Below are 230,686 nucleotides of genomic sequence, written 5' to 3'. Positions count from 1 at the left end.
ATCGACACGCGGGACTTCATGCCGGGCGACGCGCTCGATGTGCATCCCGGCCTTTCGATCAGAACCGGAATGCTCAACCATCCCGGCAACGCCATCGGATATCGGCTGGACTGGGAAGGAAGGTCCCTCGCCATCATCACCGACACCGAACATGAGCCGGGCGATATGGACGAAACCGTGCTCGACCTGATCAGGGACGTCGACCTTTTCCTCTATGACGCCATGTTCACCGATGAGGAAATGAGCCTTTATCGCGGCTATGGCCACTCATCCTGGCAACAGGCGATCCGCCTCGCCAAACGCGCCGGCGCAAAAAATGTCGGCTTCATCCACCACGCCCCAAGCCGCAGCGACGAAGAACTGGACAATATCGAAAAACAGGCGAAAGCCCAGTTCAGTGGGGCCTTCGCGGCCATGGACGGCCAGATCATCGAGCTCTGACGCAATCTGGCTCCGGCGAAGTCGACCTGTCCGACCGCGTTTTCGAAACCCTGATTTCGACATCCCTTGCCATGCGGGCGTTCGAACACGCACAATTGACCGTTTCCGATGGATTGCTCCACGATATTGCCACGAGACGGCCTGCAATAAGGGTGCCACCACATACTACATGATGATTCTGCGCTGAATGACCACATGATGGGATTTGCATGATCCGTTTCTTTTCGGAGACCAATTTGAGACGCGCCCGGATTTTATCCGGCCTCATCATATTTGCTTTCGTATTTTCCCATCTTTTCAATCACTCCCTCGCACTCATCTCCATCGATACCGCCGAACGGGCGCGAAAATGGTTCAGCCTGATCTGGCTCAACCCTGTCAGCAGCCTGCTTTTTTACGGTTCTGTTCTGGTGCATGTCTGTCTTGTTCTGCGCTCGCTCTATCTGCGCAGAACGCTGCGCATGCCGCTCCGCGAAGCGCTTCAGGTCATCTTCGGCCTGTCGATCCCGTTCCTGATCATCGGCCACGCCGTCAATATCCGCGTGTCGCATATGCTTTATGGCATCGATGTCGGCTATTATTCGGTCATCCGCAGGCTGTGGATCAACAACCCGATACAGGGCGCCTGGCAGAGCCTCGCCTTGATCGTGATCTGGGTCCACGGATGCATTGGCCTCTATTTCTGGCTGCGTTACCGGGACTGGTATCCGCGGATAGCCGGGCTGTTCATGACGGTGGCCGTGATGCTACCGCTGCTGGCGCTGCTGGGCTTCAGTGATGCCGGCCGCTGGCTGGCGGAAATCGATGAAAAATACGCGCTCCCACCCGGACTTGCCGACAATACGATTCAAAAGGACGAGCTGCCACTGCAGCGGGAAATGGAAACACAGATCCGTTTCATCACCGGCACAGCGGAGACGTTGTTCGTCAGCGCGGTAATGCTGGTTTTCGCCATGCGTGGCGTACGCAGCTTTCGGCAACGATTGACGGCAATCGAAATCCGCTATGAACATGGCGCGCAGGCACATGTACCGGCCGGTCTCAGCATTCTGGAAGCGAGCCGCCTTGCGGGAATTCCGCATTACTCCGTCTGCGGCGGCAAGGGGCGCTGCTCAACCTGTCGGGTCAAGGTTCTGAACAGCAAAGGCCCGCTACCGCCACCGGGAGACATCGAGCAAACCACATTGAGGCGCATCCATGCCGATTCCGATGTCCGGCTCGGCTGCCAGCTACGCCCCACCAGCGATATTGATATCGCGCTTCTCGTTTCACCGCCCCAGCAAAGCGACCTGCCGGCCGACGCACAACCGGCCCGGCCCGGCCGGGAAGAAGAAATTGCCATCCTCTTTTGCGATCTGCGCAACTTCACCACGCTTTCCGAAGCGAAGCTGCCCTATGATGTCGTCTTCCTTCTGAACCGCTATTTCACCATCGTCGGCCAGGCCGTAGAGCAGGCGGGAGGCCATCTCGACAAATTCATCGGCGATGGCGCCATGGCGCTTTTCGGACTTGGCGAGGACGCGGAACATGCCTGCCGCAACGCCATGAAAGCGGCCGCGACCATATTGCGGGATATAGCAATTCTGAACGAGGGGCTGGAGAAACAATTCGCCGTCCGTCTGGAAGTCGTCGTCGGCATTCATTCCGGTCCGAGCATCGTCGGCGTCATGGGATATGGCGCGGCCAAAACCCTGACGGCCATCGGCGATACCGTCAACGTGGCAAGCAGGCTCGAATCCAAGGCCAAGGAATTCGGCGCAGCCATCGTTGTTTCCGAACCGGCCATCATTCAGGCGGGACAGGAGATTGCCGATCTCAGAAGCGAAGAAATCGCCATCCGCGGCCGCAACTCGCAAATGAAGGTCTTCCTGCTCTCGAAAGAAGAGAGCGAGCGCTATTTATGAAATAGCGCCAACACACCCATCGGGGCGTCCGATCTCAAATCTTGCGATAGAGAAAATAACGGTCCGTCGGCACGCTTGCCGGCACCGGCAGCGGCTTCAACATGGGATGATCCAGAGGCAGACCGCTGACCGCGAGACCGCCTTTCGCCAGCATGCCCGCCGCAAGATCGGGCAACCATGTGAGGGTGACCGCATCCTTTTCCGGATAGCCCGTGCCGATATCGGCATGCACGAACGCCGCTTCCGAGCCGATGAAAGCCGGAGCGGTTTGCGATATTTCACCGATCACCAGATCCTCCTGCGCCGGAACGGAGGAGGCATGCGCACCCATGGCCCTGTCGAAAGCGATGATGCGGCGGTTGGGGAACAGCTCCCGCAGGTGATTGAAGGTGCGCCCGTTGCCAAGGCCGATTTCCATAAGCGCGCCTTCAGCCGGCAGATCGAGATCGGCCGCGACATGATTGAGGATATCCCGCTGCGCGGTCAGCCGGCGAATGAAACTATCGAGTCTGCTCATGTTATCAGGCCTTGATGATGTGTTTTGCGGCTATATCCCGACGCGCGAAAACATTGCGCGTGTCGATGATAAGCGGCGCCCATTCGCTTAGAGCGGCATAATCCACATTGTCATGATCGGTCGCAACGAGAACGGCGTCGAAGGCGCCTATCGCCTGCCTGTCCCACGGCACGGATTTCATGCCCATCAGATGGCTATATTCCCGGGTTTTCGGGATTTCGGCCACGTGGGGATCGAAATAGGCCGCTTCGCCGCCGCGCTCCTGAATAAGCTCGATGAGCTTCAGCGAGGGGCTTTCGCGAATATCCGGCACATTCTTTTTATAGGCGAGGCCGACGACCAGCACCTTCGAGCGGCTGAGCGCCTTGCCGGAATGAATATCGAGCGCCTCTGCAACCCGCCCGATGACGTGACGTGGCATGCCGGTATTGATCTCGCCGGCCAGTTCGATGAACCGCGTCGGCAATTCATATTCGCGCGACTTCCAGGTGAGGTAAAAAGGATCGATCGGTATGCAATGGCCGCCAAGGCCCGGGCCGGGATAAAAGGGCATGAAACCAAACGGCTTGGTCTTCGCCGCATCGATCACTTCCCATATATCGATACCCATCGCCTCGTAGACGACCTTGAGTTCGTTGACGAGCGCGATATTGACCGCGCGGAAGACGTTTTCGGTGATTTTGACCGCCTCGGCCGTGGCATTTGTCGAGACGGGGACGATCTTTTTGACCACCGAACCGTAAAATGCCGCCATCAGCTTTCCGGCCGCCTCGCCATCGCCGGCGACAACCTTCGGAATGGTCGAGGTCTCGAAATCGCGATTGCCAGGATCTTCCCGTTCAGGTGAAAAGCCGATGAAGAAATCGACGCCGGAGACGAGCCCCGTGCTTTCCAGAATGGTCTTCACCACCCCGTCAGTCGTGCCGGGATAGGTGGTCGATTCCAGAACCACGAGTTGTCCCTTGCGCAGATGGGCGGCAATATCGCGGCAGGTCTTTTCGACATAGGAAAGGTCCGGCTCGCGATATTTCGTCAGGGGTGTCGGCACGCAGATGGCGATGACATCGCATTCGGCCAGCCTGGAGAAATCCGAGGTGGCGACAAAGCCGTCATCCTCTCTCACACTCGCCAGCACCTCGTCGGAAACGGCCTCGATATAGCTGCGCCCGGCCTCGATCGCGGTAATTTTATCGGGATCGATATCGAAACCGACAACCTTGAAACCGCCCCTGGCGATCGTCATGGCAAGCGGCAGACCGACATAGCCGAGGCCGATCACCCCCGCTTTGGCGCTTTTGTTTTCAATGCTGGAAAGCAGGTTCCGGGAAATGTCTGGGGAAGTCAAAGCGTGTCACGCTCCGCGCATGTGCAAAAGATGCCTTTCAGTTGGGCAAGAATGACGGACCTGTCAAGGCTCGGCCCTTTCAAATTCCGGTTGACGCCCAAGCCACCGCCAACGCACAACCATCGCCATGAAGATCGCCTTTTATGCGCCGCTCAAATCTCCCAACCATCCCGTTCCCTCCGGCGACCGGCTGATGGCCCGTTTGCTAATGGCGGCGATCACGATGGGCGGTCACGATGTTTCCGTCGCTTCGGAACTGCGCAGCTTCCTGAAACAGCCGGATGACCCGGCAAGGACCTTGCTCGCCGATGAGGCCGAGCGCGAAATCGAGATCGTCACACGGCGCTGGCGACGGGATGGCGTGCCGGATCTCTGGTTTTGTTACCACCCCTATTACAAGGCGCCGGACTTGCTCGGACCGGAACTGAGCAAACGTTTCGACATCCCCTATGTCAGCGCTGAAGCGTCCTATTCGCCGAAACGGAATGGGATGGGATGGCAGGCAGTTCAGGATGGGTTGCTGGCCGCATTGAACGCCGCCGCCATCAATATCTGCTTCACCGCACGGGATCGTGAAGGGCTTGTGCGGGCCTCGCCCGCCCTTCGCTGGGCCATGCTACCGCCTTTCATCGATGCCGAGGCCTTTCTCAAGAACACGCCCCAGCCGACACCCGCAAGGCTCATCACCGTCGCCATGATGCGGGCGGGTGACAAGCTCGACAGCTATCGCGCCCTTTCCGAAGCGCTCGCCCTGTTGCCGCATGATCTCGACTGGACGCTGGATATCGTCGGCGACGGACCGGAACGCACGGCCGTACAGGCCATGTTCAGCGCGTTTCCCAACCACCGTCTCGTCTGGCACGGGGAAAAAACCGCGGCCGATATCGCCATGCTCCTTTCAAAAGCCTCTCTCTATGTCTGGCCAGGCCATGGCGAGGCCTATGGTCTCGCCTATCTCGAGGCGCAGGCCGCCGGCCTGCCCGTTGTGGCCGAAGAAGTGGCTGGCGTCCCCGAGGTGGTAAAATCCGGCGCCACAGGATTACTGACACCAGAAAATGATAGAGCTGCCTATGCCGACGCGATTAAAACCCTGCTCGGCGATGACAGACAGCGCGAAGAACTGGCACGGGCGGCCCGGCAATTCGTGAGGAACGAACGGTCTCTGGAAAACGCCGCAAAAGAACTGAACCATATCCTGCTGCAAGCAAAGGCGCGAACATCATGAGTCTGGAAAAACTCGTTGCGGCACTGGACGAATGCGGGCGGCGCGGCATATCCGCCGATCTCTGGCTCCGGGACGACGATGCGGTGGAGCCGACGCCCGCGCTCGACACGTTGCTCGATCTTTGCGGCGGCTTTTCCGCTCCGGTCACGCTCGCGGTCATCCCCGAGATGACGACCGATAAGCTCGCACGGCATCTGGATGTGTCGGACATTGCCCAGGTCGCCGTGCATGGCTGGTCCCATACGAATTATGCTGGCGAGAAGGAAAAGAAACAGGAACTCGGATCGCATCGCGATCCCGCTGTCGTTCTCGATGAATTGCAATCCGGACTGGATAAACTCCACGACCTGCATGGCGGGCGTTTGGTGCCGATGCTCGTGCCGCCGTGGAACCGCATAGATGTCGGTATCGTGAAGGCACTGGCGGGCCTCGGATATCGCGCCCTGTCCGTTTTCGGCCCGGAGAAAAGCACCCTGCCGCCCTGCCTGAACACCCATGTCGATGTGATCGACTGGCACGGCAGCCGCGGTGGCCGTGACGACAACGTGCTCTTTGCGGAGACCGCCGCCCGCATCCTGACGAGCGCCGAAAACGGCGGCACGACCGGCATCCTCACCCACCATCTCGTCCATGACGACAATGTCTGGCGCTTCCTGAGACGGCTTTTCGAGGTGACCGCCAAACATCCCGCCGCCCGCTGGCGTTCTTCGAAAGACCTTGTCGACGACATCTCACCATGATTTCCAGGCGATCAGCAATCCGCTCGCCTCAGTGGAAAGTTTCCGCCTGACCGCTTCCACCGTCTCAAAAGGCGCGCGGTCGGGAAGGGACGCGGCAACGAACCCCGCTGGCGCAAGGCTGATGCTCCCCGCCCGGGCGATGATGGTGAAGATCAAGGGGCCGGTCGACCACCAGGCAGGGGCGCGCGGCATGTCTTCGATAATCCCGGGAAAGGCATTCAGCATCCTGCTGAAAACCGGATGTCCGACAGGCGCAGCGATGAAGGAATTGGCAAGCAGCATGCTGCCCTGCCCCGTGTCACGCGGCGTTTTTTCGTCAAACACCGTCAGCCCCGCCAGAGGCAGGAATGTATCGAAACTCACATCGTCCCGCGCCGGATACCAGTCGCAATCGAGATAGATACCGCCAAACCGCCCCAGCAGGATATAACGGGCCACATCCACCGCGCCTGGATAGTCGCCCTTGTCGAGCATGGTTTTGAAGACGCCGTTCGAAAACACGCCTTCCCGCTCAAGATCGGCCTCCCGCCAGAGCCGATAGTCGTAACCATGGTTCGAAGCGTGGGCGGCCCATGCCTCAACCGATACCGGCGGGGCTTTTTCCCCGATCCATATCTGGTGGATGAGCCTTGGCACATCTTCACGGCTTTTGAGGCTGATCGTGCGACGTTCTTCCGTGGAAAACCGCGCATATTTCTCCAGCACCTGCGGGGGTGGAACAAGCGTATATTGATAACCGATCTTGGCGACCATATCGCCTTCGGCCTTGGCGAGGCGCAGCCGTGCCGCATGCAGCCGGCGCGGCAGGCCGAGCACTGTTTGCTCCCCCATCAGGTGGCCGTCCTTTGCTGCAACCAGCGATAAGAGAAGCGCATTGGCTTCCGCATACTGACCGCCATTTTGCAACTGCCGGGCCTTATCCAGCTGGGCATCGTAATATTTCTTGTCGGACATGGATCCTCATCCAGAAACGCTCGTTAACATATCGCCAAACAAAAGGCGTCAGGCAAGCCGTCGTGTTTCGGAAGCCGGCTTTGAATTCGCTAAACAATTCGATGTTTCAGAGGCATAGACAGACAACAAACCCTGCGATAACGTGGATTTAAGCCCTCCTGAGCAAATTGTCACAAGGCAAAGATAAAGAGACGGCAAGGAACCCTTTGGCATGAGCGCAGGCGCAGATTTGCTCCGTATTGAAAATCTGCGGGTCTCGTTTTCTCTCATGGGCGGCACCATCGATGCCGTCAGGGGCGCGAGCCTTCGTATTCTTCCGGGAAAAGTCACTGCTCTTGTCGGCGAGTCTGGCTCTGGAAAATCCGTCATCGGCCAGACCATCATGGGCATCCATCCCAAGACGGCGCGTGTGAATGGCCGCGTGCTGTTCACCGATCCGGAAAATGCCGCAGCCGGCCCCATCGATCTGCTGCAATTGCCGAAGGACGGCCGGGAAATCCGTTCGATACGCGGAAATCGCATCGGCCTGATCTTTCAGGAGCCGATGACGTCTTTCTCGCCGCTGCACACTATCGGCAACCAGATCGATGAGGCGCTCAGGATTCACAGCATCCTGTCACCGGCCGAACGCGCGGAAAAAATGCATGAAACACTCGACCTTGTAGGGTTTTCCAAACCCAAGAAGGTCGTGAACATGTATCCCTTCGAGCTGTCGGGCGGCATGCGCCAGCGCGCCATGATCGCCATGGCACTGATCTGTCGCCCGGCGCTGCTGATCGCCGACGAGCCGACGACGGCGCTCGACGTGACCATACAGGCGCAGATCCTCAAGCTGCTGCGTGATCTGCAGAGCCGTCTGAACATGAGCATGCTGCTCATCACCCACGATCTCGGCGTGGTGGCAAACATCGCCGATGAAGTTGCTGTGATCTATCAGGGCGAGATCATGGAGGCCGGCACGGTCGACGACATTTTCAAGTCGCCGAGCCACCCATATCTCAAGGGCCTGATGGCCGCCGTGCCGCATTTCGACATGAAGCCCGGCGAAAGGCTGAAGGCGCTTCGCGAAATCAACATTGACCACGAAAGCCTCGTCGGCAAAAAAAACGCCGCAGTGAACAAAACCCCCGGCCCGCTTCTGACCGTGGACAATATCAGCAAGACGTTCACGACCCGGAAGTCCAGCTGGTTCCGCAAAGGCGACGCCAATGCCACCAAGGCGGTCAACAGCGTCAGTTTTGAAATTCGCCGCGGAGAATGCCTCGGGCTGGTGGGCGAAAGCGGCAGCGGCAAAACCACCGTCAGCAAAATCCTCATGCGCGCCGTTCGCCCGGATGAAGGCTCGGTGACCTTTCACCGGCCTGAGGGCGACATCGACGTCCTCAATGCCAGGGATGGAAACCTGAAAGAGCTGCGGTCGAAGATACAGATGGTCTTCCAGGACCCGATATCGTCGCTGTCTCCACGCATGACCGTGGGCAACATCCTGAGCGAGCCGCTGGAAATCCACGGACGGGGCGACGCGAAATACCGCGCGGAGAAAGTACGCAATCTCGTCAGGGCCATTGGGCTCGGAGAAAGCGCGCTCAACCGTTACCCGCACAGTTTCTCGGGCGGACAGAGGCAGCGTATCGGCATCGCCAGGGCATTGGCGCTCGGTCCGGAACTTCTCATCTGCGACGAACCCGTTTCCGCCCTCGATGTCTCCGTGCAGGCGCAAATCCTCAATCTGCTGAAGGATTTGCAGCAGGATCTCGGGCTGACCTATCTCTTCATTTCGCATAATCTGGCGGTGGTGGACTATATGGCCGACCGCGTGGCCGTGATGTGCGAGGGTCGTATCGTGGAGCTGGCGCCGCGCGAAATCCTGATGCGCTCTCCGGTTCATCCCTATACGAAATCCCTGCTGGCGGCCGTGCCTTTCCCCGATCTCGACCGTCCGCTCGATTTCCGCACCATCGGCAAGATCAGCGCGACGGGCAAATTCGACTGGGGCAAACAGTTCCGCGACGAGGGTGATGGCGACATGATTTCCGCCGATCTCGGCGAAGGCCATTTCGTGCTTGCAAACGGCAATGCCGATATCCGGGAGCTTCGCCCTTGATCACGCGTCGCACCACCCTTGCCCTCTTGGCCTCCGTCTTCCTGCCGGCCTATGCGCGGGCCGGCTATACCGACCCCGCCTATTTCAAGGAAAAACGGGAAAAGGGTGAATTGCCCGACGTGGCCGAACGCCTGCCGAAAAACCCGCGCGTCATCGACATGAAAGCGCTTGGCCGGGAGCCGGGAAAACATGGCGGCTCGGTGCGTATGCTCATTGGCGGCCAGCGCGACATTCGCCTGATGCCGATCAGCAGCTATGCCCGCCTTGTCGGTTATGACGAGAAATTCGAGCTTCATCCGGATATTCTCGAAAGCTACGACGTTCAGGAAGAACGCATCTTCACCTTCAAGCTGCGCGAAGGCCACAAATGGTCCGACGGCAGCGACTTCACCTCCGAGGATTTCCGCTATTTCTGGGAGGACGTCGCCCTCAACAGGGAAATCCACAAGGGCGGCCCGCCGATCGAACTTCTGGTCAACAGCAAGCCGCCGCTTATCGAAGTCATCGACGGGCTGACGGTGCGCTACACCTGGGACGGTCCGAACCCGGATTTTCTGGCGAAGCTCGCAGCGGCCTCACCGGCCCGGCTGTTCCTGCCCGCCGCCTATATGAAACAGTTCCACGTCAAATATCAGACGGCGGAAAAGCTCGCCAAGCTGATCAAGAAAAACAAGACGGATGACTGGAGCGGGCTGCATATCAAGATGTCGCGACAGGTTCGGCCTGAAAATCCCGATCTGCCGACGCTGGATGCCTGGCGCAACACCACCGCGCCGCCGGCCGAACAATTCGTCTTCGAGCGTAACCCCTATTATCACCGGGTCGACGAAAACGGCCTGCAACTGCCCTATCTCGATCGTTTCCTGCTCAACGTCACTTCGTCCGATATCATCTCGGCCAAGACGGCGTCCGGCGATAGCGATCTGCAATATTTCGGCCTCGATTTCGCCGATTACACCTTTCTGAAGGATGCCGAAAAACGTTTTCCCCTGAAGGTGAACCTCTACAAGCGCTCTCAGGGTTCGCGCATCGCGCTGCTGCCCAACCTCAATTGTGCCGACCCGGTTTGGCGCAGCGCTTTTCAGGACGTGCGCGTGCGCCGGGCGCTGTCGCTTGCGATAAACCGGCACGAAATCAACATGGTCTGCTTTTACGGGCTGGCAAAGGAAAGCGCCGATACCGTTCTGCCGGAAAGCCCGCTTTACCGGCAGGAATTTGCGGACGCCTGGAGCGCTTTCGACCGGGCGGCGGCCAACAGGCTGCTTGATGAAGCCGGTCTCGACAAGCGCGACAATGCCGGCCTTCGGCTCCTGCCGGATGGCCGCCCGGCCTATATCATCGTCGAAACGACAGGCGAAAGCACGCTTGAAACCGACGTGATGGAACTGGTGACGGATCACTGGCGGCATATCGGCATTGCCGTTTCCGTCCGCCCCACCCAGCGCGATGTCTTCCGCAAGCGCGCCATGGGCGGCGAGGTGCTGATGTCGGTATGGATGGGCATGGACAATGGCGTGCCGACGCCGGACATGCTGCCTTCCGGCCTAGCACCCACCGGCGATGACCAGCTGCAATGGCCGGTCTGGGGCGTGCATTATCTTTCGGGCGGCCGCGAGGGCAAGGAGCCCGATCTGCCGGAGGCGGCGCATCTGCTCGATCTCCTGAAAAAATGGCGCAGAAGCGTCACCGAACAGGAGCGCGAAGCCATCTGGCTGGAAATGCTGGGTATCTATACGCAGCAGGTGTTTTCCATCGGCATCGTCAACGGCGCGCTGCAACCCGTCGTTCATGTCAAACGCATGCGAAACGTGCCGGACAAGGCGCTTTTCGGTTACGAACCCACATCCTATCTCGGCGTCTATATGCCGGATAGCTTCTGGTATGACGGAGACGCCTGATATGCTGCGGTATATTTTAAAGCGCATCCTCGTCATGATCCCGACACTGATCCTGATCTCGATGCTGGTCTTCACCATCATCGAGCTGCCGCCGGGCGATTATTTCGAAAGCTATGTCGCCGAGCTGCGCGCCATGGGCGAGACGGCGAACCTTGCCGAAATCGAGGAGCTGCGTGTCCGCTACGGTTTCGACCAACCGGCCCCGATCCGCTATTTCCGCTGGGCGACAGGGATGCTGGTTGGCGATTTCGGTTATTCCTTCGAATATCAGCTGCCGGTCAGCGATGTGGTGGGAGACCGCCTGTGGCTGACGGTTCTGGTCTCCTTCGTCACCATCATCGTCACATGGCTCCTCGCCTTCCCGATCGGCATCTACTCCGCCACGCATAAATACAGCTGGGGCGATTACGGGCTCACCTTCCTCGGCCTGCTCGGCATCGCCATTCCCAACTTCATGCTGGCGCTGATCCTGATGTATTTCGCCAATATCTGGTTCGGCATCTCCATCGGCCATCTGATGGATCGGGAATATCTGAACCAGGCGATGAGCTGGGCGAAGTTCAAGTCGATCCTCGAACACATCTGGATCCCCGTCCTCATCATCGGAACGGCGGGCACCGCCGGCATGATCCGCCGCCTGCGCGCCAATCTGCTCGATGAATTGCAGAAACAATATGTGGTCACCGCCCGCGCCAAGGGGCTGCACCCCTTCAAGGTGCTCACCAAATATCCGCTGCGCATGGCACTGAATTTCTTCATCTCGGACATCGGCTCGATCCTGCCCGCGATCATCTCCGGCGCGGAAATCACCGCTGTCGTCCTGTCGCTCGAAACCACCGGTCCCATGCTCATCCGGGCGTTGCAGAGCCAGGACATGTATCTCGCCGGTTCGTTCCTGATGTTCCTCGCATTCCTGACGGTGATCGGCGTTCTGGTGTCGGATATCGCCCTTGCCATACTCGATCCGCGAATCCGCTTCGGAGGTGGTAACGTCAAATGACTTCATCCATTCCGAAACCCGGCGAAGCGCTGCCCCATTACGTCTCGACCGCGCCCTTCGACCCGTCGCTGATCGAACCCAACACGTCAGGAATGGCGGCCTTCAGCAAGGCCTCGCAGCTGCGCCTCATGTGGTGGCAGTTCCGTCAGCACAAGATCGCGGTGTGGTCCGGCGCCTTTCTGGTGGTGCTTTATCTTTCGATCCTGATCTGCGAGTTCCTGGCACCCTATAATCTCCACACCCGCAATATCGAGCATATCTACGCCCCGCCGCAGGCCATTCACCTGTTCAATGACGGAAAATTTGTCGGCCCCTTCGTTTATGGCCGGGAAATGACGCTCGACATGGACAATCTGAGACGGGTCTACCGGGATGTGCCGACGGATATCCAGCCGCTGCGTTTCTTCTGCAAGGGCGATACCTATCGCTTCTGGGGCATGTTCGAGGGCAGAACCCATCTCGTCTGCCCGGCGGAGGGCGGTGAATTGTTCCTGCTCGGTACGGATCGTCTCGGGCGAGACGTGCTGTCCCGCATCATCTATGGCGCACGCATTTCGCTGACCATCGGCCTTCTCGGCGTCGCCATGAGCTTCGTTCTCGGCATTGTGATCGGCGGTCTGGCAGGTTATCGCGGCGGCACATTCGATCTGATTGTCCAGCGCATCATCGAGGTCCTGCAATCCATCCCGAGCATTCCGCTCTGGCTGGCGCTTGCGGCGATCATGCCGGTGACCTGGAGCCCCATCCTTGTCTATCTTGGCATCACCATCATTCTCGGCATGCTGGACTGGACGGGCCTTGCGCGCGCCGTGCGCTCGAAACTTCTGGCCCTTCGCGAAGAAGACTATGTTTTGTCTGCACAATTAATGGGTGCCAGCACGCCGCGCATCATCGGCAGACACCTTATTCCCGGCTTCATGTCACACTTGATCGCATCGGCCACGCTGACGATCCCCGGCATGATTCTCGGCGAAACCGCGCTGAGCTTCCTCGGCCTCGGTCTCAGGCCACCGATCACAAGTTGGGGAATTCTGCTCACGGAGGCGCGCAGCGTCAGCGTCATTGCGCTATATCCATGGCTTCTCATCCCGACGATCCCGGTCGTTCTCGTCATTCTGGCCTTTAATTTCTTCGGCGACGGACTACGTGATGCTGCGGATCCCTTCAGATAAAATGGAACACCCTTTGATAAACTGCCCTTCCGCCATCGCCTTTTTTGTGAAAGGCAAAAAGAGGTGTGGCCCATGACCTCCCGTTTGAACGACGCGCGTATCCTCATGTACAGCCACGATTCCTTCGGGCTCGGGCATCTGCGGCGTTGTCGCACCATCGCGCATGCTCTGGTGGAGGATTATCGCGGCCTCAACGTCCTCATCATTTCTGGCGCGACGATTGCCGGCGCTTTCGATTACCGCGCCCGCGTCGATTTCGTGAAAATCCCGAGCGTCATCAAGCTGCGCAACGGCGAATATACGTCCATGGACAGGCATATCGATCTTCAGGAAACCTTGAAGATGCGCCGCTCCATCATCTACCACACGGCCGAAAGCTTCCAGCCGGATATCTTCATCGTCGACAAGGAGCCCATGGGCCTGCGCGGCGAGGTGGAGGAAACGCTCGCCTATCTCAAGGGACAGGGCACCAAGCTCGTCATCGGCCTGCGCGACGTCATGGATGCGCCGCAGCTGCTCGAAGCGGAATGGAAGCGCAACAATGTCATGACCAAGATCGGCCAGTTCTATGACCACGTCTGGATTTATGGCCCACCCGATTTCCACGATCCGCTGACGGGGCTCGACGTTCCGCACACCGTTCGCGACAAGATGGATTTCGTCGGTTTCCTGCAAAGATCGAAGACGCAGGCCGAAACCGTATCGCATCGGCCGGAAGGCGATTACCTTCTCGTCACCACCGGCGGCGGCGGCGATGGCAGCGAATTGATCGACGACGTCATCAACGCCTATCGCCATGACAGCGAACTGACGCACAAGGCGCTTGTGGTGCTCGGCCCCTATATGCCGGCGGATCAGCGTCAGCGCTTCATGAGCAGTGTTGCCGATATTCCGCATATCGAAATCATCGAATTCGACAACCGCATGGAAGATCTCGTCGCCGGCGCGCAGGCCGTCGTCTCCATGGGCGGATACAACACCGTCTGCGAGATATTGTCCTTCGACAAACCCGCCCTCGTCGTGCCGCGCACGGTGCCGCGCGAAGAGCAGCTTATCCGCGCCAGCCGCGCGTCGGAGCTTGGCCTTTTCGACATGCTTCTGCCGGAAGATGCCGAAAACCCGGCAAAAATGGCGGCAGCTCTGAAGTCGCTGCCGAACCGGGCGCCGCCCTCCGTCAATGCGCGCGGACTGAAGCTGGACGGTCTGGAAAACATATCGCGCCGGATAGCCGAATGGCTGCCGCCCGAGGGCGACAAGGCGCCGATCACGCTAACCGCGTGACCGGTTCCCCGACAAACACCGCTTCAAAAGAGACACGCGCAACGTGACCGATACAAAAAAAATCGTGGTGCTCCTCAAGGGCTATCCGCGCCTGTCCGAGACTTTCATCGCCCAGGAGCTTCTAGGACTGGAAAAGGCCGGGCTGAAACTCGAACTCATGTCGATGCGCCGGCCGACGGACAAGAAGCGCCACCCCGTTCACGATGAAATTCGCGCACCCGTCACCTACCTGCCGGAATATCTGCACGAGGAGCCGCTGCGCGTTCTAAAGGCATTGTGGGCGTGCCGAAAAAAGCCGGGTTTCACCAAGGCGCTCCGTCGGTTTTTCAGCGATCTGCCACATGATCTCAGCCGCAATCGCTTCCGCCGTTTCGGGCAGGCTGCCGTGCTCGCGCATGAATGGCCGGCGGATGCCGAATGGCTGCATGTCCATTTCATCCACACGCCCGCCTCGGTCGCCGCCTATACCCACCTCATTACCGGCACGCCCTGGACGATTTCGGCCCACGCCAAGGACATCTGGACCTCGAACGACCGCGACCTTGCCGCCAAGCTGCAAAGCGCCCGCTGGGCCGTGACCTGCACTGCTGGCGGCTTCCAGCATCTGCAGACCCTTTCCGGGTCAAGGCAGAATGTGCATCTGAGTTATCATGGCCTCGATCTCACCCGTTTCCCGCATTTCGACACGCCACGACCGGCAAGAGACGGTTCAGATGCCGATGATCCGGTCAGGATTTTGAGCGTCGGCCGGGCGGTCAAGAAAAAGGGCATCGATATTCTCCTGCGTGCGCTCGCCTCGCTGCCGCAGGATATCCACTGGCGCTTCACCCATATCGGCGGCGGCGATGAACTGGCTGCGCTGAAGAGACTCGCAGACGAACTCGGCGTCGCCGACAGGATCGTCTGGACCGGCGCCATGGACCAGAAGCAGGTGCTGGAGAACTACCGGGAAGCGGACCTCTTCGCCCTTGCCTGCCGCATCACCAGCGATGGCGACCGCGACGGCCTGCCAAATGTGCTGGTCGAGGCCGCGAGCCAGGCGCTGACCTGCATCTCCACCAATATTTCCGGCATTCCGGAGTTCTTCGTCAGCGGCGAAAACGGCCTGCTGACGGAACCGGAAAATCCGGCAGCCTTCGCAGAGGCCCTGCGCACGGCCATCACCGATCCGCAATTGCGCCAGCGTCTTGGCAGTGCCGCCGAAAACCGTGTGCGCACCGCCTTCGACCATCGCACCAGCATTGTCGAGCTGAAGGCCCTGTTCGAGACCGAGTGGGAAAAAACGCCATGACCGATACGGAAAAACGCCCCTGCGTCTTCTTCTACGTCCAGCACCTTCTCGGCATCGGCCATATCGCCCGCGCCAGCCGCATTGCCAACGCCCTTCAGGCGAACGGTTTCGATGTCGTGCTGGTCACGGGCGGCACGCCGGTTCCGGGCTTTCCGGGCGAGGGCATCCGCCATGTCGAATTGCCGCCCATCGCCGTCAGCGACGGCAGCTTTGCCGGCCTGGTCGACAGTTCCGGCAAACCGGTGGATGACGACTTCAAGAGGCTGAGAACCGACATGCTGATCGGCGCCTATCACGGCGCCAAACCCGATATCGTTATCATCGAGGCATTCCCCTTCGGTCGCAGGCAGGTGCGTTTCGAATTGTTGCCGCTTCTCGATGAGATAGAAGACAGCGAACCACGCCCGCTCGTCATGGCGTCGCTGCGCGATATCTTGCAGGAAAAGACCAAACCGGGCCGAGACGAAGAGACCGTGTCGCTGGTGAAGAAACATTTCGATGCGGTGCTCGTCCATGGCGATCCGGATTTCGCCCGGCTGGAAGACACCTTTCCGCTTGCCGGCGAGATCAGCCAGCGCATCGTCTATACCGGCCTCGTCGCCCCCCTTCCGCCGCCGGAACCGGCGGAAAAATTCGATATCGTGGTTTCCGCAGGCGGCGGCGCCGTTGGGGCCGCACTCATACGCGCTGCTCTCGAGGCTGCCCCCCTCTTGGGTAGCATCAAGAACTGGTGCCTCGTGACCGGTCCCAACATGCCGCAGGCGGATTTCGATGCGATCTCGGCGCGGGCGGCGGGCAATGTGTCCGTCTTCCGTTTCCGCAAGGATTTCGCAAGTTTGCTCGCCGGCGCGCGGCTTTCGATTTCACAGGCCGGTTACAACACCGTCTGCGATATTCTTCAGGCAAAATGCCGCTCGCTTCTGATCCCCTTCGCAGCCGGAGGCGAAACCGAACAGAGCGCCCGCGCCGAACGGCTGGCACGGCTGGGGCTGGCGCATGTGCTGGAGGAGAACGATATTTCAGCGCAAGCGATGGCCGATGCCATCAAGGCGGCATTGTCCTTGCCGGCGCCCGGCACGATCACGCTCGATCTCGATGGCGCGGCCGGAACGGCTAGGGCGCTACGCCGTCTTTACGATGAGCGGTGAGGATCGTCTTCAACTCGCGAACCGCCGCCTCATCGGTAACCTTGCGCCCTGCGCCCGTGAAACCGAGCTTCGCCACCCTGCTGTCGGGATCAAAGGATGGAACGGCGGAACAGGATGCGTGGATTTCCGTGATCGGAAAGCGATCCAGCAAGGTCTGAACGCTCTGCGGACGCACGCCGGCACCGGGCATGATGACGATCCGGCCTGCGGCCATCTCGGATAGGTGGGCTAGAGCCTCAATCCCCTCAAGCGCCGAACGCGCGCCGCCTGAGGTGAGAATTCTTGGGAACCCCAATGCGATGGCAGCTTCCAGCGCCTCTTCCATGTCAGGCACGACATCGAAAGCCCGGTGCAGCGTCACATCCAGCCCGTCGGCATGACTGCGCAGTTCTTCAAGCAAGCCGATATCAAGCGAACCATCGCCACGCGATGCGCCGAGCACCACGCCGGAAAGACCGGCGGCACGTGCCGCGTCGATATCGCGTTTCATCACATCCGCTTCGTCGTGCGTGAAGACGAAATCACCGGCGCGGGGCCTGATCATGACGCTCACCGGCAACCCGCAGGACGCCGCGCGCTGCATAAAACCCGCCGATGGCGTTACACCGCCGCCCGAAAGCGCCGCGCAGAGCTCGATCCGATCGGCCCCGCCGCTGACCGCCGCTTCCAGACCGGCGACATCGTCCACGCAAATTTCGAGAATCATCGTAACCTCTTTCATTTGAGTGGCCGTTACCTGCGGCGGCCCTTTCCATCAAGCGCGTAAAGCATATAAACGCCGCCGAGCCCCACGATCGCCCCCAATATGGAGGTTCCCGAATAGCTGGAGACCAGGGTTCCAACGGCAAAAATCAACGCACCCAGACCAGCGCCGAGGAAGATATTGACCGCAATCAGCGAGCTTCCGAGTCCCGGCCGGTCCGCGATCAGTTCCTGCAGATAGGTAATCGGGATGCTGATGATCGCGGCAGCGCCTAGCGCACTGATGACCGTTTGGGCGTAGATATGCCACGGCGCCGAAGCAAGCCCCTGCAGAATGAGATAGATGGCGTAAAGCCCCGCTCCCGCCGCAAGTGTCAGCGTCTGCGGAACCTTCTTCTCGATCCAGCCCCACAGGAGAATGAAGACGATTTCCAGCGCAGCGACGATACCCGCAACAATGCCGATATCCGCCACCGTGCCCTTGGCCTGTCCGGTTATGATGAGCGAGCGCACGGAATCGTTGAGATGCAGCATCGAGCAGATGAGCGCGATGGCGATGATCCGGAGCAGCACCCGCCGCGATCCGATTTCCGCAAGCGAGGCACGCAGGCCAAACCGCGCTTCAATATTTGCCGAAGCCGGCGTGGCGGCCCGCGGCAGGCAGAAGGCGACAAGCAGAAAGCAGACAAGCGCGCAGATGCCCGAAAACAGGAACGCATCAGCATATTGCCGGAATTCACCAGAAAAACACCGACAATGCCCGGCACCAGCACCCAGGAAAGCGAGATGGTTGCCCGCATGATCGAATTCACCGCGATCATTTCACCCGTCGAAAGGTTGCGCGCATCGGCGCGCACATGGGCGAAGATCAACGAATTCATCGCTCCGAAAATCGGCAGAAGCACAAGCTTCGCGGCAACGAAGGCGGTGGCGTTGCCGGCCAGATAGACCAGCAGATAACCGCTGACACCGAAGAGCGCGATATAGAGCATTGGCTTGCGATATTCACCCAGCCTGTCTGCGACAATGCCCATCAACACGCTGGCGCTGACATTGATGACGGCGGCAAACAGCATCAGCAGCGAATAGACGCTGTTGCTCAGCCCGATTTCGCGAATACCGATGACCGCCTGATAGGGAGCGGTCGCCGCATTCGAAAACCCGAAGAACAGGATGGCGAGCGCCCCGATGCGGATCGACGGATTGTTGATGACGATGGAAAGAGCCGACGGCATGGATATTCGCCTGAGATGATCCGGCACCGCCGGATCGCTGGGTAAAAGCTACCGAACCGCTGTCATCGCCAGCGGGCCGAAAGGATGGGCTGAGGGGTATAATCGAAATGCGGCTTCCATGGGTAAAAATCGCCGTCCCGGCGGCGATTGGGAAGATTTTCGATATCCTGATTGATGACCCCTTCCGTCAGCGCCATGAGGTTGGGATTGGCGATAGGCGCAAGCTCCGGTGAAAGATAACCGGACTTGACGACCAGCAGCCGCACCTCCTTTGGATTAAAGCCGAGACGGGTGAAATCGGAAATCATGTGATAAGGCCTGCGCCGCGCCGCCAGAATGACCGTGATGCCGCCGATGGCGACCACCGCCTGCCGCTGGTCCGCAGCACCTGGATCGTCCAGTTTCACAACACGGGCTTCGACGGTCACGGACGGGCTCTGCGGATCGAGCCTGCCGCCGATCTTCAGGGAAAGCGCGGCACCTTCGCCGGCCGCAAAACAGGCTTCAACCGCCGGCCTGTCGGTGATGCCGCCCAGCAGCGCACCCTGCCAGTTGCGCGCAATCAGTGCGACCAGAACATCGGCGCGATCGCCAACCCCGCCGCCGGTCGGGTTATCGCCGGAGTCGGCCAAGATGATCGGTCGCGTTGCCGTGTTTTCGGCGATATCCAGAATGGCCTCGAGCGGCTCGGTCACGGGGCCGAAACGAAAATCCTGCCGGGCATTCCAGTAGGATTGCGCGATCTCGGTCGCGACCGCCTGTGCGGCCGCTTTGTCCGTTCCCGTCACCACGGCGCAGGCCGTCGCCCGGGGTTCGTCCGCCCAGACGTAGCCGATCATGAAATTCGCATCCCAAATGCCGGGCCGCGCATCGTGATCCGGCAGAACGGCATAAAGGCTTTTGGTGGGTTCGTCTTCCGTGGAAGTCTTCTCACCCGGCAGCAGAACCGGAATTTTCGCCCAAGCCACGCCGGGCTTTTCGCCCGTCTTCAGGGCCTTCAGCAGCATCGTCCACGCCCGCACCATCGTCTCGCGCACATCGATATGCGGCGCAGTTCGATAGCCGGCAAATATGTCAAGCTGATCGATGATCGTCTGGCTGACATTGCCATGCAAGTCATAGCTCGCAGAGACCACGACATCCGGCCCGACGACCGCGCGGGCGCTTGAAATCCAGTCACCTTCCGCATCGTCCATGCCTTCGACATTCATCGCGCCGTGCATGGCGAGATAAAGCCCGTCCAGCGGCAGGCAGGCCTTAAGGCGTTCGAGAAACTCCGCCTTGAACGCCTCATAGGTCACGCGCGACACCGGGCCGCCCGGCACCGCCCGCGCATGCAGAAGCGGCAACACCTCCGCCCCGCCTTCACCGAGGAAATTGAAATACTCGGCCTCCAGCAGTTCCGCGCCGCGAAAGACGCGAAAATCCTGCTCGCCCATCAGCACCGGGGAATAGGTGCTGCATTCGGTATGAATTCCACCAACGGCAATACGCATGTCGGTTTCCCCTCAATAGACCGGGCTCAAGGGGACGATGGCCGTAAAACGCAGCCAGTCCTTTTGCGCCTTTGGCGTCCACGCCGCCTCGGCAATCGCCGGCAGACGGGGGAAAACCAGATGGTTGAAATAGGCACGATTGAGGAAATGTTCGGACCAGATGCAGGCCTGAACGCCCTTCATCCGCTCCTTCAACTCCTCGGGAAATTCGCCGACAGCCTCATAGGCATAAGTATGCGAAGGCGGAACGGTGCCGGCCCAGCTTGCGCCCGGCTCCTGCCATGCTTCATCCTGCACCATGTCGAGATAATAGGCCTGACCCGGCGTCATCACCACGTCATAGCCCTGCTTTGCAAGCTCAAGCCCGACTTCCGGCTTCTGCCACGCCATCAGCAATGTTCCGGCTGGATCGACACCGCCGCCGTGGGAAACCTCATCCCAGCCGGCAAGCTGGCGGCCGCGCTCATGCAGCATCCCCTGAATGCGCTTCATGAAATAGGACTGGATGCCGAAGGTGCCGTCGAGCCCTTCCTTTTCCATCAGCGCCTTGGCAAGCGGCGAAGCCAGCCACGACCCATCCGCAACCTCATCGCCGCCAATATGGATCAGCCGCGACGGGAACAGCTCCACAATCTCGTCGAATATCTTGCCGAGGAATTCATAGGTCGGCTCGATGGCCGGGTTGAGCGCATTGTTCGGATATCCCTGCACCGAACGGTAGCTGTCCGGCGCTTCCTGCCCGTCCGTCAGCTCCGGATAGGCCACGAGAGCCGCCGTGCTGTGGCCGGGAATATCGACTTCCGGCACGATTTCGACGTTCAATGCCGCCGCATGCGCGACGACCATGCGCACCTCATCCTGCGTGTAATAGCCCGACACCGGCTCAGCCCCGTTACCGAGCTGCGGCAGAAGCGGCGCATCCGGGCCGCGCGTGGCGCCAATGGTGGTCAGCAGCGGATAGGCCTTGATTTCGAGCCGCCATGCCTCGTCATCCGTCAGGTGCCAATGGAAGCGGTTCATGCGCAGCCATGCGAGAATATCGATAAGCCGCAGGACATCGCCTGTCGGATAGAATTGCCGGGAGACATCGAGATGGCAGCCGCGCCAGCTATAACGGGGCGCATCGCTGATGGTGCCGGAGGCAGGGAAGCGGAATTGGGGATCGATGCGCGCGCCATGCAGCAGCTGCGCCAGAACCGTCAGGCCATATTGCAGACCGGCAGCGGCCGAATATTCCACAACCACCGCTTCTTTTGAGAAAGTGAGGCGATAACCTTCCGCTTCCAGCCCGCTATGCCGCTTGAAACGAAGCGGTTTTCCCTCATGAACCGGCGCAAGGCTGAAGGGCACGTGCCCGACGGCAAAGAGCCGGCGGAACAGCGAAAGCACGGTTTCCACCGCAAGCACTTCTTCTGCACCCGCATCTTCCGCTGGGAAGAGCGCGACGGGAAAACCCTCGCCCGGTTCGGCGTCGATTTCAGCGGGCCAGGGCTGGATGGAAAAGGGCAGATCGAGCTTGCCTTCGGGAAGCAGCACCGGTGCCGGCTCGCTGTGACGCCCATCCAGCATCAGGTCACCGACATCGACGGCGCGATGCGTTCCGTCGGCAAGGCTGACATAGGCGGATTTCGCGCCATCCGTGCGATGCCGGGCCGGCCGCAGCAGGCCATCGACAGTGAAGCGCCAGGATTTCCCCGGCTCGAGCACGAAGCCCGCCGGCGGTGCGAATTCATGGAAATTGGCGTTGCGGCGCAGATAAACGGCATTGTCGCAAGCGGGCTTGTCTACCGTCCGCGTCAACGACGTGTAGACGATGCGAAAATCCTTCAGCGGCTCGCGGGAAAGATTGACCAGAGTGAAGGTAAAACCGCCCGAGGCGGAATCTTTGAGCGGATGCCAGGAATTTTCGAGACGATAATGTGCGAGCGCCATGATGCTCCCCTTTATTGCGCATTGAGCCCTCTGGAGGGCTTCGGTCAGTAATGTTCGGATTGCGAGAAGGTCCGGGCCAGCGGCGCCTGCCCCGCCGTCAGTCCGCAATCGACCGGCAGGCACACGCCGCTGATCGCCTCCGCCTGTGGGCCGGCCAGAAAGGCGACGGCGTTGGCCACATCTTCGGGCCGCACGATGCGTTGCAGCGGATACCAGTGCTTCGCCTCTTCGAAGACCTGAGGATTGGCGGCGGCCCGCGCCTCCCATGCCTGGGTGCGCACGGTGCCCGGCGCAACGGCGTTGGAACGGATGCCGAATTTGCCGTATTCCACGGCGATCAGCTTGGTCAGATGGATCAACCCGGCCTTCGCCGCGCTGTAGGCCGGATGGCCGAAGACCGCCATACCGTTCACGGAGGTGATATTGACCACCGACCCCTGGGTTTTCTTCAACGCCTCTTCGAAAGCCCTGAAGCAGAGAAACGGCGCTTCCAGATTGAGGGCATTGTCCCTGCGCCATATATCGGCAGTCGTGTCGTGCAGGCTGACCGCTCTTGCCGCACCCGCATTGTTGACGAGGGTTACAACATCGCCCAGCTCCGCAACCTCGGCGGCCAGCCTTGCGAGGTCCTGCGGATCGGTGACATCGCAGGTTTTCGCGACGAAGCGGGGACTGGAAAGCAGGGATAGCGCGCTCGAAAGGGCGCCGGGGTCGATATCGACCAACACGACCTTTGCATGGTTTTCAGCGAGCGCCGTGGCAATTGCCCGGCCAATATCACCTGCCGCGCCGGTAACGACGGCGAGCTGGTCTTTCCTGTCCTTCATCTCCTACAACTCCCTTGAAGCTTTCCGACCCACCGCAAAGCGGGTCTCAGGCAAAGCAGCCTGTATTTTTCGTCAGCCCGCCTCAGTCACCGAGCAATTGCTTGTCATCCGGGTCACGATGTTCCACGAGCTGCTGCTTGATGTGACGTAACGTCACCATCGATCGTTGACGTTGATGATAGGCAGCAAGCGTCGCCAGAACATCGACGGCGGCCAGATAGGCGTAGCGCGATGAAGTGGGGCGGAAGATATTGTTTCCTTCGGGCACATTGACGGCCACCACCATGTCGGCAGCCGAGGCGACTGGCGTATCGCTCTGGGTAAGCGCAATGGTGGTGACCCCCATTTCCCGCGCCAGCCTGAAACATTTCACCAGTTCCATGTTGCGGCCGGAAAAGGACGAACCGATGATGACATCTTCCTTGCGCGCCGCAGCCGTCATCATCAGCTGCATGCTGTGATCGGCGCTGGTCGAAACGCGCAAACCCAGGCGGAACAGCCGGTTCTGGATTTCCGAAGCGATCATCGAGGAGTTGCCGCCCGCGCCGAAAGCATAGATCATGCCGCTATTGGCGATCCTGATCGCCGCTTCATCGGCAAGGGCGGGATCGAGCGTCCTGTGCAACAGGAAAAGCGCTTCCTGCGCCTTGGCGAGCACCTCCTCCGCAACATCCGAAGGACCCGTGCTAGACGGTTCGGAGGTGAGGTATCGAATACCCACATAGGCCGTCTTGGCGAGGCTGACCTTGAAATCCGAAAAGCTCTGGCACCCCAGCCGGCGGCAGAACCGCGTCACGGTTGGCGGAGACACTTCGGCGCGGGCCGCCAGCTCGATGATCGAGGCATTGACGGCGAATTCGAAGTCCGAAACCAGAATATCGGCAATCCGCCGCTCCGACTGCGAGAACTGTCCCCTGTCTTCCTGTATTCTTGCGAAAATATCCATGTTCACCGGTCTCCGTTCCGCCAAAACTTAAGGCTTGGCCCCGTTTCCGATGCACCCTAAGAAAGCGCGCCCGTCAACCGCATAGATCCATGAATCGAGGATGTTTCGTCTAGCTGACGACACCGCGCATACCTTTGATTTGAAAATTATTTTCTCTGTTGATTGAGAGATGAGCATATGCCAACAATCAACACCAGAGAAATCTCCGAATCTTGAAAATAATTTCAATAATGGACCCAAACCATGCGTGATCCCTTCAAAAACCCCTTTCCCGAAACAGACATCGCCCGCCATTCCATTTGGGAGATGCTGGTAACGCGGGACATCGACGCGTTCCTTGCCGCCGACTGGTCGAAGGTCGCGGAGGATTTCGTTGAGGACGGCTTTCTCGGCATCAACGCCAACCGGGATGCGAACCCGGACAATTGGCGCCTGTCCTTCCCTTCGCTCAGCGCCTATCGCGACGAGTGGCTGCGGCAGGCGCAGGATTTTCAAACCCAGCAATTTGCAGAGGACCCGCGCGATGCGATCTTTGCGACCACCACGCTGGAAGAAATCGAAGTGGAAGGTGAGACCGCGCTGGTGCGCAAGAAGTTCGACGGTGGGCTTCGCAAGGCCGATGGCAGCTTCGACGTCATGAAATGGCAGACGCTCTATTATTGCCGGCTGCATCAGGGGCGCTGGAAGATCAGCGGTTTCACCGGCTACATGCCCAACCCCATGCCGTGATCCAGAAGACATCTGGAAAAGCTTCGCACGCCGGGCCGAAAGCCCGGCGTTGTTTTTTCGTCTGGAAGGTACGGAAAAATGCTGCCGGAGACGGATCGCGTCAGGAACAGCCGGGCATGGAAAAACAGATAACATGGCCCGGCTCCTGCGCCTTATTGGATCAGCTTGAGGACTGAAAGATCGACGCGCCGCTCCAGCGCAATGCCGCTTTCGTCAAACAGATGGCAATCCGATGCCTTGATACCGGTGACGATGGGCTCATCCACGACCACAGGTGCGGAGCCGGAAAGCAGCGCGCAATAATTCTCACCCGTCGGCGCGACGCCATAGGCGATGGTATTGACCCCGAGCCGCTCGATCACGCTGGGTGCGACCGTGACATTGAGGTCGGCCGTTTCGAGGCCGGTATGTTCCGGGCGGATGCCGAGCGTCAGCTGCGCGCCTTCAAGACCGGCACGGGGCTCCACGGGCACGGTGATCGTCTGGCCCTCATATTCCACCGTCACACCCTCGGCGCTGACGGATTTGCAGGTGACCTTCAGGAAATTCATTTTCGGGTTGCCGATGAAACCTGCCACGAAGAGGTTAGCCGGCTTGTGATAAAGCTCGAGCGGCGCGCCGACCTGGGCGATTTCGCCGGCATTCAGCACCACGATGCGGTCGGCCATGGTCATGGCTTCCACCTGATCGTGGGTGACATAGATCATCGTCGCCTTCAGCGTCCGGTGAAGATTAGTGAGCTCGATGCGCATATCGGCGCGAAGTGCTGCATCGAGGTTGGAAAGCGGCTCGTCGAACAGGAATATCTTCGGTTCGCGAACGATGGCGCGGCCGATCGCCACGCGCTGGCGCTGACCGCCGGACAACATGCCGGGGCGCTGCTGCAGACGCTGATCGAGCTGGAGAATCTTGGCGACGCCCTCGACCTTCTGCTTGATCTTGTCCTCCTCCATCTTCTCGACGCGCAGCGGAAAAGCGATGTTTTCAAAAACCGTCATGTGCGGATAAAGCGCATAGGACTGGAACACCATGGCGATGCCGCGTTTGACCGGCGGCAAGTCATTGACCTTCACGCCATTGATGACGACATCGCCACCGGAAATATCCTCAAGGCCCGCGATCATGCGCAGCAATGTGGATTTGCCACATCCCGAGGGACCGACAAAAACGACGAACTCGCCATCCCTGATGTCGAGCTGAACGCCCTTGATGACTTCGAAATGTCCATAGTTCTTGCGGACGTTGTTGAGATAAAGCTGACCCAAGACTTGCCTCTCCCGTCAGCGGCCGACATCTGGCCACGTTCAGAGATGTTCCGAAACAGGGGCAAAGCCACACCGGATCGGAACCGTTGAAAACAGGGGAAAGAGCATCCCGGAAGACGCAAGGCATTCCCACGGCGAAACTTGCCGGATGCGGACGGCCAGCGCCCGCATCCGTGCTCATGAAAGATTATTTATACTGCTCGAGAGCCGAAGCCGCTTTCTTCGCGGCATCTTCCGGTGTTGCCTTGCCAGTGACGACAGACTGCACCATCTCGATCATCGTGTCCTGGAAACCCTTGTAGTCGGTGAAGAGCGGCTCGGGGCCGCCATAGGCGATACCGTCGATCAGCGGCTTCCAGAAGGGATCCTTGGCGATGAATTCATCGACCTTCGGCGACGGACGCAGCGGGGTGAGGCCCGCGCCGCCCTGCAGTTCGTATTCGCCCTGCGGGCCGGGAGAGGTGATGAATTTGGCGAATTCGGTCGCCTTTTCTTCCACGCCGGTTCCCTTGAAGATCGCAAGACTGTCGGTGATGAGCAGCGTGCCGGGCCCCTTTGCTTCCGGGCCGAGCGGCAGCGTGGCGATGCCCCAGTTGATCTTGGTTTCCTGCAGGCGCGTGGCGGCGCCCGAACCGGCCTGGATCATGCCGACCTTGCCATCGAGGAAGATGGCGCGGATTTCGTTCTGCTCATAGGCCGTCGGACCTTCGACGGAATAAGGCGTGATGTCCTTGTAAGCCGTGAGGGCTGCAACGACCTGCGGGCTGTCGACGGTGATCTTGTCGCCGTCGATCACCTTGCCGTTGTTGGTATAAACCCAGTGCATGAACTGGTGCATGGTGTTGTCGAAGGTCTTGGCGGGCAGACCATAACCGGCAATGCCGGTCTTTTCCTTGATCTGCTTGGCGAAGGCGATTTCTTCAGCCCAGGTCTTCGGCGGCACTTCCGGGTCGAGACCGGCCTGCTTGAACAGATCCTTGTTCCAGTAGAGCGCCTTGGTCGAGAATGCGACCGGCACGCCCCACTGCGTGTCCTCGAAGGTAACCGTGTCGACGATGTTGGGGTAATAGGTCTTCTTTTCGTCTTCCGTCATCGGCACCGGAACGATGAGATCGTTCTGCGCGAACTGCTTCAGCGTGCGCGAACCGACATAGGCCATGGCGACCGGGGTGCCGGCGGCAGCGAGCGTCGTTGCCTTGTCCTGGCACTGCGCCCAGCCAACGACCTCAGGAACAACCTTGAAGCCGGCATTCTTGCCTTCCCATTCCTTGATGTATTTTTCATGGATGGGGTCCATCTTGTCGCCGCAATAGATCCAGCTGATCTCCTTGTCGGCGGCATGTGCCGTCACCGTGGTAAGGGCAGTGGAACCGGCAAATGCGAATGCGCAAAGCGCCAATCCGTAATGTTTCAGTGCCATAATTAGTCTCCCGTTTTGGTGGTCGTTCCGGTTGTTGTTTATTTCACCGCGCCGGCGGTGAGCCCGCTGACGAGATATCGTTGCATGAAGAAGATCACGACCATGGCCGGCGCAATGCCGACGAAGCTGGCCGCCATCAACTCATTCCAGATGACTTCCTGGCGACCGAAATAGGCGAAGAGGCCGATGGGCAGCGGCATATATTCGGTCTTGGAATTGAAAGTGAGCGCGAAGATGAACTGCTGGGCATAGGCGCCGATGAAGGTGGTGATGGAGACGACGGCGATGCCCGGCATCGCCAGCGGCAGGATCACCCGGCGGAAGGTATAGAAATAGCTCGCACCGTCCACATAGGCCGCCTCTTCCAGTTCCCGCGGGATACGCAGCATATAGGTGCGCAACAGCCAGATGGCGGTGGGGATCAGGAAGGCCGCGCCGGGAATGATCATCGCCAGATAGGTGTTCAGCACACCCATGTTGCGCATCAGCCGGTAAAGCGGGATCAGAAGCACCGCGCCCGAAAACATGTTGATCGCCAGAAATGCGCCGAGCAACTGCCCACGTCCGCGAAACTCGAAACGGGCGAAAGCATAGGAGGCCGGCACCACCAGGATGAGGACGATAATGGTCGAAATGGTGGAGATGAAGAAGGAGTTGAAAACGTAGCGGGCAAAGCCCGGAACGCTGACCCACATGGTCCGATAGGCCTCGAAGGAACCGTTTTCCGGCCAGAACTTGTAGGGCGAGGAGAAAAGCAGGCTGAGCGGTTTCAGCGAAACCAGAAATCCTTCCACGAAGGGCGCCAGCACGAAGGTCAGGAATACGGCGATGCCGCAATAGATCCCGACGATTTCATACCACCTGTAGCGGTTGATCATCGCATTCTTGTCGCTCATCGGCTGGCCTCCTGCGAGATGCGGCTGGTGATGCGGAAGTAGAAATAGGTGAAGATCGACAGGAAGATGCAGATCAGCACGGCGCGGGCCGCACCTTCACCATATTTATAGGAGCCGATCGCCGTCTTGTACGTGTCGATGATCATGGTCGTCGTCTGGCCGGTCGGACCGCCCTGCGTCAGGATCCAGATGATATCGAAGGAATTGAAGGTCGAAATCAGCGAGATCATCGACATGGTAATCATGGCCGGCAGCATCAGCGGCAGCGTGATACGGCGGAAGCGGTAGAAGCGGCTTGCCCCGTCTGTCCACGCGGCCTCGTAGAGATCCTGCGGAATGGCCTGAATGGCCGCCAGCAGATAAAGCGTCACCATCGGCACGCCAATCCAGACGTCGGTGACGATCGTTGCCCAGAAGGCCGTTCTGCCATAGGCGAGGAACGCAACCGGACCATCCACCAGGCCGAGGTTCTGGAGCACCCCGGAAATCATGCCGAACTGGCCGTTATACATCCAGCCCCACATGAAGATGCCGATAGCCATCGGCACGATCCATGGCGGCATGGTCAGGATACGGAACAGCGCCCGGCCGGGTACGGCCGAATTCAGCAAGACCGCACCGAATGTGCCGATGATCATCTTTATCGAGACGGAAAAGAACGTCCAGATAAAGGTCCGCGTGATGACATCGGCAAAAGTCGCGTTGAAAATCTTCTCGTAATTGATGAAGCCGACCCAATTCGTCGTTTTTCTAAGCGACGCATCGGTAAAGGACAGGATGAAGGTATCGACGAGCGGATAAGCAACGATAACCGTGATGTATAAAAGCGCCGGCAGAAGAAGAAGCCAGGCAAAGACGACCGCGCTGCGTTTCGCATCCATCGCGCCGCCCCCTCAAGCCGATTTCACAGCGGGGGATTTCGGCTGCCCGTGCAGCGCCAGATCGTATTCCTCCCACACCGGCTTGAGATCGATCACTTTACGGCCATGGCGCGCTTCGTCCATGGCAAGCGCCAGAATACCGGCCTCGATCGCATCGAGCGCGGAAACCGGAAGGGCCGCACCCTTGACGATATGGGCGATGACGTCCTCGGCCATCTGCTCGTCTGCACCGTAATGCTGCGAGAGCGCGGTCGCCGCCGAATAGGTCTTGGCCACGGTCTTTTCATTGGTCCGGGCATTGTGCACGTTCAGGAAGCCACGCACGAAATCGCCCTCGGCCATGCCCTTGGCGCCGATGACGCAGAAACGGCGGAAATCGTCGGGAACGTTGAGATTGGTATGGAAGGCGAGCGATGCGCCGTTCTCATATTCGACGATCGCCGTCTGGTAATCGATGATGTCGCCGTCGCTGTCGAAGACCTTGTCGGAGCCCATCCAGCCACTCGGCTTGCGATGGTAAACTTCCATGTCGTTGATGCCGTCATGCTGCGGCGCGTTTGCCGGCGTGAAGCTCTTGCGCCCGCCGAAGCTCGAGACGAAACGCGGCCGCGCACCGACCACGCCATTATAGAGATCGAGGTCGTGGCAGCATTTTTCCAGCATGAAAGAGCCGGAATAATTCTCGTAACGCCGCCAGTCGCGCATGAAGAATGCGCCGTGATAGGGCGGGATATGCTCCGAGGCCTCGATGGAAACGACATCGCCCAGCTTGCCTTCCGCCTGCGCGGCGCGCAGATCGCGGTAGAGCGGGGAATAACGCAAAACCAGACCGACGAGCAGCCGCTCGTGACCGTGCTTGTTAAGCAGCCGGGCAAGCTCGAGGCTTTCCTCAATGCTGACGACGATGGGTTTTTCCGAGAAGATGGTGCAGCCTGCCTCAAGCCCGATACGAATATGCTCCAGATGCATGTGGTTCGGTGAGCCGATCATCAAGAGATCGAATTTTTCGTTTGCGATCAGCGCCTCGGGACTATCGTAAGCCTTACCGGCCGAAATGCCCTTTTCCTGCAGGCCCGGCAGGCCCGCCGGCGCGGGATCGACGTAACCGACGATCTCGAAATCCTTGTCGATCTCATGAAAAACGTAGCCCAGATAACCGAGACGGAATCCGAGTCCGATAATTCCCACCTTCATGAACTTTGTTCCCTGTTCATTCGTAATTCATTTTCGCAGAAGCGACCATTTCTGTGCTGGCCATCCAGTTATCTGCGATAATTTCCTGCCACGATGAAATTAATTTTCACAACGGTCAAGCTAAATTCGATTTCGCAAACGCTGCCGCGAGTCGGAAACCGATTTTCCCTGCGCGACGGATGCGAAACGGATCGCCGCCGACCACCGACGCAAAAAACAATACCAAAAAAATGCCAATCGTCCAGAGCAATTCCGTTATCGAGAAAATTTTTTTGGTTAATGCGAAAATATCAAGCATGAAGCCTTATTATTCGGCAAAATATCGAAAAAACCACCGATTAATCGTACAAATCTAGCAATGGTTCTATTTTGGTATTGCCGATTGCGCGGCATATGATATAGCCAGAGCCGGCCATATCGCCGACCACATGGATCGTGACAGAGGTTATGGATGAACGGGGCAGCGCTTAATCTGGACGACCTGCAATCAGGCGGCGGCCCGCTTTACCTGAAACTGCGCCAGACGATTGAAGACGCCATCAATGGCGGCCGCCTGAAGCACGGCGACGCCTTGCCGCCGGAGCGGGATATCGCCGAAAGCGCCTGCGTCAGCCGCGTCACGGTACGCAAGGCGGTGGACGATCTCGTCCGCGACGGCCTTCTCGTTCGCCGGCATGGTTCGGGTACTTTCGTCGTCAAGCCCATCACCCGCATGCAGCAGCCTCTGACCAAACTCACCTCGTTTACCGAGGACATGCGCCGACGCGGGATGACGGCGAGCACCCGCTGGCTGGACAGAGGCCTGTTCCACCCGACCGGCGACGAGATGATGGCGCTCGGCCTTTCCCAATCCGCCATGGTGGCGCGGCTCACACGTCTGCGTCTTGCCAATGACCAACCAATCGCACTCGAAGTCACCAGCCTGCCGGGCGATATCCTGCCTGACCCGCAACTGGTGGAAAACTCGCTTTATCTGGAGCTTGAGAAAAACGGCATTCGCCCGGTGCGCGCCATTCAGCGCATCTCCGCCCGTAACCTCACCGATGAGGAAACATTGCTGCTTGGGGTTCCGCCAGGCTCGGCAGCGCTTTCCGTTCAGCGAATGGCCTATCTGGAAAGCGGGCGCCTCATGGAAATATCCCGCGCGCTGTACCGCAGCGACGCCTATGACCTCGTCGCCGAGCTGACGATGGGGCCCGAGTGACAAATCTCTTGATCAAGGACACGAAACGATGACAACCCTGATGCGCCAGGAAATCGATGAGATTCCCGATGCAGTCGCCCGCCTGCTGGACAATGCCAATGCCGACTTCCACGAAGCCGGCGCTCACCTGAAGGCCCGTGACCCGGCCGTTATCGTCACCATTGCACGCGGCTCCTCCGACCACGCCGCGCATTTCCTGAAATATGCGATCGAATTGCAGACCGGGCTTCCCGTCGCTTCGCTCGGCCCCTCGCTCGCCTCGATCTACCAGACGAAACTGCGGCTGGACCGGGCGGCGGCCTTCGCCGTCTCGCAATCCGGCAAAAGCCCTGACATCGTCGCTCTGGCGGAAAGCGCCCGCAAGGGCGGCGCGCTCACCTTCTCGCTTGTCAACACCCTGCCCTCCCCGCTCGGCGATGCGGCCAATCACGCCATCAATATCCAGGCAGGCCCTGAAAAAGCGGTGGCCGCAACCAAATCTTTCGTCAACTCCATCGTCGCCGGCCTCGCAATCCTTGCAGAATGGACGGAAGACAGCCTGCTGGCCAAAGCCGTCAGCGCCCTGCCGCAGAATTTCGCCAGGGCCATCGCGCTCGACTGGAGCCAGATCGGCGAAGCGGTCAAGGGTGAGGAATCGCTCTATATGCTGGGCCGCGGTCCGGCGCTGGCCATTGCCGCGGAAGCCGCGCTGAAATGCAAGGAAACCTGCGAACTCCACGCAGAGGCCTATTCATCGGCGGAAGTCATGCACGGCCCCGTTTCGCTGGTCGCACCGAAATTTCCCGTCATCGCTTTTGCCGCGCGTGACCGCGCCGAAACCTCCGTGACGGATATCGCAGCCGGTCTCGCCGGCAAGGGCGCAAGTGTTTTCGTCACCTCCGCAAAAGGCAGCCCGGCCAAGCCCCTGCCGTTTGTGGAAACCAATCACCCGCTGACCGACGCCCTGTTGCTGATCGCGCCGTTTTACGGCTTCATCGAGCAATTGTCGCGCGCCCGCGGCTTCAACCCGGATGCGCCCGTGGCATTGAAGAAGGTGACGGAAACCCAATGAGCAGCAGCAAGGCATTTGTCGGCGCCCGCATTTTCGATGGCGCCGCGTGGCACGATGGCAAAGCGCTCGTGACCGGTGACGGCCAGGTTGCCGACATCGTCGACCGCGTATCCGTGCCCGCAGACGCCGAAATCATCGATGCGGAAGGACTGTTCATTGCGCCAGGCTTCATCGACCTTCAGGTCAATGGCGGCGGCGGCGTGATGTTCAACAACGAGCCGGACGTGGAAGGCATTGCCCGCATCTGCTCGGCCCATGCGCAATTCGGCACCACGGCGCTGATGGTCACACTCATCACCGACCGGCCGGATATCACGGCCAAAGCCGCCGAAGCAGGCATCGCCGCCCACAAGGCAGGGGTGCCCGGCTTTCTCGGCCTGCATTTCGAAGGGCCGCATCTTTCCGTCGCACGCAAGGGCACCCATGATCCGGCGCTGATCCGAAAGATGGAAACGGCCGATCTTGCGGTTCTGACGGGCTGCAAGGCGAAGCTTCCTTTTGTGTTGACAACCATCGCCCCGGAAAACGTAACCGAGGCGCAGGTCACAGCGCTGCACAAAGCCGGCATCGTCGTAAGCCTCGGCCATACCGATGTGGGCCTCAGCGTCGCGACAGCCTATGCCGAGGCCGGCGCATCCATGGTGACACATCTCTTCAACGCCATGAGCCCGCTCGGCCATCGCGAGCCGGGACTGGTGGGCGCGGCACTTTCGAACGGCAAGCTGGATTGCGGGCTGATCGCCGACGGTTTCCATGTCGATCCTGCAGCGATCGGCATTGCGCTTCGCGCCAAGAATAATCCCGGCCGCATTTTCCTTGTCACCGACGCCATGTCCACCATCGGCACGGATGATGACGGTTTCGAACTGAACGGCAGGCGCGTCTATCGCAACGGCGGCAGACTGACGCTGGCCGACGGCACGCTGGCGGGGGCGGATATCGATATGCTCTCCTGCATCCGCTTCATGCATGAAAAGCTGGACACACCGCTGGAAGAAGCCTTGAGAATGGCGTCCGCCTATCCCGCCGAGGCAATCGGCGCTTCCGGCAAGGGTAAGCTCCTGCCCGGCTTTGATGCGGATTTCGTCATGCTGACGCCCGACCTTCAGATGCATTCGACATGGATCGGTGCACAAAAAATCCACGATGCCACCCGTTCCGGAGCCTGAATCATGATCGTTTGTTTCGATATAGGCGGAACGACCATCAAGGGCGCTATTGCCTACGCTCCCGACGATATTCGGCCCGTGCCGCGTATCCCGACGCCCAAGACCAGTTTCGAAGACTTCGCCGCCGGCCTGAAATCCGTCATCGACAATAGCGGCGGCACACCCGCCTGCGTGTCGCTGTCGATTGCCGGCGTCATCGATCCCGACACCGGCAAAGCCACTGTCGCCAATATTCAGAGCATCCATGGCAGGGTCTTGAAGGACGAGCTGGAAAAGGCGCTGAACCTTCCCGTCATCGTATCGAACGATGCGGATTGCTTCGTGATCGCCGAATCGGAAATCGGTTCCGGACGGGGTCATCGCGTGGTCTTCGGCGTCATCCTCGGTACGGGTGTCGGCGGCGGGCTGGTGATCGACGGCAAGCTCATCAACAGCGACGGCGGTTTCGCCGGCGAATGGGGACATGGGCCGGTGGCCGCGACATTGGCCGGAAATCCGCCGGTTTCGCTGCCGCGTTTCGAATGCGGTTGCGGGCTTACCGGCTGTGTCGATGCAATAGGCAGCGCCCGCGGCATGGAAAAACTGCATTCGCATCTTCACCAGCAGGCGATGACCAGCGAGGATATTATTTCGGCCTGGCAGGCGGGCGATACAAAGGCCGCCAGAACCATCGATGTCCTTATCGATATTCTCGCCTCGCCTCTGGCAATGGTGATCAACGTTACCGGCGCAACCATCGTGCCGGTCGGTGGCGGACTTTCGAATTCGAAGGCGCTTCTCGCCGCTCTGGACGAGGTGGTAAGGAGCCGCATTCTGAGGCGCTTCGACCGCCCTCTGGTCGTGCCCGCCATCTGCCGCATCGAGCCGGGGTTGATCGGATCCGCCGTTATCGGGCTGAAATATGAGAAAGAAGCCGCCGGCACTGCCTGAGCGGCATCACATCGTCTCGATCTTTTCCCGGCGGAAACCCAGCCCCACCAGCCGACCGGTCAAATGGGAAAGAAGCGGAAACCGCATGATGGCCAGCACAAAGGCTGGCGGTCCTTTCGGTTTTTCCGCATCGGCCCGGCCCTTCTTGCCGCCGATACGCATCATCCGCTGCAGAAATTGCGTGGCCTTGGTCGGGAAGGATCGTCGCTTTTCAATCGCGGCGAGATCGTCATCGGCAATGGCCCGGCCGGACACGAGCACCGGCACCAATATATTGGCCGCCGCAACCGCATCCTGAATGGCCAGATTAATGCCGACACCGCCGACGGGGGACATGGCGTGAGCCGCATCACCGATGCAGATCAGGCCGGGTTTCCACCAGCACTTCAGCCGGTCGATACGGACGGTGAGGAGATGCACGTCGTCCCAGCTCTTGAGCTCATCAAGCCTTTCGCGTGGGAAAGGGCAGATTTCCGCAACCCTGTCCCTGAAGGCTTCAATTCCCTGCAGCTTTATGTCGGCGAAAAATCCCTTTCGCACCACATAACCGCATTGCCAGTAATCGCCCCGGTTGATCATGACGAAACCCTGTCGCGAGCCGGCATGCCCCATGGTTTCCGTCGGATCGTCGGGCTGTTTCGAAAGGCGCATCCACAGCACCTCCGTCGGAATGCCGAAGCGCTGCACTTCCAGCCCCGCCGCCTCGCGGACGGTGGAGTTACGCCCATCCGCCCCCACCACCAGATCGGCTTCGATCTCGATGATGCCTTCCGGTGTGCTGACCGTGAGACCGCCGACATGCCCGCCGCGCTCGATCAGTCCGGTCACCGGCGCATTCATCAGCAATCGGAAATTTTCGTACTGCCCCGCCTTGCCGACGATGAAATTGAGAAAATCCCATTGCGGCATAAAGGCGATGAAGCGGTGGCGAACCGGCAGGCGGGAAAAATCCGCTATCGTGATACGCTCGCCGCCGATAACCGCATTCAGCCTTGGCGCACGTGTATGCGGCAGGCTCAGGAACTCATCGATGAAACCGAGTTGCTCCATCAATTCAAGCGTCGAAGGGTGGATGGTGTCGCCGCGAAAATCGCGGAGAAAATCCCCGTGTTTCTCGACGACGACGACATCGATACCGCTGCGCGCAAGCAGCAGGCCAAGCATCATGCCAGCCGGCCCGCCGCCGGCCACGGCGACGGACGTGCGGATGTGCTGAATGGCCCTGCCGTCATTTTCCGGAGCGATTGTCGCTTCTTCCATCACCTTCCCCCTACATCCCGCTTGAGGTCCTTATCGTGTATCCGCCGCCGGGAGGTTTGCATTCTTCGGCTGCGGCCAGCCCTGCGCATCGAACCGGAACAGCATTTCGGACCGGGCAAAGATAAAGGCGAAGGCCATGGCCGTCCACATGCCGAGCAAAAGCCCGGCGGCGACATCGCTTGGATAATGTGCGCCGACGATGACACGCGAAACACCGATGACAAGGGCAAGGAGGAGAAACGCCCAGCGGAAGCGCGGCATCAACATGGCGAAAGCGCCGAAAAACGCCCCGGCGGCGGTCGAATGGCCTGAGGGGAAACTTTCATAGAGATTGTCGCCGGTAAATGGGGTGAGGCTATAAGCGCCCATTTCCAGCAGAAGCTCAGGCCGTGCCCGTCCTATCAGGAATTTCAGCGTATGGACGAGAATGCTCGCCGTTCCGATCGTCAGGAAGAAATAAGTAAGAAGCCGCCATGCCGTCCTCAGCCGTCCATTATAGGTCTGCGCCTTTAAAACCCGTGCGGCGACATAGGCCAATATCGCCAGAAGGCCGGTGGAATAGAGCATCCAGCGGAAGGTTCCGAAATCGGTAATGGCGCGATTGAAGGAAACCACGCCCCCTGGCAGCGCCTGCGCGCTTTCGGAAAGCCGCGGATCAAAAGGAATGAAGACAAGGACCAGCACAAGGCTTGCCGCAAAAATCCACCCGCTGGAAACCAGAAAACGTCGCATCGATATCCTCTCATTGTTTTTCTTGCATATGGCTTTGCCTTCCGCAAAAACAATAGCCCGGGCTTTGTCCTTGTTATGGCTGGTTTTCGCGGGTAGAGGCTAAGGAATGTTGCTCGAAAGTGCATAGCGTTTTCGGGAAAACGACGTGCACCGAGAGGTGCCAACCGGAAACGACCGACGGACTGAAAATGACGAATGCCAGTGAAATGCCACGCAAGCTGACAATATTGGGTTCGACCGGTTCGATCGGCACCAATACGCTGGATGTTGTCCGTCAGCTGGGTGGCCGCGACGCGTTCGAGATCACGGCTTTGACCGGCGCGGGCAACATCGCGCTTCTGGCGGAACAGGCGCGGGAATTCGGCGCGCGGCTGGCGGTTACCGCCGAGGACGACAAATACGAAGCGCTGAAATCGGCCCTTGCCGGCACCGGCATCGAGGTTGCGGCGGGCAAATCCGGCCTCGAAGAGGCCGCGTCGACGGATGCCGGCTGGGTGATGGCGGCGATTGCCGGAACCCCCGGCCTTGCACCTACTCTTACAGCCGCGCGACGTGGCGCAGACATAGCGCTCGCCAACAAGGAATGCCTGGTTTCGGCTGGCGATGTTTTTCTGCGCACGGTCAAGCAGGGCGGCGGCAGGCTGATCCCGGTCGACAGCGAGCACAGCGCAATCTTCCAATGCCTGACGGGCGAACATAAGCAGGCCGTGGAACGCATCGTGCTGACCGCATCCGGCGGCCCATTCCGCACCTGGTCACGCGAGGAGATGGCCAATGTCACGGCGGATATCGCCCGCGCCCATCCCAACTGGTCGATGGGACTGAAGGTCTCCATCGGCAGCGCCTCCATGTTCAACAAAGGGCTGGAAATGATCGAGGCGAAATATCTCTTCGATCTGAGACCCGATCAGGTGGAGGTGATCGTCCACCCGCAGTCGATCATCCATTCGATGGTGGGTTACACCGACGGCTCCTATATCGCCCAGCTCGGCTCTCCCGACATGCGCACTGCTATTTCTTATGCCCTCACCTATCCGCAGCGCGGCAATCTGAGTGTCGAGCGGCTGGATTTCGCAAAACTGGCGCGGCTCGATTTCGAAGCGCCGGATGAAGCCCGTTTCCCGGCGATCCGTCTGGCCCGCACCGCGCTGGAGCGCGGCGGTCTGCAGGGCGCCGCCCTGAATGCCGCCGAAGAGACCGCCTTTCACGCTTTCGTTGCGGGTAACATCGGTTTTCTCGATATGGCCGAGATCGTCGAAACAGTCATGGACCGCATGCATGACGGCCGCTCCGCCACCACGATTGAAGATGTGTTCGCAGCGGATGAGGAGGCCCGTCGTCACGCCCGCGAATTGATCGCCACCAAAGAAAAGGCCGCGTAAACGCGGCCCGGTCTTCTCTTATCTAAACTGCGGCCTCACGCCACCGCCCGCGCCAGCGCACAATGCGACCAGAGCTGGTGCAGCGCGCCGACCAGATGCTCGATATCGGCATCGCTGTGCAGCGGTGTCGGCGTAATACGCAGGCGCTCGGTCTTGCGCGGCACGGTCGGATAGTTGATCGGCTGCACATAGACACCGTGATTGTCGAGCAGGATATCCGAAATCCATTTGCACTTGGCGGCATCGCCCACCATGACAGGCACGATGTGGCTTGGGTTGTCCATGTGCGGAATACCGCGCGCATCGAGAAGGCCGCGAAGCTTGCGCACCCGGTCCTGATGGCGGGCGCGCTCGAAGGGGCTTGCCTTCAGATGCTGGATCGACGCAATCGCGCCGGCGGCAAGCGACGGCGGCAGGGCCGTCGTGAAGATGAAGCCGGAAGCGAAGGAACGGATGAAGTCGCAAACCGCCGTAGAACCGGTAATATAGCCGCCCATGACGCCGAAGGCCTTGCCGAGCGTTCCCTCGATGATCGTCAGGCGATCCATCAGGCCTTCGCGCTCGGCAATGCCGCCGCCACGCGGTCCATACATGCCAACGGCATGAACTTCGTCGAGATAGGTCATGGCGCCATAACGGTCGGCCAGATCGCAGATTTCCTTGATCGGCGCGATATCGCCATCCATCGAATAGACGGATTCGAAGGCGATCAGCTTCGGCGCATTCGGATCCGCCGCCTTGAGCTTGGCTTCGAGGTCTTCGAGATCGTTGTGTTTCCAGATCACCCGCTCGCAGCGGCCGTAACGGATGCCTTCGATCATCGAAGCATGGTTGAGCGCATCCGAGAAAATGATCAGGCCCGGAATTTTCTGACCGAGCGTGCCGAGGGTGGCCCAGTTGGAGACATAACCCGAGGTGAAGATCAGTGCCGATTCCTTGCCGTGGAGGTCAGCAAGTTCGCGCTCGAGCAGGACGTGATAGTGGTTGGTGCCAGAAATATTCCGGGTGCCTCCCGCACCCGCGCCACAGTGATCGATGGCGGCCTTCATGGCTTCGATGACTTTCGGGTTCTGGCCCATGCCGAGATAGTCGTTGGAGCACCAGACGGTCACATCCTTGCGCTCGCCATTGGCGTTATACCGTGTCGCACGGGGGAAATTGCCCTGCTGGCGCTCGATATCCGCAAAAACGCGATAGCGTCCCTCAGAATGCAGGCTTTGCAGTTCCGTCGTGAAAAATGCCTCGAAGTCCATGCCATGCTCCAGAATTGACCAGATCGTTTTCTGCCTCGACACCGGGACCGTCAACCCTTGCGGGCCACATTAACCGCGTCTGCGTCAATTCGCCGTTGTTTTGAACCATTCCAATAAACCGTTTATAGAAGCTGATGAAAAGTACAAAATTGATTCACATCAAAAAACCCGGATTTTTGGAACCTTTTTTGCGCCGCGCCGTTGTTTGGGACGCAATCGATTTACGCTCGGAGGAATGCCGAAAGAGGAGGCTTCCCTAAACGACATCGAATTGTTAGTTATCTGTGGCGGTCGGAGGTAGCAGTCGCCGCAGATAAATATGGGACGCCTACCGAGCCGAAGAGCTCATTGTAACGTTGGAGAGAGTTTCATGAAAAAGGCAATCATATTTGCGCTCGTCGGCCTGTCGCTTGCAAGCTGCACGCAGACTGAAAAGGGAGCTTCCATCGGCGCCGTTTCCGGTGCTGTTATTGGTGGAGCTATCACGGGCAACGTTCGTGGCGCGGCAGTGGGTGCGGCAATCGGCGGCGTCGGCGGTGCCCTCATCGGCAATGCTTCCGAGCCGGGCTATTGCTATTATCGCGACCAGTACGGTCAGCGTTACACGGCGCGTTGCCGCTAATCGCTTCGCGAAATACCGTTGCACAGAAGCCCCGGTCACCCGGGGCTTTTTGCGTTTTGGGCGGCAAAACACCAGTCGAAGGGTCCTCAAAGCCGTTTATTTATGATTAAATTGCAATGTTAACGGACAGGAAACGGGTTAGGGCGACAATAAAGGCCCAACCATAAAGCAGCTTATGCGAAGAACACGAACTAACCCGAAGACAGGTATTGCGTATCGGAAAGCCGGCACCGCTCTCGCGGTTGCTGTGACGTTCGCCCTGTATCCGGCGTTTACCCGTGACGCGTTCGCCTTCAAACTGTTCGGCATGCGCCTCTGGGGTTCGGAAGAACCGGAGGTCGAGGTTATCAATCCGGTCAAATACGCCGTCACGCTTGATGCCCAGGACGCCGACAAATCCCTGAAAGACAGCCTGGAAAACAGCTCGCTTCTCCTGGCGGACAAGGAAAAACCGGCCTCAGGCGATCTTGGCCTTCTGATAAAGGCAAGAGACGACAGGGACAGGCTGATTGCGGCGCTTTATGAAAACGCCCGTTATGGCGGCATCGTCAAGGTCACCGTCGCCGGCAAGGATGTGGATAGCCTGCCGCCAAATCCGGTGTTCGATCATTCCGCTCCGGTGCCCGTGGTGATCACGGTAACGCCCGGCCCGGTCTTCAAACTTGGTAATGTCAGGCTTGAAGGCGATGTGACCGGCCGCAACCTTGAGGAATATGGCCTGACGACCGGGGGCGACGCCGGTTCTCTGGCCATCATCCGCGCCGGCAACAAGCTGATCGATGATCTGAAGGCCGAAGGCCGGCCGCTTGCGAAGCTGACGAAACGAGAGGCTGTCGCCAACCACGCGACGAACACGGTCGATATCACCATGGGGGCCGAAGGCGGTCCCGTGGCGCCCCTTGGCACGGTGACGGTAACAGGTGAAAAAACCGTCGATGGCGATTTCATCCGCCGTTATTCGCGCCTCAATGGCGGCGAGCCCTATTCGCCGGAAAAACTGCGCAAGGCCGCCGACCGGCTGCGCCAGCTGGGCGTCTTTTCCAGCCTGACGATCAAGGAAGCGGGAACGCTGGCGCGCGACGGCACCATTCCGCTCACCATCGAGGTTTCAGAAGGCAAACACCGCTATTTCGGCGTCGGCGCACAATACTCCACCACGGAAGGCATCGGCCTTCAGGGTTATTGGGGCCACCGGAACCTGTTCGGACAGGCAGAATCGCTGCGTATCGAAGGTTCTGTCTCGCGCATCGCCGAAGCATCGAGCGTCGAAGGCATGGATTATTCGGCGGGCATCACCTTCACCAAGCCCGGCATGTTCAATCCGCGCACCACCTTCAAGACCAGCCTGATTGCCAAGACCGAACACCCCGATACATACGACGCCAAGACAGTGACGGGCACAGCCGGTTTCGCCTACGAGCTGAACGACACTGACACTGCGGCAGCCGGTCTCGAGGTGCAATGGGCCGATACCGAAGACGCATTCGGCAAGAACGAATACCTCACCACCTCCATACCGCTGGAATTCGTTCGTGATACACGCGACGACAAGCTCAACCCCACCGAAGGCTTCCGCGCATCGCTGGCCGCCAAGCCTAGCTATGAAGCGCTGAACGGCACCTTCTTTTCCTCTTTTGAAGGCTCCATCTCGGGCTACAAAGGGATTGGCGCCGAAGACCGGCTGATCATGGCCGGAAAGCTTTCCGGCGGCGTGCTCGTCGGCGGCAGCGATCTGCAGGACATTCCCACCACAAGGCGCTTTTATGCGGGTGGCGGCGGATCGGTGCGTGGCTATAGCTATCAGGAAATATCGCCGTATAATGCCGCTGGCGACGCAACGGGCGGCCGTTCTTATGTGGTCGGCTCCATCGAGGCCCGCATCAAGGTCACCGATACAATCGGCATCGTGCCCTTCATCGATGCGGGTGTTGTTTCGGATGAAGTGACACCCGATTTTTCCGATATCCGGGCTGGCGCCGGTATCGGCCTGCGTTACGCGACGCCCTTCGGGCCTCTGCGTCTCGATGTCGCCATGCCGCTTGAAAAATACGATGGTGGCAACAGTTTCGGCATTTATGCTGGCATCGGCCAGTCTTTTTAAACGCCGCAGTCGAACACCCTTGCAACAGAGTGTAGATTACCCTTTATGAAAATGTTGATTCGATTGCTGAAATGGCTGGGCTACGCTGCTTTGTTCGGCGTGGTGCTGGTGTTGCTTGCGGTTCTGTTCGTCGGTCTTACGCCGATGGGCGCAAGGATCGCCGCAACGCAGATTTCATCACTCGTTTCCACGCCCGATCAGGTGATCGAGATTTCTCCCCCGAGCGGCCTTTTGACCGGCCGCCTTCGGCTCGACAATGTCACCCTTTCAGACCGGCAGGGGCCCTATGCCCGCGTGAACCAGATCGCCATCGACTGGTCGCCGCTTTCGCTGCTTGCCGGCACCTTCCATGCCGACCGCGTCTCGGCCGGATCGATCGATGTCGAGCGCAAACCGCTTGCCCCGGAGCAGACATCGACCAAGAGCTCCGGCAATTCCTCGCTGCCGATCGAAGTCGCCGTCGACAATTTCAGCTTTCCCGATATCAGCCTTGGACAATCACTTCTCGGCCGCCCTTTCGACCTGACCGCTGAAGGCAGCCTCAAGGCCGCCCGGGACGACATCAGGCTGTCGCTCACGGCCCACCGGCTGAATGCACCGGATGCGGAGGTTAACGCCGACGTTGCTTTCCTTCCGAATGAGAACGTCCTGAAGCTGAAAGCGGAGATGAAGGAGCCCGAGGGCGGGCTTCTCGCCACGCTGCTTTCGCTTCCCGGCACACCTGCGGTGGCGATAGACCTCAACGGTGAAGGCCCGCTTTCAGACTGGACGGGCACCCTGCGCGGCAATGTCGCCGGTAACCCCGTCGTCAATGTGACCGGCCGCCACCTTCTTGGTGATGATGGCACACGCCGTATCGAAATTGCGGGCGGTGGCCAGCCGGACCTGCTTCTGCCCCCGGCCTTCCGCCAGCTTTTTGCCGGCGAGACGAAGCTTGATGCAAATGCGACCCTTTCGCCGCAGGGCCGCATCGAAATCGGCAGCAGCACGCTGGAGACCGGCACGTTGCTGCTGACGGCATCAGGCTCCGTCGATCCGAACGGTGAAAATGATCTTGCCGCCAATCTCATCGGCACCGCCGGCCCCGTGGATTTTCGCTGGCCGCTGGAGAATGGCGAGGTTCAGGCTCTCATCAACGGCCTCGATCTTTCCCTCAAGGGTGGAGCGGAGGCCGCGCATCTCAACACGACCGTATCGCTGCGCAGCCTTTCCCTGCCGCAAGGCCGGCTTGACGATGTCAAGCTGACGGCCGAAAGCGCCGATCTCAACATCGCCAACCGCAGCGGCACGATCGCGACGGTCCTGTCCGTGGCGCAATCCTCCTTCGTCAGTGCCGATATCGACCGGCTGGTGCGGGCGCCCCTCACCATCAAGGCGCCGCTCAGCCTCACTTCGTCAGCCATCGGCTTCGACGGCGCGACGCTGGAAAGCGCCAGTGTCGGTGGGACGTTGAACGGCAGTTTCGATCTTGCCGGCAATCGCCTGACCTCCAGCGTGCAGCTCTTCGCGCTGCCCGCCACCCTTCCACCGGCTCTCGCGGAAAAATTCGACACCACCATCGCCCTCCAGGGCGATATCGACGTGACCATTGGCGGACGCACCAGCCTTGAAAACCTCGTCGTCAAGTCGGGAACCATCGAAGCGACCGGCAATGTCGGCCTCGAAAACGATGCATTGAGCGCCAGCCTGACGGGTAAATTTCCCGCTCTTGAAAAACTGACGCCACAGGCGAAGGGCGTCGCCGATTTTGCAATCGAGGCCAACGGCGCGCTAACAGCACCGGATTTCAACGTCACCCTGAGTTCCGAAAGCGCAATCCTTGCCGGACGAACACTCGAATCGCTGAAGGTCAATGCAACGGGCAAGGCCGATCCCGCCGCGCCTCAGGCAAAGCTCACCGCCAGCGGCAGCCTCGACCGACAGAAGATCGACGCCAATGCCGATGTGGTGCAGACCGAAAACGGCACGGCTATCCCCGAGCTGCACGTAGCCGTAGGCCGGAATATCTTGAACGGCCAGCTGCAATTCTCGCAGCAATTCCTGCCATCGGGCAATCTCTCCTTCAATTTCCCCGACCTTGCCCTGCTCGCCGCCCTCGCCGCGCAGCAGGCGGATGGCGATATTGCCGGCGACATCGCCCTGAGCAACGCCAATGGCCGGATCGCCGCGACGATCAAGGCCAATGGCGGCAGTATCCGCCAGGGCACGACAACGATCTCCAAACTCGCCGCCGATGTTTCCATCGACGATCTTCAGGCTCTCGCCATCAATGGCAAGGTCAGCGCCGATAGTGTCAATGCCGGCGCCGCCGCGATATCCGGCCTGAATGCCACCATCGGCCATTCCGGTACAACGACGCAGTTCGACGTCAATGGCCGTTACGACAATGCGCCGCTGGTGGTAAAAGGCAGTGCTGAGACCGGCGGATCGCCGATGACGGTGCGCATCGACGCCTTTTCCTCCGCCCCCAAGGGCATCGCGGTTCGCCTCGAAAAACCGAGCACCATAGCCATTCAGAACGGCACGGCCCGCATCTCCGATCTGACCGTCATCACGGGTGAAGGACGCGTCGAGGTCAACGGCAGCGCCGGGTCGACGCTCGATATCAATGCCGATATCCGTTCGCTGCCCGCCAGTCTCGCAAATGCCTTCGCCTCCGGGCTGGATGCGGCAGGCAGCATCTCCGGCACGGTGAGCGCCAAGGGTGCGGCATCGAACCCCGCGGTCGATTACAATCTGAACTGGACCAATGCCGAGGTCGCGCAGACACGTGCGGCAGGCCTTGCCGCGCTCGGCATCAAGGCGAACGGCCGTTTTGCCGGTGGCACCTTGCAGATCGACACCAATGTATCCGGCCAGGGCGGCATGTCGCTTTCCGGCGGCGGCTCGCTCGGCATCGCCGGCAATCGTCCGCTTTCGATGGCGTTTTCCGGCAGGCTGCCCTTCTCCGCCGTCGCGGCGCAAACCGCAGCGCAGGGCCTCGATGTGGACGGCACCGCCGCCATCGATGTGAAGATTTCCGGCAGCGCTTCCGCGCCTGTCGTTACCGGCAGCATCACCACCGATGGTACGCGCCTGACCGACGTACGCCGAAACCTGACCATCAACGATCTGGGCGCCACCATCACCTTCGACCGCGACCGTGCCGTCATTTCGCGACTGACGGGCAAGCTGGCGGGCGGCGGAACGATCTCGGGAACCGGCAGCGTCGGCATAGCCGGTGGTTCCGGTTTCCCCGCCGATATATCGATCACGCTTAATCGCGCCGGTTATAATGACGGCACGCTGGTGACGACGGTGGTAAGCGGCACGCTGACGCTGAAAGGCCCGCTGTTGAATTCCCCCGTGCTGGGCGGCAACCTGACGCTGGACAGAAGCGCCATCACCATTCCGGAAAAGCTTCCGGCCTCGCTGACGGAGATCGATGTCAAGCACAAGAACGCGCCACCGAAGGTGCGCGCGCAGGCCAAGGCGCTCGGGGCTGATCAGGGCGGCAGCGGCAGTTCGTCCACCATCAATCTCGATCTGCAGGTGAACGCACCGAGCGGCATCTTCGTGCGCGGACGCGGCATCGATGCGGAACTCACGGGCAATCTGACGATCCGTGGCACGGCAGCCGTTCCCGTCATTTCCGGCGGCTTCGAAATGCGCCGTGGCCGGCTCGAAATCCTCACTCGCCGCCTCGATTTCACCACCGGCAATATCAGTTTCGGCGGCGGCCTCGTTCCGGTCCTCGATATGAAGGCCGACTCGACGGTCGGTTCGACGACTATCACCGTGGCCGTTTCCGGCAACGCCAACGATCCGACATTTGCCTTCTCCTCGGCGCCCGCGCTGCCGCAGGATGAAGTTATGGCGCAGCTGATCTTCGGCCAGTCCATGTCGAAACTCTCGGCTCTGCAGATCGCAAGGCTGGCCGATGCCGCCGCCCAGTTGGCCGGTGGGCGTTCCACCTCGCTGTTCGACAAGCTCAGAAGCAATCTCGGCGTCGACGATCTCGATATTTCGACCGATTCCGAAGGGCAGGCCCGCGTTTCCGCCGGTAAATATCTAAACGAAAGAACCTATCTCGAGCTGCAGCAAAGCGGCGAATCCGGCGCAAAAGCCATCATCAACCTCGATGTCGGACGGGGTGTGAAGCTACGCGGGGAAGCGGGCGGCGATGGTGAAGGCGCAGCCGGCATATTTTACGAGAAGGAATATTAGCATTCCCAGTAAAAGTGCGTGGCGGTTTTTTCGTCCGGACAATGCGTAAAATCAAAGAGAGTATTTTCGCGTTTCGAAGAAAAGCGAAAATACTCCAGCGCAGCTTCGCATTTAGGTTTGCGAAACCATCTGATGATACAAATCATCCATTGAAGACGGAAATATTGTTTCCGGCTGTTCAGGCACCAGGCAGAACGCCAAATCCGCATATGCAAGTGTCGGTGCACTTGCGCCGGCCTCCACAGCGAGCATTGGGAAGAATTCTGATGGCAATGATTAACTCTACCAATTTTGGCGGTGAGACGCTCGAAATCATCGCGTTCCGCCTGCATGATCAGGAATTCTGCGTAAAGACGACGACCATCCGCGAAATTCGCGGCTGGGCGCCTTCCACGCCCATTCCCCACGCGCCGAAAGACGTCATCGGCGTCATGAACCTGCGCGGCTCTGTCATTCCGATCATCGATCTGGCTCACAAGCTCGGCATGAAGAGCACCGTCGCCAATGAGAGAAGCGCGATTGTGGTGGCGGAAGTGCACAACATGGTCATCGGCATGCTCGTCGACCGCGTTTCCGACATTCTGACGATCCCGGCAAACCAGGTTCAGCCGGTTCCGGAAATCTCGGCCTCCTTCGACAAGTCCTATTCGGAAGGCATTATCGCTAACGAACATGGCATGATCTGCTTCCTGAACCTTGCGAAAATGTTCAAGGGAACCGAAGCGGAAGATCTCGCGGCCTAATCAGGCCTTTTCGGCTGGCCACGCCACAAGAAGAGTATCGATCAATCCAGACCGCCGGAGCACTCGCCCGGCGGTTTTGTTTTTACTCTTTACCTCGCCTTATTAAATAAGAACATTTTAATATTATGGATATCTAATATTAAAGGCCGTGGAACAGTATCGCGCCGGCACGAATATCACGCTGGCCCGATACCTGACCGAGGCGGAGAGACGGAAGTGCCTGCATTGCTGCCTTCGGCGGCAAACCTGTTCGTTGTTCAACATGATACGACGCGGACCGCATATCCTGTGCGGCTCGCCGCGCCGTGGGCCGTTTTTGGGGGACGTATAATGCTGGGGTTAGGTAAAAGCGCAGACAACAGAAATATGCTCGATGCGATATCGAGATCGCAGGCGGTCATAGAATTCGATCTCAAGGGTAATATCCTCACCGCGAATAAAAATTTCTGCACGGCGCTGGGTTATGATCTCACTGAGATCGTCGGCAAGCACCATCGCATCTTCTGCGATAGCGAGCTTGCCGGGTCGCGGGCCTATCAGGAATTCTGGGAGTCTCTCGCCCGTGGCGAGTTCCAGGCCAGGGAATATCGCCGTATCCGCAAGGACGGCTCGGTTATCTGGATCGAGGCCTCTTACAACCCGGTTTTCCGTTCCGGCAAACCCTATAAGGTCGTGAAGATCGCCACCGACATCACCGCCAAGAAAATCAAGGCCGTGGACGATGCGGGCAAGATGGAGGCGCTCTCCCGTTCGCAGGCCACAATCGAATTTTTCCCGGACGGCACCATCATTACCGCCAACCCGAATTTCTGTGCCACGGTGAATTACGACCTCAAGGAAATCGAGGGCAGGCATCACCGCATGTTCTGCGATCCAGCCTATGCCGCCTCGCCCGCCTATGGCAATTTCTGGCCGCGACTGGCGGCAGGGGAATTCATCTCGGATGAATTTGTCCGATACGGAAAGAACGGCAAGGAAATATGGATCCAGGCCGCCTATAATCCGGTGCTGGACGAGGCGGGCAAGGTCGTCAAAGTGGTGAAATTCGCCACCGATGTCACGCCGCGCATGAGCGCCATCAGTGTGCTTGCCGATGCCCTGCGGGCGCTGGCCGAAGGTGATCTTGTGCAGCGCCTCGACAACAGCTTCGTGCCCAGCATGGAAAAGCTGCGCGCGGACTTCAACGAAGTCGTCGCCAAGCTGCAGGCCACCATGCAGACCATCGCCCACAATGCCTCGACAATCGCCTCGGGCTCCGGTGAAATCCGCATCGCCGCCGATCAGCTTTCGCAGCGCACCGAACAGCAGGCCGCCTCACTGGAAGAGACCGCAGCCGCGCTGGAGGAAATCACCACCACCGTTACCGATGCCAGCCAGCGCGCCGGCGAGGCCGGAAAGCTGGTATTGCGAACGAGAGAACATGCCGAACATTCCGGCGATATCGTCCAGCAGGCAATTTCCGCCATGGACGCGATTTCGCGTTCCTCGGGTGAAATCACCAATATCATCGGTGTCATTGACGACATCGCCTTCCAGACCAATCTTCTGGCCCTGAATGCGGGTGTCGAAGCCGCCCGGGCCGGGGAAGCGGGCAAGGGTTTCGCCGTCGTGGCGCAGGAGGTTCGCGAACTCGCACAACGGTCCGCCGTTGCGGCCAAGGAAATCAAATCCCTCATCAACACCTCCCGCGAGCAGGTCGCCAACGGTGTGGATCTGGTGGGCAGAACCGGCGGCGCGCTCCGGGATATCCAGTCGCAGATGAGCGAGATCGACACCAATGTCTCGGCGATCGTTGAAGCCTCGCGCGAGCAGGCGAATGGTCTCAGCGAAATCAATCAGGCCGTCAACGTCATGGATCAGGCCACCCAGAAAAACGCCGCCATGGTGGAGGAAACCACCGCCGCCAGCCACGGCCTCGCCACGGAAGCGGAAAATCTGCACGAATTGCTGCGGCAGTTCAGAATATCGCATGAGGCATCGCCCGTCCGCCCGGCCGACAAAAAGCCAGCCGTCGTCACCCGGCTCCCGACGCCGCAACCGCGATATGCCGCCGCGCCAAGGTCTCACGGAAACGCAGCGGCCGAATGGGCGGAGTTCTAGGCCCGCTCTGAAGCCAAGGGCCGCCGGGAAACGGCGGTCTCAATGTTTATAGAATGATACGATCCGCCCGGGTGAAGATTTCAAAATCTTCACCTCTCACCAGCGCCACAAGTGTGACACCCGAACTCTCGGCCGTTTCGATGGCAAGCGCGGTAGGCGCGGAGATCGCCGCCAGAATGGGGCTGCCAAGAATGGCCGTCTTCTGGACCATTTCCACCGACAGTCGGCTGGTGACCACCACAATGCCCGTATCGGGCGATAGGTCCGCATTGACGACCGCACCTGCGAGCTTGTCGAGCGCATTGTGGCGGCCGACATCTTCGCGGACAGCAAGCAGCCCTTTTTGAGGATTGTAGAAACCCGCGCCGTGAACTGCCCGCGTTTCGCGATTGAGGCTTTGCGCTTCATTCAGCGCTTTCACCGCGGCAACGATATCATCACCCTCAACGGAGACTTCCACGCCGCTCAACTCCGGTACCACACGGACCGCCTGTTCTATGGATTCGATGCCACAAAGACCGCAGCCGACGGGGCCTGCCATATGCCGCCGTCTTGCCCTCAGCGCATCCGCATTGGCATCCTGCAAATCCACCTGAACATCGAAGCCCTGCCCGGCCTCGATCACTTCGATGGAACGGATTTCCACCCTTGTGGATATGATGCCTTCCGTAAGACTGAAACCGACCGCGAAATCGACAAGATCAGCGGGGCTGGCCATCATAACGGCATGGGTGCTGCCGCCATAGGAAAAGGCAACCGGCACCTCCTCCGGCACCGCCCTCTCGCCCTCCACTATGGCCCCTTCGCGCAAAGCGGTTCTTGCGACCCTTCGGTAACTTGCCTCTGCCGACACGCCGATCACTCCTCCATGACGAAAATCCGCTTCGTCTCTCTCACGATCTCAAAGCAGCATTTCTTCCCGGTATCACATCTAACCGAAAGCCCTGAAAATCGGAATCGGTTTCCCGGGTGCGCCCGTTGAAGGCGCTCCCTGCCTCACCCATTTTCCGCACGTCCATCACTGATGCAATCCCGCCAACGCCGTTCAGAAGCTCAGATCAGGCCAGGTGACGGGTTTCTATGCGAAAGCAGCCATGCTTCGCCTGATATGGGGAGGTAACAGCCCAAAACAAAAAAGCGACCGAAGCGGCCGCTTTCTGCTTTAGGTTTTTTGTGGGCAGTCATTCTTTCGAACCCGCCCGGTGCTTTCAAGCGGCGACGAGAACCTCATGCAGGTTCGTCAGTTCGTAAAGGTGCTTTTCAAGCTTGGTCAGATGTTCGTGGTGATGATTGCCCTCTTCGATTTCGGCCTTGGCCGCATCGATACGCTTCTGCAGCGTGTCGGGAGACATGTCATCGGCCGAAACGGCGGATTCGGCAAGAAGCGTGCAGCCGGTCGGTAGAATATCGGCGAAACCACCGAAGACGACATATTTATGCGTCTCGCCGGAAGCGAACTTCACCGTTACCAGACCCGGCTTGATCGTGGTCATCGTCGGCGCATGATTGGCCAGAACGGTCATCTCACCCAGCGTAGCCGGGATGACGACTTCCGTAACCGTTTCGGAAACGAGCAGACGCTCCGGGGAAACGAGATCGAATTTGAAACTGTCAGCCATGGCTATTCACTTCTTTTCAATTACGCGGGCGTCACGGACTTGTCTTTTACAACGCAGGCGAAAACCGTTCCGGTTTCGCCACCATTGTCGGCAGGGCGCGCGGCTAGAGCCACGCGCCCGCCAATTCATGATCAGGCAGCCTCGGCAGCCAGCTTCTTTGCCTTTTCGATGGCTTCTTCCATCGAACCGACCATGTAGAAAGCAGCTTCCGGCAGGTTGTCATACTCGCCGTTGACCAGGCCCTTGAAGCCCTTGATCGTGTCTTCGAGAGCGACCAGCTTGCCGGCGAACCGGTGAAGACTTCAGCAACGAAGAACGGCTGCGACAGGAAACGCTCGATCTTGCGGGCGCGGGCAACCGTCAGCTTGTCTTCTTCCGACAGTTCGTCCATGCCGAGGATGGCGATGATGTCCTGGAGAGCCTTGTAGCGCTGCAGGGTCGACTGAACCTTACGAGCCACTTCATAGTGCTCTTCGCCGACGATCATCGGGTCAAGCATACGCGAGGTGGAGTCGAGCGGGTCAACAGCCGGGTAGATACCCTTTTCAGCGATCGAACGCGACAGAACCGTCGTTGCGTCAAGATGCGCGAACGAGGTGGCAGGTGCCGGGTCGGTCAAGTCGTCGGCGGGAACGTAAATGGCCTGAACCGAGGTGATCGAACCCTTGGTCGTGGTGGTGATGCGTTCCTGCATCTGGCCCATGTCGGTTGCGAGCGTCGGCTGGTAGCCCACGGCCGAAGGAATACGGCCGAGCAGAGCCGATACTTCCGAACCAGCCTGCGTGAAGCGGAAGATGTTGTCCACGAAGAACAGAACGTCCTGGCCTTCGTCACGGAAGTTTTCAGCGATCGTCAGACCGGTCAGAGCGACGCGGGCGCGGGCGCCCGGCGGTTCGTTCATCTGGCCGTAAACGAGTGCTGCCTTGGAGCCTTCGCCGCCGCCGAGCTTGTTGACGTTCGACTCGATCATTTCGTGATAGAGGTCGTTACCTTCGCGGGTACGCTCACCAACACCGGCGAATACCGAGTAACCGCCGTGCGCCTTGGCGACGTTGTTGATGAGTTCCATGATGAGAACCGTCTTGCCAACGCCGGCGCCGCCGAACAGGCCGATCTTACCGCCCTTGGCGTAAGGAGCCAGAAGGTCGACGACCTTGATGCCGGTGACGAGAATCTGTGCTTCCGTCGACTGCTCGACGTAAGACGGCGCGTCCTGGTGGATGGCGCGCTTCTTGGCCGTGGTGATCGGACCGGCTTCGTCAACCGGCTCGCCGATGACGTTCATGATGCGGCCGAGCGTTTCGGGACCGACCGGAACTTCGATCGGCGCACCCGTGTTGACGACGCCCTGACCGCGAACCAGACCTTCGGTCGAGTCCATGGCGATGGTGCGAACGACGTTTTCGCCGAGATGCTGCGCGACTTCCAGAACGAGGCGGTTGCCATTGTTCTCGGTTTCGAGCGCGTTCAGGATCGGAGGCAGTTCGCCTTCGAACGCCACGTCGACAACAGCGCCGATAACCTGGGTAACCTTGCCCGCGCCGTTCACCGCTGCGGTTTTCTTGGGGGTAGCTGCCTTAGCCATTATCCTTACCCTCTTTCCTTACCTCAGAGCGCTTCCGCGCCCGAAATGATTTCAATGAGTTCCTTGGTGATCTGAGCCTGACGCTGACGGTTGTAGGACAGCGTCAACTTGTTGATCATCTCACCGGCATTGCGCGTTGCATTGTCCATCGCGCTCATCTTGGCGCCCATTTCACCGGCTACGTTTTCGAGCAGAGCCCGGAAAACCTGAACCGAAATGTTGCGCGGAATAAGGTCTTCCAGAATAGAAGCCGCATCCGGCTCATATTCGTAGACGGCGTTCTGCGTCGCGGCATCCTCTTCCACAACAGGCGTTGCGGCGGGAATGAGCTGCAGGCCGGTCGGGATCTGGCTGATGACGGACTTGAATTCCGAATAGATCAGCGTGCAGACATCGAACTCACCCGCGTTGAAGAGCGAGATCACCTTCTTGGCGATCTGGTCGGCATTTTCAAAACCGACCTTCTTCACGTCGCGCAGTTCGATGCGCTCGATGATGTTGGCTGCAAATTCGCGGCGAAGGCTGTCGTAACCCTTCTTGCCAACCGTGATGATCTTGACCGTCTTGCCTTCCGAAATCAGCTTGCGGGCGTGATCGCGGGCAAAACGGGAAATCTGCGAGTTGAAACCGCCGCAAAGGCCACGTTCAGCCGTGCAGACGACGAGCAGGTGCACGTCGTCCTTGCCGGTGCCGGTCATCAGCGCCGGAGCAACGTCCGCCTCGACCGCCTTGGCGATGTTGGCGAGAACGGCGCTCATGCGCTGAGAATAAGGCCGGGCGGCCTCCGCAGCTTCCTGGGCGCGCCGAAGCTTCGCCGCGGCGACCATTTTCATCGCCTTGGTAATCTTCTGCGTCGCCTTTACGGAGGCAATGCGGTTTTTCAGATCCTTTAGTGAAGGCATCCGTTATCCGTCCGAGTAAAAGAGCCCTGATTACGAGAAAGACTTGGCGAAGCTATCAAGAGCGCCCTTGAGCTTGCCCTTGGTATCGTCGCTGATAGCCTTTTCCGTGCGGATGGTGTCGAGGATCGCCTTGCCTTCCGAGCGGAGGTAGGAAAGCAGACCCTGCTCGAACTTGCCGACCTGCGCGACCGGAACCTTGTCGAGGTAACCGTTGACACCGGCGAAGATCACCGCGACCTGTTCTTCCGTCTTGAGCGGAGAGAACTGCGGCTGCTTCAGAAGCTCGGTCAGGCGGGCGCCGCGGTTGAGCAGGCGCTGCGTGGAAGCGTCGAGGTCCGAACCGAACTGGGCGAAGGCGGCCATTTCGCGATACTGGGCGAGTTCACCCTTGATCGAGCCGGCAACCTGCTTCATCGCCTTGATCTGGGCGGCGGAGCCAACGCGCGAAACCGACAGACCGACGTTAACGGCCGGACGAATGCCCTGGTAGAACAGGTCGGTTTCAAGGAAGATCTGGCCGTCGGTGATCGAGATCACGTTGGTCGGAATGAAGGCCGAAACGTCGTTACCCTGGGTTTCGATAACCGGCAGAGCCGTCAGCGAACCAGCGCCCATTTCGTCGGAGAGCTTTGCAGCGCGCTCGAGAAGACGGGAGTGGAGGTAGAAAACGTCGCCCGGATAAGCTTCGCGGCCCGGCGGGCGGCGCAGCAGAAGCGACATCTGACGATAGGCAACGGCCTGCTTGGAAAGGTCGTCGTAGCCGATGAGAGCGTGCTTGCCGTTGTCACGGAAGTACTCGCCCATGGCGCAACCGGCAAACGGAGCGAGGTACTGCATCGGAGCCGGGTCGGAAGCGGTAGCAGCAACGATAATCGAATACTGCAGCGCGCCGCGCTCTTCCAGAACCTTCACGAACTGGGCGACGGTCGAACGCTTCTGACCGATAGCGACGTAGACGCAATAAAGCTTGTCGCCATCCGGGCCATTGTCGTGAATGGCCTTCTGGTTCAGGATCGTGTCGAGAATGATGGCGGTCTTGCCGGTCTGGCGGTCGCCGATGACGAGCTCGCGCTGGCCGCGGCCAACCGGGATGAGCGCATCGATGGCCTTGAGGCCGGTCGACATCGGCTCATGAACCGACTTGCGCGGAATGATGCCGGGAGCCTTGACGTCGACGCGCGAACGCTTGGCGGCATTGATCGGGCCCTTGCCGTCAATCGGGTTGCCGAGCGCGTCAACGACGCGGCCAAGCAGTTCCGGACCGACAGGAACGTCAACGATAGCGCCAGTCCGCTTTACGGTGTCGCCTTCCTTGATGTCACGGTCCGAACCGAAGATAACCACACCGACGTTGTCGGCTTCGAGGTTGAGCGCCATGCCGCGAATGCCGCCGGGAAACTCGACCATTTCGCCGGCCTGAACATTGTCGAGGCCATAGACGCGGGCGATACCGTCACCGACGGAAAGCACCTGACCGACTTCCGAGACTTCCGCCTCGTTGCCGAAATTTTTGATTTGATCTTTCAGAATTGCGGAAATTTCCGCGGCGCGGATATCCATCAGCCAACCTCTTTCAGTGCAAGCTTAAGGGTGGAAAGTTTGGTGCGAAGAGACGTATCGATCTGGCGAGAGCCGACCTTGACGATCAGGCCGCCGAGGATCGACGGATCGACGGTAACGGAAACCGCCACATCCTTACCGGTAACGCTCTTCAGCGCCGCCTTCAGTTCAGTTTCCTGCGCCTCGTCGAGCGCATGTGCCGAGGTAACCTCGGCGGTGATTTCGCCGCGGTGGGCGGCGGCAATGGTGCGGTAGGCGCGGATCATGCCGGGAACGGCAAAGAGACGGCGGTTATTCGCAACGACCTTGAGGAAATTGAGTGCGAGACCGGCAATGCCGGCCTTTTCGCAGATCGCGGTGATTGCCTTGAACTGATCCTCGGCGGAAAACACCGGGCTCGCAACCAGACGCTTCAAATCGTCGCTTTCGTCGAGAAGTGCGCCGAACTTATCCAGATCGGCCTGAACCGCTTCGACCGCACCCGCTTCCAAAGCAAGCTCGAAAAGCGACGACGCATACCTTTCCGCTACACCGGATGTTCCATGGGAGGTGTCTGCCACGGGCACTTTTTCCCTGCTAATCGTCCAAGACCATCAGCGATGGGGCTCCACCGCATCAAATTCTTGAAATCGTTTCAATTTCCCCGAAAAAGACCGGAATTCCCCCCTGCCTTTTCCCAATTTCGCGGTCCGTCTAGCATAGGACGCCGGGACTCGCAACACGCGTAATAGCGGAAAGCGCCGTTTGGGCAAGGGGGAATGCGTTTAAATTTTCCGATTTCGCCCAGGATGCGGCATCTGTGCGTCACAAAAGGCAAAAAGCCCGCTTCAGACCAGCCCGAACACGTAGCTCAACGACAGTGCAGCGAGCAGAAAGTGTACAACCAGAAGTAAGAAATTCCGCATGGTTGCGCCACCATCGGAGAGTATGGAGAGAATGCCGCCAAAGACACTGAGGCCGAAAGCCGCACCAAAGGCGAGATAGACCATGGGCTGCGCGAGAAGCAGGGCGGCGGCGCCGAGGCCGAGATAGAACCCCGCAAGCGACGAACGCACGAGTGCATAACCATCCCTGCGCTCACCCGCCGGCTGCAGACCAAAGGCACGCAGCGTAACACCCGGCGCAAACATGAAAAAAAGGCCCATCACGGCCGAAACCACCGCCGCTCCGAAGGCCAGCTGCTCGCCGAACTCGGCGGGAAAATAAAACTCCATCTCGTTCCCCAAATCATTTTGACTGCCTGCTGCGTTATGACACGGTCATGACAGCGGGAAAACGCCCCGGCGGCAAAGTTCAAAGGAAACTTTGCGGGTCGATATCGAGCTGCACATGCACGCTGCCGCGCTCTTTCGGGCCATTGGCCAGAAGCGTGCGGAGAAAAGACTGCATGTCCGAATTGCGCCGCCCGTGCACCAGCAGGCGGAAACGGTGGCGGCCACGGATGAGCGCGAGCGGCGCTTCCGCCGGGCCGAGCAGCATGATGCCCGCAACCTGCGGGGCTGCGGCCCTCAAGCCCCGGGCATGGGTTTCCGCTTCCCCGCGCGTATCGGCGGAAACGATGATCGAGGCAAGTCGTCCGAAGGGCGGCAGAACGGCTTTTTCCCGCTCCACGATTTCCCTTTCGTAGAAGGCCGAGGCATCGCCCGAAACGATGGCCTGCATGACGGGATGCTGCGGCTGATAGGTCTGCAACAGGCCATGGCTCTTCAACCCCGTGCGCCCGGCACGTCCCGTCACCTGCGACAGTAGCTGGAACGTTCGCTCCGCCGCACGCGGATCGCCATTGGCAAGGCCGAGATCGGCATCGACGATGCCCACAAGTGTCATCAGCGGAAAATTATGTCCCTTGGCGACGAGCTGCGTGCCGATAACGATATCGGCCTCGCCCTTGACGATCGCCTCCAGCTCCAACCGCAGGCGTTTGACGCCCATGAGATCGGAGGAGAGCACGATGGTGCGGGCCTCGGGGAAATGTTTCTCCACCTCCTCGGCGATGCGCTCCACACCCGGCCCGCAGGCCACCAGATGATCGAAGGTTCCGCATTCCGGGCAATGATCGGGCGTCGGCTCGCTGTGGCCGCACTGGTGGCACTGCAATTGATTGCGGAACCGGTGCTCCACCAGCCAGCTGGAACATTGCGGGCATTGGAAACGGTGACCGCAGACCCGGCAGAGCGTCAGCGGCGCATAACCGCGACGATTGAGGAAAAGAAGCGCCTGCTCGCCCTTCTCGATGGTCTTGCCGATGCCTCGCAGCAGGACGGGCGACAGAAACCCTCCCCGTTCCGGCGGATGACGCCGCATATCGACAAGGTGCAGATCGGGCATCGCCGCATCGCCGAAACGTGTATGCAGGTGAATGGTGTTATAACGCCCCGAACTGCCATTGACCTGGCTTTCCACCGATGGCGTGGCCGACACCAGCACGACAGGGAATTCCGCGATCCGTGCTCTCACGACCGCCATGTCGCGGGCATTATAATAGACGCGGTCTTCCTGCTTATAGGCCGGGTCGTGCTCTTCATCGACGATGATCAGACCGAGATTGTCGAAGGGCAGGAAAAGCGCCGAGCGCGCGCCGGCCACCACCTTCACTTCGCCCGTCACCGCCTGCCGCCAGACTTTTTCGCGCATGCGCGGCGACAGGTCCGAATGCCATTCCGCCGGTTTCGCACCGAAACGATCCTGAAAACGTTCAAGGAAGGCCGCGGTCAGTGCAATTTCGGGCAGCAGGATGAGAACCTGCTTGCCCTGACGGAGCGTCTCCGCCACCGCCTCGAAATAGACCTCGGTTTTGCCAGAACCTGTGACGCCGTCGATCAGTGAAACATGAAACCCGCCCTTACGCACATCCTCGAGTATCTCCGAAGCGGCCTGTTTCTGCGGGCCTTCCAGACGCGGCTCGACATAGTCAGGATCGGGTTCGGCCACGACAGGCGGCGCGGGCAGAAACACCGTCTCGAACACGCCCTGCTTGACAAGCCCATCGATAACGCTGGTCGAAACGCCGGCGGCATGGGCAAGCCCACTCTTCGTCCAGCCATTCCCTTCAGCCGCCAGTTCCATCACCCGCTCGCGGGCGGGGGTAAGGCGCTCCGGCCGGCCGTCGGTCAGTCGCAGCCCCTCGATCATCGGCTCGGGATCGAAGGCCGCGGGCGCTCTGAGGGCCATGCGGGCCACGAGGCCGGGCGGAGACAGCGTATAGGCGGCGACCCAGTCGACGAAGCGGCGCATTTCCGCCTTCAGCGGTGGGCACTCGAAACTTTTGGTGATGGGCCGCAGCTTCTTCGGATCGACGCTCTTTTCTCCGGCATCGTCCCACACCACGCCGAAGACCTGTCGGGGGCCGAGCGGCACCTGCACGACGGAACCCGTCTCCACCACCATATCTTCGGGCACCGAATAGCTGTAGGGCCCCGGCGCCGGCATGGGCACGAGAACGGGCACCGTGCGCGTGGGCGACGGCGGGTCGAACAGAGCCCCAAACAGATCGGACGAATCTTTTGCCATGATGTGGCGACCATGCCCCGACGACAGGAAAAAGGAAACCGCCCGGATGTAGTGGGCGCGCCTTGCAAAGTCCACCTCTTAACCAAATGCTGACCATAAGCGCATAGTTTCAACGCATGGAATGGAGCGCCACGTGACCGAAATCCTGACATTTGCCCAAGCCGATCTTTTGAACGAGCGCCAGTCCTGGCTCGCCGCCCTCGCAGGCGAACGCCGGCTTTCGGACAATACCGTCGAGGCTTATGAGCGCGATACCAGGCAATTTCTGACATTCCTGACCGGCTATATCGGCAAACCGGCCTCCATCACCGATATTGCCGATCTGCGCCCGGTGGATCTTCGCGCCTTTCTGGCCAACCGGCGCAAGGAAGGTGCCGGCGCACGTTCGCTGGGCAGGCATCTGGCAGGCCTGCGCTCCCTGCTTCATTACCTGCAGAAAAAAGGCCTGGTGAATGCCGCAGGCGCCACCGCCATGCGCGCGCCAAAACAGCCGAAATCGCTACCGAAACCGTTGACCGACCGGCAGGCGCTGAAAATCACCACGACTGAAGCGCAATTGAACGACGAACCATGGATCGCCGCCCGCAATGCCGCAGTCCTTTCACTGCTTTATGGCTGTGGCCTTCGCATTTCCGAGGCGCTCGGTCTGACCCCGGCCGACTTCCCGCCCGGCGCCCGCAGCCTGCGCATTACCGGCAAAGGCAACAAGACGCGGATTGTGCCCCTGCTGGCGGTGGTGACGGAAGCCGTCGATACCTACAGGAAGCTTTGCCCCTATGCCCTATCGGCGGATGAGCCCATGTTCCTCGGCGCACGCGGCGGCAAGCTGCAGCCCGCCATCATCCAGAGGGAAATGCAGAAACTGCGCGGCGCTTTCGGCCTGCCGGAAAACGCCACACCGCATGCACTGCGCCACTCCTTCGCCACGCACCTTCTCGCCGGCGGCGGCGACCTGCGCACGATTCAGGAACTGCTCGGCCATGCGAGCCTCTCCACCACACAGGTCTATACCGGGGTCGACACCGCGAGACTGCTGGAAATCTACGACAACGCCCATCCTCGCGCATGAAGCAGGAAATGGTTAACCATAGTCATTAACCAGACATCCAAGCCGCCGTTCTATAAGCGAACGACAACCGGATTGGACCGATGCACAGCCTGATAAAACCGCAAAACCTCACCGCCACGCTGATGGGCAAGACCGGCGACGCCCTGCTGTGGCTGCTTGCCGCCCTGCATGTCACCGCCGTCGCAATCCTGCTCATGACCTTGCTTTCGCTGGGGCAAGCGGAAGCCGCGCAGCAGCAGATCACCTGCACCGGCAGCGACATTCTCGTGGAAATGCGCAAGACCGATCCGCAGGCCTTCGCAAAGATCGAGCAGGAAGCGGCCGCGATCCCCAACGGCAAGGGCAATTTCTGGCGCATCGAAAAGGCGGGAACGCCCACCTCCTATCTTCTCGGCACCATGCATGTCACCGATCCGCGTGTTCTGGAAATGCCTGCCGCCGCCAGCCCCGCCTTCGAAAAAGCCGCGACGGTGATCGTGGAATCGGACGAAATCGTCGATGACAAGAAGGTCGCGGCCTCGCTGCTGAGCAAGCCCGAACTCACCATGTTTCTGAATGGCAAATCGATCACCGACATCCTGTCGCCGGAAAATGTCGCGCGTCTGGAAAAGGGCCTCAAGGAGCGCGGCATCCCGCTGAACGCCGTTTCGAGAATGAAGCCGTGGATGCTTTCGAGCTTCGTCGCCCTTCCCGCCTGTGAGTTCGCCCGCAAGGCAACAGGCCTCTCCTTTCTGGACAAGAAGCTGGCCGAAGATGCCATCGCGGACGGAAAACACCTTGTCGGGCTGGAGACCATGGTGGAGCAGCTGACGGCCATGTCCGAGCTGCCGATGGAATTTCATCTTCAGGCGCTGATCGAAACACTCGAACTGGGCGACCGCATGGATGACATCATGACAACCATGACCGATCTCTATGTCGCCGGCGATATCGGCATGACCATGCCCATGCTGAAAAGCCTGGACCCCAAGAAGGCTGCAGCTGAAAGCGAACAGGGCTACGCCGCCTTCGAGCAGCGCATCATCACCGACCGCAACCATGTCATGGCGGAACGGGCGGCCCCCGAGCTTGCCAGGGGCAATGTTTTCATGGCCGTGGGCGCACTGCATTTGCCGGGCGAGGAAGGCCTTGTCGAACTGCTGCGCGCGGAAGGCTTCACCCTCACGCGGGTCGATTGACCCGCTCACTCACGATGCTGACAGGCCGGACATTGGCGCAGAACGGCCGCATCGTCGCCGGCACGATGCGGCGGTGAAACGGTCCGACGACAAGAAGATAAAGCCGCCCAAACAGGTTCTTGCGCCTGACGATGGTGGTGACACTCACCAGCTGGCTGTTTTCCTTCTCTTCGAGATCGACGACGATCCGGAAATCGAGATGGCGGTCGTCGAAGCCGAGCACAGTCCGCTGTGGTGTGGAGGACAGGACTGGAAAACCGCCTGCCGACGTCCCAGCCACCATTTCGACCGTTCTTAAACCGAAAAGCGCCACCACGCGGTTTCGAAGCGCCATAAGGCTGCGGATCCATACCGGAGGATGATCGAGAAGGAGCCGGCTCACATGGAGTGAGGACGGCTCCGGCGTCACCATCTCTCCCTGATAGCGATCCCGCCAGTCGGCACCCGGCAATATGTCTTCGAAATCCTGCATTCCTGAACCCCGGCCGCACGATGCGGCAAGGGTCACCTTCCTCTTTTTCCGAGAAACCGGAAACGCGACAAACCGCCGCTTAGCCGTGCGTCATACGCTTCAGGACATTGGTGCGCCAGTAGAACTGGTGAACCAGAACGGCGACGACGTGACCGGCGATCAACACCCACATCAGCGCCTTGAAGGGACCGGAATGCAACTGCCCAGCCGGCTGAGCGCCGAAGTAATACGCGGCAATACCGGACAGGGGCAGGACGAGGAACAGGGCATAAAAGGTGAAATGCGCCACCTTCGCCGCGATCTGAAACAGCCTCGGTTCTTCGGCGGGATGCGGCGGCACGCCCTGGAGGAAGCGTAGACAGAGGCGCAGCACCGCAAGCAGCAGAATGGTGAAGCCGACATAGGCGTGAATATTGGCCGAAGATACCTGTTCCGGCGTCAGTGTTTCGCCCCGCCGCATAAGCCGGTAAGCATGTTCCATCCCATCGGGAAACAACAGGTTGAAGAAGATCAGAAGCGCCATCGACCAATGAATGATGCGCTGCGGAACGGTGAAGGAAACTTGATTTGGAAACGCCATTTTATTGCCTTTTATCAAAAGGTTAGACAGGCTGTGGCGTGAGTATGGAAAACCCCGGCCTGCATGGCAAGCCGGGGTTTGGCAGATGACTGAAATTTAATGTTGGAGCAGCGGGCTCCAACACCGATCACATGTGGATCGGCTTGAAGAAGGTCGCCAGCGCCGCTTCCTTCACGGCTTCCGACATGGTCGGATGCGCATGGCAGGTACGGCCCAGATCTTCCGAGGAACCGCCGAATTCCATCAGTACGGTGATTTCGTGGATCATTTCGCCAGCGCCGAAGCCGACGATGTGACCACCAAGAACCCGGTCGGTTTCCTTGTCGGCAAGGATCTTCACGAAACCATCCGTCACCTGCATGGCGCGCGCGCGGCCATTGGCGGTGAAGGGGAACTTGCCGACCTTGTAGGCGATGCCTGCGGCCTTCAGTTCTTCTTCGGTCTTGCCGACGGAAGCGATTTCAGGCTGCGTATAGACCACGGCCGGAATGACGTCATAATTCACGTGACCACGCTGGCCGGCGAGGATTTCCGCGAGAGCAACGCCCTCGTCTTCCGCCTTGTGCGCCAGCATCGGACCCTTCACCACGTCGCCGATCGCATAGATGCCATCGACATTGGTCTTGTAGTGGCCGTCGATTTCGACGCGGCCGCGACTATCCAGCACAACGCCGGCTTCCGCAAGACCGAGACCTTCGGTGTAGGGCTTGCGACCGGTGGAGATCAGCACGACATTCGCTTCCAGCGTTTCGGCAGCGCCGCCCTTGACCGGCTCGAACACCACCTTTGCGCCGGCAGCGGTCTTTTCAACGGCCGTCACCTTCGCGCCGAGCTTGAAATCGAGACCCTGCTTGGCGAGCAGACGCTGGGCCTGCTTGGAAACTTCGCCATCCATGCCGCCGAGAATATTGTCGAGATATTCGACGACAGTGACCTTGGCGCCGAGACGCGACCAGACCGAACCGAGCTCGAGGCCGATGACGCCGCCGCCGACAACGATGAGCTTTTCCGGAACCTTGGAAAGAGCGATCGCGCCGGTGGAGGACACGATGACGCTTTCATCGATAGCGACCTGAACGCCCGGAATGCCGGCAACATCCGAACCGGTGGCGATGACTATGTTCTTGGCTTCGATTTCTTGGCTCTCGCCCTTGTCGTTGGTGACGGAAACCTTGCCGGCGGAAACCACCTTGCCGGTGCCCTGGAAGGTATCGATCTTGTTCTTCTTGAACAGGAAGGCGACGCCGTCGACATTGGCCTTCACCACGCCGTCCTTGTGGCCCATCATCTTTTCGAGGTTCAGCTTCGGCGCGGCGACTTCGATACCGAGCGAATCGACACCATGGGCGACATGGGCGAAGGTTTCGGACGCGTGCAGCAGCGCCTTGGACGGGATGCAGCCGACATTGAGGCAGGTGCCGCCATAGGTCGCGCGCTTTTCGATGACAGCGACCTTCAGGCCGAGCTGTGCCGCCTTGACCGCGCAAACGTAACCGCCGGGGCCTGTGCCGATTACAACTACATCATATGCCATGTTCGTTTTCCTGATTGATGTCGGGCAAGATGCCGGATCATTGCCCTGCTTGCGTTTGACCTGAAACTCAGGCCGCTTTTTCCGTTGCGAGTTTTATACCGAGAGCGATGAAGACCACACCGCTGGTGCGGTCGATCCATTGGCTGGCGCGCTGAAATGCGGCCCGCATGCGCGGCGTCGTCATGAACAGGCTGACACCGACGAACCACAGGATAAGGCAGCTCGCCATGACAAGACCGTATCCGAACTTGATGGCGACCGGCGTGTGAGCGTGAACCACTGTCGAAAAGATCGACAGGAAGAAAAACACCGGCTTGGGATTGAGCGCGTTCGCCGCGAAACCGAGCGTGAAAGCCTTAAGCGCCGTCTGGCTGCTTTTCGCCTGAACGCCTTCATCTTCAGCGGCGGGCAATTCGGTCTTGCCGGCGCGCAGCGCCTTGATGCCGATATAGATCAGATAGGCGACGCCCAGCCATTTGACGATGTTGAAGAGATAGATCGACTGGGAGATGATGAGGCCAAGTCCGAGGATCGTATAGGTGACGTGGAACATCAAAGACGTCCCCACCCCGAAGCTGGTGATGATGGCCTGTTTGCGACCATGCACCATGGCCTGGCGCATGACCATCGCGAGATCCGCGCCGGGCGAGACGATCGCAAAGGAGAAGATCGCCATCAGGGATGCAAGTTCGATGAGATATTGATGCATAGGCTCGACCTCAGATCAGCGCGACAAGCATGAGGACCAGACCGCCAAGGGACACGACCCACGCGATCGACCGCACATAGGGGACGCCTGCCAGATAAAGCGGGATGTAGACGATGCGCGCCATGGTCCATATCCAGCCGCCCGTCAGCCCCCAGCCGGAAGCGTCACCGGCGATCGCAAGAGCGAGAGTGAGACCGACGAAAGCCGGATAGGTCTCGCGAAAATTATCCGAGGCGCGCTGCGCACGCCCTGCAAACACCCCTTTGAGGTCCTGCCGGGTATCGCGCGCGCCCGCATTCCAGGCAAGGCCGAGTTCCCGCGTCGCGGACATGGCCTGAAGGCAGATATGCAGGAGAAGAAGAATGACGCTGAGCGCCAGCAGGAACACGAAAGGTCCATTCCCGCCGGCCAGGTTTTCCATCCCTCTTCTCCCCTGTTTCAGTCTTAGAGATCGAGAACCAGACGTTCCGGATCTTCCAGGCTTTCCTTGACGCGGACGAGGAAGGTCACGGCTTCCTTGCCGTCAACGATACGGTGATCGTAGGAGAGCGCAAGATACATCATCGGACGGATGACGACCTGACCGCCGATGGCGACCGGACGCTCCTGGATCTTGTGCATACCGAGGATGCCCGACTGCGGTGCATTGAGGATCGGCGAAGACATCAGCGAACCGTAGACACCGCCATTGGTGATGGTGAAGGTGCCACCCTGCATGTCGGCCATGCCGAGCGAACCGTCACGCGCTGCCTTGGCGAGGCGGCCGAGTTCCTTTTCGACGCCGGCGATGGAGAGCTGGTCGGCATCGCGGATGACCGGAACGACGAGACCCTTGTCGGTGCCAACAGCCATGCCGACGTGACAATAGTTCTTGTAGATGATGTCCGTGCCGTCGATTTCAGCGTTGACGGCCGGCAGTTCCTTCAGCGCGTGAGTCACGGCCTTGGTGAAGAAGCCCATGAAGCCGAGCTTGACGCCATGCTTCTTCTCGAACACGTCCTTGTAACGGTTACGCAGGTCCATGACGGCGCTCATGTCCACCTCGTTATAGGTGGTCAGCATGGCGGCGGTGTTCTGCGCATCCTTCAGGCGACGGGCGATCGTCTGACGCAGGCGGGTCATCTTCACGCGCTCTTCGCGAACGGCATCCTGCTCGGCGGACACCGGGCGGGGGGCCGCGGCGGGAGCCGGCGCGGCGGCCGGTGCCGAAACGCCCTTGGCGACAGCGGCGAGAACGTCACCCTTCAGAACCTGACCGCGCTTGCCCGAACCGTCGACCTGATCGGCGGACAGGTTGTTTTCAGCAAGCAGCTTGCCGGCGGCAGGTGCGGGCGGCATGGAGCCGGTTGCCGGCGCGGCAACGGCGGCAGGAGCAGGTGCGGCAGCCGCAGCAGGCTTTGCCGGTTCTGCGGCAGGTGCAGAGGTCGCTGCACCGGCAGCACCTTCGGCGATCTGGCCGAGAAGCGCGTCGAGACCGACGGTCTCGCCGTTCTGCGCAACGATTTCGGTGAGAACGCCGGACGCAGGCGCCGGGACTTCGACGGTAACCTTGTCGGTTTCCAGTTCAACGAGCGGTTCGTCGGCCTTGACGGTATCGCCGACCTTCTTGAACCAGGTGCCGACGGTCGCTTCGCTGACGGATTCGCCGAGGGTTGGTACGCGGATTTCAGTGGCCATGATCTAGTTCCGTTATTCAGGTGTCTTTTTTGCGGGGCGATGCGGGAGAGCTTTTACTCTCCCAGCGCGTCTTCCAGGAACGCAGCAAGCTGCGCCAGGTGCTTGGACATCAGGCCGGTCGCCGGAGAGGCGGCAGCCGGACGGCCCGTGTAACGGACCTTCTGGTACTTGGCGTCGATATGCGCCAGGACCCATTCCAGGTAGGGATCGATGAACGACCACGCACCCATGTTCTTCGGCTCTTCCTGGCACCAGACCATTTCCGCATTGCGGAAACGCGACAGCTCGTTGATGAGCGCCTTGGCCGGGAACGGGTAAAGCTGTTCGATACGCAGCAGGTAGATATCGTCGATACCGCGCTTTTCGCGTTCCTCGAGCAGATCGTAATAGACCTTGCCCGTGCACATGACGACGCGGCGGATCTTCGAATCCTTCTGCAGCTTGATCGGACCGTCCTTGATGACTTCAGCATCGTCCCACAGGAGACGGTGGAAGGAGGACTCGCCTGCAAGCTCGGCCAGCGAAGAGGTGGCGCGCTTGTGACGCAGCAGCGACTTTGGCGTCATCAGGATCAGCGGCTTGCGGAAGTCGCGCTTCACCTGGCGGCGCAGGATGTGGAAGTAGTTGGCCGGCGTCGTGCAGTTGGCAACCTGCATATTGTCTTCGGCGCACATCTGCAGCCAGCGCTCCAGACGGGCGGACGAATGTTCCGGGCCCTGACCTTCGTAACCATGCGGCAGAAGGCAGACGAGACCGGACATGCGCAGCCACTTGCGTTCACCCGACGAGATGAACTGGTCGAACACCACCTGCGCGCCGTTGGCGAAGTCGCCGAACTGGGCTTCCCAAAGGGTCAGCGCGTTCGGACGGGCCAGCGAGTAGCCGTATTCGAAACCGAGAACGGCTTCTTCCGAAAGCATCGAGTTGATGACTTCGTAACGGGCCTGCGTCGGAGAAAGGTTGGCGAGCGGAATATAACGTTCTTCGGTCTCCTGATCGTAGAGGACCGAGTGACGCTGCGAGAAGGTGCCGCGTTCGCAATCCTGACCGGAAAGACGGATCTTGTGGCCGTCGGCAACGAGCGAACCGAACGCAAGCGCTTCCGCCATTGCCCAGTCGATGCCTTCGCCCGTCTCGACCATCTGCGAGCGGTTTTCCATGAAGCGCTGGATCGTGCGGTGGGCGCTGAAGCCTTCCGGAATGGTCGACAGCTTCTTGCCGATCTCCTTGAGCTGCTTCATCGGTACGCCGGTCTTGCCGCGACGCTGCTCATCGGCATTGTCGGCAGCGCGCAGACCCGACCACTGACCGTCCAGCCAGTCGGCCTTGTTCGGCTTGTAGGACTGGCCTGCCTCGAATTCCTGTTCCAGATGAGCACGCCAGTCGGCCTTCATCTTCTCGAATTCGCCTTCGTTCATCAGGCCTTCCGCGATCAGGCGGTCGGCATAGATGCGCGCGACTGTCTTGTGGCCACGGATAACCTTGTACATTTTCGGCTGCGTGAACGCCGGCTCATCGCCTTCGTTATGGCCGAAGCGGCGGTAGCAGAACATGTCGATGACGACAGGCTTGTGAAACTTCATACGGTATTCGGTCGCAACCTTGGCCGCATAGGTCACCGCTTCCGGATCGTCACCATTGACGTGGAAGATCGGCGCTTCGATCATCTTGGCGACGTCGGACGGATAGGGCGACGAACGCGAGAAGGCCGGGTTCGTCGTGAAGCCGATCTGGTTGTTGATGATGAAGTGCATGGTGCCGGCAACGCGGTGACCGCGCAGACCGGAAAGGCCGAGAATTTCCGCAACCACGCCCTGACCCGCAAAGGCGGCATCGCCGTGCAGCAGGAGCGGCAGCACCTTGGCGCGTTCCGACAGCGGAATGATGTCGCCGTCCCATACCTTGGCCAGCTGGTCCTGCTTGGCGCGGGCCTTGCCCATGACAACGGGGTTGACGATTTCAAGGTGCGACGGGTTGGCCGTCAGCGACAGGTGAACCTTGTTGCCGTCGAATTCGCGGTCGGAGGAGGCACCGAGGTGATACTTCACGTCGCCCGAACCTTCGACATCGTCAGGCTTGAACGAACCGCCTTTGAACTCGTGGAACACGGCGCGATGCGGCTTGCCCATCACGTTGGTCAGAACGTTCAGGCGACCGCGGTGGGCCATGCCGAGAACGACTTCTTCCAGACCTTCCTGGCCGCCGCGCTTGATGATCTGCTCCAGCGCCGGGATCAGCGATTCACCGCCATCGAGGCCGAAACGCTTGGTGCCCTTGAAGCGCACGTCGAGGAACTGCTCGTAGCCTTCGGCTTCGACCAGCTTGGACAGAATGGCCTTCTTGCCTTCAGCCGTGAAGGCGACGCCCTTGTCCGGACCTTCGATACGTTCCTGAATCCAGCCTTTTTCTTCCGGGCTGGACATGTGCATGAATTCGACGCCGATGGTGGAGCAGTAGGTACGCTCCAGAATATCGATCATCTCGCGCACGGTCGCATATTCGAGGCCGAGCACGTTATCGATGAAAATCTTGCGGTCGTAATCGCTTTCCTCGAAGCCGTAGGACTTCGGCGACAGCTCGTTGTAATCCTCAACCGCGACCGCGATACCGAGCGGATCGAGCTTGGCATGCAGGTGGCCGCGCATGCGGTAGGCGCGGATCATCATGATGGCGCGAACGCTGTCACGGGTCGCCTGCAGAACTTCCGCCTGGCTGACCGGCTTGCCGGTGTCGGCGCTCTTGGCCTCAGCTTTCGCCTGAACCTTCTTCTCGATGGCCTTTTCGACCGTGGCCCAGTTGCCGTCGAGTGCGGATACCAGTTCGCCATTCGCCGGGATAGGCCAGTTGGCGCGCTTCCAGGAGGCGCCCTTGGCCGCCTTCTTCACGTCTTCCGGATTATCGGACAACGCCTTGAAGAAGCTCTGCCACTCCGGCGACACGGAAGAGGGGTCCTCTTCGTACCGGGCATAGAGCTGCTCGATATAGGCTGCATTCGCGCCGTCCAGAAACGACGTGATCTGAAACTGCTCGTTCGCTTCTTGCCTTGCCATTGTGTTCTTGCGGACTTATCCGTCCGCCTCCTCGATGCCGTTAGGGCCGTTCGCCGGCCTGCCGCTTTGATTATTGCTGTCTGCCGCCGGGGCGGTATGCCGTTCTGTCTGTCGTTCCTTGCGGCATCGGGCAGCGTGGCATTGAAGCCGCGCCGCCCGTTACCGATGTCATGTGGTCTCAGCCCTTGAGGACTTCAACCAGCGTCTTGCCGAGGCGCGCCGGAGAGGGCGATACCTTGATGCCGGCCGCTTCCATGGCTGCGATCTTGGACTCTGCGTCACCCTTGCCGCCGGAAACGACAGCGCCGGCGTGGCCCATGGTGCGGCCCTTCGGAGCCGTACGACCTGCGATGAAGCCAGCCATCGGCTTCTTGCGACCCTTCTTGGCTTCGTCGATCAGGAACTGCGCCGCATCTTCTTCAGCCGAGCCGCCGATTTCGCCGATCATGATGATCGACTGCGTGGCGTCGTCGGCGAGGAACATTTCCAGCACGTCGATGAACTCGGTGCCCTTGACCGGGTCGCCGCCGATGCCGACAGCCGTGGTCTGGCCGAGGCCTTCGTTGGAGGTCTGGAACACGGCTTCATAGGTGAGCGTGCCCGAACGCGAAACGATACCGACCGAACCCTTGCGGAAGATGGAGCCCGGCATGATACCGATCTTGCATTCTTCCGGCGTCAGGATACCCGGGCAGTTCGGGCCGAGCAGGCGCGACTTGGAGCGGTCGAGGCGAGCCTTGACGCGAACCATGTCCATGACCGGGATACCTTCGGTGATGCAGGTGATGAACGGAATTTCCGCATCGATGGCTTCGATGATGGCATCTGCTGCACCTGCCGGCGGAACGTAGATCACGGATGCGTCTGCACCGGTCTTTTCCTTGGCTTCGGCAACCGTTGCGAAGATCGGCAGGGTTTCACCCTTGGAGCCGGTCCAGGTTTCGCCACCCTTCTTCGGGTGGATACCGCCGACCATCTGCGTGCCGTAATAGGCAAGCGCCTGTTCGGTGTGGAAGGTGCCGGTCTTGCCGGTCAGACCCTGAACAAGGATCTTCGTGTCTTTATTAACAAGAATAGACATTATTTCCGGTCCCTCAATTAGCCGTTGATCGCCGCGACGATCTTCTTGGCTGCGTCGTCCAGATCGTCAGCAGCCGTAATCGCAAGGCCAGATTCGTTGAGAAGCTTCTTGCCAAGTTCGACGTTGGTGCCTTCGAGGCGAACAACGAGCGGAACCTGCAAACCAACTTCCTTCACCGCGGCGATCACGCCCTCGGCGATGACGTCGCACTTCATGATGCCGCCGAAGATGTTGACGAGGATGCCCTCGACCTTCGGGTCGGCCGTGATGATCTTGAAGGCTGCCGCAACCTTCTCCTTGCCGGCGCCGCCGCCGACGTCGCAGAAGTTAGCCGGCTCTTTGCCGTAAAGCTTGATGATATCCATCGTCGCCATGGCGAGACCGGCGCCGTTGACCATGCAGCCGATGTTGCCGTCGAGGGCCACGTAAGCGAGGTCCCACTTGGAGGCTTCGATTTCCTTGGCGTCTTCTTCGGTCTCGTCGCGCAGCGCCTTGACGTCGTCATGGCGGAACAGCGCGTTGCCGTCGAAGGACATCTTGGCGTCGAGAACGCGCAGATGGCCATTTTCCATGACGATCAGCGGGTTGACCTCGAGGAGAGCCATGTCCTTCTCGTTGAAGGCCTTGTAGAGGATCGGGAAAAGCGCCTTGGCGTCTTCCGCAGCAACGCCATCAAGCGCGAGAGCCTTGGAGATCGCAGCAACGTCGGCGTCGCTCACACCCTTTTCCGGGTTGATGGCGATGGTGTGGATCTTCTCGGGCGTGTCGTGGGCGACAGCTTCGATGTCCATGCCGCCTTCCGTGGAAACCACGAAAGCAACCTGGCCGACGGAACGATCAACCAGCAGCGAGCAGTAAAGTTCGCGGGCAATGTCCGCGCCGTCTTCGATGTAGAGACGGTTGACCTGCTTGCCGGCTTCACCGGTCTGCGCCGTTACCAGCGTGTTGCCGAGCATGTCCTTCGCGTGGGAAACGACTTCTTCGATGGACTTCGCCAGACGAACGCCGCCCTTGGCGTCCGGGCCGAGTTCCTTGAACTTGCCCTTGCCGCGGCCGCCAGCGTGAATCTGGCTCTTGACGACGTAGAGCGGGCCGGGAAGCTGCTTGGCGGCAGCTTCGGCTTCTTCGACCTTGAGAATGGCAACGCCTTCAGCAACCGGCGCGCCGTAGCCCTTCAGAAGAGCCTTGGCCTGATATTCGTGAATATTCATGGAATAATCCCTGTTTGGAGCCGCTAGGCTATTACTTCAGCGACGGAGCGATGTTGACGCAGGCTTCGCAAAGACCAGCGACAGCGCCGACGGATTTCTGGAAGGCGGCTTCTTCTTCCTTATTGAGTTCGATCTCGATGATGCGCTCGATACCGCCGGCACCGATGATGGTGGGAACGCCGACATACATGTCGTCGACGCCATACTGGCCCGAGAGGTGGGCAGCGGCGGGGAGAACGCGCTTCTTGTCCTTGAGGTAGGATTCAGCCATTTCGATTGCCGAAGCAGCCGGCGCGTAGTAGGCCGAACCGGTCTTTAGCAGGCCGACGATTTCCGCACCGCCGTCACGGGTGCGCTGGATGATCTGCTCGAGGCGCTCGGCGGTCAGCCAGCCCATCTTGACGAGATCGGTCAGCGGAACGCCGGCAACCGTGGAGTAACGTGCGAGCGGCACCATGGTGTCGCCGTGGCCGCCGAGAACGAAGGCGGTGACGTCTTCAACCGAAACGTTGAATTCTTCGGCGAGGAACAGGCGGAAACGCGCGCTGTCGAGAACGCCGGCCATGCCGACGACCTTGTTCTTCGGCAGGCCGGAGAACTTCTGCAGTGCCCAGACCATGGCGTCGAGCGGGTTGGTGATGCAGATGACGAAAGCGTTCGGGGCATATTTCTTGATGCCGGCGCCGACCTGCTCCATGACCTTGAGGTTGATGCCGAGAAGATCGTCGCGGCTCATGCCCGGCTTGCGGGCAACGCCGGCGGTGACGATGCAGACGTCAGCGCCTTCGATGGCGGCGTAATCGGAAGCGCCGGTGAGCTTTGCATTGAAGCCTTCAACCGGGCCGGACTGGGCAATATCCAGACCCTTGCCCTGCGGGATGCCGTCGGCAATATCGAAGAGGACGATATCGCCCAGTTCCTTCAGGCTGGCGAGATGCGCCAGCGTGCCGCCGATCATGCCAGAACCAATAAGTGCAATTTTTTTGCGAGCCATCGAATGCTTCCTCTTGAGCTTCAATTCAATTTCACCGCGCCAAACCGGCAGCCAAATTGTCGCACTCCGATTAGCCCCATTGGCTAAAATTGGCAATAGATTCTTTTCTGGTGAATATTTTCAATCGTTTAGATCATTATTTTCTTACGTAAACGTAAGAAAATACGTCACGAAAGTGTCAAACTTTCTGGCGTTTTTCGTGGTGCAGCGCCAGATAATCCGCACTGCGCATTTCAAACAGGCGCGAGGCGGTGCGATCGAACTCGAAACCTTCGGTCCCTTTGCGCTTGCCGAGCAGGTCTTCCGGCATGGCGGCAGCGGAGGCAAAAAGCCGGACGCTGTGGTCGTAAAGCGCATCGATGAGAATGATGAAACGCTTGGTCTCGTTGCGCTTGTCCGCGTTCAAGAACGGAATGTGATCGATGAAGACCGTATCGAAACGATTGGCGATGGCAAGGAAGTCGGAAGCCCCAAGCGGCTTTTCGCAGAGATCGGAAAAGGAAAAACGGGCAACCCGGCCGCTGGCGCGCGGCACCAGAATGGAACGGCCCTTCATCGGTATCTCGGTCGGTGCAACGAGGTGACCGGCAATCATGTGCCGCCAGGCCATGTCCATCGCCTGATCCGCCGAACCGTCGAGCGGCGTGACATAGACGGGCAGGCTTTCCAGCTTCTCCATCCGGTAATCGGTGGGGCTGTCCAGCGTCACCACCTCCACATGCTTCTTCAAGAGATCGACGAACGGCAGGAACAGGCCGCGATTGAGACCATCCTTGTAGAGATTGTCCGGCACGACATTGGACGTCGTCACCAATGTGCAGCCATTGGCGAAGAGTTCACTGAACAGCCGGGCGAGGATCATCGCATCGGCAATATCCGTGACGGTGAACTCGTCGAAGCAAAGAAGCTCCGCTTCCGCCAGGAGCTGGGCGGCGACGGGCGGAATCGGATCGGCCTGTTTGGTTTCGCCATTCTTCAGCTTCTGCCGATGCGCATGCACGCGATTGTGCACATCCGCCATGAATTCATGAAAATGGCAGCGGCGTTTGGAGGAAACGGGCGCCATCTCATAGAACATGTCCATCAGCATCGTCTTGCCGCGGCCGACGCTGCCATAGACATATAGTCCCTTGACGGCTGCCGCAGGCCCGGACTTGCGCGCAAACATCCAGCCGAGCGCACTCTTCTTCTTGGCGGGCTTGCGCGCCTTCAGATCGGCAAGGATACGGTCCAGATGCGCCGCCACGCCAAGCTGGGCGGCATCGGCCTGCAAGGTGCCAGCTGCCGTCAATGCGTTGAGCTGTTCAACGACACTATGATTGTAGTCAGGCAAGGGCTTCATGGATAAACGCCTCGGACGCGGGCGCACAAAAGCACCCGCGACGAATGGACAGGCTTAAAGCGAAAAGAGCGTTCCGGCTGCACCGGAAAGACTCATCGGCTGAGGCTGAGCGGCTGGCCGCTATTGGTGGTGCCATCAAAGCGCGCATCGGCACTCTTGTAGACGCGGCCAATCGTGTCACCCGAACGGTTCTTGAAGAGAACCATCTTGCCGGACACTTCCCAGGACCCCATCGCCGTCAGCTCACCCGCGCAACCGCGCGTGCCGCCACGCGAGCCGCTGCCGAGATTGGTGAGCGTCAGGAACATGTCGCAATTGGCGCCGCCATTGGAAACGCGCCAGTTGCCGACCATGGATTCCTTGGTAACGTCAAGTGCGGCTGCAGGCGGAGCGGCAGAAGCGACACTGGTTCCGCCAGGGGCGGTCGAGGCAGGTGCCGACGGGAACTGGCCGCCCGTGGCGCCACCGGGCGGCGGCAGGGCGCCGGACTGGACGGAGGGCACCGGCTGCGCCTGCAAAGGCGGCGTATAACCGGGATTGTTGCTGGCGTTGTTGTTGTAATCGTAGGAGGTACGTTGGCAACCGGCGAGAGTCATCACAACCGCAAGGCCCGTCACCACATATCTGAATTGCATATCAAGCTCCCGATTCTCTCGCTTCCGGAAAGATCATGATCAAACAAGAAGGCTGAATTATTACCAAAGCCTTATCTTGCGCAAGCGATGGCCGGGATAATTACCATTTCGGTCGATTTTTACCGAATTTTCCCACGCCGGGTTGTAAAAAGGGCCACGGTCGAGACCGCGGCCCGCTAAATTTTCTGTCGTCAGCGAATCGCCTTTAAACGCGGCGCTCGACCATCATCTTCTTGATTTCCGCGATCGCCTTGGCCGGATTTAGACCCTTCGGGCAAGCCTGCGCGCAGTTCATGATGGTGTGGCAGCGGTAAAGGCGGAACGGGTCCTCGAGATTGTCCAGACGCTCGCCGGTTGCCTCATCGCGGCTGTCAATCAGCCAGCGATAGGCCTGCAGCAGAACGGCCGGACCAAGATAACGGTCGCCATTCCACCAGTAGCTGGGACAGGAGGTGGAGCAGCAGGCGCAGAGAATGCACTCATAAAGACCGTCCAGCTTCAGGCGGTCCTCATGGCTCTGCTTCCACTCCTTGGCGGGCGTCGGCGAAACCGTCTTCAACCATGGCTCGATGGAGCGGTGCTGGGCGTAGAAGTTCGACAGATCGGGAACGAGGTCCTTCACGACAGGCATATGCGGCAGCGGATAAACCTTCACCGTGCCGTTAATCTCTTCCATGCCCTTGGTGCAGGCGAGCGTGTTGGTGCCGTCGATGTTCATGGCGCAGGAGCCGCAGATGCCTTCGCGGCAGGAGCGGCGCAGCGTCAGCGTCGGGTCGATATTGTTCTTGATGTAGAGAAGCGCATCGAGAACCATTGGCCCGCAATCGTCGACATCGATATAATAGGTATCGATGCGCGGGTTCTGGCCGTCATCCGGGTTCCAGCGATAGATCCGGTATTCGCGCACATTCTTGGCGCCGTCCGGCTTCGGCCAGACCTTGCCTTCGCTGATCTGGGAATTCTTGGGGAGAGCGAGTTCAACCATATCCAGTTCCTCAAATCAGTAGACACGCGCCTTCGGCTCGATCTTTTTCGGATCGATACCGTCGGCGATGAGGTCGGTGTGAACAGGGCGGTAGTCGAGCTTGACGTCGCCCTCCGGGCTGACCCAGGCAAGCGTGTGCTTGCGCCAGTTCACATCGTCGCGACCGGCGAACGGACCGTCGACGAAATCCTCGCGGGCGTGCGAACCGCGGCTTTCCTTGCGCGCTTCCGCGCCATAGACCGTGGTGATCGCATTGGCCATGAGGTTGTGCAGCTCGAGCGTCTCGACCAGATCGGAGTTCCAGACCATCGAACGGTCGGTGACCTTGACGTCAGGCAGTTCCTTCCAGATGGCGGAAAGACGCTGGCAACCGCTTTCCAGCGATTCCTGCGTGCGGAACACGGCCGCGTCGTCCTGCATGGCGCGCTGCATCTTGTCGCGCAGCACCGCCGTCGGCGTCGAGCCGTTGGCGTAACGCAGGCCGTTGAAGCGCTCCATGATCTTGTCGCAGGCAGCCGTATCGAGAGCGGGAACCGCCTCGTCACGGTTGATGACCTGGGCGGCGCGGATCGCCGCTGCACGGCCGAAGACCACGAGGTCGATCAGCGAGTTGGAACCGAGGCGGTTGGCGCCATGAACCGAGGCGCAGCCGGCTTCGCCAACAGCCATCAGGCCGGGCGCGATACGTTCCGGGTTGTTGGCATCGGCATTCAGCACTTCACCCCAATAATTGGTCGGAATGCCGCCCATATTGTAGTGAACCGTCGGCAGGACCGGGATCGGCTCGCGGGTCACGTCGACGCCCGCAAAAATCTTCGCGCTTTCGGAAATGCCCGGAAGACGCTCATGCAGGATCGCCGGATCGAGGTGATCGAGGTGCAGGAAGATGTGGTCCTTGTTCTTGCCGACGCCGCGGCCTTCACGGATTTCCATCGTCATGCAGCGCGAGACAACGTCACGCGAGGCGAGGTCCTTGGCGGAAGGCGCATAACGCTCCATGAAGCGCTCGCCTTCGGAGTTGACGAGATAACCGCCTTCGCCGCGTGCACCTTCGGTGATCAGGCAGCCTGCGCCATAAATACCGGTCGGGTGGAATTGCACGAATTCCATGTCCTGAAGCGGCAGGCCTGCGCGAGCGATCATGCCGCCGCCGTCGCCGGTGCAGGTATGGGCCGAGGTCGCCGAGAAATAGGCGCGGCCGTAACCGCCGGTCGCCAGAACCACCATCTTGGCGGCAAAGCGATGGATCGTGCCGTCATCGAGGTTCCAGGCAACGACGCCGGTGCAACGGCCATCCGGAGACATGATGAGGTCGAGCGCGAAATATTCGATGAAGAATTCCGCATTGTTGCGCAGCGACTGGCCATAAAGCGTGTGCAGAATGGCGTGACCGGTACGGTCAGCGGCGGCGCAGGTGCGCTGCACCGGCGGGCCTTCGCCGTAATTCTGCATGTGACCGCCGAACGGGCGCTGATAGATCTTGCCTTCTTCGTTGCGCGAGAAAGGCACGCCGTAATGTTCCAGCTCATAGACCGCCTTCGGCGCTTCCATGGCGAGATATTGCATCGCATCGACGTCGCCCAGCCAGTCGGAGCCCTTTACGGTGTCGTAAAGGTGCCACTGCCAACAGTCGGGCGTCATGTTGGTGAGCGATGCGGCGATGCCGCCCTGCGCCGCAACCGTGTGGGAGCGCGTCGGGAAAACCTTGGTGATGCAAGCCGTGCGGAAACCCTGTTCCGCCATGCCGAGCGTTGCGCGCAGACCCGCGCCGCCGGCGCCCACCACGATCACATCATAGGAGTGATCGACATAGGTGTAGGCCTTGCCATTCTGGGAAGGTGAACTGATCGATGCCATGGCGGACTTATCCTGCGAATGCGATTTTCAGAATGGCGAAGATGCAAAGACCGCCAATGAGAACCGCGAAAAACATATTGAGCATCAGAAGAACGAGCTTCGAAACCTCGGCGTGAATGTAGTCTTCAATGATGACCTGCATGCCGAGCTTCATGTGGATGAGGCCGGAAACCAAAACCAGAGCCATGATGACCGCAACGAGCGGGTTCGACAGCGCCGCAACGACTTCAGGATAGGGCGCGCCGGCATATCTGATGAGGAAGACGACAAAGAAGATGAGCAACGGAACGTTGGCGACCGCAGTCACGCGCTGACGCCAGAAATGGTCGGTGCCTTCCTTGGCGGAGCCGAGGCCGCGAACCTTTCCGAGAGGTGTACGCATATCCATGAAAAATCTCCTCAGCGCACGATCAGGGCAATGACCCAGATCAGCGCGGTCAGACAGATCGACACCACCCACGAGGCCTTCGCCAGCTTGGTGGTAAAGTGCTTTTCGAAGCCGTAGCCCAGATCCCACATGAAATGGCGAAGGCCGCCAAGCATGTGATGAACCAAAGCCCAGGTGTATCCGATCAGGATGAGCCTGCTGATGATCGTACCCATCGCCCAGTTGACCCAGTCGTAATAAGCAGGACCCGAGGCGATAGCGATCAGCCACCAGGCAACCAGAAGCGTTCCGAAATAAAGCGCGCCGCCCGTGATGCGGTGCACGATGGATGCAACCATCGTCGGAATCAGCTTGTAAACTTGAAGATGCGGCGACAGAGGCCGGTTATTAGTCGCATTCGCCATCAGAACCTCGCGGCGTTTTCCCGTGCGCCCATCAGACAGGACGCCCCCAAGCAACAGCACATGACGAAAGAATGTGCATTGCACCAACCGCGACGTTTAATCACATGGGAGCATCACGACAAGCACATTTCATGGCCGATTCCAATTTAATCGATTGGTTCACGAATTTTTTTTGGAATTTTTTTGCGTCAAAATAAAAAATCGAGCGTTTCCAAGATTTACGCCCCTAAAATATTTACCTTTACGTAATTCATGAATCGTGTAATTTACCTTTGGTTAACCAAGAAAATCCGGAGAATGAGGCTCATGTTACAGCGCCGAATCGCCGCTTTGACCATGATGGTCGCAGGCGTCATTTTCACCGTGGTGCCTCCGGCGGCGGCAGAGAATTCTTATGGCCGCCGTGATTATCAGCACAACTATCAACATCGTCAATCGCAGGTAAGCTTCTCGACGGACGGGCTGCCATCCACCCTCTCCGGCGGCACTTACGTCGGTGCGATATCGGCGCTACGCGTTCGCGGCAATGGCAATTATTTCGCAATTGGCGGCGGGCTTTCACGGAAAGGCGCAGCGGTTGCGACGGGCGCGCAACTTGCGCCAAAGGCGAAAATCATCAATGTCCGCGCTGAAACCGCTGGCGACGCCTGCGCCTATGAGCATGGTGTCTGCATTATCCGGCCATAGAGTATTTCCGGTAAGAAGCTGGTTTACTGCAAATGCGTGATGCGCTGATCAGATGAAACGCCACACCGTGGTCTTCTTCACTTCGCTGTCTTCCAGCGCCCGCGTCACCGGCACCTGATAGATCGCCTCCGCGCGGAGCCGCGCTCTGGGCAAATAAGCGCGTCCGGGATCGCCGACGAGAACGCTCACGCCTTTTTCCGTCAGTTCCAGAAACCACGGTACAAGAAGCTCGGCAAAGGCACGGTCGTAAAACACATCGCCGGCCAGCAGAACATCCGCTTCGACCGCTTTCCCAACCAGATCAAGCCCGGTGAAAGCAATGTCCACGCCATTGAGAGCCGCATTCAGCCGAATAGCCGTCTCTGTCCACGGATCGATATCGGCCGCCAGAACAGCACCCGCGCCCGCCTTTGCCGCAGCGATGGCGACCAGACCGGAGCCGCTGGCGAAATCCAGCACGCGCCTGCCGGAGACGCTGTCGGGATGATCGAGAACGTAGCGGGCAAGCCCCTGCCCGCCGGCCCAGGCGAAGGCCCAAAAGGGCGGCGGCAGGCCGATCGCTTCCAGCTCCTCCTCCGTCTTCAGCCATAGCTCATGGGCTTCGGTGGCGAGATGAAGACGCAACTCCGGCACATGCGGCGGATGCATGATGGCGGTATTGTCGAGAATGAAGCGTTCGGGATCGGTCCTCACCGAAGCATCAGTCCGGTGACTTCGGTGGGTTGGCGAGACCGCCCATGCGGCAGACCTCGAGATATTCCTCTTCCGTCACCGGCTGCACGGAAAGCCGCATGGAAGTGACAAGCGACATCTTCGCCAGCTTCGGATTGGCTTTCACATCCTTCAGCGAAACGGGCTGCGGCATGTCGCACACGGCGCGGATATCCACGCAATCCCATTTCAGATCGCCTTCGGCGGTCGAGTCCGGATGCGACAATGCGCAGACTTCGACGATGCCGACGACATCCAGCCCCTCATTGGAGTGGTAAAAGAAACCCTTGTCGCCGATCTTCATGGCCCGCATGTTGTTGCGCGCCTGATAATTGCGCACGCCGGTCCATTCTTCGCCCGCCTCGCCCTTGGCCTTCTGCATTTCCCAGGACCATTTGAACGGCTCGGACTTATAAAGCCAGTAATTCGCCATGTCCGGTCATGCTCCCGGATTGTTGAAGACCCAATTATAGGGCTTCACGTCAACGCTTTCGAACAGGCCGGCCTTGGCGTAGGGATCGGCATCGGCGAGAGCCTTCGCGGCATCGATATCGGCGGCGTCAACGATCACGAGGCTGCCATTCGGCTTGCCTTCGGCATCCAGAAACGGGCCGGCGATCTTCAGCGTGCCCTCGGCATTCAGCTTGTTCAGGTGCTCCAGATGCGCCGGGCGCGTTTCCATGCGCACATTCAGATGGCCGGGCTTGTCCTTGCAGATAAAGGCAAACAGCATTTTCGTCTCCTCGTTAAAACATCTCTTCCAAACGCGTCAGCGGTTTGGAGCGAAGACCCGCCCTCATTCGGTGGTGATGGGCCGTGTCATCAATTGTTGCATGGCGCTCGCCACATCCAGATTGCCGTCAATGATAGCGGCCACGGCTTCGGTAACCGGCATGTCGACAGCGTGACTTTCCCCGAGCCGGGCGGCGACGGCTGCCGCGAAAGCGCCCTCCACCAGCCCGCCGGACATATCCTTGCCCTCACCCCGGCCAAGCGCGATACCGAAACGCAGGTTTCGAGACTGGTGGCTGGTGGCGGTCAGCACCAGATCGCCAAGGCCCGAGAGGCCGCGCACCGTGTCCGCCTTCCCGCCCATCGCAACGATGAGACGCGACATTTCGGCAAGCCCGCGCGAAATCAACGCCGCCCGGGCGGAATCGCCAAGACCCGCGCCTTCGACGATGCCGGCGGCAATGGCAAGAACATTCTTCAGCGCCCCGCCCAGCTGCACGCCGATGCGGTCGGTCGAGGCATAAAGCCGGAAGGTCTTGCCGGAAATCGTGGTCGCAAGCCGCTCGGCTATCGCCGCGTCTTCCGCCGCAATCGCCATGGCCGTCGGCAAACCACGCGCTATGTCGGCCGCAAAGCCCGGACCGGACAGAACCGCAATCGGATGATGAGGCAGTTCCGCTTCCAGAAGTTCCGTCAGCAGCCGGCCGGAGCTGCGGTCGATACCCTTGGCGCAGGTAACAATGATTGAGTCATTAGCCAGATAAGGGCCGTAATGACGGGCCGCATCGGCATGAGCCTGCGAGGGCATGGCGAAGAGGACGATGCCGGCGCCGGCCAGCACATCGGGCTCGGCGGAAAATTCAAGCGCATCCGGCAGATCGACGCCCGGCAGGGCCGCCTCGTGCACGCGGTCGCTCCTGAGGTCGGCCATCAGCGATGGGTCGCGGCCGAGCAGGGTCACGTCATGCCGGTTTTCCAGCGCGATGACCACAGCAAGCGCGGTTCCGAAGGCGCCGGCGCCGATGACGACGATTTTCTCCCGCTGCATCAGGCCTTGGCTCCCCTTTTACCGAAACCGATCAATGTCTCCGCACTACCATCCAGCGGCCAGCGCGAGCGCGGCGGGATTTCGAGCGGATCTGGGTCCCGGCCGTCCGCCATGCGCTCCAGCCCCGCCCAGGCGATCATCGCGGCATTATCGGTGCAGAGCCGGTGCGGCGGCGCGACGAAGCGGAAGCCATGGGTATCGCAAAGCGATTGCAGCGTCTGGCGGATTTCCTGATTGGCGGCGACGCCGCCGGCGACGACCAGAGCAGGCTCGGTTTCTGTGCGCGGAAATTCCTGCCTGAAACGGGCAAGGCCACGGCCAATCCGATCCTTGAGCGTGCGCGACACCGCTTTCTGGAACGAGGCGCAGATATCGGCGATATCCTGCTCGGAAAGCGGCGCGATGGCGGTAGCGGCCTGCCGCACCGCCGTCTTCAGGCCGGAAAAGGAAAAATCGAGCCGTGCTTCGCCGACCATGGGACGCGGAAGCGGGAAGCGGTTCGGATCACCCTTCGCCGCCGCCTTCTCGACCGCAGGGCCGCCGGGATAGGGCAGGCCCAGAAGTTTCGCGGTCTTGTCGAAGGCCTCCCCCAGCGCGTCATCGATGGTGGTGCCCCAACGCTCATAATCGCCCACGCCACGCACCAGCACCAGCTGGGTATGGCCGCCGGAGACGAGCAGCATCAGATAGGGAAAAGACAGGCCGTCGGTAAGGCGCGCCGTCAGCGCGTGGCCTTCCAGATGGTTGATGGCGTAAAGCGGCTTGCCGGCCGCCTTGGCGATGGCCTTGCCCGTCATCAAGCCCACCAGCAGGCCGCCGATGAGGCCGGGGCCAGAGGTGGCGGCGATGGCGTCGACATCGGCAAGGGTCACGCCCGCCTGCTCCAGCGCTTCTTCCACCAGCGTATCCAGCGCCTCGACATGGGCGCGCGCGGCAATTTCCGGCACCACGCCGCCATAGGCGCTGTGTTCCTCAAGCTGCGACAAAACGACGTCGGAGACGATCTCGCCATGGCCGTCCGCATGCCGAACCACAATGGATGCGGCGGTTTCGTCACAGCTTGTCTCTATGCCGAGGATACGAAGAAAGGGGGTCATCAAATCTGTTCGTTCATTGCGATCATGCGCTGAGTTGGTCTAAGACAACTCCGGTAACAATGGATAGACGCGGATGCAAACAAAACCTTTCCGAATCGGCACGCGCGGCAGCCCGCTGGCGCTCGCGCAGGCTTACGAAACGCGCAACCGGCTGATGGCGGCGCATGGCCTGCCGGAAGAAATGTTCGAAATCGTCGTGCTGTCCACCAAGGGCGACCGGATAACCGACCGCGCTTTGTCGGAAATCGGCGGCAAGGGCCTCTTCACAGAGGAGCTGGAAAGCCAGCTTTTGTCCGGCGAACTCGATATGGCCGTGCACTCCTCCAAGGACATGCCGACGGTTCTGCCCGAAGGCCTCTATCTGTCCGCTTTCCTGCCGCGTGAGGATATACGCGACGCCTTCATCGGCCGCACCGCACCGAAGCTGCTGGAGCTGCCGCAAGGCGCCGTGGTCGGTTCCGCATCCCTGCGCCGCCAGGCGCTGATCCGCCGCCTGCGGCCGGATCTGAGCGTCATCATTTTTCGCGGTCAGGTCGAGACTCGCCTGCGCAAGCTGGAGGAAGGCCAGGCGGATGCGACACTTCTCGCCTTTGCCGGCCTGAAGAGACTTGGTAAGGACAATGTGCCGACGGAAATTCTCGACCCTAAGGAATTCCCTCCTGCTCCGGCCCAGGGCGCAATCGGCGTGGAAAGCCGCATCGGCGATGCGCGCATGGACGAACTGCTCGCACCCATAAACGACAGGCCCACTCATGATGCCGTGACCTGCGAGCGCGCCTTTCTGGCAGCACTCGATGGTTCGTGTCGCACGCCGATTGCCGGCTACGCCACCTGCGATGGCGAGGAACTACATTTTTCCGGCCTGATCCTCACCCCCGATGGCCAGACGAGCCACGGCATCGAAGCCTCCGGCAACCGCCGCGATGCGGCAAAGCTCGGCCGGCAGGCCGGCGAAGACGTGCGCGCCAAGGCGGGCAGCAATTTCTTCGAAGGCTGGAGCTGAGCCGATGCGGATCGTCGTCACCCGGCCGCAGCGTTCGGGCGAAAGGACGGCAGCAAAGCTTGAAGCGCTTGGCTATGCGCCAGTGCTTCTTCCGCTGTTTTATCCCGCCCATCATGGCGAACGCGCCGTCTCGGCGCTATCCGCCCCGCTGGCGGCCATCGCGGTGACCAGCGCCGAGGCGCTGCGGGCGCTGGAAACATCGCGGGACCGGTTGGCTCCCTATCTGTCAAAACCGCTTTTCGCTGTCGGTGGAGCAACGGCGGAAGCGGCGGAAAAAACCGGCTTCGAACAGATTTTCACCGCCTCCGGCGACGCCGTGAGTCTGACCGCGCTGGTGGCCGAGCACCGGACTCTATTTTCCGAAGAAGAACCCCTGCTCTATCTCGCCGGCAGGCCCCGTGGCGCCGTCTTCGAGGAAGGCCTTGCCGCCGCCAGCATTCCCTTCAGAATGGTGGATTGTTACGAGATGCTGCCCTCCGACATTTCGGAGACGATGCTAGAGACGGCGCTTGTCGAAAGCGTTGCCGATGTGGTCCTGCTCTATTCATCGGAAGCGGCGCGGGCCTTTTTCCATCATGTATCGACGGAAAAATACGTGGCGGCGCTGGCAACGACACAATTCATCTGCATCAGCCGCAACGTGTTTTCTCTCGTTCCGGAAATCTTCCGCGCAAACGCCAAGGCCGCCGAAGAACCGAGCGAGGCGGCGATGTTTGAACTTCTACGCCATAACTCTGGAACCTAATTCGAGCTCGCCTCTTTCCTTTGCCGCCGTCACTGACTAGGTTTAGATTACTGCAGGCAGAAATGAGGTTGTCATGGTATCGGGAAAGCCGCCACGCCACTCCAAGTCCAAAGCCGAACCGGTCACCATCGACCTGGACGCCAAAGACGTGAAAGCAATTTCCGCCGACGTGGACGCTGCCAAGACGGACGAAAAGCCCGGTAACAAAACACCTGCGGCCACCGCAGAGCCGGGTGTTTCGGAGACAAAGCCCGAAGCAGCCGCAACGGGCAACCCCGCCCCCATCTGGGACGAGCCAAGAAAACCCCTATCGAGCCCGAACCCAATGTCGGCAAAGCGGAATCCGTAGCCACGGCACCGAAGGCTGAGAGTCGGGAAGACAAGCAGAAAGAGCCCGTCTCGCCAGCCCCTGTTTCGTCCAAAGCCGATACAAAACCGTCCACGGGCACCATTGGCACAAGCGCCGCTGCGGCTACAGCTGCTGCTGCGAAGCCGGCCTTCGGCTCCACAGCGTCCTCCAGCGCATCCAGCGGCGCCACCGCTGCAAAACCATCGATGGCAACCTCCTCCTCAGGACCGGCAAAGCCCTCCACACCGCAGCAGGCGGAGCGCAAACAGGCGGCGACCTCCGGCCTGATCGCGGCGGGTATCGTCGGCGGCCTTGTGGCGCTCGCCGCCGCAGGCAGCATGCAATATGCCGGCATCCTGCCCTCCTTCAATGCAGGCAGGACGGGAAGCGAGGAAATCGCAGCACTGAAAACCGATCTGGGCAGCTTGCGGCAGCAGCTTGCCAATGCACCAGCCGCCGACACCTCGGCGCTGGAACAGCGCATCGCAACCCTCGAAGGCGCAAAGGGTGAGACCCCGCAGGTGGATGGGCTGTCGGAAAAAATCGCCGCGCTGGAATCCACCCTCCAGTCGGAGCGATCCGCGCAGGCATCGGCGACGGCGGAACTGACACGCCGTCTTGCGGATGCGGAAGCCAAGATCAACGAGCCGCGCGACGATATCGAAGTCGCCCGCGCCATCGCTTCCGCCGCGCTGAAGGCCGCGATCGATCGCGGTGGGCCGTTCCTGACGGAACTCGACACCCTATCCAAGGTAACGCCCGACGATCCGGCCATCGCATCGCTGCAATCCTTCGCCGCAACCGGTGTGCCGTCACGTTCGGAACTGATGCAGAAATTCCCAGACGTCGCCAATGCGATGCTTTCCGCCATCAACCAGCCTGACCCCAATCAGGGCATCATGGAACGCCTGACCGAAAGCGCCTTTTCGCTGGTGAAGGTACGCCCTGTCGGAAATATCGAGGGCGAGACCCCCGAAGCCAAGATCGCGCGCATGGAAAACAAGCTGCGCAACGGCGATCTGCAGGGCGCGGCGCTTGAGTGGAACGGGCTTCCCGATGCCGCCAAGACGGCATCCGCCGATTACAAGAAATCGCTGGATGCGCGCATCGAGGTCGAAAATCTGGTCGGCGGCACATTGAACCGCGCCATCACCAGCACCGGCAGGCAGGGGTAAGGGCATGACCAGAATTCTGACTTTCGCCGTTATCGTTCTGGCTCTCGGCTTCGGTTTCTCCTGGCTGGCCGACAGGCCGGGTGTGCTTTCCATCGTCTGGCAGGGCCAGCTGATCGAAATGAGCCTGATGGTCGCCGCCTCCATCCTCGCGGCGCTGGTCGCCGCCGTCATGCTGGTCTGGTGGATCGTCAATGCCATCTGGACCTCGCCCAATGCCGCCCGGCGCTATTTTCGTGCCCGCAAGCGCGACCGGGGTTATCAGGCGCTCTCCACCGGGCTCATCGCTGCCGGGGCCGGCAATGCCATCCTCGCCCGCAAGATGACGGCCCGCACTCAAGGGTTGCTCAGCGCCGATCAGGAGCCGCTGATCCATCTGCTCGATGCGCAGGCTGACCTGATTGAAGGCAAATATGGCGAGGCGCGGCGCAAATTCGAAGCCATGGCCCGCGATCCCGAAACCCGCGAGCTTGGCCTTCGCGGCCTCTATATCGAGGCCCGCCGTCAGGGCGCCTATGAAGCCGCCCAGCAATATGCCGAGGATGCAGCGGAAAAAGCTCCCTATCTGCCCTGGGCCGCGCAGGCGACGCTGGAAAACCGCTGCCGCAACGGACAGTGGGACGATGCCATCCGCCTGCTCGACCAGCAGAAGGCGGCCGGCGTCATCGAACGCGGTGAGGCGGAACGTCTGAAAGCCGTGCTTCTTACTGCCAAGGCCGGAGAAAAGCTGGAAAGCGATCCGGTTGGCGCGCGCGAGGATGCCAAGCACGCTCTCAAGCTTGCCAAGAGCCTCGTTCCGGCAGCGCTGATCGCGGCGAAATCCTATCTCCGGGAAGACAATCTGCGCAAGGCAGCCACGGTTCTGGAACCCGTCTGGAAAAACGATCCGCACCCGCAGATCGCCGAACTTTATGTCCGCGCACGCAGCGGCGATACCGCCATCGACCGGCTGAAACGGGCTGAGCGGCTTGAGAGCCTGAAGCCCAACAACATCGAATCCCTGTTCGCCGTGGCACAGGCAGCGCTCGACGCCAAGGAATTCGCCAAGGCGCGGGCCAAGGCCGAAGCCGCCGCCCGGATCGAACCGCGCGAGAGCATCTTCTTGCTAATGGCCGATATCGAGGAGGCCGAAACCGGCGATCAGGGCCGTGTGCGCTACTGGATGGCGCAGGCGCTGCGCGCGCCGCGCGACCCCGCCTGGGTGGCCGACGGCGTCGTTTCGGAAAAATGGCTGCCGGTCTCGCCGGTCACCGGCCGTCTCGATGCTTTCGAATGGAAAGCGCCTTTCGGCCAGCTAGAAGCTCCAGTCGAAGACCTGACAATCGAAAACGCGATTGCCGCAGCGCCCGCACGGGCCGAACCGACCGCGAAAACGATCATTGTCGAAGCCGCACCGGAGACACGCGCCGAACCGAAACCCGCCCCGGCCGCACCGATCGAGGTCAAGCCGGCCGTATCGGTCCCGCAGGAGAAAAAGCCGGTTACAATCGAAGCGCCAGTGGAAACCGATGCGACGGATGAAAAGGCGGAAGCCGTGCCGTTTTTCGGCGGCGCGCCGGACGATCCAGGTGTCAAGAAACCCGGTGCGGAAGCCGAACCCAAGACTCGGCTCAAACTCTTCTGACGAACAGGATATCGATGTTCCAGCAAATACAGTCGTTTATTCAGAACCTCGTCGGCCCGCATGGGGATGATTTCAGCCCGGACGATCTGAGGGTGGCGGTGGCCGCTCTCTGTTTCCAGGTCATGGAAGCGGATGGCACCGTCTCGAAAAGCGAGCGTGACCGCCTGCGCGAAATCCTGCAGGACTATTACCATCTCGATGCCGGAAAGCTGGACGCGCTTCTCGCCGCCGGCCAGGAGGCCGGCAAGGAAGCCGTCGATTATTACCGCTTCACCACCGATATACGCCGCCATCTCGATGAAGATCAGCGCGTGGAGCTTATTGGCATATTATGGGATATTGTTTACGCTGACGGCGAACGAAGCGAAATGGAAGACCATGTGATCTGGCGAGTCGCCGACCTGCTTGGTGTATCCGTGCGCGACAGGGTTCTGCAACGTCAGCAGGCCGCCACGAGGTCCGGGCCCGCTGAAGAAAGCGAAAACGAAGACGATGCTGTTTGACCCTTCCAGGCAACAGAGAAAACAACCATCGCTGCTCATCGTCCTGCATCAGGAACGTTCCACGCCCGGCCGTGTCGGCCAGATGCTGGTGGAAAAAGGGTATCGTCTGGATATAAGGCGCCCTGCGCTCGGCGATGACCTGCCGCAAACGCTGGAGAAACACGCAGGCGCCATCATCTTCGGCGGACCGATGAGCGCCAACGATTCTCATGACTACGTCAAAGCCGAAATCGACTGGCTGAAGGTGCCGCTGAAGGAAAACAAACCCTTTCTCGGCATCTGTCTCGGCGCGCAGATGCTGTCCAAACATCTCGGCGGCAAGGTGGAGGCCGACAGGGAGGGCAAGGTGGAGATCGGCTGGTATCCGCTTCATGCCACCGAACATGGGCGGCTTCTGATGCCCCATTGGCCGAAGATGGTCTATCATTTCCACAAGGAAGGGTTCGAGCTGCCCCGCGGAGCCGAACTTCTGGCCTCGGGCGAGACCTATCCCAATCAGGCCTACCGCTATGGAAAAAACGCCTGGGGCCTGCAGTTTCACGCCGAACTGACCCGCGCCATGATGCATAGCTGGGTGGTGCGCGGCGCGCAGCGCTTCGGCATGCCCAATGCGCAGGTGGGCAGCCAGCATCTGGAAGGCCGCATGCTGTTCGACACGCCGCTCAGGGCATGGCTCGGCAATTTCCTCGATCTGGTTTTTGAGGGCAAGGCGCAGCGCTAGAGCGGGATGGCGAAAAGTGTGAGCGGTTTTCGCCTGAAATCCCGCGTCTCAACTTTTTGATTTAGATCATGATGATTTTAGGTCGATTCGACCTAAAATCATCATGATCTAATGCCCATCGCCATCAGTGCGGCGCATCCAGATTGTCGATCTTGCGCAGCTTGGAGAAACCGAGCGCCCAGATAACCGCCACAGCAAGCGTGCCCGCCCCGCCGATGACAACGGCCGGCACGGCCCCGACGACATGCGCCATGGTGCCGGCGCGGAATTCGCCCAGCTCGTTCGATGCGCCGACGAACACCATGTTCACGGCATTCACGCGCCCGCGCACCTCATCCGGCGTCCACAGCGCGATCAGGGTCTCGCGCACATAAACCGACACCATGTCGGATGCGCCCATGACCACCAGCGCGGCGATGGACAGCCACGCGGTTTGCGAAAGCCCGAAGACCACGGTGGAGATGCCGAAGAGGCCGACGCCGGTAAACATCAGCAGACCGGCATGGTGACGAATGGGCTTGAAGACCAGAATGACCGCAACGGTGATGGCCCCGATGCCGGGTGCTGCGCGCAGAAGCCCGAGACCCCATGGCCCGAGCGTCAGCACTTCCTTGGCAAAAATCGGCATCAGCGCAACGGCGCCGCCCAGCAACACCGCGAAAAGATCGAGCGATATCGCACCGAGAACGATTTTTTCCTGCGCGATGAATTTGAAACCGGCGAGCATGGTTTCGAGACTGATGGCTTTTGCCGGGCCGCGTTGTTCCGGCTTGCGGATCGTCACCGCAAGCGTCGCCGATACGATAAAGAGCACGAATGCCACACTATAGGCGACGGAAGCACCGAGGCCATAAAGCAGGCCGCCGGCGACGGGACCGAGAATGGACGCCATCTGCCACGAAGAGGAATTCCATGCGATGGCGTTCGGCAAATCCTCTACCGGCACGAGATTGGGCGCCAGCGACTGAACCGCCGGTCCCATGAAGGCGCGCTCTATGCCGAAGACCACAAGAATGGCGAAGACCGGCCAGGGGGAAAAGCGGTGCGTCAGCGTAAGACCCAGAAGAGCGGCAGCGCACAGCGCCGCAATCAGCAGGCATATGGCCATGATGCGCCGACGATTGTGCCGGTCGGCGACCGTTCCAGTGACGAGGATCAGAAGCAGCGACGGCAGAAACTGGAAAAGACCGATCAGGCCGAGATAAAAGGCGTTGCCGGTCACCTCATACATCTGCCAGCCGACCGAGACGCTGACGATCTGGATGGCGAAGGCAGAAAAAAACCGGGCGCTGAAAAAGCGGCGATAAGAACTATGCCGGAATGCACCGAAACGGTTTTCGGCGGAAGGGAGGGACATCGGCTGGGTGCTCGCGAGACAATATGAGAGCTTTGCAATAGAGCGATATCACAGGAATCGCCAGCCCTCACCAGCGGGATGACGAAAAGTGTGAGCGGTTTTCGTCTGAAATCCCGCTGCAAAGCCATGAACCAGATTGTGATGATCGCCGGTCGATCAGATCAAAGATCATTACGATCTGGCGCAACACTTGCCGGTTCACGGTTCAATGTCTAAATGTCTTGCAACCAAGATACGGAGATATTGATGCTTGCCCTGTTTCAGACCATCGATCTGGCCTTGAACCTCTATACGTGGGTGCTGATCGCCAGCGCTATTTTTTCCTGGCTTTACGCCTTCAACGTCATCAATTCCCGCAACCAGTTCGTGAATGCCATCGGCAGCTTTCTGTTCAATGTCACGGAACCGGTTCTGCGCCCCATCCGCCGCATTCTGCCCAATCTCGGCGGCATCGACATTTCGCCGATCATCGTGCTCCTCATCATCTTCTTCATCCGCTCCTTCATGTGGAACACGCTTTACCCGATGGTCGCTTGAGCGGCTGCTGGCAGAAGCATAGCGACCATGTCCGCCTGACCGTCCGCCTCACGCCGAATGGCGGGCGGGACGCCATCGACGGCGTGGAAAAGGATGCGGAGGGAAACGCGCATCTGAAGGCCCGCGTCAGCGCCGTGCCGGAAGGCGGCAAGGCCAACAAGGCCCTGATTGTTTTGCTGGCGAAAAAACTCGGCCTGCCGAAATCCTCCATCAGCTTCGTTTCAGGCGAAACGGCGCGTAAAAAAATCCTCCGGATCGACATCGACCCGGAGGATTTCGAAGAGCTATTCAAAAAGCTCGAAAACTAAAGCGCATTGCGTTTAATCTGATTCATGCGACGCGCTTTAGATCTTTATTTTTAAGCATGTCTTTGTCCCAAAACCGCTGCACACTTTTGGGAGACATGCTTTAGATCAGCCCTGCGCCTTGTAGCGCTCGATGGCTTCGACGATCAGCTTCTTGGCGACGTCGACATCCTGCCAGCCGCCCATCTTCACCCACTTGCCGGGCTCCAGATCCTTGTAGTGCTCGAAGAAGTGCTCGATCTGCTTCAGCGTGATTTCCGGCAGGTCGGTGTAGTTGTGGACCTTGTCGTAACGGCGCGTCAGCTTCGGAACCGGCACAGCGAGAATCTTCTCGTCCTTACCACCGTCATCTTCCATGATCATCACGCCGATGGGGCGGACATTGATGACGCAGCCTGGAACCAGCGGACGGGTGTTGCAGATGAGAACGTCGATCGGGTCGCCATCGTCGGACAGGGTGTGCGGTACGAAACCATAGTTACCCGGATAGGTCATCGGCGTGTAGAGGAAGCGATCGACGATCAGCGCACCGGCATCCTTGTCCATCTCGTACTTGATCGGGTGTCCACCGACCGGCACTTCAACGATGACATTCACGTCATCCGGCGGATTCTTGCCTACGGAAATTGCATCGATACGCATTCGCTTCCCTCATTCGACGGGTTGGATTTGGTTTTCGATACTGGGAAAGTCGCCGCATTGCAACATGGCTTTGGGCGGATAAGGCAGAATGCGGGATTTGAGGCTATCGCATTTGCGCATGGCCGGCCGCGAGAATGAACCCAAGGCCAGATCACCCGGCATTGTTTGTCAGTTCCAGACGAAACCGACCTTGCGAAGCGACTTGCCGTCGAAATCTTCCATGCCTTCGGCGATATCGCGGCCACCGTGAGAGCGGAAAAAGCGATTGGCCACATCGCTGTCTTCAAGGCACCAGACAACGATGCCGTTGCAGCCAAGCGAGGTCAGCAGTCTGCGCGCTTCCGTAAACAGCAGCGAGCCAAGCCCGATGCCCTGATATTCCGGCCGGAGATAAAGTTCGTATATCTCGCCGTCCTGCGGCAGCCCGCGTGCCCGGCTGAGGCCCAGCGTCGCATATCCTGCGACCACACCGGCCACCTCCACCACCAGCATCGTTGCGGAGCCTTTGGTCGCCTTCTTCCACCAGACTTCTCCACGACGCTCGAGCATCTGCGTCAACGGCCGATGCGGGATAAGCCCGGCATAGGCCTGTTGCCACGACAGACGGTGCGCCTCGGAGATGGCGCGCGCATCATGCGGTTCAGCACGGCGAACATCGATGGATAACGTTTTCATAACGCGATTCTGGCCCCGGCCACGCAAACTTACCAGTCATAAAGGTTAACGCCGGCAAGCTTACCCACAGCCTATTCATGTGGACGACCGATAAAAATTAACGCATCCTTAACCTTTGGCAAAGCGCCTTTCGACTCATGCACACATAAAAACGAACGCATAAAAAAACCCGGCTCGAGGCCGGGTTCTTTCAAATTCGTAACGACAAGCCGCAATCAGACAGCGAGCTTGGCCTTTTCAAAACGCTTACGATCGTTGGCGTCCAGGAACATCTTGCGCAGACGGATGGACTTCGGCGTCACTTCCATCAGCTCATCGTCCTGAATCCAGGAGAGCGCGCGATCGAGCGTCATGCGGATCGGCGGCGTCAGCTTCACGGCTTCATCCTTGCCGGCAGCGCGGATGTTGGTCAGCTGCTTGCCCTTCAGCACGTTCACTTCGAGATCGTTATCGCGAGAGTGAATACCGATGATCATACCAGCATAGACCTTCTCACCCGGCTCGATGATCATCGGGCCGCGATCTTCCAGGTTGAACATGGCATAAGCGACAGCTTCGCCCGAACCGTTCGACAAGAGAACGCCGTTCACGCGGCCGGCAATCTGGCCCTTGAAGGGCTGATAGTCGTGGAACAGACGGTTCATGATCGCCGTACCGCGGGTGTCGGTCAAAAGCTCCGACTGGTAGCCGATCAGGCCACGGGTCGGCGCATAGAACTTCAGACGAACGCGATTGCCGCCGGAAGGACGAAGCTCGGCCATTTCAGCCTTGCGCTCGGACATCTTCTGGACGACGACGCCGGAATGTTCTTCATCAACGTCGATCACGACTTCTTCGATCGGCTCCAGCAGGGTGCCGTTCTCATCCTTGTGCATGACGACGCGCGGACGCGAAACGGCAAGCTCGAAGCCTTCGCGACGCATGGTCTCGATCAGAACCGCCAGCTGCAATTCGCCACGGCCGGAAACGAAGAACGAATCCTTGCCTTCGGCTTCTTCGATCTTCAGCGCAACGTTACCTTCGGCTTCCTTGAACAGACGGTCACGGATAACGCGGCTCGTGACCTTGTCGCCTTCGGTGCCAGCCAGCGGGCTGTCGTTGACGATGAACGACATGGTAACGGTCGGCGGGTCGATCGGCTGCGCGGTCATCGCCTCGGTGACAGAGGGGTCACAGAAGGTGTCGGCAACAGTACCCTTGGAAAGGCCTGCAATGGCGACGATGTCACCTGCATGGGCTTCCTCAATCGACGTGCGCTCAATGCCGCGGAATGCGAGGATCTTGGAGATACGGCCGTTTTCAATAACCTTGCCGTCCTGGCCGAGAACCTTCACCGCCTGGTTCGGCTTGATGGAGCCGGAAGCGATGCGGCCGGTGATGATACGGCCGAGGAAGTTGTTGGCTTCAAGGATGGTGCCGATCAGGCGGAACGGACCTTCTTCGACCTTGGGCTCCGGAACGTGTTCGAGAACCAGATCGAGCAGCGGCGCAAGACCCTGATCCTTCGGACCTTCCGGGTTGACGTTCATCCAGCCATCACGGCCGGAACCGTAGAGGATCGGGAAGTCGAGCTGCTCGTCGGTGGCGTCGAGGTTGGCGAAGAGGTCGAAGACTTCGTTGATGACTTCTTCGTGGCGGCCATCCGGACGGTCGATCTTGTTGATCGCGACGATCGGGCGAAGACCGACCTTCAGCGCCTTGCTGACCACGAACTTGGTCTGCGGCATCGGGCCTTCCGAGGAGTCGACCAGAACGATAGCACCGTCCACCATCGACAGGATACGCTCGACTTCACCGCCGAAGTCGGCGTGGCCGGGGGTGTCGACGATGTTGATGCGGACACCCTTCCACTCCACCGAAGTCGCCTTGGCGAGAATGGTGATGCCACGTTCCTTTTCGAGATCGTTGCTATCCATCACGCGCTCGGCGACACGCTGGTTGTCGCGGAACGAGCCGGACTGCTTCAGAAGCTCGTCCACGAGCGTCGTTTTTCCATGGTCAACGTGCGCGATGATCGCGATGTTGCGAAGTGCCATTGTTCAAAATCTCTGAGGTTGGGCGCTATATTAATGAGAAACGCCAATTTAGTTTGGCGCGCTCATAACCTTTTTTTTGCAAATGCGAAAGGGGGGGCCTTGTCATAAGCCCCCTGCACTCAGGTTCTAGCTCAGAAATATGACAGTCTTTTATACCGGACTCTTATACCAGACCACGCTTCAAAAGCATGGCGTCCGGGCTCGGCATCTTGCCGCGAAAAGCAAGATAGGCCTCTTCCGGATCGATGGAACCGCCGACGGAATAGATATTGTCTTTCAACTTGCGCGCCATCTCGCCATCGAAGGGGTTGCCGGTTTCCTCGAAGGCTGAAAAGGCATCGGCATCCAGCACTTCCGACCACATGTAGGAATAATAGCCGGCCGAATATCCGTCGCCCGAAAAAACGTGCTGGAAATGCGGGGTCGCATGCCGCATGACGATAGACTTCGGCATATTCAGGGTGGAGAGCACCTCACCCTGCACGACCATCGGATCGCTTACGTTTTCCCGCGTGTGGAACGCCATGTCGACAATCGCCGAAGAGGTGAATTCCACCGTGCTGAAACCGGCATTGAAGGTCTGGGCGGCCAGAACCTTGTCCAGCAGCGCCTTCGGCATCGGCGCGCCTGTGTCATAATGCAGGGCGTATTTTTCCAGAATTTCCGGCACCGTCAGCCAATGTTCGTAAAGCTGCGACGGCAATTCGACGAAATCGCGCGAGACGCCCGTTCCGGAAACGGAAGGGTAAGTGACATTCGACAACATGCCATGCAGCGCGTGGCCGAATTCGTGAAACAGCGTGCGCGCATCGTCGAGCGAAAGCAGAGCCGGTTTGCCTTCAGCCGGTTTGGCGAAATTGCAGACATTGTAGATGATCGGAATTTCTCCGACCGTGCCGTTCTTCAGGGGTAGCTTGTGCTGCGACTGGAAGGAGCTCATCCACGCGCCGGAGCGCTTGGAGGGACGGGCGAAATAATCGCCGAGAAACATGGCCTTCAGATCGCCCTTTTCATCGCGGATTTCGAAAACCCGCACATCCGGGTGATAGGCGGCGCCGCCCTTGACTTCGACCGCCCGAATCCCGAACAAGCGCCCGGCCACATCGAAGCAGGCCTCGATGATATTTTCGAGCTGCAGATAGGGCTTCAACTCCGCCTCGGAGAAGCTGAATTTCCGTGCCCGCAACTTTTCGGCATAATGCCGCCAGTCCCAGGGCAGCACTTCGTGATTCCTGCCCTCCTCGGCGATGATGGCGGCCAGTTCGGCCTCTTCCTCGCCCGCACGGCGCACAGCTTTTTCCCAGACCTGCCCCAGAAGGCCGTTCACGGCATCGGGCGTCTTCGCCATCGTGTCATCAAGCTTGTAGGCGGCGAAATTCGCGTAACCGAGAAGCTTTGACTTTTCCTCGCGCAGTTCGAGCGTGCGGTGGACGATATCGCGATTGTCGGTCTCGCCGCCATTCTCGCCGCGCGCCACCCAGGCCCTGAAGGCCTGTTCGCGCAGATCGCGGCGTTCGGAAAAGGTGAGGAAAGGCTCGATGATGGAACGGGAAAGGGTGACAGCAAATTTGCCGTCCTCGCCATGCTCACGGGCCGCACCCGCCATCGCGTCGCGAAGAAAACCGGGAATGCCGGCAAGTTCCTCTTCCGTGGAAAGCAGAAGCTTCCAGTTCTTTTCATCAGCCAGCACATTCTGCCCGAATCTCGCACCGAGACCGGCAAGCTCCTCATTGATCGCCGCCAGTCGTTCCTGCCGGTCCTTCGGCAGCTTGGCGCCGGAACGCACGAAACCCTTCCAGTGCCGCTCGAGAACGCGGCTCTCCTCACCCGTCAGCCCAAGCGTTCCGCGCTTTTCCCACAATGTATCGATGCGCTTGAACAACGCTTCGTTCATGCCGATCTTCGAATAGTGCCGCGACAGTTTCGGTGCGATCTCCCGCTCCAGCGCCTGGATCACACCATTGGTATTAGCACCTGCCCTGTTCCAGAATAGCGACGAAATGCGCGAAAGATCGTCTCCGGCGATTTCGAGCGCGGTCACGGTGTTCTCGAAGCTTGGGGTCTCAGCATTGCCGGCAATAGCATCGATTTCCTGTTCGTGGGACAAAAGGGCGGCATCGAAGGCCGGAGCGAAATCCTCATCCCTGACCGCATCGAATTTCGGCAGACCATTGTGGCCGTTCCAGTCAACGAGTGCGGGATAAAGCGCGGTCTTGGATGGCATTTCATCTTCCTTGTACAATTCCGGTTTAAGCCCATATGGGCACGCCTCCACCGGCAATTCAATGCCGGACTTTGGTGCAAGGGAGATTGGCTGCGACCTGATTTTGTGCTTTTGCCTCAACTGCCGGCACAGACGCCGGATACCGATGGCAGGTGACCTATGTAAGGGACTTGACCGACGATATGGACCGGCATGGCAGATGAAATAAAACGCGGGATGTCCGATCTTCTTTGCTTTGGCGTAACAATCGTCGATTATGTTGCCGACCGTAACGCAATCGAACTGACACATACTTTACTCGATTTTCAACAATATGATTTATGCGCCATTGATTATCGCCGGGATTTTAGTAAGGCTGACTTACGAAAAGGCGAAGCATGGGCACTAAACGCGAAAAAGACTCGTTGGCATTTTTACTGAACAGCGGCGCACGCCTGCTGAACAGTGCGTTTGAGCGCCGAATTTCGGAGGCCGGGCTGGGCCTGACGCCCGGCGAAGCCCGCGCATTACTGACGGTTGCCGTCGTTGATGGCAGCAAACAGTCGGATATCGCCGCCCGGCTCGGCATTGAGCCGATGACGATCTGCGCCTATCTCGACAAGCTGCAATCTCTCGATCTCATCGAACGCCAGCAGGACCCGCAGGACAGGCGCTCCAAGCGCATCGTGCTGACAAAAAACTCCACCGACATGCTGGAAGCCGTGCGCCAGGAAATCGATGAACTCGTGCGTCACGCCACGCAGGGCCTGAATGAAGAGGAGGTCGCGCTTTTCCGCAGCTTCCTGCAGACCCTTCGCAACAATCTCCAGCCGGAACAGCCGGGCCAGAGCTGCTGATCGCAATGTCGCCAGAAACGATCATGTCCAGAAAGCGCACCGCCATACTCGGTGCGTTGCTGACGGCGCTGGCGCCGATTTCCATGGCGATCTACACACCGGCCATGCCGGAACTGACGCGGGTTTTCTCCACCACGGAATCCGCCGTCAAACTCAGCCTCTCGCTTTATTTCGCCGGTTTCGCCATCGCCCAGCTGCTCGCCGGCCCGGCATCCGATGCCTTCGGTCGGCGAAAGGCGAGTCTCGTTTTCCTCTCCATCTTTCTGGGCGGCGGACTGCTGGCGATCTTCGCCCCAACAATTGAAGTGCTGCTCTTCGCCCGGCTTGTTCAGGGCATTGGCGCCTCCGTCGGCATGACGGTGGCGCGCGCCATCGTGCGCGATCAATTCACGGGCGCCGAAGCCTCCAGCATCATGAACCTCATTGGCATCATGCTGGCCGTTGGCCCCGCCATGGGCCCGACCATCGGCGGGCTTTCGCTTGCGGCTTTCGGGTGGCAATCGGTATTTTTCCTCATGGCCGGCCTCGGGGCCATCGCCATCTTCTCCGTCGTGGTCTTCCTGCGCGAGACGACGATCCCGGACAGGAACCTTATCCGCCCGCGTCGCCTCCTGTCGGCCTACGGGACATTGCTCACCGAGCCGCGTTTTCTTCTGGCCGCACTGGTGCTCGGCGGTTCCATCGGCGCGCTTTATGCTCAGGCGACCATGCTGACCTTCATCCTCATCAATAAGGTCGGCATGACACCCACCGCCTTCGGCATCGGCATGCTGATGCAGACGGGCGCTTATTTCTTCGGCTCCATCGCCCTGCGTTATATCGCACCGAGGCTGGGTGACCGCCGTTCGGTCGTCCTCGGCCTCTGTTTTTCGGGAACAGGCGGTCTCCTTATCCTGCTGTCGGTGTTCCTGATACCGCCATCCTTTCTTTCGATCATGGGACCCGTGGCGGTCGCAACAGTCGGCATCGCCTTATTGACGCCATCCATGGTGACGGCGGCCCTCGCCCCATTCCCACATATTGCCGGCTCGGCATCGGCGATGATGGGCTTCATTCAGATGGGGTCGGGGTTTGCGGGCGGTGCCGCAGCCTCGCTTATCGGTTCGCCTTTGACCGGCTTCGGCGTCATCATCCCCGTGATGGAATTCACCGCAATCGCCAGCTACATCGGCTTCCGCATCGTCTCCAGACGAGAGACATGAAAAAAACCGCCGGCGTCGCCGCCAGCGGGTTTCATTATTTCTATTCCAGCAGAATTACTTGCTGATATTACGCTTTGCGAGCGTGCGAAGACGCAGCGCGTTGAGCTTGATGAAGCCTGCCGCATCCTTCTGGTCATAAGCGCCGTGGTCGTCCTCGAAGGTCACCAGCGCGTCGGAATAGAGCGACTTGGCGCTCTCGCGGCCGGTTACCATGACATTGCCCTTGTAGAGCTTCAGCGTCACTTCGCCTTCCACATGTTCCTGGCTCTTGTCGATCAGCGCCTGCAGCATTTCGCGCTCTGGCGAGAACCAGAAGCCGTAATAGATGAGCTCGGCGTAACGCGGCATCAGCTCGTCCTTGAGGTGGGCTGCACCCCGGTCAAGCGTGATGGATTCGATGGCGCGGTGCGCGGCAAGCAGGATGGTGCCGCCGGGCGTCTCGTAAACGCCGCGCGACTTCATGCCGACGAAGCGGTTCTCAACCAGATCGAGACGGCCGATGCCATTTTCGCGGCCGTAATTGTTCAGCGTCGCAAGAAGCGTCGCCGGCGACATTTCAACGCCGTTGATGGAGCAGGCATCGCCCTTGCGGAAACCGACCTTGATGACGGTTGCCTTATCGGGTGCGGCTTCCGGGGAAATGGTGCGCATATGCACATATTCCGGCGCTTCCTGTGCCGGGTCTTCCAGAACCTTGCCCTCGGACGAGGAGTGCAGCAGGTTGGCGTCGACAGAGAAAGGCGCTTCGCCCTTCTTGTCCTTGGCAACCGGAATCTGGTGCTGTTCGGCGAAGTTCAAGAGGTCGGTACGGCTCTTGAACGTCCAGTCGCGCCAGGGAGCGATGATCTTGATATCCGGGTTCAGCGCATAGGCCGAAAGCTCGAAACGGACCTGGTCGTTGCCCTTGCCGGTGGCGCCATGGGCGATGGCGTCGGCGCCGGTCTTCTTGGCGATTTCGATCAGGTGCTTGGAAATCAGCGGACGGGCAATGGAGGTGCCGAGCAGATAGACGCCTTCATAAACGGCGTTGGCGCGGAACATCGGGAATACGAAATCACGCACGAACTCTTCGCGGACGTCCTCGATGAAGATTTCCTTGATGCCCAGCATCTCGGCCTTCTTGCGCGCCGGCTCAAGTTCTTCGCCCTGGCCGAGATCGGCGGTGAAGGTCACCACCTCCGCGCCCAGTTCCGTCTGAAGCCATTTCAGGATGATCGAGGTGTCGAGACCGCCGGAATAGGCGAGAACGACTTTCTTAACGTCTTTCGGAAGTGCCATAGTGATGTCCATCTGCATGATGACGGCATTGGGACACCGCCATTTCCTTGGGATTTCGGCACTTTTACAGTGCAACCCGAAATGTGTGAAGCGCTTTTCCGTGAGATAAGCGACAAAACAATTGATGGGCGGGTACGACAGCGGGCGATGACCGGGCGCATCGATGGGAACGAAGCAATTGTCACATGCATTATGAAAATTCGCGCTTTATCATAAGCGGCGCGATCGACTTGAAGACCGTGAATGAAGCCACTCAGGTTCAGGCAACGTTGCAAACCGCTGGAAACAGCCGAAACGACGCGAAGGAGAAACCTATGACGACCATCCACCCCGCATTCAAGGAAGATAATGTCGCTGTCATCACCGGTGCGGCATCCGGCATCGGACTTGCCGCCGCCCGCAAATTCGCCGGTTTCGGCATGAGTGTCGTGCTCGTCGATCTCGACGGCGACAGGCTTGCCGCAGCCCATGCGGATATTCTGGCCGTCGCCAAGGACGGCGAAGCGCAGATCGTCGCCATCCCGACCGACATATCCAAACTCGATGAACTGGAGGCGCTGGAGCGCGCCGTAATCCAGCGTTTCGGACGCGTTCACGTTCTGATGAACAATGCCGGCATCCAGCCCGGCAGCGCCATTTTCGGCCCGCAGGCCAATTGGGAAAAAATCATCAACGTCAATCTGATGGGCGTCGTGAACGGCAGCCGTGTTTTCGGCCAGGGCATGATCGCCCATGGCGAGCCGGCGCTCATCATCAATACCGGCTCGAAACAGGGTATCACCACACCTCCCGGCGATCCCGCCTACAACGTCTCGAAGTCCGGCGTCAAAACCTTCACGGAAGCGCTTCAGCACGAATTGCGCAATATTCCGAACGGCTCGGTTTCTGCCCATCTGCTGATCCCCGGTTACGTTTTCACTGGTCTCACCGCCCATGGCAGAACGGAAAAGCCAGAAGGCGCATGGACCGGCGAACAGACCGTCGACTTCATGGTCGAAAGCATCGGCCGGGGCGATTTCTACATTCTCTGCCCGGATGGCGAGGTGGATCGCCCAACGGATGAAAAGCGCATTCTCTGGGCGGCCTATGACATCGTCCAGAACCGCCCTCCGCTGTCGCGCTGGCACACGGAATATTCCGCCGCCTTCACCAGCTTCCTGAAAAACTGAATGTTCGGGGCCGCCGCGATGTGAGCATTGCGGCGGCTTTTCGCGTCGATGCATTGGCGCTCAAAAACATTGGCAGAAGCGCGAAATCGCGTTAAGCACGGCAACCTCCAGATTTTACGGGTGCCGCGATGGATTTCGTTCCAGGCCTGCCAACATTGATCGCCTTCACCATCGCCATTCTGCTTCTGGCGGTGACGCCGGGGCCTGACATGACGCTGTGGATCAGCCGCGCTCTGCGCGAGGGCCGGACGGCGGGTTTCATGACGCTACTGGGAACCAATATCGGCATTACCGTGCACACGATGCTCGTCGCCTTTGGCGTCGCCGCCCTCATCGTCGCTTCGCCGACGGCTTTCATGATCCTGAAGACCGGCGGGGCCGCGTATCTGGTCTGGCTTGCCATTCAGGCGATCCGCAAGGGCTCGGATTTCGTGATGGTGAAAAGCACCGGCGAAAAAGCGCAATCCTCCCTTAAATCGGCGCTGTTGAACGGCATCTGGGTCAACCTGCTGAACCCGAAGATCATCATCTTTTTCATGACCTTCCTGCCGCAATTCGTCAGCGCATCCGACCCGCATGTAACCGGCAAGCTGATCTTCCTCGGCATATGGTCGATCATCGTCGCGCTGCCGATCGGTATCGGCATCGTGATCGCCGCAGATGTTCTTTCAGCCTGGCTGCAACGCAACCGGAAAATTCTGCGCGGACTGGATTATACGATCGCCGGCGTCTTTTCGCTTTTTGCCGTCAAGATTTTCTTCACGCAGGCGCGCTGACGGCAAACAAAAAAGGCGCCTTACGGCGCCTTTTTACAATCAACCGATCAGCAACTCATCGTCATCGAGCTTCTGGCCGCGTATCTTGCGGAACATGTCGATCAGGTCCTCGACCTCGAGATCCTTGCGGCTGTCGCCGGAGACGTCGAGCACGATCTCACCGGCATGCAGCATGATCGTACGGGTGCCATAATCCAGCGCCTGACGCATGGAATGGGTGACCATCAGCGTCGTCAGCTTGCGCTCCGACACCACCTTGCGGGTCAGCTCCATCACGAATTCGGCCATGCCGGGATCGAGAGCAGCCGTATGTTCATCCAGCAGCAGCACGTCCGAGCCGGACAGCGTCGCCATGACAAGCGAGACCGCCTGCCTCTGGCCGCCGGACAGAAGGTCCATGCGGTCCTTCAGACGATTTTCCAGCCCGAGATTGAGCGAGGCGATGCGCTCCCTGAAGAAATCCCGACGGCCGCGCCCAAGCGCCGGCAAAAGGCCGCGACGCTCGCCGCGCGACGCCGCCAGTGCCAGATTTTCCTCGATGGTGAGCGCGCCGCAGCTACCCGCCAGCGGGTCCTGAAACACGCGCGCCACCCGCCCAGCCCGGCTGGCGGTCGGTTTGCGGGTAACATCGGCGCCACCGATCATCACCCTGCCCGCCGTCGGCAGAACATCGCCCGCCAGAACGCCGAGCAGCGTCGATTTGCCGGCGCCATTGGAACCGATGACGGTGACGAAGGAGCCATCGTCGATGGTGAGATCGATCTTGGAGAGCGCCTGCTTCTGCAGCGGCGTGCCGCGTCCGAAGACAACCTGGATATCGGAAAGGGAAATCACGATGTTGCTCCCCCGCGGCGCAGTCGGGGCAGGATCAATGCGATTGCCACCAATACCGCCGTTACGAAATTGAGATCGGACGCCTTGAGGCCCAGCACATCGCTCGACAAAGCGAGCTGGATGGCGAGACGATAGGCGATGGAGCCGAAGACGCAGCCGATCAGCGCGATCAGAATGCCGCGCGCACCGAAAAGTGTTTCGCCGATGATGACGGCGGCAAGGCCGACGACGATGGTGCCGACACCGGAGGTCACATCCGCAAAGCCGTTGGTCTGCGCAAACAGCGCACCGCCGAGAGCGACCAGCGCATTCGAAAGCGCCATGCCGAGGTAGATCTGGTTGCCGGTCTTCACGCCCTGTGCCCGCGCCATCCGGGCATTGGCGCCCGTCGCGCGCATGGCAAGGCCCGCATCGCTTTCAAGGAAACGCCAGACGAGGATGATCGCGATCAGCACCAGCGCGCCGACGAAAAGCGGCCGCACCAGATATTCCGACAGGCCGAGGCCGTAAAACGGCGATATCATCGTGTCCTGATTGAGCAGCGCGACATTCGGCTTTCCCATCACGCGAAGATTGACGGAAAACAGCGCGATCATCGTCAGGATCGAGGCAAGCAGGTTGAGGATCTTGAAACGAACGTTAAGCGTCGCGGTCACGATGCCGGCGGCGGCACCGGCCACCATCGCAATCGCCGTCGCAACCCAGGCATTCAGACCGGCGATGATCAGCACGGCAGCCACGGCGGCGCCGAGCGGAAACGAACCGTCCACGGTCAGGTCAGGAAAATCAAGCACCCGGAAAGCGAGATAAACGCCGATCGCCACGAAAGCGAAGACCAGTCCCAGCTCCACGGCACCCCAGAAGGCGATTTGGCTCACGGTAATGTCCTTGTTATTGCCGCCATCAGGCGGAGACGGGCACCGTCTCGTGCCACGTAAAACGGGCGGCGAATTTGCCGCCGCCCGTTATTCAGTCTGGTTTCGGTTCAGTCGATGACCTTGGTGGCGCGCTTGGTGATGCTTTCCGGGAAGGTGACGCCGGCTTTTTCAGCGGCCTTCTTGTTGATCACCAGATCAGTGCCGACAGCAACGGTTGCAGGAATATCGCCCGGCTTTTCACCCTTGAGGATGCGGACAACGACGGCGCCGGTCTGCTTGCCAACGTCGAAATAGTTGAAGCCGAGGGCAGCGACCGCACCGCGGGCGACGGAATCCGTATCGGCGGCGTAAAGCGGGATCTTGGCTTCGGAAGCAACGCCGGCAGCCGCTTCGAAAGCGGAAACGATGGTGTTGTCGGTCGGAACATAGATCACATCGGCCTTGCCGACCAGCGCGCGGGTTGCACCCTGCACTTCTGCGGACTTGGTGGCGACGGATTCAACAACCTTGAGACCCGCCTTCTCGGCTTCGGCCTTCAAGAGGGCCAGCGTCGAAACGGAGTTGGCCTCAGCCGAATTGTAGATGAAACCGATGGACTTGGCGTTCGGGGAGATTTCCTTGATGAGCGCCAGATGTTCGCCAACCGGCAGCATGTCGGAAAGGCCGGTCACGTTGCGGCCGGGCTTTTGCATGTCCTTGACGAGCTGTGCGCCGACCGGATCGGAAACCGCCGTGAAGACGACCGGAATGTCGCGCGTGGCGGCAACGACGGCCTGGGCGGACGGCGTGGAGATCGGCACGATGACGTTCGGCGCATCGCCCACGAACTGGCGCGCGATCTGCGCTGCGGTGCCGGGATTGCCCTGCGCGGACTCATAAAGGAACTTGAGGTTCTCGCCTTCCTTGTAACCGGCTTCGGCAAGCGCGGCCTTGACGCCATCACGGGCAGCATCAAGCGCCGGATGTTCGACGATGGCGGTGACGGCGACGGTGACGTTTTCAGCCTTGGCCGGCAGAACGAGGGCGCTCGCGGCAGCGAGAGCCAGAATGAATGCGCGCATGGATATCCTCCTGTTGGTTCCCTGTTTTCGTCTTCTTAGGAACAAGACAGCCCGAAATCAATCGGAGACCGCTGCAAAACAAGCTTTCAGGCGGCAATTGCGGCTTATTCAGTCATCCGCGCCGTGGTTGGCGATCATCATCGCCTCGAAAGCCAGCCTTTCGGTCTTGCGCATGCGCTCCGATTCCGACTTCAGCTGGCCGCAGGCGGCGAGAATATCGCGGCCGCGCGGCGTGCGGATCGGCGAGGCATAACCGGCCTGATTGATGAAATCGGCGAACTTCTCGATCTGCGCCCAATCGGAGCACTGATAGTTCGTGCCCGGCCATGGATTGAACGGAATGAGGTTGATCTTGGCCGGAACGCCCTTCAGAAGCTGCACCAGCATCTTGGCGTCTTCCAGACTGTCGTTGACGTCCTTCAGCATCACATATTCGAAGGTGATGCGGCGGGCGTTGGAAAGACCCGGATATTTACGGCAGGCCTCGATCAGCTCCTTCAGCGGATATTTCTTGTTGATCGGCACCAGCATGTCGCGCAGCTCGTCGCGCACCGCATGCAGCGAAATCGCCAGCATGACGCCGATCTCATCGCCGGTGCGGAAGATTTCCGGCACAACACCCGAGGTGGAGAGCGTGACGCGACGCTTGGAGAGCGACAGGCCATCGCCATCGGTGGCAATCAGAAGCGCGGTCTTCACATGCTCGAAATTATAGAGCGGCTCGCCCATGCCCATCATCACGATGTTGGAGACCTTGCGGCCTTCGCTCGGCACATAAGCGCCAACCGGCGTCGAACCATCGGGAAAATCACCGAGCCGATCACGGGCCAGCAGAAGCTGGGAGAGAATTTCCTCAGCCGTCAGGTTGCGCACGAGGCGCTGGGTGCCGGTGTGACAGAAGGAACAGGTCAGCGAACAGCCCACCTGGCTCGAAATGCACAGCGTGCCGCGACCCTCTTCGGGAATATAAACCGTCTCGATTTCGACCGGACGTCCCGCACCGCGCGGCGGGAACCGCATCAGCCATTTGCGGGTGCCGTCATTGGAGATCTGCTCTTCGACGATTTCCGGGCGGGCGATGGTGAAGGCCGCCTTCAGCTTCTCGCGAAGCTCCTTGGCGACATTGGTCATATTGTCGAAATCGGAGACGCCGCGCACATAAAGCCAGTTCCACAACTGGCTGACGCGCATCTTCACCTGCTTCTGCGGCACGCCGATTTCGGCCAGCGCCTCGCCCATGTCCTCACGCGTCAGGCCGATCAGCGACGGCTTGCCGGACATCAGATCGCTATTGGCGATCAGCGGGGTTTTGACTGCCAGGCCGGCAGGGGCTTGCATTACGGACATTACGCTATCCCACCATTCCATGCATCGCACGACCAGCCTTTCGGATAGGCGGAAAATCGTCTGCATGTTGAGAAAATCAAAGGCGGAGCACTTTTCGCGCATCCGCCTGTCAATGTTGCCGCGCCTTTAGCATCAAACTGGTAAAAACGCAAATGGCCGATCCATGATCGGCCATCCACCAAGCTGACAGAGTGTCAGTATTACTTGCAGCTCTCGATCTGCTTGAGAGCTGCCGAAATACCCGACAGCGAATAGGAATAGGAGGTCGCGGTGCCACGGCCGGAAACTGCCTTGACGGTCATCGACTTGCCGCCCTTCATGGCGGCAACGAGTGCCGGTTCTTCAGCGGCGTTTTCAACCCAGGCGGCCTTGTCCTTGGTGAACATGACGAAGTTCTTGTTGTCGATCGTCACATTGACCTTGGAGCCCTGCTTGAGCGGATAACCCACCATGGCCTGCGGCTCATAGGAAATGTTCTGGCCCGGACGCTGCGAGACGATGAAGAAGATATCGCCGTGATCGACGCTTGCCGGTTCCTTGGCGGTCGGAATGGAAAGAACGTAGCAGACGGTGCTGTTGCCCGATTTGTACGAATAGGCACCCCATGCATTGAACTGCTGGATGCGCGTGGGCGACTGTGCAGATGCTACGCCGACGCTGGTCAGCAAAATGGCCGCTGCGGTTGCTACACTTCTTACAAACATAGAATTTCCTGCCGGGTTATTGTCTTCCATTGGCCCGAAGCATCGGCGAGCCCAGTTTCTGGATCGGCCACGTTCAGGTGCGGATCGTCTTTTCTCATTGTGGTCGGGAAGCGGTTACCAAACCGTCAACAACACGCATAAAATGCCGGAAACGTCTTGCGGTGTTACAGATTGGCGACTCCCGACGCCCTGAGGAGAAAGGCGCGAAACACCCTTCCTCCGTGTGTATGACACATAAATTCAGGCAAGAATTTGTCGCCCGTCGGGCTCACCCGAACAGGCAGATCACAGAGGCGTTACCCGGCTTCCTGCTGCCGTTTCAGCATGGCGTCAGCCGCCTCGTAGTGCTCCATCTTGATATGAGCGCGGATCATGGCGAGCGCTGCCGTGATGACGGCAATATCATCGGTGAATCCGATAACGGCCAGCACATCCGGCACGGCATCCATCGGCATGATGAAATAGGCGAGCGCCGCCAGAATGATACCCTTGGCGCGCAAGGGCGTATCGCGGTCGATCGCGCAATAATAGGCAGCCGCGGCATCGCGTGCGAAAGGCACCTTCGACATCACGCGCTTCAGCTTGGGCCAGAATTTCGCCCGCACCACAGTCTCGCGCTCCTGCTGCCTGTCGGTTTCACCCGGCAGAAGAATTTCACCGATTTTCACATCATCCATGATCGACGGTCCTCCGGTCACGGCTATTATATGGGATTTAAGGTCCGCCGTTCAATTGCTTCGGCCCGCAGCCGCCTTCTGCATGGCCTCGGCCAGAAGAAAATCCCGCTCCGTCACACCCTGCGAATCATGGGTGGTAAGGCAGACCTTGACCCGCGAATAGACATTGGACCATTCGGGATGGTGATTGAGCCTTTCCGCGACAAGTGCGGATTCGGCCATGAAACCGAAGGCTTCCGCAAAACTTGAAAACTTGAAGGAACGGACGATCGCCGCTCCGTCCTCGCGCAGGGACCAGCCCTCGAGTTTCGACAGGGCCTGCCGGATGGCATCCGGCTCGAGTCTGGGATATTTCATGAACTTGCCTCCGCTTGAGACCCATTAACGCTTTAACGACCGGATCGACGCATATTCCATGAAACATACAGCTATTCTTTTTGTCTGCATGGGCAATATCTGCCGTTCACCGCTTGCCGAAGGGGTTTTGAGACACCTTGCCGACGGCGCGGCCATGTCTGATCGGCTTACCGTCGATTCCGCCGGCACCGGCGGCTGGCACGCGGGTGACGCACCCGATCCGCGATCCATCGCCATGGCGCGACGGCATGGTGTCGATATCTCCCTGCAGCGGGCGAGACAGGTCACCCCTGCGGATTTCGAGACCTTCGACCTGATACTCGCCATGGACGAAAACAATCTGGCGAACCTGCTGCAATCGAGCCCGGAAAGGCAGCGGCACAAGATCCATCTCTTCATGGACTATGCCACTGGCCGTCGCGAGAACGTCCCCGATCCCTATTACGGCGCCGAGGACGGGTTCCTCAAGGTCTACAACATGCTCTTGGCAGGATGCAGATCGTTGCTCGAAAAGATGGAGCTGGACCGCGCCTCGTGAAGCGGAAACGCCTCTTCAACGATATAGGGTCCGCCGCCCACCGATTCCTTCGACGACATCAGCACGAAACGGCCGACCGTGAAGGGCGAGGTGCGGAAGTTGCCGCGTCCGGAAAGATACTGCACCACATCGTCCACGCGGGAGGAGCGCAACCGCGCCAGCGTGACATGCGGCATGAACTTGCGCGGATCGGGGGGGAGACCGATCCTCTGGCAGATCCGCTCGATTTCCGCCTGAAGCGCATGCATTTCCGGCGAGGGAGAAACCCCGGCCCAGATGGAATGCGGTTTCTTGGAACCGAAGGACCCCATACCGGTGAGACTGAGCTGGAATTCCGGCCTTTCGATCCGGTCCAGCCTGTCCACGACCTCATCGGCGGTCCGCCCGTCGATGTCACCGATAAAACGCAGGGTTATGTGATAATTCTCCACATCGATCCACCGGGCTCCCGGCAGACCACCGCGCAACAATGAGAGGCTCATAGCCGCATTGCGCGGAATTTCGAGGGCGGTAAACAGTCTCGGCATGGCGAGCTCCCCGAATCTCTTGGCAGAACAAGCATAGCGAATCACGCAATGCAGGCGGGCGCAAGTGCTTATTTTTTTTGCGCACCGATTGTCGTGATGAAGCTTTCAACAGCCGGCAAAGATTTTTCGACCATCATCGCCACACCCTTCGTATTGGGGTGCATCTTGTCGTCCAGCTTCAGCGCATCATCCGTCACCACGCCATCCAGAAAGAAGGGATAAAGCGGCAGGTTGTATTTTTCGGCGAGCTTCGGAAAGATTGGATTGAAGCGGCTGGCATAATCATCGCCCATATTCGGCGGCGCCATAATGCCGACCAGCAACACGGCTATGTTGCGCTTCTGAAAACCGGAAATGATGGTGTCGAGGTTCTTTTCGGTCTGTTCCGGGGGAATTCCGCGCAGAGCGTCATTTGCGCCGAGTTCCAGAATGACCCCGTCTGTACCATCGGGAACCGACCATTCCGCCCGCGCCAGACCGCCGGAAGAGGTATCGCCGGACACACCGGCATTGGCGATGGCGACGTTGACGCCCTTGCCCTTTAATGCAGCCTCAAGCTGTGCGGTGTAGCTGTCGTTGGGGGGAAGCTGATAGCCGGCCATCAGGCTGTCGCCGAGTCCGACCAGCTGCAATGTCCGCTCCTGAGCCATGACAACAGTTGCGGAAAAGGCGGCGGCAAAAATGACGATGAAGTGAAACAGGGCAGCTTTAAATCTCATCACGGCTTTCCTAACTTGGTTCCCATTGTCTGAAATACCGACCGCATCGACCGCCAGACCGTTTTCATCACCCTATATAGGAACGAGAATTGTGACGAAAAGCATCATAGAGCTGAAGAAAGCCGACCTCACGCTCGGCAATGCCGCCGCCTCCGTTCACGTTCTCAAGAACATCGATCTTTCAATCGGAGAGAGCGAGGCGGTTGGTATCGTCGGCCCCTCCGGATCGGGAAAATCGACGCTTCTGATGGTGCTTGCCGGTCTCGAGAGGCTCGATAGCGGTGAAATCATCATCGCAGATACGGAACTGCACAAGCTCGGCGAGGACGCGCTGGCGGATTTTCGTGGCCGCAACATTGGCATTGTTTTCCAGTCCTTCCATCTCATCGCCAATATGACGGCGCTGGAAAATGTCGCCGTTCCGCTCGAACTGGCAAACACCCCGAACCCCTTCGAGATCGCCAGACGCGAGCTCGTCGCCGTCGGTCTCGGCGAACGCCTCAACCACTATCCCGGCCAGCTCTCCGGCGGCGAACAGCAGCGTGTCGCCATCGCCCGCGCGCTTGCCCCCTCACCGGCCGTGCTGATTGCTGACGAACCGACCGGCAATCTCGATACCGATACCGGCAGGCAGATCGCCGATCTTCTCTTTGCCAAACAGGCCGAACGCGGCATGACGATGATCCTCGTCACCCACGATCCGTCGCTTGCCGCCCGGTGCTCACGCCAGATCAAGGTGCGCTCCGGCGAGATAGAGGGCGACAGCGCCACCTCCCATATGGCGCGAGCGGTGTCGGCATGACCGGATCCATTATCCCGTCTCTTGCCAATATCAGAAACGCCGCAAGGCTCGCGCGGCGCGAAATTCGCGGCGGGTTACGCGGCTTTTACATTTTCCTCGCCTGCATCGCGCTTGGAACCGGCGCCATCGCCGCCGTCAATTCCGTCTCGCGCGCGGTCACCAGCGCCATCGCCACCGAGGGTCAGTCCATATTGGCGGGCGATGTGCGTTTCGAACTGCGCAACAGGGAAGCGACAGCAGAAGAGCGGGCCTACCTTGATGGGTTAGGCAGCGTCGCGGTGTCCACCGGTCTGCGCTCCATGGCACGTCTTGCCGACGGTTCCGAACAGACGTTGACTGAAGTGAAAGCCATAGACGGCGCTTACCCACTCTATGGCACCTTCGTAGCCGACCCCAACCGACCGCTGAGCGAGCTTCTGGCCGGGAACGGCGACACCTATGGCGCCATTGCCGCACCGCTGCTGCTGGAACGGCTCGGCATCAAGGTCGGCGATGAAATCCTGCTCGGCAATGTGAAGCTGAAACTGACCGGCACGGTGGTCGACGAGCCGGATGCTCTCTCCGACGGTTTCGGTTTTGCTCCACGACTGATGGTCAGTCGCGACGCCCTTTTCGCCTCGGGTCTCGTTCAGAACGGCAGTCTCGTCGAGCATGCCTACAAGATCAGGCTGAACGATCCTTCGGCACGGCCAACGATGACCGATGCGGCCAACAAGGCCTTTCCCGATGCCGGCTGGTCCATCCGCACCAGTGACCGGGCGGCGCCATCGCTCACCGAAAACGTCAATCGCTTCTCGCAATTCCTGACGCTGGTGGGCCTCACCGCCCTCATCGTCGGCGGTGTCGGCGTTGCCAATGCCGTTCGCGCGTTTCTGGATTCCAAGCGCACCACCATCGCCTCGCTGAAATGCCTGGGGGCGCCGGCCTCGGTGGTCACCATGACCTATCTCTTCCAGATCGCCTTCATTGCCGCCGTCGGCATCGTCATCGGCCTTGTCGTCGGCGCCGTCGCGCCCCTCATCGCCATGCGGTTTCTGGAGAGCGTGTTGCCCGTGCCGGAGGAGCTTGCCTTTTATCCCGGCGCTCTCGGGCTAGCCGCCCTCTTCGGCCTCCTGACGACGCTCGCCTTCGCCATCGTTCCGCTTGGCCAGGCGCGCGAAGTGCCGGCAACGGCGCTTTTCCGCGAACAGGGTTTCGAGGAGGGCAGCTGGCCATCCTGGCCCTATCTGGCCGCAACCGGCCTGCTGCTGGCGGCGCTCGCCGCGCTGGCCATCTTCTCGGCGGAAGACCGCTTCATCGCCTCGGTCTTCCTCGCGGCCATCGCTTTTGCCTTCGTGGTGCTGCGGCTGGTGGCCTCTGGCGTGAAAGCCATCGCCAAGCGCAGTCCGCGCGTTCATTCGGCTGCGCTCAGGCTGGCGATCGGCAATATTCACCGGCCGGGTGCGCTCACCCCGTCTGTCGTCCTTTCGCTCGGCCTCGGCCTGACACTGCTCGTGACGCTCACGCTGATCGACGGCAATCTGCGCCGCGAACTGACGGACAGCCTGCCGGACCGCGCACCGAATTTCTTCTTCGTGGATATTCAGGGCAGCGAACTTCAGGGCTTCCGCGACCTTCTGAAGCGGGAAGCGCCGGAAGGCGCGCTGACCGAAGTGCCGATGCTGCGCGGCCGCATTCTGGCGCTCAACGGCGAGGACGTCACGAAGATGGAGGTGCCTCCGGCCGGGCGCTGGGTGCTGCGCGGCGACCGGGGTATCACCTATTCGCAGGATATTCCCGAAAACGCGACTCTCACCGAAGGAAGCTGGTGGGGACCGGACTATAGCGGCGAGCCGCTGGTCTCCTTCGCGGCCGAGGAAGCCGGGGAACTGGGTCTCAAGATTGGCGACACGGTGACCGTCAACGTGCTCGGCCGCAGCATAACGGCAAGGATCGCCAATCTGCGCAATGTCGAATGGGAATCCCTGTCGATCAATTTCGTCATGGTGTTTTCGCCAAACACCTTCCGCGGCGCGCCGCATGCATGGCTGGCGACACTCGCCGACCCTTCCGCAACCGCCGCCGACGAAGGCCGTATCCTGCGCGCTGTCACCAACGCCTATCCGACGATCACCAGCGTGCGCGTGAAGGATGCGCTCGACGTCGTCAACCGGCTCGTCGGCCAGCTCGCCACCGCCATTCGCGCCGCCGCAGCCGTCGCCCTGATAGCCTCCGTCCTGGTTCTCGCCGGCGCTCTTGCCGCCGGAAACCGCGCCCGTACCCACGACGCGGTTATCCTGAAAACGCTGGGCGGCACACGAAACCTGCTCATCCGCGCCTTCTCCTACGAATATATGATGCTCGGCCTCGCCACCGCCGTCTTCGCACTTTTCGCCGGCGGCGTCTCCGCATGGTTCGTGATCGCCCGCATCATGAAGCTGCCCTCCAGCTTCCTGCCGGATGTGGCGATCGGAACGCTCGTCGTCGCCCTCGTCATGACGGTGGGCATCGGCCTCATCGGCACATGGCGGATTCTCGGGCAGAAGGCAGCCCCGGTTCTCCGGCAGGCAGGTGAATGATCGTCGGTTGTGCGCCGCTTAACTTTAACGATTAATTCTTTGTAATGATCGCCAAAACGTGAGCGCTTTTCGCGCATATGGTGTCTTTTCGACGGGAAAAGGCCTTGTATAGAACACGTTCTGCCATCATATTCTTGATCAGGCTTGCTGAAGCTCCGCAGCGGCGCCCGGGAGGTATCCCGACACCGTAGCAATCACGGAGCTCAAAAGAGGAAACAATGGCTGACTTCAATAACTACCAGAACCGCATGGCGCAGAACCGTGCTCAGACTGGTGCGATGATCGATGAAGGTCTTCGCGCCTATATGCTCAAGGTTTATAACCTGATGGCGCTGGCTCTGGTCATCACCGGCGTTGCAGCGTTTGGCTTTGCCATGCTCGCGACGACAAGTGATCCCGCAGCGGCGGTTGCCACGCTGCCGAACGGCAAGATGCTGACCTCCCTCGGTGCCCTGGTTTATGCGTCACCGCTGCGCTGGGTCGTCATGCTGGCTCCGCTCGGACTGGTTTTCTTCCTTAGCTTCCGTATCCAGAACATGAGCGTTTCCGCCGCTCAGACCACCTTCTGGGTTTACGCTGCTCTGATGGGCGTTTCGCTGTCGTCGATCTTCCTGCGATATACTGAAGGAAGCATCGTGCAGACGTTCTTTGTGACCGCTGCCTCGTTCGGCGCGCTCTCGCTTTACGGTTATACGACGAAGAAGGATCTTTCCGGTTTCGGTTCGTTCCTGATCATGGGTCTGTTCGGCCTGATCATTGCTTCCATCGTCAATATCTTCCTTGGCTCCGGCGCCCTGCAGTTCGCGATTTCCGCGATCGGCGTGCTGATCTTTGCAGGCCTGACCGCCTACGACACCCAGAAGATCAAGGAAATGTATTTCGATGCTGACGACGTTGCCGTCGCTGGCCGCAAGGCCATCATGGGCGCACTGACGCTGTATCTCGACTTCATCAACCTCTTCACCTTCCTCCTGCAGTTCCTCGGAAACCGCGACGACTAAGGTTAAGGGTTCGATTGCCAGACATACGAAAGGCGGCCCTTCGGCCGCCTTTTTATTTGGGAAGATTCTTCACCCTTATCCGCCAGAGGCAGGCAGTCCGCTTTTGCGAAAGCTCACTCGATGAGCTTCAAAACCTTGTCGAAGACCTTCAGAACCTGCGGCAACTCATGCCCACGTTTGAGAATGCGGCCATCCGTATTCACCACGCAGTAGGCGCCCTGTTTCGCAGCCAGCTTGGGGTTTTTCTCGATCCTGAAAAGCGGCATTTCACCTGAACGCTTGAAGACGGAAAACACCGCCTTTTCCTTCAGGTGATCGATGGCGTAGTCACGCCATTCGCCCTCTCCCACCATGCGGCCATAGATGCGCAGGATCGCATCCAGCTCGCGGCGGTGAAAGGTGACCGGCAAAGGGTCCTTGTTCTTTTTATATTCGCGGAGATCGATAACGGTGGAATTGTCACGTGAAGCGGTCTGCACCTGCTGCACATCCGGTTGATCGGTCATCCAATACCTCCGATTCCACCCAAATCATCCATGCAGTGTGAGCCTGAGAGGGCGAAATTGCAAGTCTTTGCACCGGCATGGCGGATAGGACAGGGAATTCCGGGAAAGGTTCGACAAGCCTTCGATGCGCAACGGAACCGGAAGACGGCAGCGCGGAATTGCGCCCGCCGATTCTCCGACGAGCGCTGCCAACGGCAAAAGCAGGGGTTAAAAATGGTAACCATTTAGGCAGCCATTTTCACATGGGCTGCCGTATTTCGGTCAAACCATGGCCCGAATTGGGTGGAATAGTCCTATTGTCAATTGATGCCTAGGCACCAAGATGACCCGGTCCGGTGCATTGACCCTTTACCCCCAGCCCCCAATGCCCGGACCGGATCTTCCATCGCCCGACAGGCGATCAGGGGTTTTCATTTCCAAGCAGAATACTTGCGCCGACGATTGCCGCGGGATCGCCGCCGGCATTGGCCGTCTGCAACAGCACGGCGCAGCCGCCCTTTTTCACCTTGGCCACCACGCTCGCCGGAAGCTTCACCGTCATCGGCGAACCATCCCACATGCCGACCGTCTGCACATCATAGACGCTGTGCCAGTAGGACATTTTTTTTCCCTGGTTTTCGCCCTTCTGCACATCCACGGTCTGCTCGCGCGTGAAATAGGCGACGACGACATCGGCCTTGCCGCTGCCGGCGCCAATATCGATCTCCACCTCGTCACCGGCAAATTTCGACGAGACCGGCACGTTCAGTCCCTTGCCCTCGCGCTTGAACGCATCCAGCCTATCATAGATGCCGCGAACATCGGCACCCTTGACGTGGTCGCGACCGTTCAGAATGGCCTGCGGCGTATAGACCCCGTTGCGGCCGAGCGCACGCATATAACCATATTGCCGGTCGGTATTTTCCTTCGAGGCGAGCGAATCCGTCCAGCCGAGATAGTTCCAGTAATCGACATGGTAGGAAAGACCGACGACATCGCCCTTCTGGATCATCTTGCGCAGGGCTTCATCGGCCGGCGGGCAGGATGAGCATCCCTGCGACGTGAACAATTCGACGACGCCCTTCACGGCCTCCTGCGCCTGCGCGGAGGTGACGAGGAACGTGCCGAGAAGACATATCGACAGGGGGAATTTCAGCGGCATTACAAAAACCTTTGTCCGGAAGAGATCCAGACGAATTGATGCGATCAATCCTGCCGGGATGCAAACCGGAAAATAACGTCTATTGCCCTTCAATAGAAAGTCACGAAGGGGTGAGCGACAATCACAAAAAAAGAGACGATGAAATGGAAAGACGCCGGGATTTCTCCCGGCGTCTTCGATTGTTGAAGCTTTATGCGGCCAGATCGCGAAGAACGGTTTGCAAAATGCCGCCGTTGTTCATGTAGATCACTTCATCCAGCGTATCGATGCGGCAAAGAAGCGGAACTTCCTTCACTGAACCGTCGCTATAGGTGATCTTGGCGATCTTCTTTTCACGCGGCTTGATTTCACCTTCGAGACCGTCGATCTCGACGATTTCGTCACCCTTGAGATCGAGGCTCGCCCAGGTCGTGCCTTCCTCGAAGACAAAGGGAACGACGCCCATGCCGACGAGGTTCGAACGGTGGATACGTTCGAAAGACTGCGCGATGACAGCCTTGACGCCGAGCAGGTTGGTGCCCTTCGCCGCCCAGTCGCGGGACGAGCCGTTACCATATTCGACACCGGCGAAGATGACGAGCGGGACGCCTTCCGCCTTGTATTTCATGGCCGCGTCATAGATCGACATCTCTTCCTTGGACGGATAGTGAATGGTGTAGCCACCTTCCTTGCCGTTCGGGCCGAGCATGTGGTTGCGGATGCGGATATTGGCGAAGGTGCCGCGCATCATCACTTCATGGTTGCCACGACGCGTGCCGTACTGGTTGAAGTCGGCAACGGCGACGCCATGTTCCGTCAGATAGGCGCCGGCAGGCGAAGCAGCCTTGATCGAACCGGCCGGAGAAATATGGTCGGTGGTGATCTTGTCGCCGAAGAGACCGAGGACGCGCGCGCCCTTGATGTTCTTGAGGCCCGAACCCTTTTTGCCCATGCCGACGAAATAGGGCGGGTTCTGAACATAGGTCGACTGGTCGTCCCAGGCATAGGTCTGGCCCGGAGGAACCTGAACCGCCTGCCAGTTCGCATCGCCCTTGAACACGTCGGCATACTTTGTTTCGTAAAGCTCGCGGGTAACGTATTTCAGGATGAATTCCTGGATTTCCTTGGAGGTCGGCCAGATATCCTTGAGGTAGACCGGATTGCCGTTCTGGTCGTCGCCGATCGGCTCTTTCGTCAGATCCTTCTGGACCGTGCCGGCAAGGGCATAGGCCACGACGAGCGGCGGCGAGGCCAGATAGTTCGCCTGAACATCCGGCGAAATACGACCCTCGAAGTTGCGGTTGCCCGAGAGAACACCGGCGGTGATCAGGCCCTTGTCGTTGATCGTCTTGGAGATCGGCGGCGGCAGCGGACCGGAGTTACCGATGCAGGTCGTGCAGCCGAAGCCGACGAGGTTGAAGCCGATCGCGTCGAGATCCTTCTGCAAACCGGACTTGTCGAGATATTCGGCAACGACCTGCGATCCGGGCGCGAGCGACGTCTTCACCCACGGCTTGGACTTCAGACCCTTGGCGACGGCGTTACGGGCGAGAAGGCCGGCAGCGATGAGAACCGAGGGGTTGGAAGTGTTGGTGCAGGAGGTGATGGCGGCAATCGCCACATCGCCGTGACCGAGATCGAAAGCCTCACCTTCGACCGCATAACGGCTCGAAAGCTGGCCGGGCTTCTTATAGTCGTTTTCAAGAGCCGTCGCGAAATTCGGCGCGATGGTTTCGAGCGGCAGGCGGCCTTCAGGACGCTTGGGGCCCGCCATGGAGGGCACGACGTCGCCGAGGTCGAGTTCCAGCGTGTCGGTGAAGACGAGGTCGGAACCGTCGCCGGTGCGCCACATGTCCTGCGCCTTCGAATAGGCTTCGACGAGCGCGATGCGATCCTTCGCACGGCCGGACATGGTCAGGTAATTGATGGTCTCGCTATCGACCGGGAAGAAGCCGCAGGTCGCGCCATATTCCGGACCCATATTGCCGATGGTTGCGCGGTCGGCCAGAGACATCGAATCAGGCCGGGGCCGAAGAATTCGACGAATTTGGAGACAACGCCCTTCTTGCGCAGCATCTGAACCACGGTCAGCACGAGGTCGGTCGCGGTCACACCTTCCTTCACCTTGCCGGTCAGCTTGAAGCCGATAACCTCGGGCAGAAGCATGGAGACCGGCTGGCCAAGCATAGCCGCTTCAGCCTCGATACCGCCAACGCCCCAGCCGAGAACGCCGAGACCATTGATCATGGTCGTGTGCGAATCGGTGCCGACGCAGGTATCCGGATAAGCAATCGTCTCGCCATCCTCTTCCTTGGTCCAGACGGTCTGGCCGAGATATTCGAGGTTGACCTGGTGACAGATGCCGGTGCCGGGCGGAACCACACGGAAATTCTCGAACGCCTGCTGGCCCCACTTCAGGAAGCGGTAACGTTCGCCGTTGCGCTCATACTCCAGCTCAACGTTGCGGGCAAAGGCGCTCGGCGTGCCGAATTCGTCGACGATGACCGAGTGGTCGATGACGAGATCGACGGGAACCAGCGGGTTGATCTTCTCCGGATCGCCGCCAAGGGCCTTGATGCCGTCACGCATGGCGGCAAGGTCGACAACGGCGGGAACGCCGGTAAAGTCCTGCATCAGAACGCGGGCGGGGCGATAGGCGATTTCGGTTTCGGTCAGGCCCTTGTTGTTCAGCCATTCGGAAACCGCCAGAATGTGTTCCTTGGTGACGGACTGGCCGTCCTCGAAACGCAGCAGGTTTTCCAAGAGAACCTTCATGGAATAGGGCAGCTTGGAAACGCCCTTCAGGCCATTGGCTTCAGCCTTGGGAAGGCTGAAATAGACGTATTCCTTACCGTCAACGGTAAGGACGGAACGACATTGGAAACTGTCGAGTGATTTGGGCATGGATAAAAACCCCGCTTACTCTGATAGCCAACACGTGCGTGCGGACACCTATGCACTCATGCACATCAGGATGCGGGTACGACCATTTCCGCTGTCCGCACGTGAAAATTGCTCCTCGCAATCGTCAAGTCCGGCGCAAGATGATGTTCACGCCGGCCGCTGGCGTGTTGACACCCATATAGATAATTTCTCTAAAACGTGCCAGACCATTCAACGAACCTAATCGATTTTTTTATGATCGAGACGACGAAATCGTAATCGGAACCGCAGCATGGATTTGACGGCGGAAAATCTTGGCGTGCGACGCGGCGAAGATTTCATATTCATGAATATTTCCTTCAAGTTAAGCGACGGTGAGGCTCTTGTGCTGACCGGCCGCAACGGCTCGGGAAAATCCACCTTGCTGCGCACGGTGGCCGGCCTGCTGCGGCCCGAACAGGGGCGAATAAAGATAGCCGGCAAAGAAATAGAAGCTGACATGCGCCCCTCGGAGGCCTGCCACTATCTCGGCCATCGCAATGCGATGAAAACGGAACTGACCGTTTCGGAGAATCTCCGGTTCTGGAAGGACTTCCTCGGCGATTTTTCCGGCGGGACGGGCGTGGCGATCGATGAGGCGGCGGAGATCGTCGGCCTCGCCGGCATTACCCACCTGCCCTTCGGTTATCTCTCCGCCGGCCAGCAGCGGCGTTTTGCCATGGCGAAACTTTTGATTGCATGGCGACCGGTGTGGATTCTCGATGAGCCGACGGCGGCACTCGACAAGGCTGCGGACGGGATGTTTACCGATCTCGTGAAAAACCACCTTGGGAAAGGCGGCATCGTCATGGCCGCGACCCATCAGCCTTTGGGGCTGGAGAGCGCGCGGGAATTGCAGATGACGGGGTTTGTGGGTGTGGAGGCTTGGGTATGAGGGCGATGTGCGCGGGGCATACCCCCCTCTGCCCTGCCGGGCATCTCCCCCACAAGGGTGGAGATTGGCAAGACGCCCTTCCATCACTCCATTCTCAAATTTTGAGATGGACGAGACCCAGCCGCAGGTCGATCTCCCCCCCTGAGGGGGAGATGCCCGGCAGGGCAGAGGGGGGTAACACCGCGAACTCGAGGGCGTCCCAATGACCGCCCTCCTCCTCCGCGACATCAAACTCTCCATCCGCGCCGGCGGCGGTGCGCTGATCGGCGTGCTGTTCTTCATGACAGTGGTTGCCGTCATCCCCTTCGGCGTCGGCCCCGATCTCAACCTGCTCGCCCGCATCGGCCCGGCCATCGTCTGGATCGGCGCGCTGCTCTCCGCCCTTCTCGGCCTCGACCGGCTGTTTCAGGCCGAGCGGGATGACGGCTCCCTTGATCTGATCCTGATGCAAGAAACCCCGCTGGTGCTGACCGTGTTCGTGAAATGCCTGGCACACTGGGTCACGACCGGTCTGCCGCTGGTGCTTGCCTCCCCTTTGCTTGGCCTCTTTATGAACATGGACGAGGTGGCTATCGGCGCCGTAATGCTTACCCTTCTCGTCGGCTCGCCCGCCATCACCTTCATCGGCGCGGTGGGCGCGGCGGTTGCCGTTGCTTTGCCGCGCGGAGGGCTTCTGGTTTCCATCCTCGTCCTGCCGCTCGCCATCCCCGTGTTGATCTTCGGCGTCAGCGCCTCCTATGCGGCGGTGCAGGACCCGGCGCCCTTCATGCCGCCATTTCTCATTTTGTGTGCAATCACGTTATTTTCAGCCGTGACCGGACCTTTCTTCGCCGCTTTGGCGCTGCGCAATGTTATGGATTGATGAAACCACGCCAGACGATCCCCGATTGACAGGGATCAATTGCGGGGCGGCCATTCTCGGGTTACACAAACGGCATGAACGAGCAGACCTTCACCATCACCAAATTCAGTGATCTCGCCAATCCCACCCGGTTTCTGGCGCTGGCGGCGCGCATTCTGCCATGGCTCGCTGCCTTGACGGCGCTGGTGCTGGCCGTCGGTCTTTATCTGTCCTTCACCACCGAAGGCGATTATCAGCAGGGTTATACGGTGCGCATCATGTATGTGCATGTGCCGTCGGCGTGGCTCGCCATGATGTGTTATTCGGTCATGGCGGTCTCCGCTATCGGCACCCTCGTCTGGCGTCACCCGCTGGCGGATGTCAGCCACAAGGCCGCTGCCCCCATCGGCGCGGCCTTCACGCTGATTGCGCTCGTCACCGGCTCGCTCTGGGGCAAGCCCATGTGGGGGACGTGGTGGGTGTGGGATGCACGGCTGACCTCCGTCTTCGTGCTTTTCCTGATGTATCTGGGACTGATCGCGCTCAACCGCGCCATGGACGATCCGTCGAGAGCCGCCCGCGTCAGCGCCGTGCTGATCCTCGTCGGTTTCGTGAATATCCCCATCATCAAATTTTCGGTCGAGTGGTGGAACACGCTGCACCAGCCGGCAAGCGTCATCCGCATGGGCGGCTCCGCCATCGATGCGGAATTCCTCTGGCCGCTGCTGACCATGGCCGTCGGTTTCACGCTGCTGTTCTTCACGCTGCACATCGCCGCCATGCGCAACGAAATCTGGCGTCGGCGCGTGGCCGCGCAGCGGCGTCTCGCCGCCCGCATGGCGAACCGGGAGGGCTGAAGTGATGACGCACGCCTTTTATATCGGCATGTCCTATGCGGCGACCGGCCTTGTCGTTCTCTGTCTCATCGCCTGGGTCGTCGTGGACGGTCAGGCACGCAAACGGGAACTGAAGGAACTCGAAGCATCCGGCGTACGCCGCAGAGCGAGAGCCGGTTCCACAGGTGATGCGCAATGACGCAGGCTGACCGGGACACCAAGGCCAAAACGACAGGCCGTGCACGCTATGCGCTGGCGCTGCTGCCGTTGCTGCTGTTCGGCGGTTTCGCCCTTGTCGCCGGCAAGATGCTTTACGATCAGGACGTGAACGGCCTGGATATCAGCGCCATTCCCTCGGCGCTGATCGGCACCAGGGCGCCGACCCTGTCGCTACCGCCGCTGGAGGGCTCCAACCTGCCGGCACTGACCGATGCTGCCATCAAGGGCAAGCTGACGCTGGTGAACGTCTTCGCCTCCTGGTGCATTCCCTGCCGGCAGGAGCATCCGCTGCTTCAGGAATTGGCGAAAGACAGCCGCATCACCGTCGTCGGCATCAACTACAAGGACAAGCAGGATAATGCGCTGCGCTTCCTCGGCGAACTCGGCAATCCCTTTGCTGCGATAGGCGTCGATCCGAACGGCAAGGCCGCGATAGACTGGGGCGTCTACGGTATTCCCGAAAGTTATCTGGTCGGCACGGATGGCACGATCCTTTATAAAAAGGTCGGCCCCTTCGATGCCCGCAGCGTGGAACGCGATCTGCTGCCAGCCATTGCGGCCGCAGCCGGGAAATAACCCGCTCGCAAGGCGTCACCCCTTGGTAACGACCCTCAGCGAAGGGCCTTCAGCCGGCAGACGTATGCCTTCCAGAACGACCTGATCGCGACCGCCGCGTTTTGCGGCATAGAGACTGTCATCGGCCCGCTTGATGGCGTCATGAATGGAATGATCTCCCCTCGCGACGGCCGAAACACCGAAGCTCGCGGTGATCTGGCTGGTTACACCCCGGTTGCGCCAATCGAGCGACGAAAGACCTGTCCGCATGGCATTGGCAAGCTGGCCGGCTGCGGCGGCTGTCTGGCCGGGCAGGAAGACCACGAATTCCTCACCGCCAAAGCGCGCCACCAGCGCATCCTCGGGCGCATTTCGCCTGAGCAGATCGGAAAGGCCGATAAGAACGATATCTCCGGCCGCATGACCGTAAACATCGTTGATACGTTTGAAGTGGTCTATGTCGCAGGCGATGACCGCACCCTCAGGGGTATCGTTGCGAAAATCGGGAACTCGGCGGTCGAAGCCGCGCCGGTTTAGTACGTCCGTCAGCGGATCATGCTCTGCCGCATGCAGATGCCGGTCGACGGTGACGGAAATCTGGCTCGCGAGCACGGAGAGCGCCAGCAGGAATCCGAAGATGCTCGCCGCAAGCTGCATGTAGAAAGCATAGTCGGATTCGAAGAATTCGCTGAGTTCGATCATCGAGCCGCTCGGCGTCAGCACCAGCAGCATGCCGACGCGCACCAGCGTCTCCAGCACCACAAGACAGGCAATTCCCACCATCAGCCTGTCGGCAAGCGCCACCGGCCGCTTCCGCACGATCCAGACCGGGATCGCGAGCAAAAGGGCGCAGACGAGATCGCCGATGACGAGCTCGCGTTTCAGATTCGGCGTGACGAAAACATGGAAAGAGACCAGCAAAACCGCGGCAACCACGATCGACAGCCTGGCCGTGATATAAAGCGGCCGCCCGAAATGGACGAGCAGAGCGTGGCCATAGAGGAAGAAGGCGGAGAAGAACAACAGGTTCGAAACAATCGCCTGTATTTCGAAGGGCAGGCCGCCAAGCACCAAAGGTGTGGCAAAACCGAAGGCCGCCGAAAGATATCCTATACCCCAATAGCGGGCAGAAGCGTGGCCGATCCTTTGCAGGAACAGGAACACCACGCCGAATGTCAGCATGATGAAGGGGAGAAGATAGGCGAAGTTGTCTTGCAATGGGTTCTGCCGGAGGGAGAAACGAGCCTTTGCCTGACACTACCGCAATGCCATTAAGAAAACCTGCATATATTGCGCGGCTTCCGCGCCTTTCGGCCCGCGGCCCAGGAAAACCCGTTCACATTTGCGGGAGCGCGTTCTGCCATTCCTTGATCGCGTCCACGGGCCAGAGCAGCATCACCACGTTCAGCGTCAGGTTGTCACGGATTAGCCAGCCGGTGAAGATTTCGAAGAAGATGGCGATCGCCACCGTCAGCCACACCGGCACACGGGCGGCGAACAGGAAACCCAGCACCATGAAAACGGTATCCATCGCCGAGTTCAGGATGCTGTCGCCAGTATAACCCAGCGCCATCGTCGCGGTGCGGTAACGATCGATGATGAGAGGCGAGTTTTCGAGAATTTCCCATGCCGCTTCCACCAGAACCGCAAGCGAAAGCCGCATGGAAAGCGGCCTGTTGCGGAACAGCAGCCAGGCGAACCAGTAGAACAGGAAGCCATGAATGATATGCGAGGGCGTATACCAGTCGGCCAGATGCTGGGAATTGCCCGGCGTGTTCACGCCCGGCTCGAACAGCTTCACATAACCGCATTCGCAGATCGGAATGCGGCCCATGAAATAAAGGATGACGATCTGCAGGAGAAGCAGCCCGGCGGCCACGCCGAACCACTTAAGCGAACGCGAACGGGAAGCCGGCATCTCCGCAATGGTCATTTTTCGTCCTTGTTAAGCGGTTCCAGCGAATGGCGCATGACGAGCGGCATTTGCGCCATGGTGAAGATGATGGTGATCGGCATCGTGCCCCACACCTTGAAGGCGACCCAGGTATCGGTGGTGAACATGCGCCAGACCACCTCGTTCAGCACCGCGAGGAAGAGGAAGAATACGCCCCAGCGCAGCGTCAGCTTGCGCCAGCCCTCATCCGTCAGCCTGAAGGCGGAATTAAAGACATAACCGAGCAGCGATTGCCCGAAGAACAGGCCGCCAAGCAGAATGACACCGAACAGCGTGTTGACGATGGTCGGCTTCATCTTGATGAAGGTATCGTTCTGCAACCAAAGCGTCAGCGCGCCGAACACGAACACGACGATGCCCGATATCAGCGGCATGATCGGCAGTTTCCGCGTCAGCACCCATGAAACCGAAAGCGCCAGCGCCGTCGCGATCATGAACAGGCCGGTGGCGATGAAGATCGGCCCGCCGAATTCCGTCAGCACGGGGAAAGTGGAGGCCAGCCATTCGCCGCGGGAATTGGCGAAGAAGAACACCATGAGCGGGCCAAGCTCGAGCACGAATTTCAGGAGCGGGCTGATTTCCGCCACCATCTTTTCGCTTTCCTTGGAATTGCTTTCAATATCCATACTCAAACTCCCGCAATGGCCTTGGCGAAATCTTCCGCCTCGAAGGGCTCCAGATCATCAACACCTTCACCCACACCGATGAAATAAACCGGCAGCTTGTGTTTGGCAGCGATGGCAACGAGGATACCGCCCCGCGCCGTGCCATCCAATTTTGTCATAATCAGGCCCGAAACGCCCGCGACATTGCGGAATATTTCCACCTGGTTCATGGCGTTCTGGCCGGTCGTCGCATCCAGCGTCTGCAGCACGGTGTGCGGCGCGTCGGGATCGAGCTTGCCGAGCACGCGCACGATCTTTTCCAGTTCCGCCATCAGTTCCGTCTTGTTCTGCAGGCGGCCGGCCGTATCGATGATGAGAACGTCGCTTTTCTGCGCCCGCGCCTGCTCATAGGCGTCATAGGCAAGCCCCGCCGCATCCGCGCCAAGCTTGGTGCCGATGAATTGCGAACCGGTGCGGTCCGCCCAGATCTTGAGCTGCTCGATGGCCGCGGCACGGAACGTATCGCCCGCCGCCAGCATGACCTTGAGGCCCGAGCCGGAAAGCTTGGCGGCAAGCTTGCCGATGGTCGTCGTCTTGCCCGTACCGTTCACCCCGACAACGAGAATGACATGCGGCTTGTGTGAAAGATCAAGCTCCAGCGGCTTGGCCACAGGCTTCAGGACCTTGGTGATCTCGCCCGCCATGATGCGCGCCACATCCTCGCCGCTCACATCCTTGCCGTAACGCTCGGAAGACAGGGCGCCGGTGATGCGCATGGCGGTCTCAACGCCGAGATCCGACTGGATGAGAAGATCCTCCAACTCGTCGAGCGTATCCTCATCCAGCTTACGCTTGGTGAAAAGAGCCGAAATCTGCGTGGTCAGCTGCGACGACGTGCGGGCAAGCCCTGCCCGCAGGCGCTGAAACCATGTCAGTTTTACCTGCGGTGCGGCAGGGGCAGGCTCTTGCCGCTCACTGGCGGACGAAAAACCCTTTGGTAGAGCTGGCGGTGTAGCGGAGGGCTCGGCGGCAGTCGCGGCTTCGGCCTCGTCAAGCAGTGTATCCATCGCATCCGCATCCAGCACCACATCCGCTGCTTCAGGGGCAGATTCGACCTGCTCTTCGGCGGCTGCTTCCGCCTGTAGCAACGACAGCGGCACTACACCCATATCGCCGGAAAGCTCGGCACCGGGCAGAAGCGGTGCGTCCTCTTCCTCGTCATCGTCGGAAAGGACCACGTCCGTGGCCTCGTCCGGGGCCGGCCCGCCGGCCGTCTCCATCTCCAGTTCGGAAACCGGGTCCTTGTCGACAGGGCCATGCGCTTCGGCGTCGCTCAGCGCCGCTTCGAAGGAAGCGTTTTCATTGCCGCGCTCGGGCGCGGCGTCCTCTTGCGGCCGGTCGTCCGTTTCGGCCTTGTCCTTGCCGAACGAAAAGACTTTTTTGATGAAGCCGAGGGCCATGGTTGTTCCCGTGTCTTTTCTCTTGTGCCGCCTCAGGCCGCATCCGCCGCCAGAAGCTTCATGTTCAGATGTTTGCCGTTGTGGCCGGTAATCGCAACCTGCGCAAGAGTGCGCGGGGCAAGATGCGGCGCCTCCACCAGCGTGAAATTGTCGGTATGTGCAAAACCGTTGTTTTCAACGAGGATCGTCTGCGTCGACCCCACCATATTTTGCAGATGCGCAAGCTTCAGCGCCTCGCCGCGCTCACGGAGCCTTGCCGCTCGCTCCTTCACCAAAGCCCGGTCAAGCTGCGGCATGCGCGCCGCCGGCGTACCCGCGCGCGGGCTGTAGGGGAAGACATGCAGGCTGGAAATGCCGCACTCTTCCGCAAGCGTCGCGGCGTTTTCGAACATCTCTTCCGTCTCCGTTGGAAAACCGGCGATCATATCCGCCCCGAAGGCGATATCCGGCCGAAGCGACCGCACCTCGTGACAGAAACGAACGGCGTCAGCGCGGGAATGGCGGCGTTTCATACGCTTCAGGATCATGTCGTCGCCATGCTGGAGAGACAGGTGCAGATGCGGCATGAAACGCGGCTCATCGGCAATCAGATCCATCAGATGGCGGTCGGCCTCGATACTGTCGATGGAGGAAAGCCGCAGCCGCAGGATATCCGGCACCTGCTTCAGCAATGTCTTGGCGAGGTAACCGAGGGAAGGCTCGCCCGGGAGGTCCGTGCCATAGCTCGTCGCGTCCACCCCCGTCAGAACGATCTCGCAATAGCCGCTTTCCGTCAGCCTGCGCGCCTGATCCACCACGGCACCCATCGGCACGGAGCGGGAATTGCCGCGCCCATAAGGAATGATGCAGAAGGTGCAGCGATGATCGCAGCCGTTCTGCACCTGAATGAAGGCGCGCACATGCCCGTCTATGTGCTTCACCATCTGCGGCGCGGTCGCCTTGATGCTCATGATGTCGTTGACGCGCAACTTTTCTTCCGCCGAGACGCCGAAATCGGGCAGCGCGCGATAGGAGGCGCTTTTCAGCTTCTCCTCATTGCCCAGCACGGCATCCACTTCCGGCATTTCGGCAAAGGTCTGTTTTTCCGTCTGCGCGGCACAGCCGGTGACGATGATACGGGCATGCGGATTGTCCCGCCGCGCCCGACGGATGGCCTGGCGCGCCTGACGTACGGCCTCGCCCGTCACCGCGCAGGTATTGACCAGCACGGCATTGTTGAGCCCGGCCTTTTCAGCCTCCGCCCGCATCACTTCCGATTCATAGGTGTTGAGACGGCAGCCGAAGGTTATGACCTCGACGCCGCTCATACGGTCCCCTGCTCCGCCGCAACATCCCGCGACCATGCGCCGGTTACGGGATCGACGGAACCGGACCACTCCCATTCGGCCGGGCCGGTCATGATGACGTGATTATCCGCGCGCCAGTCGATGGTCAGCGGCACACGGATGGGGCTGGAGGCGACATCGATTGTAACCTTCCTGCCGGTGCGGCCCGTGCGCGCCGCAGAAACCGCTGAAGCGCAGGCGGCCGAACCGCAGGCGAGCGTCAGCCCGGCGCCGCGCTCCCAGGTACGGGTGCGCAGCGCGCTGTCGGAAATTACCTGCGCCAGCGTGATATTGGCCTTTTCCGGGAACATCGGATGGTTTTCGAGCAGAGGCCCGAAACGTTCGAGATCGAACTCCATCGGATCGCGATCCACCCAGAAAATCGCATGCGGATTACCCATGGACATGGCGGCCGGCGAATGCAGGATCGGCGCATCGATCGGCCCGATCTGCAATTCGATGCGGCTGGTATCGTGGAACTCTTCCGAAAGCGGAATATCGCTCCAACGGAAACGCGGCAGGCCCATATCGACGGAAATCATGCCGTCTTCATGTTCGACGGCATTCAGAATGCCCGCCACCGTCTGAAAGGTGAAACTGGTCTTGCCCGTTTCGGAGGACAGCGCCTGCACCACGCAGCGTGTGCCATTGCCGCAGGCCTGCGCCTTCGTACCATCGCAATTGAGGATGTCGATAAAGGCATCCGTGCCACTGACACGAGGATCGTGAATGGCCATGATCTGGTCGAACTGGGTCGAAGGATCGGCGTTCAGCGCAATCGCCGCCGCCGGCGTGACCATATCCTTGCGGCCGCGCATGTCGATAACGAGGATCTTGTTGCCAAGCCCGTTCATCTTCGCAAATTCGACCGTATCCGCCATTGCCCTAAACCTGAAAACTGTCTGAAAATCGGATTGCATAGGGATTTTCCCCGCACTTTCGCCCTATATGGCGGAAAGGACAGCAAATTACCAGACTGTTGCGGCGCAAACGCGGCAGTGATCAGGCGGAAGGTACGTCGAAAACCTCACCGGGGCGCATCGGCCGAAAACGGCTCTCATCCACCCCCTGCTCTGTCAATGCGACCTTCAGGGCCGCAAGCGGCGCATCCACGGCCTCATCCGTCAACTGCACCGTACCCCAATGGTGCCCGCAGACATGCGCCGCACCGCAGAGCTTCATGCCCTCCACGGCTTCCGCCGGGTTCTGGTGCTGACCCTTCATGAACCAGCGCGGCTCGTAAGCACCGAAGGGCAGGTTGGCGAGGCGGAATTCGCCATGCTTCTTGCGCGCGGCGTGATAGTTGAGGCCCTCGTGGAAGCCGGTATCGCCGATATGGTAGATTTTACCGCCCGGCGTTTCGATGACGAAGGCAGCCCATAGCGCCATGCGCCGATCGTTCAGACCGCGGGCCGACCAGTGATGGCACGGCTCGAAATGAATTTTAACCGAACCCGTCTCCACCACATCGCCCCAGTCGCCCACCGTGATACGCGCCGCCTCGACCCCGGTGCGAATGATGGCGTCATTGCCGAGCGGTGTGATGAAAAGCGGCTTGTGCGCCACATGCAGGCGCTTCAGCGTTTCCATATCCAGATGGTCGTAGTGATTATGCGTCACCAGCACCAGATCGATGGGCGGCAGGTCCTCGAAACGGATGCCGGGCGGATTGACCCGCTTGGGACCGGCGAAGCTGAACGGGCTGGTGCGCTGCGACCACACCGGATCGATGAGAATATTCAGCCCCGCCGTCTGGATAAGGAAGGAGGCATGGCCGACGAAAGTGACGCGCATGTCCCTGCCTTCGATCCGGGCTTCCGGTTTTGCGAAGGGAAAGGGGCTCGGATAGCTTTCCGGCCATGTGACGCGCTCGCCATTGAAGCGCCATTTCATAAGTCCCATGAAATTGCCCGGCGGCGAACCGCCGGGATTGAAGAAGCGCACCCCGTCGAAATGATCGGAGATCGGGCCGCTATAATAGGCGCTGGCGCTCGAACGACGGGCATAGAGCGCGCCGCCCGCCAGAGCGAGCAGTCCAAGCGTGGAAAAGCGAAAGAAGTTTCGACGGTTCATGCTAAAGGTATAGGGAGCGGAATGGCGACGTTCAAGCGGCGCCAATCGCGGCTTGCGGCCGATCACGCAAAGATGAAATGCAGGCTTTGTCGGGCGGACAGCGGCATCGCCTTGACTTTTCCCGCACTTTCCTATTTATCCCGCCCATCAGCTGGCAGTTTCACGACTCCAAGCCGCCGACCGGGACCCGCAAAGGTATAAAGAGATCCCGGAGGTCAACACCCGACAGCGCGATGCGCCCTCGGGTGCTTTTTGGCTTTGCGTCTTGTTTTTGGCAGCGAAAGCACCGACGTTTCGGAGACCCCGGAACGAAGAAGGAAGAAACGATGTTTGAAAACCTCCAGGACCGCCTTGGTTCCATTCTGAATGGACTGACCGGCCGTGGCGCGCTGACGGAAGCCGATGTTGCTGCCGCGCTGCGCGAGGTTCGCCGTGCGCTTTTGGAAGCGGACGTTGCACTGGAAGTCGTGCGTTCCTTCACCGACAGGGTGCGTGAAAAGGCTGTCGGCGCAGCCGTCCTGAAATCCATCAAACCCGGCCAGATGGTCGTCAAGATCGTGCATGACGAGCTTGTCGAAATGCTCGGCACCGAAGGCGTCTCCATCGATCTCAACGCCCCCGCCCCCGTCGTCATCATGATGGTGGGTCTGCAGGGCTCGGGCAAGACCACGACCACCGGCAAGATCGCCAAGCGCCTGACCGACCGCGATAAGAAGAAGGTGCTGATGGCATCTCTCGACACGCGTCGTCCCGCCGCCCAGGAACAGCTTCGCCAGCTCGGTGTCCAGACGAGCATCGACACGCTGCCGATCATTGCCGGCCAGTCGCCGACCGATATTGCCGCCCGCGCCGTGCAGGCAGCAAAACTCGGCGGCCATGACGTCGTCATTCTCGATACCGCCGGCCGTACCCATATCGACGAACGCTTGATGCTGGAAATGGCCGACATCAAGAAGAAGTCCAACCCGCATGAAATCCTGCTGGTCGCGGATTCGCTGACCGGTCAGGACGCCGTTAATCTCGCGCGCAACTTCAATGAGCGCGTCGGCATCACCGGCCTCGTGCTCACCCGTATGGATGGCGATGGACGCGGTGGTGCGGCCCTCTCAATGCGTGCCGTCACCGGCAAGCCGATCAAGCTGATCGGTATCGGCGAGCGCATGAACGAACTCGACGAGTTCCATCCGCGCCGTATCGCCGACCGTATTCTCGGCATGGGCGACATCGTCTCGCTGGTCGAAAAGGCCGCCGAAAACATCGATGCGGAAAAAGCCCGCGCCATGGCCGAGAAGATGGCCAAGGGCAAGTTCGACCTCAACGATCTCTCCGACCAGCTTGCCCAGATGAAGAAGATGGGCGGCATGGGCGGCATCATGGGGCTGATGCCCGGCATGGCCGGCATGAAGGACAAGATGGCTTCGGCCGGTCTGAACGACAAGATGTTCGACCGCCAGATCGCCATCATCTCCTCCATGACCAAGGCGGAACGCGCCAATCCCGACATTCTGAAGCACAGCCGCAAGAAGCGCATCGCCGCCGGTTCCGGCACGGATGCCGCTGAAATCAACAAGCTTCTGAAGATGCATCGCGGCATGGCCGACATGATGAAGGCCATGGGCGGCAAGGGCAAAGGCGGCATCATGAAGCAGATGATGGGCGGCCTTGCCGGCAAGATGGGCCTCGGTGGCCTTGGCGGCGGCATGCCTGACCTGTCGAACATCGATCCGAAGCAGCTCGAGGCGCTCCAGAAACAGGCGGAAGCAGCCGGCCTCGGCAAGCCGGGCGCAATGCCCGGTCTTGGCGGTCTGCCGGGCGGATTGCCGGGTCTGGGTGGAGCAAAGCTGCCCGGTCTTGGCGGCATGCCGGGCCTGCCCGGCTTTCCGAAAAAGAAGTGAGAGGGGCACCAGTGAACAATGCAGAGGTGAAAGCCCAGCTTTCCGAATACCGCCAGTCGATCGACAATATCGATGCCGCACTGGTTCACATTCTTGCCGAACGTTTCCGCTGTACCAAGGCGGTGGGCGTGCTGAAGGCAAAGTACAATTTGCCGCCGGCCGACCCGGCGCGCGAGGAATACCAGATCGAACGCCTCCGCCGTCTGGCGAAGGATGCCAATCTGGACCCGGATTTCGCCGAGAAGTTCTTGAACTTCATCATCAAGGAAGTCATCCGGCATCATGAAGCAATCGCCGCCGAACATGGCGGCACCGAAAAGACCGCCTGAACGGCGGACAAGCCATCCTAAGGAGTAAATAACATGGCACTGAAAATTCGTCTCGCACGCGGTGGTTCCAAGAAGCGCCCGTACTACCAGATCGTCGTTGCTGACGCCCGTTCGCCCCGCGACGGCCGTTTCCTCGAGAAGGTCGGTTCCTGGAACCCGATGCTCGGCAAGGACAACCCGCAGCGCGTTGAGCTGAAGGCTGACCTCATCAAAGAATGGATCGCCAAGGGCGCACAGCCGACCGACCGCGTTCTGCGCTTCCTCGCCGAAGCCGGCCTTGCCGAGCGCGCCGCTCGCAGCAACCCGGAAAAGGCAAAGCCGGGCAAGCGCGCTCTCGAGCGTATCGCTGAAAAGAAGCAGAAGGCTGAAGATGCAGCCGCTGCTGCTGCGGAAGCCTCTGCTGCAGAATAATCTGCACGGAAACTTTTGAAGAACGGGTGGTGTGGTTTTCCATGCCGCCCGTTTTTTGTTTATTTTGGCGTCAACAAACCTTAAAGCTGACGCAACCAACACCAGAAGACGGACGGCCCGATGGCAAAGCTGGAGAACCCGGTACTCATGGCAAAGATCGGCGGCGCACAGGGCCTGCGCGGCGAAGTCCGCGTCAGCACCTATACGGCCGATCCGATGGCGCTTGGCGATTATGGCAATCTTGTTACCGCCGATGGCCGCATCTTCGAAATTCTGGAAGTCCGCGAGGGCAAGAACGTCGTCGTCGTTCGTTTCAGAGGCATCAACGACCGCAATGCGGCGGAAAGCCTGAATGGGCTGGAACTGTTCATCGAGCGCAACAATCTGCCTGACGACGAGCTTGACGATGACGAGTTTTATTATGCCGACCTCGAAGGGCTGGAAGCCGTCGATGCCGATGGCAAAAGTTATGGCGCCGTCAGCGCCGTCTATGATTTCGGCGCTGGTGACCTGCTGGAGCTGAAAGGCGCAGGCCGTCGCCCTGCCCTCATTCCCTTTTCGGAAGCGGCCGTGCTGGAAATCGACCTCGAAGCCGGTCGTATTCTTATCGATCCGATGGCCGCCGGCTTGATCGACAATCCCGATGACAAGGACGAAACCGGCGTATCGCCTTTCGGCAAGAAATAAACAATGACCTTCAAGGCTACCGTTCTGACGCTCTACCCGGAAATGTTTCCGGGGCATCTCGGATATTCGCTGGCGGGCAAGGCGCTCGAGCGGGGGCAATGGTCGCTGGACGCCGTGCAGATCCGCGAATTTGCCACTGACAAACACAGAAGCGTCGATGACACGCCGGCAGGCGGTGGCGCTGGCATGGTGCTAAAGCCCGACGTTCTGGCGGCGGCCATCGACCATGTTTCGGATGGCGATACACGGCCGCGGCTGCTGATGAGCCCGCGCGGCAAGCCGCTGTCCCAAAACCGCGTGCGTGAACTGGCAGCGGGTGAAGGTGCGATCATCGTCTGCGGTCGCTTCGAAGGCGTCGACCAGCGGGTGATAGAGGCGCGCGGGCTGGAGGAAGTGTCGATCGGCGATTACATCCTCTCCGGCGGCGAGCCGGCGGCGTTGACGCTTCTTGATGCCGTCGTCCGTATCCTGCCGGGCGTCATGGGCAACGATCTTTCCGGCGTGCATGAAAGCTTCGAGGGCGGACTGCTGGAACATCCGCACTATACCCGCCCGCAGGTCTGGGAAGGCCGTGACATCCCAGCCGTTCTCACTTCCGGCAACCACGCCGTCATCGACAGGTGGCGTCACGAACAGGCGTTGAAGCTGACGCAGGAAAGACGTCCGGACCTTCTGGTAAAGGCTCAGGCCGAAACGAAATAATAGGCCGTCAGCACCAGCCCGACCGCAATTACCAGCCAGCGGATGATCCATTGCGGCACCCGCCGTGCTGTATGCACGCCCACATAGCCGCCAAGCGCGGCCGCAGGGAACATGATGAGCGCCGCCCACCAGGAAACGACGCCACCGCTGACGAAGATCGTGATTGCGATGACAGCGATCACGACTGACAAGAGGTTTTTCAGCGCATTCAGATGATGATAGCTGCCGCCCGAGGTTATTCCGAGGATGGCCAGCATCATGATGCCCATGCCGGCACCGAAAAACCCGCCATAGACGGAAGCGAGACCCTGAAAGACGAGGCTCGGCAGATTGCCGGGCGAACGTTCGGCGCTCGCCTTCGGCCGCAGCCACGGGCCGGCAGCGAAAACGGCGGTTGCAGCGAGAAGCAGCCATGGCACGAGTTGGCGGAAAGAGGGATTGTCGAGCGACAAAAGCAGCAGCGATCCGGCCAGCCCGCCGACGACTGAAACGCCCGACAAAAGGATCGCCTCGCGCCAATGGGCGCGGATTTCCGGCCCATAGGCGATGACAGAAGTGATGTAGCCCGGAAACTGCACGATGGCTGACGTGGCGTTGGCGACGATGGGTGGCAGACCGGCCAGCGTCATCGCCCCGAAGGTCAGGAAGGTGCCGCCACCGGCAATCGCATTGACGACACCCGACAGAAAGCCGGTGGCGAACAGCATGAGAATAATGAATATGGACATGGCCCCTCCCAAGGTTCCCATGCCATATCTGCCAGCGCGCCGCTTCGCAACTGCCGGAACGCGGCGCGTAATTGATAAAATATTGTCATGAAAGGGATGACAAACGGCGCATCCTCGTGTATGTGCCCGCGTGGAAATGGGAAATATCCCAACCGAAAGCAAAGAATGGCGAACCCGCTCCTGCCGAAAGGCATGGTCTGAAGGCATTGACCGACAGACGAACCATTGAGCGCTCTGGCTGTTTCAGAAGAAATCAGAGGTTAACATGACCAACATCATTCAGCAGCTGGAAGCCGAACAGGCCGCCAAGATCGAAGCAAAGCGCACCCTGCCCGAGTTTTCTCCGGGCGACACCCTGCGCGTCAACGTGCGCGTTACCGAAGGTAACCGTACCCGCGTTCAGGCTTACGAAGGCGTTTGCATCGCCCGTTCCGGCGGCGGTCTTTCCGAGAGCTTCACCGTTCGCAAGATCTCCTACGGCGAAGGCGTCGAGCGCGTATTCCCGATCTACTCCCCGCTGGTCGAAGGCGTTGAAGTCGTTCGCCGCGGTAAGGTTCGCCGCGCGAAGCTCTACTACCTGCGCGACCGTCGCGGCAAGGCTGCCCGTATCGTTGAGAACACCGGTACGCGCGCCCGCAAGCTGAACGAGTCCGAGCGTCAGGCACTTGCCGACGAGAAGGCACGTCTGGAAGCCGAAAAGGTAGCAGCAGCACAGGCTCTCGCCGCCGAGAAGGCAGCAGCCGAAGCCGCAGAAGCCAAGGCAGCGGAAGAAGCAGCAAAGGCTGCGGAAGCCACAGCGGAATAAGATTTCCATTTCGATGGATTGATTAAAAGGCGGTCTTCGGGCCGCCTTTTTTGTTGCGTGGATATAACGCAACAAAGCACGCATGCGGTTTGAAAGCTGCGCTTGGCGAGCATTGGCTGGCCGGAGAATACCCAAGCTCTTTCAGTCATTTCCTTTGCGGAAAGATGCGGCAGATTTCGACCGGCAACAAATGCCTGCCTGATTTCTTGCTCGAGTGTTTTAGCCCATCCTCGAACAGCATTGCCTAATTGCATTTATTGTGCGATTTTCTTGCCGTTTCAGGTGTTATTATGTTTTTATTTAATTCTTTTTTAACAAAAAATAAGTCTGCTTTTTTCGCCGTTGGTCTCGCCAGCGCGTTGATGAACATTCTTAATCTTTCCGGCTCGCTTTTCATGCTGGAAGTTTACGACCGCATTTTGCCAAGCAAGAGCATTCCATCCCTTGTGGCACTGGTCGTTCTCCTGATCGTTCTCTACGCGTTCCTTATGGGTTTCGACGCGCTGCGAGGCCGTATATTGGCGCGTATTTCAGACAATATGGACGACGCGCTCAATCAGAAGCTTTTCAGGGCGTCGATCAGCGCCCCGCTCCTTGCCTCGGGAAAGGTCGATGGGCTGCAGATCGTCGGCGATCTCGATCAGATCCGCCAGTTCCTCTCGGGACCGGGCCCGGCGGCCTTTTTCGACATTCCCTGGCTGCCCATCTATCTGTTGATCTGTTTTGCCCTGCATCCGTGGATCGGGTTCGCTGTGCTCGGCGGAGCCGTGGTTCTCATCGTGTTGACGCTCCTTACAAACTGGCTGACCGAAAGGGCGACAAAGCAGGCTTATACCGCGCGAGGGCAGAGAAACGTCCTCGTCGGCAGCAGCCAGCGCAACATCGAATCCATCAAGACAATGGGCATGATGGGGGCGGTGACATCCATGTGGGACGAATTGCACTTCAGATATCGCGCCGTCACCCTGTCGACCTCCGATACGGCCGGCATGCTCGGCGCCATGTCGCGAACCTTCCGGCTGTTGCTGCAATCCGGCGTCATGGCCATCGGCGCCGTTCTTGTTATCGACGGCAATGCATCGGCGGGCAGCATCATCGCAGGCTCGATCCTCTCGGCAAAGGCGCTCGGCCCTGTCGAACATGCGATTGCAAACTGGCGCAGCTTCATGACCGCAAGACAGGGCTGGAAACGCGTCAACGAGTTCCTGGAATTGGTGCCTGAACCCTCGCCGCCGCTCTCCCTGCCCCGCCCGCAATATACTGTCGCGGTTGACCGAGTAACGGGTGGGCCACCCAATGGCGCGCGCGATACGGTCGCCGATATTTCCTTCACGCTGAACGCAGGCGATGGTCTCGGCATCATTGGCCCAAGCGCCTCCGGTAAATCCACGCTGGCACGCTTGATGACCGGCATCTGGCCCTATGAACGCGGCTCCGTCCGTTTCGATGGGGCCGCGCTCAACCAGTGGGATTTCGAGTTTCTCGGTAAATCCATCGGCTACATGCCCCAGCAGGTGGAACTGATGCCCGGGACCGTGGCGCAGAATATCGCACGCTTCGACCGCGATGCGACGGCGGAAGCGGTTGTCGCCGCAGCAAAGGCCGCGCAGGTGCATGAGCTGATCCTCAACCTGCCCAACGGTTACGATACCTATATTGGCGACCGTGGCGAGGCCTTGTCGGGCGGGCAAAAACAGCGCATCGGCCTTGCCCGCGCACTGTTTGGCGAACCCTTCTTCGTCCTTCTCGATGAGCCGAACTCCAATCTGGACAGCGAAGGCGAAGCGGCCCTGCGCAATGCCATTGGCGACATCAGGGCGCGTGGCGGCATTGTCGTCGTCATTGCCCATCGCCCCAGCGCTATCGAAAGCGTCAATCTGGTGATGGTGATGAATAACGGCCGGATGCTGCGCTTTGGCACCAAGGAAGAGGTGCTCGCGCAAATCCTGCGGCAGAATATCCGCCAGGTGCCTGAGGAGGAAGAAACGCGCAAGATTGAAAACCGGGTGAGCGAAAATGGTTGAGGCGGAAAAACCCGGCATGACGAATACCTCCATTCTCAGGCACTCGACCGCAGTGGTCGTTCTAGCCCTTGGCCTTCTGGTCGGATTGGGCGGCTGGGCGGCTTTTGCAAAGCTTGCCGGCGCAGTGGTGGCCACGGGCCGGGTTGTCGTTGAAGGCAACTCCAAGAAAATCCAGCATCTTTCCGGTGGCATCGTCAGCGAGATCAATGTTGCCGAAGGCGACAGGGTCGAGGCCGGTCAGGTGCTGTTGCGGCTGAGCGCCACCGTCGTGCAGACGAACCTCTCCATCGTCGAAAATACGCTTGCGCAGCTTTATTCACGTCGGGCTCGTCTGCGTGCGGAAATTGCCGAAGCGCCGTCTTTCACCGTGCAGGAAGATCTGGCGACACTGACGAGTTCGAAGGCGGCCAAGACCTTTATCGACAGCGAACAGAACCTTTTCAACAGCCGTCGCAACGCCTTGATCGGCATGAAAAAGCAGCTGGGAACACGCAAGGACCAGCTCGCCGACGAGGCACGCGGCCTCGAGGTGCAGGTGGAGGCAACGGACAATGAGCTTGCCATTGTAAAGGAAGACGTTTCCAAGACGGACGAGCTCTTCAAAAAAGGGCTTGTCACGCTTCAGCGCCTCAATCTCCTCAAGCGTCAGCTTTCCAATCTCGAAGGTCAGCAGGGCCAATATATCGCCGCCCGGGCACAGACGGTGGGCAAGCTGAGCGAATTGGACCTGCAATTGCTCCAGCTCGATGAAGACCGCAAATCGGAAGTCACAAAAGATCTGACATCGATCGAAGCGACCGTCGCGGAATATGAAGAGCGGCTGGCGGCAACGCGCGACCAGCTGGATCGCCTCGACATCCGCTCGCCGATTGCCGGTCGCATCTACCAGCTCTCGGTGCACAATATAAACGGCGTCATTCAACCGGGTGAAGTTCTGATGCTGGTGGTGCCGGAGCAGGACGAGCTTGCCATCGAGGCCAATATAACCCCACGGGACATCGATCAGATTTACGTCGGGCAGCCGGTCACCATTCGTTTCACGGCATTCAATCAAAGCACGACGCCGGACTTGAGCGCGCAAGTTGCTGTCGTCGCCCCCGATCTGCAGACGGATTCCCGAACTGGCACATCTTATTACGCGCTGCGCATCAAACCCGACAAGGCCGGAATGGGTCATCTGCCCGGCGGGAAATTATATCCCGGCATGCCCGCCGAAGTATTCATACAAACCAGCGAAAGGAGTGTTCTTTCTTATTTTGTGAAGCCGTTCCAGGACAGGCTCAAAAAGACCTTCGTGCAGGAATAAACAGTTTTCACTGCATAATTTTGCGAAAGGAATTTCCGCAACACGTTAAAGACGCACTTTATTCAAAAAAACAATTTCTTATATTGTATTATCATTTTTTACGTATTAAATATCACCCGCAATATTTATTATAAATTTAATTTCAATTCATCGATTTCTCAAAAATTTATGGGAGTGTAAAATGGCGTTAAAAGTAACTTTTGGTAATGGTGGCGCTGCTTCGGTCTCTTCGCTCACCAACCTGGTCGATCAGGAAGCTTACAAGCTCCTCACCGAATCCACAGCACAGGTCAAAAACGGTTCTTCGCTCGACTCCGGCGTGGTCAATGTCGGCGCGGTATCCGTTCCCGGCACCGGCGCGGGCGGCACGGTCGATGTTGGCTATGACCCCAGCTCGAACGGCTTCAAATTTGACGTATCGTCAGCATGGAATTCGGTAAAGAACGCTCTCGCCCAGTCCGACACTTCTGAAAATCTTACCTTCAAGGATTTCGTTCACGTCGACGTTTATCTCGGCGGCACCGGTTCGTCCACCGTGGAAGTTCTCAATGCCAAGCGTGGTAACATTACGACTGGCGCCGGCAACGACACGGTCACTGTCTCTGTCGTTTCGAACGACAAGGGTTGGGTCAACAATTTCAACATCGACACCGGTGCAGGCAACGACACGATCAAGATCAAGGCTGGCGCTGCATTGAATGACACGTCTGCGACTGGCACGGGTGGCCTTGCTGCCAATACCCCCGTTGTGAACGGCGGCGCTGGCGTCACCGACGGCAGCTTTACCTCTGTCAAGATCGACGCCGGTGCAGGTAACGACTCTATCGACCTGAGCGGCGTGAACCTCGCTTCATCGCTCGTAACCGGCGGCAAGGGCATCGACCACATCATTGCAAGCGGTGGCGCCGATACCTTCGTCTTCAATCTCGGCGACATGGCCAAGAGCTCCGCCACCGACAGCATCCAAGGCTTCAACGCCTCTATGGACAAGCTGAAACTGGTTGGTACGACCATCGACAACTGGGCGGTGAGGATCGACGATAGCGACACCATCCTCACCTACAACGTCACTGGCGAGCACAAGGGCGAAAAGATCGTTGTCGCCGGTGTTCACCTGACCGGCAGCGACTGGTTCACGGCGTAATTCTCTCGAAGAGAATTTCATTATTTGCCGCTTAAAAAAATCGTGGCCCGGAAACATCCGGGCCACGATTTTTTACATATGCGACCGCCGGCACTTCATGTCAGCCGTCGCAATCTTCCAAAGTCAGGCAACCTTGACCTGAGTACCCATTCTACGCGTTGCGACGATGACCAGCACCCCGGCAAGCGCCAGGCAGAAAGCAAGGAAGAACATCGGCGCAATGGTGCTGCCAGTCTGATCCTTGATCCAGGGCACCACATTCTGCGCCACGAAGCCACCCAGATTGCCGACGGAATTGATCGCGGCGATGCCGGCGGCCGCACCTGCTCCCTTGAGGAAGCGGCCGGGCAGGCTCCAGAACACCGGCTGGCCGGCAAAGATGCCTGCGGCGGCGATGCAGAGGAAGGCGAACTGCAAGACCGGATCGCTCAGCAATGCCGACATCAACAGGCAAAGGGCGCCGATGAAGGCAGGACCGACGATATAGGGCGTCTTGTTCTTTGCCTTGTCGGCGGCCAGGGGCACAACGAACAGGGCGATGGCCACGATCACCCAGGGGATGATGTTGATGAAGCCATTGGCGGTGTTGGAAACGCCGAAGCTCTTCACGATGGTCGGAAGCCAATAGCTGAGACCATAGGCCGCCAGCGGAAAGCCGACATAGCAGAGGGCCATGAACAGAACGCGCGGATTGACCAGCGCCTTGAAGCCGTCCTCCGCATGCTCTTCCATGCCCTTGTTTTCTTCGGTCAGCCGGTTCTTCAACCAGTTTTTCTCATCCTGCGTCAGAAACTTCGCCTTTTCCGGAGTATCGTCGAGATAAAAGAAGGTGACGATGCCGGCGATGACGGCCGGGATACCCGTGGCGAGGAATACCCATTCCCATCCGGCATAACCGAGGAAACCATCCAGATCGAGCAGCATGCCGCCGAGCGGTGCGCCGATGGCATTGGCAAGCGCGCTGAAAATCATGAACAGGCCGATCATGCGGCCGCGATAATCGCGCGGGAACCAGAGCGTCATCAGGAAGAGCACACCGGGGAAGAAGCCCGCTTCGCAAAGCCCGAGCAGGAAGCGCAGGATGTAAAACATCGTGGCGTTCTGCGTATAGGCAAGCGCGATGGTGACGGCGCCCCAGGAAACCAGAATGCGGGCGAACCATTTGCTGGCGCCGAAACGATTGAGGAACAGGTTGCTCGGCACTTCGAAGATGAAGTAACCGATGAAGAACAGCGAAGCGCCAAGACCGTAGGCATATTCGCTGAGGCTCAGCGCATCGACCATCTGCAGCTTGGCATAGCTGACATTCTGGCGATCGATATAAGCGATGAGATAGAGAAGGCCAAGAAACGGCATCAGCCGCCAGGTGATCTTCGAGATAAGGGCTTTTTCGGATACCATATGCTTTTCCCTCCCTTCGATTTCTCGTCGAAACGCAAATGATAAGGGAACCCATCTATATGTGCATCGCAAAATACGCAAGTTGCATTGCATCATAACCATTGGAGAACGCCAGCAGGACGGGGCCGTTACGGGCCTTCAACCGTGATGCAGTGCATATAGAAAATGCCAAGCCGTCGCGTTCCGGGCTATGCGCATTGATATTGCCGTAAAACCGGCGATCTGCTATGAAGGCTGCCATGGGATCTAAATTCGGATGTCTCGCGCAGAATGTTTATGTGCTGCAGGACCACAAGCGTCTGCCGGCACGGTTCTTTGCGCGTGTTTCCGGGGCGCTCACCAGCCGACTTAGGCTCGCCTGACAGCACCGCTGTCCACGCCTTTCTGAACCCTGATTACCCTTTTCCATGACAAGGCATAGAGCCATGAGCGCACCCCGCACCTTATATGACAAGATCTGGGACGACCACGTCGTCAATCGTGACCCGGACGGAACCTGTCTTCTCTACATCGACCGTCACCTCGTCCATGAGGTGACGAGCCCGCAGGCCTTCGAAGGCCTGCGCATGGCCGGTCGCCCTGTGCACTCACCTGCCCGCACTCTGGCCGTCGTCGATCATAACGTTCCGACCACGGCCGACCGTCTGGAAGGCATCAAGAACGAGGAAAGCCGCATTCAGGTGGAAGCGCTTGCGCAGAACGCCAAGGATTTCGGCGTCGAATATTATTCCGAGCGCGACAAGCGCCAGGGCATCGTTCACATCGTCGGCCCCGAACAGGGCTTCACCCTGCCGGGCATGACGATCGTGTGCGGTGACAGCCACACCTCGACCCACGGCGCCTTTGGCGCACTGGCGCATGGCATCGGCACCTCGGAAGTGGAGCATGTTCTGGCGACCCAGACGCTGATCCAGAAGAAAGCCAAGAACATGCTGGTGCGTGTCGACGGCAAAATCCCTGATGGCGTTACCGCCAAGGACATTATCCTCGCCATTATCGGCGAGATCGGCACGGCTGGCGGCACCGGCCACGTGATCGAATTTGCCGGCGAGGCAATCCGTTCGCTCTCCATGGAAGGCCGCATGACGGTCTGCAACATGACCATCGAGGGCGGCGCCCGTGCGGGTCTTATCGCACCTGACGAAACCACCTTCGATTACATCAAGGACAAGCCGCGCTCGCCGAAGGGCGAAACGCTGGAACAGGCCATCGCCTATTGGAAAACGCTGAAATCCGACGAAGGCGCCCATTATGACAAGGTGGTCATTCTGGATGCGGCCAACCTGCCGCCCATCGTCTCCTGGGGCTCGTCTCCGGAAGACGTGACTTCCGTTGAAGGCATTGTTCCCAATCCCGATGACATCGAGGAAGAAAACAAGCGCGCTTCCAAGTGGCGTGCGCTTGACTACATGGGTCTCAAGCCCGGCACGCGCATCACCGATATCGCCATCGACCGTGTCTTCATCGGCTCCTGCACTAACGGTCGCATCGAGGATTTGCGCGCGGCGGCGAAGATCGTCGACGGCCGCAAAGTCGCTCCCACCGTTTCGGCCATGATCGTGCCCGGCTCCGGTCTCGTGAAGGAACAGGCGGAAAAGGAAGGTCTGGACAAGATTTTCCTCGAAGCCGGTTTCGAATGGCGCGAGCCAGGCTGCTCCATGTGCCTTGCCATGAATGACGACCGCCTGAAACCCGGCGAACGCTGCGCCTCCACCTCGAACCGCAATTTCGAAGGCCGTCAGGGCTATAAGAGCCGCACCCACCTCGTCTCCCCCGCCATGGCGGCGGCGGCGGCGATCGCCGGTCATTTCGTCGACGTACGTGAGTGGCAATAAGCTCCTGAGGCCATCGTTTCAGGAAAGCCACCCGTCCCCACAGGGGCGGGTGGCTTTTTATTATAGCCCCTGCAAACGCCGCTGCGGCTGCGTGCCGTGCAGAAACACGGCAAAAGTATCCCAAGGCGGCGTGATGGAGAGCTGGCTCAGAATACGCGCGACCTCGCCTCTGTGAATGCCCGCATGCAGGACCATATGTGAGATCATCTCAGCGCGGGACATGTAACCCTTGTCCCCGTCCGTGAAGGTGAAGGCGACGAATTCGCCAAGCGATACCGGCGATGTTTTCTCGAGATAATCGAGATACCAGCCATCGAGAGCGGCGACATCCTTCGCAAGATCATCCAGCTGCGGCGTTGCCTCGGTATTATCCGAGAGAAAGCCATGTGCCGTTCCGGTGAGGTGACCCGAAAAAATCCTCGCGACGACGTAATAGTGATTGATCAGCCGGATTGCCGTGTGCCGTTGGGATGCATTTTGGACGGAATCGAGGTGTTTCAGCTTCTCGAACAAGTCCCTGTTCGCCCATTGGTGATAGCCGAGCAGGCTCCTGAGCAGATCCCTCATCACAATATCCTTTACATCTGAAAAATGTGAGCACTATGTTTATATTTTCGCCATGGAGGGTGTCTTGTCTACTCGCATTGCAAAGCGGAAGACCGAGATGCGCAAGGAGCCGCGTCAGGAGCGTTCGCGGGCCACGGTCGATGCCGTCATTCACGCGGCGGCTCGCATTTTGAGCGATCACGGCTGGGCGGGTTTTACCACGAACAGGGTCGCCGAAACGGCTGGCGTCAGCATCGGCTCGCTCTATCAATATTTCCCGGACAAGATTTCAATCGTGGAAGCCGTGCGCCATCGTCACCTCGAAGACTGTCTCTCCGTCATGAAGAGCGTCTCGCAAAAGCGGCAATCGCTTGCTAGATTCGTGGAAGAGCTCGTGACCGGCATGATCGGGGTCCACAGCATCCATCCCGGTCTTCACAAGGTCCTTCTGGACGATGCGCCCAGCCACGAAGGGACGAACGATCCCAACAGCGTTTTCGAACAGGAATATCTCGGTCTCTACGCTGCAGCGATCGCGGCACATATGACGGCCGGCACAAAGGGCGAAAGCAGAACCGCGGCGCTGATCGTATCCGATGCCATTGACGGCATCATTCACAATGCCGCCCGCCGCGGAGAATTGCAGTCGCCCAAAGTCAGATGGGAAATGATTGTACTCGTTCACGCCTACCTGTCTCAGGCAACCGGTGAATGAGAGGCCGTCAGCTCATTCAGAAATGATCTTCACCCGTTGACCCGGCTGGATGGTGGCCGTGGCGCTCATGGCATTGATCATGCGGAACATGTCGAGCTTACGGTCGGTTCCCATCATCCGCGCCGCCATCGTCGCCACGGTTTCACCGGGCTTCACCGTCACCACCCGCACCCTGAGCGGCTTCAGCGAGGCGATTTCCTGCGGCGTCATCTTGCGGAAGCTGGTGCGCAATGTATTGGCGATGGAATCGAGCTGCGTATTACCCTTCGGCACGGCGGTCAGGAAACGGAATATCTGCTGGCCGACACGAATGACGGTCACGTCGAAGTCCCATTTATCCGCACTTGCCCGGGCTGTCGCAGCCTCCAGACCATTGATCTGGGTTTCCTTGACAGTTTCCGGCAACAGGCCGGCAACCCAGCCGCTGGTCAGGTAATTGGCAAGGCTCGTCTGTTTCGGATCGGCGACGCCGTCGAAACGGATCGCCATATCGCCCGGTCCCGTCGCCAGAACGGCTTCGACCTTGTTGTCGATGACGAAACCTTCCGGCACATCGAAACGAATGCCGAGCGTTCCGTGCAGGAACGTCTGGCCGCGGACATAACCTTCCTGCGGGCTATCGCCATAAAGCAGGCCGTCTATGCCATCCAGAAACCAGTCGCGACCACGATCCCCGACCTGACCGTCCTGACCGAAGGCGCGGGCATGACGGCGCGCAAGCTCGATGCGCTGCGGCGTGTTGGGGTGGCTGGAAAGGAAGTCGAGGCTCTGGTCGTTTTCGGGATCAGCCGAAGAGAACCGCGCATAAGCCGCCATGGAATCCAGAAAACGCGGCGAGGCGAAGGGGTCGTAACCGGCCTCGCCCAGCATCCGCACGCCGATCACATCCGCCTGCAATTCCTGCTGGCGCGAAAAGGCCGCGAGCCGTAGCTTGCCGCGCGCAAGCGCCTGCTTGCCGGCAAGATCGCTCGACAGCACTTCGGCCACCACGCGGCTGGCAATCACCTCCGCCTCTTCGCGGCGCTGGCGTTCGATGCCGTGATTGGCGGTGACATGGCCCATCTCATGCGAAAGCACGGCGGCCACTTCCGAAGCATCGTTGGCAAGCGCCAGAAGCCCGCGCGTCACGTAAAGATATCCACCCGGCAGCGCAAAGGCGTTGATGGCCGGTGAGTTGAGGATGGTGATGCGGTAAGACTGTTGCGGATTTTCCGAAACGGCGGTCAGCGCACCGGCAATGCGCGCGACAAGCCGTTCCGTCTTGGCGTCACGATATTCACCGCCATAACTCGCCACGATGCGCGGATGCTCGCGCGCGCCCATCTGGGCGCGAGGATCGTTCTTCTGCACCTCTTCCACAGTCTGCGGATTATCCGACGGGCGCAGGGTGGACTGGTAGGCCGGGCTGAAGAGAGACTGGCACGACGACAGGAACACCGCAGACGCGGTCAGCACGGAACAGGCGGCAGCCATCCTGCCCGAACGGCGAAGGCCTGAACGGGAGAAGAGCCTCCACTGTGCAGTCATGCTATTTCTCATTCTCTATGCCTGCCCCTAACGTTCCTGATCATCCGTTAATTGCAGACCAGAATAACAGATTCGCCCCAACGGGCGATGAATGCCGAAACGGTAAAAACGATCCATCAAGTCCGGATTATTCCTGAAGAACGCAATAATTCCCATCTTTTCTCGGGCAACAACTTGAAACTGGCAAGTGCAAATTAGCGCCATTGAAGTCATCTAAAGCGATTGCCAGCGGCACACGTCGAAAATAAGGCGATCACCCGTTCAGAAAACTGTCCACCGCCTTCACATTTTGTGTGGCGAAGAAATCTGCGGTCGGGCCGACATAGACAACCCGGCCGCGATCAAGAAAAACCACCTGCTGCGCCAACTTCTTTATGTCTTCGGGATGGTGGGTGACAATAATCACCGTGTTTTTTGTTTCTCCATGCAAGTCGAGAAGCAGGGAGGTCATGCCCGCCCGCAGTCCCGGATCGAGTGCGGCAAAGGGCTCGTCGAGCAGCATGACTGGTTTTTTCCTGACCAGCGCACGCGCCAGCGCCGCCCTCTGCCTTTCTCCGCCGGAAAGCGTGCCCGGCAAACGTTTGTCGAAACCCGCCAGACCGACACGTGCAAGCGCCATCTCAATCCGTTCCCGGTCTTCCACCCGCAATTTCAGCCCGGGGCTGACACCGAGAGCGACATTGGTGAAGATATCGAGATGCGCAAACAGATTATTATCCTGAAAGATCGATGAGACCGGTCTTTCCGAAGGATCGAGCGCCGTCATGTCCTGCCCGCCGATCATCACACGGCCGGAATCCGGCGCCTCGAAACCGGCGACGAGGTTGAGAAGCGTCGACTTGCCCGAACCGGACGCGCCGACGACGGCGGTTATCCGGCTCTGCGGGAATGCGCAATCGAGGTCGAAATCCTGTGTTCCAAGCCGCAGCCTGACCTTGTCCAGTTCAACGGCAAAATCATCGCCTGTCATATGCTCGCCCTTGCTGATTGGGATTGCCGTGCAACACCGCCTGCGGCAAGCAGCAGGCAGACGATACCGAGAAGGAAGGCATAACCGGCGGCGTCATTGGTACGATAGCTGCCCATATTGCTATAAACCAACCATGGCAGGGTGACGAAACTTTCCGATCCGAACAGGGCAACCGCACCTAAATCGCCGAGAGACAGGGCCATGGCGAAGGAAAACGCCATGGCCAGCGGCCGCCACAGAACCGGAAGATCGGCGAACCGCAGCCGCGTCAGGCCCTGAAGCCCGAGACTGGCGGAAAGTCGGCCGGTGCGCAAAAAATGACTGGTGCAGGCCGGCTCCAGCACGCGCATGGCAAGCGGCAAAGCCATCAGCATATTGATGAGCGCCACGAGAACTGGCGCATAGAAGCTGACATCTCCGAAAACCCGCAATAACAGGAACCATCCGCTTCCCAACACGACAGGCGGCACCAAAAGCACCAGCGAAGACCCTGCCCCCAGCATGACGGAGAGGAAGTGCAGGGGTTGCCCCGCCTGCCGTCTGGAGCCTATCGCCTGGCGCGCGCCGATGATCGCCATGCAGCAAAGCACGACAAGGGCTGCGGACAGTGCGGCGATTGCAAGACTGGTCGCCGCCGCGCGCATGAAAATCGGCGCGGACAGAAGACGCGGCAGATCGGCCCTCAAACCCGAGACAGCGATGGCGACAAGCGGCAGGCCGATCAGCAGAACAGCGAACACGATTGCCGCCCCATCCCAGAGGCGGGCACCGATGCCCTTTCCGTCGAAACGGCGAAGGGAACGACCAAGCGAGGGAATTTCCGCTTCAGGCGACGGCAAAAAGGCAAGAAGGCCAAGCAGGATTGCGGTGAGGCCAATCTGCAAAACCGAAAGCGCAATCGCCCGCTGCGGATCGAAATCGAAGCGCAACGCCTGATAGATTGCCACCTCCAGCGTCGTTGCTGCCGGCCCGCCGCCCAACAGAAGAACGAGCGTGAAGCTGGTGGCGCACAGCATGAAGACAAGCCCGGCAATGCCGGGGACGAGACGCGCGACCGCCGGCCATTCGATAAAACGAAAAATCGAAACCGGCCCCATGCCGAGGCTCGCCGCCATGCGCCAATATTCGCCCGGAATGCGCTCCAGCCCGGCCAGCATCAGCCGCACCGAAAGCGGCAGATTAAAAAACACATGGGCAATGAGGATGCCGGACAGGCCATAAATGCTGAAAGGTTCATCCGCCCCGGCAAAAACGAGGGCCGAATTCAAAACGCCCTGCCTGCCCCAGATGGTGATGATACCGAAGGCGCCAACGATCACCGGCAGACCCATCGGCACCGCCATCAGCCTGACGATCCAGATCCTTCCCGGAAACTCGCGCCGACGGCAAAGCGCCAGCGCCACCGGCAGGCCGAGACAAATGGAAAGAAGGGTTGAAAGCGTTGCCTGATAAAGCGTGAAACGCAGGATGCGCAACGTATAGGCATCCATGATGCCGGCAGCGGACGCGCCGGCATCAAAGGACAGGAGAGCCGCAACCGCGAGCGCCATGAACAGGAAAACGGCGGCAAAAGCCGCCGTTCCGAAAATGATCGACCGCCGGTAATCGCGACGCAGCATCATGCGCGGGTGTGCCTCTTCCTCAATTCATGCTCATGGCGGCAAGCCATTCATCGATCCATGCCTTGCGGTTCTTCGCCACCTCTTCCGGATTCATCAGGAAAGTCTTCTGCGGCACCACGAGTTTGGAAAACGCCTCCGGCAAGGGCTTCGAGGTCGCCGCAACCGGCATCATCCAGTTGTTTTCCGGAATGGCATCCTGAAAACCGGATGTCAGCGTGAAAGCAAGGAACTGCTTTGCCAGTTCCTTGTGCGGCGCGTTTTTGAGGAGACCGGAAACCTCGATCTGGATGTAATGTCCTTCGGAAAAGGCGGCGGCCTGATAACGATCCGTTTTTTCAGCGACCATGTGATAGGCGGGCGAGGTGGTGTAGGAGAGCACCATCGGCACCTCACCCTTGGTGAAGAGGCCATAGGATTCCGACCAGCCCGGCGTAACGGTGAGAATACGCTTCCTGAGCTTTTCCCAGGCCTCCGGGGCCTTGTCGCCGTAAACCGATTTCACCCATAGCAGCAGGCCAAGCCCCGGCGTGGAGGTGCGCGGATCCTGAATGACGATTTTCTGCGAGGGGTCGCCTTCCACGAGGTCTTTCAGGCTCGTCGGCGGGTTTTTCACCGTCTGCGTATCATAGATGACAGCGAAATGACCGTAATCATAGGGAACGAAAACATCGTCCGTATAGCCGCCCGGCACCTTGGCCGCCGATGCATCAATGCCGCTGACATCGAATAGACCGGTCTGTTTTGCTTCCGCGACAAGATTGGTGTCGAGACCGACGACGACATCCGCCTTGGACCCCGCCCCTTCAAGCTTCAGACGATTGAGCAGCGCCACGCCATCGGCCACGCCGACGAAATTGACCGTGCAATTACAAACCTTCTCGAAGGCCTCCTTCACCTTGGGACCGGGACCCCATTCGGAAACGAAGCTTTCATAGGTGTAGACGGTCAGTTCCTGTCTATCCTGTGCAACGGCAAGACCGGGCAGAAACAGCGAGGCGGCAATGAGGGAATTCAGGAAAAGACGACGGCGCACGGGTATCTCCTCAAAAAACGATAGGGAAATAGCCGCCTGCGTTAAAGCCGTCTAATCCCTCCGCCGGTATGAACCGGATCAGGTTCTTCGGGTTGGCAAGCCTCTCAGCCTTTTGCACCCAAGCGCAAAAGACACCCCGTTAGATCAAGATGATGGTGTAGTCCCGCCGTCCCTGATTGGCAAGATGGCCGAGGTCAGCCCTGCTCCGTCATATGCACCAGTTCCCAGACGTGCCCGTCGGGATCCTGAAAGCTGCCGGCATACATGAAGCCATGGTCCTGAACAGGCTTCCAGCCGCTGCCGCCGGAGGCAAGCGCCGTGGCGATCATCCGGTCGATTTCCTCCCTGCTTCCGGCGGAAAGACAGGTCAGAACCTCGGTGGTTCGCGTCGCGTCGGCAATGTCGCCGTTGATGAAATCGCGGAAACGTCCCTCCTGGAGAAGCATCACGAAGATATTCTCTTCCACGATCATGCAGAGCGTGCGGTCATCCGAATATTCCGGGTTGAAGCTGAAACCGAGAGCAGTGAAGAAGTTTCTTGATGTCTCGATATTCTTGACCGGCAGATTGACGAAAATCATGCGCATTTTCACAACTCCTCCAAACGAACGCCGGCATAGAACGGCAATTCTGCTTTTCTGTCAAAGGCCGAAGGAGGACCGGCCAAACGGCGAACTGATTGCCTTCAGCCCTCCAGTTCCTCGCGCAGCATTTCCAGTTCCAGCCATTCTTCTTCCATGGCCTCCAGCTTGTCGCGCAGCTTTGACATTTCCTGCGCCAGCGTGTTGAAGGCGGCCGGGTCCTTTGTGAAAAGTTCCGGATCGGCCATGCGCTGCTCGCGTTTTGCGATTTCGCCTTGCGCCTTTTCCATCTCCTTCGGAAGATTTTCGAGCGCGAATTTCTGCTTGAAGGAAAGCTTGCCCTTGGCCTTTGAAGGATCCTGCGATGCAGAGGCCGAAGGTGCGGCCTTCGCCTTTTCCTGTTTCTCAGCCTTGCGTTTTTCTTCCGCCGCACCCTTGCGCTGCGCCATCATGTCCGAATAGCCACCGGCATATTCGATCCATCGTCCGTCCGGCTCATCCGGATTGACGGGCGCGATGGTGGAGGTGACGGTGCGGTCGAGGAAATCGCGGTCGTGGCTGACGAGGATAACGGTGCCGGAAAAGCCCGCAACGATTTCCTGCAGCAGGTCGAGCGTTTCAATATCGAGATCGTTGGTCGGCTCGTCGAGGATCAGAAGATTGGTCGGCCGCGCCAGAATGCGCGCCAGAATAAGACGCGCGCGCTCGCCGCCGGAAAGGTTGCGGATCGGCGTGCGGGCCTGTTCCGGCTGGAACAGGAAATCCTTCATATAGCCCGTCACATGCTTCAATTCGCCGTTGACCAGCAGATTTTCACCACGACCATCGGTCAGTAATGCGCGAGCGTATCGTTGGGATTGAGATCCTCGCGTTTCTGGTCGAGCGTCGCGATTTCCAGATTGGTGCCGAGCTTCACCGTGCCGCTATCGGGCTCCAGCTGGCCGGTGAGCATCTTCAGAAGCGTGGTTTTACCGGCACCATTCGGGCCGACGAAGCCGATGCAATCGCCGCGATGGACGCGCAGCGAAAACGGCGCGACGATCACGCGCTCGCCGTAAGCCTTGGTGATGGCCTCGGCCTCGATGACCAGCTTGCCGGATTCACGCCCTTCGGTAACGGTCGCCTGCACCGTGCCCTGCGGTCCCTTATGGCCGCGATATTCCGCACGCATGGCCTGAAGCTCGCCAACACGGCGCATGTTGCGCTTGCGCCTTGCGGTCACGCCATAACGCATCCAGTGTTCTTCGCGCTCGATGGCCTTGCCGAGCTTGTGCTGTTCCAGTTCTTCCTCTTCCAGCACCTTGTCGCGCCATTCCTCGAAATGGGCAAAACCGCGACTGAGACGCCGCGACTGGCCACGATCCAGCCAGACGGTCGAGGTCGAGACCTTTTCGAGAAAACGCCGGTCATGCGAAATCAGCACCAGCGCGCTGCGCGTCTGCTGCAGCTCGCTTTCAAGCCATTCGATGGTGGGCAGATCGAGATGGTTGGTCGGTTCGTCCAGCATCAGGATATCGGGTTCCGGCGCCATGACGCGGGCAAGGGCCGCACGTCGCGCTTCACCACCGGAAAGGCTTGCAGGGTGTTCCTGCCCGGTGAGGCCAAGATGCTCCAGAAGATAGGTGACGCGATAGGGATCGTCACCGGGGCCGAGCCCCGCTTCGGCATAGGCCTGAACCGTGTCGTAACCGGCAAAATCCGGGGCCTGCTCGAGATAACGGATGGTGGCGGCCGGATGCCGGAAAACCTCGCCCGATTGCGCCTCGACCAGACCCGCGGCGATCTTCATCAGGGTGGACTTGCCGGAACCATTGCGCCCGACAAGGCAGATGCGGTCGCCCGGTTCCACCTGGAGATTGGCGCCGTCGAGCAGCGGGGTCACGCCGAAGGTCAGCTTGATGTCATCGAGTTTCAAAATTGGGGGTGCCAAGGCGTCAGGCTCCGGTCAGATCATAAGGGCGGGCGAGCACGATGGCTTTTCCGCTTTTCAGCGAGAAATGCACGGGGCCGCCATTCGCGACATTGGAAATAGTGCGGGACGAACCGAAAGCAAGCGCGAAATCCTTCAGCGGATAACGCACATTGCCGATATCGAGCCCCTCAAGGGCGGTAAATCCGGCAACCGAAAACAGCGAGGCGGGCGGCAAATCGATATCCAGCGAACCGGCAAGCAGCGGCCGCGCCTCTTCTTCACCGGAGGTCAGCGTGACGTCGATACCACGTTCGGCGAGCGCCACCGCGTAAAGGAGGTGCTGAAGCGCATGGTCGCTTCTCGCGCCTCCAAGCGCACCGACAAGCACCAGCGAATGCGCGCCACGGGAGAGAGCTTCCGATACCGCGATCTCACCATCCGTCACCGCCTTTGCGACCGGGTATGGCTGCCGCGCTACATCGGGCCAGGCCTCCAGCAACTCTTTGCTGGCGGAATCGAAATCCCCGACCCACAACTCCGGCGCAAGGCCAAGCGGCCCGGCATGGCGCATGCCGCCATCGGCCGCAATCACACGGCTGTCCGCGACCGCCTCTTGCAGACGGTCGGTTACCGTGACATCGCCGCCAAGCAGAATGGTGAAGCGCTCTTTATCCATGCCCTGCCTTATCGCACCTCGGCCAAAAATGGAAAGCGGAAACCCGATGAAATCGGCCTATATTGATTTTCGCCGGCTTCGGGATTATGAAACGCCTCAGTGGTGATTTGCCGACCGGCTTGCAGCCACTTTAAAGAAGTCGCTAAAGGGTCGAGGAAAAGGGCAATTTCCTGGGACCGGTCGCGATTTCGCTGCCGGTTTTTTTGTTTTCGCAACGTTCTTTACGTGATCCGGAAAAGAGAGTTCGACATGCCGATCAAGATTCCCGATACGCTTCCCGCTTTTGAGACCCTCGTTCATGAGGGCGTGCGGGTCATGACCGAAACGGCGGCCATCCGGCAGGATATCCGCCCGCTCCAGATCGGGCTTCTCAACCTCATGCCGAACAAGATCAAGACGGAAATCCAGATGGCGCGCCTCGTCGGCGCCTCGCCGCTGCAGGTGGAGCTGTCGCTGGTGCGGATCGGCGGCCATCGCGCCAAGAACACGCCGGAAGAACATCTTCTGTCCTTCTACGAGACGTGGGAGGAAGTGCGCCACCGCAAGTTCGACGGTTTCATCATTACCGGCGCGCCCGTGGAGACGCTGGCCTATGAAGACGTGACCTACTGGAACGAAATGCGACAAATTTTCGAATGGACGCAAACCAACGTCCATTCGACGCTGAATGTCTGCTGGGGCGCGATGGCCGCCATCTATCATTTCCACGGCGTGCCGAAGCACGAGCTGAAGGAAAAGGCTTTCGGGGTCTACCGTCACCGCAATCTCTGCCCCTCATCGATCTATCTGAACGGCTTTTCGGATGATTTCCAGGTCCCGGTCTCGCGCTGGACGGAAGTACGCCGTGCCGATATCGAAAAACATCCGAGACTCGAAATCCTGATGGAATCCGAGGAAATGGGCGTTTGTCTGGTGCATGAGAAAGAGGGCAACCGGCTCTATATGTTCAACCATGTCGAATATGATTCGACATCGCTTTCGGACGAGTATTTCCGTGACGCGAATGCCGGCGTGCCCATCAAGCTGCCGCATGATTATTTTCCGCACAACGACCCGGAGCTCGCTCCGCTCAACCGCTGGCGCAGCCATGCCCATCTGTTTTTCGGCAACTGGATCAACGAGATATACCAGACGACACCCTACGATCTCGAAGCCATCGGGCAACTGGCGGCGTAAAGCGCGTCGCGTTTTATCGAACGCATGCGACGCGCTTTCGTTCTGTTTTAAGCATGTCTTTTTCCCAAAACCGCGGCACACTTTTGGGAGACATGCTTTGAATTGCGGGATTGCGAATTGCCGGAAAATGACGCAACGTCCGCCCGGCAATTCGCAACACCAGGGAGAATGACGAGATGAGCGACGCGGCGGCGCGGGAGAATTTCGGTTTCACGGCGACCGGCGAAAAGGTCGAACGCGTCACCATCTCGAAAGACGGACTGACGGCCAAGGTCATCACCTGGGGCGCGGTCATTCAGGATCTGCGCCTCGAGGGACACCAGCCGCCGCTCGTTCTCGGCTTCGATAAATTCGAGGACTACAAATATTCTTCCTATTTCGGCGCCACCCCCGGCCGGAATGCCAACCGGGTCGGTGACGGCCGGTTCTCCATCGACGGACACGAATACCAGCTGGAACTGAACGAAAAGGGCGTAACCCACCTGCATGGCGGCAGCGACGGCATGGGCAAGCGCAACTGGATGCTGATGGAACATGGCGAAAGCCATGCGGTTCTGCAGATCATCGACCCCGATGGCCGCGCCGGTTATCCCGGCAATTGCACGGTCACGGCCACCTATACGATTCTCGACGGCGGCGTGCTTTCGGTGGTCTATGAAACGGTGACCGACAAGCCGACCATCGCCAATGTCTGCCAGCATTCCTATTTCAATCTCGATGGCGCAGACACCGCACTTGGGCATGAGATCAGCATCGCGGCTGATTTTTACCTGCCCACCAATGACAAGCAGATACCGACGGGCGAAATCCGCTCCGTCGAAGGCACCGTCTTCGACCTGCGCCACCCGACACCGATGCGGCGCAAGGAGAATGGCGAGCAGGTCCTCTACGACCACAATTTCTGCCTGTCGCCCGAGCGCCGCGCCAAGCGCAAGGTTGCCCGCGCCTATTCGCCGGCCTCCGATATCGCCCTTGAGGTTCACACCACCGAACCCGGTGTGCAGTTTTATTCGGCCTTCAAACTGGACGTTCCGGTTCCCGGCCTCGATGGCCGTCACTACGGCCCCTTTGCCGGTTTCTGCCTGGAAACGCAGATTTGGCCCGACGCCGTCAACCACCCGGATTTTCCGCACGCCATCCTGCGGCCGGGTGAAACCCTGCGTCAGGAAACCGACTATATTTTCAAGAAAGGCTGAAGCGGCGCGCCGGGGTCAATCCAGCACGCAGCCGACATAGCCGCCGGAAGCGCGGGCGCGCCGTTCGATAAGGCCGGCAAGCCGTTGCAGCCCGCGTCCCGGCTTGCTGGCGACGCGGTCGATTGGATTGGGTAATGACACAGCCAGCAACGCCGCCTGACGGGAGCTGAGTTTCGCGGCCGGCACCTTGAAATGGTGCTGGGCGGCAGCCTCGATTCCATAAATGCCCGGTCCCCATTCGGCAACGTTGAGATAAATCTCCATCATCCGTTTTTTCGACCAGACGAAATCGGCGGTAATCGCCAGCGGCAGTTCCAGCCCTTTGCGCAAAAACGAACGTCCGTTCCATAAAAACAGGTTCTTGGCCGTCTGCATCGGAATGGTGCTTGCACCGCGGGTGGAAGCCCCGTCGAGCGCATTGCTGACCACGGATTGCATCTGGTTCCAGTCCACGCCGCCATGGAAACAGAATTGCCCGTCCTCGGACATCATCACGGATTGCACAAGGCGCGGCGAAATATCCTCAAGCGGCACCCAGCGCCGGTCATATCCCTGCAGGGTCACCAGATCGGCGAGCATCAGCGTCGAGACCGGCCGGATAAACGGCAGCGCATAAACCGGAATCAGCAGATAGGGCAGGATCAGCAAAGCCAGCAAGGTCATGACGATACGCTTTGCCAACGTGCGAAAATCCACCTTCGGACTGCTCCGGTCTTCCGCCAGCACGGCGTAATCTGCGTCGCTTTCAGGCGTACTGCTCAATATTCGTCAAAGCCCCGCACCAATTGAAGCCTTTCATAGTCCATTGCCGCCTTCAAGGCGAGTCCACTCAAATAGTTGCACCTCTGGAATCACGAAAAGGTTTGCCTGCATTCGCGCGGCATGCCAAAGAGCGCGGCATGGACGCTGCGATGACAAATTTCGAAACGAAGCTGCGCGAAAACGCGGCCAAAACCGAAGCCCTGCTTGGCCGCCTGCTTTCCGGCGAAACCCGCGCGGATGAGATCACGCGCCCGCAAAACCTGCTCGACGCCATGCGCCACGGCGTGTTGAACGGCGGTAAACGCCTGCGGCCCTTCCTCGTCATCGAAAGTGCCGCCCTTGCGGGCGGGAATGCCGAAGCCGCCCTTTATGTCGGCGCGGCACTGGAATGCCTCCATTGTTATTCGCTTGTTCATGACGATCTGCCGGCCATGGACGATGACGACCTGCGCCGCGGCCAGCCGACCGTGCATCGCAAATTCGATGAGGCGACCGCTATTCTCGCCGGCGACAGCCTGCTGACACTTGCCTTCGATATCATCGCCTCGGACGAAAATCCGCTTGCGGCCGAGCGCAAGGCCGCGCTCGTACTCTCGCTTGCCCGCGCGGCGGGCATCGGCGGCATGGCCGGCGGCCAGGCGCTCGATCTCGCTGCTGAGAAAAAAGCACCCGATGAAGCCGGCGTCATTACATTGCAGGCTATGAAAACCGGTGCACTGCTGCGTTTTGCCTGCGAAGCGGGCCCAATTATCGCCGGCAGCGATGTTTCCGAAAGGCAAAGGCTGCGTCTCTTCGGCGAAAAGATCGGCCTCGCCTTCCAGCTTGCCGACGACCTTCTGGATTTGACGGCCGATGCCGCCACCATGGGCAAGGCAACCGGCAAGGACGCCGCGCGCGGCAAGGGAACGCTTGTGGCACTGCGCGGCGAGGACTGGGCGCGCAGCCAGCTGCGGGAGCAAGTGGCGGAAGCCAGCGAACTCCTTGCCCCTTATGGCGAAAAGGCCGCGATTCTTATCGCGGCCGCCAGATTCATCGCTGAACGAAAGAGCTGAGCCGCTTCCACTCAGCTTTTCATCACCCAATCAGCCCTTGAGCGGCGAAATCAGCACCTCGACGCGACGGTTCTGGGCGCGACCATCCGGCGTTGCATTCGAGGCGATCGGCTGCGACGGGCCGAAGCCGAGCGTCGAAATACGGCGCTGATCGACGCCGCGCGCGCCGAGATAATTGGCGACCGATGCGGCACGGCGCTCCGAAAGGCCCTGATTGTAACCCGCGCTGCCGGTGGAATCGGTATGGCCGTTGATATCGATGAGCGTCCGGTTGAACTTGTTCAGCACAATAGCGACAGAATCGAGCGTCTGATAGAATGGCGGGATGACCTGATCCTGGTCCGTCGCGAAGGTGATGTTCGACGGCATGTTGAGAACGATGCTGTCGCCACGGCGGGTAACCGAAACGCCGGTTCCCTGAAGCTGGGCGCGAAGCTCGGCTTCCTGGCCATCCATGTAATTGCCGATAGCGCCGCCGGCGAGCGCGCCGATGCCCGCACCGATAAGCGCGGCATTGCGGCGACCGGTCGGCGAACCGCCGACAGCCAGACCACCGAGAGCACCGACCACGGCGCCGATGCCGGCGCCGCCCGCCGTGTTCGACATCTTCTGCTCACCCGTATAGGGATCGGTGGTGGTGCAGGCGGAAAGATAGGTCCCGCAAAGGGCGACGATCGCGATTTTTTTGATCATGTGTTTTGATGCTCCGAGAGGTTCAGGAGGTATGACAGTGGAATTCCGGCCTTTTCACGGTACTCTTTACTCCGCCGCATCTTTCCGGCCAAAACGCTTTTCGATGTAATCGATCACAAGCGCTTCAAAATCGGCGGCGATATTGGGACCACGCAGGGTCAGCGCCTTTTCACCGTCGATAAAGACGGGCGCTGCCGGGCTTTCGCCGGTTCCGGGCAGGGAAATGCCGATATCGGCATGTTTACTTTCACCGGGGCCGTTGACGATACAGCCCATGACGGCGACATTCAGCGCCTCGACACCCGGATATTTCTCACGCCAGATCGGCATGTTCTTGCGAATATCGTTCTGGATATTCTGGGCAAGTTCCTGAAAAACGGTGGACGTGGTGCGCCCGCAGCCGGGACATGCCGCAACGACCGGAATGAACTGACGGAAACCCATGACCTGCAGCAATTCCTGCGCCACCTGCACTTCGCGGGTGCGGTCGCCATTCGGCTCCGGCGTCAGCGAAACACGGATCGTATCGCCGATGCCGTGCTGCAAGACGTAACCCATGGCGGCGGACGAGGCGACGATGCCCTTGGAACCCATGCCCGCTTCGGTTAGGCCGAGATGCAGGGCGTGGTCGGAACGTTCCGACAGCATGGAATAAACGGCGATCAGGTCCTGCACCTGGCTGACCTTGGCCGACAGGATGATGCGGTTGCGGGGCAGGCCGATCTCTTCGGCAAGCTCGGCGGAAATCAGCGCGGACTGAACGATGGCCTCACGCGTGACCTGACGGGCGGAGAGAGGGAAACCCTGCTCCTTGTTCTTGTCCATCAGCGTCGTCAGAAGTTCCTGATCGAGCGACCCCCAGTTGACGCCGATTCGCACCGGCTTGTCGTAGCGGATCGCCATTTCGACGATCTCGCCGAACTGCTTGTCCTTCTTGTCCTTGAAGCCGACATTGCCCGGATTGATGCGGTATTTCGCCAGAGCTTCGGCGCAGGCCGGATGATCGGCCAGAAGCTTGTGGCCGATATAATGGAAATCGCCGACAAGCGGCACATCAAGCCCAAGCCGCAGCAGCCGCTCGCGGATTTTCGGCACGGCGGCCGCGCTCTCGTCGCGGTCGACGGTGATGCGCACGATTTCCGAACCGGCCCGGAAGAGCGCCGCCACCTGCTGCACGGTGGCATCGATATCCGCCGTATCGGTGTTGGTCATCGACTGCACGACGACGGGCGCGCCGCCACCGACGATGACACCGCCCACGTCTACGGCGACGGATGCGCGGCGGGGCTTGGGATCGTAATCGGCATGTGACGTCATGGCGGTCTCTGGAGCTTGCGGCAAGGTCTGGCAATTGAGGTGAAACAAGGGGGCCTGCTTGTCAACACCCAACGCATGAGAGCTTCTACTTTACCGCAATCATGGCAAAATTCGAGACGCCTATTCCTTGCCCGCGCCATCCGCATGGCGGGCGAGCCGCGAAAGCAGCAGAACCACCACATGCAAAAGCGGCAGGGCGATGAAGACACTGGCAAGACCGGTATGCTCGGCGATGAAACCGATGGCGGACGGCGCCACCAGAATACCGGAATAGCCCATGGTGGTGACCACCGAGAGACCAATGCCGGGCGCCAGTCCGGGCATGTTGCCGGCGGCGGAAAAGGCAATGGGCACCATGTTGGAAATGCCGATGCCGGCAATCGCGAAGCCAATGATCGCGATAGTGGAATTTCCCGCAAGACCGGCAATCATAAGACCGATAATCGACATGGCCGAACAGAAGCGCAGAGTCGTCACGGCGCCGAAGCGGTCACGCACCAGATCGCCGGCAAACCGCATGGCCGCCATGGTCATGGAGAAGGCCGCGAAGGCGAAACCGGACTGCGACACCGAAGCACCGAGTTCATTGCGCAGATAAAGGGCGCCCCAGTCGAGGATAGCGCCTTCAGGGATCATCGAGAACAGCGCCATCAGGCCGATGATCCACGGCAGCGGCGTCAGCGGCAGGCCACCTTTCGGGCGCTCTTCCTCCGGATGCGGACGATCCGCAAGGACGCGCGGCCACGCGATGACCAGCAGCAAGAGTGCGATGACCGTCAGCGCAATGGCGTGCCCCTGCACACCGATGGTCGTGATGAGATAACCGCCAAGACCGGCGCCGATCAGGCCGCCAAGGCTCCAGAAGGCGTGGCACGACGACATGATGGCGCGGCGCATATCTCGTTCCACCGCTACCGCATTGGCGTTCATGGCGACATCCATCGCCCCCGTCAGCCCGCCGAACAGAAACACCGCAATCACCCCGGCCCACACCGTGCCCGCCCAGGAAATGAAAAGCAGAGTCGGCAAAAAGATCGCCGCAGTGACAAGGCTCACCGTACGCGAGCCGAAACGGGCGATCTGCGAACCGGCAATCGGCATGAAAACCAGCGAGCCGATACCGAAAACCAGAATGATTAGGCCGAGCGCGCTCTCACTGAGGGACAGGCGCGCCGCAAATTCCGGAATCTTGGGCGCCCATGACCCCATCATGAAACCGTTCATCAAGAACAGCAGGGAAACGCCCAGCCTGTGCCGCGTCAGATAGGACGAGCGTATGCCTGTCGGCGAAAATGTCGTGGGGCCATTCATCGGCAATATCCTTCAGACTTGACCATGAGAAAACTGAGCGACGTCATCATCGCCGCAATAAACCTGTACGCCCTTTGCCGACAGCGCCTCGACGAATGCGCGATCGGCATCCTGCTCCAGCACGAGGGAAAGAGGTGGGGAGAAATCATGCACATGGAAAGCTGCCCTGTGGCCGAGCTTTTCCGTGGTGATGGCGGCGACAATCCGCTGGCTGGCGCTGCAGGCAAGCCGCTTGAACACCGCATCCTCGAAAACATCCGCAGACAGACCCGTCTCGGCCGCAACGCCGCAGACACCGAGAATGCAGAGATCGGGCCGCATCAGTTCGAGCTGCCGAAGCGCCATGGCGTCGATCGCAGCACCTACGGCCGGATCGACCTTGCCGCCGATCAGCACCAGATCGATATCGGCCCGCCCCGTCAGTTCAGCGGCAATGGCGGGCGTATTCGTCACCACCGTCAGGTTGAACCCGGCAGGAAGCGCCCTTGCAATGGCGAGATTGGTGGAACCGGCATCGATGAAGACGACCATGCCCGGCTCGAGAAGCGGGACAACGGCGCGCGCCAGCAGGGCCTTGCGGTCGGCATCCTCGGCAATGCGCGTCTTCAGCGGCACCGTTTTGCTGTCGGAAAGCAACGCCCCGCCATAAACCCGCAGGCATTCTCCCCGGGCTGCCATCTCACGCAGGTCGCGGCGCACTGTATCTTCGGAAACGCCGAAATTCTGCGCGAGATCCTGCGCCAGCACCCGGCCGCTTTGCCGCAACTGCGCAAGGATGAGCGCCTGCCGCTCGCTGACAAAATGATCGCTCATCGGAACTCATGCATAAACAGGAATAAACGTGCACGAACATGCATATTCGAGTTTTTACGGCTGCGCAACAAAAAACGCCCGCCGGAGAGGCGGGCGTCTGACACTCATCAATGATCGGATACGGCTTTATTCCCCGTAAGCGATCAACAGATCCTTCGCATCGATTTGGTCGCCGGGGCGCACCAGAACTTCTGCGATCTTGCCATCGCGTTCGGCGTGAAGCGCGGTTTCCATCTTCATGGCCTCGATGGAAAGCAGCACGTCGCCGGCCTTGACGTCCTGGCCCTGGTTGACGAAAACGCGGCTGATCACGCCCGGCATCGGCGCGCCGATATGGACGGCATTGCCGGGTTCGGCCTTGCGGCGCACGGCGGAGCCGGAAGCGCCATGGGCACGATCCGGCACCTTGATGCGGCGTGGCTGACCGTTGATCTCGAAGAACACCGTCACCATGCCCTTGTCATCCGTGCCGGACGAGGCCTGATTGACGATGACAAGCGTTTTGCCGCGTTCGATATCGGCAAACAGTTCCTCGCCATCCTCCATGCCGTAGAAATAGGCATGGGTGGGCAGCACGGAAACCGGGCCATAGGTCTCGGCTGTCAGCGCGAAATCCGTGAATACCTTCGGATACATCAGATAGGACGCGAACTCGAAATCGTCGACCTTGCGCTCCAGCTTGGTCTCGATCACCTTCCGTTCGGCATCGAGATCTGCGTCTTCCAGCAACGAACCCGGACGAACCGTATAGGGTGCTTCGCCCTTCAGCGCCTTTTTCTGCAGGGCTGCCGGCCAGCCGCCGGGCGACTGTCCAAGATCGCCCTTCAGCATCGACACCACCGATTCCGGGAAAGACACTTCACGATCAGGGTTTTCAACGTCGGCCACCGTCAGATCCTGGCTGACCATCATCAGCGCCATATCACCGACGACCTTGGAGGACGGCGTCACCTTGACGATATCGCCGAACATCCGGTTGGCGTCGGCATAGGCCTGCGCCACCTCGTGCCAGCGGCTTTCGAGACCCAGCGAACGCGCCTGTTCCTTGAGGTTGGTGAACTGGCCGCCCGGCATTTCGTGCAGATAAACTTCCGAGGCCGGTCCCTTGAGATCGCTCTCGAAGGCGGCATACTGGTTGCGCACAGCCTCCCAATAGAAGGAAATGCGGCGGATCCATTCGGTGTCGAGACCCGTATCGCGTTCCGACCCCGCCAGCGCCTCCACGATCGAGCCGAGGCATGGCTGCGACGTATTGCCCGAGAAGGCATCCATTGCAGCATCGACGGCGTCGACACCGGCATCCACGGCCGCAAGAACGGTCGCGGCGGAAATGCCCGAGGTATCGTGGGTGTGGAAGTGGATCGGCAGACCGGTCGCCTCACGCAGCGCCTTGAACAGAACCCTGGCGGCGGCCGGTTTCAACAGGCCCGCCATGTCCTTGACGGCGATGATATGAGCCCCGGCCTTTTCAAGCTCGGCGGCAAGGTTGGTATAATATTTGAGATCGTATTTCGGACGAGCTGAATTCAACAGATCGCCGGTATAGCAGATGGTCGCCTCGCAGAGCTTGTTCTCCTCGGCAATCGCATCCATCGAGACGCGCATATTCTCCACCCAGTTCAGGCAGTCGAAGACGCGGAAAAGATCGACCCCGCCTTTTGCAGCCTGACGGACGAAGTATTTCACGACGTTGTCGGGATAGTTCTTGTACCCGACGCCATTCGCGCCGCGCAGAAGCATCTGCAGCAGCAGGTTCGGCGCGCCTTCGCGGATCAGCGCAAGACGCTCCCATGGGTCTTCCGTCAGGAAGCGCATGGAAACGTCGAACGTCGCCCCACCCCAGCATTCCAACGAAAGAAGCTGCGGCAGCGCCTTGGCGTAAACGCTGGCGACGCGGGCAATATCATGGGTGCGAACGCGGGTGGCCAGCAGCGACTGGTGCCCGTCGCGCATGGTCGTGTCGGTGACAAGAACGCGTTTTTCATTGCGCATCCAGTCGGCAAAGCCCTTCGGGCCAAGCTTGTCCAGCAACTGCTTGGTGCCATCGGGCGTCGGCGCATCGATATAAGGAACGACGGGCTTTGCCGCCTTTTCGGACGGCCTGGCGCGACCCTTGGTTTCCGGGTGGCCGTTGACGGTCACGTCGGCAAGATAGGTCAGGAGCTTGGTGGCGCGGTCCTGACGCTTGACCTGCGCAAACAGTTCCGGCGTCGAATCGATGAAGCGGGTCGTATAGGTATTGTTGCGGAAGCTGTCGTGACCGATGATGGCTTCGAGGAAGGTGAGGTTCGTTGCCACGCCGCGAATACGGAATTCGCGCAGCGCGCGGTCCATGCGGTTGATCGCCTCATCCGGTTGCGGCGCCCAGGCCGTTACCTTGACGAGCAGCGGATCGTAATAGCGGGTGATGACAGCGCCGGTATAGGAAGTGCCGCCATCCAGACGGATGCCGAAGCCAGAAGCGGAACGGTAGGCGGTGATACGGCCGTAATCCGGAATGAAGTTATGTTCCGGGTCTTCCGTCGTGATACGGCACTGCAGCGCGTGGCCGTTGAGACGGATATCCTCCTGGCGCGGCACGCCGGATTCCGCGGTGCCGATGGCAGCGCCTTCGAGAATATGGATCTGCGCCTTGACGATATCGATACCGGTCACGACTTCGGTGACGGTATGCTCCACCTGGATGCGCGGATTAACCTCGATGAAGTAGAATTTGCCGGTATCGGCATCCATCAGATATTCGACAGTGCCGGCGCCGATATAGCTGGTCGCGGCGGCGATCTTCAGGGAGTAGGCCGCAAGTTCCTGACGCTGCGCTTCGGTGAGATAAGGCGCGGGCGCACGCTCGACCACCTTTTGATTGCGGCGCTGGATCGAACAATCACGCTCGAACAGATGCACGACATTGCCATGCGTATCGCCGAGAATCTGACTTTCGACGTGGCGCGCACGCTCGACCAGCTTTTCGAGATAGACCTCGTCCTTGCCGAAAGCGGCTTTCGCCTCGCGCTTGGCCTCCGTCACCTCGCGTGCAAGGTCTTCCTTCTTGCGGATGGCGCGCATGCCGCGACCGCCACCGCCCCAGGACGCCTTGAGCATGACCGGATAACCGATTTCCTCGGCCATGCGCTCCACTTCGGCGATATCGTCCGGCAGCGGATCGGTAGCGGGAACAACGGGGACGTTGACCGAGATCGCCAGATTGCGTGCAGCCACCTTGTTGCCGAGCTGGCGCATCGTATCCGCCGTCGGTCCGATGAAGGTGATGCCGGCCTGGTTGCAGGCCTCCACGAATTCGGGGCTTTCAGACAGAAGACCGTAACCGGGATGGATCGCGTCCGCTCCGGAGAGTTTGGCTACGCGAATAACCTCCTCGATCGAAAGATAGCTCTCGATCGGTCCCATATCCTTGGCGAGATGCGGACCCCTGCCGACCTGATAGGATTCGTCCGCCTTGAAGCGGTGCAAAGACAGCTTGTCTTCTTCCGCCCAAATCGCAACGGTTTTAATCCCAAGCTCGTTCGCTGCCCGGAAAACGCGGATCGCAATTTCGGATCGGTTGGCAACAAGTATTTTCGATATTTTCAAGACGGTCTCCCCACACGCCAAAACAAAATTTCTGCTGCACTGCGGAATTAAGCAGCAAAACCCGGTCTTGGAAAGGGCAATTCCGGCGAGAACTGTCCTGTTTGCGCTAGCTCAGCAAACCATGACGAAAAGCAAGCGCGACCGTATGCTGCCGGTTCTTGGCGCTGAAACGGCGCTGAATTCCGTTGATATACCAGTCGACCGTGTGGTTGGAGATCGATAGTTGGCGTCCAATTTCGGTGGAGGTCATACCGTCCGCCATCAGCGTCAGGACCTCCATTTCGCGCTTTGTAAGCTCGAGAGCGGAAACGTCAGGGGCATTGCTGAAGCCATGAGCCTGCCCGGAAAGATCGAGCAGGCGCCAGAACACGGCACGCGTGGCCGCATCGAGCAGTTCCACCTGCAAAGAGGGCAATTGCCGATCCTGACCGCCAATGAAGACCGCACCGATGAAGCCCGCACGGCCGTGCACGGGAAAGGCGTAGCCGCCCTGTAGACCGTACCGGCCGGCATCGTGGAAAAAGACGCTCGCCCTTTTGCGATGCATCGCACGCGGTAGGCCCTCCAGCGCTTCCTTCCACTGAAACGGCTTGTGCACCATGCCGATCACCTTGCGGACGGGATCGACGAGATTGTATTTCTTGGCCCTGTAGACCTCCAGCCAGCCTTCGGGAAGATGTTGCGCAAGGATGTGTCCGGTGGAGGCGAGCTCCCCGGTCATCCGCCTGCTGACGAGAAAATATTCGAAACCGTATTCGCGAATGAGCGTTGCAAATTCGGAACGAACGCGGTCGGCGCTTCCCGCCTGGTAACACGCAGAGATGAAGTGAAGAATATCATGCATAAAGACACGTGGTCCGGAGCTTGGCTTGAAGGGAATGACACGAAGGACGTGGTCCCGCGATGACGTCATGTTACTCGGGCGCCGGTCGGTTGAGATTGAACATATCGTCGTTAGCAATCCCTGAAACGAAGATGCGAAATCTTGTGACGGCAGGCCCCGGGAAACATCGGGTTTGGTTTTTTTCGGTTCGCACGCGCGGTCAATCTGTTAAGCCGCCATTCAGACAGAAAGAGCGATAATTACACAAATTTCGCCGTCTCATGCAACCTTGCTAAAATAACTTGCCTTGAGGCCGAACAAACAACCGCTCGAAAAAGACGCTCGGACTGGATTGAAAATTTGACCTTGTTTCAGGTTTACACACGCGCTCTGCGCTATCTGACCGTACATAAATGGCGGGTGACGGTGGTCGTCATCGCCAACGTCATTCTTGCAGCGATCACCATCGCCGAACCGGTGCTGTTCGGCCGGATCATCGACGCCATCTCTTCCGGCACCAATGTCACGCCCATTCTCATTCTTTGGGCGGGTTTCGGTGTCTTCAACACCGTCGCTTATGTGGCTGTCGCCCGCGAGGCAGACCGGCTGGCCCATGGCCGGCGCGCTTCGCTCCTGACGGAAGCCTTCGGGCGCATCATCTCCATGCCGCTTTCCTGGCACCATCAGCGCGGCACATCCAATGCCCTGCACACGCTGCTGCGCGCCAGCGAAACGCTGTTCGGCCTCTGGCTCGAATTCATGCGCACGCATCTGGCCACCTTCGTCGCACTGGTGCTGCTGGTGCCGACCGCTATGTCCATGGACCTGCGTCTCAGCTTCGTGCTGATCGGCCTCGGTATCGTCTATTGGTTCATCGGTAAGTGGGTGATGGGCCGCACCAAGGACGGCCAGGCTTCGGTTGAAGAACACTATCACAGCGTTTTTGCCCATGTCAGCGATTCCATCAGCAACGTCTCGGTGCTGCACAGCTACAACCGAATCGAGGCCGAAACGAAAGCGCTGAAATCTTTCACTGAAAAGCTGCTGAGCGCGCAATATCCGGTGCTGGACTGGTGGGCCTTCGCCAGTGCTCTGAACCGCACGGCCTCCACCGTTTCGATGATGATCATCCTCGTCATCGGCACCGTGCTGGTGAAGAATGGCGAGTTGCGCGTTGGCGATGTCATCGCCTTCATCGGCTTCGCCAATCTCCTGATCGGCCGTCTGGACCAGATGCGCCAATTCGTGACGCAGATTTTCGAAGCCCGCGCCAAGCTCGAGGACTTCTTCGTGCTGGAAGATTCCGTCAAGGAACGGGAAGAACCGGGCGATGCGCGCGAATTGTCGAACGTCTCCGGCACTGTGGAGTTCCGCAACATCAATTTCGGTTTCGCCAACACCAAGCAGGGCGTTCACGACGTTTCGTTCACGGCCAAGGCCGGCGAGACAGTCGCTATCGTCGGACCGACGGGCGCCGGCAAGACCACGCTCATCAATCTCCTGCAGCGGGTCTACGATCCCGATTCCGGCCAGATTCTGATCGATGGAACCGATATTTCGACGGTGACGAAAAATTCGCTCCGCAACTCCATCGCCACGGTGTTTCAGGATGCCGGCCTGCTGAACCGCTCCATTCGCGAAAATATCCGCCTCGGCCGTGAATCGGCCACCGATGCGGAAGTGGTGGAAGCAGCGGCAGCCGCAGCGGCGACGGATTTCATCGACAGCCGCATCAACGGCTATCTGACCCAGGTGGGTGAACGCGGCAACCGCCTGTCCGGCGGCGAGCGCCAGCGCATCGCCATTGCGCGCGCCATCCTGAAGAACGCTCCCATTCTGGTTCTCGACGAAGCGACCAGTGCGCTGGACGTGGAAACGGAAGCCCGGGTAAAGGCCGCTGTCGACGCGCTGAGAAAGAACCGCACGACCTTCATCATCGCCCACCGCCTTTCCACGGTCCGCGATGCCGATCTCGTCCTCTTCCTCGATCAGGGCCGGATCATCGAAAAGGGCACCTTCGATGAGCTAAGCCAGCGCGGCGGACGCTTTACCTCGCTGTTGCGCACCAGCGGCCTGCTGACGGAAGACGAAAACCAGCAACCCCGGCCAAAGGCCATCGCCTCCTGAGAGTCTGACTGACGGAATGAAGACAGGGCGGACAGCATGTTGTCCGCCCTTTTTCTTTGTGCACTTCCCGACGGCCCCGCCGGATCACAGGTCGCCTACCGAAGAATTCCGGTCAAGGAACTTGCCAGCCAGAAATCGATCTGCCCCAAGGGGAGGAGATTTCCCAGAAAGGCAACGATACCTGCTGCGAGATTGGTCAGGAAAATTCCAAGCACCACGCCAAGCATTATTCCGACGCTCGTTTTCCGTGGGTAGCGCGCCAACCAGCAGGACAACGCCAGGGAAAGAATGGCGAGCAACGCCAACAGTGCAAGTTCTGTGAAAGATGCGCTGAATTGCAAGATAACTCCCTTCCGATCGACCGACTATTCGCGACTGCTGCTTTTCTCGAAAAGATTGACGAGACAGTCCGCACCGGACGATCCGGCACCGCGCCATCAAAACCTTCGCCAATATGACCCTATCTCGGTGCTGCAGGACCTTCCAGCCGACGCCGCGAAGGAGCCCGGGCTTCCGTGCCAAGATCCGACCCGTAAGCTGAGCCGGGGACCAGGGTAGCCTCATAAAAATTCAGGCCCCCGCGTTACCACGGGAGCCTGAGTTTAAAGGCGAACGGAGACCTGATCGTATCAGTCGAAGGCGATCACCCGATCATCTGCCGACAGGGCCTTGCCATCGACGGAAACGGAGACTTCCGCCGTATCGGCCTTGCGGCTTACGACGATGTCCCTGGCCTTGCCGTCGAGCGTGATCTTCACCGAGAAGCCGCTCCAGTCCTCCGGCAGCGACGGCGAAATATGCAGCTTGCCGTCGGTGCGGGTGATGCCGAGAATGCCCTCGACGGCGGCGCGGTAGAGCCAGCCGGCGGAACCCGTGTACCAGCTCCAGCCGCCACGGCCCGCATAAGCGCCTTCACCGTAGACATCCGCAGTCACCACATAGGGTTCGACCCGATAGGTTTCCGACGCTGCCGCATCGAGTGCATGATTGACGGGGTTGAGCAGCTTGAAGCAGTTCCATGCCTCCTGCGCCCTACCCTGCTTCGCAAGGGCAAGAACCACCCAGGTCGCCGCATGGGTATATTGTCCGCCGTTTTCGCGCACACCCGGCGGATATCCCTTGATGTAGCCCGGATCATGCGGCGCACGCGAGAAGGGCGGCGTGAACAGCCGGATGATGCCGGTCTGCTCATCGATCAGATGCTCCATGACGGCATCCATCGCCTGCCGCGACCGAGCCTCTTCGCCTTCGCCGGAGAGAACGCTCCAGCTCTGACCGAGCGAATCGATCCGGCATTCCTCGCTTTCGGCGGAACCGAGCGGCGTGCCGTCATCGAAATAACCGCGCCGGTAGTAGCTGCCATCCCAACCCGCTGTTTCCAGCGCATTGCGCAGCCTTTCCCGGTGCGCCGCCCATTTGCCGACGCGGTCGGTATCGCCACGCTTTTCCGCAATCTCGATGAAATCGCGCAACGCTCCGGACAGGAACCAGCCAAGCCAGACGCTGGTGCCCTTACCGCCCACGCCGACACGGTTCATGCCGTCGTTCCAGTCGCCGCCGAGGATCAGCGGCAGGCCATTTTCGCCAGTGCGATGAATGGCAAGATCGAGCGCCAGCGCCGCATGCTCGTAAAGCGTGGCGGATCTGTCGCTGGTCTCAGGCTGGAAGAAGGCGTCATGCTGGCCGGGCATCAATGCCGCACCCTTCAGGAAGGGGATGCTTTCATCGAGGATGGCCGCATCACCCGTGGCCGAGACATATTGGTTGATCGCATAAGCGAGCCAGACCACATCGTCCGAAATGGTGGTGCGAACACCAGCGCCCGTCAGCGGCAGCCACCAGTGCTGCACATCGCCTTCCGGGAACTGGCGGCCTGCCGCACGCAGGATCTGCTTGCGGGCGAGATCCGGCTGGTAGAGCAGGAAGGCCAGCGTATCCTGCAACTGGTCGCGGAAACCGAAAGCACCGCTCGACTGGTAGAAGGCGGTACGCGCCAGAATGCGGCAGGCCAGCGCCTGATAGGGCAGCCAGTTGTTGACCATGTGGTTGAAGCCGGCATCCGGCGTGGAAACCTGCAACTGACCGGTAAAGCCCGTCCAGAACGCCTTGCTCTCATCCAGCACCGTCTGGAAGTCCGCCTTGCGAACATCCTTTACCAGCGCTTCGGCCTCTTCCGCATTGTCGGCATCGCCGAGAATGAAGGTCATGTGCCGCTCTTCGCCGGGCTTCAGGTGGATTTCCTGCATCAGCGCAGCACAGGGATCGCCGTCGACCTCGGTGCTGCCACTGAGTGCGGGGCCGGACACGATGCCCTGCGGCGCCTGCGCCGACCCGAAGCGACCGATGAATTCCCGACGGCTGGTCGTGAAGCCGCTCGCCTCGCTGTCGAGCGTCAGGAAAGCGGTGCGGGCGCTGTAGTCGATGCTGTAGGGGTTCGACGCGAAGATCGCATTGTTGCCGGCATCGTGCCTGCTCAGAATGAACGGCGCGGATTTCTGGCCGTTATTGCCGAGCACCCATTCCACATAGGCATAGACCTTCAGCCGGCGGCTTTTCGAACCCTTGTTGCGAACGATGACCTGCGAGAGTTTGACCGGTTTTTCACGGTCCACGGTCTGCGTCAGCTCCACCTCAAGCGTATCGGCCACACCTGTCAGCACGGAGTAACCAAGGCCATGGCGGGTTTCGAACATGGCTTCAGGATCGCGCGACAGCGCGGCGCAGGGCGTATAGAGCTTTCCTGTCTCCACATCGGCGACATAGAAGGCCTCGCCCGGCCGGTTGATGACCGGATCGTTGCTCCAGGGTGTCAGCTGATAGTCGCGCGAATTGCGGCTCCAGCTGAAACCGGCGCCTTCGGCCGAAATATGGAAGCCGAAATTCTCGTTCGAGATGACGTTGATCCACGGATGTGGCGTGGACTGCCCGCCATTGAGGCGCACGACATATTCCTGACCGCTTCTGGCAAAACCGCCGAAACCGTTCCAGAAATCGAGATCGCCCGCATCCTCCACCGGCTCCGCCACAGGGAAAACCGGCACAGGCAGACGGGCCTGTGCAGCATCGCTCGTGCCGTCAGGACCGCGATGGGCCGCAAACAGCGATACCGCGCGGTTGATCTGGTCGACGATCTTGCCGTTGCGCACATGGAGAACGACGCGGGAAGCGGCGAGAAGCGCGCTCCACGTCTCTTCATCCATCAGGTCGCGGCGCACGGAAAATACGTGCGGACGTCCGCCATCGGCGGGATTGATGCGGCGCTGCGCCTCGGAAATATGATCCAGCGCATGCTGCATGTCCTGTGCATAGGACGCGGCCCGTTCGTTGACGATGACGAGATCGAAGATCACACCGCGCGAGCGCAGATATTCATGGGCGCTCAGCGCCTCACGGGCGATATCCATGTCCATATCGTCGTTGATGCGCAGGCTGAAGATCGGGAAATCGCCCGAAATCGCAAGCGGCCACAAAGCGCGCTGCGAGGCGAGACCCGTTTTCAGGGTTTCCGAATCCGCCCGCAGATGCATGTCGGGATAGGTCAGATAACGGCCGAGATGCTGGAAGGCGGCCGCCTGCTGCGAGGTGACACCGACATGGCGCATCTGTACCTGCGTACGCGTCCAGGCATGCACGAGTTCATGTGCGAAGGCGTCCGGATGACGGTAACGGTCGATTGCCTTGTCGACTTCCTCGCGGCTCGGCGCAGCAATCGTCCAGAAGATCACGCTCACCTTCTTGCCCGCCGGCACGCGCACGGTGCGGCGCAGCGACAGGATCGGATCAAGCGTGAAACCGTCGGTGCTGGAAAGCGTTGCACCGGCATCGAAAGCCGCCGCCTCGCGCAGCGAGCGTCCGCGACCGATGAACTTGGCGCGATCCGTCTCGAATTCCGTCGGCCGCGACGGGCCGGCATTGTCGGCGGCAAGATGCGCAATGACGGTGCCAGGCTCGTTCGGGCTGCGACGGTTGCGCCAGGCGCGGATAACATCGCCGCGGCGGCCGATCTCCGTCTGCACGAACATGCGGGAGAACAGCGGATGGGCGTTGTCGTCATCCTCCGACGCAATGACCGGCTCCATATAGGAGGTCACTTCGATATAGCGATCCTCGGAACCGACATTGAGCAGCGTGACGCGGCGGCCTTCGGCATCGTGCTCGGTGGCGACGATGCACTCGACCACGCTCTGCAGATCGCCGGTGGTCTTGTGGAACTCGGCCTTGTCATCGGTGAAGATCGTCTTGGTCTTTTCACCTTCGATAACGCGCGGCTCGGCCGTCGCGCTCCACCATTGTCCATTGGTGGTGTCGCGCAGGAAGATGAAGGTGCCCCAGCGATCTTCGGTCGGATCAGCCTTCCAGCGGGAAATGGCCTGCCCGTTCCACTTCGAATAACCGGCACCCGTGGAGGTGAGCATGGTCGAGTAGTGGCCATTCGACAGGAACACCACTTCGCGGTCGCGCACAGCCGGGTCGGCAATGGAGCGCACTTCCGCACGCAGCAGGTCTGCCTGTTCCTTGCCGGGGGTCTCCGGCTCGTATTTCGCGCTCATGACCGGCACTTCGCGCGGCGCCTTTTCCTGCAGCAGCAGTTCGGCCGCCTCGATCACCGGATCGGAATGGAAGAGCTCGCGCAGCACGCCATCGAAGGCGACGTTGGCGACGGCCGCAATCGACATGCCGTGGTGGTGGGCATAATAGTTGTAGACCACCGCGCAGACCTTGCCATCCGGCACACGCGTCGGCGTGAAATCGACAGCATCGTGGAAACCGTACTGGCCAAGCGCGCCAAGCTTGCGCAGCTTGTCGAGGTTTTCCAGCGCACTGTCAGGATCGTACTGGCTGGCGAGGATCGACGCATAGGGCGCGATCACCGCATTCTGGCCAAGGCCGCGCTTGAGACCGAGCGTCGGCACCCCGAAGTTGGTGTACTGATAGTTCATGTTGTGATCGCGGGCGTTGAACGCCGCTTCGGAAATGCCCCAGGGCGTGCCGAGACGACGGCCGTGGTTCATCTGTTCCTTGACGATCAGATTGTTGGTCTGGTTGAGAATACCACCCTGACGCTCCTGCATGACAAGCGGCGGCATCAGATATTCGAACATCGAACCCGACCAGGAGACCAGCGCACCCTGTGCGCCGATCGGCACAACCTGGCGGCCGAGACGATACCAGTGCTCGGTCGGCAGATCGCCCTTGGCGATGGCGAAGAGGCTCGTCAGGCGGCATTCAGAAGCCAGAAGGTCGTAGCAGGCCTCGTCCAGCTCCTTGCTTTCGACGCGGTAGCCAATCGACAGAAGACGACGATCCTTGCGGTAAAGGAAAGTGAAATCCATCGAGAAGGCGAGGTTGCGGCTACGGTCGCGCAGCGATGCGAGGCGCTGGCGCAGCGGCTCCATATTGGTGAGGTCGATGGCGCTGTCGGAAATATGCGCCTCGCAGCAATCGACGAGCAATTGCGCCCAACGGGTCACTTCTGCGCTCTGCGCGGACTTCACCTCGTGATCGACATTGGTGGCGAGTTTCTGGATGTCGCGCGCAAGAACCGCGAGATTGATGACACGGATCGAGGCGAATTCATGCTCGCGCTTGACGGAGGCGAGAGCGTTCGAGAAGCCGATAATGCGCTCTTCAAGGCGGCGATGCAGCGGGCGCAGGTTCTTGCGGTCATCAGGCAGCGCCTTCAACGTTTCACGCAGAATGCCGGCAAGATCGCCGATACCGTCAAGATTGCCCTGAAGATGCGCGGACGGCGCTTCCGCCCAATCACGGCAGGCGGACGAAACCGCGATCAGGTGACCGGCGAGGTTGCCGCTGTCCACCGCCGAAACATAGCGCGGTCCAAGCGTCTGCAAGGTGTCGGTATGATACCAGTTGTAGAGATGGCCACGATGCTTTTCCATCTTTTCGACAGTCTGGATCGTGTTCTCGATCCGCTCCAGCGTATCGGCGAAGCTGATCCAGCCAAACTGGCGGGCTGAAATGATGGAAAGCAGATAGACGCCGATATTGGTGGGCGAGGTGCGCGAAGCGACGATCGGCTCGGGCGTTTCCTGGAAGTTGTCCGGCGGCAGGTGGTTTTCCTGCGGCGTCACGAAGGCCTCATAATAACGCCAGGTGCGGCGCGCGATCTTGCGAAGCTCGAAGGAGACGTGTTCCGAAACGAACAGCCGGTCTTCGGTTTCAGCCGACTGGCTGACATACCAGGCAACGGCAGGGGACAGAACCCAGAGCAGCGTGAAGGGAATACCGATCAGGAAAGCGTTGTCGCCCGGCAGCGCCGCAAACAGCAGGCCGAGCATCGCCACCACGGGCGCATGCCACATCTGGCGGTAATAATCGACGATGCTACCCTGCGCGCTCGACTGCATGCTGGCGGCGGTACGCCATTCCAGCATCAGCTTGTGGCTGACGAGCAGGCGGTAAAGCGAACGGGCAATCGCATCCGTCATCATGCAGGCGGCATCGGCGATGAAGACGATACGCAGCGCCACCTGCGCATTGGTGGCGCGGATTTCCGACCAGATGGTATGGAAATGCGCCTGCGGCACGATATCGGTGGAGCGCGGCACGAGACCGGACAGCAGGGAAAGCGTGGGCGCGACGAACAGCGAGAAGATCAGCAGAATCTGCCAGATCAGCGCACCGAGCGGGTCCATGAAATACCAGCCGAGGATCGAGGCGAAGAACCAGGCGATCGGCGTCAGCGAGCGACGCAGATTGTCGACCATCTTCCAGCGGCCGATGGCGGTAACGCCACGGGCACGATCGAGGATAAAGGGCAGAAGCTGCCAGTCGCCACGCGCCCAGCGATGCTGGCGCGACACTTCCACCTCATAGCGGGTCGGGAAGTCTTCCACCAGTTCCACGTCGGTCACAAGCGCACAGCGCGCAAAGGAGCCTTCAAGCAGATCGTGGCTGAGAATGGAGTTTTCCTCGATACGGCCCTTCAGCGCCGCCTCGAAGGCATCCACATCGTAAAGACCCTTACCGGTGAATGTGCCTTCGGAGGTCAGGTCCTGATAGACGTCGGAAACGGTAAAGACGTAAGGATCGATACCACGGTTGATCGAGAAGACCCGCTGGAAGACGGAAGCGTCCTTGCCGGTCGTTAGCGAGGGTGTTACGCGCGGCTGCAGCAGGCCGTAGCCTTCGACAACCCGTCCGGATACCGGATCGATCACCGGACGGTTGATCGGGTGGTGCATCTTGCCGACGAGCTTGGTCACCGCATCGCGCATCAAACGCGTATCGGCATCCAGCGTCATGACGTATTTGACATCGGTCGGCACGATGTTCGCACCGCCGAGGAAGGTCGTGTCCTTGTCGCCGCGCAGCAGCATGTTCAGCTCATGCAGCTTGCCGCGCTTGCGCTCCCAGCCCATCCAGCAGCCTTCGGCCGGATTGTAGAGGCGGCGGCGGTGCAGCAGGTAAAAGCGCGTCTTGCCATCAAAGGCATAACGGCTGTTCAGCGCCGCAAGCTCGCGCTTGGCATAGTCGAGAATCTCGAGGTCATCGTCGGACTGTTCATACTGCGCATCACGCCAGTCGCTCACCAGCGAGAAATAAATCTCGCCATGCGGATTGGCGAGATAATGCACCTCGATATTGCGCATCATCTCATCGACGCTGTCGCGGCTGGTCAGCATGCAGGGCACGGCGACCAATGTGCGGGCATCCTGCGGAATGCCGTTCTTGAACTCGTATCCGACCAGCCGGAACGGTTTCACGAAGAAGGTAACGAGGGTGTTGAAGAGGCCGGTCGCGCCTTCGGATGCCGGCAATGCGAACATCAGCAGGAAGGCGGTCACAACATACCAGGGCATGCCGGCCTGCGCCAGGAACCAGCCGACAGCGAGCATGGCGAGCGCAGTGATCAGCAGCACCGGCGCGGCGATTGCCAGCCAGTTGAACTTGCGCATCGAGCGCACGATACGCTGCGACACCAACGGCCGGTAACCCAAAGCCTTTTCAAGCTCAAAGCGGCGCTGGCCGACAAGCACGGAGCCGACATTGACGCGATGGGTTTCATCCGCACCGGCCGGCGTCTCCGAACGCGCCATTTCGACAGCGGCGCGCGCAACCTCGACTTCGGTCTTGGGAGAACGGCGCGCCAGAAGCTCGATCGTGTTGCGGTAGGTGTTGCGCGAACCGAAATCGAGAACCTCGTAGTCGGTCTCTTCGCGCAGAACCTTGTCGATATGGCTGACTTCCTCGAACCACACCGACCATTCGGTATCGTCGATTTCGCGCAGGCTCTTGACGATGTTGCCCATCGTCACATTGCCGGATGCTAAGCGATTATGTTCCGACATCATGACGTTTTCGGCATCGGTACCGGCAGCGTGAAGACGCTCTTCGAGCCAGGCAACGGCAAAACCGGAGGTCTGCGAACCGTTTCTCAGACGATAAAGGAACTGCGTCGCGAAAGTCGGGTCGTCGACCAGCGAATCGACCTGCTTGAGAAGCGCTGCCGAGGCTTCCGCATCGTTCAGACGGATGATTTCATCGACGACCTCATTCGCCTTCTGGCGCATGCGGCGCGAACGCTCCACGCGGATGGAGATGCGGCGGAGATTTTCGATGAGAACGAAACGGATGATCGACGGCAAAGCCCACAATTCGCCGATCTGCAGCGTCTTCGACGTCTGGTAACCATCCACCAGCGCCGTCATGTTCTCGCGCGAAACCGTGCTGTGGGTATGGGCGACATAAAGCCAGCCGAGCGCCATGACCCGCGGGATAGTCACGCCGCCCACCGTCATCGTCGGCAGCTGGCGATAGAATTTGCGCGGAAAATCGCGGCGGACTTCCTGGATCGCCTCTTCGATGACGTAGTGATTGTCGAGCAGCCATTCCGCCGCCGGCGTTATCGTCGCGCCATTTTCCGCATCGACGGCCGTGGTGCGATAGACCCTGAGGATTTCCTTCTCGTTCTCGCGATGACGCTCGAAGAAATCGAACTCCATGAAGCCGGGAAGGCTATCGGCGCCATCGCGCGAAAGCGCGGCGCCCGCATCATGCAGTTCCTCCACCGTCATATAGGACGCGCGGATCGAATCGTTGTGATCGATCTGCTTCGTCTCGGAATCACGGGCGGCGGCGGTCGGGGTAATATGAAATGACATCGGGCTCGTATTCTGAACTTTATGGAAACCTGTTCGACTTGACCGGCATTTCGTCCGTGGCGGGAACACACACGAAAATCGGGCCACGCTATATTTATGACTTATCCTGAACCTTCGGTGAACCGGACCGGACGCTGTGCGGAACGGATCGCCAAGTGCAGAATATCCGCAGGCACGTCATGCTGCAGCGTCATTATTCCGGAATATCTGCGAAGCTGGAGATCGGCGCGCACAGGGCGCTTTCGATGAGGGGAAGAAAATGGCATCGTTCGGCCCGGCAATGCCGTTCCGACCGGATTTCGCACCCTCCCCGATGGCGAAAATTGTTCGCGCAACGTCCGATAATCCCCCGTTGACAACCTGAAGGGCAACACGAACCGAGAGGCCCGCGCTACATCCGAAAGAAGCTAATGCCCCAGGACGTCAATAGTTCCATGCCACCTGTCGCGGCACGATGCAAGCGCTGAATTTCGGGGCATTTCCGGGCAGGTTACGCCCCTTACGCATGGCTGCATATGCTGCTATGTCATTTACAAAAGGCGCCGGAAAAAACGGCCGAACCCGGGACTTTAAAAATGACCAGACAGACCGCAAATCTAGCATCCTTTGCCAACCATATGCCGGATGTGGTGGCCATTCGCCGCCATCTGCACCGCAACCCCGAAATCGGCCTTTCGGAATTCAAGACGTCGGATTTTATCGCCGAACAATTGGCGGCAATGGGCTATGAGGTCACGCGGGGGCTAGCCGGAACCGGGGTCGTCGCGACGCTCAGCAATGGCAGCAGCACCCGCACGCTCGGCATCCGCGCCGATATCGACGCCCTGCCGATCCATGAAGAAACCGGTGCGGATTATGCGAGCGCCAATCAGGGCGTGATGCACGCCTGCGGCCATGACGGCCACACCGCCATGCTGCTCGGCGCGGCAAAGATCATTGCCCAGCGCAAAAATTTCGACGGAACCCTGCATCTGATCTTCCAGCCGGCGGAAGAGAATTTCGGCGGCGCCCGCATCATGATCGAAGACGGACTGTTCGAACGCTTTCCCTGCGATGCGGTTTTTGCACTTCATAACGACCCCGGCGTGCCCTTCGGGCAATTCGTGCTGCGCGACGGGCCGATCCTTGCCGCCGTCGACGAGTGCAAGATCACGGTCAACGGTTACGGCGGCCACGGCGCCGAACCGCAGGATGCGGCCGACCCCATCGTTGCCGGCGCAAGTATCATCATGGCGTTGCAAACCGTGGTGTCTCGCAACATCCATCCGCAATTATCGGCGGTCGTCACCGTTGGCGCGTTCCATGCCGGTGCTGCCAGCAACGTCATTCCCGAAACGGCGGAAATGCTGCTGACCATCCGCTCCTTCGATCCGGGCGTGCGCGACGAGCTGGAAAAGCGCATCCGGGCGATAGCCGAAGGCCAGGCGGCCAGCTACGGCATGAGCGTCACCATCGATTACGAGCGCGGTTATAATGCAACCGTCAACCACAAGGCGGAAACGGATTATGTCGCCGATCTCGCCCGGCGTTTTGCCGGACCTGAAAAGGTGGTCGAGATGCAGCACCCGTCGATGGGTGCGGAAGACTTCGCCTATATGCTGGAGAAACGGCCCGGCTGTTATTTCTTCCTCGGCACCGCGCGCACGGAGAATGACCCGCCGCTGCACCATCCGAAATTCGATTTCAACGACGATATCCTGCCGATCGGAACCGCTTTCTGGGTCGATCTGGCGGAAGATTACCTGAAGGCCTGAATGGGCATGAAAAAGGCCGGTCGGAGGAGCGACCGGCCTTTTATTCTCAAATTACCTGACGAGAAAATCGGGAGGATCAGGGAACGAGACCGAAAATGACGGCAGCGACAAAAGCCACGCAGACGCCGACAAGAGCCGCATGGACCGAATCTTTCCAGTTGCGCGGCGACTGGGGCTGCGAGACAAAGTCTTTTACTTTTCCTGCCTTGGAATAAGACATTGTACACTCCCTTCCTGCTCGGCCCTTCAAAGCGGGCATTGCTTATTTCACTTATAGAATAGCTTTATTCCCCACTGTTTCAGTAGAGATAAAATTCCATAAGATTGGCGCATCGGGAAAAATACCGATTGCGACTTGCCCACCGGCAAGCATCAATCTACCCATGGCAAGGGATTAACGCGGTGGAGGGCATTTCCGTTCAAAACCAGTGGCGGGCACGGAAAATACCATGACGGATATCGACGCCATCATCATCGGAGCCGGAGTGATAGGGCTCGCGACAGCGCGTGAACTGGCGATGCGTGGCTTCTCCGTCATCATCCTCGAAAGCGGAAAGGAATTCGGCTCTGCCACCTCCTCCCGCAACAGCGAAGTCATCCACGCCGGGCTCTATTATCCAGCCGGAAGCCTCAAGGCCCGACTTTGCGTGGAGGGCAAGGAACGGCTCTATGCCTTCTGCCAAAGCCACGGCGTTTCACACCGCCGCTGCGGCAAGCTCATCGTGGCCACGCGCGATGAAGAAACGGCCATGCTCGCCACGCTTCACGAAAAAGGCAAAGCCAATGGCTGCGATGACCTTGAGCTGATCGATGCGCGACAGGCGCGCCTGCTCGAACCCGCGCTCGCCTGCGTCGCAGCCCTGATATCGCCCTCGACCGGTATCATCGACGGCCATGGTTATATGCTGGCGCTGCTTGGAGATGCGCAGGATCATGGCGCGGCCCTTGCCCTGAATGCACCCTTCGAAAAGGCAGAGGCGATGGGCAATAGTTTCCGCGTTCATGTCGGCGGCACGGAGCCCATCAGCCTGACATGCCGGCTGCTCGTCAATTCCGCCGGGCTTGTTGCACCCATGGTGGCGAGAAAAATCGAAGGATTGCCGGAGGATGATATCCCGCAGGCGCGTTTCGCCAAGGGCAGCTATTTTTCGCTGGCCGGCAAGTCGCCCTTTTCACGGCTGATCTACCCCGCACCGCACACCCATGGCCTCGGCGTGCATCTCACGCTCGATCTCGCCGGCCAGGCCCGTTTCGGGCCGGATGTGGAGTGGGTAGACACCATCGATTATGCCGTCGATCCCCGCCGCATGGACGGTTTTGGCGATGCGATCCGTCGTTATTGGCCGGGCCTTCCCGATAACGCGCTGATCCCGGCCTATTCCGGAATCCGGCCGAAGATTTCCGGCCCGGACGAACCGGCCATGGACTTCCGCATCGATGGGCCGGAAACGCATGGCCTTGCCGGCCTCGTCAATCTTTTCGGCATAGAAAGCCCCGGCCTCACCGCCTCGCTGGCGATTGCCGATGAGGTCGCCGCACGGCTAGACGCCTAATCTTAACCTCAACCGAAACGGGACAGGGCGCCGGCCATGATCTCCAGATCGACATTGCCGCCGGAAGCGACTGCGATCACCGTTTCGCTTTCCAGTTCATCGCCGTGGAAGAGGGCCGCCGCCAGCGCCACCGCACCACCGGGTTCGACAACGATCTTCAGCCGGTTGAAGGCGAGAACCATAGCCCGCAGCGCTTCCTCCTCGGTCACGGCAATGCCTTTTCCGCAGAGCCCGGCCATGATGGGGAAAGTAATGTTGCCGGGCTGCGGCGTGACGATCGCGTCGCAGATCGAGCCCGAGGTCGTGGCGTTACGCTCGATCTTACCCGCAGCAAGGGAGCGCGCCACATCGTCGAACCGCTCCGGTTCCGACGTCCTGACCTTATAGTTCGGCGCTTTCGCTGCGAGTGCCAGGGAGATGCCGGAGGTGAGGCCGCCGCCACCGCAGGGCACCAGAACCTCGGCCGCACCGATGCCCAGCTCCGCGCCCTGTTCAGCAATCTCCAGCCCCACTGTCCCCTGCCCGGCAATGACCAGCGGTTCGTCATAGGGCCTGATCAGCGTCAGCCCACGCTCGCGAGAAATGCGATCTCCGATGGCGTCGCGATCTTCGTTAGCACGGTCATAGAGCACCACCTCCGCGCCAAAGGCCCGGGTATTGTCGATTTTGATCTTCGGCGCATCCGACGGCATGATGATGACGGCGGGAACATTGTGCAGCCGGGCGGCAAGCGCCACGCCCTGCGCATGGTTGCCGGAGGAAAAGGCGATCACACCCTTGGCGCGCACCTCCGCCGGAAGGCCGGAGACAGCCGACCAGCCGCCGCGAAACTTGAAGGAACCCGTTCTCTGCAGGCATTCGGCCTTTACGAACAGCTTCCGCCCGGCAATCTCATCCAGAAAAGGTGATGAGAGAAGCGGTGTGCGAACCGCATGGTTGCCGATGCGCCCACGCGCGGCCTCTATCATCGAAATATCTGTCATGTCCTGCCCCTGTGATGCGGATTTGCGGGTACATTAAGAGGTCGCAATCAATTGCGAAACCGCCCGGAAAAGAAAAATCCCCGGACGTGGCCGGGGATTTTTGTCAGGTGCGATCAATGATTGTGTCGGGGCATCTTCTCGGCGATCCGGCGGAAATCCGCGGCCCCTTCCAGAACCGCGCCATCCGAAAGCTGGGTCACCGACTGGCGGTAGATGCGCTGCCATGGCGTCGCATCCGCTGGAACGGCTGGAATCCCATCAGCCTTGCGGGCGGCAAGCTCCTCATCCGGCACCAGCGCATTGCATTGACCCTCATTGAAATCGATGCGGATCACATCGCCCGTGCGAAGCCATGCCAGTCCGCCGCCTGCGGCACTTTCCGGCGAGGCGTTGAGGATGGACGGGCTGTCCGCCGTTCCTGATTGCCGGCCGTCGCCGATCGTCGGCAGGCTGGTGATACCCTTTTTCAACAGCGCATCCGGCGGCTGCATGTTGACGACCTCTGCCGAACCCGGCCAGCCGAGCGGCCCCGCACCGCGAATGACGAGAATAGTGCGCTCATCAATATCGAGGGACGGATCGTTGATACGGGCGTGATAGTCTTCCGAACCATCGAACACCACGCATTTGCCCTCGAAAATCCCCTCGCGGCCCGGCTCGCTCAGATAACGCTGGCGGAATTCCGCCGAGATCACGCTCGTCTTCATGATGGCGAAATCGAACAGATTGCCCTTGAGGACGAGGAAACCCGCCCGTTCCTTCAACGGCTTATCGTAAGGCAGGATCACGTCGCGGTCGGTCGATTCCCGCCCTTCCAGATTTTCCGCCATGGTCTTGCCGGTTACGGTCGGACAGCTTCCGTCGAGCTTGCCGGCCTGCAGAAGCTCCCACATGATGGCGGGCGTGCCGCCGGCGCGGTGATATTTCTCACCCAGCCATTTGCCGGCAGGCTGGACATTGGCGATAAGCGGAATGTCGTAACCGTGGACCTGCCAGTCTTCCTCGCGAAGCTCGACGCCCGCATGTTTCGCCATCGCTGCCAGGTGAGGCTGGGCATTGGTGGAACCGCCGATTGCGGAATTAACGCGGATCGCGTTCAAAAACGCCTCGCGCGTCATGATGTCGGAGGGCTTGATGTTCTCGACAACCAGCTCGACGGCGCGGCGGCCAGTGCGATAGGCCATCTGGCCGCGTTCGCGGTAAGCGGCAGGGATCGCACCGCAGCCGGTGAGCGACATGCCGAGCGCCTCCGCCATGGCGTTCATGGTCGATGCTGTGCCCATGGTGTTGCAATGGCCGACGGAAGGTGCGGATTCGAGCGCCGCCTGCAAGAATTCCTCGCGGGTGATTTCGCCGGCACCGTATTTACGGCGCATGCGCCAGATGACCGTGCCGGAACCGACCAGATCGCCGTCATGATAGCCGTCGAGCATCGGCCCACCGGACAAGACGATGGCCGGAATATCCACCGTGCTTGCCGCCATCAACGCCGAAGGCGTGGTCTTGTCGCAGCCCGTGGTCAGAACGACACCGTCGAGCGGATAACCGTAAAGCACTTCCACAAGGCTGAGATAGGCGAGATTACGGTCGAGCGCAGCCGTCGGGCGCTTGCAGTTTTCGAACATTGGATGGGTCGGAAACTCGATGGGAATGCCGCCCGCATCGCGGATGCCGTCCCGCACCCGCTTGACCAGTTCCACATGGACGCGGTTACAAGGCGTCAGGTCGCTGCCGCTCTGGGCGATGCCGATGACCGGCTTGCCGGAGCGAAGCTCTTCCGGCGTCACGCCGTAATTCATGAAGCGCTCCAGATAGAGCGCCGTCATGTCGAGATGGTCGGGATTGTCGAACCAGTCCTGCGACCGCAGGCGGCGCATCGGTCTCTTGTCGTCGCTCATAAGCCTGCCTCAGCCCTGTTCCCGGTTGTTCAGTTTTTCGAGGTAAAGCAGGATGCCGCTATGGTCGATATCGGCACCGCCGTCACCGACGAAATCGTCAAATTCCCGCGTCACCTGCTGGGTAAGCGGCAGGTTGAGAGACAGATCCTTCGCCGTCGCCAGCACGCCATTCAGGTCCTTGAGCTGGAACTTGGAGGGACCGCCCGGCACGAAATTGCGCTTCACCATGCGGTCGCCATGCAGTTCCAGGATTCGGCTTTCGGCAAAACCGCCGCGTATGGCGTTGCGGAACCCTTCACGGGATGCACCGCCCGCTTCCACCAGCATCATCGCCTCGGCAACCGCGCCGATGGTGATGGCGACAATCTGCTGATTGGCAAGCTTGCAGAGCTGGCCCGCACCCGAGGGACCGACATAGGTAAGCCGGCCCATCGGCGCGAAAACATCGGCAAGACCCGAAATCAGCGTCTCGTCCCCACCGGCCATGATGGCGAGCGTACCGGCCGTCGCGCCCGGCACACCGCCGGAAACCGGCGCGTCGACATGATGAATGCCAAGCGCCTCAAGCCGGGAGGAATGTTCCCGCGCAATCGGCGGCGCAATCGAACTGCTGTCGATGACGACCGCGCCCTTTTTCAGCGCTTCGGCCACGCCGGCCTCAAACAGCACTTCTCCCACGGCCTTGCCGTCGCTCAGCATGGTGATGACGATATCGGCACCCTTGGCGGCCTCCGCCGGCGATGCCGCGACGACCGCGCCATCGGCAACAAGCGCCTCGGCCTTATCGACGCTACGGTTCCAGACGGTGACCGAAAAGCCGGCACCCAGCAGGCCCGGGCCATCGGCCCGCCCATCAGGCCCGTGCCGATAAAGGCAACGGACCGCTTCTTCTCCTCCCCGTCGACACTCATTTCAGTGAACCTCCCAGTTCGTCCTCGATATGAACCTGAATGATTTCTTCGAAGGAGCTTTCAGCCGTAAAGCCCAGTTCGCGGGCGCGCTTGGCTTCGAAACCGGGGGCCCAGCCTTCGCACATGCGCATGATCATCTCGTTCGGCTCGCGGCGGATGAGGGCGACGGCCTTTTCGCCCGCCACCTTGCGCAGCGCCTCGATCTGCTCGCCGACGGTGGCGCTGAGGCCCGGCATCGACAGGTTGCGGCGCGGGCCGACCTTTTCGACGTCAATCGTTGCGCCATGGATGAGGAAGCCGACGGCGGAACGTGGCGAGGCGTGCCAGTGGCGAATGCTTTCCGGAACCGGCAGAACCGCTTCCTGCCCGACCAGCGGCTCCCGCAGAATATTGGAGAAGAAGCCGGAAGCGGCCGCATTCGGTTTGCCGGGACGAATGCAGATGGTCGGCAGGCGAATACCGATGCCGTCAAAGAAACCGCGACGGCTGTAGTCGGACAGCAGCAATTCGCAGATCGCCTTTTGCGTACCGTAGCTGGTCAGCGGCGTGGTGTGGAACTCGTCCGGGATCGGGTAGGGAAGCGGCGCACCGAAAACGGCGATAGACGAGGTGAAGACCACGCGCGGCTTGTAACCATCCTTGCCATTGGCAATGCGGATGGCATCGAAAAGATAACGCGTACCGTCGAGATTGATGCGGTAGCCCTTGTCGAAATCGAGTTCGGCTTCACCGGAGACGATGGCAGCGAGGTGAAAAATGGCATCGGGACGGGCTTCAACCAACTTTTCGGCCTCACCCGGCGCGGAGAGATCGGCGGCACGCGCATCGACCTTACCGGAAAAACCGGCGGGCGCTTCGGGCTGGAACACGTCGATAAGCGTGAACTTGTCGATTGGCTTGCCGCCAAGCGATCCATCCTTGACGAGGCGCTGCGTTAGCTTGCGGCCAACCATGCCTGCGGCGCCGATGATTGCGATATGCATGTCTTCCTCCTCTTTGTCCCGGCCATTCTCCCGGGACCGAAAAAACACCATCGGCCAATCGACCGATAAATTAGCTTGTAAGGTTGTCTGATAACCTTATATGATCGGATTGAAAATAGTATTTTTTCACAAACCGGCAAAAGCAAGGGCGAAAGAGCCCTGTCCGGAAACTTAGGGCGGATTGGACGGAGAGGGTGGAATGACGATCGTAAGCGAAACCGATATCGAGGAATTGCGGTTCTCGTTGAAGAACAGGCTCGGCGAGGCTTTGCTGCTGACATCGCAGGAAGACATGCTGCGCTATTGCCGCGACTGGCACGGCGATGTCACCAGCTCGGCCGTGGCCGTCATCCGCCCCCGGTCGACCAAGGAAGTCTCCGACACCGTTCGCGCCTGCGCGGAACTTGGCCTTGCCATCATCCCCCAAGGCGGCAACACCGGTCTGGTGCTCGGTGGCATTCCCGATGCCCCCAAACATCAGGTCGTATTGAGCCTCGAGCGCATGAACGCCATCCGCACCATCGATAGCGACGATTTTTCCGCCGTCGTGGAAGCCGGCTGCATTCTCTCGGAATTCAAGGATGCGGTTCAGGACAAAGGCATGTTTTTCCCGCTGTCGCTCGGCGCGCAGGGCAGCTGCCGCATCGGCGGCAACGTCTCCACCAATGCCGGCGGCATCAATGTCCTGCGCTACGGTATGACCCGCGAACTGGTGCTGGGTCTCGAAGTCGTATTGCCGGACGGCACCATCTGGAATGGCCTGTCGACGCTGCGCAAGGACAATCGCGGCATCGATCTGAAGCAGCTCTTCATCGGCGCCGAAGGAACGCTCGGCATCATCACCGCCGTTGCCGTCAAGCTTTACCCCAATCCCGAACATGTCGAGACGGCGCTGCTCGGCCTCAATTCGCTTGATGACGCCATCAAGCTTTACCGCCGCGCCCGTCGCGAATGCTGCGACCTGATGTCCGCCTTCGAATTCATGCCGCCTGTCGCCTTCACGCTGGCTATCGAAGCTATACCCGACCTGAAAATGCCGATTGCCGGCGACTATCCGGCCTATGTGCTGATGGAAATTTCAGGCTCCGGTCTGGTGGACACGGCCGACCTTATGGGACGCTTCCTAGAGGGCGTGATGGAAGACGGGCTGGTGCTGGACGGCGTCATCGCTTCTTCACGGGCACAAGCGCAATCGCTCTGGCTGTTCCGCGAAGGCATGAACGAGGGTCAGGCGTTGCGCGGCGCGCATATGCGTACCGACATTTCCGTACCTTTGTCGAAACTCGCCGCTTTCGTGGCCGAAGCCGAGGCGGAACTGGCGGAAAAACTGCCGGAATGCCTCGCGGTTTCCTATGGCCATGTTGGGGACGGCAACGTCCACCTCAACGTGCTGCCGCCGAACGGTTCGACGCCGGAAGAGCGCGACACCTTCATTTACAAGTCCAAGACACTCGTTAACGAGGTCCTTGACCGTTACGTCGGCAGCATCAGCGCCGAGCACGGCATCGGCCGCCTGAAACGCTCCGATTTCGAAAGCCGGCTATCCGACGTACAGCGCCGGATGATCACCGGCCTGAAAAACACCTTCGACCCTGATTTGCGGATGAATCCCGGTTGCCAGATAACCCTGCAACCGGATAGCTAATCGAGGAACGGCAAAGGCGGCTGAAAACGCCGCCTTTGAAAACCCCGCTGACGGCGAAGGAGGAAGTCGCCTGCCGCGGGAAAACGAACCAATCGTTTCTGTGGAACGGGAGCAACCATGACGCTGGAGTTCAATCAGATACATCGCAACGACCATCTGCCCGGCCGTATCGCCGCGGAGATTGCGCGCGAAATCAATGATTCGAAGCTCGGACCGGGTGACAGGCTGCCGACCGAACATGTTCTGGCAAAAACCTTCGGGGTCAGCCGTTCGGTCATCCGCGAAGCGATTGCACAATTGCGCAACGAAGGCTTTGTCGAAACCCGGCAGGGTGTGGGCGCATTCGTCACCGATCCCCGGCAAAGACTGTCCATCCGCATCGAGCGGTCGCGGCTGAACGATCCGGAAAATTTCCGCGATCTTTTCCAGCTTCGCATGCCGCTGGAAATAGAGGCGGCGGGGCTGGCTGCACTGCACCGCAGCCCGCAGCAGCTGACGCGGCTGGCGGCAGCTTTGGAAAAGATGAAAACCGCCGATGACTGGTCGACGGAAGGCGTTGCCGCCGATCTCGACTTCCACCGCATTCTGGCGGAAGCGACTGAGAACGAATATTTCCTGATGTTCCTCGGCTTCATCGCGGAACGCATCAGCTCCGCCATCAACATTGCTTTTTCGCGTGCGGTTTTTGGTGAAATTCTCGAGGTGACGATCGCCGAACATGTGGCAATCTACGAGGCCGTCGAGAAGGCCGACGCCAGTGCCGCCAAGAACGCCATGCGCAAGCACCTGATCGGCGCAGCCAGCCGGGTCAATCTCGAATTGGATATCTTCTGAGCAGCAAATGAGCACGCCGGCAAAGCTATAGGACAGGTTTACGGCTTTCCGGAAATTGAGACGCGAAACACGATAATTTTGTCGGCGAGGCCGCTAGACTCGTAAGAAAAGTCATACTAAGAAGAATGGGATTAGGTTGTCAGACATCCAGACAATAAGACCGCAGGAGGCGGCCTGTCGGGTGCTGAAGGGGAGGACTACATGACCGGTACAAGGTCCATCGACGCTATCGCAATTTTGCCTGAAGATTTCGAAAACGCGCTGCTCGTCGGCCGCGTCTGGTCGAAAAGCGAAGGCGGCCCCTGCCCCGTCCTGCTGAAGGGCGGCGTGCTTTATGACCTCACTTCGATTTCCCCTACCATGTCCGAACTTCTGGAGAAGACCGATCTGGTGGAGCGGCTCGCCGACACCGGTACTTTCGTCGCACTCGGCGCACTGGAAGCTTTTCTGGACGGTTCCGCCGGCGAACTCCTTGCCCCCAACGACATTCAGGCCGTGAAGGCCGCCGGCGTCACCTTCGCCGACAGCATGCTGGAACGCGTGATTGAGGAGCAGGCCAAGGGCGACCCGCTGCGGGCGCAGGAAATTCGCGGACGGCTGGCGCCGGTTCTCGGTGACAATCTCAAGGGACTTGAGGCCGGCTCCGAAAAAGCGGCCGAAGTGAAAAAACTGCTCCAGGAAATGGGCCTCTGGTCGCAATATCTGGAAGTGGGCATCGGCCCGGATGCCGAGATATTCTCCAAGGCGCAGGCCATGGCTTCCGTCGGCTGCGGCGCGCTGATCGGCGTTCACCCGAAATCGCAATGGAACAACCCGGAGCCGGAAGTGGTGCTGGCCATCACCTCCGACGGCCGCATCGTTGGCGCGACGCTCGGCAACGACGTCAACCTGCGCGACTTTGAAGGCCGCTCTGCACTCTTGCTCAGCAAGGCCAAGGACAATAACGCTTCCTGCGCCATCGGTCCTTTCATCCGCCTGTTCGATGGCAATTTCACCATCGAAGATGTGAAGAAGTCACAGATATCGCTTCTGGTCGAGGGCGAAGACGGTTTCACCATGACGGGCGTCAGCCCCATGGAAGCGATCAGCCGCACGCCGGAAAACCTCGCTTCGCAGCTCTTGAACCGTAACCACCAATATCCTGACGGCGCCGTCTTTTTCCTTGGCACGATGTTCGCGCCGGTGAAGGATCGCCATGGCCCAGGCCTCGGTTTCACCCATTCAAAGGGTGACCGTGTCGAAATCTCCACGCCCAAGCTCGGTAAGCTGATCAACTGGGTCACCACGACCGACGAATGCCCGGAATGGACATTCGGCACCGCGGCCCTGATGCGCAACCTGGCGAAACGAGGGCTGCTCTAGATATTTCTTCGGGAGGGGAAAATGCAAAAGACCATCAATCTCTTTTACCGGATTCTCGAAATCATTCTCGTCCTGCTGCTCGCCGGCATGTCGATCATGGTCTTCGTCAACGTCGTCATGCGTTATACGATGAACTCCGGCATCAACGTCTCGGAAGAACTGTCGCGTTATTTCTTCGTGTGGCTGACCTTCATCGGCGCCGTGCTGACCTTCCGTGAGAACAGCCACATGGGCATCGAAACGCTCGTGATGTTCCTGTCCCGTCGCGCCCGCATCGTCTGCATGATCGTGTCGAACATCATCATTCTGGCCTGTTCCGCCATCTTCTTCTGGGGCACCTGGAAGCAGTCCGGCATCAATGCCAGCATGCATGCGCCCGTCACCAAGCTTTCGATGATCTGGGTCTATGGCGTCGGCATGTTCACCGGCGGCCTGATGTTCATCATCGCGCTGGAGCGCCTGTACCGTTACTTGACGGGCGGCGTGACAGAAGACGAAATCGCCCAGTTCGCGGGCGAGAATCTGACGATCGAACAGCTTTCGGAGCGCTGATACCATGACACTTCTCGTTTTTGTCGGCTCCCTGCTGGGAGCCATGGCGATTGGCGTTCCCGTCGCGTTCTCGCTGATGTTCTGCGGCGTCGTGCTCATGTGGTACATGGGCATGTTCAACACCGCGATCATCGCCCAGAACATGATTTCGGGCGCGGACACCTTCACGCTGCTTGCCATCCCCTTCTTCATTCTGGCTGGCGAACTGATGAATTCCGGCGGTCTCTCCCGCCGCATCATCGACTTTGCAATCGCACTCGTCGGTCATATCCGTGGCGGCCTTGGCATCGTGGCCATCGTTGCAGCCATCATCATGGCCAGCATCTCCGGTTCTGCCGCAGCCGATACCGCAGCCCTTGCCGCAATCCTCATTCCGATGATGGCGAAGGCCGGCTACAATATTCCGCGCTCCGGCGGCCTCATCGCCGCAGGCGGCATCATCGCCCCGGTCATCCCGCCATCCATGGCCTTCATCGTTTTCGGTGTTGCCGCCAACGTCTCGATCACCCAGCTTTTCCTTGCGGGTATCGTTCCCGGCATTCTGATGGGTGCATCGCTCATTATCGCCTGGCTGATCGTGGTCCGTAAGGATAACGTCAAGCCGCTGCCGAAGACCTCCGCCAAGGAACGTCTGACCGCCACTGCTCGCGCCGGCTGGGCGCTCGGCATGCCGGTCATCATTCTCGGCGGCATCAAGGCAGGCATCATGACGCCGACGGAAGCTGCCGTCGTTGCGGCTGTCTACGCGCTTTTCGTCGGCATGGTGATCTACCGCGAACTGAAACCGGCAGATCTGTTCCACGTGCTTCTTCGCGCCGCCAAAAGCACGTCCATCATCATGTTCCTGGTTTGCGCGGCACTCGTCTCCGCATGGCTCATCACCGCAGCGAACATTCCGAACGAAGTCGCAGGTTATATCGAGCCGCTGATCGACCGCCCGATGCTTCTGATGGCCGCAATGATGGTGCTGGTCTTCATTGTCGGAACCGCACTCGACCTGACGCCGACCATCCTGATCCTGACGCCTGTTCTGATGCCTATCGTCAAACAGGCGGGCATCGACCCGGTCTATTTCGGCGTTCTCTTCATCATCAACAACGCCATCGGCCTAATTACTCCTCCGGTTGGCGTGGTGCTGAACGTCGTCAGCGGCGTCGGCCGCATTCCGCTCGGCAAGGTCACGGTCGGCGTCTGGCCGTTCCTCGTTGCCGAAACCATCGTACTGGCGCTGCTGGTGATTTTCCCGGACATCGTCCTCGTACCGCTGCAGTATCTTCGTTAATTCAACCTGCTTCTCGCAAACAATCCAAGGGAGGATATTATGAGAAAGCTTCTTCTGACCACCACGGCCATCGCTTTCGCAGTTGGCGCCGCCGCTCCGGCAATGGCCGAATTCAACAGCCGCAATATCCGCGTTTCGAACGGCATCAATCAGGATCATCCGGTCGGCAACGGCATCAAGGCCATGCAGGCCTGCCTCGACGACAAGTCCGGCGGCAAGCTGAAGCTGACGGCATTCTGGGGCGGCGCTCTCGGCGGTGACCTTCAGGCGACGCAGGCCCTGCGCTCCGGCGTTCAGGAAGCGGTCGTGACGTCATCGTCGCCGCTCGTCGGTCTCATCCCGTCGCTCGGCGTCTTCGACCTGCCGTTCCTCTTCGCCAACGCCAAGGAAGCCGATGCAGTCATGGACGGCGCCTTCGGCGATATGATGAACAAGAAGCTGGAAGAACAGGGCCTCGTAAACCTGGCCTACTGGGAAAACGGCTTCCGCAACCTGTCGAACTCCAAGCATGCCGTGAACAAGTGGGAAGATTTCTCGGGCCTCAAGGTCCGCGTGATGCAGAACAACATCTTCCTCGACACCTTCCAGAACCTCGGCGCCAATGCAACGCCGATGGCTTTCGGCGAAGTCTTCTCGGCGCTGGAAACCAACGCGATCGACGCGCAGGAAAACCCCTATGTGACGATCGACACCTCGAAGTTCTACGAGGTGCAGAAATACATCACCGAGACGAACCACGCCTATACGCCGTTCCTCTTCCTCTTCTCCAAGCCGATCTTCGACAGCTACACGCCCGAAGAGCAGACCGCCCTGCGTGAATGCGCAGTCGTCGGCCGCGACGAAGAGCGCAAGGTCATCCGCGAACTGAACCAGAAGTCGCTGGAGAAGATCAAGGCTGCCGGCCTCGAAGTGAACACGCTGTCTGCAGAAGAGCAGACCCGTATCCGCGAAAAGTCGATGGTCGTCTACGAAAAGCACAAGGCTGAAATCGGCGCAGACGTCGTCGACGCCGTTCTGGCGGACCTGAAGAAGATCCGCGGCCAGTAATCCTTACCGGATACAATTGAAAACACCCGGAGGTTCCGCCTCCGGGTGTTTTTGTTTGTGAAAATCGCAGATGGAAAAAGGCTGCCGAAGCAGCCTTCCCAGAAGATCAGGACGCGGTGCGGTTCTGCCGGTTGGCGATGAGGTCTTCGACCACCGCCGGATCGGCGAGCGTCGACGTATCCCCCAGCGCACCAAAGTCGTCCTCGGCGATCTTGCGCAGGATGCGCCGCATGATCTTGCCGGATCGGGTCTTGGGCAGACCCGGCGCGAACTGGATCTTGTCAGGTGTCGCAACCGGTCCGATCTCGTTGCGCACGTGCTTCACCAGCTCCTCGCGCAACGCATAGTCGCCATTCTGGCCCGCCATCAGCGTGACATAACAATAAATGCCCTGGCCCTTGATGGCGTGCGGGTAGCCCACCACGGCCGCTTCCGAAACGAGGTGATGCGACACCAGCGCCGATTCCACCTCGGCCGTGCCAAGGCGGTGACCCGAAACGTTCAGCACGTCATCGACGCGGCCGGTGATCCAGTAATAGCCGTCCTCGTCACGCCGGCAACCGTCGCCGGTGAAGTACTTGCCCTTGTAGGTCGAAAAATACGTATCGACGAAGCGCTGATGATCGCCATAGACGGAGCGCGACTGGCCCGGCCAACTATCGATGATGCAGAGATTGCCGTCAGCGGGTCCTTCCAGCACATTGCCCTCGGCATCGACAAGCTGCGGCTGCACGCCGAAGAACGGCCGTGTGGCCGAACCGGGTTTCAGATCGGTCGCGCCCGGCAGCGGCGAAATGAGAATGCCGCCGGTTTCCGTCTGCCACCAGGTGTCGACGATGGGGCTCTTGTCCTCGCCGACCACATGGTAATACCACTCCCAGGCTTCCGGATTGATCGGTTCGCCGACCGTGCCGAGAAGCCGCAGACTCTCGCGCGAGGAGCGCTGGACGAACTGGTCGCCCGCCCCCATCAGCGATCTGAGCGCCGTCGGCGCGGTGTAGAAAATATTGACCTTGTGCTTGTCGATGACTTCCCAGAAACGGCCCTGATCCGGAAAATTGGGAACGCCTTCGAACATCAGCGTCGTCGCGCAGTTCGCAAGCGGCCCGTAGACGATATAGGAATGGCCGGTGACCCAGCCGACATCGGCCGTACACCAAAAAACCTCACCATCCTTGTAGTCGAAGACATATTCATGCGTCATCGACGTATAGACGAGGTAGCCGCCCGTCGTGTGCAACACGCCCTTCGGCTTGCCGGTGGAGCCGGACGTATAAAGGATGAATAGCGGGTCTTCCGCACGCATCTTCACCGGCGGGCAATCCGGCTTCACGGTGGCGATTTCCTGATGGTACCAGATATCGCGGCCGGGCGCCCAGCCGGTCTTGCCGCCGGTGCGGCGCACCACCAGAACCTTGTTGACGATGACATATTGTTTGGCGGCGATATCGATCGCCTTGTCGGTATTTTCCTTGAGCGGGATCGGCTTGCCGCCGCGCACGCCCTCATCGCAGGTGATGACGAAGGTGGACTGGCAATCGACGATGCGGCCCGCCAGCGCTTCCGGCGAGAATCCGCCGAACACGACGGAATGGATGGCGCCGATGCGGGCGCAGGCGAGCATCGCGTAAGCCGCCTCGGGTATCATCGGCATATAGATGGTGACGCGGTCGCCCTTCTTGACGCCGTGCTTCTTCAGCACATTCGCCAGACGGCAGACATAGTCATAGAGCTGGTTATAGGTGATCTTCTTGTCGATATAGGGGTTGTCGCCTTCCCAGATGATCGCCGTGCGCTCGCCATGCGTCTTCAGGTGCCGGTCGATACAGTTATAGGAAACGTTCGTCAGGCCGTCCTCGAACCACTTGATCGGCACCCTGCCCTTGAAGGACGTGTTCTTGACCTTGGTATAGGGCTTGAACCAGTCGATCCGCCGGCCGTGCTTGTCCCAGAACTTTTCCGGATCCTCGACGCTCTCCTGATACCATTTCTGGTAACGCTCATTGTCGATGAGCGTGCGGGCCTTCGCCGATTTGAGAACCGGGTAGATTTTGGCAGACATGAACTCCTCCTGGAACCGATATGGCTTTTAACGTGGCCCGAGACTCCCACCTCAGGCATGTGTTGAATTCATAGCAGTTCAAATCCGCACGGCAATTAGACAAAGGTCATTTGTTTCGCAAAGAATTGCAATTCTGATGCAATGCGGCTATAGAGCCCCCATATCCCGGAAATTAGTGGTTGATACCCACGGCCCGCGACACCGGCGCGGACGGACAGAAGGACTGTATCTATGGCTCAACAATTGCTCATGCCAAAGGCTACGGCTGTATGGCTGGTTGACAACACCGCGCTGTCGTTCGATCAGATCGCCACGTTCTGCAAACTGCATCCGCTCGAAGTCAAGGCGATTGCCGACGGTGAAGCCGCACAGGGCATCAAGGGTCTCGATCCGATTGCAACCGGGCAGCTCTCTCGTGACGAAATCGCCCGCGCCGAAGCCAATCCCAACCACAAGCTCAAGCTTTCCGAACCGAAGGTCCGCGTGCCGGAATCCAAGCGCCGCGGCCCGCGCTACACCCCGGTTTCCAAGCGCCAGGACCGTCCGAACGCCATTCTCTGGCTCGTTCGCAACCACCCGGAACTGAAGGATGCGCAGATCTCGCGTCTCGTCGGCACCACGAAGTCGACGATCGAGCAGATTCGCGACCGTACCCACTGGAACTCGGCCAACCTGACGCCGATGGACCCGGTGACGCTCGGCCTCTGCAGCCAGATCGATCTCGACCTCGAAGTCGAACGCGCCTCGCGCGGCCGTCCGCTGCCAACCGCCGAAGAACTCGACAACACGCTGCAGCCGGCAACGGCGACGGAAGGTCTGGACTACAGCTTCCAGCGCGAGGAAGACGAGCAGATCGACGCCGATGCGGTCTTCAAGAAGCTCAGCTCGCTGAAGTCTACGCAGAAGGACGAAGACGAGGACGATCACTACTGATCGGACGTCTTTTAGAGTTTGAAAACCCGGCCTCAGCGCCGGGTTTTTTATTTGCAGCCTTATCGTGTACCGAAGATCGCCGAGCCTACACGGACACTCGTAGCGCCGAATTCCACGGCAGTTTCGAAATCGCCCGACATGCCCATGGAAAGCTTCTCAAGCCCACATTGTTTGGCAAGCTTCGCCAGAAGCGCAAAATGCGGACCGGGATTTTCCTCCGCCGGCGGAATGCACATCAGTCCTTCGACCTGCAATTTCAGCTCATCCCGACAAAAGGCGACGAAAGCCACGGTCTCACGCGGATCGATACCCGCCTTTTGCGGCTCAAGCCCTGTATTGACCTGCACATAAAAACGAAGGCTGCGACCCTGTTTACCGCATTCCTCGGCAAGTGCGCGGGCGATCTTTTCGCGGTCGACGCTCTCGACGACATCAAACAGCGCCACGGCATCCGCCGCCTTGTTGGACTGTAGCGGGCCAATCAGATGCAACTCGATATCAGGCGTCTTCTCTTTAAGGCCTGGCCACTTGCCCTGCGCCTCCTGCACGCGGTTCTCGCCGAACACGCGCTGGCCCGCATCGATGACCGGCTGAATCGCCTCCGCCTCGAAGGTCTTCGAGACCGCGACGAGGGCAACATCCGCCGCCTTGCGTCCGGATTTTTCCGCAACATCGGCAATGCGCTGCCTGACATCCTCAAGACGTGCTTCAATTTCCATCACAAGACCTTCATTTGAACCATTCGCAACGCTAACTAGACGCCGATTGCCTTGATGCCAAGCGGGTTTAGCACCATTTGAGGCACGCTGGCCAAGATTGAACGCCCGAATGCCCCGCCAAACTTGACGCCCCGGTCGTTTCATGGTGAAGGTCAGCGCAAATTTTTCCCCTCGATACCCGGAATTCTAAACAATGGCCATCGAACGTTACAATCCTCGCGACGCCGAGCCGCGCTGGCAGCAGAAATGGAACGAAGACAAGGTTTTCGTCACCGACAACAGCGATCCGCGCGAGAAATATTACGTTCTGGAGATGTTTCCCTATCCGTCGGGACGCATCCACATGGGCCATGTCCGCAACTATGCCATGGGCGACGTGGTCGCCCGCTACAAGCGCGCCCGCGGTTTCAACGTCCTGCACCCGATGGGCTGGGACGCCTTCGGCATGCCTGCCGAAAACGCCGCCATGCAGAACAAGGTTCACCCGAAGGACTGGACCTACCAGAACATCGCGACCATGCGCGGTCAGCTGAAATCCATGGGCCTGTCGCTGGACTGGACCCGCGAATTCGCGACCTGCGACGTGGAATATTACCATCGCCAGCAGGCGCTTTTCGTCGACTTCATGGAAAAGGGTCTGGTCTATCGCAAGCAGTCCAAGGTCAACTGGGACCCGGTCGACCATACGGTTCTCGCCAATGAGCAGGTGATCGACGGCCGCGGCTGGCGCTCCGGCGCGCTGGTCGAACAACGCGAGCTGACGCAATGGTTCTTCCGCATCACCGATTTCAGCCAGGACCTGCTGGACGAGCTGGATACGCTCGACCAATGGCCGGAAAAAGTGCGCCTGATGCAGAAGAACTGGATCGGCCGCTCCGAAGGCCTGTCGCTGCGCTGGCAGACGGTCGCCGACACGGCGCCGGAAGGTTTCTCCGACATCACCGTCTATACGACACGCCCGGACACCCTGTTCGGCGCATCCTTCCTGGCAATCGCCGCCGACCACCCGCTGGCGAGAGAACTGTCCGCGAACAACCCGGCGATTGCCGAGTTCTGCGACGAATGCCGCCGCCATGGCACCTCGCTCGCAGCACTCGAAACGGCTGAAAAGAAGGGTATCGATACCGGCGTCAAGGTCGTGCACCCGCTGGACCCCAGCTGGGAACTGCCGGTCTATGTCGCCAATTTCGTGCTGATGGACTATGGCACCGGCGCGATCTTCGGCTGCCCGTCGGGTGACCAGCGCGATCTGGATTTCGCCCGCAAATACGGCCTGCCGGTCGTGGCCGTCGTCGCCCCTGAAGGCCCCGATGCTGCAAACTTCACCATCGATGATACCGCCTTCACCGATGACGGCGTGATGATCAATTCCGGCTTCCTGAACGGTATGAAGACGACTGACGCCTTTGAGGCGATGGCGCAGAAGCTTTCTGCGCAGACGCTGGGCAACACGCCGCAGGCCGAGCGCAAGGTCAATTTCCGCCTGCGCGACTGGGGCATTTCCCGCCAGCGTTACTGGGGTTGCCCGATCCCGGTCATCCATTGCGAAGTCTGCGGCGTCGTACCGGTCCCGAAAAAGGACCTGCCGGTCAAGCTGCCCGACGACGTGACTTTCGACGTGCCCGGCAACCCGCTGGACCGGCACCCCACCTGGCGTCATGTCTCCTGCCCGCAATGCGGTCATGATGCGCGTCGCGAAACCGACACGATGGATACTTTCGTCGATTCCAGCTGGTATTACACGCGCTTCACCGCGCCGTGGGAAGACGCACCGACCGATCCGAAGGTCGCCAACCACTGGCTGCCGGTCGATCAGTATATCGGCGGCATCGAGCACGCGATCCTGCATCTGCTCTATTCGCGCTTCTTCACCCGCGCCATGCGCGAAACCGGCCATGTCGGCGTCAAGGAACCCTTCAAGGGCCTGTTCACGCAGGGCATGGTGGTGCACGAGACCTATAGCCGCGGCGAAGGCACCGCACGCGAATGGGTGCCGCCGGCCGAACTCAGGATCGAGGAAAGCGACGGGACCCGCCGCGCCTTCCTGCTCTCGTCCGGCGAAGAGGTGAAGATCGGCTCCATCGAGAAGATGTCGAAGTCGAAGAAGAACGTGGTCGACCCCGACGATATCATCGCATCCTACGGCGCCGATACCGCACGCTTCTTCGTGCTGTCGGACTCTCCGCCCGATCGCGACGTCATCTGGTCCGAAGCCGGGGTGGAAGGCGCAAACCGATTCGTCCAGCGCGTCTGGCGCATCATCGGCGAAGCGGCGGAAGAGCTGAGAACCGTCCAGCCGAAGCCTGCGACCGAAGGCGAAGGGCTGGCGGCCTCCAAGGCGGCCCACAAGACGCTGAAGGCTGTTCAGGAAGATCTGGACAAGCTCGCCTTCAACAAGGCCATCGCCCGCATCTACGAGCTGGTCAATGCGCTGGCCGGTCCGCTCGCCGATGTTGCTTCTGGCGGCAAGTCTGAGGACGTCAAGGCCGCCGCGCGCGACGCCGTCGAAATTCTCATCCGCATCATCGCCCCCATGACGCCGCATCTGGCGGAAGAATGCTGGTCCGCACTGGGTAATACGGGCCTCGTAGCCCAGACGCCATGGCCGGCCTTCGTCGCTTCGCTGGTCGAGGAAAACGATGTGATCATGCCCGTGCAGGTCAACGGCAAGAAGCGTGGCGAATTGACAATCGCGCGCGATGCGGATCAAGATGCGGTCCGAACGGCCGCCCTTGCGCTGGATGCCGTCAAATCCATTCTTGCCGGTGGCGAGCCCAAGAAAGTCATCGTGGTTCCGCAGAGGATTGTGAACATTGTTGTCTGACGTTTTTTCAAGATGGGGCCGCGTCGCGGCAGCGATTTCCGTCGTGACGATGGCTGGTCTTCTGGCAGGCTGCCAGGTGCGCCCGCTTTATGGGGAAGCTTCCGGAACCAAGGAAAGACTGGCGGCCGTCAGCGTCTCCGACGTCGGTGGCAGAGTCGGGCAGGAAGTCCGCAACCAACTGATCTTTCTGATGTCCGGCGGCGCTGGCGAACCCGCCACGGCGCAATATAACGTCAAGATTTCCGTAAGCTCGAGCGCCACGTCAACGGAAGTGCAGAATTACGACCTGACGACCCGCGCGAACAACAATTACGATGGCCCTTACCCCGGTCGTGTCGTGATGAGCGGTCAATATGTGCTGACACGCGTTTCCGACGGTCAAATCCTGCGCTCTGCACGGCGTAGTGTGACGGCGCAGGTGGACCTGCCGCAGCAGGAATTCGCCAAGATCAGGGCAACCCGCGACGCCGAAAACCGTGCGGCCCGGGAACTGGCTGAAATCATCCGCACCGATATCGCCGCCACGCTCGGCCGCTGAGAGCGGCGGCCGTGACGGAGATAAAGTCCCATGAATTTGAGCGCTTCGCCGAAAATCCGGCGGAGCGCTTTCGCGTTTTCGTACTTTACGGCCCGGATCGCGGTCTCGTGTCGGAACGCGCAGGCGTCATCGCCAAAAAGACCGGTATCGATCCCGATGACGCTTTCGCATCGCTGAAACTGACCGCATCCGATCTGCAGGGCGACCCCGGCCGTCTGCTCGACGAGGTAAATGCCATCGGCCTTTTCGGCGGCGAAAAACTCGTCTGGGTCAAAGGTGCTGCGGCCGAAAAGGCGCTGGTGGATGCGCTGCAGATTCTTGCCGAGACCCCGCCGGAAGCGAGCTTCCTCATCATCGAAGCAGGCGACATCAAGAAGGGTACGGGACTGCGCAAGATCGCAGAACCGGCGCGCTCCATCGCCGCTATTCCCTGTTATGCCGACGATGCGCGCTCATTGAACGCATTGATCGATCAGGAACTCTCCGCCGATAATCTGCGCATTGCGCCAGCCGCAAGACAGAGGCTAATCGAATCCCTGGGTGGTGACCGTATCGCCTCGCGCAACGAAATCCGCAAGCTGGCGCTCTATTGCCGCGGAGCCGACGTGGTCGAGGAAGACGATGTGCTGGCGATCATCGGTGACGCCAGCACGGTTTCCGCAGACGATGCCGTCGACGCCATTCTGAAAGGCGACAGAAATGCCTTTTTCCATGCGACGCAGAAGATCGTCTCTTCGAAGACCCCGATCTTCCTTGTGCTCCAGGGGTGCCTCAAGCAATTCCAGTTGCTCGACCAGATGCGGGCCGAAATGGATGAGAAAAAACTGCAGGCCGGTCAGGTCATGCAGACACTTGGACGCCACATCCATTTCCGCAGAAAACCCATCATCGAAAGAGCCCTGCGAACCTGGCAGCCAGCGGCGATCGCCCGCGAGATGAACCGTCTGCAGGCCGCTATCCTGCAAAGCCGTCAGCGGCAAAGCCTGGAGGAAAGCGTGGCCCTTCTGACATTGCTGTCGACCACGCTGCAATCCGGCCGCGGCGGATGAGGCCCAGCAAAAAGCCCTCGCGCTGCTGCTGCGAGGGCTTTTTAAATCATGGTTTCGCGGTCAGGCCGTAAAACTCAGTCGCCCTGTCCGGGCTCGGCGGAGAAATAAAGCTCGAGCTTGCCTTCGACACCGTCCATTTCCTTGGCTTCCGGCATCGGGTCGCGCTTGATCGTGATATTGGGCCAGATTGCCGCATATTCGGCATTGAGCTTCAACCATTTGTCGAGACCCGGCTCCGTATCGGGCTTGATGGCTTCGGCGGGACATTCCGGTTCGCAGACACCGCAATCGATGCACTCGTCGGGATTGATCGCGAGGAAATTTTCACCCTCGTAAAAGCAGTCGACGGGGCAGACCTCAACGCAATCGGTATATTTGCAGCGGATGCAATTGTCGGTCACGACATATGTCATGATGAACTCCAGAATATGCAGGCCGGGTCTGTGGGCTTCGGAACACAAGCCGTCGCCCGGAATTCAGACAGGGCAATTTCGCAAGTGACGTAATGCCTTTGCTTGCAGATAGCAAGGATAAACAATTCTGAAAAACGGGTGCGACCCGGAGGTTTATTCTAATCTTTGCTTCCGTCGCTGTCAGACAGAAATCTGTCGAGCGCCCTGCGCTCTTTTTTGGTGGGACGCCCGCTGCCCGGCTGGCGCAACGCCTGCTCGAGAGGTGTCAGCCTGTCGGAAGGTTCCCGTGGCGGCGTCTCGTCGTCATAGAGAAGTCTGGCTTCCTCATAGGGTCCACGCCGTGTTCCGCCGGACTTGACGACAAGCACCTTGTCCATCCGCTCGAAGCCGATCTCCAGCCTGTCGCCCGCCTTCACCACATGGCTGGACTGGCGAATGGCAATGCCGTTGACCTTGACATGGCCAGACTGAATGTAGCTCTGGGCAAGCGAACGGGATTTTGCCATGCGGGCAAAGAACAGCCACTTGTCCAGACGCTGACGCGTGCTTTCCAGTGGCTGTTCGCTGCTTCCCATGGGCTTACTTCTTCAGCTGCTCCTTGAGAGCAGCGAGCTTTGCGAAAGGCGAATCCGGATCGAGCGGCTTTTCCTTGCGCGGCGGCTTGGCTTCGAAGCGCTGCTGACCCTGCGGCTTTCCGCCACGGTCATTGCGTTCCGGCCGGTCCTTGCGCTCCCCGCGATCGTGACGATCGTTGTTGCGGTTGTTGCCACGGTCGGGACGTCCGCCATCACGCTTGCGCTCACCGTCGCCACTGCGATTGGCAGCTTCGCGGTTTGCACCGTCACGATTGTCGCGACGACCTTCACCGCGACGCTCGCCCTGTTCGCGCGCTCCTTCACCACGGCCCTGACCGCGATTGCCGGGACGACGGTTTTCACCACGCTGATTTTCGTTGCGACCACCCGGACGCCACAGAAGAACGGGCTTGGGCTCGGCGGCCTCAGCGCTTTCCGGCACGGCCTCGGCTGCGACAGCCTCTTCGCTGGCAGCTTCCGCAACCGGCGCCTCGACAGCTTCGCCTTCGACAGCAGCCGCCGTCTCGGACACCTGTTCTTCGGAAGCCGGCTCGTGTTCCTCGGTCTCGACGCTTTCCTCTTCAGCCGTCGCCGCTTCCGCGGCAGCCGGAGCAGAGGCACCGGCGTGGCTGGCGAGGAAGGCCTGCGCCTCTTCCGCCGTCACCTGATCGGCACGATAACCGAGGCCCTTCAAAATTTCTTCCATGTCATCAAGCGTCGCGCCGAGAATGGAAAGCATGGCGGTCGTTGTCGTGAAACGGCGACCGTCATAGGCGCCTTCCGGACGCGGCTGCTGACCGGGTTTCCACTGCAGCAGCGGGCGGATGAGATCGGCCAGACGCTCCAGAATGTCGATACGCACGGCGCGCTTTCCGAGGAAGCGGAAACCGGCGAGCTTGTAGAACATACGCTCGAAGCTGGCATCGGTGACGACCGAGGTACGGCCTGCGGCCAGCACCGGAATGAGATCGCCGTAACCCGGCTTGCCGAGACCGTCATTCTTCAAAGCCCAGAGCAGCGTCACAAGCTCCGCCGGGGCGGGCTTGAGAAGCGCAGGCAGAAAAACGTGATAGGCGCCGAAACGAACGCCGTAACGGCGCATGGAGGCGCGTGCATCCTGATCCAGAGACTTCACGTCTTCGGCAACGTCGCGGCGGAACAGCACACCAAGATTTTCCACGAGCTGGAACGCCAGACCCTTCGCCAGACCCTGAAGGTCTTCGGCGCGGGAAATATCGTCCAGCGGCTTCAGCACGGTCGCAATCTGATGATTGACGAAACGCTCGACGCGCGCCAGCGCGTGATCACGGGCATTGCCGTTCAACTGCTCGTCGGCAAGCAGGATCACCCGTGGCTTCATGATGTTGTCGCCGGCCGAAAGGCGGGCAACCGGTTCGCCCAACCAGCGAACCAGACCATCGGAGCTCAAAGCGAGATCGCCATTTCCACTGGCATGCAGACGCGCGGCACGCGCCTCGAATTCGAGCGCAAGCGCCTTCTGCGCCGCAGCCTGCACGGCCTTCTGATCCGGCCCTTCCATTCCCGGCACCGGCGTGAACCGGAACCCGGCCAACTGGCCGACGTGATGACCTTCTACGAAGACATCACCATTTACACTGATTTCAGCTTCAAGCATCGCATTCTCTCTCAGGCGCCTCATGAGCACAGATGTCCTGCGATCAACAAAGCGTTTCGTCAACCTTTCATGTAGCGCATCGGACAATCGATCCTCGATTTCCCGAGTCTTTTCTTGCCAGTGTGTCGGATCGGCAAGCCATCCTGGGCGGTTCGATACATAAGTCCATGTTCTGATCTGCGCAATCCTCGCAGACAAGGTATCGATCTCTCCATCCGTGCGGTCGGCGCGGCGCACCTGCTCGGCCATGAAATCCTCGTTCACCGCCCCGCGTTTGACGAGGTCGAAATAGAGCGTGGAGATCAGATCCGCATGCTGGGCAGGAGCAATGCGGCGATAGTCGGGAAGCGCGCACGCCTCCCAGAGTTTTTCCACCCGCGAATCGGTCGTCGTCACATCGATGATCTCGGGATAACGCGACAGATATTCCAGCGCCTGCTGGTCGATTGCCGGCAGGGCGCGCGAAAGTCCCTGGATCGCCGGCGCGGCATCGAGGCTCAAGCGCAGATTGGCGATGGAGGAAAAATCGAAATTTTTCGTCCGCCACTGCAGAACCTTCACCGCATCGAACTGATGGGTTTCGATCCGCTCCACCAGCTCGTCATCGAACGGATCGACACGCCCCGTCACGCCGAATGTACCGTCGCGAAGATGGCGGCCGGCGCGGCCGGCGATCTGGCCGATCTCGCCGGGATTGAGATTGCGGAACTGATAGCCGTCGAATTTGCGGTCCTGCGCGAAGGCGACATGGTCGACATCGAGGTTGAGACCCATGCCGATGGCGTCCGTCGCCACCAGATATTCGACGTCGCCGGATTGGTAGAGCCCCACCTGCGCATTACGCGTGCGCGGCGAAAGCGCGCCCAGCACCACGGCAGCACCACCGCGCTGGCGGCGCACCAGCTCGGCGATGGCATAGACCTCATCGGCGGAAAAGGCGACAATCGCCGTGCGTTGCGGCAGGCGGGTTATCTTCTTCTGACCCGCATAAAAGAGCTGCGACAGGCGCGGGCGTTCCACAACGGTGATTCCCGGCAGCAGCTTTTCGAGGATAGGGCGCATCGTGCCGGCGCCGAGCAGCAGCGTTTCCTCCCGCCCGCGCAGATGCAGCACCCGGTCGGTGAAGATGTGCCCGCGCTCGAGATCGCCCGCCAGCTGCACCTCATCAATCGCGACGAAGGCGGCCGTCGTCTCGCGCGGCATGGCTTCCACCGTGCAGACGGAATATTTGGCTTTGGGAGGCGCGATTTTTTCTTCGCCGGTAATCAGCGCCACATTCGGCGCACCCACCTTTTCAACGAGACGGGTATAGACCTCCCGCGCCAGAAGACGCAGCGGCAGGCCAATGACACCGCTGCCATGCGCGACCATCCGCTCGATCGCGTAATGGGTCTTGCCGGTATTGGTGGGGCCGAGAACGGCCGTGACACCGCGGCCGCTCAGGATCATGGGGCGAAAATTCAACGTACTATCCGCGAATCGACTTCATCTGCTTGCCGTGCGTCCGGCATCACCGATACGGGCCGCACGCACCACACATGGCAACGCCCGCAGACAAAGGCAATAGGCCTCACCCGCAAAGTGGCGCAGGGCGACCTGTCGACGGAATTTTCCGTTCAGATTCAGCTAGTTGAGCAAACAAAAAGAATCCGGCGAAAATGAAATCGATTCGGCTGCGGAACAGTCTGCGAACGAATCGAATACGAATCGCTGACTCGATGGGATTCAGCTTTTGTTCTCCGCAATATCTGGTTGGCCAGGGCGCAGACCATACCAGATTATGAATCCGGATAAGTCCTTGGCCGGATTCCGCTTTACGGTAAAGCCGCCGGGCAGAAAATCCAGGAATCGGCTGTCAAGCGGCAATCCCGGAAAAGCCGATCAGAAACATGCACGAAGGGTCGGATCAGAGCGCCTCGCCGGCAAGCAGACGCGGCGCATTCGCATCCGTCGTGCCGGCGGCCTGACCGATGAAATAGGATTTGAGACCCGGCAAACGATCCACGACGCCGAGACCGAAATCGCGCATGAGACGGATGGGGCCAATATCGTTGGAGAAAAGCCGGTTCAGCACATCCGTCGTCACGCCCATCCGCAACGTGTCGAAACGCCGCCAGGACTGGTAACGCTCCAGAACGTTGAGTGAGCCGATATCGAGGCCGAGCCGGTCGGCCTCGACCACGGTTTCGGCGAGAGCCGCCACGTCCTTGAAGCCAAGATTGAGGCCCTGCCCGGAAATCGGGTGAATGCCGTGCGCCGCATCACCCGCAAGCGCGAAACGCGGTGCAACGAAAGAGCGCGCCAGCGTCAGACCCAATGGGAAGGCGCGGCGGGGACCGACCGGGCGAAGAGGACCGAGCTTGTGACCGAACCGGCGTTCCAGTTCTTCCTCGAACACCAGATCGTCGGAAGCGACCAGCCTGTCGGCATCGGCCGTGCGTTCGGTCCAGACGAGCGAAGAGCGGTTTCCCTTCAGCGGCAGGATGGCGAAGGGCCCCGATGGCAGGAAATGCTCCTCGGCGCAGCCCTCATGCGGACGCTCATGCTCAACGGTCGTCACGATACCGGACTGATCGTAAGCCCAGTGCACGGTCTTGATACCGGCCATGTCCCTGAGCGCGGAGCGAACGCCGTCACAGGCAATCAGCAATCGCGCTTCGAGCGTCGACCCGTCGGAAAGGCGAATGGCCGTCGACTGGGGACCCGCGGTAAAATCGGAAACACTGAGACCGTGACGGATTTTTATGCCAAGGCGCTCGCACAGGCCTCGCAATGCGCCCACCAGAGCGACGTTCGGAACCATATGGGCAAACGGCCTGCCTTCTTCCACGGCGCCGTCGAACGTCAGGAACACGGGACGCACCGGATCGGCGGTCTTCGAATCGGTGACGATCATCTTGTGTATCGGCTGGGCTTCCGGCTCGATTTCGTTCCATATGCCGAAAACATCGAGCATCCGGGTGGCTGCCGCAATAATGGCGGAAGCGCGAACGTCCTTCGACCAGACATCCTCGGGAGAGGCCTCAACCACCTGCACATCAAGATGCGGGGCCGCCTGCTTGATTGCGACAGCAACGGAAAGACCGACATATCCGCCGCCTGCCACCACTACGTCCAGCATCGCGCTTCTCCTCAAATCTTGTGCACGCATCATCGGCGCACTATAGACCATGTGACGTCTTCCTACAGCCGGAGCAGGCCGAAAAAATGTCGCATCCCTCGCAAACGTCAGACCCGATGGCCAATCTCATCGCCACACTCGATCTTGAGAAGCTGGAAGAGAACCTGTTCCGGGGCGAAAGCCCGCAGATCGGCTGGCAGCGGGTTTTCGGCGGCCAGGTCATCGCGCAGGCCCTGATCGCCGCGCAGAGGACCGTGGATAACGACCGTTTCGTGCATTCGCTGCATGCCTATTTCATGCGCCCCGGCGATCCGCTGGTGCCTATCGTCTACCAGGTGGAACGCATCCGCGATGGCGCGAGCTTCTGCACACGCCGGGTGGTCGCCATCCAGCATGGCAAGGCCATTTTTTCCATGTCGGCCTCGTTTCAGATTTTCGAGGATGGTTTCGACCATCAGATCAAAATGCCTGACGTGACGCCGCCTGAAAAACTGATAAGCGAGGAGCAGATGCAGGCAGCCTTTCTTGCCAAGGCGCCTGCCTCTATCCGCAAATACTGGAGCAACAAGCGGCCGATAGAGATACGGCCGGTATCGCTGACCCACTATATATCCAAGGAAAAACTCGAACCGCAGCAGGATATCTGGGTCCGCGCCGTCGGCGATGTGCCTGATGATCCGCGCCTGCAATCGGCCATTCTCGCCTATCTGTCGGATATGACCCTGCTCGACACCTCGCTCTACGCCCATGGCACGACCATCTTCGATCCTTCCATTCAGGTGGCGAGCCTCGACCACGCCATGTGGTTCCACCGCCCCTGCCGGCTGGACGACTGGCTGCTCTACACACAGGACAGCCCCAGCGCTTCCGGCGCACGCGGTTTGACCCGTGGCAATATTTTCACCAGACAGGGTGAACTGGTCGCCTCCGTGGCGCAGGAGGGTTTGATCCGCAAAAGGGCAAATGATTAAATAATGTGCTTTTTTTGAAAATCGCACATTTAATGGACGCAAATTTTGGCGACAAATGCCCCTTTTTCAGACGCCCTTCATATAAGTTTTATATTTCAATAAGTTAGATACACACTCAAAACTGGCACGCCCTTTGAATGTATGTCCGCAGTCGCTGTTACTGATCTGCCAGCGGCAGGAGAGTCGGCTCCGTGCCGAGGACAAAACAAAGGATGGGAAACCAGATGAAAATTGTGATGGCCATTATCAAGCCGTTCAAGCTGGATGAAGTGCGCGAAGCGCTCACCGGCGTCGGCATCCAGGGCCTGACCGTGACCGAGGTAAAGGGTTACGGACGCCAGAAGGGGCATACCGAGATTTATCGCGGCACGGAATATGCGGTGAGCTTCCTTCCCAAGCTGAAGATCGAGATCGCAGTTCCATCCGACGTCGTCGACAAGGCTGTCGAAGCGATCGCGTCTGCGGCAAAGACCGGGCAGATCGGTGACGGCAAGATCTTCGTCTACTCTATCGAACAGGCCGTGCGCATCCGTACCGGCGAAACCAACACAGAAGCGCTTTGAAGCACGGCTGACAGGGGAGTTTTCTAGCTATGCAACTCAACAAGTTTTCAACGCTCGGCAAGCTGGGCGCCGCAGCGGCGGCCCTGATGGCTCCGGCCATCGCCTTTGCCCAGGATGCCGCGCCGGCAGCAGCCGCAGCGCCCGTTCCGGAAAAAGCCGACACCGCATTCATGTATGTCGCGACGATCCTCGTGCTTTTCATGATCATTCCGGGCCTGGCCCTGTTCTACGGCGGTCTCGTCCGCACCAAGAACATGCTCTCCGTTCTCATGCAGTGCACGGTCGTCGGCGCAGTCATGATGCTCGTCTGGGTAATTTACGGTTACTCCTTCGCCTTTGGCGGCGGCACCGGCCCTTATTTCGGCGGTTTCGGCAAGCTGTTCCTGTCGGGCGTTTCGCTTGACAGCACCTCGGCAACCTTCTCTGAGGGCGTCGTGATCTACGAATACACCTTCATCGCCTTCCAGATGACCTTCGCGGCCATCACACCGGCGCTGATCATCGGCGCCTTCGCAGAACGCGTCAAATTCTCCGCCGTCATCCTCTTCACCATCCTTTGGGCCACCTTCGTCTATTTCCCGGTCGCTCACATGGTCTGGGATGCAAACGGCCTGATCTTCGGCATGGGCGCTCTCGACTTCGCCGGCGGCACCGTCGTTCACATCAATGCCGGTATCGCAGGCCTGATCGGCGCGATCATGGTCGGCAAGCGTACCGGCTTCGGCAAGGACATGATGGCCCCCCACTCGATGACGCTGACCCTTGTCGGTGCAGCCATGCTGTGGTTCGGCTGGTTCGGCTTCAACGCCGGCTCCAACCTCGAAGCTTCGGGCGGTGCGGTTCTCGCAACCATGAATACCTTCCTCGCAACCGCAGCCGCCATCGTTTCCTGGTCGCTGGTTGAAAGCTTCACCCGCGGCAAGGCCTCCATGCTGGGCGCCGCTTCCGGCATGATCGCCGGTCTCGTCGCCGTCACCCCCGCCGCCGGCTCCGTCGGCCCGATGGGCGCCATCGTTCTCGGCCTCATCGTCTCGCCGATCTGCTACTTCTTCGTCTCCGTGGTGAAGAACAAGTTCGGTTACGACGACACTGCCGACGTCTTCGGCGTCCACGGCATTGGCGGCATCATCGGCGCTCTCGGCACCGGCATCTTCACCTCGCCGCTGCTTGGCGGCACGGGCAAGGAAGACTTCTCCATCGCCTCGCAGCTCTGGACGCAGTTCGTCGCCGTCGCCATCACCATCGTCTGGTGCGCCATTGTCTCCGCGATCCTCTACAAGATCGTCGACGTGATCGTTGGTCTGCGGGTTCCGGTCGAAGCCGAACGCGAAGGTCTCGACCTCGCAACCCACGGCGAAGCCGCCTACCATTCCTGATATCCGGGAAAAGGGGTTCTCCATCTCCTCTCCCAAAAGAAGGCCCGCTCCGGCGGGCCTTTTTCTTTGCCGTAAATCCGAAGCGCTTCAAAAAACCGCATGGTTAACACGACATTAACCAGCAAGCGGTTAGTTTTCCCTGTCAATCCGGGATCAGGTCTCCTGCCGGATCTTGCCGAAACCATAAAACGACGGGTTCAGGGACATGGGCAGAATGCATTCTCCGACATTCGATGGTCGTCACACGCGCTTCGTGTTGACGGCGTTTTTCGTGCGTCAGATCATGGCTCTCGCCGGTTTCGCTCTGCTGGCCACGATTGCACTGGGCATCGCCGCACTCGCGACATGGAATGTCGCGGATCCGAGCCTCTCCTACGCGACAGGAAACCAGCCCACCAATCTTCTGGGCTACGGCGGTGCGATTTTCGCCGATATCGTGATGCAGTTCCTCGGGCTTTCCGCAATCATCTCGCTCCTGCCCGTCATCGCCTGGGCGATCGCGCTGATCGCCGGCCGCAAATTCCACCGCATACCCGTTCGCCTCGTGGCCTGGGTCGCAGGCGCCATCGTCTGCGCCGCTTCGCTCGGCTGTTTTCCGGCCCCCGTGACATGGCCGCTGCCGAACGGCATTGGCGGTGTCATCGGTGACATGATCCTGCGTTTTCCCGCCCTTTTCATCGGCGCTTACCCCACCGGCACGATTGCCACGGTACTGGGTGTCATATTTGCGGCGCCCGCCGCATGGCTGATGCTGTTTGCCGCCGGTGTTGTTGGCGGTCTGGATGACGAGCTGGAACGCGAAGCGGCTCCCGTCGCCACCAGCAAGGCCCGCGCCGCCCGTGAGGCCGAAGAGGATGACGAAGACGACGGCGAGGGTTTCTTCGCCAATATGCTCGCCTTCGGCGCACTGGCGCATTACTGGTACATCACCCAGGCGCGCCTGCGCCGCCTGTTCGGTCTGAAGTCTAAATCCCTGCACGATGAATTCGAACATCCTTACGACTTCAACGAATATGAATTCGGCACGCTGAACGAACCGTCGCGCCTCAAGACCGCGATCAACCGTCTCGATCAGCGCGCAGAGCCGTCTTTCGAAGAACGCGCCGCATCGCGTCGCCAGATGTCACCTCCCTCTATCGCGCTCGATCATGACGAGGACATGGATGACGAACAACCCTTCGACGCGGATGGACGCCGGCTGCCGAACGGCATTCTCTCCGACGACGAGTCCGACCAGAAATTCACGGCCCGACAGGCGCCGGGACGCGGGCAGCCCAGAATAACCGCCCCTTCCGCACGCCCGAAGCCCAGCGAGCGCGTGGCAAGGGAAGCGCAGGCCTCTTTCATCGCCGCAGACGGTTTCCAGCTCCCCACAGTCCATCTTCTGGCGGAGCCGAAGAATGTCGTTCGCGACAATATGCTGAGCGAGGAAGTGCTGGAACAGAACGCCCGCCTTCTGGAAGGCGTTCTCGAGGATTTCGGCGTCAAGGGCGAAATCATTCATGTCCGCCCCGGCCCGGTCGTCACGCTCTACGAACTGGAACCGGCACCCGGCATCAAATCCTCGCGCGTCATCGGCCTTGCCGATGACATCGCCCGCTCCATGAGCGCGATCGCCGCCCGCGTCGCCGTCGTTCCCGGCCGCAATGCCATCGGCATCGAACTGCCGAACCAGACGCGCGAAACCGTGTTCCTGCGGGAACTGATCGGCAGCCGCGATTTCGAAAACAGCAAGGCCAAACTCGCCATGGCCCTCGGCAAGACCATCGGCGGTGAACCCGTCATCGCCGATCTTGCCAAGATGCCGCATCTTCTCGTTGCCGGCACCACGGGTTCGGGTAAGTCGGTCGCCATCAACACCATGATCCTGTCGCTGCTTTACCGCATGTCGCCGGAACAGTGCCGCCTGATCATGATCGACCCGAAAATGCTCGAACTGTCGATCTATGACGGCATTCCGCATCTGCTCTCTCCCGTCGTTACCGATCCGAAAAAGGCCGTCGTGGCGCTGAAGTGGACGGTGCGCGAGATGGAAGAGCGCTACAAGAAGATGTCGAAGATCGGCGTGCGCAATATCGACGGTTTCAACAGCCGCGTGCAGCAGGCACTCGATAAGGGCGAAATCCTCACCCGCACGGTGCAGACCGGCTTCGACCGCCAGACCGGCGAGGCGATCTACGAGACAGAAGAATTCGATCTGAAGCCCCTGCCCTATATCGTCGTCATCATCGACGAGATGGCCGACCTGATGATGGTCGCCGGCAAGGACATCGAAGGCGCGGTGCAGCGCCTGGCGCAGATGGCGCGCGCCGCCGGCATCCATGTCATCATGGCCACCCAGCGCCCCTCCGTCGACGTCATCACCGGCACGATCAAGGCAAACTTCCCGACCCGCATCTCCTTCCAGGTGACGTCGAAGATCGACAGCCGTACCATCCTTGGAGAGCAGGGCGCCGAACAGCTGCTCGGCATGGGCGACATGCTCTATATGGCAGGCGGCGGACGCATCCAGCGCGTGCACGGTCCTTTCGTCTCCGACAACGAGGTGGAAGAAATCGTCGCCTATCTGAAAACACAGGGCGCACCGGAATATCTGGAAGCGATTACCGAGGAAGACGACGAGGAAGGCAATGGCGGCGGCCCGGCCGGCGCCGGCAGTTTCTCCGATTCCGAAGACCCTTACGATCAGGCCGTGGCCGTTGTGCTTCGCGATGGCAAAGCCTCCACCTCCTATGTGCAGCGGCGTCTCGGCATCGGCTATAACCGCGCCGCCTCGCTGATCGAGCGCATGGAGCAGGAGGGCATTATCGGCCCCGCCAACCACGCCGGAAAACGCGAAATACTCGTACCGACGGAAGCAGACATCATCGAGCGGTAACGCCCGCAACCAAGCGCGGCGAAGAAGCGTTATTACACGCTTTCAACGTCATGAAGCCGCCGCCTTTTATGCGGACAATCGCTGCGATGAAGGAGAATAGAATGAACGACCTCACCACCGGCGAAACGGCCAACGCAAACGCACCGCAAAACGGCGTGACGCGTCGTGGCGTGCTGACGGCATTTTCCATGGCCGCAATCATGGCCGGCCTGTCGCCGCTTGACGCCTTTGCCCAGGCGGCCGGCAATACGGCGACCGCGCAGAAAATCGCCAATCACTTCTCGTCGGTCAAAACCATGATGGGGGAATTCGTCCAGTTCGGCCCGCGCGGGGAACAGACCGGCGGCAAGTTCTACATCGAACGCCCCGGCAAACTCCGCTTCAATTACGAAGACCCCTCGCCCATGCGGGTCATCGCCGACGGCAAGAACGTCGTCATCGGCAATATGAAGCTCAAGACCTGGGATCTTTATCCGCTCTCCAAGACGCCGCTCAGCCTGCTTCTGTCCGACAAGATCGATCTCGGCAACCAGAAGGTTCGCAACGTCAAGGAAGAATCGGACCTGACCACCATCGTGCTGGGCGACAAGAGCGTCTTCGGCGATTCCACCATTACCCTGATGTTCGATCCGAAGACCTTCGATCTGCGGCAATGGACCACGACCGATGCCCAGAACAAGGACACGACCGTCATGATCTTCAACGTCCAGACCGGCGTGAACCTCGATGAGCGCGTCTTCAACATCAATTACGAGGAAGTTCGCAAAGGCGGCTGAGGCTTTAAGCCCCAAAAGAGCTCCTCAAAAGGCGGCCCTGCGGTCGCCTTTTTCATTTTACCGCTAAAATACATTCCCGTTTTCGTCGCGATGTTATAAGCCTGCGCCCCGGAAACATGTCACGGGCCAAGCGGTTCGCGGCAGTAAAAGCGGAGCACATGCATGTCGTTTTCGATAACCACCTGGAACATCAACTCGGTCAGGCTCAGAATGCCGATCGTTGAGCAGTTTCTGGTACGTTACAAACCCGACATTCTTTGCCTGCAGGAAACGAAATGCCCGAATGGCGAGTTTCCGATGAAGCCGTTGAAGGCGCTCGGCTATGAGCATGTCATCATCCATGGCCAGAAGGGCTATCACGGCGTCGCCATCGCCTCGAAGCTTCCACTGACCGAAGATCATCGACAGGACTATTGCGGTATCGGCGACGCACGCCACATTTCCGCGATTTTTAAGGTCGGATCGCGCCGCGTGAGGCTGCATAATTTTTATGTGCCGGCAGGCGGTGACGAGCCGGATCGTTCGATCAATCCAAAATTCGGCCACAAGCTGGATTTCATCGAGGAAATGAAGGCGCTGCGCGCCGATGGTGTGCCTGGCACCTCGTCCATTCTCGTCGGCGATCTCAACATCGCACCGCTCGAAAATGACGTCTGGTCGCACAAGCAGCTTCTGAAGATCGTCAGCCACACGCCTGTCGAAACCGAAGGCATGCTTGACATCATGAAGAAGGGCAACTGGCTCGATCTGATGCGCCTGAACGTGCCGGAGACGGAAAAGATCTATACCTGGTGGAGCTACCGCGCCAAGGACTGGGAAGCGGCTGATCGCGGCCGCCGCCTCGACCATATCTGGTCTTCGCAGGATCTCGGTTCCTCACTCGAAAAAATCGACATATTGCGCGAGGCCCGCGGCTGGAACCGGCCATCAGACCATGTTCCCGTCACCGCCCATTTCCGGTTCTGAACAGGCGGAATTGTCTGGCGTCAGACGAAGCGGTTCTGCAAACGGGCCGCACCCGCCGCCAGCGACGCGATATTGTCGCGAATACGCGCCGACACGATATCGGCAACCTCCGGAAACTCCTCCACCAGCCGGTGGAAGAGGATGCGCGTTATGCGGATGACTTCGGAATCCTCCACTGCCACGGCAGTAAACTTCCGTTCGCAGAGCGTGAAAAGCGCGAGCTCCGAAAGCAGTGCCCCCTTGCCCGGCGTCGCCTGCAGCACGGGCTTGCCATCCCGCCCGGCCGTGAAAAGCTCGAAATGGCCAGCCGTCACCGCAAAAGCGCATTCGGCCGGTGAGTGTTCCCGGAACAATGTCTGCCCGGCCGATACACGGCGGCGCTCCGCACCGAAGGCGATAAGCCGCAGCTGGTCATCGCTGAACCCCGCAAATAACGGCACTTGCCCCAGCAGCATGATATCGTCCGTCAAGGCCATGTCGATCGTTACTCCGGAAAAACGCCTGCATCACTATAGCGGTTTTCCAATATCGGCCCTCAAAATACAAGCTGTTAGAACGCCGCGCGCCTTTTCGGACGCGCAGCGTGTGCTTTGGACACATGACAGGTGCAAAGAGGCCCCTGCTCAGGGAACGATCTTGTATCCGCCGTTCTCGGTCACCAGAATTTCAGCGTTGGACGGGTCGCGTTCGATCTTCTGGCGCAGACGATAGACATGCGTTTCCAGCGTGTGCGTTGTCACCCCGGAATTGTAACCCCAGACCTCTTCCAGCAGGACGTCGCGGGTAACGACGGTGCTGCCGGCGCGATAGAGATAACGGATGATCGCCGCTTCCTTTTCCGTCAGGCGGATTTTCTTGCCGTCCTCCGTCGTCAACAGCTTCTGGCTGGGCTTGAACTGATAGGGACCGACGGTGAAAACCGCATCCTCACTCTGCTCATATTGACGCAGCTGTGCCCGGATACGCGCCAGAAGCACGGCGAAACGGAAGGGTTTCGTCACATAGTCGTTCGCCCCGGCTTCCAGCCCAAGAATAGTATCGGAATCGGTGTCATGCCCGGTCAGCATGATGATCGGCGCCTTGAAGCCGCCCTTGCGCAACAGCTTTACCGCCTCACGGCCGTCCATGTCCGGAAGGCCGACATCCATGATCAGAAGATCGACCTGGGCGGTCTTGGCGGTCTGCATCGCCTGCGCGGCATTGGCGCCGCTGAGCAGCGAGAATTCCTCATAGGGAGACAATTGCTCGGTCAGCGTCTCCCGAAGATCGTCGTCATCGTCCACCAGAAGGATAGTGCGAGCCGTCATTCGGATTCTCAGCCTTTCTTACTTTAGCGCATCGGCCCAAAAATCAGGCTCGATTTTCGAGAGGCACGATGCGTAGTTTAAAAGAGTTAGAGCGTGCCTTGTGCATCCCAAAAGACGCCTGGCGCTCTAATTATCAGCCAATTCAGCGGTTTGCCGATAAAAGGTCAACCCATTGCCATGATATAACGAAGTGCTATGACTTCACGTTAAATAACCTGCAAAGCAAAATCTCGTGAAAAACATGAGCACCCAGCCCGTAAGACAACGTAAACGCGCATCGACGCTCATGGTTCGGCCGGCTCCCTCGAAAATCAGCCGCGCCATCGTCCAGCTCGGGCATCTCACCTTTCCAGCCGCGATCGGACGCAATGGCCGCACTGCGCTGAAACGCGAGGGAGACGGAAAATCTCCCATCTCCACCATCGGCCTGCTGCACGGGTTTTATCGCGGCGACCGCCTTCCCGGCATCGCCACGGCACTGCCGATGCAGCGAACACGCAAGTCCATGCTGTGGTGCGACGAACCCCGTAGTCCCAATTACAACAGGCTGGTCAAGGCGCCCTTCGCCCCGAGCCATGAAGAGATGATGCGGAAGGACAGCCTCTACGACGTCTGCCTGGTGCTCGACTGGAATATCACCTCGAGAAGCCGCAACCGCGGCTCGGCGATCTTCATGCATCTGATCAGACCGGGATATGAGCCGACCGCGGGCTGCGTCGCCCTTCATCCCCGTGACATGCGGCGCATCCTGCCGCATCTGCGCAAAGGCACGAAAATCCGCATCCTGTGAATTTCAGCCTGCAATCGGGCAACAAAAAACCCGCCATCAAGGCGGGTTTTTTTAGAGGGAGAAAGCCGGTTATTAAGCGGCTTCGTCCTGAGAATCGTCCTCTTCGACGGTCTTGCCGCGCTTGGGGCCCTTGGCAAGGTTCACTTCCACCAGGCGAACAGCCTCGGTTTCAGACATCTTGTTGACAGCGGCGATTTCGCGCGCCATGCGGTCGAGAGCAGCTTCATAAAGCTGACGCTCGGAATAGGACTGCTCCGGCTGATTTTCCGCACGGTAGAGATCGCGCACGACTTCCGCAATCGCGATGAGATCGCCGGAATTGATCTTCGCATCATATTCCTGCGCGCGGCGCGACCACATGGTACGCTTCACACGCGCCTTGCCCTGCACCACTTTCAGCGCCCGCTCGACAAAATCGCCTTCGGAAAGCTTGCGCATGCCGATGCTGACGGCTTTGGCGACGGGAACCTTAAGACGCATCTTGTCTTTTTCGAAATCAATGACAAAAAGCTCAAGCTTCATGCCGGCGACTTCTTGTTCCTCGATTGCAGAAATGGTACCGACACCATGAGCGGGATACACAATCGCTTCACCGGTCTTGAAACCGTGATGTGCTGGAGATTTCTTCTGCTGGGTCGTCATTCGTTCTAAAAACTCCCTGTTACATACCCGGGGATGCCGGGGTTGGGTCGGTCAGGCCCTGATGAGACGGGGGAACCGTCAGGTGACTCCGCACTGGTCCAGCCGTGCACGCAAAAACACACCTTCCCGTCTTGCGGGGTTCGATAACGTAAACGCTCGATATGTCACGGAAACCGCGTGCAAAAGAGGTGTTGCTTTCGTGGTGTTTTTGGGCACACAAATGCCACGCTGTGGATCAGTGTCGTTGGTGTACCACAAAAATAGGCGCAAATCAATAATTTGCTTCGACCGTGGCCGCAACATCACATGGCAGCCAAAGAACCGCCTAAAAATTAGCCGCAGAAATACTGTCAAAATGCTTCGTGACAGGCCCTCATGGCAAAAGGAGCAAAAAAATTTCACTTACCGACCGAAGAAACACGAAAGCCTCTTAAACTCTTCGTAATTCCACGCCAATATCCGATTCGACTGAAAAGGCAAAATCCGCAAATTGGCGATGCTTTTTTATATTAAAGTGTGATTTTTGGAGGAATCCACGTCAAATGGGCTACAGAAATAATCCAAAACGCGAAAAACAGATCGAAAAAGCGCGCCAGCAGGCAATTGCCGAAAATGTCCAATTTCTTGATCCGGGTATTCTTTATGGAAGGGCAAGCGCCGACGATATAGAATATTATTCCGCGGAGATGCTGGCTGCGAGCGCCGCTCACAGTTTCGAGGCGCTTTCGCACTGGACCGGAGACGCGCCGTACATCGGCATCTCCCAGGTGGAGGGCGTTTCACCGCGGGATATTCCGGTAACGGTGCTGACCATTATCGGCCGCAATATGCCCTTCCTTACGATTCCGTCATGGGGGAGGTCACCAGCAGCTATCGCGGTCTTTACCTCGCGGTGCACCCGATCCTGGTGCGCGACGAAAGCGCGCAGGCGGGCTATCGTCTTGCGGAACCCGAGGATGATCCCGCTGAAAATATCAGCCTCATCCAGCTGCATATCGCGCCGCTCACGCCGCAAGCCGCCGCAGCGCTGGAAGAAAGACTGCGCTTCGTGCTGACACAAGTCCAGTTCGCCTATCGCGACTGGCGGCCCATGCTGGCGAAACTCGACGAGGCGCTGGATGAATTGTCCAAGCGCGGCTCGTCACGGCGCAAGACCGAGCGTGCGGAAGCCGTCGAATTCCTCAACTGGCTTCGCAACGACAATTTCACCTTCCTCGGCATGCGTGATTACACCTATTCCGGCAAGGGAAAGAACGCGAAGATCGAGCGCGGTGACGGCGTCGGTCTCGGTAGCCTCAGCGATCCGGATGTGCGCGTGCTGCGCCTCGGCAAGAATGCCGTGACGACGACGCCGGAAATTCTCGCCTTCCTCGACGGCCCGGATTTCCTCATCGTCACCAAGGCCAATGTGAAATCCATCGTGCACCGCCGCGCCTATATGGATTATATCGGCATCAAGCGCTTCGACGAGGACGGCAATGTCATCGGCGAACTGCGCATCGTCGGTCTCTTCACCGCCACCGCCTATACGCGCTCGGTCAAGCAGATACCGCTGCTGCGCGCCAAGGTGGCGGAAGTCGAGCGGCATTTCGGCTTCGATCCGAACAGCCACTCAGGGCGTATCCTGCAGAACACGCTGGAAGCCTATCCGCGCGACGATCTCTTCCAGATCGAAACCGATCTTCTGATCCGCTTCGTCGAGCAGATCATGGAACTGAGCGACCGGCCGCGCGTGCGCGTGCTTGCACGTATCGACCGTTTCGACCGTTTCGTTTCGGCCATCATCTTCGTTCCGCGCGAGGAGTATAATTCCTATGTGCGCGAGAAGATCGGCGACTATCTGAGCAGAGTCTATGACGGGCATATTTCCGCCTATTACCCCGCCTTCCCCGAAGGCGCCGTCGCCCGCGTCCACTTCATTGTCGGCCGAACGGAAGGCAAGACGCCGCGCATCGCCCAGGATAAGCTCGAAGACGCGGTCAGCGATATTGCGGCGCGCTGGATAGACCATTTCGTCGCCCTCTCCGAGCCGGGAGCGCCGGTGCTGGAAGTCGATCAGGCCTATCAGGAAGCCTTCACGCCGGAAGAAGCGATCGGCGACATGCCGGATATTCTCGGCGCCGCGAAGGGTGAGCCGGTCCGCATCGAATTTTACCAGCAGGAAGGTCAATCGGCGGAGACGCTGTCGCTGAAGATTTTCCATCGCGACGGCCATCTGCCGCTTTCACGCCGCGTGCCGCTGCTCGAAAATCTCGGTTTCAACGTCATCAGCGAACGCACCTTCGATATCGGCGTCGTTTCGGACGGCGAAAAGCGCGACATCGTGCTGCACGACATGGAACTGTCCGTCGCCAAGGGAACGACGCTCGATCTGCCGCACTATGGGCAGAAACTCGAAGAAGCTTTCCTCGCCGCCTTCTCCGGCAAGGTCGACAATGACAACTTCAACCGCCTGATCCTCGCCTGCGGCCTCACCGTGCGCGAAGTCTCCGTGCTGCGCGCCTATGCCCGTTATCTCCGCCAGACCGGCATCGTCTATTCGCAGGAGCATATTTCCGAAACGCTCTATAAGTATCCGGCGATTTCCCGCAATATTTTCGCGCTGTTCAAAGCCGGCTTCGATCCGTCCGTCGACGAAAAGAAGCGTCTGAAGAAACTCGCCGAAATACACAAGGCAATCGAAGCGGCATTGAGCGGCGTTCCCAATCTCGACGAGGACCGCACGCTCAGGCGTTACGTCAACGCCATCGACGCGACGCTGCGCACCAATTACTTCCAGAAAAATGCCGACGGCACGCCGCGTGACCTGTTGGCCTTCAAGTTCGATCCCAAGCATCTGGACGGCCTGCCCGACCCACGGCCTTTCCGCGAAATCTTCGTCTACGGAACAGAGGTCGAAGGCGTGCATCTGCGCTTCGGCAAGGTCGCGCGTGGCGGTCTGCGCTGGTCGGATCGCGGTCAGGATTACCGCACGGAAGTGCTCGGCCTCGTCAAGGCGCAACAGGTCAAGAATGCGGTGATCGTTCCGGTCGGCGCCAAGGGCGGCTTCTTCCCGAAGAACCTGCCGGCCGGCGGCTCCCGCGACGAGGTCTTCAATGCCGGCCGCGAGGCCTACAAAACCTATATCCGCACCCTGCTATCCATCACCGACAATATCGTCGACGATGCCATCGTGCCGCCAGCCGACACACTGCGGCTCGACGGTGACGACCCCTATTTCGTCGTCGCCGCCGACAAGGGAACGGCAACCTTCTCCGATACGGCGAACGGTCTTGCCCGTGAGGCCGGTTTCTGGCTGGACGACGCCTTCGCATCGGGCGGTTCGGCCGGTTACGACCACAAGAAGATGGGTATTACCGCCCGTGGCGCCTGGGAAACGGTGAAACGCCATTTCCGTGAAATGGACACCGACATCCAGACCACCCCCTTCACGGTGGCGGGTGTGGGCGACATGTCCGGTGACGTTTTCGGCAACGGCATGCTGCTGTCGGAAAAGATCAGGCTTATCGCCGCCTTCGATCACCGCGACATCTTCATCGATCCGGATCCCGACACCGACAAGTCCTTTGCCGAACGCAAGCGGCTTTTCGAACTGCCGCGTTCCAGCTGGCAGGACTACGATCGTTCGGCTCTCTCCGCCGGCGCCATGATCATTTCGCGCTCCGAAAAATCGGTGACGCTGACACCGGAAGCCGTGGCCGCCATCGGCATCGACAAATCCGTCGCCACGCCCTTCGAGATCATGACGGCCATCCTGAAGGCGCCAACCGATCTTCTGTGGTTCGGCGGCATCGGCACTTACATCAAGGCGGCGGTGGAAACCAATGCCGAGGTGGGTGACAGAGCGAACGACCCGATTCGCGTCAACGCAACCGAGCTGCGCGCCAAGGTCATCGGCGAAGGCGCCAATCTGGGCATCACCCAGAAGGGGCGCATCGCCTATGCGCTTTCGGGCGGGCGGTGCAATTCCGATGCCATCGACAACTCGGCCGGGGTGAACTCCTCCGACGTCGAGGTCAATATCAAGATCGCGCTTGCCTCCGCCGTTAACAGCGGTCGCCTGACGATGCCGAAACGCAACCAGCTTCTCGCCTCCATGACGCCGGAAGTGGCGCAGCTGGTATTGCGCAACAACTACCTGCAATCGCTGGCTATCTCGCTGACGGAGCGGCTGGGCCTTTCGAACCGCGAAGAACTCGGCCGCCTGATGAGCGCGCTGGAGGCGACCGGACAACTGAACCGCAAGGTCGAGACCCTGCCCAACAATGCCGAATTCAGCGAAAGATACGCCACCGGCAAACCGCTGACCCGGCCGGAGATCGGCGTGCTCCTCTCCTATGCCAAGCTCACCTTGTTCGATGCATTGGTGGCAAGCACGCTTCCCGACGAACCCTATCTCCAGCATCTTCTGGTCGATTATTTCCCGGCCAAGATGCAGAAGAACTATGCGGACGATATCAAGTCGCATCGTCTGCATCGCGAAATCGTCGCCACCGCGCTCGCCAATGCCGTCGTCAATCGCGGCGGCCCGGGCTTTGTGCAGAAACTTGCCGATGCGAGCGGCCTTCTGGCGGCCGACGTCGTCAAGGCGGCAGTGATCGTCGAGGATGGTTTCGGTCTCAAACGCCTGTGGAGCGAAGTCGACGCGCTTGACGGCAAGGTCGGCGGTGAAGTCCAGAACGGGCTTTATGCCATGATCACGCGTATCTTCTCGGATGCGAGCAGGCTTTACCTGCAAACCGGGAGCGCGGGTGCGGCCGCAGGTGACATGACGACCGAAATCGAGCGACTGAAAACCGCCATCAAGACGCTATCGCCGGCAGCGGCGAAGTATCGTCGCGAACTCGGCGTCACGGAAATCGACGGCGTTCCTTCCGGTCTTCTGGAGGAACTCGATACGCTTTCCCTGCTCGTCTATGTGCCGGAGATCATGCGCATCGCCGAAAGCGCCGGTACGACGCTTGCCCGCGCCGCCGAAAGCTATGCCACCGTCTCATCGACCTTCCGCGTCGCGCGTCTGCTGGATGCAAGCCAGCGCATCACACCGGCGGATCATTACGAGAGTCTGGCTCTCCTGCGCAGCCAGGACCAGATCTCCTCGTCGAGACGCCGGATCGTCATCTCCGCGCTGACCGAATATGCCAAAGAAAAGGATCCGGTTCAGGCCTGGTATGCGGCGGACCGCGTGCGGGTCAACCGCATCGTCTCCGAACTCGGCGCGCTCAGCGACAGCGGCGATACCAACCTTGCCCGTCTGACGGTCGCGGCCGGGCTGCTTGGCGATATCGTTCAGGCACGCTGATCGGTAGCCTCAAAAACGCCATCCGGGTCCCCCCGGATGGCGCCAGACAAGACGGATGCATCCGTATCGCGCATTTTATTTCCCGATTTTCCGATAGGACGATGAATGACTGTCCCTTCCCCAAATGCGGAAACAGTGGTTGCCAAACGCGGCATCTGGGGCTGGGTGATGTTCGACTGGGCGGCGCAGCCGTTTTTCACGGTCGTCACGACCTTCGTTTTCGGTCCTTATTTCGTCGCACGGCTCACCGACGATCCGATTTCGGCGCAGGCGACATGGAGCAATATGGCGACGGTGTCGTCGATCATCATCGCCCTCTTCTCCCCCATTCTCGGCTCCATCGCCGACCAGTCCGGCGCACGCAAACCGTGGATCGCCTTCTTTGCCGTCATCAAGATCGTCAGTCTCTTTTTCCTCTGGTTTGCCGCACCCGGTTCGCCGCTCATCCTTCCAATCGTCTGCATGATCCTCGCGTCCATCGCGGCGGAATTTTCGATCGTCTTCAACGATTCCATGATGCCGCGGCTGACCAACCCGCAAAATGTCGGGCGCATTTCCAATCTCGCCTGGGGGCTCGGTTATCTCGGCGGCATGGTGGTGCTGATTGCCGTGGTGACGCTTCTGGCCGCCAATCCACAGACCGGTGTGACCATCGCCGGTATCAAACCTCTTTTCGGCCTCGATCCTGCAACCGGCGAGGATGCCAGAATAACCGGCCCGCTCGCCGCGCTTTGGTATCTCATCTTCATTCTGCCGATGTTTCTTCTCACTCCCGATGCTGAAAAGGGCTTGCCCTTCGCAGCCGCGATCCGCTCGGGATTGGGGGAACTGAAGATCACGCTGCGCGAACTGCGATACCGCCCCATGCTGTTGCGGTTTCTGATTGCGCGCATGCTCTATCAGGATGGCGTCAATGGCGTTCTCATTCTCGGCGGGGCCTTCGCCGCTGGCATGTTCGGCTGGGCAACGATGGAAATCGGCCTCTTCGGAATTCTGCTCAATATCGTTGCCATTGCTGGCTGCTTTGCCGCCGGTCGCGTCGACCAGAAACTAGGTTCGCGCATCACCATCCTCATCAGTCTCGTGCTTCTGCTGCTGGCCACGCTCGGAATCGTTTCGACGGAAAAAGGCTCCACCCTGTTCGGCTGGATACAATTGTCAACCGCAGATAATGGCGGCATCTTCGCCACCGGCGCGGAAAAGGCCTATCTGCTTTACGGTGTGTTGATCGGCCTTGCCTTCGGCCCCGTTCAGGCCTCGTCACGATCTTATCTTGCCCGCAACATCACCGTGGCGGAGGCGGGCCGTTATTTCGGCATCTATGCGCTCTCCGGACGCGCCACCAGCTTCATGGCGACGCTGTCGTTTTCCATAGCAACCACGATAAGCGGCTCCGCCCATATCGGCATGGCGACGCTCATCGTATTTCTGGGATTCGGGTTCCTGCTGTTGCTACGCGTGCCGGAAAGAACGACAGGCTGAAAGTCTGAAGCAAAAGCCGATGCGGTTTGCTGAAACCGGGCATCGGCCCGACAGGATCAGAGCTGATCGAGCTTTTGCTGCAATGCGCGCAACTGCGCCTTCAGCTCATCGATTTCGGATGCATTCGGCTTGCGGGTTTCCTTGGGCGCCTGCGGCATTGCGAAAGGTGTGAAACCCTGCATCGCCTGCCGGAACAGTTCCGTGTTACGGCGGATCTGCTCTTCCATCATTTGCAGCGGCGCCTGAAAATTGCGGGCAAGCGAACCGTCGCCGAAGGCCTTGGCCATATGCTCCTGCATCTGGCTCTGCTGATCGGAGAAGGTCTTCATCGAATGTTCGAGAAAGGTCGGCACGACCATCTGCATCTGGTCGCCGTAATAGGAGATCAATTGCCGCAGAAACGCCGTCGGCAGCAACGTATTGCCGGTTTTGGCCTCCTGTTCGACGATGATCTGCGTCAGCACCGCGTGCGTGATGTCTTCGGAGGACTTGGCATCCTGAACCTTGAAATCCTCGCCGCGCTTGACCATCTGCGCCAGATCATCGAGCGTCACATAGGTGCTGGTGCCGGTATTGTAGAGCCGCCGGTTGGCGTATTTTTTAATGATTGTTTCGCCGTCGTGTTTCGCCATGCCCGCCTCCTCGCGATGATGGTATTTTCTTGTTTTTTGGTGTTATTGCTCTTCCCGGCGCAAAGTGTATGCGCAAAACGAGCCCTCTGACAAATGTTTTGTGCATCGCAACAGTTTGTTTTTTGCGCAGCAATTTTCCGCAAGATTTCAGCGTGATTTAGCAACATCTTTTAAAGCAACTTTCGCCATTTGACTTGTATTGAAAGCTTTGCCAGTCTCCGCCCGCAAGTGAGGAGAAAACTGATGACCCTGCCTTCAATCGTGATTGCCAGCGCCGCGCGCACAGCCGTCGGCTCTTTCAATGGCCACTTCGCCAATACGCCAGCCCATGAACTCGGGGCGACCGTCATCAGTGCCGTGCTGGAGCGCGCCGGTGTCGCAGCGAAGGAAATCGATGAAGTCATTCTCGGTCAGGTCCTGACGGCGGGCGAGGGGCAGAACCCGGCGCGGCAGGCTGCCATGAAGGCGGGCATTCCACAGGAAGCGACCGCCTTCGGCCTCAATCAGCTTTGCGGCTCCGGCCTGCGCGCCGTGGCCCTCGGCATGCAGCAGATCGCGACCGGCGACGCAAACATCGTCATTGCCGGCGGCCAGGAATCCATGTCCATGGCACCCCACTGCGCCCATTTGCGCGGCGGCGTGAAGATGGGCGATTTCAAGATGATCGACACCATGCTGAAAGATGGCCTTACCGACGCCTTCTATGGCTATCACATGGGCATCACCGCTGAAAACATCGCCCGCCAATGGCAGCTTTCCCGCGACGAGCAGGACCAATTCGCCGTCGCATCGCAAAACAAGGCCGAAGCCGCGCAAAGTGCCGGCCGTTTTGCAGATGAGATCGTGGCTTTCACGGTGAAGGGCCGTAAAGCCGATATCGTCATTGATACAGATGAGCATATCCGCGCCGGGGCTTCGCTGGAAACCATGGCCAAGCTGCGCCCCGCCTTCGACAAGGAAGGGACGGTCACGGCTGGCAACGCCTCCGGTCTGAACGATGGCGCCGCCGCCACGCTTTTGATGTCGGAAGAGGAAGCAGGAAAGCGCGGTATCAGACCGCTCGCCCGTATCGCTTCCTGGGCGACGGCAGGCGTCGATCCGCAAATCATGGGCACCGGCCCCATCCCCGCCTCCCGCAAGGCGCTGGCCAAGGCCGGCTGGTCGATCAGCGATATTGGCCTTGTGGAAGCCAACGAAGCCTTTGCGGCCCAGTCCTGCGCCGTGGTGCGCGAACTTGGCCTTGATCCTGCTATCGTCAACGTCAATGGCGGGGCGATTGCCATCGGCCATCCGATCGGCGCCTCCGGCGCGCGCGTCCTCAACACCCTGATTTTCGAAATGCGCCGCCGTAACGTGTCCAAGGGTCTTGCAACGCTCTGCATCGGCGGCGGCATGGGCGTCGCCATGTGCATCGAAGCACTCTGAAACCGCCACACGACTTGCCAAAAAGCAATTCCGGTTCAGCGCGCAATAGGGTAGAAGCGGCCTCCCATTGGCCGCATTTCTGTGGCCGGTGAGCACGACGAACAAGTTCTGCAAGATATGGAAGCATCCTCGCATATGCAGGCGCTTCAATGACAGGTCATGGAGGCCGATATGAGCCGGGTTGCTTTGATTTCCGGCGGGACGAGCGGCATAGGCGCCGCAATCGCCCGCGCCCTGCAGGCGGCCGGCTACCGGGTGGCCGTCAATTACGCTTTCACGACGGACAGGGCGGAAGCATTCCAGAAAGAAACCGGCATCCCCGCTTTTCAGTGGGACGTGCGCGACTATGACGCCTGCGTCAATGGCATAGCCAGGGTAGAAGAGACCTTCGGTCCCGTCGAGGTGCTCGTCAACAATGCCGGCATCACCCGCGATGCGATGTTCCATAAAATGTCGCCGCAACAATGGCGCGAGGTGATCGACACCAACCTCACCGGCGTGTTCAACATGACCCACCCCGTATGGCCGGGCATGCGCGACCGCGGCTTCGGCCGCATCGTCAACATCTCCTCCATCAATGGCCAGAAAGGTCAGGCGGGACAAGCCAATTATTCCGCCTCCAAAGCGGGCGACATCGGCTTCACCAAGGCGCTCGCCCAGGAAGGCGCCAGCCGCAATATCACCGTCAACGCCATCTGCCCCGGCTATATCGGCACGGAGATGGTAAAAGCGATACCGGAGAAGGTTCTGGCTGAGCGGATCGTTCCGCAAATTCCCGTTGGGCGGCTGGGTGAGCCGGAAGAAATCGCACGCTGCGTTCTGTTTCTGGTTTCCGACGAGGCGGGTTTCATCACCGGTTCGACCATGACGGCCAATGGCGGACAATATTTCGCCTGAGGCCGTCGATCCTGCCTTCCCGGCCGCCTGAATCCAGTAAACTTTCCGTGATCTCAGCTTCGATAATTTTGCCGCGCACAAAAACTTGAAGATGAAACACTGGAATGACACGCAGTCTAAACTAATGAAAATACGATAGTTTTTGTATAGTTTAGAATGAATCTAGAAAATCCTTGGCGACTCACTAAGAGGTTTTTCTTGACATTTGCTGTCCTGTTTTGGTTTAAGAACGAAAACAACGTGTTGCGTCATACAGGCAGTCCATCATGCTGGTTTGCAGCTGCAATTACATCACCGATCACGATATCCGGGACGTCATCAACGAGCTCCTCGACGAGGACTGTTGGCAGCTCATCGTTCCTGCAAAAGTGTATCACGCCATGGAAAAACGCGGCCGCTGCTGCGGCTGTTTCCCCACCGTTGTCGACCTGATCATCAAAACCACTGAAGAATATCATGCCCGTCGCCACTCGACTGAGGCCGATGTTTTTGATTTTATGTCCCGCCTGAAGCAATTCCATGAAGAGAACAGGAGAGCGGACATTGAAAGGCGACAAAAAAGTCATCGAGCGGCTTAACGAGGCCCTTTTTCTCGAACTCGGTGCGGTAAACCAGTACTGGCTTCACTATCGTTTGCTGGAAGACTGGGGCTACACGAAGCTCGCCAAAAAGGAACGTGCTGAATCCATCGAGGAAATGCAGCACGCCGACAAGCTGGTCGCACGCATCATCTTCCTTGAAGGCCATCCCAACCTTCAGACCGTCGCGCCCCTGCGCATCGGCCAGAACGTCAAGGAAGTTCTGGAATCCGACCTTGCCGGCGAATATGACGCCCGCACCTCCTACAAGAAATCGCGTGATATCTGTTATGAGGCCGGAGACTACGTCTCCATGAAGCTTTTCGAAGAACTGCTGATCGACGAGGAAGGCCATATCGACTTTCTCGAAACCCAGCTCGAATTGCTCGGCAAGATCGGTGAGGAAAAATACGGCCAGCTCAACGCCGATTCCGCCAACGAAGCGGAATAAGCACTGGCGACAGGACAGAAAAGGCGGCCTTGGCCGCCTTTTTTATTTGCCGGATAGGTGCTGGAACTCCGCCACGACCTGTTCGTATACCGCGCGCTTGAACGGCACGATGAGCTCCGGCAGGCTTTCCATCGGCTTCCAGTCCCACGCGTCGAATTCGGCCGTGTGCCCGGTCGGCGGCGGATCGATCTGGATCTCGCTTTCGTCGCCTTCGAAACGAAAAGCAAACCAGCGCTGCGCCTGCCCGCGATATTTGCCCCTGAGGCCGATACCGATCAGTTCGGGTGGCAGGTCATAGTGAATCCAGTCGCTCGCCTCCGCAAGCAGGCTCACCGTTTTCATGCCTGTTTCTTCGTAGAGTTCGCGAATGGCGGCCGTCAGAGGCCGTTCGCCGTCATCGATGCCGCCCTGCGGCATCTGCCACAGATGCGGTGAGCCATCATATTCGGAATTGCCTTCCTTGATGCGCCTGCCGGCCCAGACAAGGCCCTCGGCGTTCAGCACCATAATTCCCGCACAGGGACGGTAAGGCAAATCTTCTGCTTTGATTGTCATGGGAAACCCGCACTGTCTGAGCGCCAGAAATGGCCGCATGCAAGGTTTACTGCCCTGCCTGCCCGGAAACAAGCGCAGAAACACCGACAATCTCAATGCCGCGCCCGCCAGCCTCGCGCGACCATTTGGAGATCGCGGCAACGCTTTCATCGAAAGCCGAAGCAACGCCGATCGCCTGGCCGTTACGCCGTGCAATTCGTTCCAGTTCGTCCAGCTTGCGCAGAATGGCAGCTTCGGTGACTTCGCCGTCGAGCAGAATATCGGCAAAACCCTGTGGCGCGGAAATCGCCTTGGCAATGCCGCCGCTCAGCGACTGCGCCGAAGAGCCGTCATCCAGAAACAGCAGGCCACGCTTGCCGATGTCGCGCATTACCGGCTCCAGCGCCGCCTGCTCGGCAAGGAAACGCCCGCCGAGATAATTCATGATGCCGGTGTAATTGGTGATCTTCGCCATGGAGCGATGCAGCCGGTCGATGTTGACCTTGGCGGGATCACCCGCCAGCAGGGTGTCCGGGCCGGGATTGGTGCCGGGGTAACCGAAAGGCTCAAGCGGTATCTGCAGAAGGATTTCATGTCCCTGTCGGCGCGCTTCCTGCATCCAGCGCTGCAGGCTGTTGCCGCTGGCGGCAAAACCGAGCGTCACCTCCGGCGGCAGCTCCCGGATCGCTTTTTGCGACCCCGTCTGGCTGAGACCCAGCCCGCCGACCACGATCGCCACCCGGGTGCCGCGTGCACCAGACCAGGGCCGCGCATATTGCTCCATCGGCCGCAAACCATCCGCACCGACAACCGGCAATCTGCCGAATGCGGTTTCTTCCAGCAGTTCCTCATTGGGTCGCGTCGCCATGCGCGGATCCTGACCATAGGTCTGGCCGCTCATCAGCACCGGCCCATCACCCTCGCGCGGGCGGGGAGAGTATACCGATACGACATTGCCATCCGGCATCGTCTCGCGATTGATATTGGCGCCCGAGCGACCGCTTTGCGGCTGTAGACCGGCGGCATCGCCGGGAGCCGTTACATCGGCCGGTGCGATTCCAGGTGTCTTTTCGGCAAGCTGAGGCTGTGCATCCGGCCCGCTCGCCGTCTTCTGCAAATTGCCGGGCGAAAGCGCCGTATAGACGGATAGGCCGCCGATTGAGAAAACCGCAAGCACCGACAGAGCCATAATGACGGAAAAGCGCCGGTTGATACCGGCGCTTTTTTTCTGACGACCCAGAAGCGGTTTTCGCAGGTCCGAAGGCAATGAACGATCCGTCCAAACGGTTGGGCAATAGATGGAATGCGCCGGCTGACCGGCGCACTATCTTACTGCTTGTTGACCACAGCCTTTTCCGGGTTCGGCGGGAAAGACGGATCCGTCTTGGTACCGCGCAACAGGTCCAGAGCATAGTTGAGCTGGATGTCGTCCTTGGCTTCCGGCGGAACATAAGCGGAGGAACCCGAACCTTCGTCGGTTTCGCTCTGGCCCTTGATGTGGCCGGAAAGACCGGATTCACCTTCGGTGGTCACCTTGCCCTGCAGCTCGGGCGGCAATGGCTGTTCGACCTTGATGTCAGGCTCAATGCCCGTACCCTGGATCGATTTACCCGACGGCGTGTAATAGAGCGCCGTGGTCAGGCGCAGCGCGCCCGCCTCGCCGAGCGGAATGATCGTCTGGACCGAACCCTTGCCGAAGGAACGCGTGCCGACCACGGTGGCACGGCGCAGATCCTGCAGGGCGCCGGCAACGATTTCCGAAGCCGAAGCCGAACCGCCATTGACGAGCACGATTACCGGCTTGCCATCGGTCAGATCGCCTGCCGTCGCGTTGAAGCGGCGGGTCTCGTCGGGGTTACGGCCACGGGTCGAAACGACCTCGCCACGCTCGAGGAAGGCGTCGGAAACATTGATCGCCTGATCGAGCAGACCGCCCGGATTGAGGCGAAGGTCGAGCACATAACCCTTCAGCTTGTCGGCCGGCACATCCGCCTTGATCTTCTTGATCGCCTTTTCGAGATCGTCATAGGTCTTCTCGGTAAAGGAGATGACGCGCAGATAACCGACATTGTCACCTTCGACACGGGACTTGACGGCCCGCACGGCAATGACATCGCGCATGACGGTGAATTCGAGCGGCTTGTCAGCGCCCTGGCGGATGATCGTCAGCTTGATCGGCGTCTTGACCGCGCCGCGCATCTTTTCAACCGCCTGTTCCAGCTTCAGGCCACGAACCGGCGTACCGTCGATTTCCGAAATGAAGTCGCCGGCGAGAATGCCTGCGCGGGAAGCCGGTGTATCGTCGATCGGCGTAATGACCTTGACGAGCTCGTTCTCCATGGTCACTTCGATGCCGAGACCGCCGAATTCACCCTTGGTCTGGGTGCGCATGTCGTTGGCATCCTTGGCATTCATAAAGCTCGAATGCGGATCGAGCGAGCTCAGCATGCCGTTGATGGCGTTTTCCACCAGCTTCTCGTCATCCGGCGGCGTCACATATTGTGCGCGCACGCGCTCGAACACGTCGCCAAAGATCGACAGTTCCTTATAGGTCGAAGGCCCGGCCGCCTGTGCCGGCATGCTCGCCGAATAAATCACGCTCATCGCCGTGGCGCCCATAAGCCCACCGATAAGGAGAAGCGAAACCTTACGAATCATTGTGCGCCCTTCCGGTATTTTTTGCGGTCCACCACGGTTGAGAATCAACCGGTACACCATCTTTCCTGAACTCAATGTAGAGCGTTGGCCTGTCGGTTTCCAGCGCCAATGCTGCTGCACTCGCTACTCTTTTTGCACCCATGGAGGCGATGGGCTCTCCGGAGAACACGAACATTCCCTGCCGCGTCCTCACATTGTCCATGCCCGTCATCACCACATGATATCCATCGCCCGTATTGAGAATGATCATCCGGCCATAACTGCGAAAATCTCCAGCAAACACCACGAAGCCGTCTGCAGGCGCCGTCACGATGGCTTCCGGTCCGCTCGCGACAACAATTCCCTTGGAAAAGTGGCCCGTTCCGTCCGCATCGCCGAAGCGCCGCAGCACCTCGCCGGTAACCGGAACCTCCAGCTTTCCCTTCAAACTTGCGAAGGGATATGCGGGCGCAATACGGTTTTTATCGGGCATTCCAGCCTCGGCCGCGGCCCGCTCCTTTTCGCGTTCCGCCTCCGAAAGACGGGCCAGGCGCTGCTCTTCCGCCCGCGCCTTTTCCATCGCCTCCCGCACCGAGGTAATCTCACCTTCAAGCGAACTGACCAGCCCCTCGAGGCTCGTCGCCTTGCTCGCAAGCTCTTCAGATCGCTTGCGTTCCGCCTCCAGCTCCGCCGCCGTCTGGGTATTCTTGCGATCGTTTTCGGCAATCAGCAGGTCGAGACGTTTTTCCTCTTCCAGACTTGCCGTCATCATACCCGTAAGATCGTCCTTTTCGCGAGCGATTGCCTGCCTCAGATCGGTCAATTCTTTGAGAGCAGCGACCAGCTTGTCGGTTTCACCGCGAATGCCAGGCACGACGGCGCCGAGAAGAATGGCGCTTCGCACGGACGCAAGCGCATCCTCGGGCGAAACGAGAAGGGCGGGGGGCGGGTTTCGGCCCATGCGCTGCAACGCCGCCAGAACCTCCGCGAGCACGCCGCGCCTCTCACGCAGCGACGCCTTGACGCCATCCTCGCGCACCGAAAGCTTGGCCAGGCGATCCTCACCGCTGCTGATCTTGGTTTCCAGCGCCTTGCGCCGGGCAGCCGATGCGATCAGCTCTTCCCGGATGCGGGCACTGTCCTGATTGAGGGAGGCGATGCTTTCCTCAAGCTTCCTTGTCTTGTCTTCCGAAAGACCGATGCTGTCGACCAGCTCCTCCAGATCCTGCCGGTTCTGGTCGCGGCGCTTCTCCAGCGTCTGCAGCGCATCCGGCGACGAATCATCGCCAGCGGCCGGAACGGCGCCCGCATCGTCCCGCGAATAGGTCGGACCGATGCCCATGACGAAAGCAGCAATAACCGCGCCCGCAAGGGCAGCGTGCCGTTTTCGTTGAGGCCTGTTGTCCATGTGAACTTTCTTTGATGCCGAAGCAGAAGCGCCGATATTAGGGATTTTGCCGCGATCTTCCAAGAGGCCCTGGAAAGGCCGCCGCCAAAGCCGTGTGCTGTCAGCGGTGTCGCGGAGCTTCATGTTGAAATTGAGACAATTATCCGAATCGAAACCCGATCAAACGCGATGATAGGGATGACCGGAGAGGATCGTGACAGCGCGGTAAAGCTGCTCGGCGATCAGGATACGAACGACCTGATGCGGCCATGTCAGCTTGCCGAGATTGAGAACGGCCGTCGCCTTGTCGTAAAGCGCGGGATCGAGCCCATCGGCTCCGCCTATGGCGATCACGAGGTCTCGCTTGCCGCTATCGCGCAAATCGCCAAAAAATGAAGCAAAGGCAGGACTGTCCAGCGCCTTTCCGCGCTCGTCCAGCAGGACGAGGGCAGCACCATCGGCCAGATGTTTCTCCAGCATCGTGGCCTCTTCGCGCTTGCGGGTTTCCGCATTGGAAGCGCGGCTTTCGGCAACCTCGATCACCCGCGAAAACTCCAGCCCGATCGCCGGGCCGGTCTTTGCCAGGCGCTCGATATAACGGGCCGCAAGATCCTTTTCGGGGCCGGATTTCAGCCGTCCCACCGCAAAAATTGAAATCCGCATCGCAAACCTGCATTCGTCGTGACCCAACAGGGTCACGCTCTTAACAGCATAGCCTGCGGATTCCTATGCGGCCGGTCTGATTTCCGGCCAGAGGCACCGTTTCCGAAGTCAGATATGATCTTCGGCAAAAGCGATGCACTCGCTCAAAGGCTCACCGCATCAATGCAGCGTCTCTTCCGGCATGTCCGGCGTCGCCCACATTTTTTCAATGTTGTAGAAGGCGCGGATTTCCGGTCGGAACACGTGAACGATGATGTCGCCGGTATCGATCAGCACCCAGTCTCCGGTCTCGAGACCTTCGACGCGGGCGTTTCCGAACCCTTCATCCTTCATGTCCTTGAGAAGATGCTCGCAAATCGCCGAAACATGCCTGTTCGACCGCCCGGAGACCACGACCATGTAGTCCGCAAGCGCCGATTTTCCGGCAATGTTGAGAGATACGATATCTTCGGCCTTGGAGTCCTCAAGGCTCGCGAGGACGGTTTCAAGGGCGTGGTCGGCGGCATCGGCGCCACTGTCCTGGCCCTTCGGGATAGCAACAA

The 230,686-nt window shown here is 59.7% G+C and carries 192 protein-coding genes, 7 pseudogenes and 2 riboswitches (2 of these 201 only partly in view); of the genes and pseudogenes, 87 read left to right on the top strand and 112 right to left on the bottom strand.

Features of this window, described 5'->3' with window-relative positions; translation table 11 throughout:
• Together L901_RS20970 and L901_RS20965 are read left to right on the top strand one after the other, a co-directional pair.
• Window positions 1-441, top strand: partial view of an MBL fold metallo-hydrolase gene (locus L901_RS20970; protein ID WP_059759973.1) — the 3' portion only. It extends 420 nt beyond the left edge of the window; 441 of the gene's 861 nt are visible here — the last part of the coding sequence; its start codon lies beyond the left edge, outside the window; its stop codon occupies window positions 439-441.
• 209 nt (window positions 442-650) lie between these two features.
• Complete coding sequence (locus tag L901_RS20965; protein ID WP_059759972.1) at window positions 651-2,345, top strand: adenylate/guanylate cyclase domain-containing protein; 1,695 nt, start codon at window positions 651-653, stop codon at window positions 2,343-2,345.
• Between the two features lie 34 nt (window positions 2,346-2,379).
• On the opposite strand, the gene L901_RS20960 is transcribed toward L901_RS20965, so the two are convergent.
• Window positions 2,380-2,862 carry a class I SAM-dependent methyltransferase gene (locus L901_RS20960; RefSeq protein WP_059759970.1) on the bottom strand — a complete coding sequence of 161 codons (483 nt, stop codon included), beginning with the start codon at window positions 2,860-2,862 and terminating at the stop codon, window positions 2,380-2,382.
• Between the two features lie 4 nt (window positions 2,863-2,866).
• Window positions 2,867-4,207 (bottom strand): nucleotide sugar dehydrogenase, encoded by a 1,341-nt coding sequence (locus L901_RS20955; protein ID WP_059759969.1) that lies wholly within the window; start codon window positions 4,205-4,207, stop codon window positions 2,867-2,869.
• Window positions 4,208-4,334: 127 nt separating this feature from the next.
• On the opposite strand from L901_RS20955, the gene L901_RS20950 reads away from it, so the two are divergent.
• Window positions 4,335-5,432: a glycosyltransferase family 4 protein gene (locus L901_RS20950; protein WP_059759967.1), complete on the top strand. Its 1,098-nt coding sequence runs from the start codon at window positions 4,335-4,337 to the stop codon at window positions 5,430-5,432.
• Window positions 5,429-6,172: a polysaccharide deacetylase family protein gene (locus tag L901_RS20945; RefSeq protein WP_059759964.1), complete on the top strand. Its 744-nt coding sequence runs from the start codon at window positions 5,429-5,431 to the stop codon at window positions 6,170-6,172. The genes L901_RS20950 and L901_RS20945 overlap by 4 nt, the downstream gene beginning before the upstream one ends.
• Here L901_RS20945 and L901_RS20940 read toward each other — a convergent pair.
• Window positions 6,164-7,126 (bottom strand): glycosyltransferase family 32 protein, encoded by a 963-nt coding sequence (locus tag L901_RS20940; protein WP_059759962.1) that lies wholly within the window; start codon window positions 7,124-7,126, stop codon window positions 6,164-6,166. The two genes, L901_RS20945 and L901_RS20940, sit on opposite strands and share 9 nt — an antisense overlap.
• Window positions 7,127-7,337: 211 nt before the next feature.
• On the opposite strand from L901_RS20940, the gene L901_RS20935 reads away from it, so the two are divergent.
• The 7 genes from L901_RS20935 to L901_RS20905 all read left to right on the top strand — a co-directional run bounded on the left by L901_RS20935 (window position 7,338) and on the right by L901_RS20905 (window position 17,020).
• A complete protein-coding gene (locus L901_RS20935; RefSeq protein ID WP_059759960.1) occupies window positions 7,338-9,230 on the top strand; it encodes an ABC transporter ATP-binding protein in 1,893 nt (630 codons plus the stop codon).
• Complete coding sequence (locus tag L901_RS20930; RefSeq protein WP_059759958.1) at window positions 9,227-11,128, top strand: ABC transporter substrate-binding protein; 1,902 nt, start codon at window positions 9,227-9,229, stop codon at window positions 11,126-11,128. The genes L901_RS20935 and L901_RS20930 overlap by 4 nt, the downstream gene beginning before the upstream one ends.
• Before the next feature lies 1 nt (window position 11,129).
• Entirely contained in the window at window positions 11,130-12,128 is a 999-nt protein-coding gene (locus L901_RS20925) for an ABC transporter permease (protein WP_059759955.1), read from the top strand.
• Window positions 12,125-13,300 carry an ABC transporter permease gene (locus L901_RS20920; protein ID WP_059759953.1) on the top strand — a complete coding sequence of 392 codons (1,176 nt, stop codon included), beginning with the start codon at window positions 12,125-12,127 and terminating at the stop codon, window positions 13,298-13,300. The genes L901_RS20925 and L901_RS20920 overlap by 4 nt, the downstream gene beginning before the upstream one ends.
• A 72-nt stretch (window positions 13,301-13,372) precedes the next feature.
• Entirely contained in the window at window positions 13,373-14,581 is a 1,209-nt protein-coding gene (locus L901_RS20915) for a glycosyltransferase family protein (protein ID WP_020808520.1), read from the top strand.
• A gap of 43 nt (window positions 14,582-14,624) precedes the next feature.
• Window positions 14,625-15,872, top strand: a complete 1,248-nt coding sequence (locus L901_RS20910) for a glycosyltransferase (protein ID WP_059759952.1) — start codon at window positions 14,625-14,627, stop codon at window positions 15,870-15,872.
• Window positions 15,869-17,020, top strand: coding sequence for a glycosyltransferase family protein (locus tag L901_RS20905; RefSeq protein WP_059759950.1), 1,152 nt, complete (start codon window positions 15,869-15,871; stop codon window positions 17,018-17,020). The genes L901_RS20910 and L901_RS20905 overlap by 4 nt, the downstream gene beginning before the upstream one ends.
• Here L901_RS20905 and L901_RS20900 read toward each other — a convergent pair.
• From L901_RS20900 to L901_RS20875, 6 genes and pseudogenes are all read right to left on the bottom strand, one after another.
• On the bottom strand, window positions 16,986-17,726 hold the full coding sequence (locus L901_RS20900; protein WP_059760052.1) for a copper homeostasis protein CutC: 741 nt from the start codon (window positions 17,724-17,726) through the stop codon (window positions 16,986-16,988). The genes L901_RS20905 and L901_RS20900 overlap by 35 nt on opposite strands.
• Window positions 17,727-17,752: 26 nt before the next feature.
• Window positions 17,753-18,957 (bottom strand): annotated as a pseudogene (locus L901_RS20895) (MFS transporter).
• A gap of 62 nt (window positions 18,958-19,019) precedes the next feature.
• Window positions 19,020-20,453, bottom strand: a complete 1,434-nt coding sequence (locus tag L901_RS20890) for a M81 family metallopeptidase (protein ID WP_059759948.1) — start codon at window positions 20,451-20,453, stop codon at window positions 19,020-19,022.
• A 12-nt stretch (window positions 20,454-20,465) separates the two neighbouring features.
• Window positions 20,466-22,385: a beta-N-acetylhexosaminidase gene (locus tag L901_RS20885; protein ID WP_059759946.1), complete on the bottom strand. Its 1,920-nt coding sequence runs from the start codon at window positions 22,383-22,385 to the stop codon at window positions 20,466-20,468.
• 44 nt (window positions 22,386-22,429) lie between these two features.
• Entirely contained in the window at window positions 22,430-23,212 is a 783-nt protein-coding gene (locus L901_RS20880) for an SDR family oxidoreductase (RefSeq protein ID WP_059759944.1), read from the bottom strand.
• A gap of 82 nt (window positions 23,213-23,294) precedes the next feature.
• The gene (locus tag L901_RS20875; protein ID WP_059759943.1) at window positions 23,295-24,158 is read right to left on the bottom strand and encodes a MurR/RpiR family transcriptional regulator; all 864 of its coding nucleotides are present in this window, start codon (window positions 24,156-24,158) and stop codon (window positions 23,295-23,297) included.
• A 243-nt stretch (window positions 24,159-24,401) separates the two neighbouring features.
• Here L901_RS20875 and L901_RS20870 point away from each other — a divergent pair, with 243 nt between their 5' ends.
• On the top strand, window positions 24,402-24,887 hold the full coding sequence (locus L901_RS20870) for a hypothetical protein (protein WP_059759941.1): 486 nt from the start codon (window positions 24,402-24,404) through the stop codon (window positions 24,885-24,887).
• 152 nt (window positions 24,888-25,039) lie between these two features.
• Here the strand turns inward: L901_RS20870 and L901_RS20865 are convergent, their stop codons facing one another.
• From L901_RS20865 to L901_RS20840, 6 genes are all read right to left on the bottom strand, one after another.
• Window positions 25,040-26,152 carry an ABC transporter ATP-binding protein gene (locus L901_RS20865; protein ID WP_059759939.1) on the bottom strand — a complete coding sequence of 371 codons (1,113 nt, stop codon included), beginning with the start codon at window positions 26,150-26,152 and terminating at the stop codon, window positions 25,040-25,042.
• A 187-nt stretch (window positions 26,153-26,339) separates the two neighbouring features.
• Window positions 26,340-27,572, bottom strand: a complete 1,233-nt coding sequence (locus tag L901_RS20860; protein ID WP_059759938.1) for an ABC transporter substrate-binding protein — start codon at window positions 27,570-27,572, stop codon at window positions 26,340-26,342.
• A gap of 38 nt (window positions 27,573-27,610) precedes the next feature.
• Window positions 27,611-28,468 (bottom strand): carbohydrate ABC transporter permease, encoded by an 858-nt coding sequence (locus L901_RS20855; protein WP_020809501.1) that lies wholly within the window; start codon window positions 28,466-28,468, stop codon window positions 27,611-27,613.
• Entirely contained in the window at window positions 28,465-29,349 is an 885-nt protein-coding gene (locus tag L901_RS20850) for a carbohydrate ABC transporter permease (protein ID WP_003521273.1), read from the bottom strand. The genes L901_RS20855 and L901_RS20850 overlap by 4 nt, the downstream gene beginning before the upstream one ends.
• A gap of 12 nt (window positions 29,350-29,361) precedes the next feature.
• Window positions 29,362-30,543 (bottom strand): Gfo/Idh/MocA family protein, encoded by a 1,182-nt coding sequence (locus L901_RS20845; protein WP_059759936.1) that lies wholly within the window; start codon window positions 30,541-30,543, stop codon window positions 29,362-29,364.
• 115 nt (window positions 30,544-30,658) lie between these two features.
• Window positions 30,659-30,841, bottom strand: a complete 183-nt coding sequence (locus tag L901_RS20840) for a hypothetical protein (protein ID WP_059759935.1) — start codon at window positions 30,839-30,841, stop codon at window positions 30,659-30,661.
• 153 nt (window positions 30,842-30,994) lie between these two features.
• Here L901_RS20840 and L901_RS20835 point away from each other — a divergent pair, with 153 nt between their 5' ends.
• Genes L901_RS20835 through L901_RS20820 form a run of 4 tightly spaced genes read left to right on the top strand, consistent with a single transcriptional unit; the run spans window position 30,995 to window position 34,897 of the window.
• Window positions 30,995-31,747 carry a GntR family transcriptional regulator gene (locus L901_RS20835; protein WP_003521268.1) on the top strand — a complete coding sequence of 251 codons (753 nt, stop codon included), beginning with the start codon at window positions 30,995-30,997 and terminating at the stop codon, window positions 31,745-31,747.
• Between the two features lie 28 nt (window positions 31,748-31,775).
• Window positions 31,776-32,798 (top strand): SIS domain-containing protein, encoded by a 1,023-nt coding sequence (locus L901_RS20830; RefSeq protein WP_059759933.1) that lies wholly within the window; start codon window positions 31,776-31,778, stop codon window positions 32,796-32,798.
• Window positions 32,795-33,967, top strand: coding sequence for an N-acetylglucosamine-6-phosphate deacetylase (nagA, locus tag L901_RS20825; RefSeq protein WP_059759931.1), 1,173 nt, complete (start codon window positions 32,795-32,797; stop codon window positions 33,965-33,967). The genes L901_RS20830 and nagA overlap by 4 nt, the downstream gene beginning before the upstream one ends.
• Window positions 33,968-33,970: 3 nt before the next feature.
• Window positions 33,971-34,897, top strand: coding sequence for an ROK family protein (locus tag L901_RS20820; protein ID WP_059759929.1), 927 nt, complete (start codon window positions 33,971-33,973; stop codon window positions 34,895-34,897).
• A 6-nt stretch (window positions 34,898-34,903) separates the two neighbouring features.
• Here the strand turns inward: L901_RS20820 and L901_RS20815 are convergent, their stop codons facing one another.
• On the bottom strand, window positions 34,904-36,157 hold the full coding sequence (locus tag L901_RS20815) for an FAD-dependent oxidoreductase (RefSeq protein WP_059759927.1): 1,254 nt from the start codon (window positions 36,155-36,157) through the stop codon (window positions 34,904-34,906).
• A 30-nt stretch (window positions 36,158-36,187) separates the two neighbouring features.
• Window positions 36,188-36,889, bottom strand: coding sequence for a phosphatase PAP2 family protein (locus tag L901_RS20810; protein ID WP_020809495.1), 702 nt, complete (start codon window positions 36,887-36,889; stop codon window positions 36,188-36,190).
• 188 nt (window positions 36,890-37,077) lie between these two features.
• On the opposite strand from L901_RS20810, the gene dxr reads away from it, so the two are divergent.
• On the top strand, window positions 37,078-38,271 hold the full coding sequence (dxr, locus tag L901_RS20805) for a 1-deoxy-D-xylulose-5-phosphate reductoisomerase (protein WP_059759926.1): 1,194 nt from the start codon (window positions 37,078-37,080) through the stop codon (window positions 38,269-38,271).
• Window positions 38,272-38,306: 35 nt separating this feature from the next.
• Here dxr and hemA read toward each other — a convergent pair whose 3' ends face one another.
• Window positions 38,307-39,524: a 5-aminolevulinate synthase gene (hemA, locus tag L901_RS20800; RefSeq protein WP_003521261.1), complete on the bottom strand. Its 1,218-nt coding sequence runs from the start codon at window positions 39,522-39,524 to the stop codon at window positions 38,307-38,309.
• Window positions 39,525-39,894: 370 nt separating this feature from the next.
• Between hemA and L901_RS20795 the strand changes: the two genes are divergently transcribed.
• The 5 genes from L901_RS20795 to L901_RS20775 all read left to right on the top strand — a co-directional run bounded on the left by L901_RS20795 (window position 39,895) and on the right by L901_RS20775 (window position 49,296).
• Window positions 39,895-40,146 carry a YMGG-like glycine zipper-containing protein gene (locus tag L901_RS20795; RefSeq protein WP_003504940.1) on the top strand — a complete coding sequence of 84 codons (252 nt, stop codon included), beginning with the start codon at window positions 39,895-39,897 and terminating at the stop codon, window positions 40,144-40,146.
• A 175-nt stretch (window positions 40,147-40,321) separates the two neighbouring features.
• On the top strand, window positions 40,322-42,247 hold the full coding sequence (locus L901_RS20790; RefSeq protein WP_082710745.1) for an autotransporter assembly complex family protein: 1,926 nt from the start codon (window positions 40,322-40,324) through the stop codon (window positions 42,245-42,247).
• 45 nt (window positions 42,248-42,292) lie between these two features.
• Entirely contained in the window at window positions 42,293-46,453 is a 4,161-nt protein-coding gene (locus tag L901_RS20785) for a translocation/assembly module TamB domain-containing protein (RefSeq protein ID WP_059759923.1), read from the top strand.
• 266 nt (window positions 46,454-46,719) lie between these two features.
• Entirely contained in the window at window positions 46,720-47,196 is a 477-nt protein-coding gene (locus L901_RS20780) for a chemotaxis protein CheW (protein WP_003504949.1), read from the top strand.
• 330 nt (window positions 47,197-47,526) lie between these two features.
• Window positions 47,527-49,296, top strand: a complete 1,770-nt coding sequence (locus L901_RS20775) for a methyl-accepting chemotaxis protein (protein WP_082710761.1) — start codon at window positions 47,527-47,529, stop codon at window positions 49,294-49,296.
• Between the two features lie 46 nt (window positions 49,297-49,342).
• On the opposite strand, the gene fdhD is transcribed toward L901_RS20775, so the two are convergent.
• From fdhD to L901_RS20735, 8 genes and pseudogenes are all read right to left on the bottom strand, one after another.
• Window positions 49,343-50,158, bottom strand: coding sequence for a formate dehydrogenase accessory sulfurtransferase FdhD (gene fdhD, locus L901_RS20770; RefSeq protein WP_082710744.1), 816 nt, complete (start codon window positions 50,156-50,158; stop codon window positions 49,343-49,345).
• A 346-nt stretch (window positions 50,159-50,504) separates the two neighbouring features.
• Complete coding sequence (locus tag L901_RS20765; protein ID WP_003492358.1) at window positions 50,505-50,915, bottom strand: F0F1 ATP synthase subunit epsilon; 411 nt, start codon at window positions 50,913-50,915, stop codon at window positions 50,505-50,507.
• 131 nt (window positions 50,916-51,046) lie between these two features.
• Window positions 51,047-52,500, bottom strand: a pseudogene (atpD, locus tag L901_RS20760) (F0F1 ATP synthase subunit beta).
• A gap of 23 nt (window positions 52,501-52,523) precedes the next feature.
• A complete protein-coding gene (locus tag L901_RS20755) occupies window positions 52,524-53,402 on the bottom strand; it encodes a F0F1 ATP synthase subunit gamma (protein ID WP_035263533.1) in 879 nt (292 codons plus the stop codon).
• Between the two features lie 30 nt (window positions 53,403-53,432).
• Window positions 53,433-54,962, bottom strand: coding sequence for a F0F1 ATP synthase subunit alpha (atpA, locus tag L901_RS20750; protein ID WP_004443771.1), 1,530 nt, complete (start codon window positions 54,960-54,962; stop codon window positions 53,433-53,435).
• Complete coding sequence (locus L901_RS20745; protein WP_170988551.1) at window positions 54,962-55,528, bottom strand: F0F1 ATP synthase subunit delta; 567 nt, start codon at window positions 55,526-55,528, stop codon at window positions 54,962-54,964. The genes atpA and L901_RS20745 overlap by 1 nt, the downstream gene beginning before the upstream one ends.
• Window positions 55,529-55,789: 261 nt before the next feature.
• Complete coding sequence (locus L901_RS20740) at window positions 55,790-56,176, bottom strand: phage infection protein (RefSeq protein ID WP_059759919.1); 387 nt, start codon at window positions 56,174-56,176, stop codon at window positions 55,790-55,792.
• Between the two features lie 79 nt (window positions 56,177-56,255).
• Window positions 56,256-58,472 carry a primosomal protein N' gene (locus tag L901_RS20735; RefSeq protein WP_059760049.1) on the bottom strand — a complete coding sequence of 739 codons (2,217 nt, stop codon included), beginning with the start codon at window positions 58,470-58,472 and terminating at the stop codon, window positions 56,256-56,258.
• 121 nt (window positions 58,473-58,593) lie between these two features.
• Between L901_RS20735 and L901_RS20730 the strand changes: the two genes are divergently transcribed.
• Both L901_RS20730 and L901_RS20725 read left to right on the top strand, forming a co-directional pair.
• Window positions 58,594-59,541, top strand: a complete 948-nt coding sequence (locus tag L901_RS20730; protein WP_082710743.1) for a tyrosine recombinase XerC — start codon at window positions 58,594-58,596, stop codon at window positions 59,539-59,541.
• 80 nt (window positions 59,542-59,621) lie between these two features.
• The gene (locus L901_RS20725; protein ID WP_059759918.1) at window positions 59,622-60,719 is read left to right on the top strand and encodes a TraB/GumN family protein; all 1,098 of its coding nucleotides are present in this window, start codon (window positions 59,622-59,624) and stop codon (window positions 60,717-60,719) included.
• On the opposite strand, the gene L901_RS20720 is transcribed toward L901_RS20725, so the two are convergent.
• From L901_RS20720 to sdhC, 16 genes are all read right to left on the bottom strand, one after another.
• Entirely contained in the window at window positions 60,703-61,191 is a 489-nt protein-coding gene (locus L901_RS20720) for a DUF2867 domain-containing protein (RefSeq protein ID WP_059759916.1), read from the bottom strand. The two genes, L901_RS20725 and L901_RS20720, sit on opposite strands and share 17 nt — an antisense overlap.
• A gap of 79 nt (window positions 61,192-61,270) precedes the next feature.
• On the bottom strand, window positions 61,271-61,771 hold the full coding sequence (locus L901_RS20715; protein ID WP_059759915.1) for a cytochrome b: 501 nt from the start codon (window positions 61,769-61,771) through the stop codon (window positions 61,271-61,273).
• Between the two features lie 127 nt (window positions 61,772-61,898).
• Complete coding sequence (gene lpdA, locus L901_RS20710; protein WP_059759913.1) at window positions 61,899-63,305, bottom strand: dihydrolipoyl dehydrogenase; 1,407 nt, start codon at window positions 63,303-63,305, stop codon at window positions 61,899-61,901.
• A gap of 67 nt (window positions 63,306-63,372) precedes the next feature.
• On the bottom strand, window positions 63,373-64,014 hold the full coding sequence (locus tag L901_RS20705; protein ID WP_059759911.1) for a LysE family translocator: 642 nt from the start codon (window positions 64,012-64,014) through the stop codon (window positions 63,373-63,375).
• 10 nt (window positions 64,015-64,024) lie between these two features.
• Entirely contained in the window at window positions 64,025-64,435 is a 411-nt protein-coding gene (locus L901_RS20700) for an MAPEG family protein (protein ID WP_003523517.1), read from the bottom strand.
• Between the two features lie 23 nt (window positions 64,436-64,458).
• The gene (odhB, locus tag L901_RS20695; RefSeq protein WP_035263525.1) at window positions 64,459-65,691 is read right to left on the bottom strand and encodes a 2-oxoglutarate dehydrogenase complex dihydrolipoyllysine-residue succinyltransferase; all 1,233 of its coding nucleotides are present in this window, start codon (window positions 65,689-65,691) and stop codon (window positions 64,459-64,461) included.
• A 53-nt stretch (window positions 65,692-65,744) separates the two neighbouring features.
• Window positions 65,745-68,741, bottom strand: coding sequence for a 2-oxoglutarate dehydrogenase E1 component (locus tag L901_RS20690; protein WP_035263524.1), 2,997 nt, complete (start codon window positions 68,739-68,741; stop codon window positions 65,745-65,747).
• Between the two features lie 178 nt (window positions 68,742-68,919).
• Window positions 68,920-69,822: a succinate--CoA ligase subunit alpha gene (gene sucD / locus L901_RS20685; RefSeq protein ID WP_006698231.1), complete on the bottom strand. Its 903-nt coding sequence runs from the start codon at window positions 69,820-69,822 to the stop codon at window positions 68,920-68,922.
• Window positions 69,823-69,839: 17 nt separating this feature from the next.
• Window positions 69,840-71,033 (bottom strand): ADP-forming succinate--CoA ligase subunit beta, encoded by a 1,194-nt coding sequence (gene sucC / locus L901_RS20680; RefSeq protein WP_059759909.1) that lies wholly within the window; start codon window positions 71,031-71,033, stop codon window positions 69,840-69,842.
• A 31-nt stretch (window positions 71,034-71,064) separates the two neighbouring features.
• Window positions 71,065-72,027, bottom strand: coding sequence for a malate dehydrogenase (gene mdh / locus L901_RS20675; RefSeq protein WP_003523512.1), 963 nt, complete (start codon window positions 72,025-72,027; stop codon window positions 71,065-71,067).
• Window positions 72,028-72,205: 178 nt separating this feature from the next.
• Window positions 72,206-73,369, bottom strand: a complete 1,164-nt coding sequence (zapE, locus tag L901_RS20670; protein WP_035263522.1) for a cell division protein ZapE — start codon at window positions 73,367-73,369, stop codon at window positions 72,206-72,208.
• A 92-nt stretch (window positions 73,370-73,461) separates the two neighbouring features.
• Window positions 73,462-74,004, bottom strand: coding sequence for a protease inhibitor Inh/omp19 family protein (locus L901_RS20665; RefSeq protein WP_059759908.1), 543 nt, complete (start codon window positions 74,002-74,004; stop codon window positions 73,462-73,464).
• A 205-nt stretch (window positions 74,005-74,209) separates the two neighbouring features.
• Window positions 74,210-74,989 carry a succinate dehydrogenase iron-sulfur subunit gene (locus tag L901_RS20660; protein WP_003523509.1) on the bottom strand — a complete coding sequence of 260 codons (780 nt, stop codon included), beginning with the start codon at window positions 74,987-74,989 and terminating at the stop codon, window positions 74,210-74,212.
• 15 nt (window positions 74,990-75,004) lie between these two features.
• Window positions 75,005-76,846 (bottom strand): succinate dehydrogenase flavoprotein subunit, encoded by a 1,842-nt coding sequence (gene sdhA / locus L901_RS20655; protein WP_003523508.1) that lies wholly within the window; start codon window positions 76,844-76,846, stop codon window positions 75,005-75,007.
• Between the two features lie 7 nt (window positions 76,847-76,853).
• Window positions 76,854-77,234 (bottom strand): succinate dehydrogenase, hydrophobic membrane anchor protein, encoded by a 381-nt coding sequence (sdhD, locus tag L901_RS20650; protein ID WP_020811956.1) that lies wholly within the window; start codon window positions 77,232-77,234, stop codon window positions 76,854-76,856.
• Window positions 77,235-77,245: 11 nt separating this feature from the next.
• Window positions 77,246-77,638 carry a succinate dehydrogenase, cytochrome b556 subunit gene (sdhC, locus tag L901_RS20645; RefSeq protein ID WP_059759906.1) on the bottom strand — a complete coding sequence of 131 codons (393 nt, stop codon included), beginning with the start codon at window positions 77,636-77,638 and terminating at the stop codon, window positions 77,246-77,248.
• Window positions 77,639-77,944: 306 nt separating this feature from the next.
• Here sdhC and L901_RS20640 point away from each other — a divergent pair, with 306 nt between their 5' ends.
• Window positions 77,945-78,325, top strand: coding sequence for a hypothetical protein (locus tag L901_RS20640; RefSeq protein ID WP_059759904.1), 381 nt, complete (start codon window positions 77,945-77,947; stop codon window positions 78,323-78,325).
• Between the two features lie 48 nt (window positions 78,326-78,373).
• Here L901_RS20640 and L901_RS20635 read toward each other — a convergent pair whose 3' ends face one another.
• From L901_RS20635 to tsaD, 5 genes are all read right to left on the bottom strand, one after another.
• Complete coding sequence (locus L901_RS20635; RefSeq protein ID WP_059759902.1) at window positions 78,374-79,018, bottom strand: methyltransferase; 645 nt, start codon at window positions 79,016-79,018, stop codon at window positions 78,374-78,376.
• 7 nt (window positions 79,019-79,025) lie between these two features.
• Window positions 79,026-79,469, bottom strand: coding sequence for an EVE domain-containing protein (locus tag L901_RS20630; RefSeq protein ID WP_003523502.1), 444 nt, complete (start codon window positions 79,467-79,469; stop codon window positions 79,026-79,028).
• Between the two features lie 6 nt (window positions 79,470-79,475).
• Complete coding sequence (locus tag L901_RS20625) at window positions 79,476-79,769, bottom strand: YciI-like protein (protein WP_003523501.1); 294 nt, start codon at window positions 79,767-79,769, stop codon at window positions 79,476-79,478.
• 63 nt (window positions 79,770-79,832) lie between these two features.
• Complete coding sequence (locus L901_RS20620; RefSeq protein WP_059759900.1) at window positions 79,833-80,816, bottom strand: NAD(P)H-dependent glycerol-3-phosphate dehydrogenase; 984 nt, start codon at window positions 80,814-80,816, stop codon at window positions 79,833-79,835.
• Window positions 80,816-81,913, bottom strand: a complete 1,098-nt coding sequence (tsaD, locus tag L901_RS20615; RefSeq protein ID WP_059759898.1) for a tRNA (adenosine(37)-N6)-threonylcarbamoyltransferase complex transferase subunit TsaD — start codon at window positions 81,911-81,913, stop codon at window positions 80,816-80,818. The genes L901_RS20620 and tsaD overlap by 1 nt, the downstream gene beginning before the upstream one ends.
• A 73-nt stretch (window positions 81,914-81,986) precedes the next feature.
• Between tsaD and hemC the strand changes: the two genes are divergently transcribed.
• From hemC to L901_RS20585, 6 genes and pseudogenes are all read left to right on the top strand, one after another.
• The gene (hemC, locus tag L901_RS20610) at window positions 81,987-82,916 is read left to right on the top strand and encodes a hydroxymethylbilane synthase (protein WP_059759896.1); all 930 of its coding nucleotides are present in this window, start codon (window positions 81,987-81,989) and stop codon (window positions 82,914-82,916) included.
• Between the two features lie 4 nt (window positions 82,917-82,920).
• Complete coding sequence (locus L901_RS20605) at window positions 82,921-83,661, top strand: uroporphyrinogen-III synthase (protein WP_059759895.1); 741 nt, start codon at window positions 82,921-82,923, stop codon at window positions 83,659-83,661.
• Window positions 83,662-83,734: 73 nt separating this feature from the next.
• Window positions 83,735-85,185, top strand: a pseudogene (locus L901_RS20600) (COG4223 family protein).
• A gap of 4 nt (window positions 85,186-85,189) precedes the next feature.
• The gene (locus L901_RS20595) at window positions 85,190-86,806 is read left to right on the top strand and encodes a heme biosynthesis protein HemY (RefSeq protein ID WP_059759893.1); all 1,617 of its coding nucleotides are present in this window, start codon (window positions 85,190-85,192) and stop codon (window positions 86,804-86,806) included.
• A 14-nt stretch (window positions 86,807-86,820) separates the two neighbouring features.
• Window positions 86,821-87,309, top strand: coding sequence for a TerB family tellurite resistance protein (locus L901_RS20590; protein WP_020813557.1), 489 nt, complete (start codon window positions 86,821-86,823; stop codon window positions 87,307-87,309).
• Window positions 87,299-88,030 (top strand): glutamine amidotransferase, encoded by a 732-nt coding sequence (locus tag L901_RS20585; protein ID WP_003523491.1) that lies wholly within the window; start codon window positions 87,299-87,301, stop codon window positions 88,028-88,030. Before L901_RS20590 ends, L901_RS20585 begins: the two co-directional genes overlap by 11 nt.
• Window positions 88,031-88,154: 124 nt before the next feature.
• Here the strand turns inward: L901_RS20585 and L901_RS20580 are convergent, their stop codons facing one another.
• Entirely contained in the window at window positions 88,155-89,387 is a 1,233-nt protein-coding gene (locus L901_RS20580) for an MFS transporter (RefSeq protein WP_059759891.1), read from the bottom strand.
• Window positions 89,388-89,633: 246 nt separating this feature from the next.
• Between L901_RS20580 and L901_RS27505 the strand changes: the two genes are divergently transcribed.
• Together L901_RS27505 and L901_RS27500 are read left to right on the top strand one after the other, a co-directional pair.
• On the top strand, window positions 89,634-89,924 hold the full coding sequence (locus L901_RS27505; protein WP_003523487.1) for a YggT family protein: 291 nt from the start codon (window positions 89,634-89,636) through the stop codon (window positions 89,922-89,924).
• A complete protein-coding gene (locus L901_RS27500; RefSeq protein WP_059759889.1) occupies window positions 89,921-90,232 on the top strand; it encodes a DUF167 domain-containing protein in 312 nt (103 codons plus the stop codon). Before L901_RS27505 ends, L901_RS27500 begins: the two co-directional genes overlap by 4 nt.
• 105 nt (window positions 90,233-90,337) lie before the next feature.
• On the opposite strand, the gene ppa is transcribed toward L901_RS27500, so the two are convergent.
• The 4 genes from ppa to L901_RS20550 form a co-directional block, all read right to left on the bottom strand.
• Window positions 90,338-90,871 carry an inorganic diphosphatase gene (ppa, locus tag L901_RS20565; RefSeq protein ID WP_003523485.1) on the bottom strand — a complete coding sequence of 178 codons (534 nt, stop codon included), beginning with the start codon at window positions 90,869-90,871 and terminating at the stop codon, window positions 90,338-90,340.
• Window positions 90,872-91,039: 168 nt separating this feature from the next.
• Entirely contained in the window at window positions 91,040-91,546 is a 507-nt protein-coding gene (locus L901_RS20560; protein WP_003523484.1) for a GNAT family N-acetyltransferase, read from the bottom strand.
• Window positions 91,547-91,761: 215 nt separating this feature from the next.
• Entirely contained in the window at window positions 91,762-93,582 is a 1,821-nt protein-coding gene (gene typA, locus L901_RS20555) for a translational GTPase TypA (protein ID WP_003523483.1), read from the bottom strand.
• 163 nt (window positions 93,583-93,745) lie between these two features.
• Complete coding sequence (locus tag L901_RS20550) at window positions 93,746-95,806, bottom strand: M3 family metallopeptidase (RefSeq protein ID WP_059759887.1); 2,061 nt, start codon at window positions 95,804-95,806, stop codon at window positions 93,746-93,748.
• Between the two features lie 192 nt (window positions 95,807-95,998).
• Here L901_RS20550 and L901_RS27185 point away from each other — a divergent pair, with 192 nt between their 5' ends.
• Genes L901_RS27185 through L901_RS20540 form a run of 3 tightly spaced genes read left to right on the top strand, consistent with a single transcriptional unit; the run spans window position 95,999 to window position 97,844 of the window.
• Window positions 95,999-96,226: a hypothetical protein gene (locus L901_RS27185; protein ID WP_147401559.1), complete on the top strand. Its 228-nt coding sequence runs from the start codon at window positions 95,999-96,001 to the stop codon at window positions 96,224-96,226.
• Window positions 96,184-96,642 (top strand): MarR family winged helix-turn-helix transcriptional regulator, encoded by a 459-nt coding sequence (locus L901_RS20545; protein ID WP_020813564.1) that lies wholly within the window; start codon window positions 96,184-96,186, stop codon window positions 96,640-96,642. Before L901_RS27185 ends, L901_RS20545 begins: the two co-directional genes overlap by 43 nt.
• Window positions 96,643-96,647: 5 nt before the next feature.
• Window positions 96,648-97,844 (top strand): multidrug effflux MFS transporter, encoded by a 1,197-nt coding sequence (locus L901_RS20540; RefSeq protein ID WP_183044114.1) that lies wholly within the window; start codon window positions 96,648-96,650, stop codon window positions 97,842-97,844.
• 54 nt (window positions 97,845-97,898) lie between these two features.
• Here the strand turns inward: L901_RS20540 and L901_RS20535 are convergent, their stop codons facing one another.
• Complete coding sequence (locus L901_RS20535) at window positions 97,899-99,122, bottom strand: argininosuccinate synthase (RefSeq protein ID WP_003523477.1); 1,224 nt, start codon at window positions 99,120-99,122, stop codon at window positions 97,899-97,901.
• Between the two features lie 314 nt (window positions 99,123-99,436).
• Here L901_RS20535 and L901_RS20530 point away from each other — a divergent pair, with 314 nt between their 5' ends.
• Together L901_RS20530 and L901_RS20525 are read left to right on the top strand one after the other, a co-directional pair.
• The gene (locus L901_RS20530) at window positions 99,437-100,291 is read left to right on the top strand and encodes an SDR family NAD(P)-dependent oxidoreductase (RefSeq protein WP_031234585.1); all 855 of its coding nucleotides are present in this window, start codon (window positions 99,437-99,439) and stop codon (window positions 100,289-100,291) included.
• Between the two features lie 128 nt (window positions 100,292-100,419).
• On the top strand, window positions 100,420-101,067 hold the full coding sequence (locus L901_RS20525; RefSeq protein ID WP_059759885.1) for a LysE family translocator: 648 nt from the start codon (window positions 100,420-100,422) through the stop codon (window positions 101,065-101,067).
• A 39-nt stretch (window positions 101,068-101,106) separates the two neighbouring features.
• Here the strand turns inward: L901_RS20525 and L901_RS20520 are convergent, their stop codons facing one another.
• The 7 genes from L901_RS20520 to L901_RS20490 all read right to left on the bottom strand — a co-directional run bounded on the left by L901_RS20520 (window position 101,107) and on the right by L901_RS20490 (window position 106,925).
• A complete protein-coding gene (locus L901_RS20520) occupies window positions 101,107-101,901 on the bottom strand; it encodes an ABC transporter ATP-binding protein (RefSeq protein ID WP_059759883.1) in 795 nt (264 codons plus the stop codon).
• On the bottom strand, window positions 101,898-102,779 hold the full coding sequence (locus L901_RS20515; protein ID WP_059759881.1) for an ABC transporter permease: 882 nt from the start codon (window positions 102,777-102,779) through the stop codon (window positions 101,898-101,900). The genes L901_RS20520 and L901_RS20515 overlap by 4 nt, the downstream gene beginning before the upstream one ends.
• Window positions 102,780-102,886: 107 nt before the next feature.
• Entirely contained in the window at window positions 102,887-103,840 is a 954-nt protein-coding gene (locus L901_RS20510; RefSeq protein WP_003523186.1) for an ABC transporter substrate-binding protein, read from the bottom strand.
• A gap of 108 nt (window positions 103,841-103,948) precedes the next feature.
• On the bottom strand, window positions 103,949-105,121 hold the full coding sequence (gene rlmN / locus L901_RS20505) for a 23S rRNA (adenine(2503)-C(2))-methyltransferase RlmN (protein ID WP_078052458.1): 1,173 nt from the start codon (window positions 105,119-105,121) through the stop codon (window positions 103,949-103,951).
• A gap of 266 nt (window positions 105,122-105,387) precedes the next feature.
• Window positions 105,388-105,891: an invasion associated locus B family protein gene (locus L901_RS20500; RefSeq protein WP_003523183.1), complete on the bottom strand. Its 504-nt coding sequence runs from the start codon at window positions 105,889-105,891 to the stop codon at window positions 105,388-105,390.
• A gap of 296 nt (window positions 105,892-106,187) precedes the next feature.
• Window positions 106,188-106,568: a YkvA family protein gene (locus L901_RS20495; protein ID WP_003523181.1), complete on the bottom strand. Its 381-nt coding sequence runs from the start codon at window positions 106,566-106,568 to the stop codon at window positions 106,188-106,190.
• A gap of 51 nt (window positions 106,569-106,619) precedes the next feature.
• The gene (locus L901_RS20490) at window positions 106,620-106,925 is read right to left on the bottom strand and encodes a 4a-hydroxytetrahydrobiopterin dehydratase (protein WP_003505045.1); all 306 of its coding nucleotides are present in this window, start codon (window positions 106,923-106,925) and stop codon (window positions 106,620-106,622) included.
• Between the two features lie 58 nt (window positions 106,926-106,983).
• Between L901_RS20490 and L901_RS26580 the strand changes: the two genes are divergently transcribed.
• Window positions 106,984-107,463, top strand: a complete 480-nt coding sequence (locus tag L901_RS26580; protein WP_082710740.1) for a low molecular weight protein-tyrosine-phosphatase — start codon at window positions 106,984-106,986, stop codon at window positions 107,461-107,463.
• On the opposite strand, the gene thpR is transcribed toward L901_RS26580, so the two are convergent.
• Both thpR and L901_RS20475 read right to left on the bottom strand, forming a co-directional pair.
• Complete coding sequence (gene thpR, locus L901_RS20480; protein WP_003523177.1) at window positions 107,397-107,990, bottom strand: RNA 2',3'-cyclic phosphodiesterase; 594 nt, start codon at window positions 107,988-107,990, stop codon at window positions 107,397-107,399. The genes L901_RS26580 and thpR overlap by 67 nt on opposite strands.
• 68 nt (window positions 107,991-108,058) lie before the next feature.
• On the bottom strand, window positions 108,059-108,709 hold the full coding sequence (locus tag L901_RS20475) for an arylesterase (RefSeq protein ID WP_059759878.1): 651 nt from the start codon (window positions 108,707-108,709) through the stop codon (window positions 108,059-108,061).
• 91 nt (window positions 108,710-108,800) lie between these two features.
• Between L901_RS20475 and L901_RS20470 the strand changes: the two genes are divergently transcribed.
• The 3 genes from L901_RS20470 to L901_RS20460 all read left to right on the top strand — a co-directional run bounded on the left by L901_RS20470 (window position 108,801) and on the right by L901_RS20460 (window position 113,070).
• Window positions 108,801-109,511, top strand: coding sequence for an ABC transporter ATP-binding protein (locus tag L901_RS20470; RefSeq protein ID WP_035263238.1), 711 nt, complete (start codon window positions 108,801-108,803; stop codon window positions 109,509-109,511).
• Window positions 109,508-112,069: an ABC transporter permease gene (locus tag L901_RS20465; protein WP_059759876.1), complete on the top strand. Its 2,562-nt coding sequence runs from the start codon at window positions 109,508-109,510 to the stop codon at window positions 112,067-112,069. Before L901_RS20470 ends, L901_RS20465 begins: the two co-directional genes overlap by 4 nt.
• Before the next feature lie 218 nt (window positions 112,070-112,287).
• A complete protein-coding gene (locus L901_RS20460) occupies window positions 112,288-113,070 on the top strand; it encodes a Bax inhibitor-1/YccA family protein (RefSeq protein WP_059759874.1) in 783 nt (260 codons plus the stop codon).
• 113 nt (window positions 113,071-113,183) lie between these two features.
• Here L901_RS20460 and L901_RS20455 read toward each other — a convergent pair whose 3' ends face one another.
• The 3 genes and pseudogenes from L901_RS20455 to acnA all read right to left on the bottom strand — a co-directional run bounded on the left by L901_RS20455 (window position 113,184) and on the right by acnA (window position 117,600).
• Window positions 113,184-113,576: a DUF2794 domain-containing protein gene (locus L901_RS20455; protein ID WP_003523170.1), complete on the bottom strand. Its 393-nt coding sequence runs from the start codon at window positions 113,574-113,576 to the stop codon at window positions 113,184-113,186.
• Between the two features lie 400 nt (window positions 113,577-113,976).
• Window positions 113,977-114,717, bottom strand: coding sequence for a thioredoxin family protein (locus L901_RS20450; protein WP_003523168.1), 741 nt, complete (start codon window positions 114,715-114,717; stop codon window positions 113,977-113,979).
• Window positions 114,718-114,907: 190 nt separating this feature from the next.
• Window positions 114,908-117,600, bottom strand: a pseudogene (gene acnA, locus L901_RS20445) (aconitate hydratase AcnA).
• A 271-nt stretch (window positions 117,601-117,871) separates the two neighbouring features.
• On the opposite strand from acnA, the gene ccmA reads away from it, so the two are divergent.
• From ccmA to L901_RS20420, 5 genes are all read left to right on the top strand, one after another.
• Window positions 117,872-118,513, top strand: a complete 642-nt coding sequence (gene ccmA, locus L901_RS20440) for a heme ABC exporter ATP-binding protein CcmA (RefSeq protein ID WP_059759872.1) — start codon at window positions 117,872-117,874, stop codon at window positions 118,511-118,513.
• 202 nt (window positions 118,514-118,715) lie between these two features.
• On the top strand, window positions 118,716-119,375 hold the full coding sequence (gene ccmB, locus L901_RS20435; protein ID WP_059759870.1) for a heme exporter protein CcmB: 660 nt from the start codon (window positions 118,716-118,718) through the stop codon (window positions 119,373-119,375).
• A 74-nt stretch (window positions 119,376-119,449) separates the two neighbouring features.
• Entirely contained in the window at window positions 119,450-120,211 is a 762-nt protein-coding gene (locus L901_RS20430) for a heme ABC transporter permease (RefSeq protein WP_059759868.1), read from the top strand.
• A 4-nt stretch (window positions 120,212-120,215) separates the two neighbouring features.
• The gene (gene ccmD, locus L901_RS20425) at window positions 120,216-120,389 is read left to right on the top strand and encodes a heme exporter protein CcmD (RefSeq protein WP_059760043.1); all 174 of its coding nucleotides are present in this window, start codon (window positions 120,216-120,218) and stop codon (window positions 120,387-120,389) included.
• Entirely contained in the window at window positions 120,386-120,985 is a 600-nt protein-coding gene (locus L901_RS20420) for a DsbE family thiol:disulfide interchange protein (protein ID WP_059759866.1), read from the top strand. Before ccmD ends, L901_RS20420 begins: the two co-directional genes overlap by 4 nt.
• 15 nt (window positions 120,986-121,000) lie before the next feature.
• Here L901_RS20420 and L901_RS20415 read toward each other — a convergent pair whose 3' ends face one another.
• The 7 genes from L901_RS20415 to L901_RS20385 form a co-directional block, all read right to left on the bottom strand.
• The gene (locus L901_RS20415; RefSeq protein WP_059759864.1) at window positions 121,001-122,182 is read right to left on the bottom strand and encodes a GGDEF domain-containing protein; all 1,182 of its coding nucleotides are present in this window, start codon (window positions 122,180-122,182) and stop codon (window positions 121,001-121,003) included.
• Between the two features lie 118 nt (window positions 122,183-122,300).
• Window positions 122,301-122,897, bottom strand: coding sequence for a DUF2585 domain-containing protein (locus L901_RS20410; protein ID WP_059759863.1), 597 nt, complete (start codon window positions 122,895-122,897; stop codon window positions 122,301-122,303).
• Window positions 122,894-123,544, bottom strand: coding sequence for a septation protein A (locus L901_RS20405; RefSeq protein WP_003520517.1), 651 nt, complete (start codon window positions 123,542-123,544; stop codon window positions 122,894-122,896). The genes L901_RS20410 and L901_RS20405 overlap by 4 nt, the downstream gene beginning before the upstream one ends.
• 2 nt (window positions 123,545-123,546) lie before the next feature.
• Window positions 123,547-124,983: a signal recognition particle-docking protein FtsY gene (gene ftsY, locus L901_RS20400; protein ID WP_059759861.1), complete on the bottom strand. Its 1,437-nt coding sequence runs from the start codon at window positions 124,981-124,983 to the stop codon at window positions 123,547-123,549.
• A 32-nt stretch (window positions 124,984-125,015) separates the two neighbouring features.
• On the bottom strand, window positions 125,016-126,290 hold the full coding sequence (gene mtaB, locus L901_RS20395; protein ID WP_059759859.1) for a tRNA (N(6)-L-threonylcarbamoyladenosine(37)-C(2))-methylthiotransferase MtaB: 1,275 nt from the start codon (window positions 126,288-126,290) through the stop codon (window positions 125,016-125,018).
• Window positions 126,287-127,189 (bottom strand): diaminopimelate epimerase, encoded by a 903-nt coding sequence (gene dapF / locus L901_RS20390; RefSeq protein WP_059760042.1) that lies wholly within the window; start codon window positions 127,187-127,189, stop codon window positions 126,287-126,289. Before dapF ends, mtaB begins: the two co-directional genes overlap by 4 nt.
• A 121-nt stretch (window positions 127,190-127,310) precedes the next feature.
• On the bottom strand, window positions 127,311-128,381 hold the full coding sequence (locus L901_RS20385; protein ID WP_082710738.1) for an MBL fold metallo-hydrolase: 1,071 nt from the start codon (window positions 128,379-128,381) through the stop codon (window positions 127,311-127,313).
• Between the two features lie 326 nt (window positions 128,382-128,707).
• Here L901_RS20385 and ffh point away from each other — a divergent pair, with 326 nt between their 5' ends.
• From ffh to trmD, 5 genes are all read left to right on the top strand, one after another.
• Window positions 128,708-130,276, top strand: coding sequence for a signal recognition particle protein (gene ffh / locus L901_RS20380; RefSeq protein WP_059759855.1), 1,569 nt, complete (start codon window positions 128,708-128,710; stop codon window positions 130,274-130,276).
• Window positions 130,277-130,287: 11 nt separating this feature from the next.
• On the top strand, window positions 130,288-130,605 hold the full coding sequence (locus tag L901_RS20375; protein WP_003492497.1) for a chorismate mutase: 318 nt from the start codon (window positions 130,288-130,290) through the stop codon (window positions 130,603-130,605).
• Between the two features lie 33 nt (window positions 130,606-130,638).
• The gene (gene rpsP, locus L901_RS20370) at window positions 130,639-131,016 is read left to right on the top strand and encodes a 30S ribosomal protein S16 (RefSeq protein ID WP_003520510.1); all 378 of its coding nucleotides are present in this window, start codon (window positions 130,639-130,641) and stop codon (window positions 131,014-131,016) included.
• Window positions 131,017-131,136: 120 nt separating this feature from the next.
• A complete protein-coding gene (rimM, locus tag L901_RS20365; RefSeq protein WP_059759853.1) occupies window positions 131,137-131,703 on the top strand; it encodes a ribosome maturation factor RimM in 567 nt (188 codons plus the stop codon).
• 3 nt (window positions 131,704-131,706) lie between these two features.
• Window positions 131,707-132,405: a tRNA (guanosine(37)-N1)-methyltransferase TrmD gene (gene trmD, locus L901_RS20360; RefSeq protein WP_059759851.1), complete on the top strand. Its 699-nt coding sequence runs from the start codon at window positions 131,707-131,709 to the stop codon at window positions 132,403-132,405.
• On the opposite strand, the gene L901_RS20355 is transcribed toward trmD, so the two are convergent.
• A complete protein-coding gene (locus tag L901_RS20355; RefSeq protein WP_059759849.1) occupies window positions 132,387-133,133 on the bottom strand; it encodes a sulfite exporter TauE/SafE family protein in 747 nt (248 codons plus the stop codon). The genes trmD and L901_RS20355 overlap by 19 nt on opposite strands.
• A gap of 265 nt (window positions 133,134-133,398) precedes the next feature.
• Here L901_RS20355 and rplS point away from each other — a divergent pair, with 265 nt between their 5' ends.
• From rplS to L901_RS20335, 4 genes are all read left to right on the top strand, one after another.
• Window positions 133,399-133,938, top strand: coding sequence for a 50S ribosomal protein L19 (gene rplS, locus L901_RS20350; RefSeq protein ID WP_059759847.1), 540 nt, complete (start codon window positions 133,399-133,401; stop codon window positions 133,936-133,938).
• Window positions 133,939-134,228: 290 nt separating this feature from the next.
• Window positions 134,229-135,962 carry a type I secretion system permease/ATPase gene (locus L901_RS20345; protein ID WP_059759845.1) on the top strand — a complete coding sequence of 578 codons (1,734 nt, stop codon included), beginning with the start codon at window positions 134,229-134,231 and terminating at the stop codon, window positions 135,960-135,962.
• Window positions 135,955-137,268 (top strand): HlyD family type I secretion periplasmic adaptor subunit, encoded by a 1,314-nt coding sequence (locus L901_RS20340; RefSeq protein ID WP_059759843.1) that lies wholly within the window; start codon window positions 135,955-135,957, stop codon window positions 137,266-137,268. Before L901_RS20345 ends, L901_RS20340 begins: the two co-directional genes overlap by 8 nt.
• 181 nt (window positions 137,269-137,449) lie before the next feature.
• Window positions 137,450-138,412: a hypothetical protein gene (locus L901_RS20335; RefSeq protein ID WP_020809487.1), complete on the top strand. Its 963-nt coding sequence runs from the start codon at window positions 137,450-137,452 to the stop codon at window positions 138,410-138,412.
• 123 nt (window positions 138,413-138,535) lie between these two features.
• On the opposite strand, the gene L901_RS20330 is transcribed toward L901_RS20335, so the two are convergent.
• Window positions 138,536-139,813 carry an MFS transporter gene (locus L901_RS20330; protein ID WP_059759842.1) on the bottom strand — a complete coding sequence of 426 codons (1,278 nt, stop codon included), beginning with the start codon at window positions 139,811-139,813 and terminating at the stop codon, window positions 138,536-138,538.
• A 425-nt stretch (window positions 139,814-140,238) separates the two neighbouring features.
• Here L901_RS20330 and leuC point away from each other — a divergent pair, with 425 nt between their 5' ends.
• Complete coding sequence (gene leuC, locus L901_RS20325) at window positions 140,239-141,648, top strand: 3-isopropylmalate dehydratase large subunit (RefSeq protein ID WP_059759840.1); 1,410 nt, start codon at window positions 140,239-140,241, stop codon at window positions 141,646-141,648.
• 60 nt (window positions 141,649-141,708) lie between these two features.
• Here the strand turns inward: leuC and L901_RS20320 are convergent, their stop codons facing one another.
• Window positions 141,709-142,215 (bottom strand): DinB family protein, encoded by a 507-nt coding sequence (locus tag L901_RS20320; protein WP_059759838.1) that lies wholly within the window; start codon window positions 142,213-142,215, stop codon window positions 141,709-141,711.
• A gap of 97 nt (window positions 142,216-142,312) precedes the next feature.
• Here L901_RS20320 and L901_RS20315 point away from each other — a divergent pair, with 97 nt between their 5' ends.
• A complete protein-coding gene (locus L901_RS20315) occupies window positions 142,313-142,909 on the top strand; it encodes a TetR/AcrR family transcriptional regulator (protein ID WP_059759836.1) in 597 nt (198 codons plus the stop codon).
• Between the two features lie 12 nt (window positions 142,910-142,921).
• Here L901_RS20315 and L901_RS20310 read toward each other — a convergent pair whose 3' ends face one another.
• The 7 genes and pseudogenes from L901_RS20310 to L901_RS20280 all read right to left on the bottom strand — a co-directional run bounded on the left by L901_RS20310 (window position 142,922) and on the right by L901_RS20280 (window position 151,230).
• Entirely contained in the window at window positions 142,922-144,382 is a 1,461-nt protein-coding gene (locus tag L901_RS20310; protein ID WP_020010815.1) for a M48 family metalloprotease, read from the bottom strand.
• A 307-nt stretch (window positions 144,383-144,689) separates the two neighbouring features.
• Window positions 144,690-145,406 carry an ATP-binding cassette domain-containing protein gene (locus L901_RS20305; RefSeq protein WP_059759834.1) on the bottom strand — a complete coding sequence of 239 codons (717 nt, stop codon included), beginning with the start codon at window positions 145,404-145,406 and terminating at the stop codon, window positions 144,690-144,692.
• Complete coding sequence (gene thiP, locus L901_RS20300) at window positions 145,403-147,028, bottom strand: thiamine/thiamine pyrophosphate ABC transporter permease ThiP (RefSeq protein ID WP_059759833.1); 1,626 nt, start codon at window positions 147,026-147,028, stop codon at window positions 145,403-145,405. Before thiP ends, L901_RS20305 begins: the two co-directional genes overlap by 4 nt.
• A gap of 19 nt (window positions 147,029-147,047) precedes the next feature.
• Window positions 147,048-148,061 (bottom strand): thiamine ABC transporter substrate binding subunit, encoded by a 1,014-nt coding sequence (thiB, locus tag L901_RS20295; RefSeq protein ID WP_059759831.1) that lies wholly within the window; start codon window positions 148,059-148,061, stop codon window positions 147,048-147,050.
• A 38-nt stretch (window positions 148,062-148,099) separates the two neighbouring features.
• Window positions 148,100-148,210, bottom strand: a riboswitch (TPP riboswitch).
• Between the two features lie 45 nt (window positions 148,211-148,255).
• Entirely contained in the window at window positions 148,256-148,648 is a 393-nt protein-coding gene (locus L901_RS20290; protein WP_003520331.1) for a VOC family protein, read from the bottom strand.
• 98 nt (window positions 148,649-148,746) lie between these two features.
• Window positions 148,747-150,572, bottom strand: a pseudogene (locus L901_RS27885) (ABC-F family ATP-binding cassette domain-containing protein).
• 4 nt (window positions 150,573-150,576) lie between these two features.
• Window positions 150,577-151,230, bottom strand: a complete 654-nt coding sequence (locus L901_RS20280; RefSeq protein ID WP_059759829.1) for a thiamine diphosphokinase — start codon at window positions 151,228-151,230, stop codon at window positions 150,577-150,579.
• 89 nt (window positions 151,231-151,319) lie between these two features.
• Window positions 151,320-151,396, top strand: a riboswitch (SAM riboswitch).
• A gap of 83 nt (window positions 151,397-151,479) precedes the next feature.
• On the opposite strand from L901_RS20280, the gene metA reads away from it, so the two are divergent.
• Together metA and L901_RS20270 are read left to right on the top strand one after the other, a co-directional pair.
• Window positions 151,480-152,406: a homoserine O-succinyltransferase gene (gene metA / locus L901_RS20275; protein WP_059759827.1), complete on the top strand. Its 927-nt coding sequence runs from the start codon at window positions 151,480-151,482 to the stop codon at window positions 152,404-152,406.
• 176 nt (window positions 152,407-152,582) lie between these two features.
• The gene (locus L901_RS20270; RefSeq protein ID WP_059759825.1) at window positions 152,583-153,602 is read left to right on the top strand and encodes an aldose epimerase family protein; all 1,020 of its coding nucleotides are present in this window, start codon (window positions 152,583-152,585) and stop codon (window positions 153,600-153,602) included.
• 15 nt (window positions 153,603-153,617) lie between these two features.
• Here the strand turns inward: L901_RS20270 and mtgA are convergent, their stop codons facing one another.
• The gene (gene mtgA / locus L901_RS20265) at window positions 153,618-154,265 is read right to left on the bottom strand and encodes a monofunctional biosynthetic peptidoglycan transglycosylase (RefSeq protein ID WP_212541174.1); all 648 of its coding nucleotides are present in this window, start codon (window positions 154,263-154,265) and stop codon (window positions 153,618-153,620) included.
• Window positions 154,266-154,501: 236 nt separating this feature from the next.
• Here mtgA and L901_RS20260 point away from each other — a divergent pair, with 236 nt between their 5' ends.
• Window positions 154,502-155,416 (top strand): polyprenyl synthetase family protein, encoded by a 915-nt coding sequence (locus L901_RS20260; protein WP_059760040.1) that lies wholly within the window; start codon window positions 154,502-154,504, stop codon window positions 155,414-155,416.
• 30 nt (window positions 155,417-155,446) lie between these two features.
• On the opposite strand, the gene L901_RS20255 is transcribed toward L901_RS20260, so the two are convergent.
• The 6 genes from L901_RS20255 to L901_RS20230 form a co-directional block, all read right to left on the bottom strand.
• Complete coding sequence (locus L901_RS20255; RefSeq protein ID WP_003520323.1) at window positions 155,447-156,109, bottom strand: OmpA family protein; 663 nt, start codon at window positions 156,107-156,109, stop codon at window positions 155,447-155,449.
• A 66-nt stretch (window positions 156,110-156,175) separates the two neighbouring features.
• Window positions 156,176-157,426 carry a flavodoxin-dependent (E)-4-hydroxy-3-methylbut-2-enyl-diphosphate synthase gene (gene ispG, locus L901_RS20250; RefSeq protein ID WP_020010805.1) on the bottom strand — a complete coding sequence of 417 codons (1,251 nt, stop codon included), beginning with the start codon at window positions 157,424-157,426 and terminating at the stop codon, window positions 156,176-156,178.
• Between the two features lie 120 nt (window positions 157,427-157,546).
• Entirely contained in the window at window positions 157,547-158,737 is a 1,191-nt protein-coding gene (locus L901_RS20245) for an MFS transporter (protein ID WP_059759822.1), read from the bottom strand.
• 12 nt (window positions 158,738-158,749) lie between these two features.
• On the bottom strand, window positions 158,750-159,550 hold the full coding sequence (locus L901_RS20240; protein ID WP_059759820.1) for a DeoR/GlpR family DNA-binding transcription regulator: 801 nt from the start codon (window positions 159,548-159,550) through the stop codon (window positions 158,750-158,752).
• Window positions 159,551-159,676: 126 nt separating this feature from the next.
• Entirely contained in the window at window positions 159,677-163,138 is a 3,462-nt protein-coding gene (gene pyc / locus L901_RS20235; RefSeq protein WP_059759818.1) for a pyruvate carboxylase, read from the bottom strand.
• A gap of 106 nt (window positions 163,139-163,244) precedes the next feature.
• Window positions 163,245-163,982, bottom strand: a complete 738-nt coding sequence (locus L901_RS20230; protein WP_059759817.1) for a LuxR family transcriptional regulator — start codon at window positions 163,980-163,982, stop codon at window positions 163,245-163,247.
• Between the two features lie 339 nt (window positions 163,983-164,321).
• On the opposite strand from L901_RS20230, the gene L901_RS20225 reads away from it, so the two are divergent.
• Window positions 164,322-166,088 (top strand): glucan ABC transporter ATP-binding protein/ permease, encoded by a 1,767-nt coding sequence (locus L901_RS20225; protein ID WP_003520317.1) that lies wholly within the window; start codon window positions 164,322-164,324, stop codon window positions 166,086-166,088.
• A gap of 95 nt (window positions 166,089-166,183) precedes the next feature.
• Here the strand turns inward: L901_RS20225 and L901_RS20220 are convergent, their stop codons facing one another.
• Window positions 166,184-166,429: a hypothetical protein gene (locus L901_RS20220; RefSeq protein WP_059759815.1), complete on the bottom strand. Its 246-nt coding sequence runs from the start codon at window positions 166,427-166,429 to the stop codon at window positions 166,184-166,186.
• A gap of 288 nt (window positions 166,430-166,717) precedes the next feature.
• Window positions 166,718-175,213 (bottom strand): GH36-type glycosyl hydrolase domain-containing protein, encoded by an 8,496-nt coding sequence (locus L901_RS20215; protein ID WP_059759813.1) that lies wholly within the window; start codon window positions 175,211-175,213, stop codon window positions 166,718-166,720.
• Window positions 175,214-175,788: 575 nt separating this feature from the next.
• Between L901_RS20215 and L901_RS20210 the strand changes: the two genes are divergently transcribed.
• Window positions 175,789-176,967: a M20 aminoacylase family protein gene (locus L901_RS20210; RefSeq protein WP_059759811.1), complete on the top strand. Its 1,179-nt coding sequence runs from the start codon at window positions 175,789-175,791 to the stop codon at window positions 176,965-176,967.
• Between the two features lie 76 nt (window positions 176,968-177,043).
• Here the strand turns inward: L901_RS20210 and L901_RS26555 are convergent, their stop codons facing one another.
• Window positions 177,044-177,187 carry a hypothetical protein gene (locus L901_RS26555; protein WP_003505150.1) on the bottom strand — a complete coding sequence of 48 codons (144 nt, stop codon included), beginning with the start codon at window positions 177,185-177,187 and terminating at the stop codon, window positions 177,044-177,046.
• A 229-nt stretch (window positions 177,188-177,416) separates the two neighbouring features.
• Here L901_RS26555 and L901_RS20205 point away from each other — a divergent pair, with 229 nt between their 5' ends.
• Window positions 177,417-178,520: an NAD(P)/FAD-dependent oxidoreductase gene (locus L901_RS20205; RefSeq protein ID WP_059759810.1), complete on the top strand. Its 1,104-nt coding sequence runs from the start codon at window positions 177,417-177,419 to the stop codon at window positions 178,518-178,520.
• Window positions 178,521-178,528: 8 nt separating this feature from the next.
• Here L901_RS20205 and L901_RS20200 read toward each other — a convergent pair whose 3' ends face one another.
• The 4 genes and pseudogenes from L901_RS20200 to denD form a co-directional block, all read right to left on the bottom strand.
• The gene (locus L901_RS20200) at window positions 178,529-179,503 is read right to left on the bottom strand and encodes a threonine/serine dehydratase (protein ID WP_059759808.1); all 975 of its coding nucleotides are present in this window, start codon (window positions 179,501-179,503) and stop codon (window positions 178,529-178,531) included.
• A gap of 113 nt (window positions 179,504-179,616) precedes the next feature.
• Window positions 179,617-181,401: an IlvD/Edd family dehydratase gene (locus L901_RS20195; RefSeq protein WP_059759806.1), complete on the bottom strand. Its 1,785-nt coding sequence runs from the start codon at window positions 181,399-181,401 to the stop codon at window positions 179,617-179,619.
• 9 nt (window positions 181,402-181,410) lie between these two features.
• Window positions 181,411-182,312: pseudogene (locus L901_RS20190) on the bottom strand (NAD(P)-dependent oxidoreductase).
• Entirely contained in the window at window positions 182,309-183,295 is a 987-nt protein-coding gene (gene denD / locus L901_RS20185) for a D-erythronate dehydrogenase (RefSeq protein ID WP_035265281.1), read from the bottom strand. Before denD ends, L901_RS20190 begins: the two are co-directional and overlap by 4 nt.
• A gap of 199 nt (window positions 183,296-183,494) precedes the next feature.
• Between denD and L901_RS20180 the strand changes: the two genes are divergently transcribed.
• The 6 genes from L901_RS20180 to L901_RS20155 all read left to right on the top strand — a co-directional run bounded on the left by L901_RS20180 (window position 183,495) and on the right by L901_RS20155 (window position 190,017).
• Window positions 183,495-184,940: an FAD-binding oxidoreductase gene (locus tag L901_RS20180; RefSeq protein ID WP_035265216.1), complete on the top strand. Its 1,446-nt coding sequence runs from the start codon at window positions 183,495-183,497 to the stop codon at window positions 184,938-184,940.
• Window positions 184,941-185,057: 117 nt separating this feature from the next.
• On the top strand, window positions 185,058-185,774 hold the full coding sequence (locus L901_RS20175; RefSeq protein ID WP_059759805.1) for a FadR/GntR family transcriptional regulator: 717 nt from the start codon (window positions 185,058-185,060) through the stop codon (window positions 185,772-185,774).
• A 201-nt stretch (window positions 185,775-185,975) separates the two neighbouring features.
• Complete coding sequence (locus L901_RS20170) at window positions 185,976-187,136, top strand: fumarylacetoacetate hydrolase family protein (protein WP_059759803.1); 1,161 nt, start codon at window positions 185,976-185,978, stop codon at window positions 187,134-187,136.
• Window positions 187,137-187,157: 21 nt separating this feature from the next.
• Window positions 187,158-187,688: a TRAP transporter small permease gene (locus L901_RS20165; RefSeq protein WP_003520303.1), complete on the top strand. Its 531-nt coding sequence runs from the start codon at window positions 187,158-187,160 to the stop codon at window positions 187,686-187,688.
• 4 nt (window positions 187,689-187,692) lie between these two features.
• Window positions 187,693-188,970 carry a TRAP transporter large permease gene (locus L901_RS20160; protein ID WP_035265222.1) on the top strand — a complete coding sequence of 426 codons (1,278 nt, stop codon included), beginning with the start codon at window positions 187,693-187,695 and terminating at the stop codon, window positions 188,968-188,970.
• Between the two features lie 39 nt (window positions 188,971-189,009).
• Window positions 189,010-190,017, top strand: a complete 1,008-nt coding sequence (locus L901_RS20155; RefSeq protein ID WP_059759801.1) for a TRAP transporter substrate-binding protein — start codon at window positions 189,010-189,012, stop codon at window positions 190,015-190,017.
• Between the two features lie 106 nt (window positions 190,018-190,123).
• Here L901_RS20155 and acs read toward each other — a convergent pair whose 3' ends face one another.
• A complete protein-coding gene (gene acs, locus L901_RS20150; protein ID WP_003520300.1) occupies window positions 190,124-192,079 on the bottom strand; it encodes an acetate--CoA ligase in 1,956 nt (651 codons plus the stop codon).
• A 231-nt stretch (window positions 192,080-192,310) separates the two neighbouring features.
• Between acs and L901_RS20145 the strand changes: the two genes are divergently transcribed.
• Window positions 192,311-193,012: a DUF1013 domain-containing protein gene (locus L901_RS20145; protein WP_003520299.1), complete on the top strand. Its 702-nt coding sequence runs from the start codon at window positions 192,311-192,313 to the stop codon at window positions 193,010-193,012.
• Window positions 193,013-193,071: 59 nt separating this feature from the next.
• On the opposite strand, the gene L901_RS20140 is transcribed toward L901_RS20145, so the two are convergent.
• Window positions 193,072-193,731 (bottom strand): YggS family pyridoxal phosphate-dependent enzyme, encoded by a 660-nt coding sequence (locus L901_RS20140; protein ID WP_059759799.1) that lies wholly within the window; start codon window positions 193,729-193,731, stop codon window positions 193,072-193,074.
• Between the two features lie 193 nt (window positions 193,732-193,924).
• On the opposite strand from L901_RS20140, the gene leuS reads away from it, so the two are divergent.
• Genes leuS through holA form a run of 3 tightly spaced genes read left to right on the top strand, consistent with a single transcriptional unit; the run spans window position 193,925 to window position 198,142 of the window.
• Window positions 193,925-196,555, top strand: coding sequence for a leucine--tRNA ligase (gene leuS / locus L901_RS20135; protein ID WP_059759798.1), 2,631 nt, complete (start codon window positions 193,925-193,927; stop codon window positions 196,553-196,555).
• Entirely contained in the window at window positions 196,548-197,093 is a 546-nt protein-coding gene (lptE, locus tag L901_RS20130; protein WP_059759796.1) for an LPS assembly lipoprotein LptE, read from the top strand. The genes leuS and lptE overlap by 8 nt, the downstream gene beginning before the upstream one ends.
• Window positions 197,094-197,104: 11 nt before the next feature.
• Window positions 197,105-198,142 carry a DNA polymerase III subunit delta gene (holA, locus tag L901_RS20125; RefSeq protein WP_003520295.1) on the top strand — a complete coding sequence of 346 codons (1,038 nt, stop codon included), beginning with the start codon at window positions 197,105-197,107 and terminating at the stop codon, window positions 198,140-198,142.
• A 74-nt stretch (window positions 198,143-198,216) separates the two neighbouring features.
• Here holA and fdxA read toward each other — a convergent pair whose 3' ends face one another.
• The 4 genes from fdxA to L901_RS20105 form a co-directional block, all read right to left on the bottom strand.
• The gene (fdxA, locus tag L901_RS20120) at window positions 198,217-198,555 is read right to left on the bottom strand and encodes a ferredoxin FdxA (protein ID WP_003520294.1); all 339 of its coding nucleotides are present in this window, start codon (window positions 198,553-198,555) and stop codon (window positions 198,217-198,219) included.
• A gap of 158 nt (window positions 198,556-198,713) precedes the next feature.
• A complete protein-coding gene (locus tag L901_RS20115; RefSeq protein ID WP_020810999.1) occupies window positions 198,714-199,130 on the bottom strand; it encodes an RNA-binding S4 domain-containing protein in 417 nt (138 codons plus the stop codon).
• A 4-nt stretch (window positions 199,131-199,134) separates the two neighbouring features.
• Window positions 199,135-202,215: a helicase-related protein gene (locus L901_RS20110; protein WP_059759795.1), complete on the bottom strand. Its 3,081-nt coding sequence runs from the start codon at window positions 202,213-202,215 to the stop codon at window positions 199,135-199,137.
• Between the two features lie 457 nt (window positions 202,216-202,672).
• Window positions 202,673-203,998, bottom strand: coding sequence for a ubiquinone biosynthesis hydroxylase (locus tag L901_RS20105; RefSeq protein WP_371259723.1), 1,326 nt, complete (start codon window positions 203,996-203,998; stop codon window positions 202,673-202,675).
• Between L901_RS20105 and tesB the strand changes: the two genes are divergently transcribed.
• From tesB to L901_RS20075, 6 genes are all read left to right on the top strand, one after another.
• Window positions 203,974-204,858, top strand: coding sequence for an acyl-CoA thioesterase II (gene tesB / locus L901_RS20100; protein WP_059759792.1), 885 nt, complete (start codon window positions 203,974-203,976; stop codon window positions 204,856-204,858). The genes L901_RS20105 and tesB overlap by 25 nt on opposite strands.
• A gap of 212 nt (window positions 204,859-205,070) precedes the next feature.
• Window positions 205,071-205,421 (top strand): P-II family nitrogen regulator, encoded by a 351-nt coding sequence (locus tag L901_RS20095; protein WP_004444057.1) that lies wholly within the window; start codon window positions 205,071-205,073, stop codon window positions 205,419-205,421.
• Between the two features lie 29 nt (window positions 205,422-205,450).
• A complete protein-coding gene (locus L901_RS20090; protein ID WP_059759790.1) occupies window positions 205,451-206,797 on the top strand; it encodes an ammonium transporter in 1,347 nt (448 codons plus the stop codon).
• Window positions 206,798-207,011: 214 nt separating this feature from the next.
• Complete coding sequence (locus L901_RS20085) at window positions 207,012-209,675, top strand: DNA translocase FtsK (protein WP_059759789.1); 2,664 nt, start codon at window positions 207,012-207,014, stop codon at window positions 209,673-209,675.
• Between the two features lie 50 nt (window positions 209,676-209,725).
• Window positions 209,726-210,451, top strand: coding sequence for an outer membrane lipoprotein carrier protein LolA (locus L901_RS20080; protein ID WP_020810626.1), 726 nt, complete (start codon window positions 209,726-209,728; stop codon window positions 210,449-210,451).
• A gap of 162 nt (window positions 210,452-210,613) precedes the next feature.
• Entirely contained in the window at window positions 210,614-211,417 is an 804-nt protein-coding gene (locus L901_RS20075; RefSeq protein ID WP_059759787.1) for an exodeoxyribonuclease III, read from the top strand.
• A gap of 20 nt (window positions 211,418-211,437) precedes the next feature.
• Here L901_RS20075 and L901_RS20070 read toward each other — a convergent pair whose 3' ends face one another.
• A complete protein-coding gene (locus L901_RS20070; protein ID WP_003520283.1) occupies window positions 211,438-211,893 on the bottom strand; it encodes a cyclic nucleotide-binding domain-containing protein in 456 nt (151 codons plus the stop codon).
• A 147-nt stretch (window positions 211,894-212,040) separates the two neighbouring features.
• On the bottom strand, window positions 212,041-212,724 hold the full coding sequence (locus L901_RS20065; protein WP_003505216.1) for a response regulator transcription factor: 684 nt from the start codon (window positions 212,722-212,724) through the stop codon (window positions 212,041-212,043).
• A 286-nt stretch (window positions 212,725-213,010) separates the two neighbouring features.
• Between L901_RS20065 and L901_RS20060 the strand changes: the two genes are divergently transcribed.
• Complete coding sequence (locus L901_RS20060) at window positions 213,011-213,514, top strand: L,D-transpeptidase (protein ID WP_003520282.1); 504 nt, start codon at window positions 213,011-213,013, stop codon at window positions 213,512-213,514.
• A gap of 72 nt (window positions 213,515-213,586) precedes the next feature.
• On the opposite strand, the gene L901_RS20055 is transcribed toward L901_RS20060, so the two are convergent.
• A complete protein-coding gene (locus L901_RS20055) occupies window positions 213,587-214,156 on the bottom strand; it encodes a CarD family transcriptional regulator (protein ID WP_003505223.1) in 570 nt (189 codons plus the stop codon).
• A gap of 542 nt (window positions 214,157-214,698) precedes the next feature.
• On the opposite strand from L901_RS20055, the pseudogene L901_RS20050 reads away from it, so the two are divergent.
• Together L901_RS20050 and L901_RS20045 are read left to right on the top strand one after the other, a co-directional pair.
• Window positions 214,699-219,458 (top strand): annotated as a pseudogene (locus tag L901_RS20050) (NAD-glutamate dehydrogenase).
• Between the two features lie 105 nt (window positions 219,459-219,563).
• Window positions 219,564-220,940: an MFS transporter gene (locus tag L901_RS20045; RefSeq protein WP_059759785.1), complete on the top strand. Its 1,377-nt coding sequence runs from the start codon at window positions 219,564-219,566 to the stop codon at window positions 220,938-220,940.
• A 56-nt stretch (window positions 220,941-220,996) separates the two neighbouring features.
• On the opposite strand, the gene phaR is transcribed toward L901_RS20045, so the two are convergent.
• Window positions 220,997-221,572 (bottom strand): polyhydroxyalkanoate synthesis repressor PhaR, encoded by a 576-nt coding sequence (gene phaR / locus L901_RS20040; protein WP_003520279.1) that lies wholly within the window; start codon window positions 221,570-221,572, stop codon window positions 220,997-220,999.
• Window positions 221,573-221,815: 243 nt separating this feature from the next.
• Here phaR and L901_RS20035 point away from each other — a divergent pair, with 243 nt between their 5' ends.
• From L901_RS20035 to bfr, 4 genes are all read left to right on the top strand, one after another.
• On the top strand, window positions 221,816-222,997 hold the full coding sequence (locus tag L901_RS20035) for an acetyl-CoA C-acetyltransferase (RefSeq protein WP_059759783.1): 1,182 nt from the start codon (window positions 221,816-221,818) through the stop codon (window positions 222,995-222,997).
• A 171-nt stretch (window positions 222,998-223,168) separates the two neighbouring features.
• Window positions 223,169-223,894 carry an acetoacetyl-CoA reductase gene (gene phbB / locus L901_RS20030; protein ID WP_059760038.1) on the top strand — a complete coding sequence of 242 codons (726 nt, stop codon included), beginning with the start codon at window positions 223,169-223,171 and terminating at the stop codon, window positions 223,892-223,894.
• A gap of 266 nt (window positions 223,895-224,160) precedes the next feature.
• Window positions 224,161-224,472, top strand: a complete 312-nt coding sequence (locus L901_RS26545) for a bacterioferritin-associated ferredoxin (protein ID WP_003505234.1) — start codon at window positions 224,161-224,163, stop codon at window positions 224,470-224,472.
• Window positions 224,438-224,923, top strand: a complete 486-nt coding sequence (bfr, locus tag L901_RS20020) for a bacterioferritin (protein WP_003520274.1) — start codon at window positions 224,438-224,440, stop codon at window positions 224,921-224,923. The genes L901_RS26545 and bfr overlap by 35 nt, the downstream gene beginning before the upstream one ends.
• A 42-nt stretch (window positions 224,924-224,965) precedes the next feature.
• Here the strand turns inward: bfr and L901_RS20015 are convergent, their stop codons facing one another.
• From L901_RS20015 to rsfS, 6 genes are all read right to left on the bottom strand, one after another.
• Window positions 224,966-225,478: an RNA pyrophosphohydrolase gene (locus L901_RS20015; RefSeq protein ID WP_020811992.1), complete on the bottom strand. Its 513-nt coding sequence runs from the start codon at window positions 225,476-225,478 to the stop codon at window positions 224,966-224,968.
• 46 nt (window positions 225,479-225,524) lie between these two features.
• Window positions 225,525-226,724, bottom strand: a complete 1,200-nt coding sequence (locus tag L901_RS20010) for a divergent polysaccharide deacetylase family protein (protein WP_059759780.1) — start codon at window positions 226,722-226,724, stop codon at window positions 225,525-225,527.
• A gap of 62 nt (window positions 226,725-226,786) precedes the next feature.
• The gene (locus tag L901_RS20005) at window positions 226,787-228,115 is read right to left on the bottom strand and encodes a S41 family peptidase (RefSeq protein ID WP_035265249.1); all 1,329 of its coding nucleotides are present in this window, start codon (window positions 228,113-228,115) and stop codon (window positions 226,787-226,789) included.
• Complete coding sequence (locus L901_RS20000) at window positions 228,105-229,502, bottom strand: murein hydrolase activator EnvC (RefSeq protein ID WP_059760035.1); 1,398 nt, start codon at window positions 229,500-229,502, stop codon at window positions 228,105-228,107. Before L901_RS20000 ends, L901_RS20005 begins: the two co-directional genes overlap by 11 nt.
• A 159-nt stretch (window positions 229,503-229,661) precedes the next feature.
• Window positions 229,662-230,144 carry a 23S rRNA (pseudouridine(1915)-N(3))-methyltransferase RlmH gene (gene rlmH, locus L901_RS19995; protein ID WP_059759778.1) on the bottom strand — a complete coding sequence of 161 codons (483 nt, stop codon included), beginning with the start codon at window positions 230,142-230,144 and terminating at the stop codon, window positions 229,662-229,664.
• A 159-nt stretch (window positions 230,145-230,303) separates the two neighbouring features.
• Window positions 230,304-230,686: the 3' portion of a ribosome silencing factor gene (gene rsfS / locus L901_RS19990; protein ID WP_082710734.1), read on the bottom strand. The gene runs 106 nt beyond the window's last position; 383 of the gene's 489 nt are visible here — the last part of the coding sequence; the start codon falls outside the window, past its right edge; its stop codon occupies window positions 230,304-230,306.

Source organism: Agrobacterium sp. D14 (assembly GCF_001526505.1).
GTDB classification, from domain to species: Bacteria; Pseudomonadota; Alphaproteobacteria; order Rhizobiales; family Rhizobiaceae; genus Agrobacterium; species Agrobacterium leguminum.
This window is presented reverse-complemented; position numbering and strand designations above follow the sequence as displayed.

What these genes read in the sequence shown, in the direction of transcription:
- L901_RS20965 (WP_059759972.1), top strand. Translation starts at nt 651, where the DNA reads ATGATCCGTTTCTTTTCGGAGACCAATTTGAGACGCGCCCGGATTTTA.
- L901_RS20960 (WP_059759970.1), bottom strand. Translation starts at nt 2,862, where the DNA reads ATGAGCAGACTCGATAGTTTCATTCGCCGGCTGACCGCGCAGCGGGAT.
- L901_RS20950 (WP_059759967.1), top strand. Translation starts at nt 4,335, where the DNA reads ATGAAGATCGCCTTTTATGCGCCGCTCAAATCTCCCAACCATCCCGTT.
- L901_RS20945 (WP_059759964.1), top strand. Translation starts at nt 5,429, where the DNA reads ATGAGTCTGGAAAAACTCGTTGCGGCACTGGACGAATGCGGGCGGCGC.
- L901_RS20940 (WP_059759962.1), bottom strand. Translation starts at nt 7,126, where the DNA reads ATGTCCGACAAGAAATATTACGATGCCCAGCTGGATAAGGCCCGGCAG.
- L901_RS20935 (WP_059759960.1), top strand. Translation starts at nt 7,338, where the DNA reads ATGAGCGCAGGCGCAGATTTGCTCCGTATTGAAAATCTGCGGGTCTCG.
- L901_RS20925 (WP_059759955.1), top strand. Translation starts at nt 11,130, where the DNA reads ATGCTGCGGTATATTTTAAAGCGCATCCTCGTCATGATCCCGACACTG.
- L901_RS20920 (WP_059759953.1), top strand. Translation starts at nt 12,125, where the DNA reads ATGACTTCATCCATTCCGAAACCCGGCGAAGCGCTGCCCCATTACGTC.
- L901_RS20915 (WP_020808520.1), top strand. Translation starts at nt 13,373, where the DNA reads ATGACCTCCCGTTTGAACGACGCGCGTATCCTCATGTACAGCCACGAT.
- L901_RS20905 (WP_059759950.1), top strand. Translation starts at nt 15,869, where the DNA reads ATGACCGATACGGAAAAACGCCCCTGCGTCTTCTTCTACGTCCAGCAC.
- L901_RS20900 (WP_059760052.1), bottom strand. Translation starts at nt 17,726, where the DNA reads ATGATTCTCGAAATTTGCGTGGACGATGTCGCCGGTCTGGAAGCGGCG.
- L901_RS20890 (WP_059759948.1), bottom strand. Translation starts at nt 20,453, where the DNA reads ATGCGTATTGCCGTTGGTGGAATTCATACCGAATGCAGCACCTATTCC.
- L901_RS20885 (WP_059759946.1), bottom strand. Translation starts at nt 22,385, where the DNA reads ATGGCGCTCGCACATTATCGTCTCGAAAATTCCTGGCATCCGCTCAAA.
- L901_RS20880 (WP_059759944.1), bottom strand. Translation starts at nt 23,212, where the DNA reads ATGAAGGACAGGAAAGACCAGCTCGCCGTCGTTACCGGCGCGGCAGGT.
- L901_RS20875 (WP_059759943.1), bottom strand. Translation starts at nt 24,158, where the DNA reads ATGGATATTTTCGCAAGAATACAGGAAGACAGGGGACAGTTCTCGCAG.
- L901_RS20870 (WP_059759941.1), top strand. Translation starts at nt 24,402, where the DNA reads ATGCGTGATCCCTTCAAAAACCCCTTTCCCGAAACAGACATCGCCCGC.
- L901_RS20860 (WP_059759938.1), bottom strand. Translation starts at nt 27,572, where the DNA reads ATGGCACTGAAACATTACGGATTGGCGCTTTGCGCATTCGCATTTGCC.
- L901_RS20855 (WP_020809501.1), bottom strand. Translation starts at nt 28,468, where the DNA reads ATGAGCGACAAGAATGCGATGATCAACCGCTACAGGTGGTATGAAATC.
- L901_RS20850 (WP_003521273.1), bottom strand. Translation starts at nt 29,349, where the DNA reads ATGGATGCGAAACGCAGCGCGGTCGTCTTTGCCTGGCTTCTTCTTCTG.
- L901_RS20845 (WP_059759936.1), bottom strand. Translation starts at nt 30,543, where the DNA reads ATGAAGGTGGGAATTATCGGACTCGGATTCCGTCTCGGTTATCTGGGC.
- L901_RS20840 (WP_059759935.1), bottom strand. Translation starts at nt 30,841, where the DNA reads ATGCTTGATATTTTCGCATTAACCAAAAAAATTTTCTCGATAACGGAA.
- L901_RS20835 (WP_003521268.1), top strand. Translation starts at nt 30,995, where the DNA reads ATGAACGGGGCAGCGCTTAATCTGGACGACCTGCAATCAGGCGGCGGC.
- L901_RS20830 (WP_059759933.1), top strand. Translation starts at nt 31,776, where the DNA reads ATGACAACCCTGATGCGCCAGGAAATCGATGAGATTCCCGATGCAGTC.
- nagA (WP_059759931.1), top strand. Translation starts at nt 32,795, where the DNA reads ATGAGCAGCAGCAAGGCATTTGTCGGCGCCCGCATTTTCGATGGCGCC.
- L901_RS20820 (WP_059759929.1), top strand. Translation starts at nt 33,971, where the DNA reads ATGATCGTTTGTTTCGATATAGGCGGAACGACCATCAAGGGCGCTATT.
- L901_RS20815 (WP_059759927.1), bottom strand. Translation starts at nt 36,157, where the DNA reads ATGGAAGAAGCGACAATCGCTCCGGAAAATGACGGCAGGGCCATTCAG.
- L901_RS20810 (WP_020809495.1), bottom strand. Translation starts at nt 36,889, where the DNA reads ATGCGACGTTTTCTGGTTTCCAGCGGGTGGATTTTTGCGGCAAGCCTT.
- dxr (WP_059759926.1), top strand. Translation starts at nt 37,078, where the DNA reads ATGACGAATGCCAGTGAAATGCCACGCAAGCTGACAATATTGGGTTCG.
- hemA (WP_003521261.1), bottom strand. Translation starts at nt 39,524, where the DNA reads ATGGACTTCGAGGCATTTTTCACGACGGAACTGCAAAGCCTGCATTCT.
- L901_RS20795 (WP_003504940.1), top strand. Translation starts at nt 39,895, where the DNA reads ATGAAAAAGGCAATCATATTTGCGCTCGTCGGCCTGTCGCTTGCAAGC.
- L901_RS20790 (WP_082710745.1), top strand. Translation starts at nt 40,322, where the DNA reads ATGCGAAGAACACGAACTAACCCGAAGACAGGTATTGCGTATCGGAAA.
- L901_RS20785 (WP_059759923.1), top strand. Translation starts at nt 42,293, where the DNA reads ATGAAAATGTTGATTCGATTGCTGAAATGGCTGGGCTACGCTGCTTTG.
- L901_RS20780 (WP_003504949.1), top strand. Translation starts at nt 46,720, where the DNA reads ATGGCAATGATTAACTCTACCAATTTTGGCGGTGAGACGCTCGAAATC.
- L901_RS20775 (WP_082710761.1), top strand. Translation starts at nt 47,527, where the DNA reads ATGCTGGGGTTAGGTAAAAGCGCAGACAACAGAAATATGCTCGATGCG.
- L901_RS20765 (WP_003492358.1), bottom strand. Translation starts at nt 50,915, where the DNA reads ATGGCTGACAGTTTCAAATTCGATCTCGTTTCCCCGGAGCGTCTGCTC.
- L901_RS20755 (WP_035263533.1), bottom strand. Translation starts at nt 53,402, where the DNA reads ATGCCTTCACTAAAGGATCTGAAAAACCGCATTGCCTCCGTAAAGGCG.
- atpA (WP_004443771.1), bottom strand. Translation starts at nt 54,962, where the DNA reads ATGGATATCCGCGCCGCGGAAATTTCCGCAATTCTGAAAGATCAAATC.
- L901_RS20740 (WP_059759919.1), bottom strand. Translation starts at nt 56,176, where the DNA reads ATGGAGTTTTATTTTCCCGCCGAGTTCGGCGAGCAGCTGGCCTTCGGA.
- L901_RS20735 (WP_059760049.1), bottom strand. Translation starts at nt 58,472, where the DNA reads ATGGCAAAAGATTCGTCCGATCTGTTTGGGGCTCTGTTCGACCCGCCG.
- L901_RS20730 (WP_082710743.1), top strand. Translation starts at nt 58,594, where the DNA reads ATGGAGCGCCACGTGACCGAAATCCTGACATTTGCCCAAGCCGATCTT.
- L901_RS20725 (WP_059759918.1), top strand. Translation starts at nt 59,622, where the DNA reads ATGCACAGCCTGATAAAACCGCAAAACCTCACCGCCACGCTGATGGGC.
- L901_RS20720 (WP_059759916.1), bottom strand. Translation starts at nt 61,191, where the DNA reads ATGCAGGATTTCGAAGACATATTGCCGGGTGCCGACTGGCGGGATCGC.
- L901_RS20715 (WP_059759915.1), bottom strand. Translation starts at nt 61,771, where the DNA reads ATGGCGTTTCCAAATCAAGTTTCCTTCACCGTTCCGCAGCGCATCATT.
- lpdA (WP_059759913.1), bottom strand. Translation starts at nt 63,305, where the DNA reads ATGGCATATGATGTAGTTGTAATCGGCACAGGCCCCGGCGGTTACGTT.
- L901_RS20705 (WP_059759911.1), bottom strand. Translation starts at nt 64,014, where the DNA reads ATGCATCAATATCTCATCGAACTTGCATCCCTGATGGCGATCTTCTCC.
- L901_RS20700 (WP_003523517.1), bottom strand. Translation starts at nt 64,435, where the DNA reads ATGGAAAACCTGGCCGGCGGGAATGGACCTTTCGTGTTCCTGCTGGCG.
- odhB (WP_035263525.1), bottom strand. Translation starts at nt 65,691, where the DNA reads ATGGCCACTGAAATCCGCGTACCAACCCTCGGCGAATCCGTCAGCGAA.
- L901_RS20690 (WP_035263524.1), bottom strand. Translation starts at nt 68,741, where the DNA reads ATGGCAAGGCAAGAAGCGAACGAGCAGTTTCAGATCACGTCGTTTCTG.
- sucD (WP_006698231.1), bottom strand. Translation starts at nt 69,822, where the DNA reads ATGTCTATTCTTGTTAATAAAGACACGAAGATCCTTGTTCAGGGTCTG.
- sucC (WP_059759909.1), bottom strand. Translation starts at nt 71,033, where the DNA reads ATGAATATTCACGAATATCAGGCCAAGGCTCTTCTGAAGGGCTACGGC.
- mdh (WP_003523512.1), bottom strand. Translation starts at nt 72,027, where the DNA reads ATGGCTCGCAAAAAAATTGCACTTATTGGTTCTGGCATGATCGGCGGC.
- zapE (WP_035263522.1), bottom strand. Translation starts at nt 73,369, where the DNA reads ATGAAGCCCTTGCCTGACTACAATCATAGTGTCGTTGAACAGCTCAAC.
- L901_RS20665 (WP_059759908.1), bottom strand. Translation starts at nt 74,004, where the DNA reads ATGCAATTCAGATATGTGGTGACGGGCCTTGCGGTTGTGATGACTCTC.
- L901_RS20660 (WP_003523509.1), bottom strand. Translation starts at nt 74,989, where the DNA reads ATGGTTGAACTCGCTCTCCCCAAGAATTCCCAGATCAGCGAAGGCAAG.
- sdhA (WP_003523508.1), bottom strand. Translation starts at nt 76,846, where the DNA reads ATGGCATCGATCAGTTCACCTTCCCAGAATGGCAAGGCCTACACCTAT.
- sdhD (WP_020811956.1), bottom strand. Translation starts at nt 77,234, where the DNA reads ATGGATATGCGTACACCTCTCGGAAAGGTTCGCGGCCTCGGCTCCGCC.
- sdhC (WP_059759906.1), bottom strand. Translation starts at nt 77,638, where the DNA reads ATGGCGAATGCGACTAATAACCGGCCTCTGTCGCCGCATCTTCAAGTT.
- L901_RS20640 (WP_059759904.1), top strand. Translation starts at nt 77,945, where the DNA reads ATGTTACAGCGCCGAATCGCCGCTTTGACCATGATGGTCGCAGGCGTC.
- L901_RS20630 (WP_003523502.1), bottom strand. Translation starts at nt 79,469, where the DNA reads ATGGCGAATTACTGGCTTTATAAGTCCGAGCCGTTCAAATGGTCCTGG.
- L901_RS20625 (WP_003523501.1), bottom strand. Translation starts at nt 79,769, where the DNA reads ATGCTGTTTGCCTTTATCTGCAAGGACAAGCCCGGCCATCTGAATGTG.
- L901_RS20620 (WP_059759900.1), bottom strand. Translation starts at nt 80,816, where the DNA reads ATGCAGCGGGAGAAAATCGTCGTCATCGGCGCCGGCGCCTTCGGAACC.
- tsaD (WP_059759898.1), bottom strand. Translation starts at nt 81,913, where the DNA reads ATGACCCCCTTTCTTCGTATCCTCGGCATAGAGACAAGCTGTGACGAA.
- hemC (WP_059759896.1), top strand. Translation starts at nt 81,987, where the DNA reads ATGCAAACAAAACCTTTCCGAATCGGCACGCGCGGCAGCCCGCTGGCG.
- L901_RS20605 (WP_059759895.1), top strand. Translation starts at nt 82,921, where the DNA reads ATGCGGATCGTCGTCACCCGGCCGCAGCGTTCGGGCGAAAGGACGGCA.
- L901_RS20595 (WP_059759893.1), top strand. Translation starts at nt 85,190, where the DNA reads ATGACCAGAATTCTGACTTTCGCCGTTATCGTTCTGGCTCTCGGCTTC.
- L901_RS20590 (WP_020813557.1), top strand. Translation starts at nt 86,821, where the DNA reads ATGTTCCAGCAAATACAGTCGTTTATTCAGAACCTCGTCGGCCCGCAT.
- L901_RS20585 (WP_003523491.1), top strand. Translation starts at nt 87,299, where the DNA reads ATGCTGTTTGACCCTTCCAGGCAACAGAGAAAACAACCATCGCTGCTC.
- L901_RS20580 (WP_059759891.1), bottom strand. Translation starts at nt 89,387, where the DNA reads ATGTCCCTCCCTTCCGCCGAAAACCGTTTCGGTGCATTCCGGCATAGT.
- L901_RS27505 (WP_003523487.1), top strand. Translation starts at nt 89,634, where the DNA reads ATGCTTGCCCTGTTTCAGACCATCGATCTGGCCTTGAACCTCTATACG.
- ppa (WP_003523485.1), bottom strand. Translation starts at nt 90,871, where the DNA reads ATGCGTATCGATGCAATTTCCGTAGGCAAGAATCCGCCGGATGACGTG.
- L901_RS20560 (WP_003523484.1), bottom strand. Translation starts at nt 91,546, where the DNA reads ATGAAAACGTTATCCATCGATGTTCGCCGTGCTGAACCGCATGATGCG.
- typA (WP_003523483.1), bottom strand. Translation starts at nt 93,582, where the DNA reads ATGGCACTTCGCAACATCGCGATCATCGCGCACGTTGACCATGGAAAA.
- L901_RS20550 (WP_059759887.1), bottom strand. Translation starts at nt 95,806, where the DNA reads ATGCCATCCAAGACCGCGCTTTATCCCGCACTCGTTGACTGGAACGGC.
- L901_RS27185 (WP_147401559.1), top strand. Translation starts at nt 95,999, where the DNA reads ATGGCAGATGAAATAAAACGCGGGATGTCCGATCTTCTTTGCTTTGGC.
- L901_RS20545 (WP_020813564.1), top strand. Translation starts at nt 96,184, where the DNA reads ATGGGCACTAAACGCGAAAAAGACTCGTTGGCATTTTTACTGAACAGC.
- L901_RS20540 (WP_183044114.1), top strand. Translation starts at nt 96,648, where the DNA reads ATGTCGCCAGAAACGATCATGTCCAGAAAGCGCACCGCCATACTCGGT.
- L901_RS20535 (WP_003523477.1), bottom strand. Translation starts at nt 99,122, where the DNA reads ATGGCACTTCCGAAAGACGTTAAGAAAGTCGTTCTCGCCTATTCCGGC.
- L901_RS20530 (WP_031234585.1), top strand. Translation starts at nt 99,437, where the DNA reads ATGACGACCATCCACCCCGCATTCAAGGAAGATAATGTCGCTGTCATC.
- L901_RS20525 (WP_059759885.1), top strand. Translation starts at nt 100,420, where the DNA reads ATGGATTTCGTTCCAGGCCTGCCAACATTGATCGCCTTCACCATCGCC.
- L901_RS20510 (WP_003523186.1), bottom strand. Translation starts at nt 103,840, where the DNA reads ATGCGCGCATTCATTCTGGCTCTCGCTGCCGCGAGCGCCCTCGTTCTG.
- rlmN (WP_078052458.1), bottom strand. Translation starts at nt 105,121, where the DNA reads ATGTCCGGCAAGCCGTCGCTGATCGGCCTGACGCGTGAGGACATGGGC.
- L901_RS20500 (WP_003523183.1), bottom strand. Translation starts at nt 105,891, where the DNA reads ATGTTTGTAAGAAGTGTAGCAACCGCAGCGGCCATTTTGCTGACCAGC.
- L901_RS20495 (WP_003523181.1), bottom strand. Translation starts at nt 106,568, where the DNA reads ATGGATGATGTGAAAATCGGTGAAATTCTTCTGCCGGGTGAAACCGAC.
- L901_RS20490 (WP_003505045.1), bottom strand. Translation starts at nt 106,925, where the DNA reads ATGAAATATCCCAGACTCGAGCCGGATGCCATCCGGCAGGCCCTGTCG.
- L901_RS26580 (WP_082710740.1), top strand. Translation starts at nt 106,984, where the DNA reads ATGAAACATACAGCTATTCTTTTTGTCTGCATGGGCAATATCTGCCGT.
- thpR (WP_003523177.1), bottom strand. Translation starts at nt 107,990, where the DNA reads ATGCCGAGACTGTTTACCGCCCTCGAAATTCCGCGCAATGCGGCTATG.
- L901_RS20475 (WP_059759878.1), bottom strand. Translation starts at nt 108,709, where the DNA reads ATGAGATTTAAAGCTGCCCTGTTTCACTTCATCGTCATTTTTGCCGCC.
- L901_RS20465 (WP_059759876.1), top strand. Translation starts at nt 109,508, where the DNA reads ATGACCGGATCCATTATCCCGTCTCTTGCCAATATCAGAAACGCCGCA.
- L901_RS20460 (WP_059759874.1), top strand. Translation starts at nt 112,288, where the DNA reads ATGGCTGACTTCAATAACTACCAGAACCGCATGGCGCAGAACCGTGCT.
- L901_RS20455 (WP_003523170.1), bottom strand. Translation starts at nt 113,576, where the DNA reads ATGACCGATCAACCGGATGTGCAGCAGGTGCAGACCGCTTCACGTGAC.
- L901_RS20450 (WP_003523168.1), bottom strand. Translation starts at nt 114,717, where the DNA reads ATGCCGCTGAAATTCCCCCTGTCGATATGTCTTCTCGGCACGTTCCTC.
- ccmA (WP_059759872.1), top strand. Translation starts at nt 117,872, where the DNA reads ATGGATTTGACGGCGGAAAATCTTGGCGTGCGACGCGGCGAAGATTTC.
- ccmB (WP_059759870.1), top strand. Translation starts at nt 118,716, where the DNA reads ATGACCGCCCTCCTCCTCCGCGACATCAAACTCTCCATCCGCGCCGGC.
- L901_RS20430 (WP_059759868.1), top strand. Translation starts at nt 119,450, where the DNA reads ATGAACGAGCAGACCTTCACCATCACCAAATTCAGTGATCTCGCCAAT.
- ccmD (WP_059760043.1), top strand. Translation starts at nt 120,216, where the DNA reads ATGACGCACGCCTTTTATATCGGCATGTCCTATGCGGCGACCGGCCTT.
- L901_RS20420 (WP_059759866.1), top strand. Translation starts at nt 120,386, where the DNA reads ATGACGCAGGCTGACCGGGACACCAAGGCCAAAACGACAGGCCGTGCA.
- L901_RS20410 (WP_059759863.1), bottom strand. Translation starts at nt 122,897, where the DNA reads ATGACCATTGCGGAGATGCCGGCTTCCCGTTCGCGTTCGCTTAAGTGG.
- L901_RS20405 (WP_003520517.1), bottom strand. Translation starts at nt 123,544, where the DNA reads ATGGATATTGAAAGCAATTCCAAGGAAAGCGAAAAGATGGTGGCGGAA.
- ftsY (WP_059759861.1), bottom strand. Translation starts at nt 124,983, where the DNA reads ATGGCCCTCGGCTTCATCAAAAAAGTCTTTTCGTTCGGCAAGGACAAG.
- mtaB (WP_059759859.1), bottom strand. Translation starts at nt 126,290, where the DNA reads ATGAGCGGCGTCGAGGTCATAACCTTCGGCTGCCGTCTCAACACCTAT.
- dapF (WP_059760042.1), bottom strand. Translation starts at nt 127,189, where the DNA reads ATGGCGGATACGGTCGAATTTGCGAAGATGAACGGGCTTGGCAACAAG.
- L901_RS20385 (WP_082710738.1), bottom strand. Translation starts at nt 128,381, where the DNA reads ATGAACCGTCGAAACTTCTTTCGCTTTTCCACGCTTGGACTGCTCGCT.
- ffh (WP_059759855.1), top strand. Translation starts at nt 128,708, where the DNA reads ATGTTTGAAAACCTCCAGGACCGCCTTGGTTCCATTCTGAATGGACTG.
- rpsP (WP_003520510.1), top strand. Translation starts at nt 130,639, where the DNA reads ATGGCACTGAAAATTCGTCTCGCACGCGGTGGTTCCAAGAAGCGCCCG.
- rimM (WP_059759853.1), top strand. Translation starts at nt 131,137, where the DNA reads ATGGCAAAGCTGGAGAACCCGGTACTCATGGCAAAGATCGGCGGCGCA.
- trmD (WP_059759851.1), top strand. Translation starts at nt 131,707, where the DNA reads ATGACCTTCAAGGCTACCGTTCTGACGCTCTACCCGGAAATGTTTCCG.
- L901_RS20355 (WP_059759849.1), bottom strand. Translation starts at nt 133,133, where the DNA reads ATGTCCATATTCATTATTCTCATGCTGTTCGCCACCGGCTTTCTGTCG.
- rplS (WP_059759847.1), top strand. Translation starts at nt 133,399, where the DNA reads ATGACCAACATCATTCAGCAGCTGGAAGCCGAACAGGCCGCCAAGATC.
- L901_RS20345 (WP_059759845.1), top strand. Translation starts at nt 134,229, where the DNA reads ATGTTTTTATTTAATTCTTTTTTAACAAAAAATAAGTCTGCTTTTTTC.
- L901_RS20340 (WP_059759843.1), top strand. Translation starts at nt 135,955, where the DNA reads ATGGTTGAGGCGGAAAAACCCGGCATGACGAATACCTCCATTCTCAGG.
- L901_RS20335 (WP_020809487.1), top strand. Translation starts at nt 137,450, where the DNA reads ATGGCGTTAAAAGTAACTTTTGGTAATGGTGGCGCTGCTTCGGTCTCT.
- L901_RS20330 (WP_059759842.1), bottom strand. Translation starts at nt 139,813, where the DNA reads ATGGTATCCGAAAAAGCCCTTATCTCGAAGATCACCTGGCGGCTGATG.
- leuC (WP_059759840.1), top strand. Translation starts at nt 140,239, where the DNA reads ATGAGCGCACCCCGCACCTTATATGACAAGATCTGGGACGACCACGTC.
- L901_RS20320 (WP_059759838.1), bottom strand. Translation starts at nt 142,215, where the DNA reads ATGAGGGATCTGCTCAGGAGCCTGCTCGGCTATCACCAATGGGCGAAC.
- L901_RS20315 (WP_059759836.1), top strand. Translation starts at nt 142,313, where the DNA reads ATGCGCAAGGAGCCGCGTCAGGAGCGTTCGCGGGCCACGGTCGATGCC.
- L901_RS20310 (WP_020010815.1), bottom strand. Translation starts at nt 144,382, where the DNA reads ATGGCTGCCGCCTGTTCCGTGCTGACCGCGTCTGCGGTGTTCCTGTCG.
- L901_RS20305 (WP_059759834.1), bottom strand. Translation starts at nt 145,406, where the DNA reads ATGACAGGCGATGATTTTGCCGTTGAACTGGACAAGGTCAGGCTGCGG.
- thiP (WP_059759833.1), bottom strand. Translation starts at nt 147,028, where the DNA reads ATGATGCTGCGTCGCGATTACCGGCGGTCGATCATTTTCGGAACGGCG.
- L901_RS20290 (WP_003520331.1), bottom strand. Translation starts at nt 148,648, where the DNA reads ATGCGCATGATTTTCGTCAATCTGCCGGTCAAGAATATCGAGACATCA.
- L901_RS20280 (WP_059759829.1), bottom strand. Translation starts at nt 151,230, where the DNA reads ATGGATAAAGAGCGCTTCACCATTCTGCTTGGCGGCGATGTCACGGTA.
- metA (WP_059759827.1), top strand. Translation starts at nt 151,480, where the DNA reads ATGCCGATCAAGATTCCCGATACGCTTCCCGCTTTTGAGACCCTCGTT.
- L901_RS20270 (WP_059759825.1), top strand. Translation starts at nt 152,583, where the DNA reads ATGAGCGACGCGGCGGCGCGGGAGAATTTCGGTTTCACGGCGACCGGC.
- mtgA (WP_212541174.1), bottom strand. Translation starts at nt 154,265, where the DNA reads ATGACCTTGCTGGCTTTGCTGATCCTGCCCTATCTGCTGATTCCGGTT.
- L901_RS20260 (WP_059760040.1), top strand. Translation starts at nt 154,502, where the DNA reads ATGGACGCTGCGATGACAAATTTCGAAACGAAGCTGCGCGAAAACGCG.
- L901_RS20255 (WP_003520323.1), bottom strand. Translation starts at nt 156,109, where the DNA reads ATGATCAAAAAAATCGCGATCGTCGCCCTTTGCGGGACCTATCTTTCC.
- ispG (WP_020010805.1), bottom strand. Translation starts at nt 157,426, where the DNA reads ATGACGTCACATGCCGATTACGATCCCAAGCCCCGCCGCGCATCCGTC.
- L901_RS20245 (WP_059759822.1), bottom strand. Translation starts at nt 158,737, where the DNA reads ATGAATGGCCCCACGACATTTTCGCCGACAGGCATACGCTCGTCCTAT.
- L901_RS20240 (WP_059759820.1), bottom strand. Translation starts at nt 159,550, where the DNA reads ATGAGCGATCATTTTGTCAGCGAGCGGCAGGCGCTCATCCTTGCGCAG.
- L901_RS20230 (WP_059759817.1), bottom strand. Translation starts at nt 163,982, where the DNA reads ATGCATGATATTCTTCACTTCATCTCTGCGTGTTACCAGGCGGGAAGC.
- L901_RS20215 (WP_059759813.1), bottom strand. Translation starts at nt 175,213, where the DNA reads ATGTCATTTCATATTACCCCGACCGCCGCCGCCCGTGATTCCGAGACG.
- L901_RS20210 (WP_059759811.1), top strand. Translation starts at nt 175,789, where the DNA reads ATGACCAGACAGACCGCAAATCTAGCATCCTTTGCCAACCATATGCCG.
- L901_RS26555 (WP_003505150.1), bottom strand. Translation starts at nt 177,187, where the DNA reads ATGTCTTATTCCAAGGCAGGAAAAGTAAAAGACTTTGTCTCGCAGCCC.
- L901_RS20205 (WP_059759810.1), top strand. Translation starts at nt 177,417, where the DNA reads ATGACGGATATCGACGCCATCATCATCGGAGCCGGAGTGATAGGGCTC.
- L901_RS20200 (WP_059759808.1), bottom strand. Translation starts at nt 179,503, where the DNA reads ATGACAGATATTTCGATGATAGAGGCCGCGCGTGGGCGCATCGGCAAC.
- L901_RS20195 (WP_059759806.1), bottom strand. Translation starts at nt 181,401, where the DNA reads ATGAGCGACGACAAGAGACCGATGCGCCGCCTGCGGTCGCAGGACTGG.
- denD (WP_035265281.1), bottom strand. Translation starts at nt 183,295, where the DNA reads ATGCATATCGCAATCATCGGCGCCGCAGGCATGGTTGGCCGCAAGCTA.
- L901_RS20180 (WP_035265216.1), top strand. Translation starts at nt 183,495, where the DNA reads ATGACGATCGTAAGCGAAACCGATATCGAGGAATTGCGGTTCTCGTTG.
- L901_RS20175 (WP_059759805.1), top strand. Translation starts at nt 185,058, where the DNA reads ATGACGCTGGAGTTCAATCAGATACATCGCAACGACCATCTGCCCGGC.
- L901_RS20170 (WP_059759803.1), top strand. Translation starts at nt 185,976, where the DNA reads ATGACCGGTACAAGGTCCATCGACGCTATCGCAATTTTGCCTGAAGAT.
- L901_RS20165 (WP_003520303.1), top strand. Translation starts at nt 187,158, where the DNA reads ATGCAAAAGACCATCAATCTCTTTTACCGGATTCTCGAAATCATTCTC.
- L901_RS20160 (WP_035265222.1), top strand. Translation starts at nt 187,693, where the DNA reads ATGACACTTCTCGTTTTTGTCGGCTCCCTGCTGGGAGCCATGGCGATT.
- L901_RS20155 (WP_059759801.1), top strand. Translation starts at nt 189,010, where the DNA reads ATGAGAAAGCTTCTTCTGACCACCACGGCCATCGCTTTCGCAGTTGGC.
- acs (WP_003520300.1), bottom strand. Translation starts at nt 192,079, where the DNA reads ATGTCTGCCAAAATCTACCCGGTTCTCAAATCGGCGAAGGCCCGCACG.
- L901_RS20145 (WP_003520299.1), top strand. Translation starts at nt 192,311, where the DNA reads ATGGCTCAACAATTGCTCATGCCAAAGGCTACGGCTGTATGGCTGGTT.
- L901_RS20140 (WP_059759799.1), bottom strand. Translation starts at nt 193,731, where the DNA reads ATGGAAATTGAAGCACGTCTTGAGGATGTCAGGCAGCGCATTGCCGAT.
- leuS (WP_059759798.1), top strand. Translation starts at nt 193,925, where the DNA reads ATGGCCATCGAACGTTACAATCCTCGCGACGCCGAGCCGCGCTGGCAG.
- fdxA (WP_003520294.1), bottom strand. Translation starts at nt 198,555, where the DNA reads ATGACATATGTCGTGACCGACAATTGCATCCGCTGCAAATATACCGAT.
- L901_RS20115 (WP_020810999.1), bottom strand. Translation starts at nt 199,130, where the DNA reads ATGGGAAGCAGCGAACAGCCACTGGAAAGCACGCGTCAGCGTCTGGAC.
- L901_RS20110 (WP_059759795.1), bottom strand. Translation starts at nt 202,215, where the DNA reads ATGATCCTGAGCGGCCGCGGTGTCACGGCCGTTCTCGGCCCCACCAAT.
- tesB (WP_059759792.1), top strand. Translation starts at nt 203,974, where the DNA reads ATGTCGCATCCCTCGCAAACGTCAGACCCGATGGCCAATCTCATCGCC.
- L901_RS20095 (WP_004444057.1), top strand. Translation starts at nt 205,071, where the DNA reads ATGGGAAACCAGATGAAAATTGTGATGGCCATTATCAAGCCGTTCAAG.
- L901_RS20090 (WP_059759790.1), top strand. Translation starts at nt 205,451, where the DNA reads ATGCAACTCAACAAGTTTTCAACGCTCGGCAAGCTGGGCGCCGCAGCG.
- L901_RS20085 (WP_059759789.1), top strand. Translation starts at nt 207,012, where the DNA reads ATGCATTCTCCGACATTCGATGGTCGTCACACGCGCTTCGTGTTGACG.
- L901_RS20080 (WP_020810626.1), top strand. Translation starts at nt 209,726, where the DNA reads ATGAAGCCGCCGCCTTTTATGCGGACAATCGCTGCGATGAAGGAGAAT.
- L901_RS20075 (WP_059759787.1), top strand. Translation starts at nt 210,614, where the DNA reads ATGTCGTTTTCGATAACCACCTGGAACATCAACTCGGTCAGGCTCAGA.
- L901_RS20070 (WP_003520283.1), bottom strand. Translation starts at nt 211,893, where the DNA reads ATGGCCTTGACGGACGATATCATGCTGCTGGGGCAAGTGCCGTTATTT.
- L901_RS20065 (WP_003505216.1), bottom strand. Translation starts at nt 212,724, where the DNA reads ATGACGGCTCGCACTATCCTTCTGGTGGACGATGACGACGATCTTCGG.
- L901_RS20060 (WP_003520282.1), top strand. Translation starts at nt 213,011, where the DNA reads ATGGTTCGGCCGGCTCCCTCGAAAATCAGCCGCGCCATCGTCCAGCTC.
- L901_RS20055 (WP_003505223.1), bottom strand. Translation starts at nt 214,156, where the DNA reads ATGACGACCCAGCAGAAGAAATCTCCAGCACATCACGGTTTCAAGACC.
- L901_RS20045 (WP_059759785.1), top strand. Translation starts at nt 219,564, where the DNA reads ATGACTGTCCCTTCCCCAAATGCGGAAACAGTGGTTGCCAAACGCGGC.
- phaR (WP_003520279.1), bottom strand. Translation starts at nt 221,572, where the DNA reads ATGGCGAAACACGACGGCGAAACAATCATTAAAAAATACGCCAACCGG.
- L901_RS20035 (WP_059759783.1), top strand. Translation starts at nt 221,816, where the DNA reads ATGACCCTGCCTTCAATCGTGATTGCCAGCGCCGCGCGCACAGCCGTC.
- phbB (WP_059760038.1), top strand. Translation starts at nt 223,169, where the DNA reads ATGAGCCGGGTTGCTTTGATTTCCGGCGGGACGAGCGGCATAGGCGCC.
- L901_RS26545 (WP_003505234.1), top strand. Translation starts at nt 224,161, where the DNA reads ATGCTGGTTTGCAGCTGCAATTACATCACCGATCACGATATCCGGGAC.
- L901_RS20015 (WP_020811992.1), bottom strand. Translation starts at nt 225,478, where the DNA reads ATGACAATCAAAGCAGAAGATTTGCCTTACCGTCCCTGTGCGGGAATT.
- L901_RS20005 (WP_035265249.1), bottom strand. Translation starts at nt 228,115, where the DNA reads ATGATTCGTAAGGTTTCGCTTCTCCTTATCGGTGGGCTTATGGGCGCC.
- L901_RS20000 (WP_059760035.1), bottom strand. Translation starts at nt 229,502, where the DNA reads ATGGACAACAGGCCTCAACGAAAACGGCACGCTGCCCTTGCGGGCGCG.
- rlmH (WP_059759778.1), bottom strand. Translation starts at nt 230,144, where the DNA reads ATGCGGATTTCAATTTTTGCGGTGGGACGGCTGAAATCCGGCCCCGAA.